The sequence below is a fragment of the Streptomyces sp. NPDC013157 genome (assembly GCF_042899865.1).
Taxonomy (GTDB): Bacteria; Actinomycetota; Actinomycetes; order Streptomycetales; family Streptomycetaceae; genus Streptomyces.
Genome location: NZ_JBIBAK010000004.1, coordinates 227,131 through 455,938, shown reverse-complemented (window position 1 = coordinate 455,938; position 228,808 = coordinate 227,131). Strand labels below are relative to the sequence as shown.

207 protein-coding genes, 1 tRNA gene, 1 pseudogene and 2 riboswitches (2 of these 211 running past the window's edge) are annotated in these 228,808 nt (G+C 71.6%); of the genes and pseudogenes, 82 read left to right on the top strand and 127 right to left on the bottom strand.

Annotated elements, in window-relative coordinates; genetic code table 11:
* Positions 1–305, bottom strand: the 5' portion of a protein-coding gene (locus ACFY6U_RS15365; protein ID WP_351485682.1) for an MHYT domain-containing protein. The gene continues 562 nt to the left of window position 1, outside the view; only the first 305 of its 867 coding nucleotides appear in the window; it begins with the start codon at positions 303–305; the stop codon falls past the left edge of the window.
* A gap of 277 nt (positions 306–582) precedes the next feature.
* Here ACFY6U_RS15365 and ACFY6U_RS15360 point away from each other — a divergent pair, with 277 nt between their 5' ends.
* On the top strand, positions 583–1,452 hold the full coding sequence (locus ACFY6U_RS15360; RefSeq protein ID WP_390038293.1) for a glycerophosphodiester phosphodiesterase: 870 nt from the start codon (positions 583–585) through the stop codon (positions 1,450–1,452).
* Between the two features lie 50 nt (positions 1,453–1,502).
* A complete protein-coding gene (locus ACFY6U_RS15355; protein WP_390038291.1) occupies positions 1,503–2,057 on the top strand; it encodes a methylated-DNA--[protein]-cysteine S-methyltransferase in 555 nt (184 codons plus the stop codon).
* Between the two features lie 45 nt (positions 2,058–2,102).
* On the opposite strand, the gene ACFY6U_RS15350 is transcribed toward ACFY6U_RS15355, so the two are convergent.
* Complete coding sequence (locus ACFY6U_RS15350) at positions 2,103–2,531, bottom strand: VOC family protein (RefSeq protein WP_390038289.1); 429 nt, start codon at positions 2,529–2,531, stop codon at positions 2,103–2,105.
* A gap of 97 nt (positions 2,532–2,628) precedes the next feature.
* Between ACFY6U_RS15350 and ACFY6U_RS15345 the strand changes: the two genes are divergently transcribed.
* Entirely contained in the window at positions 2,629–3,537 is a 909-nt protein-coding gene (locus ACFY6U_RS15345; protein WP_351485674.1) for a pseudouridine-5'-phosphate glycosidase, read from the top strand.
* Positions 3,522–4,460, top strand: a complete 939-nt coding sequence (locus ACFY6U_RS15340; RefSeq protein ID WP_390038287.1) for a carbohydrate kinase family protein — start codon at positions 3,522–3,524, stop codon at positions 4,458–4,460. The genes ACFY6U_RS15345 and ACFY6U_RS15340 overlap by 16 nt, the downstream gene beginning before the upstream one ends.
* 62 nt (positions 4,461–4,522) lie before the next feature.
* Here the strand turns inward: ACFY6U_RS15340 and ACFY6U_RS15335 are convergent, their stop codons facing one another.
* Positions 4,523–5,317 carry a methyltransferase domain-containing protein gene (locus ACFY6U_RS15335; RefSeq protein ID WP_390038285.1) on the bottom strand — a complete coding sequence of 265 codons (795 nt, stop codon included), beginning with the start codon at positions 5,315–5,317 and terminating at the stop codon, positions 4,523–4,525.
* 219 nt (positions 5,318–5,536) lie between these two features.
* Between ACFY6U_RS15335 and corA the strand changes: the two genes are divergently transcribed.
* A complete protein-coding gene (gene corA / locus ACFY6U_RS15330) occupies positions 5,537–6,664 on the top strand; it encodes a magnesium/cobalt transporter CorA (protein WP_390038283.1) in 1,128 nt (375 codons plus the stop codon).
* Between the two features lie 45 nt (positions 6,665–6,709).
* Here the strand turns inward: corA and ACFY6U_RS15325 are convergent, their stop codons facing one another.
* Positions 6,710–7,342 (bottom strand): uridine kinase, encoded by a 633-nt coding sequence (locus ACFY6U_RS15325; RefSeq protein ID WP_390038281.1) that lies wholly within the window; start codon positions 7,340–7,342, stop codon positions 6,710–6,712.
* A gap of 173 nt (positions 7,343–7,515) precedes the next feature.
* Here ACFY6U_RS15325 and ACFY6U_RS15320 point away from each other — a divergent pair, with 173 nt between their 5' ends.
* From ACFY6U_RS15320 to ACFY6U_RS15310, 3 genes are all read left to right on the top strand, one after another.
* Complete coding sequence (locus tag ACFY6U_RS15320; RefSeq protein ID WP_390038279.1) at positions 7,516–8,217, top strand: DUF2293 domain-containing protein; 702 nt, start codon at positions 7,516–7,518, stop codon at positions 8,215–8,217.
* 168 nt (positions 8,218–8,385) lie between these two features.
* Positions 8,386–8,862: a DUF1772 domain-containing protein gene (locus ACFY6U_RS15315; RefSeq protein ID WP_390038669.1), complete on the top strand. Its 477-nt coding sequence runs from the start codon at positions 8,386–8,388 to the stop codon at positions 8,860–8,862.
* 220 nt (positions 8,863–9,082) lie between these two features.
* The gene (locus ACFY6U_RS15310; RefSeq protein ID WP_390038277.1) at positions 9,083–10,570 is read left to right on the top strand and encodes a glutamate synthase subunit beta; all 1,488 of its coding nucleotides are present in this window, start codon (positions 9,083–9,085) and stop codon (positions 10,568–10,570) included.
* Between the two features lie 268 nt (positions 10,571–10,838).
* On the opposite strand, the gene ACFY6U_RS15305 is transcribed toward ACFY6U_RS15310, so the two are convergent.
* The 3 genes from ACFY6U_RS15305 to ACFY6U_RS15295 form a co-directional block, all read right to left on the bottom strand.
* Entirely contained in the window at positions 10,839–11,621 is a 783-nt protein-coding gene (locus tag ACFY6U_RS15305) for an SAM-dependent methyltransferase (protein ID WP_390038275.1), read from the bottom strand.
* A gap of 104 nt (positions 11,622–11,725) precedes the next feature.
* Positions 11,726–12,001: a DUF397 domain-containing protein gene (locus ACFY6U_RS15300; protein WP_089100964.1), complete on the bottom strand. Its 276-nt coding sequence runs from the start codon at positions 11,999–12,001 to the stop codon at positions 11,726–11,728.
* Complete coding sequence (locus tag ACFY6U_RS15295) at positions 12,002–12,862, bottom strand: helix-turn-helix transcriptional regulator (protein WP_351485660.1); 861 nt, start codon at positions 12,860–12,862, stop codon at positions 12,002–12,004.
* Between the two features lie 422 nt (positions 12,863–13,284).
* Here ACFY6U_RS15295 and ACFY6U_RS15290 point away from each other — a divergent pair, with 422 nt between their 5' ends.
* The 3 genes from ACFY6U_RS15290 to ACFY6U_RS15280 all read left to right on the top strand — a co-directional run bounded on the left by ACFY6U_RS15290 (position 13,285) and on the right by ACFY6U_RS15280 (position 16,754).
* Positions 13,285–13,944: an ATP-binding protein gene (locus ACFY6U_RS15290; protein WP_390038273.1), complete on the top strand. Its 660-nt coding sequence runs from the start codon at positions 13,285–13,287 to the stop codon at positions 13,942–13,944.
* Positions 13,941–14,378 carry a hypothetical protein gene (locus tag ACFY6U_RS15285; protein ID WP_390038272.1) on the top strand — a complete coding sequence of 146 codons (438 nt, stop codon included), beginning with the start codon at positions 13,941–13,943 and terminating at the stop codon, positions 14,376–14,378. Before ACFY6U_RS15290 ends, ACFY6U_RS15285 begins: the two co-directional genes overlap by 4 nt.
* Before the next feature lie 360 nt (positions 14,379–14,738).
* Positions 14,739–16,754, top strand: a complete 2,016-nt coding sequence (locus ACFY6U_RS15280) for an ABC transporter ATP-binding protein (protein WP_390038270.1) — start codon at positions 14,739–14,741, stop codon at positions 16,752–16,754.
* Between the two features lie 13 nt (positions 16,755–16,767).
* Here ACFY6U_RS15280 and ACFY6U_RS15275 read toward each other — a convergent pair whose 3' ends face one another.
* The 3 genes from ACFY6U_RS15275 to ACFY6U_RS15265 form a co-directional block, all read right to left on the bottom strand.
* A complete protein-coding gene (locus tag ACFY6U_RS15275) occupies positions 16,768–16,947 on the bottom strand; it encodes a hypothetical protein (RefSeq protein ID WP_093504414.1) in 180 nt (59 codons plus the stop codon).
* Between the two features lie 165 nt (positions 16,948–17,112).
* The gene (locus ACFY6U_RS15270) at positions 17,113–17,769 is read right to left on the bottom strand and encodes a DUF899 domain-containing protein (protein ID WP_390038268.1); all 657 of its coding nucleotides are present in this window, start codon (positions 17,767–17,769) and stop codon (positions 17,113–17,115) included.
* A 268-nt stretch (positions 17,770–18,037) separates the two neighbouring features.
* Positions 18,038–19,894: an FUSC family protein gene (locus tag ACFY6U_RS15265; protein WP_390038266.1), complete on the bottom strand. Its 1,857-nt coding sequence runs from the start codon at positions 19,892–19,894 to the stop codon at positions 18,038–18,040.
* 839 nt (positions 19,895–20,733) lie between these two features.
* Here ACFY6U_RS15265 and ACFY6U_RS15260 point away from each other — a divergent pair.
* Together ACFY6U_RS15260 and ACFY6U_RS15255 are read left to right on the top strand one after the other, a co-directional pair.
* The gene (locus ACFY6U_RS15260) at positions 20,734–21,147 is read left to right on the top strand and encodes a RidA family protein (RefSeq protein WP_390038264.1); all 414 of its coding nucleotides are present in this window, start codon (positions 20,734–20,736) and stop codon (positions 21,145–21,147) included.
* Positions 21,144–21,596, top strand: a complete 453-nt coding sequence (locus ACFY6U_RS15255) for a GNAT family N-acetyltransferase (protein ID WP_390038262.1) — start codon at positions 21,144–21,146, stop codon at positions 21,594–21,596. Before ACFY6U_RS15260 ends, ACFY6U_RS15255 begins: the two co-directional genes overlap by 4 nt.
* A gap of 41 nt (positions 21,597–21,637) precedes the next feature.
* On the opposite strand, the gene ACFY6U_RS15250 is transcribed toward ACFY6U_RS15255, so the two are convergent.
* Together ACFY6U_RS15250 and ACFY6U_RS15245 are read right to left on the bottom strand one after the other, a co-directional pair.
* Entirely contained in the window at positions 21,638–22,366 is a 729-nt protein-coding gene (locus ACFY6U_RS15250; RefSeq protein ID WP_390038261.1) for an aspartate/glutamate racemase family protein, read from the bottom strand.
* Positions 22,367–22,371: 5 nt separating this feature from the next.
* On the bottom strand, positions 22,372–23,847 hold the full coding sequence (locus ACFY6U_RS15245) for an NCS1 family nucleobase:cation symporter-1 (RefSeq protein ID WP_390038259.1): 1,476 nt from the start codon (positions 23,845–23,847) through the stop codon (positions 22,372–22,374).
* Positions 23,848–23,985: 138 nt separating this feature from the next.
* On the opposite strand from ACFY6U_RS15245, the gene ACFY6U_RS15240 reads away from it, so the two are divergent.
* On the top strand, positions 23,986–24,678 hold the full coding sequence (locus ACFY6U_RS15240; RefSeq protein ID WP_390038257.1) for a GntR family transcriptional regulator: 693 nt from the start codon (positions 23,986–23,988) through the stop codon (positions 24,676–24,678).
* A 122-nt stretch (positions 24,679–24,800) separates the two neighbouring features.
* Positions 24,801–26,273 (top strand): LamG domain-containing protein, encoded by a 1,473-nt coding sequence (locus ACFY6U_RS15235; protein ID WP_390038255.1) that lies wholly within the window; start codon positions 24,801–24,803, stop codon positions 26,271–26,273.
* A 10-nt stretch (positions 26,274–26,283) separates the two neighbouring features.
* Here the strand turns inward: ACFY6U_RS15235 and ACFY6U_RS15230 are convergent, their stop codons facing one another.
* Positions 26,284–26,985, bottom strand: coding sequence for a uracil-DNA glycosylase (locus tag ACFY6U_RS15230; RefSeq protein ID WP_390038253.1), 702 nt, complete (start codon positions 26,983–26,985; stop codon positions 26,284–26,286).
* A gap of 128 nt (positions 26,986–27,113) precedes the next feature.
* Here ACFY6U_RS15230 and ACFY6U_RS15225 point away from each other — a divergent pair, with 128 nt between their 5' ends.
* On the top strand, positions 27,114–27,728 hold the full coding sequence (locus tag ACFY6U_RS15225) for an RNA-binding S4 domain-containing protein (protein ID WP_390038251.1): 615 nt from the start codon (positions 27,114–27,116) through the stop codon (positions 27,726–27,728).
* A 67-nt stretch (positions 27,729–27,795) separates the two neighbouring features.
* Here the strand turns inward: ACFY6U_RS15225 and ACFY6U_RS15220 are convergent, their stop codons facing one another.
* On the bottom strand, positions 27,796–28,485 hold the full coding sequence (locus ACFY6U_RS15220; protein ID WP_390038667.1) for a class I SAM-dependent methyltransferase: 690 nt from the start codon (positions 28,483–28,485) through the stop codon (positions 27,796–27,798).
* Positions 28,486–28,612: 127 nt separating this feature from the next.
* Positions 28,613–29,527 carry an acyltransferase domain-containing protein gene (locus tag ACFY6U_RS15215; RefSeq protein WP_390038249.1) on the bottom strand — a complete coding sequence of 305 codons (915 nt, stop codon included), beginning with the start codon at positions 29,525–29,527 and terminating at the stop codon, positions 28,613–28,615.
* Positions 29,528–29,592: 65 nt separating this feature from the next.
* On the opposite strand from ACFY6U_RS15215, the gene ACFY6U_RS15210 reads away from it, so the two are divergent.
* Complete coding sequence (locus tag ACFY6U_RS15210; RefSeq protein ID WP_390038247.1) at positions 29,593–29,892, top strand: DUF6343 family protein; 300 nt, start codon at positions 29,593–29,595, stop codon at positions 29,890–29,892.
* A 57-nt stretch (positions 29,893–29,949) separates the two neighbouring features.
* Here the strand turns inward: ACFY6U_RS15210 and ACFY6U_RS15205 are convergent, their stop codons facing one another.
* From ACFY6U_RS15205 to rpsA, 5 genes are all read right to left on the bottom strand, one after another.
* On the bottom strand, positions 29,950–30,336 hold the full coding sequence (locus tag ACFY6U_RS15205; protein ID WP_294010760.1) for a tetratricopeptide repeat protein: 387 nt from the start codon (positions 30,334–30,336) through the stop codon (positions 29,950–29,952).
* A gap of 50 nt (positions 30,337–30,386) precedes the next feature.
* Entirely contained in the window at positions 30,387–31,019 is a 633-nt protein-coding gene (gene coaE / locus ACFY6U_RS15200) for a dephospho-CoA kinase (RefSeq protein WP_390038245.1), read from the bottom strand.
* A 107-nt stretch (positions 31,020–31,126) separates the two neighbouring features.
* Positions 31,127–32,065, bottom strand: a complete 939-nt coding sequence (locus tag ACFY6U_RS15195; RefSeq protein ID WP_351485635.1) for a PAC2 family protein — start codon at positions 32,063–32,065, stop codon at positions 31,127–31,129.
* 189 nt (positions 32,066–32,254) lie between these two features.
* Positions 32,255–33,781, bottom strand: a complete 1,527-nt coding sequence (locus tag ACFY6U_RS15190; protein ID WP_390038665.1) for a flavin monoamine oxidase family protein — start codon at positions 33,779–33,781, stop codon at positions 32,255–32,257.
* 320 nt (positions 33,782–34,101) lie between these two features.
* Positions 34,102–35,598 carry a 30S ribosomal protein S1 gene (rpsA, locus tag ACFY6U_RS15185; protein ID WP_390038243.1) on the bottom strand — a complete coding sequence of 499 codons (1,497 nt, stop codon included), beginning with the start codon at positions 35,596–35,598 and terminating at the stop codon, positions 34,102–34,104.
* Between the two features lie 367 nt (positions 35,599–35,965).
* On the opposite strand from rpsA, the gene ACFY6U_RS15180 reads away from it, so the two are divergent.
* Entirely contained in the window at positions 35,966–36,853 is an 888-nt protein-coding gene (locus ACFY6U_RS15180; protein ID WP_390038663.1) for a class I SAM-dependent methyltransferase, read from the top strand.
* Between the two features lie 87 nt (positions 36,854–36,940).
* Positions 36,941–39,418 carry an ATP-dependent helicase HrpB gene (hrpB, locus tag ACFY6U_RS15175; protein ID WP_390038241.1) on the top strand — a complete coding sequence of 826 codons (2,478 nt, stop codon included), beginning with the start codon at positions 36,941–36,943 and terminating at the stop codon, positions 39,416–39,418.
* Here the strand turns inward: hrpB and ACFY6U_RS15170 are convergent.
* The 3 genes from ACFY6U_RS15170 to ACFY6U_RS15160 form a co-directional block, all read right to left on the bottom strand.
* Complete coding sequence (locus tag ACFY6U_RS15170; RefSeq protein ID WP_390038240.1) at positions 39,408–40,400, bottom strand: DUF3068 domain-containing protein; 993 nt, start codon at positions 40,398–40,400, stop codon at positions 39,408–39,410. The two genes, hrpB and ACFY6U_RS15170, sit on opposite strands and share 11 nt — an antisense overlap.
* Before the next feature lie 21 nt (positions 40,401–40,421).
* Complete coding sequence (locus tag ACFY6U_RS15165; protein ID WP_390038238.1) at positions 40,422–40,556, bottom strand: SPW_0924 family protein; 135 nt, start codon at positions 40,554–40,556, stop codon at positions 40,422–40,424.
* A gap of 151 nt (positions 40,557–40,707) precedes the next feature.
* Positions 40,708–42,480, bottom strand: a complete 1,773-nt coding sequence (locus ACFY6U_RS15160; protein WP_390038236.1) for a lytic transglycosylase domain-containing protein — start codon at positions 42,478–42,480, stop codon at positions 40,708–40,710.
* A 312-nt stretch (positions 42,481–42,792) separates the two neighbouring features.
* On the opposite strand from ACFY6U_RS15160, the gene ACFY6U_RS15155 reads away from it, so the two are divergent.
* Positions 42,793–43,632: a DUF4184 family protein gene (locus ACFY6U_RS15155; RefSeq protein ID WP_390038234.1), complete on the top strand. Its 840-nt coding sequence runs from the start codon at positions 42,793–42,795 to the stop codon at positions 43,630–43,632.
* Here ACFY6U_RS15155 and ACFY6U_RS15150 read toward each other — a convergent pair.
* Positions 43,568–43,945: a hypothetical protein gene (locus tag ACFY6U_RS15150; protein WP_390038233.1), complete on the bottom strand. Its 378-nt coding sequence runs from the start codon at positions 43,943–43,945 to the stop codon at positions 43,568–43,570. The two genes, ACFY6U_RS15155 and ACFY6U_RS15150, sit on opposite strands and share 65 nt — an antisense overlap.
* 464 nt (positions 43,946–44,409) lie before the next feature.
* Positions 44,410–47,136, bottom strand: coding sequence for a DNA polymerase I (gene polA / locus ACFY6U_RS15145; protein ID WP_390038231.1), 2,727 nt, complete (start codon positions 47,134–47,136; stop codon positions 44,410–44,412).
* 192 nt (positions 47,137–47,328) lie between these two features.
* On the opposite strand from polA, the gene ACFY6U_RS15140 reads away from it, so the two are divergent.
* From ACFY6U_RS15140 to ACFY6U_RS15110, 7 genes are all read left to right on the top strand, one after another.
* A complete protein-coding gene (locus ACFY6U_RS15140) occupies positions 47,329–49,623 on the top strand; it encodes an FdhF/YdeP family oxidoreductase (RefSeq protein ID WP_390038229.1) in 2,295 nt (764 codons plus the stop codon).
* A gap of 90 nt (positions 49,624–49,713) precedes the next feature.
* Positions 49,714–50,205 carry a PaaI family thioesterase gene (locus ACFY6U_RS15135; protein ID WP_390038227.1) on the top strand — a complete coding sequence of 164 codons (492 nt, stop codon included), beginning with the start codon at positions 49,714–49,716 and terminating at the stop codon, positions 50,203–50,205.
* 569 nt (positions 50,206–50,774) lie between these two features.
* Positions 50,775–51,983 (top strand): branched-chain amino acid ABC transporter substrate-binding protein, encoded by a 1,209-nt coding sequence (locus ACFY6U_RS15130; protein ID WP_390038661.1) that lies wholly within the window; start codon positions 50,775–50,777, stop codon positions 51,981–51,983.
* A gap of 109 nt (positions 51,984–52,092) precedes the next feature.
* Positions 52,093–53,031 carry a branched-chain amino acid ABC transporter permease gene (locus ACFY6U_RS15125; protein WP_351489380.1) on the top strand — a complete coding sequence of 313 codons (939 nt, stop codon included), beginning with the start codon at positions 52,093–52,095 and terminating at the stop codon, positions 53,029–53,031.
* Positions 53,032–53,036: 5 nt separating this feature from the next.
* Positions 53,037–54,818 carry a branched-chain amino acid ABC transporter permease gene (locus ACFY6U_RS15120; RefSeq protein WP_390038659.1) on the top strand — a complete coding sequence of 594 codons (1,782 nt, stop codon included), beginning with the start codon at positions 53,037–53,039 and terminating at the stop codon, positions 54,816–54,818.
* A 6-nt stretch (positions 54,819–54,824) separates the two neighbouring features.
* On the top strand, positions 54,825–55,742 hold the full coding sequence (locus ACFY6U_RS15115; protein ID WP_390038225.1) for an ABC transporter ATP-binding protein: 918 nt from the start codon (positions 54,825–54,827) through the stop codon (positions 55,740–55,742).
* Positions 55,739–56,455: an ABC transporter ATP-binding protein gene (locus ACFY6U_RS15110; protein WP_351489386.1), complete on the top strand. Its 717-nt coding sequence runs from the start codon at positions 55,739–55,741 to the stop codon at positions 56,453–56,455. Before ACFY6U_RS15115 ends, ACFY6U_RS15110 begins: the two co-directional genes overlap by 4 nt.
* A gap of 141 nt (positions 56,456–56,596) precedes the next feature.
* On the opposite strand, the gene ACFY6U_RS15105 is transcribed toward ACFY6U_RS15110, so the two are convergent.
* A complete protein-coding gene (locus ACFY6U_RS15105) occupies positions 56,597–57,250 on the bottom strand; it encodes an ANTAR domain-containing response regulator (protein WP_390038223.1) in 654 nt (217 codons plus the stop codon).
* Between the two features lie 100 nt (positions 57,251–57,350).
* Here ACFY6U_RS15105 and ACFY6U_RS15100 point away from each other — a divergent pair.
* Positions 57,351–57,425: transfer RNA gene (locus tag ACFY6U_RS15100), tRNA-Leu, on the top strand.
* 76 nt (positions 57,426–57,501) lie between these two features.
* Here the strand turns inward: ACFY6U_RS15100 and pyk are convergent.
* On the bottom strand, positions 57,502–58,938 hold the full coding sequence (gene pyk, locus ACFY6U_RS15095; RefSeq protein ID WP_390038221.1) for a pyruvate kinase: 1,437 nt from the start codon (positions 58,936–58,938) through the stop codon (positions 57,502–57,504).
* A gap of 243 nt (positions 58,939–59,181) precedes the next feature.
* On the opposite strand from pyk, the gene ACFY6U_RS15090 reads away from it, so the two are divergent.
* Entirely contained in the window at positions 59,182–60,978 is a 1,797-nt protein-coding gene (locus ACFY6U_RS15090; protein WP_390038219.1) for a bifunctional metallophosphatase/5'-nucleotidase, read from the top strand.
* A 59-nt stretch (positions 60,979–61,037) separates the two neighbouring features.
* Here the strand turns inward: ACFY6U_RS15090 and ACFY6U_RS15085 are convergent, their stop codons facing one another.
* Together ACFY6U_RS15085 and ACFY6U_RS15080 are read right to left on the bottom strand one after the other, a co-directional pair.
* Positions 61,038–62,453, bottom strand: a complete 1,416-nt coding sequence (locus tag ACFY6U_RS15085; protein ID WP_390038217.1) for a lysine N(6)-hydroxylase/L-ornithine N(5)-oxygenase family protein — start codon at positions 62,451–62,453, stop codon at positions 61,038–61,040.
* A complete protein-coding gene (locus ACFY6U_RS15080; RefSeq protein ID WP_390038215.1) occupies positions 62,450–63,808 on the bottom strand; it encodes a pyridoxal phosphate-dependent decarboxylase family protein in 1,359 nt (452 codons plus the stop codon). The genes ACFY6U_RS15085 and ACFY6U_RS15080 overlap by 4 nt, the downstream gene beginning before the upstream one ends.
* Positions 63,809–64,026: 218 nt before the next feature.
* On the opposite strand from ACFY6U_RS15080, the gene ACFY6U_RS15075 reads away from it, so the two are divergent.
* The gene (locus ACFY6U_RS15075; RefSeq protein ID WP_351489401.1) at positions 64,027–64,575 is read left to right on the top strand and encodes a GNAT family N-acetyltransferase; all 549 of its coding nucleotides are present in this window, start codon (positions 64,027–64,029) and stop codon (positions 64,573–64,575) included.
* Positions 64,576–64,601: 26 nt separating this feature from the next.
* Here ACFY6U_RS15075 and ACFY6U_RS15070 read toward each other — a convergent pair whose 3' ends face one another.
* The 4 genes from ACFY6U_RS15070 to ACFY6U_RS15055 all read right to left on the bottom strand — a co-directional run bounded on the left by ACFY6U_RS15070 (position 64,602) and on the right by ACFY6U_RS15055 (position 69,534).
* Positions 64,602–65,432 (bottom strand): NAD(P)H-binding protein, encoded by an 831-nt coding sequence (locus ACFY6U_RS15070; RefSeq protein WP_390038213.1) that lies wholly within the window; start codon positions 65,430–65,432, stop codon positions 64,602–64,604.
* A 113-nt stretch (positions 65,433–65,545) separates the two neighbouring features.
* Entirely contained in the window at positions 65,546–68,029 is a 2,484-nt protein-coding gene (gene pepN, locus ACFY6U_RS15065) for an aminopeptidase N (RefSeq protein WP_390038211.1), read from the bottom strand.
* 237 nt (positions 68,030–68,266) lie between these two features.
* On the bottom strand, positions 68,267–68,617 hold the full coding sequence (locus ACFY6U_RS15060; protein WP_351489409.1) for a chorismate mutase: 351 nt from the start codon (positions 68,615–68,617) through the stop codon (positions 68,267–68,269).
* Between the two features lie 35 nt (positions 68,618–68,652).
* Positions 68,653–69,534: a helix-turn-helix domain-containing protein gene (locus ACFY6U_RS15055; RefSeq protein ID WP_390038658.1), complete on the bottom strand. Its 882-nt coding sequence runs from the start codon at positions 69,532–69,534 to the stop codon at positions 68,653–68,655.
* A 122-nt stretch (positions 69,535–69,656) separates the two neighbouring features.
* Here ACFY6U_RS15055 and ACFY6U_RS15050 point away from each other — a divergent pair, with 122 nt between their 5' ends.
* Both ACFY6U_RS15050 and ACFY6U_RS15045 read left to right on the top strand, forming a co-directional pair.
* Positions 69,657–71,408 carry a beta-galactosidase family protein gene (locus ACFY6U_RS15050; protein ID WP_390038209.1) on the top strand — a complete coding sequence of 584 codons (1,752 nt, stop codon included), beginning with the start codon at positions 69,657–69,659 and terminating at the stop codon, positions 71,406–71,408.
* 157 nt (positions 71,409–71,565) lie between these two features.
* Positions 71,566–72,456 carry a hypothetical protein gene (locus ACFY6U_RS15045; RefSeq protein WP_390038207.1) on the top strand — a complete coding sequence of 297 codons (891 nt, stop codon included), beginning with the start codon at positions 71,566–71,568 and terminating at the stop codon, positions 72,454–72,456.
* A gap of 16 nt (positions 72,457–72,472) precedes the next feature.
* Here the strand turns inward: ACFY6U_RS15045 and ACFY6U_RS15040 are convergent, their stop codons facing one another.
* Entirely contained in the window at positions 72,473–73,378 is a 906-nt protein-coding gene (locus tag ACFY6U_RS15040) for an SDR family oxidoreductase (protein ID WP_390038205.1), read from the bottom strand.
* Between the two features lies 1 nt (position 73,379).
* Positions 73,380–74,138: an SDR family oxidoreductase gene (locus ACFY6U_RS15035; RefSeq protein WP_390038203.1), complete on the bottom strand. Its 759-nt coding sequence runs from the start codon at positions 74,136–74,138 to the stop codon at positions 73,380–73,382.
* A gap of 101 nt (positions 74,139–74,239) precedes the next feature.
* Here ACFY6U_RS15035 and ACFY6U_RS15030 point away from each other — a divergent pair, with 101 nt between their 5' ends.
* Genes ACFY6U_RS15030 through ACFY6U_RS15015 form a run of 4 tightly spaced genes read left to right on the top strand, consistent with a single transcriptional unit; the run spans position 74,240 to position 77,643 of the window.
* On the top strand, positions 74,240–74,992 hold the full coding sequence (locus ACFY6U_RS15030) for an enoyl-CoA hydratase family protein (protein WP_390038201.1): 753 nt from the start codon (positions 74,240–74,242) through the stop codon (positions 74,990–74,992).
* Positions 74,985–75,851 (top strand): CoA transferase subunit A, encoded by an 867-nt coding sequence (locus ACFY6U_RS15025; RefSeq protein WP_390038199.1) that lies wholly within the window; start codon positions 74,985–74,987, stop codon positions 75,849–75,851. Before ACFY6U_RS15030 ends, ACFY6U_RS15025 begins: the two co-directional genes overlap by 8 nt.
* Entirely contained in the window at positions 75,848–76,594 is a 747-nt protein-coding gene (locus tag ACFY6U_RS15020; RefSeq protein WP_390038197.1) for a CoA-transferase subunit beta, read from the top strand. The genes ACFY6U_RS15025 and ACFY6U_RS15020 overlap by 4 nt, the downstream gene beginning before the upstream one ends.
* Positions 76,594–77,643 (top strand): NAD(P)H-dependent flavin oxidoreductase, encoded by a 1,050-nt coding sequence (locus ACFY6U_RS15015; RefSeq protein ID WP_390038195.1) that lies wholly within the window; start codon positions 76,594–76,596, stop codon positions 77,641–77,643. The genes ACFY6U_RS15020 and ACFY6U_RS15015 overlap by 1 nt, the downstream gene beginning before the upstream one ends.
* Before the next feature lie 4 nt (positions 77,644–77,647).
* On the opposite strand, the gene ACFY6U_RS15010 is transcribed toward ACFY6U_RS15015, so the two are convergent.
* From ACFY6U_RS15010 to ACFY6U_RS15000, 3 genes are read right to left on the bottom strand one after another with little or no spacing between them, the layout of a single operon-like run.
* A complete protein-coding gene (locus ACFY6U_RS15010; RefSeq protein WP_390038193.1) occupies positions 77,648–78,805 on the bottom strand; it encodes an acetyl-CoA C-acetyltransferase in 1,158 nt (385 codons plus the stop codon).
* Between the two features lie 46 nt (positions 78,806–78,851).
* The gene (locus ACFY6U_RS15005; protein WP_390038191.1) at positions 78,852–79,463 is read right to left on the bottom strand and encodes a TetR/AcrR family transcriptional regulator; all 612 of its coding nucleotides are present in this window, start codon (positions 79,461–79,463) and stop codon (positions 78,852–78,854) included.
* A gap of 15 nt (positions 79,464–79,478) precedes the next feature.
* On the bottom strand, positions 79,479–80,267 hold the full coding sequence (locus ACFY6U_RS15000) for an SDR family oxidoreductase (protein ID WP_390038189.1): 789 nt from the start codon (positions 80,265–80,267) through the stop codon (positions 79,479–79,481).
* A 53-nt stretch (positions 80,268–80,320) separates the two neighbouring features.
* Between ACFY6U_RS15000 and ACFY6U_RS14995 the strand changes: the two genes are divergently transcribed.
* Both ACFY6U_RS14995 and ACFY6U_RS14990 read left to right on the top strand, forming a co-directional pair.
* Positions 80,321–81,460 (top strand): acyl-CoA dehydrogenase family protein, encoded by a 1,140-nt coding sequence (locus tag ACFY6U_RS14995; protein ID WP_390038656.1) that lies wholly within the window; start codon positions 80,321–80,323, stop codon positions 81,458–81,460.
* A 1-nt stretch (position 81,461) separates the two neighbouring features.
* Positions 81,462–82,421 (top strand): acyl-CoA dehydrogenase family protein, encoded by a 960-nt coding sequence (locus tag ACFY6U_RS14990; protein WP_390038187.1) that lies wholly within the window; start codon positions 81,462–81,464, stop codon positions 82,419–82,421.
* 83 nt (positions 82,422–82,504) lie between these two features.
* Here ACFY6U_RS14990 and ACFY6U_RS14985 read toward each other — a convergent pair whose 3' ends face one another.
* The 5 genes from ACFY6U_RS14985 to ACFY6U_RS14965 all read right to left on the bottom strand — a co-directional run bounded on the left by ACFY6U_RS14985 (position 82,505) and on the right by ACFY6U_RS14965 (position 92,286).
* Positions 82,505–84,166: a cytochrome bc complex cytochrome b subunit gene (locus tag ACFY6U_RS14985; protein ID WP_390038185.1), complete on the bottom strand. Its 1,662-nt coding sequence runs from the start codon at positions 84,164–84,166 to the stop codon at positions 82,505–82,507.
* A gap of 76 nt (positions 84,167–84,242) precedes the next feature.
* Positions 84,243–84,980 (bottom strand): vWA domain-containing protein, encoded by a 738-nt coding sequence (locus ACFY6U_RS14980; protein WP_390038183.1) that lies wholly within the window; start codon positions 84,978–84,980, stop codon positions 84,243–84,245.
* A 151-nt stretch (positions 84,981–85,131) separates the two neighbouring features.
* Positions 85,132–86,592, bottom strand: coding sequence for a glutamate synthase subunit beta (locus ACFY6U_RS14975; protein ID WP_390038181.1), 1,461 nt, complete (start codon positions 86,590–86,592; stop codon positions 85,132–85,134).
* Positions 86,585–91,123 carry a glutamate synthase large subunit gene (gene gltB, locus ACFY6U_RS14970; protein ID WP_390038179.1) on the bottom strand — a complete coding sequence of 1,513 codons (4,539 nt, stop codon included), beginning with the start codon at positions 91,121–91,123 and terminating at the stop codon, positions 86,585–86,587. The genes ACFY6U_RS14975 and gltB overlap by 8 nt, the downstream gene beginning before the upstream one ends.
* 431 nt (positions 91,124–91,554) lie before the next feature.
* Positions 91,555–92,286 carry a VIT1/CCC1 transporter family protein gene (locus ACFY6U_RS14965; protein ID WP_351489454.1) on the bottom strand — a complete coding sequence of 244 codons (732 nt, stop codon included), beginning with the start codon at positions 92,284–92,286 and terminating at the stop codon, positions 91,555–91,557.
* Positions 92,287–92,583: 297 nt separating this feature from the next.
* Between ACFY6U_RS14965 and ACFY6U_RS14960 the strand changes: the two are divergent.
* The 7 genes and pseudogenes from ACFY6U_RS14960 to ACFY6U_RS14930 all read left to right on the top strand — a co-directional run.
* Positions 92,584–93,571 (top strand): annotated as a pseudogene (locus tag ACFY6U_RS14960) (ADP-ribosylglycohydrolase family protein); the annotation flags it as partial.
* 538 nt (positions 93,572–94,109) lie between these two features.
* Complete coding sequence (locus ACFY6U_RS14955) at positions 94,110–95,228, top strand: ADP-ribosylglycohydrolase family protein (RefSeq protein ID WP_390038177.1); 1,119 nt, start codon at positions 94,110–94,112, stop codon at positions 95,226–95,228.
* An 8-nt stretch (positions 95,229–95,236) separates the two neighbouring features.
* Positions 95,237–96,412 (top strand): ADP-ribosylglycohydrolase family protein, encoded by a 1,176-nt coding sequence (locus tag ACFY6U_RS14950; RefSeq protein ID WP_390038175.1) that lies wholly within the window; start codon positions 95,237–95,239, stop codon positions 96,410–96,412.
* Positions 96,400–97,971: an ADP-ribosylglycohydrolase family protein gene (locus tag ACFY6U_RS14945; protein WP_390038173.1), complete on the top strand. Its 1,572-nt coding sequence runs from the start codon at positions 96,400–96,402 to the stop codon at positions 97,969–97,971. Before ACFY6U_RS14950 ends, ACFY6U_RS14945 begins: the two co-directional genes overlap by 13 nt.
* Positions 97,968–98,861: a ribokinase gene (gene rbsK, locus ACFY6U_RS14940; protein ID WP_390038171.1), complete on the top strand. Its 894-nt coding sequence runs from the start codon at positions 97,968–97,970 to the stop codon at positions 98,859–98,861. The genes ACFY6U_RS14945 and rbsK overlap by 4 nt, the downstream gene beginning before the upstream one ends.
* A 59-nt stretch (positions 98,862–98,920) precedes the next feature.
* Positions 98,921–100,135 carry a CaiB/BaiF CoA transferase family protein gene (locus ACFY6U_RS14935; RefSeq protein WP_390038654.1) on the top strand — a complete coding sequence of 405 codons (1,215 nt, stop codon included), beginning with the start codon at positions 98,921–98,923 and terminating at the stop codon, positions 100,133–100,135.
* Positions 100,132–100,953: an HpcH/HpaI aldolase/citrate lyase family protein gene (locus tag ACFY6U_RS14930; RefSeq protein WP_390038169.1), complete on the top strand. Its 822-nt coding sequence runs from the start codon at positions 100,132–100,134 to the stop codon at positions 100,951–100,953. The genes ACFY6U_RS14935 and ACFY6U_RS14930 overlap by 4 nt, the downstream gene beginning before the upstream one ends.
* Positions 100,954–101,110: 157 nt before the next feature.
* On the opposite strand, the gene lgt is transcribed toward ACFY6U_RS14930, so the two are convergent.
* The 11 genes from lgt to hisI form a co-directional block, all read right to left on the bottom strand.
* Positions 101,111–102,070 carry a prolipoprotein diacylglyceryl transferase gene (lgt, locus tag ACFY6U_RS14925; protein ID WP_390038167.1) on the bottom strand — a complete coding sequence of 320 codons (960 nt, stop codon included), beginning with the start codon at positions 102,068–102,070 and terminating at the stop codon, positions 101,111–101,113.
* 91 nt (positions 102,071–102,161) lie between these two features.
* Entirely contained in the window at positions 102,162–102,938 is a 777-nt protein-coding gene (locus tag ACFY6U_RS14920) for a DsbA family protein (RefSeq protein WP_390038165.1), read from the bottom strand.
* 103 nt (positions 102,939–103,041) lie between these two features.
* Positions 103,042–103,860 carry a tryptophan synthase subunit alpha gene (trpA, locus tag ACFY6U_RS14915; RefSeq protein WP_390038163.1) on the bottom strand — a complete coding sequence of 273 codons (819 nt, stop codon included), beginning with the start codon at positions 103,858–103,860 and terminating at the stop codon, positions 103,042–103,044.
* Positions 103,857–105,140: a tryptophan synthase subunit beta gene (gene trpB / locus ACFY6U_RS14910; protein WP_390038161.1), complete on the bottom strand. Its 1,284-nt coding sequence runs from the start codon at positions 105,138–105,140 to the stop codon at positions 103,857–103,859. Before trpB ends, trpA begins: the two co-directional genes overlap by 4 nt.
* A gap of 109 nt (positions 105,141–105,249) precedes the next feature.
* The gene (gene trpM, locus ACFY6U_RS14905; RefSeq protein WP_366358037.1) at positions 105,250–105,420 is read right to left on the bottom strand and encodes a tryptophan biosynthesis modulator TrpM; all 171 of its coding nucleotides are present in this window, start codon (positions 105,418–105,420) and stop codon (positions 105,250–105,252) included.
* A gap of 21 nt (positions 105,421–105,441) precedes the next feature.
* Complete coding sequence (gene trpC, locus ACFY6U_RS14900; RefSeq protein ID WP_390038159.1) at positions 105,442–106,251, bottom strand: indole-3-glycerol phosphate synthase TrpC; 810 nt, start codon at positions 106,249–106,251, stop codon at positions 105,442–105,444.
* A gap of 147 nt (positions 106,252–106,398) precedes the next feature.
* A complete protein-coding gene (locus tag ACFY6U_RS14895) occupies positions 106,399–106,848 on the bottom strand; it encodes a DUF2752 domain-containing protein (RefSeq protein ID WP_351489485.1) in 450 nt (149 codons plus the stop codon).
* 76 nt (positions 106,849–106,924) lie between these two features.
* Positions 106,925–107,191 carry an HGxxPAAW family protein gene (locus ACFY6U_RS14890; protein ID WP_390038157.1) on the bottom strand — a complete coding sequence of 89 codons (267 nt, stop codon included), beginning with the start codon at positions 107,189–107,191 and terminating at the stop codon, positions 106,925–106,927.
* A gap of 286 nt (positions 107,192–107,477) precedes the next feature.
* Positions 107,478–108,122, bottom strand: a complete 645-nt coding sequence (locus ACFY6U_RS14885; RefSeq protein ID WP_390038155.1) for a TIGR02234 family membrane protein — start codon at positions 108,120–108,122, stop codon at positions 107,478–107,480.
* A 51-nt stretch (positions 108,123–108,173) separates the two neighbouring features.
* On the bottom strand, positions 108,174–109,652 hold the full coding sequence (locus tag ACFY6U_RS14880; protein ID WP_390038153.1) for an anthranilate synthase component I: 1,479 nt from the start codon (positions 109,650–109,652) through the stop codon (positions 108,174–108,176).
* Between the two features lie 11 nt (positions 109,653–109,663).
* Positions 109,664–110,104 (bottom strand): phosphoribosyl-AMP cyclohydrolase, encoded by a 441-nt coding sequence (hisI, locus tag ACFY6U_RS14875; RefSeq protein ID WP_390038653.1) that lies wholly within the window; start codon positions 110,102–110,104, stop codon positions 109,664–109,666.
* A gap of 73 nt (positions 110,105–110,177) precedes the next feature.
* Here hisI and ACFY6U_RS14870 point away from each other — a divergent pair, with 73 nt between their 5' ends.
* Both ACFY6U_RS14870 and ACFY6U_RS14865 read left to right on the top strand, forming a co-directional pair.
* Positions 110,178–110,813 (top strand): TIGR03085 family metal-binding protein, encoded by a 636-nt coding sequence (locus ACFY6U_RS14870; RefSeq protein WP_390038151.1) that lies wholly within the window; start codon positions 110,178–110,180, stop codon positions 110,811–110,813.
* A 10-nt stretch (positions 110,814–110,823) separates the two neighbouring features.
* Positions 110,824–111,222: a VOC family protein gene (locus ACFY6U_RS14865; protein ID WP_390038149.1), complete on the top strand. Its 399-nt coding sequence runs from the start codon at positions 110,824–110,826 to the stop codon at positions 111,220–111,222.
* 4 nt (positions 111,223–111,226) lie between these two features.
* On the opposite strand, the gene hisF is transcribed toward ACFY6U_RS14865, so the two are convergent.
* From hisF to hisD, 8 genes are read right to left on the bottom strand one after another with little or no spacing between them, the layout of a single operon-like run.
* Positions 111,227–111,982, bottom strand: coding sequence for an imidazole glycerol phosphate synthase subunit HisF (gene hisF, locus ACFY6U_RS14860; RefSeq protein ID WP_351489501.1), 756 nt, complete (start codon positions 111,980–111,982; stop codon positions 111,227–111,229).
* On the bottom strand, positions 111,979–112,383 hold the full coding sequence (locus tag ACFY6U_RS14855; protein ID WP_390038146.1) for a RidA family protein: 405 nt from the start codon (positions 112,381–112,383) through the stop codon (positions 111,979–111,981). The genes hisF and ACFY6U_RS14855 overlap by 4 nt, the downstream gene beginning before the upstream one ends.
* Positions 112,380–113,105: a bifunctional 1-(5-phosphoribosyl)-5-((5-phosphoribosylamino)methylideneamino)imidazole-4-carboxamide isomerase/phosphoribosylanthranilate isomerase PriA gene (gene priA / locus ACFY6U_RS14850; protein WP_390038144.1), complete on the bottom strand. Its 726-nt coding sequence runs from the start codon at positions 113,103–113,105 to the stop codon at positions 112,380–112,382. Before priA ends, ACFY6U_RS14855 begins: the two co-directional genes overlap by 4 nt.
* Positions 113,102–113,752 (bottom strand): imidazole glycerol phosphate synthase subunit HisH, encoded by a 651-nt coding sequence (gene hisH / locus ACFY6U_RS14845; protein WP_390038142.1) that lies wholly within the window; start codon positions 113,750–113,752, stop codon positions 113,102–113,104. The genes priA and hisH overlap by 4 nt, the downstream gene beginning before the upstream one ends.
* On the bottom strand, positions 113,743–113,907 hold the full coding sequence (locus ACFY6U_RS14840; RefSeq protein WP_351489512.1) for a hypothetical protein: 165 nt from the start codon (positions 113,905–113,907) through the stop codon (positions 113,743–113,745). The genes hisH and ACFY6U_RS14840 overlap by 10 nt, the downstream gene beginning before the upstream one ends.
* Positions 113,908–113,910: 3 nt before the next feature.
* Positions 113,911–114,504 carry an imidazoleglycerol-phosphate dehydratase HisB gene (gene hisB / locus ACFY6U_RS14835; RefSeq protein ID WP_390038140.1) on the bottom strand — a complete coding sequence of 198 codons (594 nt, stop codon included), beginning with the start codon at positions 114,502–114,504 and terminating at the stop codon, positions 113,911–113,913.
* Entirely contained in the window at positions 114,501–115,610 is a 1,110-nt protein-coding gene (locus tag ACFY6U_RS14830) for a histidinol-phosphate transaminase (protein WP_351489553.1), read from the bottom strand. The genes hisB and ACFY6U_RS14830 overlap by 4 nt, the downstream gene beginning before the upstream one ends.
* Complete coding sequence (gene hisD / locus ACFY6U_RS14825; protein ID WP_390038138.1) at positions 115,607–116,932, bottom strand: histidinol dehydrogenase; 1,326 nt, start codon at positions 116,930–116,932, stop codon at positions 115,607–115,609. Before hisD ends, ACFY6U_RS14830 begins: the two co-directional genes overlap by 4 nt.
* 247 nt (positions 116,933–117,179) lie before the next feature.
* On the opposite strand from hisD, the gene ACFY6U_RS14820 reads away from it, so the two are divergent.
* From ACFY6U_RS14820 to ybaK, 4 genes are all read left to right on the top strand, one after another.
* The gene (locus ACFY6U_RS14820; protein ID WP_390038136.1) at positions 117,180–118,757 is read left to right on the top strand and encodes an oxidoreductase; all 1,578 of its coding nucleotides are present in this window, start codon (positions 117,180–117,182) and stop codon (positions 118,755–118,757) included.
* Between the two features lie 151 nt (positions 118,758–118,908).
* Positions 118,909–119,973, top strand: a complete 1,065-nt coding sequence (locus ACFY6U_RS14815) for a hypothetical protein (protein WP_390038134.1) — start codon at positions 118,909–118,911, stop codon at positions 119,971–119,973.
* Between the two features lie 11 nt (positions 119,974–119,984).
* Entirely contained in the window at positions 119,985–120,725 is a 741-nt protein-coding gene (locus tag ACFY6U_RS14810) for an LON peptidase substrate-binding domain-containing protein (protein ID WP_351489521.1), read from the top strand.
* Between the two features lie 15 nt (positions 120,726–120,740).
* A complete protein-coding gene (gene ybaK / locus ACFY6U_RS14805; RefSeq protein WP_390038132.1) occupies positions 120,741–121,247 on the top strand; it encodes a Cys-tRNA(Pro) deacylase in 507 nt (168 codons plus the stop codon).
* A 664-nt stretch (positions 121,248–121,911) separates the two neighbouring features.
* Here the strand turns inward: ybaK and ACFY6U_RS14800 are convergent.
* The 4 genes from ACFY6U_RS14800 to ACFY6U_RS14785 all read right to left on the bottom strand — a co-directional run bounded on the left by ACFY6U_RS14800 (position 121,912) and on the right by ACFY6U_RS14785 (position 125,955).
* Positions 121,912–122,568, bottom strand: coding sequence for an AAA family ATPase (locus ACFY6U_RS14800; protein WP_351489526.1), 657 nt, complete (start codon positions 122,566–122,568; stop codon positions 121,912–121,914).
* A 34-nt stretch (positions 122,569–122,602) separates the two neighbouring features.
* Positions 122,603–123,430, bottom strand: a complete 828-nt coding sequence (locus ACFY6U_RS14795) for an ABC transporter permease (protein WP_351489528.1) — start codon at positions 123,428–123,430, stop codon at positions 122,603–122,605.
* A 100-nt stretch (positions 123,431–123,530) separates the two neighbouring features.
* Positions 123,531–124,505, bottom strand: a complete 975-nt coding sequence (locus ACFY6U_RS14790; protein ID WP_390038129.1) for an ABC transporter ATP-binding protein — start codon at positions 124,503–124,505, stop codon at positions 123,531–123,533.
* Positions 124,506–124,731: 226 nt separating this feature from the next.
* Positions 124,732–125,955 (bottom strand): NYN domain-containing protein, encoded by a 1,224-nt coding sequence (locus ACFY6U_RS14785; protein ID WP_390038128.1) that lies wholly within the window; start codon positions 125,953–125,955, stop codon positions 124,732–124,734.
* Positions 125,956–126,175: 220 nt separating this feature from the next.
* Between ACFY6U_RS14785 and ACFY6U_RS14780 the strand changes: the two genes are divergently transcribed.
* Complete coding sequence (locus ACFY6U_RS14780; RefSeq protein WP_390038126.1) at positions 126,176–126,355, top strand: hypothetical protein; 180 nt, start codon at positions 126,176–126,178, stop codon at positions 126,353–126,355.
* 124 nt (positions 126,356–126,479) lie between these two features.
* On the opposite strand, the gene dnaE is transcribed toward ACFY6U_RS14780, so the two are convergent.
* Entirely contained in the window at positions 126,480–130,019 is a 3,540-nt protein-coding gene (gene dnaE / locus ACFY6U_RS14775; protein WP_390038124.1) for a DNA polymerase III subunit alpha, read from the bottom strand.
* 222 nt (positions 130,020–130,241) lie between these two features.
* On the opposite strand from dnaE, the gene ACFY6U_RS14770 reads away from it, so the two are divergent.
* The 4 genes from ACFY6U_RS14770 to ACFY6U_RS14755 all read left to right on the top strand — a co-directional run bounded on the left by ACFY6U_RS14770 (position 130,242) and on the right by ACFY6U_RS14755 (position 135,087).
* Entirely contained in the window at positions 130,242–131,591 is a 1,350-nt protein-coding gene (locus ACFY6U_RS14770) for a DUF2252 domain-containing protein (RefSeq protein ID WP_351489539.1), read from the top strand.
* 67 nt (positions 131,592–131,658) lie between these two features.
* A complete protein-coding gene (locus ACFY6U_RS14765; protein WP_390038122.1) occupies positions 131,659–132,351 on the top strand; it encodes a hypothetical protein in 693 nt (230 codons plus the stop codon).
* 128 nt (positions 132,352–132,479) lie between these two features.
* Complete coding sequence (locus tag ACFY6U_RS14760) at positions 132,480–133,322, top strand: thioredoxin domain-containing protein (RefSeq protein ID WP_390038121.1); 843 nt, start codon at positions 132,480–132,482, stop codon at positions 133,320–133,322.
* 94 nt (positions 133,323–133,416) lie between these two features.
* Positions 133,417–135,087 carry an alkaline phosphatase D family protein gene (locus tag ACFY6U_RS14755; protein WP_390038119.1) on the top strand — a complete coding sequence of 557 codons (1,671 nt, stop codon included), beginning with the start codon at positions 133,417–133,419 and terminating at the stop codon, positions 135,085–135,087.
* A 7-nt stretch (positions 135,088–135,094) separates the two neighbouring features.
* On the opposite strand, the gene ACFY6U_RS14750 is transcribed toward ACFY6U_RS14755, so the two are convergent.
* The gene (locus ACFY6U_RS14750; RefSeq protein ID WP_390038117.1) at positions 135,095–135,664 is read right to left on the bottom strand and encodes a dienelactone hydrolase family protein; all 570 of its coding nucleotides are present in this window, start codon (positions 135,662–135,664) and stop codon (positions 135,095–135,097) included.
* 122 nt (positions 135,665–135,786) lie between these two features.
* Here ACFY6U_RS14750 and ACFY6U_RS14745 point away from each other — a divergent pair, with 122 nt between their 5' ends.
* Positions 135,787–136,905 carry a mechanosensitive ion channel family protein gene (locus tag ACFY6U_RS14745; protein ID WP_390038651.1) on the top strand — a complete coding sequence of 373 codons (1,119 nt, stop codon included), beginning with the start codon at positions 135,787–135,789 and terminating at the stop codon, positions 136,903–136,905.
* Between the two features lie 27 nt (positions 136,906–136,932).
* Here the strand turns inward: ACFY6U_RS14745 and ACFY6U_RS14740 are convergent, their stop codons facing one another.
* From ACFY6U_RS14740 to ACFY6U_RS14715, 6 genes are all read right to left on the bottom strand, one after another.
* On the bottom strand, positions 136,933–137,673 hold the full coding sequence (locus ACFY6U_RS14740) for an SDR family NAD(P)-dependent oxidoreductase (RefSeq protein ID WP_390038115.1): 741 nt from the start codon (positions 137,671–137,673) through the stop codon (positions 136,933–136,935).
* A 200-nt stretch (positions 137,674–137,873) separates the two neighbouring features.
* Positions 137,874–139,460 (bottom strand): Na+/H+ antiporter, encoded by a 1,587-nt coding sequence (locus ACFY6U_RS14735; RefSeq protein ID WP_390038113.1) that lies wholly within the window; start codon positions 139,458–139,460, stop codon positions 137,874–137,876.
* A gap of 56 nt (positions 139,461–139,516) precedes the next feature.
* Positions 139,517–139,987, bottom strand: coding sequence for a GNAT family N-acetyltransferase (locus tag ACFY6U_RS14730; RefSeq protein WP_390038111.1), 471 nt, complete (start codon positions 139,985–139,987; stop codon positions 139,517–139,519).
* On the bottom strand, positions 139,984–140,928 hold the full coding sequence (locus tag ACFY6U_RS14725; RefSeq protein ID WP_390038109.1) for an RluA family pseudouridine synthase: 945 nt from the start codon (positions 140,926–140,928) through the stop codon (positions 139,984–139,986). Before ACFY6U_RS14725 ends, ACFY6U_RS14730 begins: the two co-directional genes overlap by 4 nt.
* A 66-nt stretch (positions 140,929–140,994) precedes the next feature.
* The gene (lspA, locus tag ACFY6U_RS14720) at positions 140,995–141,609 is read right to left on the bottom strand and encodes a signal peptidase II (RefSeq protein ID WP_351497033.1); all 615 of its coding nucleotides are present in this window, start codon (positions 141,607–141,609) and stop codon (positions 140,995–140,997) included.
* Between the two features lie 67 nt (positions 141,610–141,676).
* Positions 141,677–142,525: a TraR/DksA family transcriptional regulator gene (locus ACFY6U_RS14715; protein ID WP_390038107.1), complete on the bottom strand. Its 849-nt coding sequence runs from the start codon at positions 142,523–142,525 to the stop codon at positions 141,677–141,679.
* Positions 142,526–143,118: 593 nt separating this feature from the next.
* Here ACFY6U_RS14715 and ileS point away from each other — a divergent pair.
* Positions 143,119–146,262, top strand: a complete 3,144-nt coding sequence (gene ileS / locus ACFY6U_RS14710) for an isoleucine--tRNA ligase (protein WP_390038105.1) — start codon at positions 143,119–143,121, stop codon at positions 146,260–146,262.
* Between the two features lie 300 nt (positions 146,263–146,562).
* Here the strand turns inward: ileS and ACFY6U_RS14705 are convergent, their stop codons facing one another.
* The 16 genes from ACFY6U_RS14705 to rsmH form a co-directional block, all read right to left on the bottom strand.
* Complete coding sequence (locus tag ACFY6U_RS14705) at positions 146,563–147,825, bottom strand: DivIVA domain-containing protein (RefSeq protein ID WP_390038103.1); 1,263 nt, start codon at positions 147,823–147,825, stop codon at positions 146,563–146,565.
* 55 nt (positions 147,826–147,880) lie between these two features.
* Positions 147,881–148,165, bottom strand: a complete 285-nt coding sequence (locus tag ACFY6U_RS14700; protein WP_046729537.1) for a YggT family protein — start codon at positions 148,163–148,165, stop codon at positions 147,881–147,883.
* Between the two features lie 52 nt (positions 148,166–148,217).
* On the bottom strand, positions 148,218–148,859 hold the full coding sequence (locus ACFY6U_RS14695) for a cell division protein SepF (protein ID WP_390038101.1): 642 nt from the start codon (positions 148,857–148,859) through the stop codon (positions 148,218–148,220).
* A gap of 126 nt (positions 148,860–148,985) precedes the next feature.
* Positions 148,986–149,705 carry a YggS family pyridoxal phosphate-dependent enzyme gene (locus ACFY6U_RS14690; RefSeq protein WP_390038099.1) on the bottom strand — a complete coding sequence of 240 codons (720 nt, stop codon included), beginning with the start codon at positions 149,703–149,705 and terminating at the stop codon, positions 148,986–148,988.
* A gap of 6 nt (positions 149,706–149,711) precedes the next feature.
* Positions 149,712–150,440 (bottom strand): peptidoglycan editing factor PgeF, encoded by a 729-nt coding sequence (gene pgeF / locus ACFY6U_RS14685; RefSeq protein WP_390038097.1) that lies wholly within the window; start codon positions 150,438–150,440, stop codon positions 149,712–149,714.
* Positions 150,441–150,450: 10 nt separating this feature from the next.
* The gene (ftsZ, locus tag ACFY6U_RS14680; protein ID WP_294009201.1) at positions 150,451–151,647 is read right to left on the bottom strand and encodes a cell division protein FtsZ; all 1,197 of its coding nucleotides are present in this window, start codon (positions 151,645–151,647) and stop codon (positions 150,451–150,453) included.
* A 278-nt stretch (positions 151,648–151,925) separates the two neighbouring features.
* Complete coding sequence (locus ACFY6U_RS14675) at positions 151,926–152,723, bottom strand: cell division protein FtsQ/DivIB (protein ID WP_390038649.1); 798 nt, start codon at positions 152,721–152,723, stop codon at positions 151,926–151,928.
* 29 nt (positions 152,724–152,752) lie between these two features.
* Positions 152,753–153,841: an undecaprenyldiphospho-muramoylpentapeptide beta-N-acetylglucosaminyltransferase gene (gene murG, locus ACFY6U_RS14670; RefSeq protein WP_362581660.1), complete on the bottom strand. Its 1,089-nt coding sequence runs from the start codon at positions 153,839–153,841 to the stop codon at positions 152,753–152,755.
* 6 nt (positions 153,842–153,847) lie between these two features.
* Positions 153,848–155,203, bottom strand: coding sequence for a putative lipid II flippase FtsW (gene ftsW, locus ACFY6U_RS14665; protein WP_390038094.1), 1,356 nt, complete (start codon positions 155,201–155,203; stop codon positions 153,848–153,850).
* A 66-nt stretch (positions 155,204–155,269) separates the two neighbouring features.
* Positions 155,270–156,688: a UDP-N-acetylmuramoyl-L-alanine--D-glutamate ligase gene (murD, locus tag ACFY6U_RS14660; RefSeq protein ID WP_390038092.1), complete on the bottom strand. Its 1,419-nt coding sequence runs from the start codon at positions 156,686–156,688 to the stop codon at positions 155,270–155,272.
* Positions 156,670–157,740 carry a phospho-N-acetylmuramoyl-pentapeptide-transferase gene (mraY, locus tag ACFY6U_RS14655; RefSeq protein ID WP_351497047.1) on the bottom strand — a complete coding sequence of 357 codons (1,071 nt, stop codon included), beginning with the start codon at positions 157,738–157,740 and terminating at the stop codon, positions 156,670–156,672. Before mraY ends, murD begins: the two co-directional genes overlap by 19 nt.
* A complete protein-coding gene (gene murF, locus ACFY6U_RS14650) occupies positions 157,740–159,167 on the bottom strand; it encodes a UDP-N-acetylmuramoyl-tripeptide--D-alanyl-D-alanine ligase (protein WP_390038090.1) in 1,428 nt (475 codons plus the stop codon). Before murF ends, mraY begins: the two co-directional genes overlap by 1 nt.
* Before the next feature lie 28 nt (positions 159,168–159,195).
* Complete coding sequence (locus ACFY6U_RS14645) at positions 159,196–160,725, bottom strand: UDP-N-acetylmuramoyl-L-alanyl-D-glutamate--2,6-diaminopimelate ligase (protein ID WP_390038088.1); 1,530 nt, start codon at positions 160,723–160,725, stop codon at positions 159,196–159,198.
* A 231-nt stretch (positions 160,726–160,956) separates the two neighbouring features.
* Positions 160,957–162,744, bottom strand: coding sequence for a peptidoglycan D,D-transpeptidase FtsI family protein (locus ACFY6U_RS14640; protein ID WP_390038087.1), 1,788 nt, complete (start codon positions 162,742–162,744; stop codon positions 160,957–160,959).
* Between the two features lie 209 nt (positions 162,745–162,953).
* The gene (locus ACFY6U_RS14635) at positions 162,954–163,511 is read right to left on the bottom strand and encodes a septum formation initiator family protein (protein WP_390038085.1); all 558 of its coding nucleotides are present in this window, start codon (positions 163,509–163,511) and stop codon (positions 162,954–162,956) included.
* Between the two features lie 33 nt (positions 163,512–163,544).
* Positions 163,545–164,501 carry a 16S rRNA (cytosine(1402)-N(4))-methyltransferase RsmH gene (gene rsmH, locus ACFY6U_RS14630; protein ID WP_390038083.1) on the bottom strand — a complete coding sequence of 319 codons (957 nt, stop codon included), beginning with the start codon at positions 164,499–164,501 and terminating at the stop codon, positions 163,545–163,547.
* A 355-nt stretch (positions 164,502–164,856) separates the two neighbouring features.
* Between rsmH and ACFY6U_RS14625 the strand changes: the two genes are divergently transcribed.
* From ACFY6U_RS14625 to ACFY6U_RS14610, 4 genes are all read left to right on the top strand, one after another.
* Complete coding sequence (locus ACFY6U_RS14625; RefSeq protein WP_351497005.1) at positions 164,857–165,405, top strand: carbonic anhydrase; 549 nt, start codon at positions 164,857–164,859, stop codon at positions 165,403–165,405.
* A 358-nt stretch (positions 165,406–165,763) separates the two neighbouring features.
* A complete protein-coding gene (locus ACFY6U_RS14620; RefSeq protein ID WP_390038081.1) occupies positions 165,764–166,804 on the top strand; it encodes an AAA family ATPase in 1,041 nt (346 codons plus the stop codon).
* Positions 166,804–168,153, top strand: coding sequence for a DUF58 domain-containing protein (locus ACFY6U_RS14615; protein WP_390038079.1), 1,350 nt, complete (start codon positions 166,804–166,806; stop codon positions 168,151–168,153). Before ACFY6U_RS14620 ends, ACFY6U_RS14615 begins: the two co-directional genes overlap by 1 nt.
* Entirely contained in the window at positions 168,150–170,534 is a 2,385-nt protein-coding gene (locus ACFY6U_RS14610) for a DUF3488 and DUF4129 domain-containing transglutaminase family protein (RefSeq protein WP_390038077.1), read from the top strand. Before ACFY6U_RS14615 ends, ACFY6U_RS14610 begins: the two co-directional genes overlap by 4 nt.
* A gap of 322 nt (positions 170,535–170,856) precedes the next feature.
* On the opposite strand, the gene ACFY6U_RS14605 is transcribed toward ACFY6U_RS14610, so the two are convergent.
* From ACFY6U_RS14605 to ACFY6U_RS14595, 3 genes are all read right to left on the bottom strand, one after another.
* Complete coding sequence (locus tag ACFY6U_RS14605; protein WP_093504067.1) at positions 170,857–171,243, bottom strand: DUF3040 domain-containing protein; 387 nt, start codon at positions 171,241–171,243, stop codon at positions 170,857–170,859.
* A 278-nt stretch (positions 171,244–171,521) separates the two neighbouring features.
* Entirely contained in the window at positions 171,522–172,292 is a 771-nt protein-coding gene (locus ACFY6U_RS14600; protein ID WP_390038075.1) for a methyltransferase, read from the bottom strand.
* 148 nt (positions 172,293–172,440) lie between these two features.
* Positions 172,441–173,004 carry an SAV_6107 family HEPN domain-containing protein gene (locus tag ACFY6U_RS14595; RefSeq protein ID WP_351496995.1) on the bottom strand — a complete coding sequence of 188 codons (564 nt, stop codon included), beginning with the start codon at positions 173,002–173,004 and terminating at the stop codon, positions 172,441–172,443.
* A gap of 189 nt (positions 173,005–173,193) precedes the next feature.
* Here ACFY6U_RS14595 and ACFY6U_RS14590 point away from each other — a divergent pair, with 189 nt between their 5' ends.
* The 5 genes from ACFY6U_RS14590 (at position 173,194) to ACFY6U_RS14570 (ending at position 179,280) form a co-directional block, all read left to right on the top strand.
* Entirely contained in the window at positions 173,194–173,973 is a 780-nt protein-coding gene (locus ACFY6U_RS14590; RefSeq protein WP_390038073.1) for an ATP-binding cassette domain-containing protein, read from the top strand.
* Positions 173,945–176,029: a YhgE/Pip family protein gene (locus ACFY6U_RS14585; RefSeq protein ID WP_390038071.1), complete on the top strand. Its 2,085-nt coding sequence runs from the start codon at positions 173,945–173,947 to the stop codon at positions 176,027–176,029. The genes ACFY6U_RS14590 and ACFY6U_RS14585 overlap by 29 nt, the downstream gene beginning before the upstream one ends.
* 61 nt (positions 176,030–176,090) lie before the next feature.
* Complete coding sequence (locus ACFY6U_RS14580) at positions 176,091–176,717, top strand: TetR/AcrR family transcriptional regulator (RefSeq protein ID WP_390038069.1); 627 nt, start codon at positions 176,091–176,093, stop codon at positions 176,715–176,717.
* Between the two features lie 386 nt (positions 176,718–177,103).
* Positions 177,104–177,718 (top strand): DUF4126 domain-containing protein, encoded by a 615-nt coding sequence (locus ACFY6U_RS14575; RefSeq protein WP_390038067.1) that lies wholly within the window; start codon positions 177,104–177,106, stop codon positions 177,716–177,718.
* Between the two features lie 47 nt (positions 177,719–177,765).
* On the top strand, positions 177,766–179,280 hold the full coding sequence (locus ACFY6U_RS14570) for a phytoene desaturase family protein (protein WP_390038066.1): 1,515 nt from the start codon (positions 177,766–177,768) through the stop codon (positions 179,278–179,280).
* A 21-nt stretch (positions 179,281–179,301) separates the two neighbouring features.
* On the opposite strand, the gene ACFY6U_RS14565 is transcribed toward ACFY6U_RS14570, so the two are convergent.
* From ACFY6U_RS14565 to ACFY6U_RS14545, 5 genes are all read right to left on the bottom strand, one after another.
* On the bottom strand, positions 179,302–180,309 hold the full coding sequence (locus ACFY6U_RS14565) for a hypothetical protein (RefSeq protein ID WP_390038064.1): 1,008 nt from the start codon (positions 180,307–180,309) through the stop codon (positions 179,302–179,304).
* A gap of 56 nt (positions 180,310–180,365) precedes the next feature.
* On the bottom strand, positions 180,366–181,289 hold the full coding sequence (gene metF, locus ACFY6U_RS14560; protein ID WP_390038062.1) for a methylenetetrahydrofolate reductase [NAD(P)H]: 924 nt from the start codon (positions 181,287–181,289) through the stop codon (positions 180,366–180,368).
* A 154-nt stretch (positions 181,290–181,443) separates the two neighbouring features.
* Positions 181,444–182,091, bottom strand: coding sequence for a thiamine phosphate synthase (thiE, locus tag ACFY6U_RS14555; protein WP_390038060.1), 648 nt, complete (start codon positions 182,089–182,091; stop codon positions 181,444–181,446).
* Between the two features lie 33 nt (positions 182,092–182,124).
* Positions 182,125–182,490 (bottom strand): Rv2175c family DNA-binding protein, encoded by a 366-nt coding sequence (locus ACFY6U_RS14550; RefSeq protein WP_390038058.1) that lies wholly within the window; start codon positions 182,488–182,490, stop codon positions 182,125–182,127.
* Positions 182,491–182,585: 95 nt separating this feature from the next.
* The gene (locus ACFY6U_RS14545) at positions 182,586–183,824 is read right to left on the bottom strand and encodes an NAD(P)/FAD-dependent oxidoreductase (RefSeq protein WP_390038056.1); all 1,239 of its coding nucleotides are present in this window, start codon (positions 183,822–183,824) and stop codon (positions 182,586–182,588) included.
* A 165-nt stretch (positions 183,825–183,989) separates the two neighbouring features.
* A riboswitch (TPP riboswitch) is annotated at positions 183,990–184,101 on the top strand.
* Here ACFY6U_RS14545 and thiO point away from each other — a divergent pair.
* The 5 genes from thiO (at position 184,099) to ACFY6U_RS14520 (ending at position 189,366) form a co-directional block, all read left to right on the top strand.
* Complete coding sequence (thiO, locus tag ACFY6U_RS14540; RefSeq protein ID WP_390038054.1) at positions 184,099–185,268, top strand: glycine oxidase ThiO; 1,170 nt, start codon at positions 184,099–184,101, stop codon at positions 185,266–185,268. Its footprint overlaps the riboswitch before it by 3 nt.
* On the top strand, positions 185,265–185,477 hold the full coding sequence (thiS, locus tag ACFY6U_RS14535; protein WP_351490443.1) for a sulfur carrier protein ThiS: 213 nt from the start codon (positions 185,265–185,267) through the stop codon (positions 185,475–185,477). Before thiO ends, thiS begins: the two co-directional genes overlap by 4 nt.
* A 5-nt stretch (positions 185,478–185,482) precedes the next feature.
* A complete protein-coding gene (locus ACFY6U_RS14530) occupies positions 185,483–186,277 on the top strand; it encodes a thiazole synthase (RefSeq protein ID WP_390038052.1) in 795 nt (264 codons plus the stop codon).
* Between the two features lie 217 nt (positions 186,278–186,494).
* Positions 186,495–188,453, top strand: a complete 1,959-nt coding sequence (gene pknB, locus ACFY6U_RS14525; RefSeq protein ID WP_390038051.1) for a Stk1 family PASTA domain-containing Ser/Thr kinase — start codon at positions 186,495–186,497, stop codon at positions 188,451–188,453.
* A 34-nt stretch (positions 188,454–188,487) separates the two neighbouring features.
* Complete coding sequence (locus ACFY6U_RS14520) at positions 188,488–189,366, top strand: deoxyribonuclease IV (RefSeq protein WP_390038049.1); 879 nt, start codon at positions 188,488–188,490, stop codon at positions 189,364–189,366.
* Between the two features lie 21 nt (positions 189,367–189,387).
* On the opposite strand, the gene ACFY6U_RS14515 is transcribed toward ACFY6U_RS14520, so the two are convergent.
* Positions 189,388–190,020, bottom strand: coding sequence for a sulfite oxidase-like oxidoreductase (locus ACFY6U_RS14515; protein ID WP_390038047.1), 633 nt, complete (start codon positions 190,018–190,020; stop codon positions 189,388–189,390).
* 182 nt (positions 190,021–190,202) lie between these two features.
* Here ACFY6U_RS14515 and bfr point away from each other — a divergent pair, with 182 nt between their 5' ends.
* The gene (gene bfr, locus ACFY6U_RS14510; protein WP_351490433.1) at positions 190,203–190,685 is read left to right on the top strand and encodes a bacterioferritin; all 483 of its coding nucleotides are present in this window, start codon (positions 190,203–190,205) and stop codon (positions 190,683–190,685) included.
* Between the two features lie 2 nt (positions 190,686–190,687).
* Here bfr and ACFY6U_RS14505 read toward each other — a convergent pair whose 3' ends face one another.
* Together ACFY6U_RS14505 and ACFY6U_RS14500 are read right to left on the bottom strand one after the other, a co-directional pair.
* The gene (locus tag ACFY6U_RS14505) at positions 190,688–190,912 is read right to left on the bottom strand and encodes a bacterioferritin-associated ferredoxin (RefSeq protein ID WP_390038045.1); all 225 of its coding nucleotides are present in this window, start codon (positions 190,910–190,912) and stop codon (positions 190,688–190,690) included.
* A 148-nt stretch (positions 190,913–191,060) separates the two neighbouring features.
* Positions 191,061–192,413, bottom strand: coding sequence for a class II 3-deoxy-7-phosphoheptulonate synthase (locus tag ACFY6U_RS14500; protein ID WP_390038043.1), 1,353 nt, complete (start codon positions 192,411–192,413; stop codon positions 191,061–191,063).
* A gap of 106 nt (positions 192,414–192,519) precedes the next feature.
* Here ACFY6U_RS14500 and ACFY6U_RS14495 point away from each other — a divergent pair, with 106 nt between their 5' ends.
* Together ACFY6U_RS14495 and ACFY6U_RS14490 are read left to right on the top strand one after the other, a co-directional pair.
* On the top strand, positions 192,520–192,576 hold the full coding sequence (locus tag ACFY6U_RS14495; RefSeq protein ID WP_071659820.1) for a trp operon leader peptide: 57 nt from the start codon (positions 192,520–192,522) through the stop codon (positions 192,574–192,576).
* Positions 192,577–192,686: 110 nt separating this feature from the next.
* Entirely contained in the window at positions 192,687–194,579 is a 1,893-nt protein-coding gene (locus ACFY6U_RS14490; protein WP_390038041.1) for an anthranilate synthase family protein, read from the top strand.
* A 186-nt stretch (positions 194,580–194,765) separates the two neighbouring features.
* Here the strand turns inward: ACFY6U_RS14490 and ACFY6U_RS14485 are convergent, their stop codons facing one another.
* The 4 genes from ACFY6U_RS14485 to ACFY6U_RS14470 form a co-directional block, all read right to left on the bottom strand.
* Entirely contained in the window at positions 194,766–195,794 is a 1,029-nt protein-coding gene (locus ACFY6U_RS14485) for a 6-phosphofructokinase (RefSeq protein WP_351490425.1), read from the bottom strand.
* Between the two features lie 149 nt (positions 195,795–195,943).
* On the bottom strand, positions 195,944–196,606 hold the full coding sequence (locus tag ACFY6U_RS14480; protein ID WP_390038039.1) for a response regulator: 663 nt from the start codon (positions 196,604–196,606) through the stop codon (positions 195,944–195,946).
* On the bottom strand, positions 196,603–197,820 hold the full coding sequence (gene macS, locus ACFY6U_RS14475; RefSeq protein ID WP_390038037.1) for a MacS family sensor histidine kinase: 1,218 nt from the start codon (positions 197,818–197,820) through the stop codon (positions 196,603–196,605). The genes ACFY6U_RS14480 and macS overlap by 4 nt, the downstream gene beginning before the upstream one ends.
* Positions 197,821–197,887: 67 nt before the next feature.
* The gene (locus ACFY6U_RS14470) at positions 197,888–198,625 is read right to left on the bottom strand and encodes a lysophospholipid acyltransferase family protein (protein ID WP_390038035.1); all 738 of its coding nucleotides are present in this window, start codon (positions 198,623–198,625) and stop codon (positions 197,888–197,890) included.
* Between the two features lie 174 nt (positions 198,626–198,799).
* Here ACFY6U_RS14470 and ACFY6U_RS14465 point away from each other — a divergent pair, with 174 nt between their 5' ends.
* Positions 198,800–199,579 carry an alpha/beta hydrolase gene (locus ACFY6U_RS14465; RefSeq protein ID WP_390038033.1) on the top strand — a complete coding sequence of 260 codons (780 nt, stop codon included), beginning with the start codon at positions 198,800–198,802 and terminating at the stop codon, positions 199,577–199,579.
* Complete coding sequence (locus ACFY6U_RS14460) at positions 199,572–200,162, top strand: hypothetical protein (protein WP_390038031.1); 591 nt, start codon at positions 199,572–199,574, stop codon at positions 200,160–200,162. The genes ACFY6U_RS14465 and ACFY6U_RS14460 overlap by 8 nt, the downstream gene beginning before the upstream one ends.
* Positions 200,163–200,402: 240 nt before the next feature.
* On the opposite strand, the gene ACFY6U_RS14455 is transcribed toward ACFY6U_RS14460, so the two are convergent.
* The 6 genes from ACFY6U_RS14455 to ACFY6U_RS14430 all read right to left on the bottom strand — a co-directional run bounded on the left by ACFY6U_RS14455 (position 200,403) and on the right by ACFY6U_RS14430 (position 205,746).
* A complete protein-coding gene (locus ACFY6U_RS14455; protein ID WP_390038029.1) occupies positions 200,403–201,152 on the bottom strand; it encodes an endonuclease/exonuclease/phosphatase family protein in 750 nt (249 codons plus the stop codon).
* Between the two features lie 152 nt (positions 201,153–201,304).
* Positions 201,305–202,258 (bottom strand): ROK family glucokinase, encoded by a 954-nt coding sequence (locus tag ACFY6U_RS14450; protein WP_351490408.1) that lies wholly within the window; start codon positions 202,256–202,258, stop codon positions 201,305–201,307.
* 233 nt (positions 202,259–202,491) lie between these two features.
* The gene (locus ACFY6U_RS14445; protein ID WP_390038027.1) at positions 202,492–202,953 is read right to left on the bottom strand and encodes a DUF5304 domain-containing protein; all 462 of its coding nucleotides are present in this window, start codon (positions 202,951–202,953) and stop codon (positions 202,492–202,494) included.
* A gap of 63 nt (positions 202,954–203,016) precedes the next feature.
* Positions 203,017–204,171 carry an ArsA family ATPase gene (locus ACFY6U_RS14440; protein WP_390038025.1) on the bottom strand — a complete coding sequence of 385 codons (1,155 nt, stop codon included), beginning with the start codon at positions 204,169–204,171 and terminating at the stop codon, positions 203,017–203,019.
* Positions 204,172–204,363: 192 nt separating this feature from the next.
* Complete coding sequence (locus ACFY6U_RS14435; protein ID WP_093503999.1) at positions 204,364–204,807, bottom strand: SRPBCC family protein; 444 nt, start codon at positions 204,805–204,807, stop codon at positions 204,364–204,366.
* A 141-nt stretch (positions 204,808–204,948) separates the two neighbouring features.
* Positions 204,949–205,746, bottom strand: a complete 798-nt coding sequence (locus ACFY6U_RS14430) for a metallophosphoesterase (RefSeq protein ID WP_390038023.1) — start codon at positions 205,744–205,746, stop codon at positions 204,949–204,951.
* A gap of 316 nt (positions 205,747–206,062) precedes the next feature.
* On the opposite strand from ACFY6U_RS14430, the gene ACFY6U_RS14425 reads away from it, so the two are divergent.
* Positions 206,063–207,859, top strand: coding sequence for an AMP-dependent synthetase/ligase (locus ACFY6U_RS14425; RefSeq protein ID WP_390038021.1), 1,797 nt, complete (start codon positions 206,063–206,065; stop codon positions 207,857–207,859).
* A gap of 28 nt (positions 207,860–207,887) precedes the next feature.
* Here the strand turns inward: ACFY6U_RS14425 and ACFY6U_RS14420 are convergent, their stop codons facing one another.
* Positions 207,888–209,471, bottom strand: coding sequence for a GMC oxidoreductase (locus ACFY6U_RS14420; protein WP_390038647.1), 1,584 nt, complete (start codon positions 209,469–209,471; stop codon positions 207,888–207,890).
* A 184-nt stretch (positions 209,472–209,655) separates the two neighbouring features.
* Positions 209,656–210,798 (bottom strand): glycosyltransferase family 4 protein, encoded by a 1,143-nt coding sequence (locus tag ACFY6U_RS14415; protein WP_390038020.1) that lies wholly within the window; start codon positions 210,796–210,798, stop codon positions 209,656–209,658.
* A gap of 114 nt (positions 210,799–210,912) precedes the next feature.
* On the opposite strand from ACFY6U_RS14415, the gene ACFY6U_RS14410 reads away from it, so the two are divergent.
* The gene (locus ACFY6U_RS14410; RefSeq protein WP_390038019.1) at positions 210,913–212,148 is read left to right on the top strand and encodes a glycosyltransferase 87 family protein; all 1,236 of its coding nucleotides are present in this window, start codon (positions 210,913–210,915) and stop codon (positions 212,146–212,148) included.
* A 17-nt stretch (positions 212,149–212,165) separates the two neighbouring features.
* Here ACFY6U_RS14410 and ACFY6U_RS14405 read toward each other — a convergent pair whose 3' ends face one another.
* The 5 genes from ACFY6U_RS14405 to ACFY6U_RS14385 all read right to left on the bottom strand — a co-directional run bounded on the left by ACFY6U_RS14405 (position 212,166) and on the right by ACFY6U_RS14385 (position 217,706).
* Positions 212,166–213,362, bottom strand: a complete 1,197-nt coding sequence (locus ACFY6U_RS14405; protein ID WP_390038018.1) for a hypothetical protein — start codon at positions 213,360–213,362, stop codon at positions 212,166–212,168.
* A 30-nt stretch (positions 213,363–213,392) separates the two neighbouring features.
* Positions 213,393–214,412, bottom strand: a complete 1,020-nt coding sequence (locus tag ACFY6U_RS14400; RefSeq protein ID WP_390038017.1) for an NlpC/P60 family protein — start codon at positions 214,410–214,412, stop codon at positions 213,393–213,395.
* A gap of 425 nt (positions 214,413–214,837) precedes the next feature.
* On the bottom strand, positions 214,838–215,872 hold the full coding sequence (locus ACFY6U_RS14395) for an NlpC/P60 family protein (protein WP_390038016.1): 1,035 nt from the start codon (positions 215,870–215,872) through the stop codon (positions 214,838–214,840).
* 210 nt (positions 215,873–216,082) lie between these two features.
* Positions 216,083–217,426, bottom strand: coding sequence for an NYN domain-containing protein (locus tag ACFY6U_RS14390; protein ID WP_390038014.1), 1,344 nt, complete (start codon positions 217,424–217,426; stop codon positions 216,083–216,085).
* 40 nt (positions 217,427–217,466) lie between these two features.
* Complete coding sequence (locus tag ACFY6U_RS14385; protein WP_009309707.1) at positions 217,467–217,706, bottom strand: hypothetical protein; 240 nt, start codon at positions 217,704–217,706, stop codon at positions 217,467–217,469.
* Between the two features lie 153 nt (positions 217,707–217,859).
* Between ACFY6U_RS14385 and ACFY6U_RS14380 the strand changes: the two genes are divergently transcribed.
* Positions 217,860–218,603 carry a rhomboid family intramembrane serine protease gene (locus ACFY6U_RS14380; RefSeq protein WP_390038012.1) on the top strand — a complete coding sequence of 248 codons (744 nt, stop codon included), beginning with the start codon at positions 217,860–217,862 and terminating at the stop codon, positions 218,601–218,603.
* Complete coding sequence (locus ACFY6U_RS14375) at positions 218,600–218,881, top strand: Lrp/AsnC family transcriptional regulator (protein ID WP_390038010.1); 282 nt, start codon at positions 218,600–218,602, stop codon at positions 218,879–218,881. Before ACFY6U_RS14380 ends, ACFY6U_RS14375 begins: the two co-directional genes overlap by 4 nt.
* 176 nt (positions 218,882–219,057) lie before the next feature.
* On the opposite strand, the gene ACFY6U_RS14370 is transcribed toward ACFY6U_RS14375, so the two are convergent.
* From ACFY6U_RS14370 to ACFY6U_RS14345, 6 genes are all read right to left on the bottom strand, one after another.
* Entirely contained in the window at positions 219,058–220,419 is a 1,362-nt protein-coding gene (locus ACFY6U_RS14370; protein WP_390038008.1) for an aminotransferase class V-fold PLP-dependent enzyme, read from the bottom strand.
* Positions 220,420–220,579: 160 nt separating this feature from the next.
* A riboswitch (SAM riboswitch) is annotated at positions 220,580–220,696 on the bottom strand.
* A gap of 194 nt (positions 220,697–220,890) precedes the next feature.
* Positions 220,891–221,955 carry an anthranilate phosphoribosyltransferase gene (gene trpD, locus ACFY6U_RS14365; RefSeq protein ID WP_390038006.1) on the bottom strand — a complete coding sequence of 355 codons (1,065 nt, stop codon included), beginning with the start codon at positions 221,953–221,955 and terminating at the stop codon, positions 220,891–220,893.
* 165 nt (positions 221,956–222,120) lie between these two features.
* Positions 222,121–223,758, bottom strand: a complete 1,638-nt coding sequence (locus tag ACFY6U_RS14360; RefSeq protein WP_390038004.1) for a cytochrome bc complex cytochrome b subunit — start codon at positions 223,756–223,758, stop codon at positions 222,121–222,123.
* Positions 223,755–224,813 (bottom strand): Rieske 2Fe-2S domain-containing protein, encoded by a 1,059-nt coding sequence (locus ACFY6U_RS14355; RefSeq protein ID WP_390038003.1) that lies wholly within the window; start codon positions 224,811–224,813, stop codon positions 223,755–223,757. Before ACFY6U_RS14355 ends, ACFY6U_RS14360 begins: the two co-directional genes overlap by 4 nt.
* On the bottom strand, positions 224,810–225,622 hold the full coding sequence (locus tag ACFY6U_RS14350; protein ID WP_351490369.1) for a cytochrome c: 813 nt from the start codon (positions 225,620–225,622) through the stop codon (positions 224,810–224,812). The genes ACFY6U_RS14355 and ACFY6U_RS14350 overlap by 4 nt, the downstream gene beginning before the upstream one ends.
* Before the next feature lie 77 nt (positions 225,623–225,699).
* Positions 225,700–226,320, bottom strand: a complete 621-nt coding sequence (locus ACFY6U_RS14345; RefSeq protein ID WP_390038001.1) for a heme-copper oxidase subunit III — start codon at positions 226,318–226,320, stop codon at positions 225,700–225,702.
* Between the two features lie 178 nt (positions 226,321–226,498).
* Between ACFY6U_RS14345 and ACFY6U_RS14340 the strand changes: the two genes are divergently transcribed.
* Entirely contained in the window at positions 226,499–226,900 is a 402-nt protein-coding gene (locus tag ACFY6U_RS14340; protein ID WP_093503963.1) for a response regulator transcription factor, read from the top strand.
* 77 nt (positions 226,901–226,977) lie between these two features.
* Here ACFY6U_RS14340 and ACFY6U_RS14335 read toward each other — a convergent pair whose 3' ends face one another.
* From ACFY6U_RS14335 to ctaD, 3 genes are all read right to left on the bottom strand, one after another.
* Entirely contained in the window at positions 226,978–228,240 is a 1,263-nt protein-coding gene (locus ACFY6U_RS14335) for an Ig-like domain-containing protein (protein ID WP_390037998.1), read from the bottom strand.
* Between the two features lie 151 nt (positions 228,241–228,391).
* Positions 228,392–228,790 carry a cytochrome c oxidase subunit 4 gene (locus ACFY6U_RS14330; RefSeq protein ID WP_093503960.1) on the bottom strand — a complete coding sequence of 133 codons (399 nt, stop codon included), beginning with the start codon at positions 228,788–228,790 and terminating at the stop codon, positions 228,392–228,394.
* Positions 228,787–228,808, bottom strand: the 3' end of a protein-coding gene (gene ctaD / locus ACFY6U_RS14325) for a cytochrome c oxidase subunit I (protein WP_351490360.1). Its footprint extends 1,709 nt past the window's final position; 22 of the gene's 1,731 nt are visible here — the last part of the coding sequence; its start codon lies beyond the right edge, outside the window; it ends in the stop codon at positions 228,787–228,789. Before ctaD ends, ACFY6U_RS14330 begins: the two co-directional genes overlap by 4 nt.

Below are 228,808 nucleotides of genomic sequence, written 5' to 3'. Positions count from 1 at the left end.
ACTATGAAGATCCCGACGCCCACCATGACGACGGCAAGGCCGAGGCTCGCGTAGGTGAGGGGTTTGTCGTAGTGGATCGGCGTCTCCTTGACGCTGAACCCCATCATGGCGACGAAGTGCATGGTCCATATGCCGGAGCCGATCGCCGCCGAGCCCAGGGCGAGCCAGGCGGGCCGCCAGGAGTGGGCCACCAGCATCGCCCGGGTCGTGCAGCGCAGCCCGAGAGCGCCACCGAGGCAGGCCATCAGATAGGCCACCAGCGGGGTGACGACCCCATAGCTGAATCCGTCGACCGTGCCCTGCATGCGCGGCTGCCCTTCACCCTTTGCGTCCCGGAATATGTGCAATGCGCCCCCGTCCCAGGACCGCCCGAGCGGTCAGGGTTGACGCAGAGAGTATGACCCGCACCGGAATGGTCGAACGATTTTCCGGCAAAGAAACACGCCCTTGCCGCAGTTGTGCGGCAACGGTGAGCGGGCTTGGACGACTCCATTGAATCTGTGGCCATCCCGCACCCGACCGCTGTTGACTCACTGCTGTCACTCTTGTGCTGTCCGTATTCGCCCGACGTGAGGAGTGCGCATGCACGCGCGCGCAGTCGCCGCCACGGCCACCGCGCTGCTGGGAACGGCAGCCCTGCTGAGCCCCGTCCCCGCCGCCCGGGCCGGCGACGCCGCCGAACCCACGGTGCTCGCGCACCGGGGCGCCTCCGCCTACGCCCCCGAGAACACGCTGGCCGCCATCGACAAGGCGGCCTCGCTGGGCTTCACCTGGGTCGAGAACGACGTCCAGCGCACCAGGGACGGCCGGCTCGTCGTCATCCACGACGACAGCCTCCGGCGCACCACCGATGTCGCAAAGGTCTTCCCCGGCCGGGCGCCGTGGAAAGTGAAGGACTTCACCGCGGCCGAGGTCGCCCGACTGGACGCGGGCAGTTGGTTCTCCCCTTCGTACCGGGGCACGCGGGTGCCGACGCTGGCGCAGTACATGCGCCGGGTCGAGCACAACCACGAGAAACTGCTCCTGGAGATCAAGAACCCTGAGCTGTATCCCGGCATCGAGCGGCAGATCCTCGAGCTGCTGGGCAGCGAGGGCTGGCTGGACCGCCCGCATCTGGACCGGCTCGTCGTGCAGAGCTTCAGCGCGGACAGTCTGCGTACCGTGCACGATCTCCGGCCCGCCGTGACGACCGGATACCTCGGCACACCGTCCGTGGGGTCCCTGCACCGGTACGCGGGCTTCGTGGACCTGGTCAACCCGTCGGTGGCCTCGATCTCCGCCGGCTATGTGAAGGACGTGCACTCGTTCGAGGGACCGCACGGCAGGCCGCTTCACGTCTTCACCTGGACGGTGAACGACGCGGTCACCACCTGGAAGGCCGTCGGCTACGGCGTGGACGGGATCATCACCAACAAGCCGGACGTGGTACGGGCCGCGCTGTGCGCGAGCTGACCCGGGCCGGGGCGGCGGCATTGTCAGTGGCGGGCCGTACGGTGGGGCGCATGGACAGCGAAGGGCAGTACGGGCAGCGGGTGGTGTGGGCCGTCGTGGGCACCGACATCGGTCCGCTGCTGCTCGCGGCGACCGGCAGCGGCCTGGTCAACGTGGTGTTCCACGCCACTGAGGCGGTGCGGGAGCGGACGGTGGAGCGGCTGGCCGCCCGGCTGGGCGGCGAGCCCGTCGAGGATCCCACGGAGCCGGTGCTGGCCGAGGCGATATCCCAGCTGCGGGCGTACTTCGCGGGCCGGCGGCAGGACTTCGACCTGCCGCTGGACTGGTCGCTGATCTCCGGCTTCAACCGGCAGGTGCTGCGCGAACTGGCCGCCGGGGTCCCCTACGGCACGGTGGTCGGGTACGGCGACCTGGCGGGACGCGTCGGGCAGCCCGGCGGGGCGCAGGCGGTGGGCGCGGCGATGGGCGCCAATCCGCTGCCGGTCGTCGTGCCCTGTCACCGGGTGGTGGAGAGCGACGGCGGGATCGGCGGGTTCGGCGGCGGTCTGGAGACCAAGCGGAAGCTGCTCGCCCTGGAGGGCGTACTGCCCGAACCGCTGTTCTGAGGCGCGGTCCCCGGGCCCTGGCGGTGCGGCGCCCCGCCGGTGCGGTCAGTCGTAGTGCCGTGCCTCGACGACGTTGCCGTCGGGGTCCCTGAAGTAGAAGTTGCGCGGGGCGGTGCCGCGGGCGCCGAAGGAGTCGTGTCCGATGTCGGTCATGGGGACGGCGTGCTCGGCGAGGCGGGCGCGCAGGGCGTCGAAGGCGTCGGACGGCAGGGACAGGCAGACGTGGTTCACGGGGTGGCCCGCGCTGCCGGTGGCGCCGGGGAGTGCCGGCATGCGCTCGGCGAGGGTGAGCGGCGCGAGGTCGATGATGGTCTCCTCGTTGACGCGTACGGAGGGGAAGGGCACCTCTCCCGCGGTGAACTCGGCGACCCGCAGCGGCTCCAGGCCGAGCATCCGCTCGTAGAAGCCGGCCGCGACGGCCGGGTCGGCGCCCCAGAGGACGACATGGTCCAGACGTGCCGGGTGATTCGTCATGCCGCCCAGGCTGGTGGCGTCCCCCACAGGCCGCAAGCGTTTAGCCGGGTACGGCCCCCGCCAGAGATGAGGGAAGACCGACGGACAGGAGGCAGGCGTGGTGCTGGTGGTGTCGGAAGAGGTCAGGGAGGCGCTCGGCGCGGGTCGCGCGGTGGTCGCCCTGGAGTCCACGATCATCGCGCACGGGCTGCCGCGCCCGCGCAACCTCCAGGTGGCACTGGAGCTGGAGGACACGGTACGGCGTGCGGGCGCGGTGCCCGCCACCATCGCCGTGCTGGACGGGCGGCCCCATGTCGGCCTGGACAAGGACCAGTTGGAGCGGATCGCCAACGAGGACGGGATCCGCAAGCTGGGCCACCGCGACCTGCCGCTCGCCGTGGCGGCGGGGGCGAGCGGGGCGACCACCGTGTCGGCGACGGCGCAGCTGGCGGCGCTGGCCGGCCTCCGGGTGTTCGCGACCGGCGGTCTCGGCGGGGTGCACCGTGAGTGGACGGCCACCCAGGACGAGTCCGCCGACCTGGGCCTGCTGGCACGCACCCGGATCACGGTGGTGTGCGCGGGCGTGAAGTCGATCCTGGACGTGCCGGCGACCCTCCAGCGCCTGGAGACCCTGGGCGTGGCCGTCGCCGGTTACGGCACGGACCGCTTCCCCGGCTTCTATCTGTCCGACTCCGGGCATCCGGTCGACTGGACGCTCGAGACCCCGGAGCAGGTCGCGGACGTCATGCGGGCGCAGGACGCGCTGGACGCGGCGGACTCGGCGCTGATCGTCGCCAACCCCGTTGCGGAGGCGGAGCAGCTCGACCCCGCGCTGCACGCGCGCGTGCTCGCCGACGCGCTGCACGCGTGCGACGCGGAAGGGATCGCCGGTCAGGCGGTGACACCGTTCCTGCTCGACTATCTGGTCCGGCACACGGACGGCGCCTCGCTGGAGGCCAATCTGGCGGCCGTGCGCGGCAATGTCGGGCTGGCGGCACGGATCGCCTCGGCGTGGGCCAGGGGGTGACGACCGAGCGGGCGTCGGCGCCGGGCGGGGGCGGGGCGCTGCTGGTCGTCGGGGACGTCGTCACCGACGTGGTCGCGCGGTACCGGGGGCCGCTCGCGGCCGGCACCGACACGGCCGCCGTGATCCGGACCCTGCCCGGCGGGGCGGGCGCCAATGTGGCCTGCTGGGCAGCGCACACGGGCTGTGCGGACGTACAGCTGCTCGGGCGGGTGGGCGAGGACGCGGCCCAGTGGCACGAGCGGGAGCTGGCCGCCGCCGGGGTGCGACCCCGGCTGGTGGTGGACCCCGAGGCCGCGACGGGGACGGTGATCTGCCTGGTCGACAGCGGTGCCTCGGCCGAGCGGACCTTCCTCACGGACAGCGGGGCGTCCCTGCGGCTGGAGCCCGCCGACTGGTCGGACGCGCTGCTCGACGGCGTGGCCCGGCTGCATCTCTCCGGCTACCTGCTGTTCTCCGAACCGAGCCGGGCACTGGTGGCGACGGCCCTGGCGGCGGCCCGCGGCCGTGGCGTGCCGGTGAGCCTGGACCCGGCGTCGGCCGGGTTCCTCATGGCGCTGGGCGTGGACCGCTTTCTGGCGCTCGTCGAGGGGGTCGACGTCCTGCTGCCGAGCCGGGACGAGGCCTGTCTGCTGACGGGGCTGCCCGATCCGGCGGACGCCGCGGCCAAGCTGAGCCGCCAGGTGCCGCTGGTGGTGGCCAAGGCGGGGGCGGACGGCGCCCTGGTGGCCCGGTCGGGCGACGTCCTCGCCCGCGTCCCGGCCGCACCGGCGACGCCCCGGGACACCACGGGCGCCGGTGACGCCTTCACCGGGGCGTTCCTCGCCGCGCTGGTCGCCGGCCGGGATGCCCAGGAGGCGGCGGCGCTGGGCTGCAGGGCGGGCGCACGAGCGGTGGAACGCGTGGGTGCGAGACCGCCCGCCTGAGACCGACCAGGGCGGCCGTGAGCCCGTACGGCCGGCCACGGCGCAGACCGCGGCCGGCGGGCTTACGCCTTGCGGCCCCACGCAGAGATCATCGGGGCCGAGGCGAGGTCCATGCCGCCCGTCGCCACGTTGGCCAGGTGCTGGTCGATGTCCTCGTCGGTGGCGAGGCCGGCCGTGACGAGCCGACCCCGGATCTGCCGGACGGTGGCGGCCTCCAGGGCGGTACAGGCGGGCGAGGCGACGGGGAAGTAGGCGTCGGCCTCCACGTCGTGCAGCCCGGCCTCGCGGAGCAGCCGCGGAAGCTTGCGGCCGTACGAGAGGTCGGCGCCGCGTTCGGCGAGGAGTTTGCGGAAGCCCTGGCGCAGGCGGTTGGCGAGCCGCTGCTCGGGGCCGTACTCGTAGGGGCAGGTGAGGGGCTGGAGGGCGGGGTCGGCGTCCTCGATCAGCAGTAGTCCGCCGGGACGCAGCGCCTTGATCATGGAGCGCAACGCCCGGTCCCGGTCCGGCACATGGACCAGGACGAGCCGGGCGTGCACCAGGTCGAAGCCCTCCCCCGGCGGCTCCTCGGCCCCGACGTCGTGGGTGCGGACCTCGACGGGCGCGTGGGCGGCCGTGGCGAGCAGCGAGGTGTCGATGTCGGTGGCGACGACCCGGCCCGTCGGCCCGACCTTCCCGGCCAGCCAGGACACCACGGAGGTACCGCCGGCGCCGACCTCCCAGCAGCGCCACCCCGGTCCGACACCGAATGCGTCGAGGTGACGGAAGGTGGTCGGGTCGAAGAGGTCCGCGAAGGCGTCGAAGCGCTGTCCGGCCTCGCTCTGGTGGTTGTCGAGCAGATATCCGTCGGCCTGTGTCATGAAGCGATGATTTCAGCTGCCCGTCTTGTCCGCCCCGGCAGACGTTCCGCCGCGGCGGGCGTGCCGTCGGCGCGCACGGGGCACTCGGGGTCTTCCACAGGAGGGAACCAACCGGAACTCGCCGTTCCCACAGGCTTACCCGGGTCTCACACCGGGCTGGCAGACTGGCCGGGCAGGGCGGGAAGCGTTGCGCGAGTGGATCCATGCAAGGAGATCCGGATGACGATGGCAGGGAATCTGCGGAAGGTCACGGGGCTGGGCAGGACCGGCGGCCTGCGCAGGGTGGCGCGGCTGGCCAGGCGGCGGCCCCGCGTCGACCTGAACCATCACGCACGGTCCCCGCTGGGCTCCTCGGTGGTCAACTGCGTGACGTACGAGGACGGGGTACGGGTTCCGGAGTGCAGCGACCTGTTCTCCGCGGTGGAACGGGTGCGCAAGAGGGGCGACGGGTTCGTCTGGCTGGGGCTGCACGAGCCGACGGACAGCGAGTTCGCGGACATCGCCGAGCTGTTCGACCTGCACCCGCTGGCCGTGGAGGACGCGGTCGAGGCCCATCAGCGCCCGAAGGTGGAGCGGTACGGCGAGACGCTGTTCGCGGTGTTCAAGACGGTCTGCTACGTCGAGCACGAGCAGTTGACGGCGACGAGCGAGGTCGTGAACACCGGCGAGATCATGGTCTTCGTCGGCGAGGACTTCGTGATCACGGTACGGCACGGCCGGCACGGCTCACTGGGGCCGCTGCGCGAGGAGTTGGAGGCCACGCCGAGTCAGCTCGCCAAGGGGCCGGCGGCGGTGCTGCACGCGATCGCGGACCACGTGGTCGACGACTACCTGAGCGTCACGGACTCGGTGCAGGCCGACATCGACCAGGTCGAGGCGGACGTGTTCGCGGAGAACGGCGCGCGGGCCGACCCGGGGCGGATCTACCAGCTGAAGCGTGAACTCCTGGAGCTGAAGCGGGCGGTGGTGCCGCTCAGCAGGCCGATGGAGGAACTGACCACCCGGCCGATACGGGTGATCGCCCCGGAGATACAGGCGTACTTCAGGGATGTGCTCGACCATCTGATGCGGGCGAAGGAGCAGATCGCGGCCTTCGACGAGTTGCTCAACTCCATTCTCCAGGCGCATCTGGCGCAGGTGACGGTCGCGCAGAACGAGGACATGCGGAAGATCACGGCCTGGGCCGCGGTGATCGCGGTGCCGACGATGGTGTGCGGTGTGTACGGCATGAACTTCGATCACATGCCGGAGCTGCACTGGCGGTTCGGCTATCCGCTCGTCATCGGCGTCATATCCGTGGCGTGTCTGGTGCTGTACCGCGGCTTCAGGCGCAACGGCTGGCTCTGAGCCGCCCGGCCGCACCGGCCTTGAGCCGGTCCGGCGCAGGACCGCTCAGCCGCTCCACGCCGGATGCCGCGGGTCGTCGGCGCGGACCACGACGTCGGCCGTGCCGGCGGGGTCGGTCTCGGCCGCGTAGCGCTCGAAGGCGGGGAGGGTCCAGTGGTCGGTCTCGGGGGTACGGCGGCGCAGGGCGCCGGGAGTCAGGAGGAGGTGGACGGTCAGGTCGAACGGGAACCAGTGCCGCAGCAGGAGCGGTCCGTGCAGCAGCAGGAGGCCGCCGGGCGGGAGTTGGACATAGGGGCTGCGGGTGGCGCGGTCGGTGGCCGGGTCCCACAGATCGGGCAGGACGCGGCCGGTCCCGCCGGGGTCGAGGGGGCCGAAAACCTCCCGCCACAGGGCGTTGGTGTCGAACCAGCCGCCGTAGTACGACTCCGCGTCGCGCCGCCCGTGCTCCAGGCGCAGCGAGGCGGGACGCAGGAAGCCCTCGGTGCCCACGACGAGCGACGGCAGGCCCCGTACGCGCAGCGCCTCACCGACGCGCTCCGCGAGGTCGCCGGGCCGGGCGGCCGGGGCGCCGTCGAAGGCGACGCGTGGCCAGGCACTCCCGTCGGCGGGCTTGAGTTCGACCAGCCGCTCGGCGAGACGCTCGGCGAGCCGGTCCCAGGTGATCGCTTCGAGACGCACAGGATCATGATGCCGGGTCGGCGGTTCGGGTACGCCTGGGGTGGTTCCGTGGCCGGTAGCGGTGGCGGTGGGCGTCACGGGCCGCGGGCCGGACGGGAGGACGCCTTCGCCCGGCCGAAGGGGAGGGCGCGAACGACGTGAGATCAGTCCCCGGGGAGGGGAAAGTACCGCATATGACACGCCTCGCAACTCCCCCTCACCACGGTGGGCTTCTGGTCGTGCAGCCGCTGCGGCACAAGCGGTGTGCGGCGTGCCGGCGGGGGCCGTTGTCGCTGCTGGTGGTGGAGGACGGGGTGCCGCGGTGCCTGCAGTGCGCCGATCTCGGGCATCTGGTGTTCCTGCCCCGGGGCGACACGGCACTGACCCGGCGGTCGCGGGAGGAGAGCACGCTGTCGGCGGTGGTGGTCCGGTTCAACCGGCGCAAGAGCCGGTACGAGCGGCAGGGCGTCCTGGTCGAGGAGGCCGCGCTGGCCCGGGCCGAGGTGCGGTGCCTGGCCGACGCCGAGGCACGGCGGCGGCGCCGGGCACGGGACGCGAAGCGGCGGGCGGCGCAGGACGTGCGGTTCACGGAGGCGTTCGCGGCGGAGATCCTGCGTCTGTTCCCGGGCTGCCCGGTGGAGCGGGCCCGGGCGATCGCGGCGCACGCCTCGGTGCGGGGCAGCGGGCGGGTCGGGCGGACTGCGGCCGGGCGGGCGCTGACGGAGGGGGCGGTGGCCTCGGCGGTGGTGGCGGGGGTACGGCACGTGGACACGCCGTACGACCAGCTGCTGATGAGCGGGGTGCCACGGTACGAGGCGCGGCGGCGGATCGCGCGCACCGTGGAGGCGGTGCTGCGGGAGTGGGAGGCCGGGGTGCAGATCCGCCTGACCGGGTGACGGCGGGCGGGGACGGGGCGAGGAGGGCCGGCAGGAGCGGGGAAGGAGGTGGGGGCGCATGTGGCCGGATGTGTATGTGGACGGGCTTCACCCTCATGGGAAGGGGCGGCCCGTGGGCATTGATCTGAGAGGCGTAGGCGTCCAGGGGCGAGAGTGGGTGTGGTGGTCGTGATCGACGGGCCGTATTACGTGCTGGTCCTGTTGGGGGTGCTGGGGGCCGGACTGGTGGCGGGGGTGTTCTGCGGGTTCTCGACCTTCGTGATGCGCGGGCTGGCCTCGTTGCCGCCGGCGCAGGGGGTCGCCGCGATGAACGCGATCAACCGGGCGGCCCTGACCCCGGTGTTCATGCTGGTGTTCACGGGGTCGGCGGTGGTGTGCGCGATGATCGCGGTGGTGACGTTCGTGGTGTGGCCGGACCATGGGAAGGTGGCGCTGCTGCTTGGCAGCGGGCTGTATCTGTTCGGTTCGTTCGGGCTGACCGCGATGGCGAACGTGCCCCGGAACGAGGCGCTGGCCAAGCTGGAGCCCGGCACCCCGGAGGCCGTCTCCTACTGGCCGGTGTACGTGCGTGAGTGGACGCTCTGGAACCACGTGCGCACCGTCGCGTCGGCCGCGGCGGCGGTCCTCTACGTACTGGCTCTGTGAGGAGGAGGTGGCAGCGGACCGGCCCCGACTGGACACGGGCTGGACCAGGGCTGGACAGGGGCTGGATCCCGGCTGGCACCCCGCTGACTCCCTGCTGAGGAACCCCCGCCGGAAGGCGCTGTCGGCCACTCTGCGGGCGTAACCGAGGGGACGTATCGTGGCCGAAAGAGTGCCGCCCGATGACGCACGGCCTGGGGTACCGCACGCGAGGAAGACGACCATGGCCGATCCCAAGGGGTTCATGACCACGCCGCGCGAGGAGTGGCCGCGGCGGCCCGTCGAGGAGCGGGTCCGGGACTGGGACGAGGTGTACGTCCCCGGGGCGCTGTTGCCGATCATCAGCAAGCAGGCGGACCGCTGCATGGACTGCGGGGTGCCGTTCTGCCACGACGCGTGTCCCCTGGGCAACCTGATCCCCGAGTGGAACGACCTGGTGTCGCGGGAGGACTGGCGGGCGGCGAGCGACCGGCTGCACGCCACGAACAACTTCCCCGAGTTCACGGGACGGTTGTGCCCTGCGCCGTGCGAGGCGGGATGCGTGCTGGCGATCAACCAGCCCGCCGTCACGATCAAGAACGTGGAGTGCGCCATCGCGGATCACGCCTGGGCGGAGGGGTTCGCCTCGCCGCGGCCGCCGGAGCGGCTGTCCGGGCGGACCGTTGCGGTGATCGGTTCCGGGCCGACCGGGCTCGCGGCGGCGCAGCAGCTGACCCGGGCCGGGCACACGGTCGCCGTGTACGAGAAGGACGACCGGCTCGGCGGGCTGATGCGGTACGGCATCCCGGAGTTCAAGATGGAGAAGCGCCATCTTGAACGGCGGCTGGCCCAGATGCGGGCCGAGGGGACGAAGTTCCGTACGTCGGTGGCGGTCGGGCGGGATCTGCGGGCGACGGAGCTGCGGGCCCGGTACGACGCGGTGGTGATCGCGACCGGGGCGACGGCGTGGCGGGAACTTTCGGTGCCGGGCCGGGAGTTGGACGGAATACACCAGGCGATGGAGTACCTGCCGCTGGCCAACCGGGTGTGCGAGGGGGATCTGGCCGAGTCGCCGATGTCGGCGGCCGGGAAGCACGTGGTGATCGTGGGCGGGGGTGACACGGGGGCGGACTGTCTGGGGACGGCGTTGCGGGAGCGGGCCGCGTCGGTGACCCAGCTGGACATCTACGCCCAGCCGGGCGCGAAGCGGGACGAGGACGTCGAGCCGTGGCCGACGTATCCGAAGATCTACCGGCTCTCGGCGGCGCACGAGGAGGCGCGGGACCTGGAGACCGCGCCCTCGGCGGACGCGGACGCGCGGTTGTTCGCGGCGTCGACGCTTCGCTTCACGGGCGACGGGAGCGGGCATGTGCGGTCGCTGCATCTGGTGGAGGTGGACGCGGCGCGGCTCCCGGTGCCGGGGACCGGGCGGACGCTCCCGGCCGACCTGGTGCTGCTCGCGCTCGGTTTCTCCGGGCCCGACCGGGAGGACGGACTCATCGACCAGCTGGGCGTGGCGACGGAGCCGCGCGGCACCGTCTCCCGGGACGCGGGGTTCGCCACGAACGTCCCCGGAGTGTTCGCCGCCGGGGACGCGGCTCGCGGGCAGTCGCTGATCGTGTGGGCGATCGCAGAGGGGCGGGCGGTGGCGGCGGCCGTCGACCACTACCTGACAGGGAGTTCGCGGCTGCCGTCGCCGATATCTCCGCACGACCGGCCGATGACGGTGTAAGGGCCGGGGCCGACGGGCGGCGGCCGTGGGAAGCCGCCCGGCGGGAAGTCACCCGGTGGGCAGCCGCCCGCCGGGACGGGGGCCCGGGCTGCCGGCCCGGCGGACGCCCCGCCCGAGGACACCGGGCACGGACCGCTCGCCAAAGTCGCACCGTTCCCCGGGCCGTCGGCGGCGGGTCGGAGCCGCCTGGTATACGCGCCGAGGCGGATGTGGTCCCGGCTGTGACGCCCGTGCCCGAAGGGTCTCGTGACGCCCGTGCCCGAAGGGTCTACGGCTTGCGCGCCACCGCCCCGTAGCCCGGGATCACCCCGTCGTCCTGTCCCGGTACCAGCTCGCCCAGCTCCGGGTGCCAGTGGTGGACCACCGACACGCCCGGCTCGACGAGTTCGAGGCCGTCGAAGAAGCGGCCGAACTCCTCGCGGGAGCGCAGCGCCAGCGTGACCCCGGCCGCCTTGAGTTTGGCGATCGCCGCCGCCGACTCCTCCGGGGTGAAGTCGGCGGTGGCGTGGGTCATCATCAGGTAGCTGCCGGACGGCAGTTCGGAGAGCAGCCGGCCGACCAGCTCGTGCGCCCCGTCCTCGTCGGAGACGAAGTGGAGCAGGGCGACGAGCGACAGCGCGACCGGGCGGTCGAGGTCCAGGACCGCCCGCGCGCCGGCCACGATCGCGGCCGGGTCGCGCACGTCGGCCTGGAGGTACTCCGTTGCGCCCTCGGATGTGCCGCGCAGCAGGGCCGTCGCGTGGGCGAGCACGATCGGGTCGTTGTCGCAGTAGACCACCCGGGCGTCGGGCGCGATGCCCTGGGCGATCTGGTGCAGGTTGGGCTCGGTCGGGATGCCCGTGCCGATGTCCAGGAACTGCCGTACGCCGTGCTCGGCCAGCCACCGGGTGGCGCGGTGCATGAAGGCGCGGTTGACCCGCGCCATCACCGGCACCCGGGGGTCGAGGGCGAGCATCTGCCGGCCCATCTCCTCGTCGACGGGGTAGTTGTCCTTGCCGCCGAGATACCAGTCGTACATGCGTGCCGGGTGCGGCTTGCCGGTGTCGATCACGAGGCACTCCGTAAACGTCTGACGTGGTCGATGATCAATTCAGCACCATTACAAAGAAGTTGAATAAGAAGAAAGAAAAGCAGACAGAAGGAGACAGAAGAGGTTCAGGAGAGCAGGAAGTCGGCCTCCCCCGCCTTGGCGCCTTCGATGAAAGCCGTCATCTCGTCCGTGGTGTAGATCAGCGCCGGCCCGTCCGGGTCGGTCGACTGACGGACGGCGATCCGGCCGTCGGCCAGCTTCATCGCCTCCAGGCAGTTGCCCCCGTTGCCGCCGCTCCACGGCTTGTGCCAACCCTCGCTGCCCAGCTCCCGGGCAGGCATGCCGTTGTAGATCCGCTCAGTGCGGTTCCGCGGCCCGGACTGGGGCTTTATGCGATCCATTCACAGCTCCTTGCGGAGATCCCGGAGGATCTCCTTCGTGCGTTGTGCCGTAGCGGCCTGCGCCGCCATGCGGTCCATGACCTCGAGGTGGGTCGCCACCTCGGTGCGCGCGTCCAGGTAGACGGCGCCGGTCAGGTACTCGCTGTAGACCATGTCCGGCAGTTCGGGCATGGCAAATCGGAACAGCACGAAGGGCCCGTACGTCCCCGGGTGCGGCCCGCTGGAGAACGGGGCGACCTGGAGCGTCACATTGGGCAGCTTCGTGACGTCGAGCAGTCGGTCGATCTGTGCGCGCATCACCTCCGGACCGCCGACCGGGCGGCGCAGGGCGGTCTCGTCCATCACCACCCAGAAGCGGGGGGCCTCGGCACGGGTGAGCAGTTGCTGGCGCTGCATGCGCAGGGCGACGTGGCGTTCGATCTCCTCCGGCTCGGTCTGGCCGACGGCGCCCGACTTCAGCACCCCGCGCGCGTAGTCCTCGGTCTGCAGCAGCCCTGGCACGAAGTGCGGCTCGTAGGAGCGGATCAGGCTCGCCGCACCCTCCAGGCTGACGTACATGGAGAACCAGCCGGGCAGGATGTCGTGGAACCGCTGCCACCAGCCGGGCCTGTTGGCCTCCTCGGCGAGCCGGACGAAGAGGTCGGCCTCGTCGTCGTTCACCCCGTAGGCCTTCAGGAGCAGTTGCAGGTACGGGATCTTGAGGGCGACCTCGGCCATCTCCATACGGCGGACGGTGGCTGGCGCCACGCGGAGCACACGGGCGGCCTCCTCACGCTTGAGCCCTGCGCGTTCCCGCAGGTCGAGGAGGCGCCGACCGAGGACCACCTGACCCACCGTCGGCGCGGACCGCGGCTCGCTCACGCTCCACCTCCACGAAGTTCCCTGTTCCCTGGCCAGGCTCGCCGGCGTCCTGGCCGCCACACACGCATACGCGGTCACACCCCATACGCCGTCACGCACGTACGCGGCCAACCACACACGGTCACGCGCATACAGGTGTCACCCGGCACGCCGACAGCCCAGCGGCGCCATTCGAAGACTCATTCGACGATCTGACGGGATGACCGGAACAACCAGTGAGACCGAATTGGCCGTAACAGCCGGAACATCCTGCTCGGTCACATCGATCGCATTGGCCGGATCGGTCCGTCGGATCCTCACTGATCCCAACTGGCGCCGCTCGACATGCTGTTGCGAGCAGTGTGCCACGGCCCTTCACCGCGTCACACAGCACTCTGCATTTTTCAGAGTGACACTTGCCAAGTGTTCACGGCGGGGAGATAGTGGCAAGCGTGATTCCGTCCGCGCCCTTAGGAACAGACGCCGCCGCAGACCGTCTCGGTCTCGCAGTCGCCCCAGGTGAGGGCACTGCCTCGCGCCGGTTCCGGTTCGAGCTGGCCGCTCATCCGGGTTCCCCCGCCCAGGCGAGACGCCTGGTGCGTGCCCGGCTGACCGGCTGGTCGGTCTGCGCGGACACCTGTGACACCGCCGCCCTGGTCATATCCGAGCTGGTCACCAACGCGATCGTGCACACCGCGAGCAGTCGCGTCGTGTGCGAACTGCACGACCACGACGACACGGTGCGCATCGCCGTGCAGGACGAGGGCTGTGCGCCCGACGAGCCCCACCCGTCCCCGCAGCGCCCGGAGGAGGAGCACGGGAGGGGGTTGCTCCTCGTCGAGGCGCTGTGCCGGGCGTGGGGGGCTCAGGAGCACGGGTCCGGGCTGCTGGTCTGGGCGGAGCTGCCGCGCCAGACCGACGCCGCCCGGGACGCCGCCGAGCCGCGCAACGACCTGGGCTGGGGCGCGCGCCCCGCTCCGGGTCCGTCGCACGGCACGTCCCACGAACCGGCGCACACGTCGGTGCCCCGGCCCTCGTCGGGTTCCGGCGCGGCGGGGCGGTCCGAGGCGCTGGGGTCCGTGCCCCGGCAGAGGCAGGCATGAACGGCGTGTCCGGCTCCGGCCATTCGCTGGGCCTCGACACGCTGATCCGCCTGAAGCGCGACCGGCGGTCGTCGTTTGCGGGCGGTGCCGCGGGATCGTTCCCGGTGCCCGAGGGCATGACGGCACCGCTGGGCTGCGACGCGGTGGAGGTGCCGGCGCGGCTCGGGCCGCTGGTGGTACCGCGGCTGCCGCGGGTGGGATGCGTGTACGCCGATGGCACGCACTGGTGGTGGATCGTCCCGACGGACTCCGACGACGCCCTCACCTGGCCCGCCCCCGCCCGCTACCTCCCGGGCGCCCCGCTTCCCGGCACCGCCCGCCTGATCCACCGCCCCGAGGGCACGGTGCCGTACACCCCGCCGATACCGCTGTACCTCGCCCTGTGCCGGGTGACGGGTACGACACCGGAGTGGTCCCGCCCCCTGAGCGCGTGACGCTGCGCCGCTTCGGCCGGCAGAGCCCCGGGTGAGCCGATCGCGCCGGTTCTGCTCTCGGGCCGCCCAGGCCGCTCGGGTTGCCACGCTCCACACCTCCCTCGCACCCCCTGCGGCTCGGGGATGTCCCGGTCCGCACACCCGCGCGCACTCCCCGCGGCTCGGGCCTGCCTCGGGCCGTACCCCCGCACACTCCCCCGCGCCCCACGAGCCTCGTCGCACGCCCTGCCCGGTGGCGACTCCGCCCGCGATAGTGGCCGTTCGTCCACGGACACGCTCACGGACACGGACACGGACACGCTCACGGACACGGCCAGGCTCACGGTCACGGTCACGGTCACGACCCCGGGGAGGATCGCGGTGAGGAAGAAGCGGGACACGGCGGTGCCCGAGACGTCGGAGTCCGAGCAGCTGCTGTTCGGCGGGCCGCTCCGCTACGACATGGGCTGGAGCCAGCACGGAAACGCCTTCCTGGAGCTGGACTTCCGCGCCATGATGACCCGGCTGCCCGGCATGCTCGCGTCCAGTCTGCGGCTGGCCCGGCAGGCGGACGCCGGAGCCGCGCGGATCGTGCTGGCCGCACAGGTGGGTGTCGGAGTCGCCCAGGCGGTGAGCCTGCTCGCCGTGAACAGCGTGCTGGGCCGGCTGATCGGCACCGGCGCCCTCGAGGAACGGCTCCGAAGCTCCGCCCCCGCCCTGGTGGTCATGGCCGCCGTCATGTTCGTGGCCGCCCTGCTGCGCGCCGCGTCCACCTACGCCACCGGCCGCCTGGAGCCCAAGGTCGAGCGGGTGGCGACCGAGATGTACCTGGAGCGGGCCGCGGCCGTCGAACTCGCCGCGATCGAGGACCACGCCTTCCACAAACTGCTGGACACGGCCCAGTACGGCGCCTCCTCCGCGCGCCGCATGATCATGTACGGCACGCGTGTGGTGAACGCCATGATCTCGCTGATCACCGCGGCCGGTGTGCTGACCGTGCTGCACCCGGCCCTGCTCCCGCTCCTGATCACGATGACCATCCCGAGCGCCTGGGGCGCCCTGACCATCGCCCGGCGCCGCTACGAGTCGTTCCACACCTGGGTGCAGCACGTCCGCGCCGGCCACCTGATCAGCACCCTGCTCACCGAACCGGAGGCGGCGCCGGAGATCCGGGTGCACGGGGTCGGCCCGTTCCTGCTGCGGCACTACCGGGCAATGTCGGAGACGGCGGAGGCGGAGCAGGCCCGGCTGGCGCGGCTCGCGGCCCGTACCGGCCTCATCGCGGCGGCCTGGACGGGCCTCGCGACCGTCGCCACGTACGCGACGCTCGGCGGGCTGCTGCTGAGCGGGGCGATGGCCCTGTCGGTGGCCGGTACGGCAGTGATCGCGATCCGCAGCGGCTCCGCGAGCCTCAGCACCCTCGTGCTGGAGATCAACACGCTGCACGAGGAGGCGCTGTTCGTGGGCGACCTGGAGCGGCTGTACGTCGAGGCGGCGGAGCGCGCGATCCCCCTCGGCGGTGAACCGCTGCCCGAAGACCCTCAGGAGATCCGCTTCGAGAACGTCACCTTCACCTATCCGAGCGATCACCCGAGCAATCACCCGAGCGATGATCCGAGCGATGATCCGGGTGGTCGTACGGGTGGTCGTACGGGTGGTGCCGCCCGCCCCGCCCTGGACGACGTGACGCTCGCGCTTCCCCTCGGCCGGATCATCGCCCTGGTCGGCGAGAACGGTTCCGGCAAGACCACCCTGGTCAAGCTGCTGGCGGGCCTGTACCAGCCGGACCACGGCCGCATCCTGTGGGACGGCGTCGACGCGGCACGGGCCGACCGGCACCGGCTCGCCGAGCGCATCGCCATGGTCGCCCAGGACTTCAAGCGCTGGCCGTTCACCGCCAAGGTCAACGTGGCCGTCGGCCGCTCGTCGGCACCGCTCACCGACGAGCGGCTGGCCGCCTCGGTCGCGGAGGCGGGCGCGCAGGAGGTGGTCGAGGACCTGCCGCGCGGCCTGGACACCCTGCTGGCCCGCAACTTCAGCGGCGGGCACGAGCTGTCCGGCGGTCAGTGGCAGCGGCTGGGCATCGCACGGGCCGCCTACCGGCGCGGTCACATCCTGATCGTGGACGAGCCGACGGCCGCCCTGGACGCCCGGGCCGAGCTGGAGGTCTTCGAGAAGATCCGCGCGCTCGCGGGCAACGGGCAGACCGTCGTACTGATCACCCACCGGCTGGCGTCGGTCCGCCACGCGGATCTGGTGCACGTTCTCGACCAGGGCCGGGTGGTGGAGTCGGGCACCCCCGACGAACTCCTGGCGAGCGGCGGGGTCTACGCGGAGCTGTACGCGCTCCAGGCGGACCAGTTCACGGCGAAGCTGCCGGTCCGTAAAGCCGGTTAGCCGTCGAGGCCGCCTAGCCCTCCACCCCGCCGGTGCCGCGCACGATGACCAGGAACGTGTCCGTGGCCAGATCCATCACGACCTCGGCAGGCAGCCCTTCCAGCCGCCGGGCCTGCGCGAACTCCTCCGCAGGCCATGATCCTCGCGGTCCGCCTGCGGGAAAGCGTTCGAGCACGGTTCGCCCGTTCACCATCCTGCACCTCCAGAAATGCGTCGTACCTGTAGGAGTTAACGCTCTGGAGAACGCGAATGGCTCGCCCGGTGACGCTACTGAGACATACCCGACACACCCTCGGCGCGGACGGTGAGGGTCCGTTGACTTTCGGCTGACTTTCGGCCACTTCCGTGACCGGCTGTGTCAGTCTTCGTACTCGTCGTGATAACGGACGCGGTCGCTGCCCTCCGGCACCCGGCCGAGGGCCGTGAGGTCGAGCAGGGAGGTGGCCGGGCCGAGTCCGTCGAGGCCCCGGTCGTACACCGAGTAGGTGTGGAAGACCCGGTCGTGCTCCCGCAGGAAGCAGCTGATGCCGGGCCGTTCGACCGGTTCGTCGTCCACGACGATGGTCGCCTCGAAGTCGCGGTTGAAGTCACGGCTGAAGTCGCCGTGGCAGGAGGAGTACCAGGGCAGCGTCCAGCCCATCCGCGCCTTGAACGGCAGGATCCTGGTGAACGCCGCCCGGGAGACCACCGCGAACGCGGTGCCGCGCGCCCGCAGATGGGCGAGGTGGCCGACCTGGTCCAGGAAGGCGGCGCAGCAGGGGCAGCCGGCCTCCCACTCCGGGGCGAACATGAAGTGGTGCACGACGAGTTGCGGCCGCCCGTCGAACAGGTCCAGCAGGGTCGCCTTGCCGTCGCCGCCCTCGAAGACGTACTCGGGGTCCACCTCGACCATGGGCAGCCGGCGCCGCTCGGCGCTCAGCGCGTCCCGCGCACGCGTGAGCGCCTCCTCCTTGCGCAGTAACTCCGCACGCGCGGCACGCCACCGCTCACGCGAGACGATCTCCGGAAGCGACATGGGCCCTCCTGTACAACAGTCGGTCCGGGTGGTGACCGCGGGAGGGAAGAGAACTCATCGGTGGGGCCGGAGGTTTTTCTCCGTGCTTTCGGCACCCTTGTCGGCCCGGGCGCGGGTCCGTCAGGTGTCGTACTCCTGGATGCGCCGCCCGTGTTCGCGTTCCTGCCGTCGGTGGGCGAGCATCCGGCGGCGCGGGGCGGCGGCGTCGGACCACGCGTCGGTGCGGGCACGGTTCGGGGACTGAGGCGGACGGCGCGGCCGCGGTCGCCTATGCCGCGACCGGCATCCGCGGCACCGAGACCCCGAGCCGCTGCCCACCGCGCTCCAGCTCGGCCGCCAGGTCTTCGAGCTGCCGGGCCTGCCGGGCGGTCAGCCGACCCGTCTCGTCGAGGTGCACGGCGCACGCGGTGGTCGTGTCCACGAGCCGTTCGAGTACGGCGGCCACCGCGTCCGTGCCCTCGGTGTGCCGGGCGAGGGCCGGGAGTTCGGCGGCGGCGAGCGCGATGGCGGTGCGGGCCTCGGCGAGGGTGCGGTAGGCCTCGCGGCGCAGGGCCCAGCGTTCGCCGCGGTCGCCGGACTCGCTGAGGACGTGGTCGAGATAGGCGTGCGCGGCCCGCCCGGCCGCCGCGAGCCGGGCCCGAACCCCGCCGCCCCGCTTCCCCGCCAACGGCAGATGGCCGACGATCAGCACGAGCGCGCAGGCCAGCAGTGTCTCGCCGATCCGGCTGACGGAGGCCTGCGGTTCGCCGCCGACCATGACGAGGGCGAGCACGAGGACGGTGACGACGGCGGTCTGGGCGCCGAAGTGCCGGGTGGAGACCGGGATGACCGCCCCGCAGACGGCGACCAGCGCGATGAGCCCCTCGGGCCGGGGCAGTACGGCGGCGAGGCCCGCGAAGACGAGGGCGCCGAGCACGGTCCCCGCGGCCCGGCACAGCACCCGGGAGGCGAGCGGCCCGAGGTCGGGCTTGACGAGGAAGACGGCGGTGGCGGGCAGCCAGTACCAGTGCTGGTGCTCGCCGTACCAGCGGGCGTGGTGCAGGGCTTGGGCGATGGCGGCGCTGGCGCCGAAGCAGAGGGCGACCCGCAGCCCGTACTCGCGCCCGCCGCTGCCGAGCGCGGCCCGCACGAGGTCGAGGGCGGGGCGGCGCCGGGCCGGTGGCCGCTGGTGGCCGCCCTCGGCCCGGTCGAAGGTCTCCGCGGCGCGCAGCAGGGCGTCGTCGAGGGCGCGCAGCGCGGGCGCGGACCGCGAGGGTGCGGGCAGCGGTCCGGTGGCGCCGCTCTCCCGGACGGCCACGGCGAGCCGCCGGGGCCCCTCGGCCGCCCGCGCGGACACCGGCTCCCCGGCCCAGGCGAGGGCGGTCGCCGCCTCGGCGAGGGGCAGGGCCGCGGCGTACTGCGCGTGCAGCCGGCGTTCGGCGGCGGAACTGGCGTACCGCCGCAGCCGGGGACCGGTGAGCGCGTCCTGGGCGTGGTCGAGCGCGGCGGTGAGGGCGACGCGCTGGCGGCCGGCGGCCTCGCCGCCCACCGCGTCGAGGAGGTCGGCGACCGCGTCGTACACGGCGGCGACGGCGTCCCGCTCCCCGTCGAAGCGGAAGTCACCGGCAATCGCGCCGGGGGTGGGCAGGGCGAGGCGGAGCACGACCAGCCACCCGGCGCCCGCGAGGAAGGCGAGGGCCCGCTGCCAGCCCGCCTCGGCGACCGGCATCCCGGCGCCGATGGCGGCGGCGACCAGCAGCTGGGTCCCGGCCCCGGAGGCGACGGGCCCGACGGCGCTCGTCCCGCCGGCGACCAGTCCGAGCCCGGTGAGCAGCAGGGTCAGGGGGACGGCGGTCAGGTGCTCTCCGCCGTACGTCCCGACGAGCAGCCCGAGCGCCCCGGCCGCCGCGGGCACCCCGAGCCGTCGGACGGCGGACCGCCGGCTGCCCGGCCGGTCGTTGATCCCGGCGAGCATGGCGGCGATGGCGGCGACGACGCCGAGGGAGGTGCGGTGCAGCAGGACCGCGGCGAGCAGCAAGGGCCCGGCCGCCAGCGCCCCTCTCGTCACGGCGCTCCAGGACACGGGCCCGCGCTGGGTGCGCAGGGCATGGGCGAGCCAGGGCGGCAGGGCGACACGACGGGACACGGGGCTCCAGTTCGGACGAGGGCGGGGTGTGCCTTCGGGCGACGGTGGCCGGGCTGTTGGCTTCGATCTCCCACGGTAGATCGCGTTCCCGGGCGAAAAGGTGCGTTCGCATTTCGTGGGTGTGACAAGTGCCGCAGAGAGCCGCTTTCTTTATGAACGCAATTCCGTGCGGGTCCGGTTCGGGGCGGAACGCGAGCGGGCCCGCTCGGACCTGCAGCGGCAACCGGCCTGTACCCACGCTGTTTCGAGCAGGGCGGCCGGTGCCGGGGAAGGCCCGCAGCACTTCGGGTATGTGCCGGCGGCCGGGCTGCGGGCCCGGGGCTGGACGCCGGGCCTGGTGCGGCGGCTGTAGGGAGGTCCGGGTGGTGGCGGCTGCTGCCGCGCGGCGGTCCGCCGTGGCACGGGCCGCCGCCGTGCGCAGGTGGCGGGAGGTGCCGGCACGGATCGCGGCGGAACCGTCGAAGTGCCCCGGCCGGCGCGGGACCGGCTGGTGGTGCCGGCGGTCGAGCATCACGAACGGGCGGGCGGGAGGCGGGAGTCCGAGGCGCACGGGCCGGCGGCTGTCGGCACCGGCACGCCTGCCGTCGCGCTCGACCGCTGGAAGGCCGGCTGCCTGCGCCATCGGCCGGCCCGCTACGACGAGATCCTGGACGCGGCGGGCGGGCGGCGGAGCAGTTGCTGCTGCGCCGGGTGTACGCGGCCGTCTCCGAGGCGTACCCGGTCGTCTTCGGCGAAGGACGCCGGTTCGCGCTCTGGGACCCGGGGCGGGAAATTCAGGTGCGATCACCCGGCGGGGCGCGGATGATCGACAGGTCGTCCGCCGTTCACCAGGAGCTCCTGTGATCCAGCGCGTCACCGCCCCGGCTCTCTTCCCGCCGCCCGGCTACTCGCACGTCTCCGTCGTGGAGGCCGGCACGAAGCTCGCGTTCCTCGCCGGTTCCGTTCCGCTGGACGACGAGGGGAAGCTCGTCGGCGAGGGGGATCCGCCGCGGCAGGCCGAGCAGGTGATCGCCAACCTGCGGGAGCAGCTCCGCTCGGTCGGCAGCGACCTGGAGCACGTGCTGGCGACCGATGTGTACGTCGTGAGCAATGAGCCCGCGGTGCTGTCCAGCGTGTGGGAGGTCGTCGAGGCCTCCGGGCTCAGCACCGGACCGCACTCGTCGACGCTGGTCGGGGTCGCCTGTCTGGGCTACACCGGGCAGCTGGTGGAGATCACGGCCACGGCCGTCGTACCCGAGGGGCCGCGGGGGTGAACGCCGAGGTCGTACTGCGCCGCGCCGGCGGGCCGGATGCCGCCGGGGTCGCCGATGTGTGGCTGCGGTCGTTCGGCGCCGCCCTGCCCACCGTCGTCCGGCCGCGCTCGGACGACGAGGTGCGCGCGTACATCCGGGACGTCGTGGTGCCGGCGCGGGAGACGTGGGTCGCGGAGGCCGACGGCCGGGTCGTGGGCATGATGGTGCTCGCGGGGGACCTGCTGTCCCAGCTGTACCTGGCCCCGGAGTGGCGCGGGCGCGGCATCGGTGACCGGTTCGTCGCGCTGGCCAAGGAGCGCTCCCCGTCGGGGCTGACGCTCTGGACCTTCCAGGTCAACAAGCCCGCGCACCGGTTCTACGAGCGGCACGGCTTCGCCGCCGTCGAGCACACGGACGGGAGCGGGAACGAGGAGCGGGAGCCGGACGTGCGGTACGTGTGGCGGCCCTGAGCCGGCCCCGGGCGCTGTCGTCCCCTTCGAAGACCCACGCACTACGGCCGCCCCGGTACGGTCCCCCACACCCGTCTCTTCGCGAGCGGCTTCCGGTAGCTGCCCGCCCGGCTGGTCGTGAGCCCCAGCGCCACCAGCGACTCGGCCAGCTTCACCGCCGCGCCGACCCCGTCGACCACCGGAACGCCGAGCTTCTCCCCCACCACCCGCTGCAGCCCCGTCATTCCGGCACAGCCGAGGACCAGGACCTCGGCGCCGGCGTCCCGGACCCGCTCGGCCGCCGCGAGGAACGCGGCCTCCGTGCGCCCGGGGTCACCGGTGAGGTCCAGGACGCCGAGTCCGGTGCCGGCGACGGCGACGCAGTTGCGGGCCACCCCGGCGGTCTCCAGGCTGTCCTCGATCTGCCCGCGCGACCGGTCCAGGGTGGTGACGACGCCGTAGCGGCGGCCCAGCAGACAGGCGAGATGGGCGGCGGCCTCGGTGATGTCGACGACCGGCACGTCCACCAGCTCCCGGACGCCCTCCCGCCCGTGCTCGCCGAAACCTGCCATCACCACCGCGTCGTACGGCGGACCGGCGTACGACCGCAGCGCGTCCAGGACCGCCGCCGCGGACAGGTAGCTGTCGAGCCAGCCCTCCGCCGACTCGGGGCCCCAGCCCGGGGTCAGCCCGGTCACGGCGGTGCCCGGGCCTGCGGCGGCCCGGGCACCTCGTACGATCTCCTCGGTCATCTCCTGCGTGGTGTTGCAGTTGGTGACGACGATCCGCACGTTCTTCAGACCTCCTCGGCGACGGGGACGGGGGCGGGGGCCGGCGCGCGGTCACGGCGGCACAGTGCCAGGTACAGGCCCGCGGCCAGGGCGGTGCCGATGAACCAGGAGTACGGCGCCACGCCGCTGAACGTCTTCACCAGCGCGAGCACGGCCGCGACCGCAGCCGAGGGCAGGAACGCCCACAGGGCCTTGGGGTTGACGCCCTTGCGGTAGTGGTACGGGGAGCCGGGGGCCGCGTTGAAGAGCTGCTGGACGTCCACGTCGCCGCGCTTGATCACGTAGTAGTCGACCATGATCACGCCGAACAGCGGGCCCAGGAAGGCGCCGAGGCCGCCGAGGAAGTAGTTGACGACGGTGGGGTTGGAGAAGAGGTTCCAGGGCGTGACGACCAGGGCCGCCACCGTACTGATCATGCCGCCGACCTTGAAGCTGATCTTCTGCGGCCAGACGTTGGCCAGGTCGTACGCCGGTGAGACGAAGTTGGCGACGATGTTGACGCCCATGGTGGCGACCGCGAAGGTCAGCGCCGCCACGACCAGGACCCAGGTGTTGCCGACCTTGGCGACCAGCTCGGCCGGGTCGGTGATGGCCTCGCCGAAGACCTCCAGGGAGCCCGCCGTGACGATGACGGAGACCACCACGAAGGCCGTGGAGTTGATCGGCAGGCCCCAGAAGTTGCCGCGGCGCACGGTGCGGTAGTCGGGCGCGAAGCGGGAGAAGTCGCAGAAGTTGAGCATCAGGGTGCCGTAGGTGGCGAGGATCAGGCCGATCGCGCCGAACCACTGCCGCCACTGCTCGCCGGTGGAGACCGGGTGCGGGGTGGAGGTGAGCGAGATGGTCCAGTGGGCCTTGGCCAGGATCCAGACCGCGAGGGCGATCATGACCAGCCAGATCGCCGGGCCGCAGAAGTCCTGGAACCTGCGGATCGTCTCCATGCCCCGGCTGATGATCGCCGCCTGGATCAGCCAGAGCGAGACGAAGGAGATCCAGCCGAGCGAGTCCAGGCCGAGGAAGGAGCTCTCCGTCAGGGACTTCAGGCCCGGCCAGGCGGCCAGCAGCATCACGTTGACCGCGACGGACGCCAGGTAGGTCTGGATGCCGTACCACATGATGGCGATCACGGCCCGGATGAGCGCCGGGATGTTGGCGCCCCAGACACCGAAGCTGATGCGGCTGACCACCGGGAACGGCACGCCGTGGCGCTGGCCGATCCTGCCCATCCAGTTCATGCCGACGTAGATGAGCACGAAGCCGGCGAGGAGGGAGGTGAAGACCTGCCAGACGTTCATGCCGAGGACCAGCAGGCCGGCGGCGAAGGTGTAGTTGCCGAGGTTGTGGACGTCGGACATCCACATGGCGAAGAGGTCGAAGACCTTCCAGTTCCGCCGCTCGGCGGGGGCGAGGTCTTCGTTGGTGAGCCGGGGATCGGGGACGAACACGGTTGCGCCGGTGGCTTCGGCGCGGTCGGCGAGGGACACGGGGCCTCCAGGGAACCAACCGGTGTACCAGCTTTTGGTATACCAAACTGCGGTCATGGTGCTCCCGTCAAGCGTTCGGACCGATGTCCGTCCCGTTACGGCTCCGTAAAAGCCCCCCGGGTCGGCGAAAATGACCTCATGGGCTCCCCCACCACGAAGATCGAACCCCTGGGCGCGGTGCGCGAACGCGTCCTCGCGACCCTGCGCCAGGACATCATCGCGGGGCGATTGGGCCCGGGCGACCGGCTGGTGGAACGCGAGCTCGCCGAGCGGTTCGGGGTGTCCCGGGTGCCGGTCCGGGAGGCGATCCGGGCCCTGGTCGCCGAGGGCTTCGTCCTCTTCGAGTCGGCCCGCCGTACGGTCGTGCGCCGGCTGACCCCGACCGACGTCAAGGAACTCTTCGAGCTCCGCGAGGCGTTGGAGGTGTACGCGGCCGGGCTGGCGGCGGCGCGGGCGACCCCGGAGGCGCTGGCCGAGCTGCGGGAGCTGCTCGGCCGGGCGGCCACGGCGACCGAGGCGGGCGACGCCGAGACCATCACCGACGTCAACACCCGTTTCCACGACCGGATCCTGGCCCTGGCCGGCAACAGCCTGCTCATCTCGGTCATGGAGCCGGTCGACGGCCGACTGCGCTGGCTCACCCGGCGCAACGAGGAGTGGCCCCAACTCCTCACCGAACACCGCGAGTTGTACGACGCGATCGCGTCCGGCGACCCGGACCGCGCCCGTGCCCGCGCGCTCGGCCACGTCCAGGCCAACTACCGGTCGACCGTCCGGCACCTGTTCGGCGGGGACACCGGCGACCAGCCGCGAGATCCGGCTGCCGAGTAGCCATCCACAGGAACACCTGTTCGCGCACAAATCTCCTAGAGTTCTCCTCACCAGTGAAGATCGAAACGGATCCGCACGGACCGGCCACGGATCCGGGCGGACCGGACGGGGAGGGCATGACCATGGTGAGCAGACGGGGGCTGTTGAGCGGAGCCGCGCTGGTGGGGATGGGCGCGGTGGCCGGCATGACGGTGGGCACGGGGAGCGCCGCCGCCGACGAGCCGCTGGACACGCCGTTCACCCCGGTCGGCGCACCGCATCTGGCCGAGGCCGAGCAGCTGGTGCGGTACCAGCGGCTGCTGGCGGCCGGCTGTCTGCCGACCGGACTGGCCGGGCACTGGCCGCTGGACGGCTCCGGCGCCGACGGCTCCGGCCTGGAGCACCCGGTCACCCTGGGCCCGGGAGCGAGCTGGACCGGTCTGCGGGCGGGCGGCGAACTGAGCTTCGACGGCACCGCCGGTGCCTACGCCGCCACCGCCTCCGTCCTGGACACCACGGCCCCGTTCACGGTCACCGCCTGGGTCCGGCTGGCCGACGACGCCGTGCTCACGAACATGTACACGGCCGTGAGCCAGGACGGCGGCAGCGTCAGCCGCTTCCTGCTCCAGTACGACGACACGGCCGGGACCTGGGCCTTCAAGGTACGCAGCGAGGACCAGAGCACCAAGGTCTCGGCGCTGGCCGCCGCCCCGGTGACGAAGACGGGAGTCTGGACCCACCTGGCGGGCGTCTGGGACGGCACCCGCGTCCAGCTCTATGTGAACGGCGTCCTGGAAGGAAGCGCCGCCACCACCCTGTCCTGGGCCGCGACCCAGGGCTTCAGCATCGGCCGGGCCCGCTGGGACGGCGGCTACGTGAACCGCTTCAAGGGCGCGGTCGACGACGTCCGCGCCTACGGCCGAGCCCTCGACGCCGATGAGATCGCCCTGGTCAGCGGGCGTACGGCGCGGGCGAACAACGTCTATCTGATGGACGCGTCGGCGACCGTGACCTGGGGCCGCCCGGACGACCTCGCCGGCTGGGTGGCGCGAGCCCGCTGCTCGTCCTTCGTCACGGCGCTGCTCAGGCACACCTACGGGTGGGCGACCGACGCCTACTTCCTCCAGTACTTCCAGGAGAAGGGCCCGGAGGCCGCCGACTACTGCTCGGCATTCCGGAACGACACCGCCGGACCGCGCTTCCGCCGCATCCGCAAGGTCACCGACCTGCGGCCGGGCGATCTGATCGCCGTCGACTACAACGGGCAGGACGCGGAGAACACCGGGCACATCGTCATGGTCCGCGAGGTCAAGGGCGTCTTCAGCGGGGTCGCCGACTTCACCGGCGAGACCCAGTACGCCGTCGAGATCGTCGACTGCACCTCCGACCCGCACGGCGTCTACGGCCTCAGCAACTACCCGCGGTACCCGGACACCCGCATGGTCAGCAACGTGGACGGCGAGAGCTTCCAGGGCGTCGGCATCGGCCACATGATGTTCTACGCCTCCGACGCCACCGGCGAGTTCTCCCGGTACCGCTGGAGCGTCAACTCCTCCGCCTCCACCGGCACCCACACGGTGGACGACCGCCCGGTTGCGGCGGCCCGGATCGTCTGAGCCCCGCCCCTCACACCAGCCCGGCCGCCTCCGCCGCCGTCCGCAGCACGTCGCGGAGCATCTCGGGGGTGAGGCGGCCGGTGAAGGTGTTGCGCTGGCTGACGTGGAAGCAGCCGAAGAGGTCCAGGCCGCCGAGGCCGACCCGGGTGCCGTGGGCGAAGACCGGGCGGGGCCGGGGCACGGTCCAGCCCGCCTCCGCGAACGCCGGCAGCGCGGCCTGCCAGCCGAAGGCGCCGAGCACGACGGCTGCGCGCAGCGTCGGCCGCAGCAGTGTCAGCTCCTCGGTCAGCCAGTGGCGGCAGGTGTCACGCTCCTCGGGGGTCGGCTTGTTGGCGGGCGGGGCGCAGTGCACGGGCGCGGTGATGCGCACGCCGTACAGCTCCAGGCCGTCGTCTGCGCTCACCGAGGTCGGCTGCGAGGCGAGCCCGACGTCGTACAGCGCCTGATACAGCACGTCTCCGGAACGGTCGCCGGTGAACATCCGGCCGGTGCGGTTGCCGCCGTGCGCGGCCGGGGCGAGGCCGATGATCAGCAGCCGGGCATCGGCGGGCCCGAAGCCGGGGACGGGCCGGCCCCAGTACGTCCAGTCGGCGAACGCAGCGCGCTTGGTACGCGCGACGTCCTCCCGCCAGGCGACCAGGCGCGGGCAGGCACGGCAGACGCTGACGCGCTGGTCGAGGCGGCCGAGCCGGCTGAGGGGGGTGCGGTCCACGGTTCAACGGTAGGGCCGAGGCGAGGTCTGCCGGAGCGGCTCGGGTGGGGGTGGCTCCTTCGGGGCGGGATGACGGGCGTCGGCAAAACGGTTCCGTCGGTGTCGGCTCGGGGGGCTAAGGTCGGGGCATGGCTTCTGAGGATGCGGACGAGGGCAGGGAGCAGGAGAGCGGTGGGACCGGCACCCCCACCGAGGCCGCGCCTGCCGAAGGCACCGACGCCGCTGCCGCCCAGTCCCTCGACCCTGCCGCCGTGGCCGCGGCCGTCGCCGCCGCCGAGGCCGCGGGGCCCGCTCCCGGTGAGAACGTGCGGATCGACAGCTGGGTCTGGGCCGTCCGCCTGATCAAGACCCGCTCCATGGGAGCCACCGCCTGCCGTGGCGGGCACGTCCAGGTGAACGGCGAACGGGTCAAGCCCGCCCACTCCGTGCGCGTCGGCGACGAGGTGCGGCTGCGCCACGAGGGGCGGGAGCGGGTCGTCATCGTGAAGCGGCTGATCCGCAAGCGGGTCGGCGCCCCGGTGGCCGCCGTGTGCTACATCGACAACTCCCCGCCGCCCCCGCCCCGCGAGGCCTTCTCCCCCCTCGGCATCCGCGACCGCGGTACCGGCCGCCCCACCAAGCGCGACCGCCGCGAGCTGGAACGACTGCGCGGCATGGGTGGGATGGGCGGCACGGGCGGGACCGGCGCGGGTGGAACGGGCTCGGCAGGCCGGCCGAGCGGTGGACGCCGCGGCGGACGGTGATCCATCGGGCCTGGCCCCGCGGGCCAGGCCCGGCCGGCGGACCCGGCGCCACGCCCGCTCGGCGGGGTCACCCCAGCCGAGCCGCCGGTACCGCCCTCACCCACGTCCCGTCCTCGGTCAGATACTCGGCCACCTCCAGTCCCGCCTCCGCGAGCGCCTCCTCGAACTGTTCCCGGGTGAGCGGCCGGGCCAGGAAGGTCTGGGTCCAGATCGCGTCCGGGAACTCGTACTCCACGTGCACCGAGTTCACCCCGTCCCCGACCGGCTCGGCCGACAGGATCCGGACGGTGTAGCCGCCGGGGTCGACCCTCTCCCTCGGCACCTTCGTGTGGTAGTCCGCGCCCTCCCGCTGGACGAGCACGCAGCCGCCGTCCGCCACGTGCGCCGCGCAGGTGCGCAGCATGCCCTGGCGCACCTCCGCGTCCCCGGTGTGCACCAGGAAGGACGCGAGCATCACCACGTCGAACTTCTCGCCCAGGTCGAGCCCTTCGATGGTGCTGCGTATCGTGCGTGCCCCGCGCACGCGCGCCAGCATCTCCGCCGACTCGTCCACCGCCGTGACCGTGAACCCACGTTCCAGGAGCGGGTGCGTCATGCGCCCCACACCGCTGCCCAGCTCCAGGATGTGGGCACCGGCCGGCACCGCCGCCTCGATGATGTCCGGCTCGGCTCCGGGGGCCAGGCGCGAGTAGAGCTCGACCGCGCAGCCGTCCGGGGTGATCGCTCCCGGCCCCGTTCCCTCGTACCCCTCACGCATTTCAATCGTCATGCCCGAACAACGGCCGGTCGCCGCACCGCCGTTCCCGCACCCCGACGGTTCACTCGTTCGAGCAGTTCGAAAGGTCGACGGGAACTTTCCCGCGGAAGGGCACGGTTGACAGCCGTCACTGGTCCCACGGGAACCATCCGTGCCCGACGTACCAGTGGCCGCCCGCCCGCAGGTGGTCGCCGACCGCCCGCTCCATCGACGTCCGGCGGGGCAGGTCCCGTACCGGCAGGTCGGGATCGCCGAAGACGAAGCCGACCGGTGTGGTGTCGGCCGGCTCCGGGTCCGCCCATCCGGGCCGGAACCGCTCCTGGAAGCGGACGATGTTGGAGTCCGCCGCGAGGTGCCGGCGCAGCTGTGGATCGAGCAGCCAGGAGTGGCAGGTCGCGACGGCGTGGGGCTCCTCGGGGAAGTGCCGGGCGAAGAACTCCCGGGCGTGGTCCAGGGAGCGGTCGCAGGCGACCGGGGTGAGCGGTCCGAGGAAGTCGGGGATGTGCAGGTTCAGGGAGGGCTCGCCGCCGGTCACGTCGGTGCCGGCCGATCTGATCGCCTGCGCCGTGCGTTCGCCGAGTCCCGTCCGCTCGTACTGCAGGCGTCCCAGCTGGTAGAGCCGCCCGCAGAAGTGCCGGGTGAGCCAGTGCCCCTGGCGCGCACCCAGCCCTCCCCTGCCGTACCGCCGGCGGTGCAGTGCCATGCCGCGGCCGAGGTCGGTGAGCGTGTGGCGGGAGACGTCGTCGGGAATGCCGCGCGCCCGGTGCACCGCGCGGACGTGCGGCACCGCCGCGAGGAAGACGTACACGAGGAAGTAGTCGCCCAGGGCGGCCGGGGCCTGGGCGGCCCGGTCGGCGAGCCCGGACGGGTCGTCGACCTCCCGGACGGCACCGGTCACGTCTCCGGCGCCCGCCTCCACCAGCCGCCGTACCCCGGGGTCGGCGGCCACGGCCCGCCGCAGTGCCACCACCTCGTTGATGTCCTCGTGCGGCACGGCGAGGTCGAGGAGCAGGTCGGGCAGGTCGGCGGCGTCCGGCAGCACGGCGGGGTCCCCCTTGGTGAATGTGCGGTCCAGGAGTACGTTGCAGACAGGAGTGGTGATCCGGGATGCGTACGGGCAGTGAACCGGTGACCGCCCGCAGTGCCCTGCGGGCGCGGCTGTGGCTGAGCGTGTGGGGTGCGGCCTGGGCCGTCTTCGGCACGGCCGCGTTCGCGCTGGTCGGGCGCCCCGGCTGGGCTGCTGCCTGCGGGGTGCTGTGGCTGGTGACCATCGTCGACATGGCCGTGATCCTCAGGCACATCCGGCAGGGCCCGCACTATCAGCCGGGCCGCGACGTGCCGCCGTACCGGCCCGCGGACACCCGCCCGCCGCCGCTCCGGCGCCCACCGCAGCACCGTCACCCGTGAGGGAGCGTTCGGACACGCTCCGTCGGCCGACGCTCCGCGGGCGCACGCTCCGTCGGCTCACGCGTCAGTGTCGAAGCGGGCCGCTTTCAGGTACTCCGGGTTCGGGTCCAGGGCGGCCGCCAGCCGGAAGTGGCGTATCGCGAGGTCGGCGCGGCCCTGGCGCTGGTAGGTGCGGGCGAGGGCGAAGTGGGCGAACGCGTTGTCCGGTTCGCGCTCCAGGACGATGGTGAACTCCAGCTCGGCGGGGCGCAGTTGCGCGGCGGCGAAGAAGGCACGCGCGCGCAGCAGCCGGGCGGCGGTGTTCTCGGGGTGCGCGCCGATCACTCCGTCGAGCAGCTTCACCGCGCCCCGCGGGTCCCGTGCGTTGAGCAGCTGCTCGGCCGCACGGAAGTCGATGACATGCGTCTCCGGAGTACGTCCGGTCGAACCGCTGGTCTCGGGCACGGCAAAGTCCTTCCCTCACTGAAGCGGTTCAACGCCCGGACGGGTGCCCGCTATTTCGAAGACGCATTCCGCTCGTTCGAACCGGCCGTCCGCGCACGGCGCAGGAGGTCGGCCCACACCTCCTGGACGCGCTGCCGGAGCACGTCCAGGGGGACGTCGTTGTCGATCACGATGTCCGCGATCTCCAGGCGCTTCTCGCGCGTCGCCTGCGCGGCCATGCGGGCGCGGGCGTCCTCCTCGGTCATCCCCCGCAGCCGCGTCAGCCGGTCCAGTTGGGTCTCGGGGGCGGCGTCCACGACGACCACGACGTCGTAGAACTGCGCGAGGCCGTTCTCCGTGAGGAGCGGGACGTCGTGGACCACCACGGCGTCGTCGGCGGCCGCGCTCTCCAGCTCGCGGGAGCGGGCTCCGACGAGGGGGTGCACGATCGAGTTCAGTACGGCGAGTCTCGCCGGGTCGGCGAAGACGATCGAGCCGAGCCTGGGCCGGTCCAGGCTGCCGTCGGCGGCCAGCACCTCCGGGCCGAAGGCCTCGGTCACGGCGGCCAGACCGGGGGTCCCGGGCGCGACGACCTCACGCGCGATGCGGTCCGCGTCGATCAGCACGGCGCCGTGCTCGACAAGCAGCCGCGACACCTCGCTCTTGCCGGCGCCGATTCCACCGGTGAGGCCAACTTTCAGCATGCCCCGAAGCTTAGGCCCTGCCCCCGACACCGCCGTGACGGGGCTCGGCCGCCACCGGCCGGGGCTCGCCGCCCCGGCCGGTGTGTGCGGTCACGTGCGGGCGGGCCTCAGTTGTCGCCCTCCCGCTCCGCGAGGAAGCGCTCGAACTCGAGGCCGATCTCGTCCGCGGAGGGGATCTCCACCGGCTCGGCGAGCATGTTGCCCCGCGTCTCGGCGCCCGCGGCCGCGTCGTACTGGTGCTCAAGCCCCTGTACGAGGGCGGTCAGCTCCTCGTCGCCCTCCTGGATCTGGCTGTCGATCTCCGTCTGGGTGCGGTGGGCGTCCGTGCGCAGGGCGTGCGCGATGCCCGGGAGGACCAGGCCGGTGGCGGCCGTGACGGCCTCCAGGACGGTCAGGGCGGCGTCCGGGTAGGGCGAACGGGCGATGTAGTGCGGCACGTGCGCGGCGACGCCCAGGACGTCGTGTCCGGCCTCCATGAGGCGGAATTCGAGCAGCGACTCGGCGCTGCCGGGCACCTGGGCCTCGTCGAAGGGGCTGCGGTGCCCGGGGACCAGGTCGGTGCGGTTGCCGTGCGGGGTGAGGCCGACGGGGCGGGTGTGCGGGACGCCCATGGGGATGCCGTGGAAGTTCACGGACAGGCGGACGCCGAGCCGCTCCACGATCTGTCGTACGGCCGCGGCGAAGCGCTCCCACTCGACGTCGGGCTCGGGGCCGGACAGCAGCAGGAAGGGGGCACCGGTGGCGTCCTGCACCAGGCGGACCTCGATGCTGGGCTCCTCGTACTCGGTCCAACGGTCCCGCTTGAACGTCAGCAGCGGGCGGCGCGCCCGGTAGTCCACGAGCCGGTCGTGGTCGAAGCGGGCGACGACCTGGTGGGGCAGCGAGTCGAGGAGCCGGTCGACGATCTGGTCGCCGGTCTCACCCGCGTCGATGTATCCGTCGAAGTGGTAGAGCATGACAAGACCGGCCGACTCCTGGGCCAGCGCCATGTCGACGACGGCCAGCCCCTTCGGCTCCCATGCGTACAAACCCTGCGGATCAAGCACTGTGACCGCTCCTCCTCGTGTTCGTACGGTTCAACGCGGCACTGACCACAGGCATTCCCGCCGGCCCGCTGAACAGGCCCCTCTCAGCGCCTTCTCATGCCGGGAGAAGGGGCACGCGTCGTGCCGGGAGAAGGGGCACGCGCGCGTGCGTGCGTCCGCGCCGGACGCGGTCACGCGCGCGTGCGGGGGTCAGGCCGCCATCACGCGCGCGTGGAGCGCCGTCACCGCCTTGCGTGCCGAGCTGAAGGCGCCGTGCTGCCAGGCGTCCGTGTAGCTGAGCCAGTCGCCGGCGAACCAGACCCGGCCGGCGGGCTCGTTCAGGGGCTTGTAGCGCGCGTCGTCGGGGCCGCCGGGGGTGTCGTGCCAGGCGGCCTCCAGGTGGGGTGTCTGGCGCCAGTGGTGGGAGAAGGAGGAGGCGAGTTCGGTGCGGTACTTGTCGCCGTAGATCTTCACTCCGGCGGCCACGGCACGCTGTTCGCGCTGGGCGGGGGTGAGCTTGGCGTAGGAGTCGGCGTCGTCGTCGTAGTTGTAGTAGCCGATGAGAACGCCTCGTTCGCCGTGGAAGCCGTACGAGGGGTGCCAGATGTGGGTGACGTCCTGGTCGGTCTCGGTGATGCCGCCGTAGATGTGGTGGTCGAGCTCCCACCAGCGGGAGCGGTATTCGAGGCCGATCTTGGCGGCCGACGACGGGGTGACGGCCTCCAGTGCGCTCTGCACGCCGGAGCCCAGGTTGTGCGGCACCTTGGCGAGGATGTTGGGCGGCATGGCGGCCACGCAGTAGTCGGCCTCGACGACCTTGGTACGGCCGCCCTGGGTGTACGTCACCGTGACACCGCGTCCCGTGTCGGTGATCCTGGAGACGACGGCTCCGGTGCGGATGCGACGGGCGCCGATCGCCCGGGTGAGCGCCTTCGGTATCTGGTCCATGCCCCCGACCGGCTGGAACATCAGCATCGCCTGGTCGAAGCCGAACTCGAACGAGAAGTAGCGCCCGACCCCGCTCGCGAACACCGCGGAGGCGGTCGGGACATCGCCGAGAAGCACACCGGGGGTGCCGGCAGCGGCCGGTACGGTCGTGTATCCACGCCGCTCACCGCCCTCGTACGTCAGTGTGTCGCCGAGTTCACCCCAGTCCTTGAGGAACTCGACGAGCCGCTCCTGGTCGGTGGCCGTCAACGCCCCGTCCAGGGCACCCTTGTTCGTCGCTTTGGCGAGCAGCTCCGAGACGTAGCCGTACACGTCGGCCTTGGCGGTGCGGTACCGCTCGGGCTTCGTCATGCCGGCGGACTCGTTGTAGAGGTACGCGTCGGCGTTGACGTTCGTGAACACCTCTACGGGGACTCCGAGTTCGCGACAGTAGTCGAGGGTGATCATCCACTGCGGGATCCGGGCCGGCCCGGCGTTCATGTAGTGGCCGTCGGCGAACCGCGCGGTCTGCGTGTTGCCGTAGAGGTCGGTGGTGGAGTCGCCGCCGCGCACGGTGAAGTTGCGTCCGCCGGTACGGTCCCTGGCCTCCAGGATCGTACAGTCGTAGCCGGCCTTGCCGAGTTCGTAAGCGGTCGCGAGGCCCGCGATACCGCCGCCGAGGACGACGACCCGGGCCGCGGCGCGCCCGGTGAGGGTGAAGTCGCTCGCGTTGAGCGCCCGGAAGGGCTGCTCGCGCTGGGCGGCCTGGGCGGTGGGAGCGAGTCCGAGGGCTCCCATGGTGGCGAACATGGCGCCGGCGCCACCGGTGAGACCGACGTTCCGCAGGAACGCCCGCCGACTCGTCCCTGACCTGTACTGAGGCTGTGCCATGACGCGACTCCCCTTCCGATCTTGAACGAAGACCGGGGAAGCGTCCCAGCGCGGCGTTACGGCCCAGCAGCTATTCGTGTATCCCACACGTTTCGACGGGCGTCCGCGGCAACTCCCCCAGGGGCGCGGGGAACTGCAGGCCCCCACCGGCCGTCGGCCGAAGAACGACCGGACAACACCGAGGGGCCGCACCTCGAAAGGTACGGCCCCTCGGTCAGGAGCTACTGCTCAGCGAGCGTTCAGCTCTGGCCGCCCGCGAGCTTCTCGCGGAGCGCGGCCAGCGCCTCGTCCGAGGCCAGCGCACCGGAGGTGTCGGCGCCCTCGGAGGAGTACGAACCGCCACCGGCGGCCGGAGCCGCACCCGCGGTGTCGCCGCCCTCGGCAGCGGCAGCGGCGTCGGCCTCGCGGCTCTTGATGACCTGCTGCTGGTGCTGCTCGAAGCGCTGCTGCGCCTCGGCGTACTGGCGCTCCCACTCCTCGCGCTGCTTCTCGTAGCCCTCGAGCCAGTCGTTGGTCTCGGGGTCGAAGCCCTCGGGGTAGATGTAGTTGCCCTGGTCGTCGTAGGACGCGGCCATGCCGTACAGGGTCGGGTCGAACTCGACCGAGGCCGGGTCGGCACCGAAGGACTCGTTGGCCTGCTTCAGCGAGAGGCTGATGCGGCGGCGCTCGAGGTCGATGTCGATGACCTTGACGAAGATCTCGTCGTTGACCTGGACGACCTGCTCCGGGATCTCCACGTGGCGCTCGGCCAGCTCGGAGATGTGGACCAGACCCTCGATGCCCTCGTCGACGCGGACGAACGCACCGAACGGAACCAGCTTCGTGACCTTGCCGGGCACGACCTGGCCGATCTGGTGGGTGCGGGCGAACTGCTGCCACGGGTCTTCCTGGGTCGCCTTCAGCGACAGGGAGACACGCTCGCGGTCCATGTCGACGTCGAGGACCTCGACGGTGACCTCCTGGCCGACCTCGACGACCTCGGACGGGTGGTCGATGTGCTTCCAGGACAGCTCGGAGACGTGGACCAGGCCGTCGACGCCACCCAGGTCCACGAAGGCACCGAAGTTGACGATCGAGGAGACCACACCGGAGCGGACCTGACCCTTCTGGAGGGTCGTGAGGAACGTCTGGCGGACCTCGGACTGGGTCTGCTCCAGCCAGGCACGGCGGGACAGGACCACGTTGTTGCGGTTCTTGTCCAGCTCGATGATCTTCGCCTCGAGCTCCTTGCCCACGTAGGGCTGGAGGTCGCGGACGCGGCGCATCTCGACCAGGGAGGCCGGGAGGAAGCCACGGAGGCCGATGTCGAGGATGAGACCACCCTTGACGACCTCGATGACGGTACCGGTGACGATGCCGTCCTCTTCCTTGATCTTCTCGATGGTGCCCCACGCGCGCTCGTACTGGGCGCGCTTCTTCGAGAGGATCAGGCGGCCTTCCTTGTCCTCCTTCTGGAGGACGAGGGCCTCGATCTCGTCACCGACGGCGACGACCTCGTTGGGGTCGACGTCGTGCTTGATCGAAAGCTCGCGGCTCGGGATGACACCTTCGGTCTTGTAACCGATGTCGAGCAGGACCTCGTCCCGGTCGACCTTCACGATGACGCCGTCGACGATGTCGCCGTCGTTGAAGTACTTGATCGTCTCGTCGATCGCGGCGAGGAAGGCTTCCTCGTTACCGATGTCGTTGACCGCTACCTGCGGGGTGGTGGCGGTGGTCTCGGTGCTGCTCGTCATGTGAGAAAGGGCTCCGGTACGGACATTGAAGTCGTAGGTACTGCTTACGCCGGGAGCCTGTTTCGCTCTGTAGAAGCCGGACAGCCTAGGAAGCGCCACCGGAACCGCTGGTGGCGCCTCGACAACCGAGGGGACATACAACAGATGCGAGCGCAGCCTGCTACGTCTGAGGTGCGCAGGCCCGCAGCGCAACTTGTAGCATACGGGGGCAGCCGGGCAGGGTCAATGCGCGAAGGCGCACACCCGGGGCGGAACGCCGCATACCCGGCACAAGAAACGTCCCACGAGGCCACGCAGGCCTGACACACCCCGTCCGTGACACGCCCGTGACGGGGTTGCACGGAAGAGTACGACGAGGGAGCCGATCATCCAAGAGCCCGATTCGTTCGACCTCGGAGCGGCCGGTGCGACGACCGGCGCAGAGGCCGAACCGGAAGCCACCCGGCGTGCCGCCGGGGTCGCGGAGAGCAGCCGGGCCAACCGGGGCTGGTGGGACCGCAACGCCGACGAGTACCAGGTCGAGCACGGCACGTTCCTCGGCGACGACCGTTTCGTGTGGGGTCCCGAGGGCCTCGACGAGGTGGAGGCGGAGCTGCTCGGCCCGTCGGAGGAGCTGAAGGGCAAGGACGTCCTGGAGATCGGCGCCGGCGCGGCCCAGTGCGCGCGCTGGCTGGCCGCCCAGGGCGCCCGTCCCGTCGCCCTGGACCTCTCGCACCGCCAGCTCCAGCACGCGCTGCGCATCGGCGGATCGTTTCCCCTGGTCTGCGCGGACGCGGGCGCGCTGCCCTTCGCGGACGCCTCCTTCGACCTGGTGTGCTCGGCGTACGGCGCGCTCCCCTTCGTCGCCGACCCGCGCCTGGTGCTGCGCGAGGCGCGCCGCGTGCTGCGGCCGGGCGGGCGGTTCGTCTTCTCGGTGACGCACCCGATCCGCTGGGCGTTCCCGGACGAGCCCGGCCCCGAGGGGCTCTCGGTCTCGGCCTCCTACTTCGACCGGACGCCGTACGTCGAGCAGGACGAGGACGGCCACGCGGTGTACGTCGAGCACCACCGCACGCTCGGCGACCGGGTCCGGGACATCGCCTCCACGGGTTTCCGGCTCGTCGACCTGGTGGAGCCGGAATGGCCGGCCTGGAACACGTCCGAATGGGGAGGCTGGTCCCCGCTGCGGGGCAATCTGATCCCGGGGACGGCGATCTTCGTGTGCGAGCGAGGCGAGACGGGGGTCCCCCCGGCCGAAGGCTGGGGGAGGGACTGAACATCTCCTGGGATGCACGCGCGCGTGCATCCCAGGAGGGGCACGCGCGCGTGAGGGGCGCTTTCGGCCGCGTACGACACTAGGTGCGTGATCCGTTACGACGCCCTGGACGCGCTGCCCGTGCGGCAGGCCCTGCCCGGTCTGCAGGACGCCCTGGAGGGGCACGGCACCGCCGTCCTCGTGGCACCGCCCGGCACCGGCAAGACGACGCTGGTGCCGTTGGCACTGGCCGGACTGCTGGGCGCGGGGGCCGCCCGGCGGGTGGTGGTGGCCGAGCCGCGCCGGATCGCCGCCCGCGCGGCGGCCCGCCGGATGGCCTGGCTGCTCGGCGAGCAGGTCGGGCGGAGCGTCGGCTACACCGTGCGCGGCGAGCGGGTCGTGGGGCGGCACGCGCGCGTGGAGGTCGTCACGACCGGTGTCCTGTTGCAGCGCCTGCAACGCGACCAGGAACTGTCCGGCGTCGACGTCGTGGTCCTCGACGAGTGCCACGAACGCCATCTGGACGCCGACACGGTAGCGGCCTTCCTCTGGGACATGCGGGAGACCCTGCGGCCGGAGCTGCGCCTGGTGGCCGCGTCGGCGACGACGGACGCGCAGGGGTGGGCACGGCTGCTGGGCGGGGCGCCGGTGGTCGAGGCGGCCGGTGTCTCGTACCCCGTGGAGACCGTGTGGGCGCCGCCGGTACGGCCGGTGCGGCCGCCGCACGGGATGCGGGTCGACCCGGCTCTGCTCGCGCATGTGGGGTCGGTGGTACGGCGGGCCCTGGCCGAGCGGGACGGGGACGTGCTCTGTTTCCTGCCCGGCGTGGGCGAGATCGCGCGCGTGGCGGGCCGGCTGGGTGACCTGGGGGACGTGGAGGTGCTCCAGGTGCACGGCCGGGCACCCGCCGCCGTCCAGGACGCGGTGCTGGCGCCCGGGGCGCGGCGCCGGGTGGTGCTGGCCACGGCGGTCGCCGAGTCCTCGCTCACCGTCCCCGGCGTACGGGTGGTCGTCGATGCGGGGCTCGCGCGGGAGCCGCGGGTGGACCACGCGCGCGGGCTGAGCGCGCTGGCGACGGTACGGGCGTCCCGGGCGGCCGGGCGGCAGCGGGCGGGGCGGGCCGGGCGGGAGGCGCCAGGGGCGGTGTACCGCTGCTGGTCCGAGGCCGAGGACGCCCGTCTGACGGCTTTTCCGGCCCCGGAGATCCGAGTGGCCGATCTGACCGCGTTCGCCCTCCAGACGGCCTGCTGGGGCGAGCCGGAAGCCGCCGGACTGGCGCTGCTGGACCCGCCGCCGGCCGGGGCGATGGCGGCGGCGCGGGAGGTGCTGACGGCGATCGGTGCGGTCGACTCCGCCGGCCGGGCGACGGACCGAGGGGTACGGCTGGCCCGGCTGGGGGTGCATCCACGGCTGGGGCGGGCGCTGCTGGACGCCCCGGGCGGGGGCGCCGAGGTGGTCGCGCTGCTGAGCGAGGAGCCGCCGCGGGAGTACGGGGACGACCTGGCGGCCGTGCTGCGCGCCGCCCGGCGGGGCGGCGACGCCTATGCCGGTCGCTGGCTCGCGGAGGTACGGCGGCTGAAGGCGGACGGCGAGGGCGCTTCGGTGTCCGGCGTGGACGACCGCACCGTGGGCCGCGTCGCCGCCCTCGCCTTCCCCGAACGCGTCGCAAGGGCCGACGGAGGGTCGTACCTGATGGCCTCCGGCACCCGCGCCGAGCTCGGTGACGGCAGCCCGCTGCGCGGTGCGCCGTGGATCGCGGTGGCCGTGGCGGACCGACCGGTCGGCAGCGGACACGCGCGCGTGCGGCTCGCCGCGGTGGTGGACGAGGACACGGCCAGGTCGGCGGCGGCCTCGCTGTACGCGGAGGACCGGGAGGTCCGCTGGGCCGACGGTGACGTCGTCGCGCGGCGGGTGGAGCGGCTCGGCGCGATCGAGCTCGCGGTGCGGCCGTTGCGGGACGCGGACCCGGCCCTCGTACGCGACGCTCTGCTCGACGGGCTGCGGCGCGAAGGGCTCGGCCTGTTGCGGTGGACGCCCGACGCCGTCGCGCTTCGGCAGCGGCTCGCCTTCCTCCGGCTGCGTCTCGGTGAGCCCTGGCCGGACGTGTCCGACGAGGCGCTGCACGCGCGCGTGGACGAGTGGCTGGAGCCGGAGCTCGGCCGGGCCCGGCGGCGGGCCGATCTCGGGCGGATCGACGCCGGGGAGGCGCTGCGGCGGCTGCTGCCGTGGGCGGGCGGGGAGGCCGGGCGGCTGGACGAGCTGGCGCCCGAGCGGATCGCCGTACCCAGCGGGTCGCGGATCCGGGTCGACTACGGGAATCCCGAACAGCCGGTGCTCGCCGTGAAGTTGCAGGAGATGTTCGGCTTGCAGGAGTCGCCCGCGGTGGCCGGGGTGCCGGTGCTGGTGCATCTGCTGTCGCCGGCCGGGCGGCCCGCCGCCGTCACCGCCGACCTCGCCTCGTTCTGGAAGGACGGCTACAAGGGCGTACGGGCCGAGCTGCGCGGACGGTATCCGAAGCATCCCTGGCCCGAGGATCCCGCCACGGCCGAGCCGACCCGGCACACCAACGCGCGGCTCAGGCGCTGACCGGTTCCGGGACCGGGGTGCCGGCCGGTGCCGGGTCGGCGGGGCGGCGGCCGCGGGCCTCCAGGTAGAGGGAGAGGGCGAGCAGCGCGATGCCGAGGGACAGGAACCCCCAGGGAAGGTAGGAGGTCAGCATCAGGACGAGGGTGCGGTTGTGCTTGACCAGGGCGACCGTGCTCTCGATGTAGTCCTCGCGCATCTTCACGTCGCCGGCGAAGGCCGTCACCTTGGCGCGGCCGCCCAGCAGGGTGCCGCCGCGCAGCTCCTCCTTGTGGATCTCCTCGCCGTAGACGGGTGCCCCGGTGGCCGGCTCGACCCAGAACCTGCGGACGGTGGTGTACCACCGGGTGGTGCCGGTCTTGGCGATGCTCTCCGGGGTGATGCCCTGCACCGGCATCTTCTTGGGCATCGGGACCTTGGTCCAGGGAATGGTCTGCTCGAAGTAGTAGACCTTGACGCCGCGGAAGGTCTGCGTCCCCTTGTAGTGGATGGGGTTGGTGGTGCGGGTCTGCGCGTCGAAGTACTCGTAGTCCCGTTTCTCGGTCAGGAACGGGAACTTGAACTCGATGCCGTCCCGGGTCACCGGGTCGCCGTCGACCATCTCACCGGTGGCGTGCACGGGTTCCTGGCTGTGAGCGTCGAAGATGTAGCGCTCGGGGATCTCGGAGACCATCTTGCCGTCGGGTCCCTGGACGTAGGACAGGCCGTCCCAGACGACGACGTCCCGGCCCGCCGTCTTCTCGATCCTCTTCGCGGCCGCCACGTCGCCCTTGAGGGTCTGCACGATGGTGACCTGGGGGACCTTCTTCGCCTTCATGGTGCCGTAGTCGAGGAGCGTGGCGTTCTTCGCCACCAGGACCATGTCCTGGTACTGGTTCGGCGGGATCTTGGCGAGCCGCGGGAAGGCGTACCAGCGCAGCAGCGGGGACAGCGCGGCGAAGAACACGGCACAGGCGAGCAGGACCAGACTGGCCTTGCGGCGCATCTCGGCCTCCCGGGGCGGCGGTTACGGGTGGGACGGCACCGTGGTGAGCAGCGGCTTGGGGGACGTCTTTCCGTCCGGCGACCCCAGGGCGCTGATCGTCACGACCAGGACGACCGCGAGGACGAGACCGCTCGCGGCGGCGATCAGGGCGCGCATGCGGGGCCTCCCTACGGCCGACGACTTCCTGATGGATCGTCAGGTCCGGGCACCGTAGCAACGGGAGGGTGAGATGAGAACAGGTCGTACGACGACGAGGGCGCCCTCCCGCGTCGGCGGGAGGGCGCCCTGGTGGTCGTACGACGGTGGATCAGGAGGAGGCGGAGGCGCTCGGGGAGGCGGAGGCTGAGGCCGACGCGGATGCGGAGGCGCTCGGCGACGGGCTGGACGAGGGGTCGGCCGCGGCGACCGTCAGTTCCACGGTGAGAGTGGCGCCGCCGGTGGTGGTGATGCGGAGCAGGAACGTGCCGGTGGTGTCGTCCGCGTACAGCTTGGGCAGCGTGAGCAGGCCGTTCGCGTCCGTCTGGAGGTCCGTGAGGGTGCGGACGGCGTTGCCGTTCGCGTCCTTGAAGTACGGGCCCTTGTCGTTCTCGCCGGCGTCGTCCGCCGACTTGACGAGCGTGGCCGTGGCGGCGACCTTGCCGGCGACGGCACCCTGGTAGGTGGCCTTCGTCTGCACCTGGTCGGCGAACTCGCCGCCCGGAGTGCAGGTCAGCGCGGTGGTGTTGACGAGGGCGAGGGCGTCGGCGGCGCGCGCGGTGACGGTCGCGTCGTAGTCGACGCCCTTGACCGTGCGGCCGACCACGCTGGCGTGGACCGTGAAGTCGCCGGTCTTCTCGCCCGCCTGGAGTGCCGGCGCGACGGCGACACCCTTGCTGTCGGTGACGACCGTGGCGGTGTCCTCGCCGCCGCTGAAGGTCGCGTCCGTGTCCCCGACGATGGTGAAGCGGACCCGGACCTTGGCGACGACCCGGCCTGCCTTGGTCTCCGCGCGCGTGCTGATCTGCTTGCCGAACGCGTCACCGGCCATCGCGGTGAGCGTGGCGGTGCCCGCGTCCTCCAGGTGGTCCACGGTGTCGGTGGCCGTGGGCGGCAGGCTCGGCGACGTGCTCGGGATGCTCGGCGTGGGCTCGTCGGGACTGGGTGTGGTCTTGCCCGGCTTCGTCGTGGAGCCGCCGGAACCGGAGCCTACGGAACCGGAGCCTCCGGAGCCGGAGCCGGTCGAGCCGTCACTGCGGTGCGACGGCAGGGTGCCCGTGCCGTCCGGTATCGAGTGGGTGCCCTTGCGGTAGAACTCGTACCAGGACAGGACCAGGTTGAGGTAGTCCTGCGAGTTGTTGTAGCTGAGGATCGCGCTGTTCATGTCGGCCTGGACGGACAGGTCCCAGCCGTTGCGGCACAGGTAGTGGCCGGCCGCGAGCGCCGCGTCGTAGACGTTGTTGGGGTCCTTGACGCCGTCGCCGTTGCCGTCGCGTCCCGCCCACGCCCAGGTCGACGGGATGAACTGCATGGGGCCGACGGCCTGGTCGTACTCGCTGTTGCCGTCGTACTTGCCGCCGTCGGTGTCCGGGATCAGCGCGAAGCCGTTGCCGTCGAGCTGCGGGCCGAGGATCCGGTGCAGGGTGTTGCCCTCGGCGTCCACGTCACCGCCGCGGGCCTGGCCGGACTCGACCTTGCCGATGGCGGCCAGCAGCTGCCAGGGCAGATTGCAGCCGGGCTTGGAACTGCGCAGCTCCGCCTCGGCCTTCTTGTAGGCGTCGAGGACGGTGGCGGGGATGCCGGCCTCGGCCGCGCCGCGGGAGACGGCGGTGCCGATGCTCGACGAGGAGGCCGTGGGGCTCGCGCTGGGGTTCGGGCTGTTGAGCGGCGGCAGGTCCGTGTAGTACGGCGAGTCGCCGGTGGCGCCGTCGGCCGCTCCGGCTCCGTCGGCCGCGGAGGTGCTGGCGCCGGCGTTGGCCTGTCTGCCCGTGTCTCCGGACGTGGCGCCCGGTGCCTGGGACGCGGACAGAGCCGCTACCGCCAACGCGGCCGCGGCGGTCGTCGCCGCTCCCTTGCGCAGCCGCCTGCCGAATTGCGCCGCCATAAGGTGAACCCCTCCCATGGACGCCTTCTGAGCGCCCGTCTCCGTCTGTCCGCTCGCCTCTGGTGTGACGGTCGACCCGGTGCTGTGGTTGCCCCTGTTACCTCTTTCGCGTGGCGAGGTAGCGCATCCGGCCGTGCACGCCGGGGCGGCGACCCAGGCGACCCTACGACAACTTGCCTTCCACGGACACCCGGCGGTGCCCGATTTTCACCAGTTGGCCATCCCCCGTTGAACGATGGTGGTGTCGCGGATACTTGCCGTACGCGATCACTTGTTCGGCGCGCCGGCCGACGACTGCTTCAGGGGGCCCGGGTGCCGTTCACTCTCAGCCACGCCGCCGCCGTACTGCCCGCCGTACGCGGCGACGGGACCGGGCGCGGGCGGCTGGTGCCGGCGGTGCTCGTCGCGGGTTCCTTCGCACCGGACCTCACCTACTACGCGGCGAGCGCGGTGCCGGACGCGATGGAGTTCGGCGACTTCACGCACTCCTTCACCGGTGTCCTCACCGTCGACGCGCTGTTCGCCTGGGCGTCGGTGGCGCTGTGGCTGCTGGTCCGGGAACCCCTCGTGGCCCTCGCGCCCCGCGCCCGACAGGGGCCGGTGGCAGCGCTGCTGCGCTGCGGGGCGCCACGCGCGCGTGCCGGGCTCTCCGTGGCCGCCTGGTGGTACGTCTCCGCCGTGCTCGGCGCGCTCACGCATGTCGTCTGGGACGCGTTCACGCACCACGACCGCTGGGGGACGCGGCTGATCCCGGCAATCGGCCGGAACGTCGCGGGCATGCCGCTGTACACCCTGCTCCAGTACGGCAGTTCGGCGGTCGGCGCGGCCGTGGTCGCCGCGTTCGCGGTCCGCGCGGTACGGCGGGCGCCGGCCGGGAAGCCGGTGGGGGTGCCGCTGCTGTCGGTACGGGACCGGTGGTGGGCCGGCGCCGGAATCACCGGCTGCGCCCTGCTCGCGGCGGTGCAGCGGGCGGTGCGGTGGTGGGAGTACCGGGGAGCTGTGGCGAAGCCCTGGGAGCTGCTGCCCACAGTGCTCTTCGGAACGGGCGCGGGGCTGCTGCTCGGGGTGCTGGGGTACGCCGTGGCGGTCAGGGTGTGGCGTCCGGCGCCGGTGGCCGACGGCGTGCGGCGGAGTTCTTCGGCCCTTCGGTGAGGCAGGCCACGAACACGGTCATGGTGCGGGGGCGGCGAGGGCCGGGGAGCGCGGTGAGGAGCAGCGCGAGGTAGCTGCGGGCCAGGTCGAACCACTGGCGCAGGCCGGGGCGGGCGCGGAGCCTGCGCCGGAAACGGGTGGCCGCCCGGCGCACGGTGACGGCGAGGTCGGCGGGGATGCGGGCGGAGCTGGCGCCGGCCGCCAGGGCCGGGGCCGACACAGGCGCCGTGACCTGGGAGGAGACAGAGGCGGAGCGGCTTTTGGCCGGGGGCCTGCTCTGGGGCGTCCGGCGGTGAACCATGCGTATACCCATGGCCGCATCCTTGCCGGTGGCGGGGGCCGAGGCGTTCTGACGGGGTCCACGCGAGTGACGGGGCTGCGCCCCTTTTTTACCTCTCCCCCCGCTTGGGCACCGGCGCCCTATTTCTTTCTCCGCCGCAACGGCGAGCAGCCGAAGCGGCGCTTTCCGGCGGTGCCGAACCGGGCGCATCCCGTGGGTCCGGCACCGCCGGGAGCCGCTGTCGTGGCTGAGCACCGTTGCGGCGGAGAAAGGAGGGGCGGCGCCGAGGAGGACGGCGGTGATGGCGCCGCCGAAGGGGCGGAAAGAGGGACGGCGCCGCTCCATCAGGATCGGGAAGCGGCGCCCTCTGTCGGCCGCCTTGGAGACGCGCCCTCTGCCGGCCGCCTTGGAGACGCGCCCTCTGCCGGCCGCCGCGGCAGCGCGCCCCCTGTCGGTCACCTGGGCAGCGCGCCCCCTGTCGGCTCTCGCCGGAGGCGTCAGTGCGCTGCCGACTCCCAGTCCGGGCCCACGCCCACCGAGACGTCCAGGGGGGCCCGGAGGTGGACCGCGTTGGACATCTGGTCGCGGAGGACGGATTCGACCCGGTCCCGCTCGCCGGGGGCGATCTCCAGGACGATTTCGTCGTGAACCTGGAGGAGCATGCGGGACTTCAGGCCGGCCTCGCGCAGCGCGCCGTCCACCCGGAGCATGGCGATCTTGACGATGTCCGCCGCCGTGCCCTGGATGGGCGCGTTGAGGGCCATCCGCTCGGCCGCCTCCCGGCGCTGCCGGTTGTCGCTGTTGAGGTCGGGAAGGTAGCGGCGGCGCCCGAAGAGCGTCGCCGTGTAGCCGGTGGCGCGGGCCTCGTCGACGACGCGGCGCAGATAGTCGCGGACCCCGCCGAAGCGCTCGAAGTACGTGTCCATCAGGGCCCGGGCCTCGCCCGCGTCGATGTTCAGCTGCTGGGAGAGGCCGAAGGCCGACAGACCGTAGGCGAGGCCGTACGACATCGCCTTGATCTTGCGGCGCATCTCCGCGTCGACGGCCGAGCGGTCGACGTCGAAGACCTGGGAGGCGACCGTGTTGTGCAGGTCCTCCCCGGAGGTGAACGCCTCGATCAGGCCCTCGTCCTCGGAGAGGTGGGCCATCACGCGCAGTTCGATCTGGCTGTAGTCGGCGGTCATGAGCGCCTCGAACCCCTCGCCGACGACGAAGCCGCGGCGGATGGCCCGGCCCTCGTCGGTGCGGACCGGGATGTTCTGGAGGTTCGGGTCGGTGGAGGAGAGGCGGCCGGTGGCGGCGACGGTCTGGTTGAACGTGGTGTGGATGCGGGCGTCCGCGGCGACGGTCTTGATCAGGCCCTCGACCGTGACCCGCAGCTTGGCCTGCTCTCGGTGCCGGAGCATGATCACCGGCAGCTCGTTGTCCGTCTGGCCGGCGAGCCAGGCGAGCGCGTCGGCGTCGGTGGTGTAGCCGGTCTTGGTCTTCTTCGTCTTCGGGAGCGCCAGCTCGCCGAAGAGGACCTCCTGGAGCTGCTTGGGCGAGCCCAGGTTGAACTCGTGGCCGGCCGCCGCGTGTGCTTCCTTCACGGCCTGCTGCACCGCGCCCGCGAACATCTGCTCCATCGCTTCCAGGTGCGCGCGGTCGGCGGCGATGCCGTGCCGCTCCATCCGGGCGAGCAGGGCGGAGGTGGGCAGCTCCATGTCACGCAGGAGGTCCGCGGCGCCGACCTCCTGGAGCCGGGCCTCGAAGGCCTCGCCGAGGTCGAGGATCGCGCGGGCCTGGATCATCAGGGCCTCGGCCTCGGCGCCGTCGTCCGCGCCGAACGCCAGCTGGCCGTCGGCCGCGGCGGCCGGCGCCAGCTCACGGTGCAGGTACTCCAGGGACAGCGCGTCCAGGTCGAAGGAGCGGCGGCCGGGCTTGACCAGGTAGGCGGCGAGCGCGGTGTCCATGGTGACGCCGTCGATGGTCCAGCCGTGCTCGGCGAAGACCCGCATGGCGCCCTTGGCGTTGTGGAAGACCTTGGGCCGGGCGGCGTCGGCCAGCCAGGCCGCCCACGCGTTCTCGTCGGCCTCGTCCAGCTCGGCGGGGTCGAACCAGGCCGCCGCTCCCTGGGCCGCGGCCAGGGCGACCTCGGCGACCGAGCCGGTGCCGAGCGCCCAGGTGTCGACGGTGGCGACGCCCAGCGGCCCGGTGCCGTGCCCGGCGAGCCAGCCGGCCAGCTCACCGGTGCCCAGGACGGAGCCGTCGACCTCCACACCCGCCTCGGCGACCGGCGTGGACTCGGCCTCCTCGGCGCCGGGGTCGACGGCGTAGAGCCGCTCGCGCAGCGACGGATTGCGGATCTCCAGGGTGTCCAGGATCATCGCGACGTTCTTGCGGTCGTACGGCGCGCGCTCCAGGTCGGCGACCGTCCTCGGCAGCTCCACGCCGCGCTCCAGCTCGGTGAGCCGGCGGTTGAGCTTGACGGACTCCAGGTGGTCGCGGAGGTTCTGGCCGGCCTTGCCCTTGACCTCGTCGACGCGCTCCACCAGCTCGGCGAAGGAACCGAACTGGTTGATCCACTTCGCGGCGGTCTTCTCGCCGACGCCCGGGATGCCGGGGAGGTTGTCGGACGGGTCGCCGCGCAGGGCGGCGAAGTCGGGGTACTGGGCGGGCGTCAAGCCGTACTTCTCGAAAACCTTCTCCGGGGTGAACCGGGTCAGCTCGGAGACGCCCTTGGTCGGGTAGAGGACCGTGGTGTGCTCGGTGACCAGCTGGAAGGAGTCGCGGTCGCCGGTGACGATCAGGACCTCGAAGCCCGCGGCCTCGGCCTGGGTGGCGAGGGTGGCGATGATGTCGTCGGCCTCGAAGCCCTCGACGGCGAAGCGCTGCGCGTGCATGGCGTCGAGCAGTTCGCCGATCAGCTCGACCTGGCCCTTGAACTCGTCCGGGGTCTTGGAGCGGTTCGCCTTGTACTCGGTGAACTCCTCGGAGCGCCAGGTCTTGCGGGAGACGTCGAACGCCACCGCGAAGTGCGTGGGCGCCTCGTCACGCAGGGTGTTGGCCAGCATCGACGCGAAGCCGTAGATCGCGTTCGTCGGCTGGCCCGTCGCGGTCGTGAAGTTCTCCGCGGGCAGCGCGAAGAACGCGCGGTACGCCAGCGAGTGCCCGTCCATGAGCATCAGCCGGGGACGGGGGCCGCCGGGGGTCTTGTCGGTCTGCTTCGCTGCTGTCTCTGCCACGCCCCCGATCCTGCCACGCCGCACTGACAGTGAGGGCCGACGGTTCGGGTTGCGGCGCCCCGCCCCTCTCGGGCATCGCTCTCGGCAAACACTGGTTCCGTTCCCGTGCGCGGACCGTGCTCGATGGTTGTCGCCGGCGCGTGCGAGTATCGGGTGCACATGGCAGGTGCCGGCGTAGAGGGAGAGCGTGCGATGGCGACGAAGCCGCCCAAGGAGGATCCGGTCCAGGACGCGCCGCAGGTCGCGGAGCCGAAGCACGCGGCCGCGGGGCTGCCCGCCATCGGCCACACGCTGCGCATCGCCCAGCAGCAGATGGGTGTGAAGCGCACCGCGCTGACGCTGCTGCGCGTGAACCAGAAGGACGGCTTCGACTGCCCCGGCTGCGCCTGGCCGGAACCCGAGCACCGGCACACGGCCGAGTTCTGCGAGAACGGCGCCAAGGCGGTGGCCGAGGAGGCCACCCTGCGGCGGGTGACCCCCGACTTCTTCGCCGCGCACTCGGTCGCCGACCTGCACCACCGCAGCGGTTACTGGCTCGGCCAGCAGGGGCGGCTCACCCACCCCATGTATCTCGCCGAGGGCGCCGAGCACTACGAGCCGGTCGACTGGGAGCGCGCCTTCGACATCATCGGCGAGGAGATCGCGGCCCTCTCCTCCCCCGACGAGGCGGTCTTCTACACCTCGGGGCGGACCAGCAACGAGGCCGCGTTCCTGTACCAGCTGTTCGCCCGCGAGCTGGGCACCAACAACCTTCCGGACTGCTCCAACATGTGCCACGAGTCCTCGGGCTCGGCGCTGAGCGAGACGATCGGCATCGGCAAGGGCAGTGTCAGCCTCGAGGACCTGTACAAGGCCGACCTGATCATCGTCGCCGGGCAGAACCCGGGCACCAACCATCCCCGGATGCTCTCCGCGCTGGAGAAGGCCAAGGCCAACGGCGCGAAGATCATCAGCGTCAACCCGCTCCCGGAAGCCGGCCTGGAGCGGTTCAAGAACCCGCAGACCCCGCAGGGCATGGTCAGGGGCGCCGCCCTCACCGACCTGTTCCTGCAGATCCGCATCGGCGGCGACCAGGCCCTGTTCCGGCTCCTCAACAAGCTGGTGCTGGAGACCGAGGGCGCGGTCGACGAGGAGTTCGTGCGCGAGCACACCCACGGGTTCGAGGAGTTCGCGCAGGCCGCCCGCGCCGCCGACTGGCACGAGACGCTCACCGCCACCGGCCTCACCCGCGCGGAGATCGAGGAGACCCTCGGCATGGTGCTCGCCTCGCGGCGCACCATCGTCTGCTGGGCCATGGGGCTCACCCAGCACAAGCACTCGGTGCCGACGATCCGGGAGGTCGTCAACTTCCTTCTGCTGCGCGGCAACATCGGCCGTACCGGCGCGGGCGTGTGCCCGGTCCGCGGCCATTCGAACGTGCAGGGCGACCGCACGATGGGCATCTTCGAGCGGCCGGCCCCGGCCTTCCTGGACGCCCTGGAGAAGGAGTTCGGCTTCGCGCCCCCGCGCGAGCACGGCTTCGACGTCGTCCGGGCCATCCGCGCGCTGCGCGACGGCGAGGCGAAGGTCTTCTTCGCGATGGGCGGCAACTTCGTCTCCGCGACGCCCGACACGGAGGTCACCGAGGCGGCGGTGCGACGGGCACGGCTGACCGTGCACGTGTCGACGAAGCTCAACCGCTCGCACGTCGTCACGGGCGCGCGGGCGCTGATCCTGCCGACGCTCGGCCGGACCGAGCGCGATCTCCAGGGCAGCGGGGAGCAGTTCGTCACCGTCGAGGACTCCATGGGCATGGTGCACGCCTCGCGCGGCCGCCTGGAGCCCGCGAGCCCGCACCTGCTGTCGGAGCCGGCGATCGTGTGCCGGCTGGCCCGCCGGGTGCTCGGTGAGAACAGCCGTACGCCGTGGGAGGAGTTCGAGAAGGACTACGCGACGGTCCGGGACCGTATCGCGCGCGTGATCCCCGGCTTCGACGACTTCAACGCGCGCGTGGCGCACCCGGGTGGCTTCGCACTCCCACACGCCCCGCGCGACGAGCGGCGCTTCCCGACGGCGACCGGCAAGGCGAACTTCACCGCGGCCCCGGTCGAGTACCCGGAACTGCCCGAGGGGCGGCTGCTGTTGCAGACGCTGCGCTCGCACGACCAGTACAACACCACGATCTACGGCCTGGACGACCGCTACCGGGGTATCAAGAACGGCCGTCGGGTGGTCCTGGTGAACCCGGAGGACGCGCGGCTGCTGGGCGTCGCCGACGGGTCGTACGTGGACCTGGTCGGTGAGTGGAAGGACGGTGTGGAGCGCCGGGCGCCGGGCTTCCGGGTGGTGCACTACCCGACCTCCCGGGGCTGCGCGGCCGCGTACTACCCGGAGACCAATGTGCTGGTGCCGCTCGACTCCACGGCGGACATCAGCAACACCCCGGCCAGCAAGTCCGTGGTGATCCGCCTGGAGGCCGGTGTGCCGCACCCGCGAGCCGCCGTCTGAGCGCCCGCTCAGCGCGTCTGGAAGAATCGGCGGCCTACTGAGCGTTTGCTCAGTCGGGAGAGACAGCCGCACGACGAACGGAGCCGGCCCATGGGCGAGCAGCAGCACGTGAAGTTCCCGCAGGAGGTCATCGACGAGTACGCCTCGCTCGGCATCGACCTGCGGGCCCTGTTCTCGGCGGGCCACCTCGGCAACCGTATGGGCGTGCAGATCGTGGAGGCCTCGGCGGAACGGGTCGTCGGCACCATGCCCGTGGAGGGCAACACCCAGCCGTACGGGCTGCTGCACGGCGGTGCAAGCGCGGTGCTGGCGGAGACCCTGGGCTCGGTCGGTTCGATGCTGCACGGCGGCAGTTCGAAGATCGCGGTCGGTGTCGACCTGAACTGCACGCATCACCGCGGGGCCCGCTCCGGTCTGGTCACCGGCGTGGCCACGCCCGTCCACCGGGGTCGGTCCACGGCGACGTACGAGATCGTGATCAGCGACGAGGAGGGCCGGCGGGTGTGCAGCGCGCGCCTGACCTGCCTGCTGCGTGACGCGCGCCCGGGCGACGAGGCCCATGTCCGGGGCGCCGGCGCCTGACCCGCACCCCCGGCGGGACGAAGGACCTCGGCGCCGCACGCCGAGGTCAGCGCCCGGTAAGAGAGCGGCAGGGAGGGCAGTGAACGGCCGGCGGCACCGCCGGCCACCTCGCCGGGAAATGCGAAAAAGTTCCGAAGGCTTGACTTTCTTTCCTCGGCGTAACTCTACGTAATACGCGTGTAATCCACATTCGCTGTTTCACCCCAGTTCCCGGGGCCCGTCGCGTCTCCCGCCCGCTCCGAAAGTCGCCCACAGCAACGGCCGGGCGTCATGGCCAAAACCGTCGAGACGCCTGAACGGATCATGCCGGGTCCTGCAGGTTCTCAGAATGCGGACGGGGCGAATCGGGCTCAATTCCTGCTTTCCCCCCACGATGTACCGCTCTGCATTACCTCGTGTCATAACAAGAGCGTCACAGCCTTCGACAAGCACTCCTCCCCGTTCCTCACCCGCGCTTAGAGTCACGGCCAGTCACCGCTCCATAGGGAGTTCGGTACCGGCGCGGCACCCGTCGTTCCCTGCGAGGGGGCGCATGCCCGCGGAAAGGATCGATTGTGCGACAGCGTTCTCTGGTGATTCTTACCTCCGTGCTGACCACCGGAGCCCTGACCCTCACCGCCTGCGGCTCCCGCGACGACAACAGCAAGAGCGGCGACAGCGGCAACGTGACGGTCACGATCGGCGTCGACGCCCCGCTGACCGGCCAGAACTCCGCCACGGGTCTCGGCATCCAGTACGGCGCCCAGATCGCCGTCGACGACGCCAACAAGAACAAGACCGTCCCGGGCGTCACCTTCAAGATCAAGGCGCTGGACGACAAGGCGATTCCGGCCACCGGCCAGCAGAACGCCACCCAGCTCGTCTCGGACAAGACGGTGCTCGGCGTCGTCGGCCCGCTCAACTCCGGTGTGGCCACGCAGATGCAGCAGGTCTTCGCCACCGCCAACCTGGTGGAGATCTCGCCGTCCAACACCAACCCCGAGCTGACGATGGGCAAGAACTGGCAGACCAGCCCGTCCCGTCCGTTCAAGACGTACTTCCGCACCGCGACCACCGACGCCCTGCAGGGCGCCTACGCGGCGGACTACGCGTACAACGGCGCCAAGAAGAAGAAGGCGTTCGTCGTCGACGACAAGCAGACCTACGGCGCCGGTCTGTCGAAGATCTTCTCGGAGCAGTTCGCCAAGCAGGGCGGCAAGGTCATCGGGACCGACCACGTCAACACCGGCGACCGCGACTTCTCCACCCTGGTCACCAAGATCAAGAACTCGGGCGCCGACATCCTCTACTACGGCGGCCAGTACGACGAGGCCCAGGTGCTGACCAAGCAGCTCAAGGCCGCGGGCGCCAACATCCCGCTGTTCGGCGGCGACGGCATCTTCAGCGACACCTACATCAAGACCGCCGGCAAGTCCGCCGAGGGCGACCTCGCCACGTCGATCGGCGTCCCGGTCGACACCCTGCCCGCCGCCAAGGACTTCGTGGCCACCTACAAGGCCAAGAAGTACCCCGGTGACTACGGCACCTACGGCTCGTACTCCTACGACGCCACCAACGCGATCATCAAGGCCGTCGGCAGCGTCGTGAAGGACGGCAAGATCCCGGACGACGCCCGCTCCCAGATCGTCGACGCCGTCCAGAAGAACACCTTCGACGGCATCTCCGGCAAGATCGCGTTCGACCAGTACGGCGACACCACGAACAAGCAGCTGACCGTCTACAAGGTCGTCAGCGGTGCGTGGAAGTCGGTCCAGAGCGGTGTGGCCACCCCGAAGTAACCAGCCGAAGCACAGAGCAGTACCAGGGCCGCGCGGCGCAGACCACCGTCACCGCGCGGCCCGCCCTCTACCGCCCCCCTGACTCTCCCCACCACATGGAGGCCATGCGGTGAACACCCTGCCGCAGCAGCTGGCCAACGGGCTGTTCCTCGGCTCGATGTACGGTCTGATCGCCATCGGCTACACGATGGTGTACGGCATCGTCCAGCTCATCAACTTCGCCCATGGCGAGATCTTCATGACCGGAGGCTTCGGCGCCCTCACGGTCTACCTTCTCCTGCCGGACGGCATATCCATGTGGGTTGCCCTGCCGGCGATGCTCATCGGCGGAGCCCTGGTCGCCGTTCTCATCGCCGTCGGCGCCGAACGCTTCGCCTACCGTCCGCTGCGCGGCGCACCACGCCTCGCCCCGCTGATCACCGCGATCGGCCTGTCGCTCGCGCTCCAGCAGGCGGTCTTCAACTGGTACCACATCGACGGCGACGCCAAGACCGCCCGGGTCTTCCCGCAACTGCCGTTCGGACCGCTGCACATCGGCTCCGTGACCGTACAGAGCGGTGACATCTTCCTGATCATCGCCGCCCCGCTGTGCATGGCGGTCCTCGCCCTGTTCGTCCGGCTCTCCCGCACCGGCCGCGCCATGCAGGCCACCGCCCAGGACCCGGACACCGCCCAGCTGATGGGCATCGACACCAACCGCATCATCGTCATCGCCTTCGCGATCGGCGGCTTCTTCGCGGCCGTCGCCGGTGTCTCCTACGGCCTCAAGTACGGTTCCGTCTCCTACGACATGGGCTTCATCGCCGGTCTGAAGGCGTTCACCGCGGCCGTCCTCGGCGGCATCGGCAACATCTACGGCGCCATGCTCGGCGGCCTCGTCCTCGGGATCGCGGAGGCCATGGCCACCGCGTACATCGCCAACATCCCCGGCATGCAGCAACTCGGCGGCGGCGGCTGGGCCTCGGTGTGGGCCTTCGTCCTGCTGATCCTGGTGCTCCTCTTCAGACCACAGGGTCTGCTCGGCGAACGCGTCGCGGACAGGGCGTGAGCAGCATGACCGACACCACCACCATCTCCCCGGCGGCGCCGGAGCGCGGGCCCGTCCCGCTGCCCCTGTCCGTCGCCCGGCTGCTCGTCGTCGTGGGTGCCGTGGGCACCATCGCCAGCACCTTCATGAGCTGGACCTGGACGTCCGACTTCCCCGGCGACCTGACGGTCTACGGCTACCCGGCCGGCCTGCAGATCCTCGCCCTCGTGGGCGGCGCCCTCACCCTGCTGTTCGGGCTGACCCTGTGGGACGTCAAGTGGCTGCGCTGGCTGAACCCGGCGGGCGCCACCTCCCCGGTCTTCCTGACGGCCCTGTCGGCGTTCGCCGTCTGCTGGTTCACCGGTATCGCCATCGCCGTCGACCTCGGCGGCCTGGTCAACCTCGACCCGGGCGCCTACGTGGCGATGGCGGCCTCCGCGCTGCCCGTCGTCGGCGCCCTCGCCCTGCCCCACCCGGCGCCGGGCACCGGCTTCCGCGGCTACCTGACCAAGCCTCAGCTGCCCGCTCCCGGCAAGGCGTCGCCGCTCGTCGAGCGCCTCGTCCTCACGGTCGGCGTCGCGCTCGGCCTGCTGGCCTTCTCCTACGGCATCGGCATCGACAACGACGCCAGCGAGACCTTCATCGGCTACCTGCTGCTGCTCGTCTTCGCCGCCTGGGGCCTGATGCACACCGGCCTGGTCGACCGCTTCGCGACCACCGCCGCGCACCACAAGGGATTCGCCTCGGCGCTCGCCTTCGTCGCGGCCGTGATCTTCCCCTTCACCCAGAACGACGACCACAACGCCAACGTCGGCGTGAACATCCTGATCTTCGCCACCGTCGCCCTGGGCCTGAACATCGTGGTCGGCCTGACCGGTCTGCTCGACCTCGGTTACGTCGCGTTCCTCGGTGTCGGCGCCTACGCGGCCGCCCTGGTCTCCGGCTCGGAGTACTCCCGGTTCTCCGGTGTGCACTTCCCGTTCTGGGCCGCGGCCCTCACCGGCATGGCCGCCTCGCTGGTCTTCGGTGTGCTGATCGGCGCGCCGACCCTGCGGCTGCGCGGCGACTACCTGGCCATCGTGACACTCGGCTTCGGTGAGATCTTCCGCATCACCGTCAACAACCTGGACGGCGACTCCGGACCGAACATCACCCGCGGCCCCAACGGCATCACCCAGATCCCGGACCTGAACATCTTCGGGTTCAACCTGGGCGAGTCGCACGACGTCCTCGGGCACACCCTGGGCCGGTTCGCCAACTACCTGTTCCTGATGCTCATCGTCACGGCGATCGTCGTGCTCGTCTTCACCCGCGCCGCCGACTCCCGTATCGGCCGCTCCTGGATCGCCATCCGCGAGGACGAGACCGCCGCCACCGCCATGGGCATCAACGGCTTCCGCGTCAAGCTGATCGCCTTCGCCCTCGGCGCCTCCCTCGCGGGTCTCGCCGGCACCGTGATGGCGCACGTCAACTACAGCGTGAACCCGCAGCCGTACCAGTTCGCCGGCGCCGCTCCGCCCAACTCGGCCTTCCTGCTGGCCGCCGTCGTCCTCGGCGGCATGGGCACCGTCAGCGGCCCGCTGCTCGGCGCGAGCGTGCTCTACCTGGTCCCGGAGAAGCTCCAGTTCCTGCAGAACTACGAGCTGTTCGCCTTCGGCGTCGCGCTGATCCTGCTGATGCGGTTCCGGCCGGAGGGCATCATCGCCAACCGCCGCCGTCAGCTGGAGTTCCACGAGACCGGCCAGCTCGACGTACCGGCACAGGTGACGCTGAGCGACGATCCGGCCGTCACCAAGGCAGGGGCGTAAGGAACCATGACGACACCTGTACTCGAAGCCCGTGACGTCACGATGCGCTTCGGTGGTCTGACCGCCGTCCGGTCCGTGGACTTCACGGTCAACAGCGGCGAGATCGTCGGCCTGATCGGCCCGAACGGCGCCGGCAAGACCACCTTCTTCAACTGCCTCACCGGCCTGTACGTGCCCACCGAGGGCACGGTCTCCTACCAGGGCAAGGTGCTGCCGCCCAAGCCGCACCTGGTGACGCAGGCGGGCATCGCCCGGACGTTCCAGAACATCCGGCTCTTCGCCAACATGACCGTCCTGGAGAACGTCCTCGTGGGCCGCCACACGCGGACCAAGGAGGGGCTGTGGTCCGCGCTGCTGCGCGGTCCCGGCTTCCGCAAGGCCGAGAAGGAGTCCGAGGCGAAGGCCATGGAGCTCCTGGAGTTCATCGGCCTGGCCGCCAAGCGCGACCACCTGGCGCGCAACCTGCCCTACGGCGAGCAGCGCAAGCTGGAGATCGCCCGCGCACTGGCCAGCGAACCGGGCCTGCTGCTGCTCGACGAGCCGACGGCCGGCATGAACCCGCAGGAGACCCGGGCCACCGAGGAACTGGTCTTCGCCATCCGGGACAAGGGCATCGCCGTCCTCGTCATCGAGCACGACATGCGCTTCATCTTCAACCTGTGCGACCGGGTGGCCGTCCTCGTCCAGGGCGAGAAGCTCGTCGAGGGCACCTCCGACGTCGTACAGGCGGACGACCGGGTCATCGCCGCCTATCTGGGCGAGCCCTTCGAGGGCGACCCCGGGGCGGCGGAGGCGGCCGACGTCGAGGCCGCGGAGGCCGCCGCGGAGGACCGGACCGCCGACGCGGCCCCGGCCACCGACGCGGAGGACGCCGGCGCGGAGAGCACCGAGGCGGACAGCACCACCAAGGGAGAGGCCCAGTGACCGCACTGCTGGAGGTCGAGGACCTCAGGGTCGCCTACGGCAAGATCGAGGCCGTCAAGGGCATCTCGTTCAGCGTCGAGGCCGGTCAGGTCGTGACCCTCATCGGCACCAACGGCGCCGGCAAGACGACGACCCTGCGTACCCTGTCGGGGCTGCTCAAGCCCTCCTCGGGGAAGGTCGTCTTCGACGGCAAGCCGCTCGGCGGGGTCCCGGCACACAAGATCGTCGCGCTCGGGCTCGCCCACTCCCCCGAGGGCCGGCACATCTTCCCCCGCCTGACCATCGCGGAGAACCTGCAGCTCGGTGCGTTCCTCCGGAAGGACAAGGCGGGCATCGAGAAGGACATCCAGCGCGCCTACGACCTCTTCCCGATCCTGGGCGAGCGGCGCAAGCAGGCCGCGGGCACCCTCTCGGGCGGTGAGCAGCAGATGCTGGCGATGGGTCGGGCGTTGATGTCCCAGCCGAAGCTGCTGATGCTGGACGAGCCGTCGATGGGGCTGTCGCCGATCATGATGCAGAAGATCATGGCGACGATCCTGGAGCTGAAGTCGCAGGGGACGACGATTCTGCTGGTCGAGCAGAACGCGCAGGCGGCGCTGTCGCTGGCCGACCAGGGGCATGTGATGGAGGTCGGCAACATCGTGCTGTCGGGCAGTGGGCAGGATCTGCTGCACGACGAGTCGGTTCGTAAGGCCTATTTGGGCGAGGACTGACGGCCGTGGGGTCACTGCGGGCCGGATGGGGCTGGTCGCGCAGTTCCCCGCGCCCCTTACGGGGCGCTGCCCTGAGCGGCGCTGCAAAGGCCCGTGCTCCCTTCTCCGGAGCACGGGCCTTGGTGTTCGTGCGTGTGCGGGTCAGCCCTTGCCGGACTTCTTCTCCTCGCTGTCCGCGATGACCGCCTCCGCGACCTGCTGCATCGACATACGGCGGTCCATCGACGTCTTCTGGATCCAGCGGAACGCAGCCGGCTCCGTCAGGCCGTACTCGGTCTGCAGGACGGACTTCGCGCGGTCGACGAGCTTGCGGGTCTCCAGGCGCAGGGTGAGGTCGGCGACCTCCTTCTCCAGCTGCCGCAGCTCGTTGAAGCGGGAGACGGCCATCTCGATCGCCGGGACGACGTCGCTCTTGCTGAACGGCTTGACCAGGTACGCCATCGCGCCGGCGTCCCGGGCCCGCTCGACGAGGTCGCGCTGCGAGAAGGCGGTGAGCATCAGGACCGGGGCGATGGACTCCGCGGCGATCTTCTCGGCCGCCGAGATGCCGTCGAGCTTGGGCATCTTGACGTCGAGGATGACCAGGTCGGGGCGGTGCTCGCGGGCCAGCTCGACGGCCTGTTCGCCGTCGCCCGCCTCGCCGACGACCGTGTACCCCTCCTCCTCCAGCATCTCTTTCAGGTCGAGCCGGATCAGGGCCTCGTCCTCGGCGATGACGACACGGGTCGTCAGCGGAGGCACGTGCGACTTGTCGTCGGGTGCGTCGACTGGCTGGGGCGACTCGGCGGCGGTCACGGGGGCTCCTCGTTCAGGGCAGGGGTACTGCTGACAAGAGCCTACCTAGCTACGGTATGGTGGACGCGCGGAGGGTCGGGGTTCACCTTGGATTCTTCGAGCCCCGGTAGCCCAATTGGCAGCAGGCAACGGATTCAAAACCCGTACAGTGTCGGTTCGAGTCCGACCCGGGGCACTTTTCCTTGGATTCCAAGGTCGCGTAATTGTGTGGCTGAAGGGCCTCTCCGCCGGCCGGAGGGGCCCTTCGCACGTTACTTGGGGCTGTCGTCCTCACCGATGTGGTGAACCCGGACCATGTTGGTGGAGCCGGAGACACCGGGCGGGGAACCCGCCGTGATGACCACGATGTCGCCCTGCTCGCAGCGGCCGTACTTCAGCAGAAGTTCGTCGACCTGGTCGACCATCTTGTCCGTCGAGTCGACGTGCGGGCCGAGGAAGGTCTCGACGCCCCAGGTGAGGTTGAGCTGGGAACGGGTGGCCGGATCCGGGGTGAAGGCAAGCAGCGGGATCGGCGAGCGGTAGCGGGAGAGCCGGCGGACGGTGTCTCCCGACTGGGTGAACGCGACCAGGAACTTCGCGCCCAGGAAGTCGCCCATCTCGGCGGCGGCCCGGGCGACCGCGCCGCCCTGGGTGCGGGGCTTGTTGCTCTCGGTCAGCGGCGGCAGGCCCTTGGCGAGGATGTCCTCCTCGGCCGCCTCGACGATCTTCGCCATGGTGCGGACGGTCTCGATCGGGTACTTGCCGACGCTGGTCTCGCCGGAGAGCATCACCGCGTCCGTGCCGTCGATGACGGCGTTGGCGACGTCGGAGGCCTCGGCGCGGGTGGGGCGCGAGTTCTCGATCATCGAGTCGAGCATCTGGGTGGCGACGATGACCGGCTTGGCGTTGCGCTTGGCCAGCTTGACGGCGCGCTTCTGGACGATCGGCACCTGCTCCAGCGGCATCTCCACGCCCAGGTCGCCGCGAGCGACCATGATGCCGTCGAAGGCGGCCACGATGGAGTCGATGTTCTCGACGGCCTGCGGCTTCTCGACCTTGGCGATCACGGGGAGACGGCGGCCCTCCTCGTCCATGATGCGGTGGACGTCCTCGATGTCCCGGCCGCTGCGGACGAAGGACAGGGCGATCACGTCGAAGCCGGTGCGCAGCGCCCACCGCAGGTCGGCCTCGTCCTTGCCGGACAGGGCGGGCACGGAGACGGCGACGCCGGGGAGGTTGAGGCCCTTGTGGTCGGAGACCATGCCGCCCTCGACCACCGTGGTGTGCACCCGGGGCCCGTCGACGCGGGTGACCTCCAGGCAGACCTTGCCGTCGTCGACGAGGACGCGCTCACCGGGGGTGACGTCACCCGCCAGACCCGTGTACGTCGTCCCGCACTGGTGCCGGTCGCCCTCGGCGCCCTCCTCCACCGTGATGACGAAGGTGTCACCGCGTTCGAGGAGTACGGGGCCTTCGGTGAAGCGGCCGAGCCGGATCTTCGGGCCTTGAAGGTCGGCGAGCATCCCGACGCTGCGACCGGTCTCGTCGGAGGCCTTGCGCACCCGCTGGTAGCGCTCCTCGTGCTCGGCGTAGCTGCCGTGGCTGAGGTTGAATCGGGCGACGTCCATTCCGGCCTCGACCAGGGCCTTGATCTGGTCGTACGAGTCGGTGGCGGGCCCCAGAGTACAAACGATCTTTGCTCGGCGCATGGTTCGAGCCTAGGCCTTACCGGCGGGTAGAGAATCGGTCGCACATGACGACCCAACAACCTTTGCGTGAAGGCCTATTGACAAGTGTTGAATGTGCGGCGCCCCGCTCCTATGAGCATCTCGCACTTGTTGAATACGGCGTGTTCAGGTCATCAGATCGAAACCTCCCAGGCCTGTTGCCGAGCGACATGCCCAGGACAGAATCTACGCGCGTCGTTGACCGAATCGCGAGGAGACCAAAAGATGCCCTTGAACCGTCGGAAGTTCCTGGAGAAGTCCGCCGCGACCGGAGCGGGCGTGGCGATCGCCGGCGCGGCGGCGGCCCCGGCACAGGCGTCGGTACGGCCGGCCCGGCACCCCCGGCGGTACTCCCTCACCGTCATGGGCACCACCGACCTGCACGGGCACGTCTTCAACTGGGACTACTTCAAGGACGCGGACTACTCCGACAAGGCCGGCAACGCGATGGGCCTGGCGCGCATCTCGACCCTGGTCGACCAGGTGCGCAAGGCGAAGGGCCGCCACAACACCCTGCTCCTGGACGCCGGTGACACCATCCAGGGCACCCCGCTGACGTACTACTACGCGAAGGTCGACCCGATCACCGCCAAGGGCGGCCCGGTGCACCCGATGGCGCAGGCCATGAACGCGATCGGGTACGACGCGGCGGCGCTCGGCAACCACGAGTTCAACTACGGCATCGAGACGCTCCGCAGGTTCGAGGACCAGCTGCACTTCCCGCTGCTCGGTGCCAACGCGGTCGACGCGAAGACCCTGAAGCCCGCCTTCCCGCCGTACTTCATCAAGAAGTTCCACGTCCCGGGCGCCCCGCCGGTCAAGGTCGCCGTCCTCGGCCTGACCAACCCGGGCATCGCGATCTGGGACAAGGCCTTCGTCCAGGGCAGGCTGGCCTTCCCCGGTCTGGAGGAGCAGGCCGCGAAGTGGGTGCCGAAGCTGAAGGCGCTGGGCGCGGACGTGGTCGTGGTCTCGGCCCACTCGGGTTCCTCGGGCACGTCCTCCTACGGGGACCAGGTGCCGTACGTCGAGAACGCCGCCGCCAACGTCGCCAGGCAGGTGCCCGGCATCGACGCCATCCTGGTCGGCCACGCGCACGTGGAGATCCCCGAGCTGAAGGTCGTCAACGAGGCCACCGGCAAGACCGTCGTCCTCTCCGAGCCGCTGTGCTACGCCGAGCGCCTCTCCCTCTTCGACATCGAGCTGGTGTTCGGCAAGGGTGGGTGGGAGGTGGAGTCGGTCGCGTCCTCGCTGCTGAACTCCAACACGGTCGCCGACGACCCGAAGATCACCCGGCTCCTGGAGGACGAGCACGCCAAGGTCGTGGCGTACGTCAACCAGGTGGTCGGCACCGCGACGGAGACCCTCACCACGGTCGAGGCCCGTTACCGGGACGCCCCGATCATCGACCTGATCACCAAGGTCCAGGAGGACGTGGTCAAGGCGGCCCTGGCGGGCACGGAGTACGCGTCGCTGCCGGTGCTCGCGCAGGCCTCGCCGTTCTCGCGGACGTCCGAGATCCCGGCCGGCAACGTGACCATCCGGGACCTGTCGAGCCTGTACGTGTACGACAACACGCTGGTCGCCAAGGTGATGACGGGCGCGCAGATCCGCGCGTACCTGGAGTACTCGGCGGAGTACTACGTCCGGACGGCGGCGGACGCGGCGGTCGACGTGGAGAAGCTGACCAACGCGAACGGCCGTCCGGACTACAACTACGACTACGTCTCGGGCCTGCGGTACGACATCGACGTCGCGCAGGCGGCCGGTTCGCGGATCAAGAACCTGACCTACGACGGCGCCGCCCTCGACGACGCCGCGCAGTTCGTGCTCGCGGTGAACAACTACCGCGCCAACGGCGGCGGCGCGTTCCCCCACGTCGCCTCGGCCAAGGAGCTGTGGTCGGAGTCGACGGAGATCCGCACCCGGATCGCGGAGTGGGTGACCGCCAAGGGCGTCCTGGACCCGAAGGACTTCGCGTCGGCGGACTGGAAGCTGACCCGCGACGGCACGCCGGTGTTCTGAGCGGGCCCGAAGGGCGCCGGTCCCCGGACCGGCGCTCCCGGGATCGGCCGGCGAAGCGCTCAGTCGACCAGCGGAGTGAGCTGCCTCGGCTGCTGCTGCGCCGGGACCCGCTCCTCCGGCCGCTCCAGGCCGAAGCTGGTGAAGGCCGTGCGCGCGGGCAGCGGGTAGGGGTCCTTGCCCGTGAGGGTGTTGAGGATGGTGGCGCTGCGCCAGGCGGCCAGGCCCAGGTCCGGGGTGCCGACGCCGTGGGTGTGGAGTTCGGCGTTCTGGACGTACGCCGCTCCGGTCACCGACGGGTCGAGGACCAGCCGGAACCGCTCGTCCACCCGCGGGCGTTCGCTGTTGTCCCGGCGCAGGTAGGGGTCGAGCCCGGCGAGCAGACGGCCGAGGGGGCGCTCGCGGTAGCCGGTGGCCAGCACGACGGCGTCGGTGGTGAGCCGGGAGCGGCTGCCCTGCTGGACGTGTTCGAGGTGGAGCTCGACCTTGGTGGTGGCGACGCGTCCGGCCGTGCGGACCTGGACACCGGGGGTCAGGACGGCTTCGGGCCAGCCGCCGTGCAGCGTGCGGCGGTACAGCTCGTCGTGGATGGCGGCGATGGTCTCGGCGTCGATGCCCTTGTGCAGCTGCCACTGGGCGGAGACGAGCCGGTCCCGGACGGGTTCCGTGAGGGCGTGGAAGTAGCGGGTGTAGTCGGGGGTGAAGTGCTCCAGGCCGAGCTTGGAGTACTCCATGGGCGCGAAGGCCTCGCCGCGCCCGATCCAGTGCAGCTTCTCGCGGCCTGCGGGCCTGTTGCGCAGCAGGTCGAGGAAGACCTCGGCGCCGGACTGCCCGGAGCCCACGACGGTGACGTGCTCGGCGGCGAGGAAGGCCTCGCGGTGGTCGAGGTAGTCGGCCGCGTGGATGACCGGGACGCCCGGGGACTCCACGAGGGGCCTGAGCGGATCGGGCACGTAGGGGACGGTCCCGACCCCGAGCACGACGTTCCTCGTGTACGTACGGCCGAGCGACTCGGCCTCGCCCTCGGCGTCGAGCCGGGTGAAGTCGACCTCGAACAGGTCGCGTTCGGAGTTCCAGCGGACGGCGTCGACCTGGTGGGAGAAGCACAGTCCGGGCAGGCTCTCGGCGACCCAGCGGCAGTAGGCGTCGTACTCGGCGCGCCGGATGTGGAAGCGCTCGGCGAAGTAGAAGGGGAAGAGCCGGTCGCGGGCCTTGAGGTAGTTGAGGAACGACCAGGGGTTCGCGGGGTCGGCGAGGGTCACCAGGTCGGCGAGGAACGGCACCTGGATGGTGGCGCCGTCGATCAGCAGCCCGGCGTGCCAGTCGAAGCCCGGACGCTGCTCGTAGAAGACGGCGTCGAGTTCGGCGAGCGGGTGGGCAAGTGCGGCGAGGGAGAGGTTGAACGGTCCGATGCCGACGCCGACCAGGTCGCGGGGTGCTTCGGGCTCGTGGCGTGGGGGGATGGGCGTCGAACTCATTGCAGCGTGGTTCCTTCCACGAGTTTCAGGAGGAGGGCCAGTTCGTCCGGCCGGGTGAGGGGGTTGAGCAGGGTGGCCTTGAGCCAGAGCCGGCCGTCGAGCCGGGCCCGGCCGAGTACCGCCCGGCCGTCGTGCAGCAGCCTGCGCCGTACGTCGGCGACGTCGTCGTCGGTGGCTCCGGTGGGGCGGAACAGCACCGTGCTGATGTCCGGCCGGTCGTAGAGCTCGAAGGCGGGGTGCTCGCGGACCAGGGCGGCGAACTCCCGCGCGCGTGCGCACACCTGGTCGACCAGCGCGCCGAGTCCGGTGCGGCCCAGGGTCTTGAGGGTGACCGCGATCTTGAGGACGTCGGGGCGCCGGGTGGTGCGCAGGGAGCGGCCGAGCAGGTCGGGGTAGCCGGCCTCGGTGTCGTCGCCGGCGTTGAGGTAGTCGGCGTGGTGGTGGAGGACGCCGAGCTCGCCCGGCCGGGCGACGGCGAGGAGGCCGGCGGCGACCGGCTGCCAGCCGAGTTTGTGCAGGTCGAGGGTGACGGTGTGGGCGCGTTCCAGACCGGCGAGCTTCTCCCGGTGCCGGTCGCTGAAGGCGAGGCCGCCTCCGTAGGCGGCGTCGACGTGCAGCCGGGCGCCGTGGGCGGCGCAGAGCCCGGCGATCTCGGGGAGCGGGTCGATGAGCCCGGCGTCGGTGGTGCCGGCGGTGGCGGCGACCAGCAGCGGCCGGGGCAGGTGGGTGAGGGCGGCGTGCAGGGCGGCCGGGTCGAGGGTGCCGTTCGGGGCGGGGACCACGACGGGGTCGGGCAGGCCGAGCAACCAGGCGGCGCGGGGCAGCGAGTGGTGGGCGTTGTCCCCGCAGACCAGCCGGAGGCCGCTCCCGAGGGCTTCGCGGGCCAGGAGCAGCGCGAGCTGGTTGGACTCGGTGCCGCCGGTGGTGACCACCGCGTCGGAGAGGCCGATGGTATGGGCCAGGGTGCGGGTGACCAGGGCTTCCAGGGCGGCGGCTGCCGGGGCCTGGTCCCAGGAGTCCAGGGACGGGTTGAGGGCGCTCGCGGCGAGGTCGGCGGCGGTGGCGACGGCCAGCGGCGGGCAGTGCAGATGCGCCGCGCACAGCGGGTCGGCGGGGTCGGCGGCGCCCTCGGCGAGGGCGGCCACCAGGGTGCGCAGGGCGTCGGGGTCGCCGTCGTCCGGGAGGACGTCCCCCACCGCCTCCGCGACCCGCTCGGCCACCGCCTCCGGTCCGCCCGCGGGCAGCGGTCCGCCGCGCGCCCGGCCGCCCTCGCGCAGCGCGTCGAGCACGGTGTCCAGCAGAGGCCGCAGGGCGTCGGGGCCCTGGGGTCCGGATGCGAGAGGCGGCGTGCTCATGGGATCTCCTCGGGGCGCCGGCCGAAAGGGGTTGTCCGCGGGGGGAGTTCCAGCTTGTACGGGATTGGGTCTGCGCGCCCCCAAAGCTCAACGATCGAAACCCGAAAGTGGGTACTGCCGTGCGGGGAAAACCTGTCGGGGCGGTGCGCCCGGGGCGCGTCGGAGCAAGCGGTGAAAGGGCGTTGAGACCGTGGCTGACCGGGGTTAACGTCGGTCGCGTGGTTGACGCGTGGATGATCGACGTGCCCGGTGAGCGGGTGCTGGTGCGGGAGCCGCGGCCCGCGGACGAGGCGCCGCTGCTGGACCTCTTCGCGGCCTGCGAGGACTGGTTCGTGGCGGCGACCGGGCTGCCGTCGGGGCCGGGCGACGTGCAGAGCCTGTTCTACGGGCTGCCCGAGGGCGCCGAACCCGACGACAAGGTGCTGCTGGTGCTGGAGCGGGACGGGGTCGTCTCGGGCCTGGTGGACGCGGTACGGAACCATCCGGCGCCCGGCGCGGTCGCGGTGGGGCTGTTCCTGCTGGCGCCCTGGGCACGGGGCCGGGGCCTCGGGCGGGCGCTGGCCGAGTCGCTGCTCGCGCATGCCGACGGGGTGTCCCTGGTGACGGCGTCGGTGCCGCCGGGCTGGCGCTCCGGGGAGTGCTTCCTGGAGCGCCTGGGCTTCACGCTGGGCGCGGAGACGTCCCGGACGGCGGAGGTGGGGAACCGGCGGGCGGGGCCGCGGGAGGGCGGGGTGCGCCGGGCGGAACTGCGGCTGTCCGCGGGCTGACGGGGCCGGTCGGGGAGGCAGGGACTTCACGGGCGGAAGTCGGCCGCGTGGTCGGCGGCCCACTGCCCGAAGGTGCGGGCCGGGCGGCCGGTGATCTCCTCGACCGTGCCGGTGATCTCCGGCGGCACGCCGACGGTGGCAGCGAAGGTCTTCAGCAGGCCCTGGAGGAACTCCGGCGGGGTCCCCGGGAACAGCGGGGCAGCCTCCTGAGGCGGCACCTCCACGAAGGTCAGCTCGCGGCCGACGGCCCGCCCGATCGCGGCGATCTGGTCGGTGTTGGTGGTGGCGGCGGGGCCGGTGAGGCGGTGCGCGGCGCCCTCGTGGCCGTCGTCGAGGAGGGCGCGTTCGGCGACCGCGGCGATGTCGTCCTCGTGGATGGGTGCGGTGAGCATGCCGGCGAAGACGCCGTGCACGGTGTCGCCTGCGCGGATCTGGGGCGCCCACTGGAGGGCGTTGGTGGCGAACGCGTTGGGGCGCAGGAACGTCCAGGCGAGCCCGCTGTCGCGGATCTGCCGCTCGGCGGTGGCGTGCATGACGTGGATGGGGTGGGTCTCGTCGGCGCCCTCCCGGATGATCCCGGAGGAGAGCAGGACGACCTGGCGCACCCCGGCCGTGCGAGCGGCGGCGAGGAGTTCGGGCAGCCGCCCGCCGGCTCCCTGGACATACAGGAAGAGCTTGGTCGCCCCCGCGAGCAGCGGGGCCGGGTCGTCCGCCCGGAACCGCACCACCTCGGCCTTGTCGGGCAGGCCGGCCGTCTCCGGGGCGCGGGTGAGGGCTCGCACGGGCTGTCCGTCGGCGACGAGGCGTGTAACGAGGGCGCGGCCGACGTTGCCGGTGGCACCGGTGACTACGATCACGGGTCTCTCCCAGGGTCTCAGATGCTTCTCCGGCACCGAGCCTAGGAGCGGCGGCCGGTCCCCGCATCGTGATTACGGACCGGCCGTGCCCGTGTCGTAGTGCGTCCGCGGCCCTATGCCTCGCGGACCCGCAACGCCCTTTCCAGGTCGTCCAGTTCGTCGACCAGGCGGCGACGCAGGGCCGTCACCGGCTCGGCGTCGGCCAGGCAGGCCCGGCCGAGGGCGAGGTTCTCGGCGTCGACGGCGTGCGCGGGGAAGGCCTGCCGGCCGGTGACCGTGGCGATGCGGGGGCCGCGCCGGGCGGCGACGGCGACCGCGTCCTGGTAGTAGCGCGGCACGTAGTCGCGGACCAGGTCGGCCTGTTCGGGGTGCCAGAAGCCCTCGGCGGTGGCCGTGAACAGGTAGTTGGACAGCTCGTCGTCGGTGAACATCGCCTCCCAGGCCGTGCGCTTGGCCTCGGGGTCGGGCAGCGCGGCCCGGCAGCGCGCGGCGCCCTCCTGGCCGCTGGCGCTGGGGTCGCGGGCCAGTTCGGCGGCGATCCGGTCCTCGTCGACGGCGCCGAGGACGGCGAGCCGGGTCATGATGCGCCAGCGCAGCTCGGGGTCGAGCTCGGGTCCGCCGGGCACGGTGCCCTCGGCGAGCCAGGCGGCGATGGTGTCGGGGTGGGCGGCGGCGGCGATGAAGTGCCGTACGGCGATCAGGCGCAGCCCGGGGTTGTCGCCGTCCTCGGTGCGCCGGATGAAGTCGCGGCACAGGGCGGAGACGGTGGCGAGGGCGGCGGGGCGGTCCTCCGGCCTGAGGTACCGGTCGACGACGTGGACGGCGGTGAAGGCCAGGACGCCCTGGACGAGGGCGAGGTCGGTCTCGTGCGGGAGATGGGCGCGGGCGGTCTCCAGGTAGGCGGCGGGCGGCAGCTCGCCGTCGCGGACCGCGTCCCGCAGGGCGTTCCAGACCACCGCGCGGGTCAGCGGGTCGGGCACGCCCGACAGGTGGGCGCGGACGGTGGCGGCGGACTCGGCGTCGAAGCGGACCTTGGCGTAGGTCAGGTCGCCGTCGTTGAGCACGAGCAGGGCGGGGCGCTTGCCGAGGACCTGCGGGGCGGCCTGCGGGATGTCGAGGTCGATGCGCTCGCGAAGGGTGAGCCGGCCCTCGTCGGCGAGGTCCTGGTCGTAGACGCCGACGCAGATGCGGTGCGGGCGGCTGCCGGTGCGCTCGACGGTGAGGGTGTGGGTGCCGTCGGCCGCGGTGGCCAGGACCGGGGTGAGGGTGTCGACGCCGGTGGTGCGCAGCCAGGTGTCGGCCCAGGCGTGCACGTCGCGTTCGGTGGCGGCGGCGAGGGAGTCGATGAAGTCGGCGAGGGTGGCGTTGCCGAACCGGTGCCGCTGGAAGTGGATGTTGATGCCGGCGAGGAAGTCCTTCTCGCCCATCCAGGCGACCAGCTGGCGCAGCGCGGAGGCGCCCTTGGCGTAGGAGATGCCGTCGAAGTTGAGCAGGGCGGCGGCGGTGTCGTCGACGGCCTCGGGGGCGACCGGGTGGGTGGAGGGGCGCTGGTCGGCGTCGTAGCCCCAGGCCTTGCGGGCCACCCCGAAGTCGACCCAGGTGTCGGTGTAGCGGGTGGCCTCGGTGAGGGTCTGGTAGCCCATGTACTCGGCGAAGGACTCGTTCAGCCAGATGTCGTCCCACCACCTGAGGGTGACGAGGTCGCCGAACCACATGTGGGCCATCTCGTGGGCGATGACCATGGCGCGGGTCTGCCGCTCGGTGTCGGTGACGGCGGAGCGGTAGACGAACTCGTCGCGGAAGGTGACCAGGCCCGGGTTCTCCATGGCGCCGGCGTTGAACTCGGGGACGAACGCCTGGTCGTAGGAGTCGAAGGGGTAGGGCTCCTCGAACTTCTCGTGGTAGCGGTCGTAGCACGCGCGCGTGATGTCGAGGATCTCCTCGGCGTCGGCGTCGAGGTGCGGGGCCAGCGAGCGGCGGCAGTGGATGCCGAAGGGCAGTCCGCGGTGCTCGGTGCGCACCGAGTGCCAGGGGCCGGCGGCGACGGCGACCAGGTAGGTGGAGATCAGCGGGGTGGCGGCGGCCTGCCAGCGGCCCTCGCCGAGGTGCTCGGTGACGCCGTTGGCGAGCACCGTCCAGCCCTCGGGGGCGGTCACGGAGAGCTCGAAGACGGCCTTCAGGTCGGGCTGGTCGAAGGCGGCGAAGACGCGCTGCACATCGTCCATGAACAGCTGGGTGTACACGTACGTCTGGTCGTCCGTGGGGTCCGTGAAGCGGTGCATGCCCTCGCCGGTGCGCGAGTAGCGCATGGTGGCCTCGACGCGCAGCTCGTGCTCCCCGGCGGTGAGGTCCTTCAGGGGCAGCCGGTCCTGGTCCAGCGTCTCGGGGTCGAGGGGCTGTCCGTCGAGGGTGACGGCGCGCAGGGTGGCGGGCTTCATCTCGACGAAGGTGTCGCCGTCGGACCGGGCCGTGAACCGGATCACGGTTCGGGAGTCGAAGGTCTCGTCCCCGGTGGTCAGGTCGAGGTCGATCGTGTAGCGGTGGACGTCGAGGAGCTCGGCGCGGCTCTGCGCTTCGTCGCGAGTCAGTACGGACATGCGGGCCATGCTGCCTGATGACAACGACAACGCACAGGGGCGGGAGCGGTACGCGGCATATGTCCGGCCCGGGGTCGTGAGGTGGCGCGAGACGGCGCTGATGGGCACCCCCTCTGCGCCTGGAGCGCCTGTTCGAGCGCCGCGTCACCGCGCGGGGGTCGCCCTGCGGTGATCGTCACCGCACGGGGTCCCCCTGTGGTGCCGGACGCTCATCGAGGCGTACTGCGGTCGGCCGGATCAGTGCCCGTCCGTCTCCCGGCCGTTCACGGTGTCCTCGGCGATGGACTCGTGGTGCCTGATCACCTCGGCGATGATGAAGTTCAGGAACTTCTCGGCGAAGGCGGGGTCGAGCTTGGCGTTCTCGGCGAGGGCGCGCAGCCGGGCGATCTGCCGGGCCTCGCGGGCCGGGTCGGCCGGGGGCAGCCGGTGGACCGCCTTGAGGTGGCCGACCTGCTGGGTGGCCTTGAAGCGCTCGGCGAGCATGTGGACGACGGCCGCGTCGATGTTGTCGATGCTGTCGCGCAGCCGGCCGAGTTCCTCGCGGACGGCGGGGTCGACGTCACCGGTACCGGTGTTGCTGGTGGTCATGGGCGTCAACCCTAAGGGGGGCGACGGGGTGATCCCTAAGGGCCGTCGGCGGGTTCGGCCACCGGCGGACCCGGTTCGCCGTCCTCCTGGAGGCCCTCGTTCCAGTCGTCGGGCACGACCCGGCTCTGCTGGGCGCGAAAGCGCACCGGGGCCGTGCCGACCCGGCGGGTGAACAGGCGGGAGAAGTAGGCCGGATCGTCGTAGCCGACGCGGCGGGCGACGGCGGCGACGGACAGTTCGGTGGTGGCGAGAAGTTCCTGGGCGCGGCCGAGGCGGATGCCGATCAGGTAGTCCTTGGGGCTGCACCCGGCGACCCGGCGGACGGCGGTGCGCAGCTCGGCCGGGGTCATGCCGTGCCGGGCCGCGTGGTCGGCGACGGTCATCCCGGTGCAGGCGTCCCGGGCGAGCGCGTGCAGCATCGGGTCGCCGTCGGGGGCGAGGTCGGCACGCGCGCGTCGCAGGGCGACGAGGAGCTCGTGCACGGCGGCGCCGGTCTCGACCTCCAGGAGGGGGTTGCCACGGCGGGCGGCGCGGGCGATACGGGCGATGACGTCCCGGGGGCCGGTGGCGTCCGCGAGCGGCACCACGGGCCGCTCGGGCTCGATGTAGCCGAGCTCCGTATAGGTCGCGGTGTCGGGTCCGGCGAAGGTCACGAACGCCTCGTCCCAGCCGCTGTCCGGGTCGGGGCCGTAGTGGTGCGGGACGCCGGGCGTGAGCCACACCAGCGCGGGCGCGGTGACGGTGGTACGGCGCCCGTCGGGCATCCGGTACCAGCCCCGGCCCGCGCTGATCACCACGGCGACGTGCCCGTCCAGCACGCGCGGTCCGACGGCGGGCACCGCGCCGTGCTGGAGACCGACACCGAGACAGACCAGGCCGAGCCGGTGGTGGACCGCGCCGGGCGTGAAGAACCGCATCCAGGTGCGGAAGACCGGCGCTCCCTGCGGCACTGCGCGCCCCTTCCGTGCGTCTCTTCCGTCCAAGTGCTGCTGATCTTTGTCCATGGTCTCGGCGCACGCCAGCAGGCCAAGGTGAGCGTATGAGCGACTTCACGGTGGGCGAAACGGATTTCCTGCTGGACGGCCGGCCGGTACGGCTGCTGTCCGGCGCGCTGCACTACTTCCGGGTGCACGAGGAGCAGTGGGGCCACCGGCTGGCGCTGCTGCGCGCCATGGGGCTGAACTGCGTGGAGACGTACGTCCCCTGGAACCTGCACGAGCCGCACCCCGGCGGTTTCCGCGACGTCGAGGCCCTCGGCCGCTTCCTGGACGCGGCGCGGGAGGCGGGCCTGTGGGCGATCGTGCGGCCGGGGCCGTACATCTGCGCGGAGTGGGAGAACGGCGGGCTGCCGCACTGGGTGACGGGCGAGCTGGGAGCGTCGGCACGCACGCGTGACGAGCGGTTCCTCCGGTACACGGACCGCTGGTTCCGCCGGCTGCTGCCCGAGGTCGTGTCCCGGCAGCTGGACCGAGGCGGCCCGGTGATCATGGTGCAGGTCGAGAACGAGTACGGCAGCTACGGCTCCGACACCGCCTACCTGGCCCACCTCACCGACCTGCTGCGCGCCGAGGGTGTGACGGTGCCGCTGGTCACCTCGGACGGCCCCGAGGACCACATGCTCACCGGCGGCTCGGTCCCCGGGCTGCTCGCGACGGTGAACTTCGGCTCGCACGCGCGCGAGGCCTTCGCGACCCTGCGCCGCCACCAGCCGCACGGCCCGCTGATGTGCATGGAGTTCTGGTGCGGCTGGTTCGACCACTGGGGCGGCGAGCACGTCGTCCGGGACGCCGGGGACGCGGCGGCGGCGCTGCGGGAGATCCTGGAGTGCGGGGCCTCGGTCAACGTCTACATGGCGCACGGCGGCACCAACTTCGCCGGCTGGGCGGGCGCCAACCGCCCCGGCGGCGAGCTGCACGAGGGCCCGCTGGAGGCGGACGTGACGTCGTACGACTACGACGCCCCGATCGACGAGTACGGCCGCCCCACGGAGAAGTTCTGGCGCTTCCGCGAGGTCCTCGCCGGGTACCACGACGCCCCGCTGCCGGAACTGCCCCCGACGCCGGCCCCGTTGACGTCACCGACGGACGTGGAGGTGACCGCCTGGTCCCCCCTCACCGGCGTCCTGGAGACCCTCGGCACCCCCGAACGGGTCCACCCGGTCCCGCCCACCTTCGAGGAGCTGGACATCGCCCGGGGCCTGGTCCGCTACGAGGTGGACGTGCCGGGCCCACGGCAGCCGTACCCGCTCACCGGGCGGGGTCTGCGCGACCTCGCGGTCGTGTACGTCGACGGGGAGCGGGCCGGGGTCCTCACCGAGGAGGAACCCCAGCTCAAGAAGCCGGTCTCCGGCCCCGCGCGCGTGGAGCTCTGGGTGGAGTCCCTCGGCCGCGTCAACTACGGCCCGCGCTCGGGCGAGCCGAAGGGCATCACCGGGGGCATCCTGCACGAACGCCAGTTCCTGCACGGGGTACGCGCGCGTGGACTCGACCTGGACGCGTTCGAGGGGGGCGTGGCGGCGGTGCCCTTCGGCCCCCTTCCGGAGGACGGCGCACCGGGCCTCTACCGGGGAACGGTCACGGTCCGCGGCGCCGGGGACGCGCGCGTGGAACTCCCCGGCTGGACGAGAGGCTTCGTCTGGATCAACGGCTTCAACCTTGGCCGGTACTGGTCGGCGGGCCCACAGGAGTCGCTGTACGTCCCCGGCCCGATCCTGAAGGAGGGCGAGAACGAGGTCTGGGTCCTGGAGCTCCAGGGCACTGATCAAGGAACGGCGCGCCTGGCGCCCCTTTAGGGGCGCTGGGGGTACCCCCGGCCGAAGGCTGCAGGAGGAACTGCGCGATCAGCCCCCACTCGCCCGCAGACATCGAACAACCTTCCGCCCCCCGATTTCCCCCATCCCCCGCATACTGTGAAAGACAGCTCCAGCGACGTCTGTGGGGGTAAGGGACGTGGCGAACGGCGGCCCGGTAGAACACGGCTACCCGCACCTGGACACCGTGCGGGCCGCCATCACGGCGTTGTACCGACGGCTGTCGTACGACACTGTCCAGACCTTCGCCACCAGCGTCCTCCCCGCCGACGTCGCGTTCTGCGACACCGACGACCTCCACCTCGGCTCACACCGCGTCGCCCGCGAGCTGGTCCGGCACTTCCGCCTGCCCGACGCCCGCATGATCGTCGGCTTCAAGGACATGACCCACGCGGCGAACGTCGAACTCACCGCGGGCCCCGAGTACTTCATCGAGCTGAACGACCGTTTCCGCACCCACCGCAGGGACATCGGCGCGGCCCTCGCCCACGAGGTGATGCACGTCTACCTGCACCGCCTGGACCTCTCCTTCCCGGGCGTCCGGGAGAACGAGATCCTCACGGACACGGCGACCACCTACCTCGGGGCCGGCTGGCTGCTCCTGGACGCCTACCGGGAGCACGGCGAGGCGTCCCAGAAGCTCGGCTACCTCACCCCGGAGGAGTTCGGCTACGTGCTGGCCAAGCGCGCCCTCGTCTTCCACGAGGACCCGTCGGTGTGGTTCACCAGCCCGCAGGCCTACACGGCCTACCAGAAGGGCATGGCCCGGGCCCGCCAGGACGAGGAGCAGCCGCCGCTGAGCGCTGCCGGATGGGCGGGCCGCCGCCGCTACGCCCGGGACCGCCGCCACGCCCCCGGCGCGCCGCCTCCGCAGCCCGGTGCCTCCTACGCCTTCACCCCCGACAGCGGCGGCCGGCTGCGGGTCTCGTTCCCGTGCCCGACCTGCCACCAGCGGATCAGGGTGCCGGTACGGGGCCGGGTCCGGGCGCGGTGCTCACTGTGCCGGACGGTACTGGAGTGCGACACCTAGACCCGGCGCCCCGGTCTCACGCCCCGTACACCGCCCCGGGCGCCTCCGCCTCGGCCAGCAGTTTCAGCGCCGTCTCCCCCGCCTCCGCCGGGGTCCACCGGGCCCCCTTGTCGGCGGTCGGACCAGGGCGCCACCCCTCCATGACGGTGATCCGGCCGCCCTCCGTCTCGAACACCCGCCCGGTGACTCCGGTGCTCGCGGCGGAGCCCAGCCAGACCACGAGCGGGGAGACGTTCCCGGGGGCCATGGCGTCGAAGCCGGCGCCGGGGGCGGCCATGGTCGCGGCGAAGGCCCGCTCGGTCATCCGGGTGCGGGCGGCCGGGGCGATGGCGTTGACCTGGACGCCGTAGCGGGCAAGTTCGGCAGCCGCGACCAGGGTGAGACCGATGATGCCGGCCTTGGCGGCGCTGTAGTTGCCCTGCCCGACCGAGCCCAGCAGGCCCGCGCCGCTGCTGGTGTTGACGATCCGGGCCACCGGGGTGCGGCCCGCCTTGGCCTCGGCCCGCCAGTGCGCGGCCGCGTGCCGCAGCGGCAGGAAGTGGCCCTTGAGGTGCACCCGCATGACCGCGTCCCAGTCGTCCTCGCCGAGGTTGACGAGCATGCGGTCGCGCAGGAAGCCGGCGTTGTTGACGAGGGTGTCGAGGCGGCCGTACGCGTCCAGGGCCGCCGCCACCAGCGACTCGGCACCGGCGTCCGTCGCGATGTCGCCGCCGTGGGCCACCGCCTCGCCGCCGGCCGCCCGGATCTCGTCCACGACGGCCCCGGCCGGGCTGTCCTTCCCCGGCCCGCCGTCGAGGCCGACGCCGAGGTCGTTGACGACGACCCGGGCGCCCTCGGCGGCGAAGGCGAGCGCGTGGGCCCGGCCGAGCCCGCGCCCGGCGCCGGTGACGACGACGACCCGGCCCGCGCAGATTCCGCTCATCTCAGTCCTCCTTGTCGGACGGCTTGTTGGCAGTTGCGGCATCGAGGAAGGCGGGCCGCTCCCCGCCCCCGTGCACGAGCAGGCTCGCCCCGCTGATGTAGGCGGCCGCGTCGGAGGCGAGGAAGACGGCGGCGGCGCCGACGTCGGAGGGGGCGGCGAGGCGGCCGAGCGGGACGGTGCGGGAGACCGCCTCGATGCCGTCCTGCCCGCCGTAGTGGAGGTCGGCCAGTTCGGTGCGGACCATGCCGACCACGAGGGTGTTGACCCGGACCTCCGGCGCCCACTCCACCGCCATGGACCGGGCGAGGTTCTCCAGCCCCGCCTTGGCCGCGCCGTAGGCGGCGGAGCCCGGCGAGGGGCGGGCGCCGCTGACGCTGCCGATCATCACCACCGCTCCCCGGGCCCGCCGCAGGTGCTCGTACGCGGCGAGGGAGGCGGTCAGCGGGGCGAGGAGGTTCAGCTCGATCACCCGGACGTGCCGCTCGGCGTCCACGTCGGTGAGCCGCCGGTAGGGGGTGCCGCCCGCGTTGTTGACGAGCACGTCCACCCGGGGCAGGGCGTCGAAGAAGGCGCGCACGGCAGGTGGGTCGCGTAGGTCGAGAGGGGTGAACTCGACGCCTTCGACGGGTTGTTCGGGCGGCCGGCGGGCGCAGGCCACGACCTGGGCGCCGGTCTCCGCGAAGGCCCGGGCGATCCCGGCGCCGACCCCCCTGGTACCGCCGGTGACGACGACCGTCCTGCCGCTCGGCGAGTTGTCCACAGGGCCTCCCACTCGTCCGCACCGGCTGCTAGCTTCGAAGCCTCACACCTAACAAATGTTTGGTGGAAAGGCAGCTGACTGCGAAGGTAGCTGATGCGTCCATGGGTGTCTCCACCTCGTCTCCGGAAAAGGGCATCGCGCTCGTCACGGTCGACCACCCGCCGGTGAACGCACTGCCGGTGCGGGGCTGGTTCGCGCTGGCGGACGCGGTGCGCGCGGCCGGCCGCGACCTCGGGACCCGGTGTGTCGTGCTGACCGCGCGGGGCCGGGGCTTCAACGCGGGCGTGGACATCAAGGAGATACAGGCGGACGGGCACGAGGCGCTGCTGGGCGCCAACCGGGGCTGCGCGGAGGCGTTCGCGGCGGTGTACGAGTGCGAGACCCCGGTGGTGGCCGCGGTGCACGGCTTCTGTCTCGGCGGCGGGATAGGGCTGGTGGGCAACGCGGACGCGATCGTGGCGAGCGAGGACGCCGTCTTCGGGCTGCCGGAGCTGGACCGGGGCGCCCTGGGCGCGGCCACCCACCTGGCCCGCCTGGTCCCGCCGCACCTGATGCGGACGCTGTACTACACCTCGCGCACGGCGACCGCGGCCGAACTGCACGCGTACGGCTCGGTGTGGCGGGTCGTGCCCCGCGAGGAGCTCGGCTCCGCGGCACTGGAGCTGGCGCGGGAGATAGCCGCCAAGGACGGCCGGCTGCTGCGCCTGGCCAAGGCCGCCATCAACGGCATCGACCCCGTCGACGTGCGGCGCGCTTACCGCTTCGAACAGGGCTTCACCTTCGAGGCCGCCCTCAGCGGGGTGGCCGACCGGGTACGCGACACCTTCGGGAAGGAGGGTGCGGGGAGTGACTGACAAGACGATGACCGCCGACGAGGCCGTCGCCCGGCTGAGCAGCGGCATGACCCTCGGCATCGGCGGCTGGGGTTCCCGGCGCAAGCCGATGTCGCTGGTCAGAGCAGTGCTCCGGAGCGGCATCGACGATCTGACGCTGGTCTCGTACGGCGGCCCGGACGTCGGGATGCTGGTCGCGGCCGGCCGGGTGCGCAAACTGGTGACGGCCTTCGTGACCCTCGACTCCGTCCCGCTCGAACCGCACTACCGCGCGGCCCGCGAACGCGGGGCTCTGGAACTGACGGAGGTCGACGAGGGCATGTTCATGTGGGGCCTGCACGCGGCCGCGAACCGGCTGCCGTTCCTGCCGGTGCGGGCCGGGATCGGCTCGGACGTCCTGCGGGTCAACCCCGGCTTACGGACCGTCACCTCACCCTACGACGACGGGGAGACGTTCGTGGCGATGCCCGCCCTGCACCTGGACGCGGCGCTGGTCCACGTCAACCGCGCCGACCGGCTGGGCAACGGGCAGTACCTGGGCCCGGACCCGTACTTCGACGACCTGTTCTGCGAGGCGGCGGACGCGGCCTACGTCTCCTGCGAACGGATCGTGGACACGGCCGAGCTGACGAAGGAGGCGGCCCCGCAGTCCCTGCTCGTCAAACGGCTGAACGTGACGGGGGTCGTGGAGGCGCCGGGCGGTGCGCACTTCACGTCCTGCGTGCCCGACTACGGGCGGGACGAGGACTTCCAGCGGCTGTACGCGACGACGTCCTGGGCGGAGTTCTCCGGGCGGTTCCTGGCCGGGGACGAGCAGGCGTACCGGTCGGCGGTGCGGAACTGGCAGGAGGAACAGGAAGGGAAGGAGGGACAGGGATGACGGACACACCGCACACGCAGGTGCTGCGCTCCGAGTACTGCGTCATCGCCTGCGCCGAGGCCTGGCGCGGCTCCGGTGAGATCCTGGCGAGCCCGATGGGCCTGATCCCCTCCCTGGGCGCCCGCCTGGCCCGGCTGACCTTCGCACCGGACCTGCTGCTGACCGACGGCGAGGCCCTGCTGGTCCGCCCGGACGGGACGCCCGAGGGCTGGCTGCCCTACCGGCAGCACCTCGCCCTGGTGTCCGGCGGGCGCCGGCACGTGATGATGGGCGCGAGCCAGCTCGACCGGTACGGCAACCAGAACATCTCCTGCATCGGCGACTGGTCCCGGCCCCGCCGCCAGCTGCTGGGGGTGCGCGGAGCGCCTCTCAACACCCTGAACAACCCGACGAGTTACTGGGTCCCCAAGCACTCCCGGCGGGTGTTCGTGGCGAAGGTCGACATGGTGTGCGGGGTGGGGTACGACCGGGTCGCCGCGCATCCGGGCACGGCACGCTTCCACCGGATCCCGCGGGTCGTCACCGACCTGGGCGTCCTCGACTTCGAGACCCCGGACCGCTCGATGCGGCTGGCCGCGCTGCATCCGGGGGTGAGCGTCGACCGGGTGCGGGAGGCGACGGACTTCGAGCTGGCCGTCCCGGACGAGGTGCCATACACCCGGGAACCGGGCGCGGAGGAACTGCGGTTGATCCGCGAGGTGCTGGATCCGGCCGGCGCGCGGACGAAGGAGGTCGCCGGCTGATGGAGACGGCACTGACCCGGCTGGCCGGGATCCGGCATCCGATCGTGCAGACGGGGATGGGCTGGGTGGCCGGCCCCCGTCTGGTCTCGGCGACGGCCGATGCCGGGGCCCTCGGCATCCTGGCCTCCGCCACCATGACCCTCGACCAGCTGCGGGCCGCGATCGCCGAGGTGCGGTGCCGTACGGACGCCCCGTTCGGGGTGAACCTGCGGGCGGACGCGGCCGACGCCGGCGACCGGGTCCGGGTGATCATCGACGGGGGTGTGCGGGTGGCGTCCTTCGCGCTCGCTCCCTCCCCCGAGCTGATAGCCGAGCTGAAGGAGGCGGGCGTGGTGGTGATCCCGTCCGTGGGGGCGCGGCGGCACGCCCAGAAGGTGGCGGCGTGGGGCGCGGACGCGGTGATCGTGCAGGGCGGCGAGGGCGGCGGGCACACCGGCGAGGTGGCGACGAGCGTGCTGCTGCCGCAGGTGGTGGACGCGGTGCGGATACCGGTGGTGGCCGCCGGGGGGTTCTTCGACGGCCGTGGGCTGGTGGCGGCACTGGCGTACGGCGCGGCGGGGGTCGCGATGGGCACCCGGTTCCTGCTCACCTCGGACTCGCCGGTCCCGGACGCGGTGAAGGCGAGGTATCTGGCGGCGACGGTCAGGGACGTCACGGTGACCAGGGCGGTGGACGGACTGCCGCACCGGATGCTGCGGACCGATCTGGTGACCGCGCTGGAGCGCTCGGGCCGGGCCCGCGGTCTGCTGCACGCGATACGGCGTGCGGCGGGGTTCCGGAAGCTGTCCGGGCTCACCTGGCGGCAGATGGTGCGGGACGGCCTGGCCCTGCGGCACGGCAAGGAGCTGTCCTGGAGTCAGGTGCTGCTGGCCGCGAACACGCCGATGCTGCTCAGGTCGGCGATGGTGGACGGCCGTACGGATCTCGGGGTGATGGCGTCCGGGCAGGTCGCCGGGGTGATCGACGACCTGCCGTCGTGCGCGGAGCTGGTGGGACGGATCATGGAGGAGGCGGAGGAGACACGCGAACGGCTCATGGCCCTCAAGTGAGGGCTCACAGCCTCTCGATGATCGTCACGTTCGCCTGCCCTCCGCCCTCGCACATGGTTTGCAGGCCGTACCGGCCGCCGGTGCGCTCCAGTTCGTGCAGGAGGGTTGTCATCAGCTTGACGCCGGTGGCGCCGAGCGGGTGGCCGAGGGCTATCGCGCCGCCGTTGACGTTGACCCTGGCGGGGTCGGCGCCGGTCTCCTTGAGCCAGGCGAGGACGACCGGGGCGAAGGCCTCGTTGATCTCGACGAGGTCGATCGCGTCGATGGTGAGCCCGGTCTTCTTGAGGGCGTGGGCGGTGGCCGGGATCGGCGCGGAGAGCATCCGGATGGGGTCCTCGCCGCGGACGGAGAGGTGGTGGACGCGGGCCCGCGGGCGCAACCCGTGTTCGCGGACGGCGCGTTCGGAGGCGAGGAGCAGGGCGGCGGCGCCGTCGGAGACCTGGGAGGAGCAGGCGGCGGTGATGGTGCCACCGTCGACGACCGGCTTCAGGGCGGCCATCTTCTCCAGGGAGGTGTCGCGGCGCGGCCCCTCGTCCACCGCGACCGGGCCGTAGGGCACGACCTCCCGCTCGAAGCGGCCCTCGTCGATGGCGCGCAGTGCCCTCCGGTGGGAGTTCAGGGCGAACTCCTCCTGGTCCCGGCGGCTGATGCCCCACTTGGCGGCGATCATCTCGGCACCGGCGAACTGGTTGACGGGCTGCCTGCCGTACCGGGCCCGCCAGCCCTCGCTGCCCAGGAAGGGGCCCTCGGTCAGTCCGAGCGGCTCGGCGGCCTGGCGGGAGGCGAAGGCGATGGGGATCTGGGACATGTTCTGGACTCCGCCGGCGACCACCAGGTCCTGGGTGCCGGAGAGCACGGCCTGCGCGGCGAAGTGCACGGCCTGCTGAGAGGAGCCGCACTGGCGGTCGACGGTGACGCCCGGCACCTCCTCGGGCAGCCCGGCCGCCAGCCAGCAGGTCCGGGCGATGTCACCGGCCTGCGGCCCCACCGCGTCGAGGCAGCCGAAGACGACGTCCTCGACGGCGGCCGGGTCCACGCCCGACCGCGCCACCAGGGCGGTCAGCACGTGGGCGCCCAGATCGGCCGGGTGGACCCCGCTCAGTCCGCCCTTGCGCCGCCCGACCGGCGTGCGCACCGCTTCCACGATGTAGGCCTCGGCCATCTCAGCAACTCCCTCGGCAGAAAGGGGCTTTCAACGAATGGGTGGGCTACTCACGGACGGCGATCCCGTCCAGCACCATCGACAGGTACTGCCGGGCGATCTCCTCCGGGCTGTGCTGTCCGCCGGGCCGGTACCAGGAGGCGGCGACCCACACGGTGTCGCGCACGAACCGGTAGGTGAGGCGGACGTCGAGGTCGGCGCGGAAGACGCGCGCGGCGACCCCGCGCTCCAGCGTCGACAGCCATGCCTTCTCGAAGTTGCGCTGCGACTCGGCGAGGAAGCCGAACCGCTCCTGCGCGACCAGCTGCTTGCTCTCCTTCTGGTAGATGGCGACGGCGGCGCGGTGCCGGTCGATCTCCCGGAAGGACTCGGTGACCAGGGCTTCGAGGGTCTCGCGGGGACCGAGCCCGGCCTCCAGGACGGTGTCGTAGCCGTCCCAGAGCTCGTCGAGGAAGGTCCGCAGGATCTCCTCCAGCATCGATTCCTTGGAGTCGAAGTGGTAGTAGAGGCTGCCGGCGAGCATGCCCGCGTGGTCCGCGATCTTGCGCACGGTGGTGGCGTTGTAGCCCTGCTCGGCGAAGACCTCGGCGGCGGTCTCGAGGAGTTCGCGGCGCCGGGCGGGGGCCGCGGTCACCTGGGGCTTCTTCTTGGTCGGCACGGGTACATTCTCGTCCTACGGGTGCTGGCTGCTGACGGAGACGACCTCTCCGGTGAGGTACGAGGAGTAGCCGGACGCCAGGAAGACGATCGCGTTGGCCACCTCCCACGGCTCGGCGTACCGCCCGAAGGCCTCGCGGGCGGTGAGCTCCTCCAGCAGCTCGGCCGAGGTCACCTTGACCAGGTGCGGATGCATGGCGAGGCTCGGTGCCACCGCGTTGACCCGCACGCCGTACGGGGCCGCCTCGATCGCCGCGCACCGGGTCAGCGCCATCACCCCGGCCTTGGCGGCGGCGTAGTGGGCCTGGCCGGCCTGGGCCCGCCAGCCGACGACGGAGGAGTTGTTGACGATCACCCCGCCCTGCCCGCTCTCGCGGAAGAGCCGCAAGGCGGCGCGCGAGCACCGGAAGGTGCCGTTCAGGGTGACGTCCAGGACCCGGGTCCACTGGTCGTCCGTCATGTCGACGAGGGCCGATGTCCCGCCCAGCCCCGCGTTGTTGACGACGATGTCCAGCCGTCCGTGCTCCCGTGCGGCGGTGTCGAAGAGGCCACGGACCTGGGCCTCGTCGGTCACGTCGCACGGGAAGGCGGTCACGGCGCCCGGATGCTCGGCGGCCAGCTCGGCCGCGTACTCCTTCAGGCGCCGCGTGTGGGCGTCGCTGATCAGCACGCGGGCGCCCTCCTCCAGGAAGCGGCGCGCGGTGGCGCCGCCGATGCCCGCCCCGGCCGCGGCCGTGACGACGGCGGTACGTCCTTCGAGCAGCCCGTGCCCGGGTACGTACTCCGGACTCTCGACGCCTGTCATGGGCCCACGCTAACCTACCAAACACTTGTTAGGGAAGGATGGTGACGGCGACCGTGGACCTGACCCACAGCCCGGCGGACGAGGAGTTCCGCGCCGAGGCCCGCGCCTGGCTCCGGGCCCATGTGCCGCACGGCCCACTCCCCTCCCTGGAGACGGCGGAGGGGTTCGCGGCGCACCGCGCCTGGGAGGCCGAACTGGCCGCGGACCGCTGGTCGGTGGTGTCCTGGCCGGAGCGGTACGGCGGCCGGGACGCGGGACTGATGCGCTGGCTGGTCTTCGAGGAGGAGTACTGGGCGGCGGGCGCGCCGGGCCGGGTCGGCCAGAACGGCATCAGCCTGCTCGCACCGACCCTGTTCGACCACGGGACCGAGGAGCAGCGGGCGCGGGTGCTGCCGTCGATGGCGACCGGCGAGGTGGTCTGGGCGCAGGCGTGGTCCGAGCCCGGAGCCGGTTCCGACCTGGCCTCGCTCACGTCCAAGGCCGTGCGGACGGACGGCGGCTGGCTGCTCACCGGCCAGAAGACGTGGTCGTCACGGGCGGCCTTCGCCGACCGCGCGTTCGGCCTCTTCCGCAGTGAGCCGCATACGCCCAAACCGCACCAGGGGCTCACCTACCTGATGTTCGACCTGCGCGCGCCGGGGGTGACCGTGCGCCCCATCGGCCGTCTCGACGGGAAGCCCGCGTTCGCGGAGCTCTTCCTGGACGAGGTGTTCGTGGCCGACGAGGACGTGATCGGAGAGCCGGGCCAGGGCTGGCGGATCGCGATGTCGACGGCGGGGAACGAACGCGGGCTGACGCTGAGGTCGCCAGGGCGGTTCCTGGCCGCCGCCGACCGGTTGCGGGACCTCTGGCAGGCGCGGGGCGCACCGGAGTCGGCCGCGGCCCGGGTGGCCGACGCCGTCGCCGGCGCCCGCGCGTACCAGCTCTTCACCTACGCGGCCGCCGCCCGCTTTTTGGACGGCGAGGCGCTCGGCCCGGAGTCCAGCCTGAACAAGGTGTTCTGGTCGGAGCTGGACCTGGCACTGCACGAGACCGCGCTCGACCTGCTGGGCGCGGAGGGCGAGCTGGCCGACACGCCGTGGTCGGAGGGTTACGTCTTCTCCCTGGCCGGCCCGATCTACGCGGGCACCAACGAGATCCAGCGCGACATCATCGCCGAGCGGCTGCTCGGCCTGCCGAAGGGACGCCGTTGACATGCGCTTCCTCCTCGACACCGCGCAGCGGGACTTCGCCGACGCCCTGCGGGCGTTGCTGACGGCTGCGGACACCCCGGCGGTGATACGCGACTGGAGCCGCGGCGAGCAGGCGAGCGGGCGGGCGTTGTGGGGCCGGATCGGCGCAGCGGGGGTGTTCGGGCTCGCGGTGCCGGAGGAGTACGGCGGAGTGGGTCGCCTGCCAATCGACCTCGCCGTGGCGTTCGTCGAGTTGGGGCGGCACGCGGTACCGGGGCCGCTGGCGGAGACGGTGGCAGCGGCGGTGCTGCTCGACGACGGGGAAGGCCTCGCCAAGCGGTTCCTGCCGGGGATCGCGTCGGGCGAGTCGGTGGTGACGGTGGCGTTCGAGCAGCACGGGTACGGGTCGGCGCTGGACGGGGACGCGGCCGATGTGCGGCTCGCAGCCACGCCGGAGGGGCTGCGGCTGTCCTCCGGTGCGGGCGCGGTGCGCCGGTCCCTGGATCCCGCCCGCCGGCTCACCCCGCTGTTTCCGGTCGGTGAGCTGCTCCGTGCGGAGCCGCCGTGGGCGGAGGCACTGACCTGGGCCCGGCTGGCCACGGCCGCGCAGGCGCTCGGGGTGGGGCTGGCCCTGCTCGACAGCACCGTGGCGTACGTCAAGCAGCGGACTCAGTTCGGCGTGCCCGTCGGGTCGTTCCAGGCGGTCAGGCATCGGCTGGCCGACGTGAGGACAGCGCTGGAGTTCGCGCGGCCGATGGTGTTCGGGGCTGCAGTGACGATGAGTCCGGCGGATGTGGCCGCGGCGAAGCTCAGCGCCTGCGCGGCGGCGTACGCCGGAGCGCGGGCCGCGCTCCAACTGCACGGGGCGATCGGCTATACGGCGGAGTACGACCTGTCGTTGTGGCTGACCAAGGCGCGGGCGCTGCGCGGTGCTTGGGGGGATCCGGAGGAGTGCGGAAGGGTGGTTCTCGATCGTCGTTAGCTGCGGGTGGTGGGTGGCTGGTCGCGCAGTTCCTCCCCCAGCGCCCCTAAGAGCAAAGGACGGGGCGCTCCAGCTCGCGGCGATCAGTGGTGATCCCCGCTCGTGAGCTCCCGGTACTCCTCCTTCGTCGGCTTCGGGATGTGGGTGTCCGGGCCGAACATGCCCTTGGCCAGGCTCGCCCGTACCCGCTGGGAGACGGTGACCTTGCGCCGTACCCCGTTCGCGTCCTCCAGCGGGCCGATCTCGTACGGCGGGTTCTGCTCGTGCTGGGTCAGGACGAACAGGCGGTCCTGGCTGAGGGGTTCGTGGACCTCGATGTACTCGCCGTGCGGAAGCATCTTGATGAGGCCGGTCTCCCTGCCGTGCAGGACCTTGTCGCGGTCCCGGCGTTGCAGGCCGAGGCAGATGCGTTTGGTGGTGACGAAGGCGAGGACGGGGACCACGAAGACGGAGATCCGGACGAACCAGGTGATCGAGTTGATGGAGAGATGGAGATGGGTGGCGACGACGTCGTTGCCACCGCCGATCAGGAGGACGAAGTAGAGGCTGAGCCAGGCCACGCCGAGGGCGGTGCGGACGGGGACGTTGCGCGGTCGGTCGAGGATGTGGTGCTCGCGTCTGTCGCCGGTGATCCACGCCTCGATGAACGGGTAGACGCCGATGGCCAGGAGGAAGAGCGGGAAGAGCGAGAAGGGGATGAAGACGCCCAGTTCCAGGGTGTGGCCCCAGGCGTTGATCTCCCAGCCGGGCATGACACGGATCAGGCCCTCGGAGAAGCCGAGGTACCAGTCGGGCTGGGCGCCCGTGGTCACCAGGTCGGGGCGGTAGGGGCCGAAGGCCCACACCGGGTTGATGGTGGCGATGCCGCCGATGAGCGCGAGGATGCCGAAGACGAGGAAGAAGAAGCCGCCGGCCTTGGCCATGTAGACCGGCAGGAAGGGCATGCCGACCACGCTCTTCTGGTCGCGTCCGGGCGCCGGGTACTGGGTGTGCTTGTGGTAGAAGACCAGGATCAGGTGGGCGACGACCAGGCCCAGCATGATCCCGGGCAGCAGGAGCACGTGGATCGGGAAGAACCGCGAGATGATGTCGTGGCCCGGGAACTCCCCGCCGAACAGGAACATCGAGATGTACGAGCCGACGATCGGGATCGACAGGATCGCGCCGTCGGCGAACCGGACGCCGGTGCCGGAGAGCAGGTCGTCGGGGAGCGAGTAGCCGGTCAGACCGGTCAGGATCGCGAGGAACAGCAGCGTCCAGCCGAACAGCCAGTTGATCTCGCGGGGCTTGCGGAAGGCGCCGGTGAAGAACACCCGCATCATGTGGACGACCATGCCGGCCACGAAGACCAGCGCCGCCCAGTGGTGGATCTGCCGGATCAGCAGGCCGCCGCGCACGTCGAAGCTGATGTGCAGCGTCGACTCGTACGCCTTGGTCATGATGATGCCGTTCAGCGGCTGGTAGGTGCCGTGGTAGACGACCTCGGCGCCACTGGGCTCGAAGAACAGGGTGAGGTAGATGCCCGTGAGGATCAGGATGAGGAAGCTGTAGAGGCAGACCTCGCCCAGCATGAAGGACCAGTGGTCCGGGAACACCTTGCGCATGTTCGCCTTGGCCAGGGCGTAGATCCCGAGCCGGCCGTCCGCCCAGTCCGCGAGTTTCTCACCCTTGCCGGGCGGCTCCGCCCGATTCGCGGAACTTCCCACCCGTGTCTGTCCGTTCACCGTTCGTGCGCCGTCGTCCATACGTCGCCCGCCTCCCCGCCGGATCACCCCTCAGGGTGGCACGCCGGAGCGCTACAGCCAACGGTGCGACGTAAACTCAGCCCGCCCCGACGCCCGCCCCGACGATGCCCGCCGACCGCGCCGCCGCCAGCCACTGCGGGAACTCGCCGACGAGACGGTCGTACAGCTCGCCGTCCGGTACCTTCCCCGGAGCCGGACCCGCGTGGAAGAAGCCCGCGTTGTCCACCACCCGCTTCCCCGGCACCGCCAGCTCGTCGAGCTTGCGCAGGAAGTCGAACTGTTTGCTGTGCGGGTCGCCGAAGCCGACGAACTGCCAGAACAGCGGCAGCCTGGCCGCCTTGCACAGGTAGCGTTCCGCGGCGAGCTTGTTGATCGGGCCGCCGTCGGTCTGGAAGACGACCAGGGCGGGCGCGGTGGACCCGCTGTCCAGGTAGTGGTCGATCACGGCGTCCATGGCCAGGTGGTAGCTGGTCTTGCCCATGTGCCCGAGCCCGGCCGCGATCTTCTCGATCCGGCCCGTGTGTTCGGCCAGCTTGATGTCGGTGACCGCGTCGATGTCCGTGGAGAAGAAGACGACGGGCACCCGGCCGTCGTCGTCCAGATGCGCGGAGAGCCCGAGGACGCGGTCGGCGAGCGCCTGCACGCTGCCGTCCGCGTAGTACGGCTTCATCGAGCCGGAGTAGTCGACGACCAGGTAGACGGCGGCGCGCAGTCCGTCGAGACCGTGTTGGGTGAGGGAGATCCCGGCCGACCTGTACGAGCCGACCAGCGCGGGCGCGGTCTGCTCCACCTTGCTGAGACTGATCGCGGCCATGTCCTGTTCCCCCTCGCCCTGGTTCAGGAGGCCGAGGTTACTTGATCACGGAAAGGCGGCGGCGCCTGCCCAGTCGTCCGGTCGGGGACTGTGGGGCAGGCGCCGTCAGTGTTCCGTACGCCGTTGTACGGGACGTCTGTTGGGGTGTGGGTCAGACCATCAGCGAGCGGTCTGTCGGGCGGATCGGGGCCGGGAGGTCGCTCGCGCCCGTGAGGAAGCGGTCGACGCCCTTGGCGGCCGAGCGGCCCTCGGCGATCGCCCAGACGATCAGGGACTGGCCGCGGCCGGCGTCACCGGCGACGAAGACACCGGGGACGTTGGTCTGGAAGTCGGCGTCGCGGGCGACGTTGCCGCGCTCGTCGAGCTCGAGACCGAACTGGTCCACGACACCGTTCACCCGGTCGGTGCCGGTGAAGCCCATGGCCAGGGTGACCAGCTGGGCCGGGATCTTCCGCTCGGTGCCCGGCTTCGGGGTCAGCTTGCCGTCGACGAACTCCACCTCGGTGAGGTGCAGCCACTGGACGTTGCCGTCCTCGTCGCCCTCGAAGTGGGTGGTGGAGACGGAGTAGACCCGCTCGCCGCCCTCCTCGTGCGCCGAGGTGACCTTGTAGAGCATCGGGAAGGTCGGCCACGGCTGGTGCGGCGCCCGGTCCTCGCCCGGCCGGGGCATGATCTCCAGCTGGGTGACGGAGGCCGCGCCCTGGCGGTGGGCGGTGCCCACACAGTCCGCGCCGGTGTCGCCGCCGCCGATCACGACCACGTGCTTGCCCTCGGCCGAGATGGGCGACACCACGTAGTCGCCCTCCTGGACCTTGTTGGCCAGCGGCAGGTACTCCATGGCCTGGTAGACGCCCTTGAGCTCGCGGCCGGGGACCGGCAGGTCACGGGCGGTCGTGGCACCGGCGGCGATGACGACCGCGTCGTACCGCTTCTTCAGGTCGGTCGCCTTGAGGTCGCGGCCGATCTCGATGCCGGTACGGAAGCGGGTGCCCTCCGCGCGCATCTGCTCGATACGGCGGTTGATGTGCCGCTTCTCCATCTTGAACTCGGGGATGCCGTAGCGGAGCAGGCCGCCGATGCGGTCGGCGCGCTCGTAGACGGCGACGGTGTGGCCGGCCCGGGTGAGCTGCTGGGCGGCGGCCAGGCCCGCGGGGCCCGAGCCGATGACGGCGACGGTCTTGCCGGACAGGCGCTCGGGGGCCTGCGGGGCGACGGTGCCCGCGTCCCACGCCTTGTCGATGATGGAGACCTCGACGTTCTTGATCGTCACGGCCGGCTGGTTGATGCCGAGCACGCACGCCGACTCGCACGGGGCCGGGCACAGGCGGCCCGTGAACTCCGGGAAGTTGTTCGTGGCGTGCAGGCGCTCGGAGGCGGCCGTCCAGTCCTCGCGGTAGGCGAAGTCGTTCCACTCGGGGATCAGGTTCCCGAGCGGACAGCCGTTGTGGCAGAACGGGATGCCGCAGTCCATGCACCGGCTGGCCTGCTTGCTGATGATCGGCAGCAGGGAGCCGGGGACGTAGACCTCGTTCCAGTCCCGGACACGGTCGGCGACGGGGCGGGTCTTGGCGACCTCACGGCCGTGGTTCAGGAAGCCCTTCGGGTCAGCCATTGATCGCCGCCTCCATCATCTTCTCGTGGGTCTCGGTCTCGGAGAGACCCGCTCGCTCGGCGGCGTCCTTGGCGGCGAGCACTGCCTTGTAAGTGCCAGGAATGATCTTGCTGAACCGCTGCACGGCCGCGTCCCAGTCGGCGAGCAGCTTCTCGGCGACCGTGGAGGCGGTCTCCTCGGCGTGCCGGCGCACCACGTCGTGCAGCCACTGCTTGTCGGCGTCGTCGAGGGCCTCGACGGCGTCGACGTTGCCCACGTTGACGTTGTCGACGTTCAGGTCGATGACGTACGCGACACCGCCCGACATGCCGGCCGCGAAGTTACGGCCCGTCTCACCGAGGACCACCGCGTGGCCGCCGGTCATGTACTCGCAGCCGTGGTCGCCCACGCCCTCCGAGACCACCAGCGCACCGGAGTTGCGGACGCAGAACCGCTCGCCGGTCCGGCCGCGCAGGAACAGCTCGCCGCCGGTCGCGCCGTACGCGATGGTGTTGCCCGCGATGGTGGAGTACTCGGCGAGGTGGTCGGCCGCCCGGTCCGGACGGACGATGACACGGCCGCCGGAGAGGCCCTTGCCGACGTAGTCGTTGGCGTCGCCCTCCAGGCGGAGCGTGACACCGCGCGGCAGGAAGGCGCCGAAGGACTGGCCGGCCGAGCCGGTGAAGGTGATGTCGATGGTGTCGTCGGGCAGGCCGGCGCCACCGAACTTCTTCGTCACCTCGTGGCCGAGCATGGTGCCGACCGTGCGGTTGATGTTGCGCACCTTGATCTGGGCGCGCACCGGCTGGGCGTCGGTGGCGCTGGAGGCGGCCAGGGCGTCGGAGGCGAGCTTGATCAGCTCGTTGTCCAGGGCCTTCTCCAGGCCGTGGTCCTGCGCGACGGTCTGGTGCAGGGCCGCGCCCTCGGGGAGCTCGGGCACGTAGAAGAGCGGGGCCAGGTCCAGGCCCTGCGCCTTCCAGTGGTCGACGGCACGGGTGACGTCGAGCGCCTCGGCGTGGCCGACGGCCTCCTCGATGGTGCGGAAGCCCAGCTCGGCGAGGATCTCGCGGACTTCCTCGGCGATGAACTTGAAGAAGTTCACCACGTACTCGGCCTTGCCGGAGAAGCGGTCGCGCAGCACCGGGTTCTGGGTGGCGACGCCGACCGGGCAGGTGTCGAGGTGGCAGACGCGCATCATGATGCAGCCGGAGACGACGAGCGGCGCGGTCGCGAAACCGAACTCCTCGGCGCCGAGCAGCGCGGCGATGACCACGTCGCGGCCGGTCTTCAGCTGGCCGTCGGTCTGCACGACGATGCGGTCGCGCAGGCCGTTGAGCAGCAGGGTCTGCTGGGTCTCGGCGAGGCCGAGCTCCCAGGGGCCGCCCGCGTGCTTCAGCGAGGTCAGCGGGGAGGCACCCGTACCGCCGTCGTGGCCGGAGATGAGCACGACGTCCGCGTGCGCCTTGGACACACCGGCCGCGACCGTGCCGACGCCGACCTCGGAGACCAGCTTGACGTGAATCCGCGCCTGCGGGTTCGCGTTCTTCAGGTCGTGGATCAGCTGGGCCAGGTCCTCGATGGAGTAGATGTCGTGGTGCGGCGGCGGGGAGATAAGGCCGACGCCCGGGGTGGAGTGCCGGGTCTTGGCGACCCACGGGTAGACCTTGTGGCCGGGCAGCTGGCCGCCCTCGCCGGGCTTGGCGCCCTGGGCCATCTTGATCTGGATGTCGTCCGCGTTGACCAGGTACTCGCTCGTCACGCCGAAGCGGCCGGAGGCGACCTGCTTGATGGCGGACCGGCGGGCCGGGTCGTAGAGGCGGTCCGGGTCCTCGCCGCCCTCACCGGTGTTGGACTTGCCGCCCAGCTGGTTCATGGCGATGGCGAGGGTCTCGTGCGCCTCGCGCGAGATGGAGCCGTACGACATGGCGCCGGTGGAGAACCGCTTGACGATCTCGGAGACCGGCTCGACCTCGTCGACGGAGATCGACGGACGGTCGGACTTGAAGCCGAACAGGCCACGGAGCGTCATGAGGCGCTCGGACTGCTCGTTCACGCGGTCCGTGTACTTCTTGAAGATGTCGTAGCGGTTCGCGCGCGTCGAGTGCTGGAGGCGGAAGACCGTCTCCGGGTCGAACAGGTGCGGCTCGCCCTCGCGGCGCCACTGGTACTCGCCGCCTATCTCCAGGGCGCGGTGGGCCGGCGCGATGCCGGAGGCCGGGTAGGCCTTGGCGTGGCGGGCCGCGACCTCCTTGGCGATGACGTCGATGCCGACGCCGCCGATCTTGGAGGCGGTGCCGTTGAAGTACTTGTCGACGAAGCCCTCTTCGAGACCGACGGCCTCGAAGACCTGGGCGCCGCGGTAGGAGGCGACCGTGGAGATGCCCATCTTGGACATGACCTTCAGGACGCCCTTGCCGAGGGCGTAGATCAGGTTGCGGATGGCCTGCTCGGCCTCCATGCCCGGCAGGAAGGTGCCCGCGCGGGTCAGGTCCTCGACGGACTCCATGGCCAGGTACGGGTTGACGGCGGCGGCGCCGAAGCCGATCAGCAGGGCGACGTGGTGGACCTCGCGGACGTCACCGGCCTCGACGAGCAGGCCCACGTGGGTGCGCTGCTTGGTGCGGATGAGGTGGTGGTGGACGGCCGCGGTGAGCAGCAGCGACGGGATCGGCGCGTGCTCGGCGTCCGAGTGCCGGTCCGACAGGACGATGAGGCGGGCGCCGTTCTCGATGGCCGCGTCGGCCTCGGCGCAGATCTCGTCGATGCGGGCGGCGAGCGAGTCGCCGCCGCCGGAGACCCGGTACAGGCCGGACAGGGTCGCGGCCTTGAAGCCGGGCATGTCGCCGTCGGCGTTGATGTGGATGAGCTTGGCCAGCTCGTCGTTGTCGATCACCGGGAAGGGCAGCACGACCGAGCGGCAGGACGCGGCGTTCGGCTCGAGCAGGTTGCCCGAGGGGCCGAGGGACGAGCGCAGCGAGGTGACGAGTTCCTCGCGGATGGCGTCCAGCGGCGGGTTGGTGACCTGGGCGAACAGCTGGGTGAAGTAGTCGAAGAGCAGCCGCGGGCGCTCGCTCAGCGCCGCGATCGGCGAGTCGGTGCCCATGGAGCCGATCGGCTCGGCGCCGGCCTTGGCCATCGGCGCGAGGATGACGCGCAGCTCTTCCTCGGTGTAGCCGAAGGTCTGCTGGCGGCGGGTGACCGAGGCGTGGGTGTGGACGATGTGCTCGCGCTCGGGCAGGTCGCTCAGCTCGATCTCGCCGGCCTCCAGCCACTCCGCGTACGGCTGCGCGGCGGCGAGGGTCGCCTTGATCTCGTCGTCCTCGATGATGCGGTGCTCGACGGTGTCGACGAGGAACATCTTGCCGGGCTGCAGCCGGCCCTTGCGGACCACCTTGGCGGGGTCGATGTCGAGGACGCCGACCTCGGAGCCGAGGACGACCAGGCCCTCGTCGGTCACCCAGTAGCGGCCGGGACGCAGACCGTTGCGGTCGAGAACGGCACCGACCTGGGAGCCGTCGGTGAAGGTGACACAGGCGGGGCCGTCCCAGGGCTCCATCATCGTGGCGTGGAAGCCGTAGAAGGCGCGGCGGGCCGGGTCCATGGAGTCGTGGTTCTCCCACGCCTCCGGGATCATCATCAGCACGGAGTGCGGCAGCGAGCGCCCGCCCAGGTGCAGGAGTTCGAGCACCTCGTCGAAGGTCGCCGAGTCGGAGGCGTCGGGCGTACAGATCGGGAAGACGCGGTCGAGCTTCTCCTGCGGGCCGAACAGGTCGGAGACCAGCTGCGACTCACGGGCCCGCATCCAGTTGCGGTTGCCCTTGACGGTGTTGATCTCACCGTTGTGGGCGACGAACCGGTACGGGTGCGCGAGCGGCCACGACGGGAAGGTGTTCGTGGAGAACCGGGAGTGCACGAGCGCGATCGCGGACGCGAAGCGGCGGTCGGACAGGTCCGGGAAGAAGGGCTCCAGCTGGCCGGTGGTCAGCATGCCCTTGTAGACGATGGTCCGCGCGGACAGCGACGGGAAGTAGACGCCCGCCTCGCGCTCGGCGCGCTTGCGCAGCACGAAAGCCTTGCGGTCCAGCGCGATGCCCTCGCTGGCGCCGTCGGCGACAAAGACCTGCCGGAAGACCGGCATGGTGGAGCGGGCCGTGGCACCGAGCAGCCCCGGGGCGACCGGAACCTCGCGCCAGCCGAGGACCGTGAGGCCCTCCTCCGCCGCGATCGTCTCGATCTGCGAGACGGCGTCCTGCGTGCCGTCCTCGGGCAGGAAGGCGATACCCACGGCGTACGAACCGGCCGCCGGCAGTTCGAATCCGGCCACCTCGCGGAAGAAGGCGTCGGGCACCTGGGAGAGGATGCCCGCGCCGTCGCCCGAGTCGGGCTCGGAGCCGGTCGCGCCGCGGTGCTCCAGGTTGCGCAGAACCGTGAGCGCCTGCTCGACCAGCGCATGGCTCGCCTCGCCGGTGAGGGTGGCCACGAAGCCGACGCCACAGGCGTCGCGCTCGTTGCGGGGGTCGTACATACCCTGCGCAGCAGGGCGAGCATCCATGAACGACCAGTTTCGGCCGTTCGTGGAGTGCTGGGACGGCTGGCGCGGCGTACGCATCGGCTCTCCCGTCGTCGTCAGTGGCGTATAGCAGGTGCCGAGGGACGACGCTGGCCCTCTGCGTTTTTGTTGCGAAATTTCACGCAGGTTACATGATGAAGCGGTTCTCGGGAACTGGATACACCGTTCCAACATGCGGACGCCGCAGGGGTTTACGGCGGGGTACCGCTCAGGGCGGTCAAGGTGGTGGGGGACCGATCCGGACAGATCCGTGTCCATCGGTCCGCGGGGCGGGGGCGAGCGTCGCACCACCCCCACGGGTGCATGGCAGGCGTCATTGCCTGCGGCGCTTACGGCTCATGCCCGGTGGTTAAGCATTCGAAACCAGCGAGTAACGGGTATTTATGCGGCCCAACGCATAGCTACCAGTTTCCCTATCCTACGGCCGTCCCGAACAGGGTGCCCAGGGCGTACGTCACACCGGCCGCCGCACCACCCAGGGCGAGCTGCCGCAGACCGCTGAACCACCAGCTCCGCGCGGTCACCTTGGCCACCACGGCACCACAGCCGAACAGCCCGGCGAGGGCCAGCAGCAGGGCGGGCCAGAGCGCGGTCGCACCGAGCAGGAACGGCAGTACGGGCAGCAGGGCGCCCAGCGCGAACGACCCGAAGGAGGAGACGGCGGCGACCAGCGGCGAGGGCAGGTCTCCGGGGTCGATGCCGAGCTCTTCCCTGGCGTGTATCTCCAGCGCCTGCTCGGGGTCGGCGGACAGCTGCCGGGCGACCTCCCGGGCCAGCGCCGGCTCGACGCCTCTCGCCTCGTACAGCGCGGCCAGCTCGGCCTCCTCGTCCTGCGGGTGCCTGCGCAGCTCCCTGCGCTCCACGTCCAGCTCGGCCTCGACGAGCTCGCGCTGCGAGGCGACGGAGGTGTACTCGCCGGCGGCCATCGAGAAGGCGCCGGCGGCCAGTCCCGCGAGCCCGGTGATCACGATGGTCTGGTGACCGACGGCACCGCCGGCCACACCGGTCATCAGGGCGAGGTTGGAGACGAGCCCGTCCATGGCACCGAAGACGGCGGGCCGCAGCCAGCCCCCGTTCACATCCCGGTGGGTGTGGTTGTCACGGTGGGCTTCGTGCAGAGTCGCCTGCGTCTCGATGACGGCCATGAGGGGTCCCCCAGAGGTCTCGCTGTGTGCCCCGAATAAGCTGAGGCAAAGCTAAGTTTGGACAAGTTCTATCTTTCGACAACGCTGACGTTACGCCCCGGCATTCCCTGCCGCCAGCAAGGAAAGGCTCGGCTAACCTGCGGCTTTACCTCTCTCCGCTCACACGTGCGAGGCTGTGCACAGATGTCGACCGGGTGATGTAGAGGGCCTTCAGGCTGCGGTCAACCGCCGTTGGTGGGACACATCCGCAAACGGTTCCGCGCCCCCGCGCGAAGCCCCTCCCGGAGAGGCCCGCCCATGTCATCGATCGTCTGCACCCCGCCGGCCCCCGCCCCCGACGAGCGCGCCCCGGAGCTGCACGACCGGGCGCGGGGCGCGCTCCTGGGCCTGGCCGTGGGCGACGCGCTCGGGGCGCCGGCGGAGAACATGAAGCCCTCCGAGATCCGCGCCCGCTGGGGCCGCATCACGGGATACGTGGCCGACCGTCCCGCCGGTACGGACGACACCGAGTACGCGATCTTCTCCGGCCTCCTCCTCGCCCGCCACGGCTCGGCACTCACCCCGGCCCATGTCGAGGCGGCCTGGCACGAGTGGATCGCCGACCGCGCCGAGGGCCCTTTCAAGGGCGCCGGCTTCAGCGAACGCGGCACCCTGGAGAACCTGCGCCGGGGCCTCGCCGCCCCCATCTCCGCCCAGCACCGGCACGCCTGGAGCGACGGCCTGGCCATGCGGGCGGCACCCTTCGGCGTCTTCGCGGCGGGCCGCCCCGCCGAGGCGGCCCGGCTGGTCGCCGTCGACGGCTCGGTGAGCCACGAGGGCGAGGGCATCTACGGGGGCCAGGCGGTGGCGGCCGGGGTCGCGGCGGCGATGGCGGGGGCCCCGCCGACGGCGGTGGTGGCGGCCGCGCTCGCCGTCGTACCCGACGACTCCTGGACGGCCCGCTCCCTGCGCCGCGCGGTGTCGGTCGCCCACCGCGGCGAACGGGCGGTCCGCTCCGCGGTGGTCATCGGCGGCTACCCGTGGACCGACCTGGCCCCGGAGGCCGTGGCCCTCGCCTTCGGCGCGTACGCGGCGGCGGACGGCGACTTCCGGGACGCGGTACTGACGGCCGTCAACATGGGCCGCGACGCGGACACCACGGCCGCGGTGGCCGGCGCCCTGGCCGGGGCGACGCGCGGGGCGACGGAGATCCCCCAGGAATGGAGGGCGGCGATCGGCCCGGCCCGGGGGAGCTGCCTGCCCTCCATGGCGGGACACCACGTCCTCGAGGTGGCCGACCTGCTGCTGGCAGCGGCGTCGGAACAGACCGGCCCACGACCCACGCCGCCGGCTTTTCTCCCGACCGAGCCACCCGCCCCCATCCCGACCGAGCCACACCCCACCACGTCAGCACTCCTGCCGACCGAGGCGCACCCCGCTACATCCGCCTGCCTGCCGACCGAGCCACACCCCGCCACATCAGTTCTCCTGCCAGCCAAGACGCCCCCCGAACCACCCCGCCCCATCCCGACCGAGCCACACCCCGCCACATCAGCCCTCCTGCCAGCCAAGACGCCCCCCGAACCACCCCGCCCCATCCCGACCGAGCCACACCCCACCACGTCAGCACTCCTGCCGACCGAGCCACACCTCGAACCACCCGGCCCCACCACGCCAGCCCTGCTGCCGGCCGAGCCAGACCCCCGACCACCCGCCCCCATCCCCACCGAGCCGCAACCCCCGGCACCCGCCTTTCTGCCGACCGAGTCGGGTGGTGGGTGGGCGAGGTCTCGGGGGTCCAGGGGGCGGAGCCCCCTGGGGGCCGGCTGTGGCGAGGGGCTTCGGTGAACCGGCGTCGTATCGAGGGGCTCCTCCTCGGGCTCGCCGCAGGGGACGCCGCCGGCTGGCCTTCCGCGCGGCACCGCGCATCCCGGATGCCGGAATGGACCCGCCGCCTCACCCGCGAACTCGACACCTTCGCCGAGCAGAACGCGACCACCACCCTCCCCGTCCCCATCGCCCTCAACCAGCCGCCCGAGCCCCTCCGCCTCGGCCCCTCCGACGACGCCGAGTGGGCGGCCTTCGCCGCGGAAGCCGTCCTGCGCGCCGGAGACGACACCCTCCTCGGCGACCTCAGCCGTGAGCTCCGCACCCGCGCCGCCATCGACCTCACCTGGACCGCCGTCGCCTCCGAGGTCGCCGCCGCGGCCGAACGCGCCCCGGAGATCGAGTCGGCCGTACTCCCCCTGCGCGCCCGCATCTCCGTCCGCGCCGGCCTCGGCAACCTCGCCACCGGCCTGCGCCCGCCCGCCACCGGCCACGACAACCCGCACTACTTCGACGACGCCGCCTGCGTCCGCGCCTGCGCCCTCGCCGTCGCCCACCCCGGCGACCCCCAACGCGCCGCCGACCTCGCCGAGTTCGACGCCCGCTACACCCAGGACGGCGACGGAGTGCACGGCGCCCGCGCCATGGCCGCCGCCATCGCCCTCGCCCTCGCCGGCGCCGAGGTCGAGACCTGCGCGGCCGCGGCCCTCGCCGAACTCCCCGAGGCCACCGAGATCGGCCGCAACGCCCGGCACGCCCTCACCCTCGCCGGCACCGCGGACTCCGCGTTCGCCCTGATCCCCCTCCTCGAACACCAAATCGTCGACCACGTCTACAGCTACGGCATCGCCGCCGCCGAAACCGTCCCGGTCGCCCTCGCCCTCGCCACGGCCTCCCGAGGCCGGATCGCCGAGGCCGTACCCGCCGCCGCGTGTCTGTCGAGGGTCGCCGACTCGGCCCCCGCCCTGGCCGGCGCCCTCACCGGCGCCCTCGGCGGCGGCGACGGGATCCCCCCGTCCTGGCGAGACGCCTGCCGCATCCTCTCCGGCTGCGCCCTCCCCCGCCTCACCGGCACGGACCTCGTGGAACTCGCCGAACTCCTGGAAGCCACGCAACCGGCCCGTCCAGGTGGATGATTCGGTGCATGACGCCCAAAGGAGAAGAAAGCACCGGAGCTTCGCTCGACGACCGGATCACCGGAGCACTGGTCGGGGCCGCCGTCGGCGACGCCCTCGGCGGGCCGGTCGAGGGCTACTCCCCCGACCAGATCCTCGAACGCCACGGCGGCCGCGTCCACGGCGTCGTCGGCCCCTGGAACGGCGACGCCTGGCGCACCGCCCGCCCCATCGCGCCGTACCACAAGGGCGACGGGCACGTCACCGACGACACCTTGATGACCCATGCGCTGGTACGGGTGTACGACCGGGTCCGCGACCACCTCGACGCGTACGCCGTCGCCGACCACCTGGTCCCCGACCTGATGACCAACCCGCGCTGGATCCCGGAGCTGGAGGCGGAGACCATCCCCCTCCACCGGATCTTCCTCGCCGAGAAGTGGCTGGCGGCCCGCCTCCATTACGGCCATGTCGACCCCCGCGAGGCCGGCGTCGGCAACATCGTCAACTGCGGTGCGGCGATGTACATGGCCCCGGTCGGCCTGGTCAACGCGGCGAACCCGCGGGCCGCGTACGCCGAGGCCCTGGACGTCGCGGGCGCCCACCAGTCGTCGTACGGCAGGGAGGCGGCGGGCGTCTTCGCGGCGGCGGTGGCGGCGGCGACGGCGTCCGGCGCGACACCGGACTCCGTGGTCGGCACCTGCCTGTCCCTGGCGAAGGACGGCACCCGCGAGGCGATCGAGAAGGTCTGTGAAGCGGCGGCGCACCACACCGACTTCGAGTCGGCGCTCGTCCCGCTCCGCGACGCGATCGCCCCCTACGACACGGTGGGCCCCGACTACCGGTCCCCCTCCCTCGGTGCCCGCCGCCCCTCCCGCCTGCACGCCATCGAGGAACTCCCGGTCGCCCTGGGCATGTTGCTGGTTGCGGACGGCGACTACCGGCACGCCGTCCTCGGTTCCGTCAACTACGGCCGGGACTGCGACTCCATCGCGACGATGGCGGGCGCGATCGCCGGGGCGCTGGGCTCGCCGGTCCCTGAGGACTGGTCGAAGCGGGTGGCCGAGGCCAGCCGCCTCGACCTCTGGGAACCGCCCCGTTCGCTGGCCGCCGTGACCCGTGAGATCTTCACCCGCGACAAGGAACGCCGCCGCGCGCACGAGGAGTCCTTCGGCCACCTCGGAGGCCCGAGTTGCTCCGGCTGACCTGGGTCCAGCCGGAGGACCTGCTCGGCCACGAGCTGCGCCAGGCCCGGCAGGACGGGCGGGAACCGTCGGCCGTCGAGGCGAGGTGGCGGGCGGCGGGGGGCGCGGACGCGCCGCCGCGAGCGGGCGCGTCTCCGGACCGGGCGTCGCGCTATCTCCGCCAGCTCGCGGAGGACCTCCTCGACGAACTCGCGGACCTGCCGAGCAGGTTGAACGAGCCGACGGACCTGGAAGCGATCAAGGCGCTGTGTCCGCAGTGGCCGACTGCGCCACGGGGAGGGCGGTGCGGACCGTCGTGCGACTGCGGGTGCGATGCGGCTGATCGCGCAGTTCCCCGCGCCCCTGACGGGGCGCTGCCCAGCCGCGTCTCGCATCCAGCCGCGGGCAGTCGTGCCGCTGGGGCGATGGGGGTCCCCCCGCGCGAGCGAAGCCGAGCGTGGGGGAGGGTGGGCGCGGGCGGCACCCGGCAAGCGCCGGTAAGCGTCCCCACCCCCCGGCCCCCACACCCCCGCACCTACCACGCCGCCTGGCTCGGCAGAGCCGTCGGCTGCCTCCTCGGCAAACCCGTCGAGAAGCTGCCCCTGCACGCCGTCCGCGAACTCGCCCGCGCCACCGGCAACTGGCCCCTGAACCACTACTTCACGGCCCACGGCGTCCCCGCCGAACTCCTCTCCGCCCACCCCTGGAACCGCCGCTCGGCCCCCACCTCCCTCGCCGAGAACATCGACGGCATGCCCGAGGACGACGACCTCAACTACCCCCTCCTCAACCTCCTCCTGCTCCAACGCCACACCAGGGACTTCACCACCGCCGACGTGGCCGCCCTCTGGCTCGACGAACTCCCCGCCGGCCGTACCTTCACCGCCGAACGCGTCGCCTACCGCAACCTCCTCTCCGGCATCGAACCCCCGCACACCGCCCGCCACCGCAACCCCTTCCGCGAATGGATCGGCGCCCTCATCCGCGCCGACGTGCACGGCTGGACCAACCCCGGCGCCCCGGCCGCCGCAGCCGAACAGGCCCACCGGGACGCCACCCTCACCCACACGGCCAACGGCGTCTACGCGGCCATGTTCACGGCAGCCGTCATCGCCACCGCCGCCACCGGAACCCACGACGTGCACGCCTGTCTGCGCGCCGGCCGTTCCGTCGTCCCGCCCCGTTCCCGTCTCGCCACCGCGATCGACCACGGGATCCGGCTCGCGGAGACCCACGCGGACTTCGAGACGGTCGTGGACGAACTCCACCACGCCCACTCCCCCACCCACCACTGGGTGCACGCCGTCCCCAACACCGCACTGATCGCCGCCGCCCTCACCCACGCCGACGGCGACTTCACCGGCTCCGTCTGCCGCGCGGTGAGCGGCGGTTGGGACACCGACTCGAACGGCGCGACCGCCGGCTCCGTCGCCGGGCTGCTCGCGGGGGACCCCGACGCGCTCCCCGACCGCTGGACCACCCCGCTCAAGAACCGCCTCGCCACCTCCGTCGCCGGCTTCGACGGCACCGGCTTCGACACCCTCGCCCACCTCACTCACCTGGAGGCGACCCGCTCATGACCCACATCGCCGTACTCGGCAGCATGAACATGGACCTCGTCGCGTACGCCGAGAAGGCCCCACAGCTCGGCGAGACCGTGACAGGACGGGCGTTCCGTACGATCCCCGGCGGCAAGGGCGCCAACCAGGCGATCGCCGCCGCCCGCGCCGGTGCCACCGTCTCGATGATCGGCGCGGTCGGCCACGACGCCTACGGCACCCGGATGCGCGAGACCCTCGAACACTCCGGCGTGGACACCGACTCGCTGCGCACGATCGAGTGCGCGTCCGGCACCGCGCACATCGTCGTGGACGACGAGGGCGGCAACGCGATCGTCGTGGTCCCCGGCGCCAACGGCACCGTCGACCATCTCTCCCCCGGCGACGAGGGCGTCATCGCCTCCGCCGACATGCTCCTGCTCCAGCTGGAGATCCCCCTCGCGGCCGTCGTGGCCGGCGCACAGGCCGCCCGCCGTCACGGCATCCGGACCGTCCTCACCCCGTCCCCGGCCCGCCCGCTCCCGTCCGAGCTCCTCGACAACATCGACCTGCTGGTGGCGAACGAGCGGGAGGCGGCCACCCTCACCGACCGGGCCGACCCGCGCGACGCGGCGGCCGCGCTCCTCGACCAGGTGCCGCAGGTCGTCGTCACCCTCGGCGCGGCCGGCAGCCTCTACCTCACCCGCGACGCCGCCCCCCTCGTCATCCCCGCGCCCCGGGTGACCGCGGTCGACTCGACAGGCGCGGGCGACACCTTCGTCGGCGCCCTCGCGGTGGCCCTGGCCGAGGAGAAACCGATCCGCGAGGCCCTGTCCTGGGCGGCGGCCGCGGCGGCGATCTCCGTCCAGCGGGAAGGGGCGACGGAGTCGATGCCGTACCGCCCGGAGATCGAAACCCAGTACACCGCATGAGTGCGACCCCCAGGGCGCCCAAGACGCCCAAGACGCCCCCGGCACCCACAGGTCAGGCGATGCACCCCCAGTCCCCGCCCACGCCCCCGTCCGCACCCCTCACCGGTCTGCGCGTCCTCGATCTGGCCACGCTCTTCGCCGGTCCCCTCGCCGCCACCCTGCTCGGTGACTTCGGCGCCGAGGTCGTCAAGGTCGAGCACCCCGCCAAGCCCGACCCCTCCCGGGGCCACGGCCCGGCCAAGCAGGGCGTGGGCCTGTGGTGGAAGCTGCTCGGCCGCAACAAACGCACCCTCACCCTCGACCTGTCCAAGCCCGGCGGCCGTGCCACGCTCCTCCGGCTGGCCGCCACCGCCGATGTGATCATCGAGAACTTCCGCCCGGGCACCCTGGAGAAGTGGGACCTCGGCTGGGAGGAGCTGTCCGCCGCCAACCCGCGCCTGGTGCTGACCCGGGTCACCGCCTTCGGCCAGTTCGGCCCCTATGCCCACCGCCCCGGCTTCGGCACCCTCGCCGAGGCGATGAGCGGCTTCGCGGCGATCACCGGCGAACCGGACGCCCCGCCGACGCTGCCTCCGTTCGGCCTCGCCGACTCCATCGCGGCGCTGGCCACCGCGTACGCCGTGATGACCGCGCTCGCGGCCCGGGACCGCACCGGCGAGGGCCAGGTCGTCGACATGGCGATCATCGAGCCGATCCTGGCCGTCCTCGGCCCCCAGCCCACCTGGTACGACCAGCTCGGCTACGTCCAGGCACGCACCGGCAACCGGTCCGCCAACAACGCCCCGCGCAACACCTACCGCACGGCGGACGGCAGCTGGGTCGCCGTCTCCACCTCGGCCCAGTCGATCGCCGAACGCGTGATGTGGCTGGTCGGACGGCCGGAGCTGATCGACGAGCCGTGGTTCGCGACCGGGGCCGGCCGGGCCGCGCACGCCGACGTCCTCGACGCGGCCGTCGGCGGCTGGGTCGCCACCCGCTCCCGCGCCGAGGTGCTGGCCGAGTTCGAGAAGGCGGAGGCGGCCGTGGCGCCGATCCAGGACGTACGGGACGTCATGGAGGACCCCCAGTACCAGGCGCTGAACACGATCACGACCGTCCCCGACCCCGACCTGGGCCCCCTGCGCATGCAGAACGTCCTGTTCCGGCTCTCGGCCACCCCGGGCGCGATCCGCTGGACCGGCCGCCCGCACGGCGCCGACACGGAGGAGGTCCTGGCCGAGCTGGGCCTGACCCCGGCCCAGGTACGGGCCCTGCGCGCGGAGGGCGCCGTATGACCACGGTGCCGTTCCCCCTGACCTGGCTGTACGTCCCCGGCGACCGGCCGCATGTCGTCGCCAAGGCGCTGGCCTCCGGAACCGACGTGGTGGTGATCGACCTGGAGGACGCGGTCGCCCCCGACCGCAAGGACTACGCCCGTGAGGCCACCGCCGACCTCCTCGCCCACCCCCAGCCGGTCCCGGTCCACGTCCGGATCAACGCCCTGGACACCCCCTGGGCACGGACCGACATCCACGCCCTCCGCTCCCTCCCGGGCCTCGCCGGCCTCCGCCTCCCGAAGGTCACGAGCCCCGAGGACATCCGCCACCTCGCGGCCCGCACCGCCGCCCTCCCCCTCTACGCCCTGCTCGAATCGGCCCTCGGCATCGAACACGCCTACGCCATCGCCGCCGCCCACCCCGCCCTGCGGGGCATCTCCCTGGGCGAGGCGGACCTACGGGCCGACCTGGGGGTACGGGACGACATCGGCCTCGACTGGTCCCGTTCCCGGATCGTGGTCGCCGCGCGGGCGGCGGGCCTCGCCCCACCGCCCCAGTCGGTCCACCCCGACACCCGCGACCTCAACGGCCTCGCCGCCTCCTGCGCCCACGGCCGCGCCCTGGGCTTCCTGGGCCGCGCCGCGATCCACCCCCGGCAGCTCCCGATCATCGAACGGGCCTACCTCCCCACCGAGGCCGAACTCGAACAGGCGGAAACGGTCATCAAGGCAGCCACCACGGAACAGGGCGCACAGGCCCTCCCCGACGGCAGCTTCATCGACGCGGCGGTGGTGGCAGCAGCCCGCAGAACCCTCTCCCTGCTGAACCGCCGCTGACCTCTTCCGCCCGCCGGTAACTTCTTTCCGCCGCAACGGCGAGAACCCCCGACGGCGCTCTCCGGCGGTGCCTGACCCAGCGCAACCCTCATGGCCTCGCACACGAAGAGGGCGCCCGGTTCGATCCCGGGCGCCCTCTTCGTCGTACAGCAGCAGGTCAGCTCTTCTTGGTCCCCGACCCGGCCTCGTCCTTCACCTCGTCGGAGGTGTCGTCCTCGGCCCCGTCGCCGGAGGCCTCCGCCTCAACGGCCTCACCAGCACCGTCGGCCTCACCGTCGGAGACACCCTCACCGTCGGAGACGCCCGGCTCGACCACCGTCTCCCGGCCCGGCCGCTTCTTCGCGGAGACCACGATGTACAGCACCGCGAGCAGGAACACGATCATCGCGGTCCAGTCGTTGAGCCGCAGGCCGAGGATGTGGTGGGCGTCGTCGACGCGCATGTACTCGATCCAGCCGCGGCCCACGCAGTACGCCGCGACGTACAGGGCGAAGGCCCGCCCGTGCCCGAGCTTGAAGCGGCGGTCGGCCCAGATGACCAGGAAGCCGACTCCGATGCACCACAGCGACTCGTAGAGGAAGGTCGGGTGGTAGTAGCCGGGAACGCGGCCACCCTCGGAGGAGGTGATGTGCAGCGCCCACGGGACATGGGTCTCGCGGCCGTAGAGCTCCTGGTTGAACCAGTTGCCCCAGCGGCCGATCGCCTGGGCGAAGGCGATGCCGGGGGCGATGGCGTCGGCGTAGGCCGGCAGCGGGATGCCCCGGCGTCGGCAGCCGATCCAGGCGCCCACCGCACCGAGCGCGATCGCGCCCCAGATGCCGAGGCCGCCCTGCCAGACCTTGAACGCGTCGACCCAGTCACGGCCCGCGCTGAAGTACAGCTCGTAGTCCGTGATCACGTGGTACAGACGCCCGCCGACCAGGCCGAACGGTACGGCCCAGACCGCGATGTCGGCCACGGTGCCGGCCCGCCCGCCCCGGGCGATCCAGCGCTTGTTGCCGAGCCAGACGGCTACGAAGACACCGATGATGATGCAGAACGCGTAGCCGCGCAGCGGGATGGGTCCGAGGTGGATCACTCCGCGCGACGGGCTGGGAATGTAGGCAAGTTCTTCCATGGCAGGGTCGACGCTACCGTGCCGGACCGGGCCGACGGCAACCAGCCCGGCTACGGCTCCATAACGGGGGCGTGAGAAAGACTTACCCCCTTTACTGCTTGTTCGCGTCCTCGACCAGCTGCTTCAGCTTGGCCGGGGTCATGGTCTGGTCCTGGTAGATGTTCTTGCCGTCGAGCAGGACGGTCGGCGTGCCGTCGAACTTGGCCGCCTGGAAGGCCTGGTTGGACTTGACGACCCAGGAGTTGTGCGTGCCGTCCTTGACGCACTTCTGGAACGCCGGTGTGTTCAGCCCCTGGACCTTGCCGGCCAGCTCGATCAGCTTGTCGTTGCTCGCGAAGGCGTCGTCGGTCTCCTTCGGCTGGTTCTCGTACAGCACGTCGTGGAAGTCACGGAACTTCCCGGCGTCCTGGGCGCAGGCCGCCGCGTTGGCCGCGTTCCGGGAGCCGCTGCCGCCGAGGTTGCCGTCGATCAGCGTGACCAGGTGGTACTCGATTCTGAGCTGCCCGGCGTCGACCAGCTCGTGGAGCGTCGGGCGGTACGCCGTCTCGAAGGCCTGGCAGGCCGGGCAGCGGAAGTCCTCCCAGACGGTGAGCGTCGCCTTGGCGCCGTCCTTGCCGACCGGGATCGCGAGGCTGTCCTTGCCCTGTGCGCCGGAGGGCGCCACGACAGGGCCGGAGCTCGCGCTGGTCTTGTCCTTGCCCGAGTTCGCGGCGATCACGCCGATCACCGCCGCCAGGCCCAGGACGCAGACGACGGTCGCGCCCACGATCAGCGCGCGCCGTCGCTTGTCCGCGGCCCGCTGCTTCTCGCGCTCGGCCGCCAGCCGCTCACGGGCCATCCGCTTTCCGTCACGATTCTTCTCGCTCACACCCCCAGAACGAACCGGGGAGGCGCACCGCGCCTCCCCGGTCCCAGGTCCACCCGTTCGAGTGACCGAATGTTCCGTTGTGTCCGGCGGTACCCCGGTGGGTCTACGCCTGTCGCCGCACGCCCTTCGCCAGGTCCCCGGCGAGTTCACGGACGGCCGCGACGCCGGCCGCGTGGTCCGGCGCGTCCAGCATCCGCTTCACGAAGGCCGAACCGACGATCACGCCGTCGGCGAAGCCGGCGACCTCGGCGGCCTGCGCCGCGTTGGAGACGCCGAGACCGACGCAGACGGGCAGCCCGGTGCCGGTGGCCCGGGTGCGCTCGACCAGGTTCTGCGCCTGCGCCCCGACCGATTCCCGCGTACCGGTGACGCCCATCAGCGAGGCCGCGTAGACGAACCCGCTGCCCGCCGCCGTGATCGTCGCGAGCCGCTCGTCCTTGCTGCTCGGCGCCACGACGAAGACCGTCGCGAGGCCGTGCTTCTCGGCGTGCTCCCTCCAGAGGGCCGATTCCTGCACCGGCAGGTCGGGGAGGATGCAGCCCGCGCCGCCGGCCTCGGCGAGCTCCGCGGTGAAGCGTTCGACGCCGTAGCGGTCGATGGGGTTCCAGTACGTCATGACGAGGATCGGCTTGCCGGTGGCCTCGTGGGCCTCCTTGACCGTGCGCATGACGTCCGCGATCCTCACCCCGCCGCGCAGGGCGATGTCGTCGGCGGTCTGGATGACCGGACCGTCCAGGACCGGGTCGCTGTGCGGCAGCCCGACCTCGACGACGTCCGCGCCGCCGTCCAGGGCGGCCTTGATCGCCTCGATGCCGCCGTCCACGGTCGGGAACCCGGCCGGGAGATAGGCGATGAGCGCGGCGCGGCCCTCGGCCTTGGCGGTGGCCAGGGTCTCGTCCAGCAGCTGAATGTTCCCGCTCACTTGGCGTCCCCCTCGATCTCGGCGGTGTCGGCGGCGTCGGCCGCGACCTCGGCGTCGGTGTCGTACAGGCCGAAGTAGCGCGCGGCGGTGTCCATGTCCTTGTCGCCGCGGCCGGACAGGTTGACGACGATCAGCCCGTCCTTGCCGAGTTCCCTGCCGACCTCCAGGGCGCCGGCGAGGGCGTGGGCGCTCTCGATGGCCGGGATGATGCCCTCGGTACGGGAGAGCAGGCGCAGCGCCTGCATGGCCGCGTCGTCGGTGACCGCGCGGTACTCGCCGCGGCCGGAGTCCTTGAGGTACGAGTGCTCGGGGCCGATACCGGGGTAGTCCAGACCGGCCGAGATCGAGTACGGCTCGGTGATCTGGCCCTCGTCGTCCTGGAGGACGTAGGACCGGGAGCCGTGCAGGATGCCGGGCTCACCGGCGGTGAGGGTGGCCGCGTGCTCGCCGGTCTCGATGCCGTGGCCGGCCGGCTCGCAGCCGATCAGGCGGACGCCCTCGTCGGGGATGAAGGCGTGGAAGAGGCCGATGGCGTTGGAGCCGCCGCCGACGCAGGCGATCGCGGCGTCGGGGAGCCGGCCGGCCCGCTCCAGGAGCTGGCGGCGGGCCTCGACGCCGATGACCCGGTGGAAGTCGCGGACCATCGCCGGGAAGGGGTGCGGTCCGGCGACCGTACCGAAGAGGTAGTGGGTGTGGTCGACGTTGGCCACCCAGTCGCGGAACGCCTCGTTGATGGCGTCCTTGAGCGTGCGGCTGCCGGACTTCACGGCGATGACCTCGGCGCCGAGCATCCGCATCCGGGCCACGTTGAGGGCCTGGCGCTGGGTGTCGATCTCGCCCATGTAGATGGTGCAGTCGAGGCCGAACAGGGCGCAGGCGGTGGCCGTGGCGACGCCGTGCTGGCCGGCGCCGGTCTCCGCGATCACGCGGGTCTTTCCCATGCGCTTGGTGAGCAGGGCCTGGCCGAGCACGTTGTTGATCTTGTGCGAGCCGGTGTGGTTGAGGTCCTCGCGCTTGAGGAAGATCCGGGCGCCGCCCGCGTGTTCCGCGAAGCGGGGGACCTCGGTGAGGGAGCTGGGGCGGCCGGTGTAGTTGACCAGGAGGTCGTCGAGCTCGCGGGCGAACTCGGGGTCGTGCTTGGCCTTGTCGTACTCGACGGCGACCTCGTCCACGGCGGCGACGAGGGCCTCCGGGATGAACTTGCCGCCGAACGCGCCGAAGTAGCCCTCGACGCTGGGCACCTGGCCGGTGGGGTCAGGGAAGAAGAAATCGCTGGGCATGCGAAAACCTCACGGTGAGTGTGTGGAAAAAGACACTATTCGCCGTGGGGGCGGAGATATGTCCGATGGCTGCGAGCCGTCAGTGGTTGCTCGCGCAGTCCCCGCGCCCCTACAGGGCGCGCTGCCATCGACGGCCGTTCACCTGTCCCGGTTCGTCGCCGATGACGTAGCGGACGCGGCGGCCGTGGACCCGGCGGGCCGGCGCACGGCAACCACGGGGCCGGCAGCCGCGCGCGAGGCGGGCGTACCGGTCCACTGTCGTCGTCACCGTGAGAGTCATCGGGTTCAGCCTAGCGGGTGATCAGCTCCGGCCGTGCCGGAGCGCGGGGTGTTCGCCCGCCGCCACCAGGTCGGCCACCGCCGACTTGGGGTCGCGGCCCGTGACCAGGGACTCGCCGACCAGGACCGCGTCGGCGCCCGCGTTGGCGTACGCGATCAGGTCGTGCGGGCCACGGACGCCGGACTCGGCGACCTTGACGACGTGGGCGGGGATCTCGGGGGCGACCCGCTCGAAGGTGGAGCGGTCGACCTCCAGGGTCTTCAGGTTGCGCGCGTTGACACCGATCACCTTGGCGCCGGCGTCCACCGCGCGCTCGACCTCGTCCTCGTCGTGGACCTCGACGAGCGGGGTGAGGCCGATGGACTCGGCGCGTTCGATCAGCGACTCCAGGGCCGGCTGGTCGAGGGCGGCGACGATCAGCAGCGCGAGGTCGGCACCGTACGCGCGGGCCTCCCACAGCTGGTACGACGTGACGATGAAGTCCTTGCGGAGCACCGGGATGTCCACCCGGGCCCGGACCGCCTCCAGGTCGGCCAGCGAGCCGCCGAAACGGCGCTGCTCGGTCAGGACCGAGATGACGGCCGCGCCGCCCGCCTCGTAGTCCGCGGCGAGCCCGGCCGGGTCGGCGATCGCGGCCAGCGCGCCCTTGGACGGGCTGGAGCGCTTCACCTCACAGATGACCTTGACGCCCTCACCGCGCAGCGCTGCCACGCCGTCCTTGGCGGCCGGCGCCTTCGCCGCGCGCTCCTTGAGCTCGTCGAGGCTGACGCGCGCCTGCCGTTCCGCGAGGTCGGCACGGACTCCGTCGATGATCTCGTCGAGCACACTCACGCGAGCGGCCCCCTTCCGGACGGTTCTTCCAGGCGGTCAAAAACCCATGGGCCGAAAACTCATGGTCACTGCGATGGTATCCGGAGGACGGGGTAGGCCTCACATCCGGTTGACGCCGGTCCCAGTACCTGGACATCCACCAGTTGATCAAGGATGCAACCAGCCACCGAAGGGCAGGTTCCGGACAACGGTGAAGACCAGGAGCAACACGCCCAGGCTCCACATCTGCACCGGCCTGAGCTCGATCCTGGCGGGCCGGCCGCGCACCGCGCGCGCCACCCAGACGGTCCAGACCACGGCGAAGGCCAGATAGGCGAGGACGCCCGCCGCGTTGTCACGCAGCGCGGCCAGGAAGTCGCCGTGGATGAAGGCGTGCGCACTGCGCAGGCCGCCGCAGCCGGGGCAGTACAGGCCGGTGAGCCGGTAGAGCGGGCAGACCGGGTAGTGACCGGGCTGGTTGGGGTCGACGCTGCCGACGTAGGCGAAGGCTCCGACGACGGCGCCCAGCACGGAGACGGGCACGGCCAGCCGGCCCCGGAGGGAGGGCGTCACCGGTGGGGCGGCTGCGCTGTGGCTGTCGGCGTTCACGCCTCGCATTGTGCCCCGTACGGTCGGCACACGCGCGCGAGGGGCGCCCCGATGTCTTGGGGCGCCCCTCGGGAAACCGTGCGGGTCAGCTCTCGGCGGCGACCGGCTCGCGGGTGGCGGCCGGGGCGGTGGTGGTGCTGTACACGAGCGCGCCGCTCTCCTTCGGCTGGCCGAGGCCCATGGAGCGCATGATCACGCCGACCACGCCACCGAGGAGCACGATCGCCATGCCGGCCCAGAAGCCCACCGGCTGCGCCATCACCATGAAGGCGCCCGAGACGCAGAAACCGATGAAGGCGATGGTGACGCCGGTCCAGGCGGCCGGGGTGTGACCGTGGCTGCTGCCCGCCATGACTTGCTCCTCATTGCTGGTACGTGTCGTACGGGCCCGAGCTCGTACGTGTCCTTCCGGACGCTCGCCCTCCATTGTCCCGTACCCACAGTGGTGCCAGGAGCTGGGGTGGCGTCTGATTCGCCACATCGGCTGATTCGCCACATCACTTCTCAGCGTCCCGCTTTCCAGCGCCCCGTAGGGGCGCTGGGGGTACCCCCGGCCGAAGGCTGGGGGAGGAACTGCGCGACCAGCCCCCACCGGCCCTCAGCCGACCGACGACCTGTCACGGTGCCCCGGCGAAGCCTCACGCGCCAGTCGGGTCCTCGCCCCGGTCGAGCGCCTTCCAGATGTCCTCCGGCCGGTCGGGATCGACCGGCTTCGGCGCCCGCCGCGGCCGCTCCGCCCCCGTGCCGCGCTCGTAGCGGCCGGACATGGCCGGCCACAGCCGCCCGTAGCGCAGCGCCAGCAGCCCGGCGACCAGGATGAGCGCGCCGCCGGCCGCGGCGACGTACGGCCAGCCGGTATGGCTGAGCGCGGCGACCGTCGCGGACGTGTCACCGCTGGCCTCGGCGGCCTTCTCGTCGAGCGCCGAGCCGTCGGACGCGCCCAGCAGGGCCGCGGCGACGATGCCGGCGCCGGAGAGCGCGAGGAGGCCGGAGACCAGGAAGCGGCCGGCCTTGCGGACGGCGAAGACGGCGACGAGCGCGGCGAGGCCCACTATGGCGAGGGCCGCGGGGACGCCCGTGACGTCGCTGCCCTTGGCGGTGAGCGGGAAGTCGCCGCCGGCCACCGTGGCGGTGCCCTCCGCCCAGCGCTGCCGGGTGGACAGCAGGGCCACGGCCGCGCCGAGCGCGCCGAAGAGCAGCGCGACGGCGAGGCTGCGGCGGCCGGACCGGGCGGGTTCGGCGGCTTCGGAAGAGGGGTGAGGAACAGCAGTCACGTACTCCACTATCGCCTGAACCCCGCACGAACGGTCACCCGGGGTCGGGTGATAAGCGCCCTACTTGCCCAGTCTGTTGGCCGTGTGCACCGCTCGCAGGACCGCCGCCGCCTTGTTGCGGCACTCCTGGTCCTCGGCGACCGGGTCGGAGTCGGCGACGATGCCGGCGCCGGCCTGGACGTACGCCGTGCCGCCGCGGAGCAGGGCGGTGCGGATGGCGATGGCGGTGTCGGAGTCGCCGGCGAAGTCGAGGTAGCCGACGCAGCCGCCGTACAGCCCCCTTCTGGACGGCTCCAGTTCGTCGATGATCTGCATGGCCCGGGGCTTGGGGGCGCCGGAGAGGGTGCCGGCCGGGAAGCAGGCGGTGAGGACGTCGAAGGCGGTGCGGCCGTGGGCGACCTTTCCGGTGACCGTCGAGACGATGTGCATGACGTGCGAGTACCGCTCGACGGACATGAAGTCGACGACCTCGACGGAGCCGGGCTCGCAGACCCGCCCCAGGTCGTTGCGGCCGAGGTCGACGAGCATCAGGTGCTCGGCGCGCTCCTTGGGGTCGGCCATCAGCTCGTCGGCGAGGGCCTGGTCCTCCTGCGGGGTGGCCCCGCGCGGCCGGGTGCCGGCGATGGGGTGCACCATGGCCTGCCCGTCCTCGACCTTGACGAGGGCCTCCGGGCTGGATCCCACGACGTCGAAGCCGTCGAAGCGGAAGAGGTACATGTACGGCGACGGGTTGGTGGCCCTGAGGACCCGGTAGACGTCCAGCGCGCTCGCCGTGCACGGCGTCTCGAAGCGCTGGGAGGGGACGACCTGGAAGGCCTCGCCCGCGCGGATGCGCTCCTTGACGTCCTCGACGGCCGTCTGGAAGTCGGGGCCGCCCCACAGGGCGGTGTACTCGGGGAGCTCCGAGGGCGGCAGGACGGCGGGCGGCTGGGCGACCGGGCGGGAGAGGTCCGCCTCCATGGCGTCCAGACGGGCCACGGCGTCGGCGTGAGCCTCGTCGACACCGGTGTCGAGGTCGTTGTGGTTGATCGCGTTGGCGATCAGCAGGACCGAGCCCTCCCAGTGATCCATGACGGCGAGGTCGCTGGTGAGGAGCATGGTCAGCTCGGGGAGCCGGAGGTCGTCGCGCTCCCCCGGGCCGATCTTCTCCAGGCGGCGCACGATGTCGTAGCCGAGGTAGCCGACCATGCCGCCGGTGAAGGGGGGCAGGTCCTGGGCGTGGGGGGTGTGCAGGGCCTCGATGGTGGCGCGGAGGGCGGCCAGCGGGTCGCCGTCGACGGGCACGCCGACGGGCGGGGTGCCGAGCCAGTGGGCCTGGCCGTCGCGGGCCGTCAGGGTCGCCGCGCTGCGGACGCCCACGAACGAGTACCGGGACCATGAGCGGCCGTTCTCGGCGGACTCCAGCAGGAAGGTGCCGGGGCGCTCGGCGGCGAGCTTGCGGTAGAGCGCGACCGGGGTGTCGCCGTCGGCGAGGAGCTTGCGGGTGACCGGGATGACACGCCGGTCGGTCGCGAGCTTGCGGAAGGTCTCGAGGTCCATGGCGGCAGACCTTACTGATCGGAGGCGGGTACGCCGGAATCGGTGCCCTCGTGGCCGTGCTCGACGTCCTTGAGGAGCACGTCGGCGTCGAAGCAGGTGCGGTCGCCGGTGTGGCAGGCGGCGCCGACCTGGTCGACCCTGACCAGCACGGTGTCGGCGTCGCAGTCGAGGGCGACCGACTTCACCCACTGGAAGTGACCGGAGGTGTCGCCCTTGACCCAGTATTCCTGGCGGCTGCGCGACCAGTAGGTGCAGCGGCCGGTGGTGAGGGTCCGGTGCAGCGCCTCGTCGTCCATCCAGCCGAGCATCAGCACCTCGCCGGTGTCGTACTGCTGGGCGATGGCGGGCAGGAGTCCGTCGGCGCTGCGCTTGAGGCGGGCGGCGATCTCCGGGGCGAGGCCACTGGACGGGGGCGTGCCCGTCGTACCGGTCGTACTGGTCATGGGTGCCATTGTGCCGCGCGGCACCGACAGTCACGGTGCGTGTCCACTGTCCGGACGGTGCGTGTGGTCGTAGGCTGGCGGTATGTCGACCTTCGCCAAGCGTGAACGGCTCCTGCTCGCCGACCTCTTGGAGACCGCCGGTCCCGAGGCGCCGACCCTCTGCGAGGGCTGGGTGACCCGTGATCTGGCCGCGCACGTGGTGGTGCGCGAGCGTCGGCCGGACGCGGCCGGGGGCACGGTGATCAAACAGCTGGCGCCGCGCCTCGAGAAGGTGACGGCCGAGTTCGCGGCGAAGCCGTACGAGGAGCTCATCCAGCTGATCCGCACCGGTCCGCCGCGGTTCTCGCCGTTCCAGCTCAAGCAGGTGGACGAGGCGGCCAACACCGTCGAGTTCTACGTGCACACCGAGGACGTCCGCAGGGCCCAGCCGGACTGGTCGCCGCGGGAACTGGACCCGGTCTTCCAGGAAGCCCTCTGGACCCGCCTGGAGCGCACCGCCCGGCTGCTCGGCCGGGGCCTGCCCACGGGCCTGGTGCTGCGCCGCCCGGACGGCCAGACGGCGGTCGCCCATCGCGGCGCCCCCGTGGTGACGGTGACCGGCGAGCCCTCCGAGCTGCTGATGTTCGCGTTCGGCCGGCAGAGCACGGCGAAGGTCGAGGTGTCCGGCGACGAGAACGCGATCGCCAAGCTGCAGGAGTCCAAGAAGCTGGGCATCTGAGGAGCCCCCGGTGATCAGGGTCGCGATGACGAGCGTGTACGTGGACGACGTGCCGAAGGCGCACGCGTTCTACACGGGCGTCCTCGGCTTCGAGACCCGTACCTGCCTGGACCCGGGCGACGGCACCCTGTTCGTCACGGTGGGCGCCCCGCAGGGCGCCCAGCCGGACCTCCAGCTCCTGCTGGAGCCCGGCGAGGGCCCCCTCGCGGACCCGTACCGCAAAGCCGTCTACGCGGCGGGGCTCCCGGCCATCGTCTTCTCCGTGGACGACATCCGCTCGGAGTACGACCGCCTGCGCACGCTGGGCGTCCGCTTCCCCCATGAACCGCAGGACCAGGGTCCGGTACTCGCCGCCGTCCTGGACGACACGGTCGGCAACCTGATCCAGCTGACCCAGCCGAAGGGCTAGCCGCTCACCGCACCGGGTGTCCCGCCTCGCGCAGTGTCTGCTTCACCTGGCCGATCCTCAGGTCGCCGAAGTGGAAGACGGAGGCGGCGAGGACCGCGTCCGCGCCCGCGGTGACGGCCGGGGGGAAGTGGGAGAGGGCGCCGGCCCCGCCGGAGGCGATGACCGGGACCGTGACGTGCTTGCGGACGGCGGTGATCATCTCCAGGTCGTAGCCGTCCTTGGTGCCGTCCGCGTCCATCGAGTTGAGCAGGATCTCGCCCGCGCCCAGCTCGGCGGCGCGATGGGCCCACTCGACGGCGTCGATGCCGGTGCCGCGGCGGCCGCCGTGGGTGGTGACCTCGAAGGATCCCGATTCCGTGCGGCGGGCGTCGACCGAGAGGACCAGGACCTGGCGGCCGAAGCGTTCCGCGATCTCGCGGATCAGGTCCGGGCGGGCGATGGCCGCCGTGTTGACGCCCACCTTGTCGGCACCGGCGCGCAGGAGCTTGTCGACGTCCTCCGCGGTACGGACGCCGCCGCCGACCGTCAGGGGGATGAAGACCTGCTCGGCCGTGCGGCGGACCACGTCGTACGTGGTCTCCCGGTTGCCGGAGGACGCGGTGATGTCCAGGAAGGTCAGCTCGTCGGCGCCCTCCGCGTCGTACACCTTGGCCATCTCGACCGGGTCGCCCGCGTCGCGCAGGTTCTGGAAGTTGACGCCCTTGACGACCCGGCCGTTGTCCACGTCCAGGCAGGGGATGACTCGGACCGCCAGGGTCATGAATCCACGGCTCCTCTGTATGCCTCTAGCTCTGCCTCGACCAGGATGCGCGGGTCGACGAAGCCGGTCACCACGACGAACGTGGTCACCGGGCGCACCCGGTCGAAGACCTCCTTGTGGGCGCGTCCCACCGCGTCCATGTCGCGCGCGTGCGCGAGGAACAGGCGGGTGCGGATCACCGCCTCCGGTCCGAGCCCGAACTCGGCGATCGCCTCCAGGGCGGTGGCGAAGGCCACCCTGGCCTGCTCGTACGGGTCGCCCTCCCCGTACAGCACGGTGCCCTTGAAGGACGTCGTACCGCCCACCACCACGCGGTCGCCCGCCGCGACGGCGCGGGCGAAACCGAAGCTCTCCTCCCAGGGACTTCCGCTCTGCACGCGCCGTACGGCATCGGACGTCATCGTGACACTGCCTCCAGTGCTTCTTCCAAGGTGAACGCCTTGGCGTACAGGGCCTTTCCGACGATGGCGCCCTCGACACCGAGGGGTACCAGGTCGGCCAGCGCCCGGAGGTCGTCCAGCGACGACACGCCGCCGGAGGCCACGACCGGCCGGTCCGTCGCCGCGCACACGCTGCGCAGCAGCTCCAGGTTCGGACCCTGGAGGGTGCCGTCCTTGGCGATGTCGGTGACGACGTAGCGGGCGCAGCCCTCCTTGTCGAGGCGGGCGAGCGTCTCGTAGAGGTCGCCGCCGTCGCGGGTCCAGCCGCGGCCCCTGAGGGTCGTACCGCGCACGTCCAGGCCGACGGCGATCTTGTCGCCGTGCTCGGCGATGACCTTGGCGACCCACTCCGGGGTCTCCAGGGCGGCCGTGCCCAGGTTCACCCGGGTGCAGCCGGTGGCGAGGGCCGCGGCGAGGGTGGCGTCGTCTCGGATGCCGCCGGACAGCTCGACCTTGATGTCCATCGCCCCGGTGACCTCGGCGACCAGCGCGCGGTTGTCGCCGGTGCCGAACGCCGCGTCCAGGTCGACCAGGTGCAGCCACTCGGCGCCCGACCCCTGCCAGGCGAGGGCCGCCTCCAGAGGGGAGCCGTAGGAGGTCTCGGTCCCGGACTCGCCGTGCACGAGGCGGACGGCCTGGCCGTCGCGGACGTCGACGGCGGGGAGGAGTTCGAGCTTGCTCACAGTGTTCCGATCCAGTTGGTGAGGAGCTGGGCGCCGGCGTCGCCGGACTTCTCGGGGTGGAACTGGGTGGCCCACAGGGCGCCGTTCTCCACGGCGGCCACGAACGGCTTGCCATGCGTCGACCAGGTCACGAGCGGGGCCCGCAGCGCGGCGTTGTGCGTCTCCAGCGCCCAGTCGTGGACGGCGTAGGAGTGCACGAAGTAGAAGCGCGCGTCGGCGTCCAGGCCGGCGAACAGCTCGGAGCCGGCCGGCACGTCGACGGTGTTCCAGCCCATGTGCGGGACGATCTCGGCCTGGAGCGGCTCGACCGAGCCGGGCCACTCGTCGAGGCCCTCGGTCTCCACGCCGTGCTCGATGCCCCGCGCGAACAGGATCTGCATGCCGACGCAGATGCCCATCACCGGGCGCCCGCCGGACAGCCGGCGGTCGATGATCCAGTCCCCGCGCGCGCCGCGCAGGCCCTCCATGCAGGCGGCGAAGGCGCCGACACCGGGCACCAGCAGGCCGTCCGCGTTCATGGCCTTGTCGAAGTCACGGGTGATCTCGACGTCGGCCCCGGTACGGGCGAGGGCGCGCTCGGCGGACCGGATGTTACCGAAGCCGTAGTCGAAGACGACGACCTTCTTCGTGGATCCGCTCAATTCCACACCTCCAGCCTCATGACGCCCGCCACCAGGCACAGTGCGGCGCTGATCGAGAGCAGCACGATCAGGCTGGTGGGCATCTTCTGCTTGACGAAGGAGATGATCCCGCCGACCAGGAAGAGTCCGACGACGATCAGTATGGTCGAGAGGCCGTTCATCGCTTACAGCGCGCCCTTCGTCGAGGGGAGGATGCCGGCCGCGCGCGGGTCGCGCTCGGAGGCGTAGCGCAGCGCCCTCGCGAGCGCCTTGAACTGGCACTCCACGATGTGGTGCGCGTTGCGCCCGTACGGCACGTGCACGTGCAGGGCGACCTGCGCCTGCGCCACGAAGGACTCCAGGATGTGCCGGGTCATGGTGGTGTCGTACTCGCCGATCATCGGCGCCATGTTCTCCGGCTCGGTGTGCACGAGGTACGGGCGGCCGGACAGGTCGACCGTGACCTGGGCGAGGGACTCGTCCAGCGGAACCGTGCAGTTGCCGAAGCGGTAGATGCCGACCTTGTCGCCGAGGGCCTGCCTGAAGGCGGCGCCGAGGGCGAGGGCGGTGTCCTCGATGGTGTGGTGCGAGTCGATGTGCAGGTCGCCGTCGGTCTTCACGGTGAGGTCGAACAGACCGTGCCGGCCGAGCTGGTCGAGCATGTGGTCGTAGAAGCCGACGCCGGTGGCGATGTCGGTCTTGCCGGTGCCGTCGAGGTCGATCTCGACGAGGACCGAGGTCTCCTTGGTGGTGCGCTCCACGCGCCCTACGCGGGTCATGCGTCCAGCTCCTTCTTGACTTCACGTACCGCGTCGAGGAACGCGTCGTTCTCTTCGGGGGTTCCGGCGGACACCCGCAGGAAGCCGGGCACGCCGTTGTCCCGGACGAGGACTCCCCGGTCGAGGATCTGCTGCCACACCGCGTGCGGGTCCTCGAACCGCCCGAACTGCACGAAGTTGGCGTCGGACTCGGTGACCTCCAGGCCCGCCGCGCGCAGTTCGGCGACCAGCCGGTCCCGCTCGGCCTTCAGCTGCTCGACGTACTTCAGCAGCGTGCCGGTGTGCTCCAGGGCGGCCAGCGCGGTCGCCTGGGTGATCGCCGACAGGTGGTACGGCAGCCGTACGAGCTGTACGGCGTCCACCACCGCGGGGTGGGCGGCGAGGTAGCCGAGGCGCAGACCGGCCGCGCCGAAGGCCTTCGACATGGTGCGGGAGACGACGAGATTCGGCCGACCTTCGAGCAGCGGCAGCAGCGAGGCGCCGTGGCTGAACTCGATGTAGGCCTCGTCGACCACCACCATCGACGGCTTGGCGGCCTGGGCGGCCTCGTAGAGCGCGAGGACCGTCTCGGCCGGTACCGCGTTGCCCGTGGGGTTGTTGGGGGTGGTGACGAAGACGACGTCCGGCTTGTGCTCGGCGATGGCCGCCGAGGCCGCCCCGACGTCGAGGGTGAAGTCCTCGTTGCGGGGGCCGGAGATCCAGCGGGTGCCGGTGCCGCGCGAGATGAGCGAGTGCATCGAGTACGACGGCTCGAAGCCCATCGCCGTACGACCGGGTCCGCCGAAGGTCTGCAGCAGCTGCTGGATGACCTCGTTGGAGCCGTTGGCCGCCCACACGTTCTCGACGGAGAGCGGGTGGTTGCCGGTCTTCGTCAGGTACTTGGCCAGCTCGGTGCGGAGCTGGACCGCGTCCCGGTCGGGGTAGCGGTTCAGGTCCCGGGCGGCCTCGCGCACCCGCTCGGTGATCCGCTCGACCAGCGGTTCGGGCAGCGGGTAGGGGTTCTCGTTGGTGTTCAGCCGTACGGGGACGTCCAACTGGGGCGCGCCGTAGGGGGACTTGCCGCGCAGCTCGTCCCGTACGGGGAGATCGTCGATGCCGAAGCTCACTTGCTCGTCGGTACCTTCCATCCGAACCTCGCCTTGATCGCCGCGCCGTGCGCGGGCAGGTCCTCGGCCTCCGCAAGCGTGACCACGTGGTGCGCGACCTCGGCCAGCGCGTCCTTCGTGTAGTCGACGACGTGGATGCCGCGCAGGAAGGACTGGACGGAGAGCCCGGAGGAGTGGCAGGCACAGCCGCCGGTGGGCAGCACGTGGTTGGACCCGGCGGCGTAGTCGCCGAGGGAGACCGGCGCCCAGGGCCCGATGAAGATCGCGCCCGCGTTCTTCACCCGGTCGGCCACTGCGGCGGCGTCGGCCGTCTGGATCTCCAGGTGTTCGGCGCCGTACGCGTCGACGACCCGCAGGCCCTCCTCGACGCCGTCGACCAGGACGATCGCGGACTGCCGGCCCTTGAGGGCGGGGACGATCCGGTCCTCGACGTGCCTGGTGGCCGCGACCTGCGGCTCCAGCTCCTTCTCGACCGCGTCGGCGAGCTCGACCGAGTCGGTGACCAGGACGGCTGCGGCCAGCGGGTCGTGCTCGGCCTGGCTGATCAGGTCGGCGGCGACGTGCACCGGGTCGGCGGTGGCGTCCGCAAGGACGGCGATCTCGGTGGGGCCCGCCTCGGCGTCGATGCCGATCTTGCCGGTGAAGTAGCGCTTGGCGGCGGCCACCCAGATGTTGCCGGGGCCGGTGACCATGTCGGCGGGCGGGCAGGACTCGGTGCCGTACGCGAACATCGCGACGGCGGTGGCGCCGCCGGCCGCGTACACCTCGTCGACGCCGAGCAGGGCGCAGGCGGCGAGGATGGTCGGGTGCGGCAGGCCCCCGAACTCGGCCTGCGCCGGGGAGGCGAGGGCGATCGACTCGACGCCGGCCTCCTGCGCGGGCACCACGTTCATGACCACGGAGGACGGGTAGACCGACCGGCCGCCGGGCGCGTAGAGCCCGACGCGCTCCACGGGCACCCACTTCTCGGTCACGGACCCGCCCGGCACGACCTGGGTGGTGTGGGTCGTACGGCGCTGCTCGCGGTGGACGAGACGGGCGCGCCGGATGGACTCCTCCAGGGCCGCGCGCACGGCCGGGTCGAGCTCGTCCAGCGCCTTGGCCAGGGCCTCGGCCGGGACCCGGACCTGCTCCAGCGTGACCCCGTCGAACTTCTCGGCGAAGTCGATCAGCGCCGCGTCGCCCCGATGATGCACGGCCTCGCAGATCGGACGCACCTTCTCCAGGGCGGCCGAGACGTCGAAGTCGGCTCGGGGCAGCAGGTCGCGCAGGGCGGGGCCCTCAGGAAGGGCGTCGCCGCGCAGATCGATTCGGGAGATCACGGAATCAATTCTCTCAGACGGCACTCGGGGCCCGTCCGCGCGTATCAATGGCTGATACAGAACGTGAGCCGCCGGCTGCACCCGCCGCCGGTCCGTGGCCGATACGCGACGCGGGGCAACGGCCGGTACATAGCCTGGCCGGAACCCGGAAGATCACCTTCACCAACTGTGTTCGCGATCTCACGCACCGGGCATCACCGGTTGTACCGAACATGACCCGCGAGTAGTTGAGGAAGAAGGAAAAGCCGTGACCGAGGGGGACGGCGTCCGGGACGGGGATCTGCCGGACGATCTGACCGCGGCCGAGGCCGGTATGTGGCAGGCGTTCCGCAACGGCAGCGTGTACGACCTGAGCAGCGGCGACCTGCACGTGGACGATCCGCACGGCGGCCACCCGTGGGGTCCCGAGCGGACCGTGCGGGCCCGGATCGTGTGCTGGCTGCTGCTCGACGGGCCGCCCGCGCTCGCCGGCCGGGTGTCCTCGCTGAAGCTGGTCGGCGTCCGGATCACCGGCCCCCTGGACCTGGCGGGCGGCACGGTCCTGCCGTACATGGAGCTGCGCGGCTGCCGGTTCGACGACGAGATCCTGCTGCCGGAGGCGCACTTCACGACCGCGCGGTTCGTGGACTGCGCGGCGCCGCGCCTGGAGGCGGCCCGGCTGCACACGGAGGGTGACCTGCATCTGCCGCGCTGCCGCTTCCTCGGCGGGGTCCGGCTGACCGACGCGCACATCGGCACCGATCTGCTGCTGAACCAGGCGGTGGTGTACCGGGACCGCAGCGGGCGGTCGATCGCCGCGGACGGCATGACCGTGGGCCAGGACCTGCAGGCGGAGCTCCTGGAGACGCACGGGGAGCTGAGTCTGCGCAGCGCCAAGGTGGGCGTCTCGCTGAGCCTGCGCGGGGCGCGGCTGCACAACCCGGACGGGCGGTTCGCGCTGAACGCGCCCCAGCTGACGGTCGGCCGGACCCTGTACCTGACCCCGGCCGGGGTGGGCGGCCCCTGGCAGAGCGGGACGACCCCGGCGCGCGGGACGCGGATCCAGCGGTTCGAGTGCCAGGGCGGGATACGGCTGGACGACGGGCGGTTCGGGGACGCCATCGACCTGGAGCGGGCCCGGTTCACCTTCACGGACGACCAGCAGCTGTCGCTGCGCCGGGTACAGGCGCCGGAGCTGCGGTTCCTCGGCGAGGAGCCGCAGCGCGGTGGGGTGCTGCTGTCCGGCGCCCGGGTGGTCAACCTGGTCGACCGGGCGACCAGCTGGCCGGGCCCGGGTCGGCTGCACATGGGCGGCTTCGCCTACGAGAACCTGGTGCCGCAGGGCCCGTTCCCGCTGACCCGGCGGCTGGACTGGGTGGCGGCGGCGACCGCCGAGTACAACCCGGAGCCGTACGAGCGGCTGGCGGCCGTGCTGCGGGCCGCCGGCGAGGACGAGGACGCCCGCGAGGTGCTGCTCGCCAAGCAGCGGCGGCGCCGCGAGACGCTGCCGCCGGCCGCCAAGGTCTGGGGGTACGCGCAGGACCTGACGGTGGCCTACGGCTACCGGCCGGGCCGGGCGGCGGTGTGGATGGCGGTGCTGTGGGCGGCGGGCACGCTCGCGTTCGCGCACGCCCCGCATCCGCCGATGAACTCGGGCGGCCACCCGGCCTGGGATCCGGCGCTGTTCGTCCTGGACCTGCTGCTGCCGGTGATCGACCTGGGGCAGGTCGGCCAGTGGCGGCTCACCGGCGGCTGGCAGTGGGCGGCGGCGGCGATGATCCTGCTGGGCTGGATCCTGGCGACGACCGTGGCGGCGGGGGCGACGAGGCTGCTGAGGCGGGGGTGACCACCGGTGCCGCCGGGCAGCCGAGTGGCTCCGCCGACAGGCACCGAACAGGTGAGCAATAGTCACCTTTTACCCGCCCTTGACCGGCGGGCATACAACTTTCATGGAGTTGGCCGTACCGTCTGGCGCTGCGCCGACCTGCGGACCTTCAATGGTCAACGCCATGGCTTCGCTGCGCGCGCTCTTCCGTTCCGCTCGGAGGGCAACGAACGCTTCGCCTCTCGCCGCCGGACCGCACCCGGGCGACGACGAGGTGTTCCTCGACGCGCCCGACGACCGGCTCGCCCCCGCGCTGGTCGCGGCCGGCCGGGGCGAGTACGAGCCCGCCGCGAACCTGCTGGCCGGCACCCGGCGCGCGGCCGAGTGGGAGGAACGCGACCGGTACGTGCACCGGCTCGCCCTCTTCGCCCGCTCCCGCGCCGAGTGGCTCGGCCAGTGGTCCGCGGCCGCCCCGCACGACCCGGACGTGCTGCTGGTCCAGGCCCAGCTCGCGGTGGACCGGTCCTGGGACTCCCCGGCCCGCGCGGAGCTCCTGCGCCCGCTCAGCCCGCTGATCACCGCGGCCGCGCGCGGTGACGACCGGGACCCGGTGCCGTGGCGGATCGCGCTCGACCACGCCCGGGGGACGAACGCCGGCCACCGGTACTTCGAGGAACTGTGGGAGGCGGCGGTCCGCCGCGCCCCGCACCACTACGGCTGCCATGTGGCGGCGCTGCGCTATCTGGGCACGTACTGGCACGGCTCGCACCACGAGTGCTTCGACTTCGCCGACCTGGCCGCGATGGACGCCCCGCCGGACTCGCTCGTCCAGGCCCTGCCGGCCCGCGCGGCCTTCGCCTACCTCACCGACGGCTGCGGACCCGAGGTGCCGCGGGCCCGCCTGGACGCGGCGGTGGACCGGGCGATCGCGCTCTCCGCGCGGTTCCCGGCGGCCGACACCTGGCCGGCCGAGATCCGCAACAAGCTGATGTACCTGCTGGTCCGCCTGGAGCGCTGGGAGGCCGCCCGCACCCAGCTGCGCCTGATCGGCCCGTACGTCACGTCCTTCCCCTGGGGCCGGCTCTCCGACGACCCGCTGGGCCAATTCGTACGCCTGCGCGCCCACCTGCTGGCCGGTACGGAACCGCTCCCCGAGGCCGTGCTGATCCCCTCGCCGAGGGCCGCGGGGCGCCCACGGGCCGAGCACGGCGGACATGTTCCCGCCGATGACCACTAGGCTGTGGCGCCGTGACCACCGTCCGTCTCCCTCTCTTCCCGCTGAACTCGGTGCTGTTCCCGGGGCTGGTGCTGCCGCTGAACGTCTTCGAGGAGCGCTACCGCGCCATGATGCGCGACCTGCTGAAGACGCCCGAGGAAGAACCACGCCGGTTCGCCGTCGTGGCGATCCGCGACGGCCACGAGGTGGCGCCGAGCGCGCCGGGCATGCCGGACCCGACGGCGCAGCCCGACCGGGGCCCGGCGGCCGGCTTCGGACCCGACCCCCTCAAGTCCTTCCACCGGGTGGGCTGCGTGGCGGACGCGGCGACGATCCGGGAGCGGGCGAACGGCACGTTCGAGGTGCTGGCCACCGGGACGAACCGGGTGCGTCTGGTCTCCGTCGACGCGTCGGGCCCGTTCCTGACGGCGGAGCTGGAGGAGCTGACGGAGGAGCCGGGCGACGAGGCCGGCGCGCTGGCCGAGGGCGTCCTGCGGGCCTTCCGCCAGTACCAGAAGCGCCTTGCGGGCGCGCGGGAACGCTCGCTCTCCACGGGCGTCGACCTGCCCGACGAGCCGTCGGTCGTCTCCTACCTGGTCGCGGCCGCGATGATGCACGACACCCCCACCAAGCAGCGCCTCCTCCAGGCCCCCGACACGGCGTCCCGCCTCCGCGACGAGCTGAAACTCCTTCGCTCCGAGACGGCGATCATCCGTAACCTGCCGTCACTGCCCGCGGCGGAGCTGACGCGGTCGCCGACGAGTCTGAACTGAGCCGGGGTTTCCTGAATGCCGAAGAAGTCGAAGAAGCAGCAGTCCGGCGGCGGGGGCACCCCTGCGACGGTGGCCCTGACCACGGCGGGCGTGGACTTCACGGTCCACTCCTACGACCACGACCCCGCCCACCCGTCCTACGGCGAGGAGGCGGCCGAGGCGATGGGTGTGTCCCCCGACCGCGTCTTCAAGACCCTCGTCGCGGACGTCGACGGCGCGCTCACGGTCGCCGTCGTCCCCGTGGCGGGCAGCCTGGACCTCAAGGCCCTGGCCACGGCGGTCGGCGGCAAGCGCGCGGCGATGGCGGACCCGGCCCTGGCCGAGCGCACGACGGGCTACGTCCGCGGCGGCATCTCCCCGCTGGGCCAGCGCAAGAAGCTCCCCACGGTCCTGGACGCCTCCGCGTCGGCCCACCCCACGATCTGCGTCTCGGCGGGCCGCCGCGGCCTGGAGGTGGAACTCGCCCCGACCGCCCTCGCAACCCTCACGAATGCGACCCTGGCCCCCATCGGCCGTGCGTGACCTCTCGACGAACTCTCCGTGGTCGGTTAAGTACGGAAGACATGTCGAAGAAGACACGGAAAAGAAAGTGGCGCCTGAAAAAGCGCCGCGCGAACCACGGTCGCCGTCCGGCATAGGCGCATGGGGGGCGCCGGGCCTCACGAACCGCGCCCCCTGCAAGTGCGGTGCCGCAGCCCACGCCCACGGACACCGGGTGACAGCCCGACCGCGGGCCGTCGGAGGCTGGTCGCGGCGCCCCTGACGGCGCCTGCACACAGAGCCCCGGGCAGCAGGCCGACTGCAGGCCGCCGGGACCTGGTCGCGCAGTTCCCCGCGCCCCTGGCTCTGCTGCCGCGGCCCCCGCTCACCGGTCACCGAACACTGCTTGCAACCGCCACGGTCCAGCCCGTCCCGCGTTTGAGGACGAGAGCCGCTCGTCACCACATCTCAGCCCGCCCGGCGCTCGAGGACGACTACCGAACGGCACCCCCCTCCCAGCCCACCCAGCGCTCAAGGACAACAACCGGGCGACACCCCCTCCCAGCCCGTCCGGCGTTTGAGGACGAGGCCGTTCAGGCCGAAGCGGGGGTTCGGGGGCGGCAGCCCCCGCGTGGCGGGCGGTCGAAGGGGGCCCACCCCCTGGAGGATGGGACGGGTAGGGGCGGCGGGGCGGGGGCGGGACAGACTAGGCCGGTGGAGCGGCGTACGGGCCGTCCTCGTACGGGGGCTCCGGGTCGCGCGGGCCGAACAGCGCCATCAAGCCCAGATGGACCACCAGCGCCGACAACGACCACGCCAGCAACGCCCCCTTCGCCCCGAGCTTCAGCGGCGCGGAGAACGTCACCCCCTTGCCCACGGCCTTCGCATGGGCGATCACATCCTGCTCCGGCCCCAGCCACACCCCGAGCCGCCAGGCCAGGAGAGACCCGAGCAGCCCCCCGACCCCCAGCGCCACCACCAGCGGCACACCCCCACGCCGCCGCCAAAGAAACACCACGACCGCGCTCACTACCCCGAACGCCAGCGCCAGTAGCGTGAACGTTCCGTCCACCCCCGCCGCCTGCTCCCCCTCGCTGTCCTTGAGGTAGACCGCCCAGCTCTTGCCGGACTGGTCTCCCACCAGCGGCACGTGCGGCGCCAGCCACAGCCACAGCAGCCCGAGCAGCACCCCGCTCACCGCCACCGCGACGGCGATCACGGCGCCTTCCCGCAGTTCGGTCTTCATCCCGGGACCGTCCTGTCCGTACTCCCCCGCGGCCTCCCCGGCAGGCGGCGGAGCCTGCCAGGCCTGATGCGAGGACTGGTCGTGCGGCGGCGGAGGCGGCGTCAACGGTGCGGTCACGATGCCATCGTGCCAGGTCGGCCTGTGGGGCGCGTCACCGGACGGCGGCCCTGCGGTACGCCCAGGTGGCGACGGCCAGCGAGACGACCCCCACCCCTGCGCACACCCCCAGGTCAGCGAGGACGACGGCCCAGTCGGGCCGCGCCCCGAAGGTACGGGCGTAGGCCTCCACACCGTACGTCGAGGGCAGCAGGTCCCGCGCGAACCGGATGATCCCCGGCATCCGGTCCGGCGGCAGCACGCCGAGCAGCAGCGCCGCCGACATGCCCAGCTGCCCGAGGAGCGTGGCGAGTTCGGGGCGCGGCGCGAGCAGTCCGCAGGCCGCGCCGAGCCCCGCCAGAGCCGCCCCCGCGAGCGGGATCACGGCGAGGAGGATCCACAGGTTCCCGAGCGGCAGCCCGAACAGCACGCACCCGAAGGCGGCGGTCACCAGCGTTCCCGGCACGGTGAAGGAGGCGTACGCCGCGGCCGCCCCGAGCACCACCGAGGCCGGCGGCACGGGCAGCGTGGCGTAGTGGTCGAGCCCGCCGCTGGCCCGCAGCTGCCCGAAGTACTGCGCCAGCAGGTTCAGCGCCACGAAGGCCACCACGACCACCGACGAGCCCGCCACCACGGACTGGGCCTCGCCCCGCGAGTCCACCACCCCGCGCATCATGATCATGATGCCGACGGACTGGAAGGTCGCGACGAACAGCAGCGGGATCCGCGCCACCCGGGCCCGGGACAGCTGCGCACGGTAGACGGCCGCCAGCGACGGCCACAGCCGCGCCCGCGGGCCCAGCTCGGCCACCGGGCCGCCCGGCGCCGTCTCCTCCACGGCCAGGGCACCGCCCGGCAGAACCTCAGCGGGTACGACACTCACGTCGCGCTGCTCCCTTTCCGTGCGGCACCTGCGGCCCGTACCGCTGCCGCGTCTTTCCGTACGCGCCCGGCAGCCGTCCTGTTCACCCTCACGTTCGCCGTCACGCCTTCACCAGCCCCTGCCGTGCGGCGCCGCCCAGCGCCAGGTAGACGTCCTCCAGGCTGGGCGTGGCGAGGGTGAAGTCGTCGAGGGCGGCGAACGCGGCCCCGCCGGTCACCGTGGCGACGACGGCACGCGCCTCCTCGGGCGCGAGCCGCAGCGTCCAGCGCCGGCCGGACTCGACGGCACGCTCCCGCAGGACGGCCACCTCGGGCACGTCCAGCGGCGCGTGCTCCCGCCACACCAGCTCGACCCGCACCTCACCGGCGACCCGTTCCTTGAGCCCGGCGGGGGTGTCGCAGGCGATGACCCGCCCCTGGTCGAGGACGGCGACCCGGTCGAGGACCGTCTCGGCCTCGATGACGTTGTGGGTGACCAGCACCACGGTGGCGCCCTGCTCGGCCCGCCGCCGGTCCACGGCGGCCCACACGGCCCGGCGGGCCACGGGGTCCATCCCGGTCGTCGGCTCGTCGAGCACCAGCAATTGCCGTTCCCCGACCAGCGCGGCGGCGAAGCAGGCGAGCCGCCGCTGGCCTCCGGAGAGCTTCTTGAGCGCCCGCCCGGCGATCGGCGTGAGGCCCAGTTCCTCCAGCACGGCGTCGCGCTCGCGCCGCGCCTGGCGCACATCCAGTCCGCGCAGCCGCCCGGTGGTCTCGGCCGCGAGGGACACGGTCAGCTCGTCGAGGGCGCTGGACTCCTGCCCCAGGTAGGCGAGGATCCGCGCGGCCCGCTCCGGGTGCCGCACGATGTCGTGCCCGAGGATCTCGACACTGCCCGCGTCGGGCCGCAGCAGCCCCGTGAGCTGCCGTACGAGCGTCGACTTGCCGGCCCCGTTCGGCCCGAGCAGCCCGAAGATCTCCCCGCGCCGGACATCGAGCTCCACCCCGTCGGTGGCCCGCACCTCGGGCACGGCGGGAGCACCACGCCGCCCTTTGACCGCGGCGTAGGTCTTGGTCAGCCCACGCACGGCACACACGACATCGCCCTGTCGCCGAAGTGCCCGACCCACGCCCGTACTCACAAGGGACGAGACTACGGGGTCGCCCCCGTTTACTCGCCTTTGGGGCGCCTCAGCTTTCCAGCTCCGTGGGGACAGCGCGCCCCAAAGGGGCGCGGGGCTGCATCAATATGCGGCTCCTCCGCGTGGGCGCGACCAGCCCCCACCGGCCCGCAGCCGAACCACCTCCCGCAGTCCCCTCGACTCACTCCGCCGACGCATGCTCCCCGGCCCCCGCCGGCACATCGAACTCTCTCCAGAACCCCGCCCGAATGGCGTAGCGGTCATGCTCGTCGATCTGGTCGTCCTTGTGCGCCAGCAACCCGAACCGCGCCGCGTACCGCAACAGCTCCCCGTCGATCCGGTGCGGAATCCGCGGATACATCCCGGACAGCTTCTGCAGATGCATCTGATCCCCGAGCCGTGACATCCACCGCCGGGCGAACACCTGACCGACCTCGTACGGATCCCCGCCGACGGTCGTGATGTCCTCCTCCCGGTCGGCCCACCGCTGCTCCGCGGTGGTCAGCTGCGCCAGCGTCGGCATGGAAGCCGCCTCCGCCGGCTCCGCCGCGACCCCCGGCCGGTCCACCCACCCCTTGTCGGAGGACCACCGCAGGGTGGCCGTGGTCGCCGGGTGCTGGACCGGCTGCGCGCCCGGTGCCCGCAACGCGGCGAGATCCTTGGGCGTCGGCACCCCCTTCGGCGCCGGCACCCGCTCCGGCGCCCCGTTCTCCACGACGCTCGCCGCGGGCGCCCGCTCCACGTCCTCGGTCCCCGGCTCGGGGGCCGCCGCCAGTGAGGACTCGGGCAGGGGCGCCGAGAGGATCGCGGCGATCTCCGGCCGCGGGACCGGCGGCGGCGCACAGACCCCGGTCAGCTCCTTGGCCCGTACCGCCTGGGTGATCCACGCCCGGTCCAGCACCCGCCGCTCGTCGGCCTCGGCGACCAGGTCCTCGGACTGGTTGTAGTCGCCGTCGGCGGCCTGCACGGCCCACAGGTGTACGGCCACCCCGTGCTCCTTGGCGGCCATCATGCCCGGCAGCAGGTCCCCGTCGCCGGTCACGAGCACGACGTCGGAGCAGGCACGGTTGCGGGCCAGCTCGGTCAGCTCGGCGTGCATGGCCGCGTCCACGCCCTTCTGCGCCCAGCGTCCGTCGCTGCGGGTCAGCGCCCCGAGCCGGACGGTCACCCGGGGCATCACGCGCAGGCGGCGGTGTTCCGGCTGCGGGACACGGTCGGGTGCGCCGTCGAACCAGTAGATGCGCAGCAGCGGACGCTCGGTGTCGGACTCCGCGCGGTCGCGCAGCGCCTGGATCAGCGCGGCGTGGTCGACGGTGATGCGGGATCGGGAGGGCTCACCGGCGAGGAGACTGGCGGCGGCACCCAGCAGATACCCGGCGTCCACCAGGACGATGCAGCGGTCCACGCGACTCACCCTCTTTCCGGGAGGTTTGCTTTCGGGGCTTCCTTCGAGTCTGCCCGACCACGCGGGGGTTAACGGCCCGAACTCGATCTTCGGCGTGGCGTTTCGGGTCCTTGCTCTCCGACAAGCCCTGTTACAGACGGTAATTATCCGAAATGCGTCTGTTGTCAGCCTATGTGAATCTGAATTCGGCCCCTAGATCCCCCACAGGAGGCAGATCACCATGGCCAAGAACAAGAACCGCAAGGGTGGCTCCCAGAGCCGCACCCCGCAGCAGACCGAGCAGACCCACGAGCACGGGCAGCGGACGTCGGGCGAGACCCAGGACTCGCCGGTGACGCACATCCAGGGCAGCCCGGCCGACGTTGCGCGCAAGAAGCAGAAGAGCTTCGGCCACAACTGAGCGGACTGACCAGGTCCCTGCGGGCTGTTGAAGCCCGGGCATGCGGGAGGGGCGCACCCGTTGCGGGTGCGCCCCTTCCGCGCGCGTACGACGGCGCCTGCGGCCGTCCGTACCGGGTGAGGACCTATCCGGCCAGGCAGGACGGGCCGAGCAGCACCTTGAGGTCGCCGAACAGCGCCGGGTCCGGCTTCACCCGGTGCCGGTCCAGGCGCAGCACGGTCGTCTTGGTCGGGCCCTGGAGCTTGATCCGGACCTCGCTGTCGCCCTTGTGGTGGCTGAGGATCTCGCCGAGGCGGCTGACCATGGGCGGGGTGACCCGGGTGGCCGGGATGGTGAGGATCACGGGCGCGTTGGTGCCGGCGTTGGAGAGGTCCGGTACCGCCAGTTCCATGGCGACCAGCCGCGGCACGTCCTCGCGCTTGTCGAGCCGGCCCTTGACGAACACGACCGCGTCCTCGACGAGTTGGGTCGAGATCAGCTGGTAGGTCGCCGGGAAGAACATGCACTCGATGGAGCCCGCGAGGTCCTCCACGGTGGCGATCGCCCAGGCGTTGCCCTGCTTGGTCATCTTGCGCTGCAGGCCCGAGATGATGCCGCCGATGGTCACCACGGCCCCGTCGGCGTGCTCGCCGCCGGTGAGCTGGGCGATGCCCGCGTCGGCCTTGTCGGAGAGCACGTGCTCCAGGCCGAAGAGCGGGTGGTCGGAGACGTACAGACCGAGCATCTCCCGCTCCTGGGCGAGCAGATAGGTCTTGTCCCACTCGTCGTCGGTGAACTGCACGTCGAGTCCGAAGCCGGGTTCGCTGGTCTCCTCCTCGCCCATCCCGCCGAAGAGGTCGAACTGGCCCTCGGCCTCCTTGCGCTTGACCGCGACCACGTTGTCGATCATCGGTTCGTACTGCGCGGTGAGGCCCTTGCGGGTGTGCCCCAGGGTGTCGAACGCGCCCGCCTTGATCAGGGATTCCGTGGTGCGCTTGTTGCAGGCGACCGCCTCGACCTTGTCGAGGTAGTCGGGGAAGGAGGCGTACTTGCCCTTGGCCTTGCGGCTCTTGATGATCGACTCGACCACGTTGCTGCCGACGTTGCGCACGGCCTCCAGGCCGAACAGGATCACGTCGTCGCCCTGGGCGGCGAAGTTGTGCACCGACTCGTTGACGTTCGGCGGAAGCACCTTGATGCCCATGCGGCGGCATTCGTTGAGGTAGATCGCCGACTTGTCCTTGTCGTCCTTGACGGAGGTCAGCAGGGCGGCCATGTACTCGGCCGGGTAGTTGGCCTTGAGGTAGGCGGTCCAGTAGGAGACCAGGCCGTACGCGGCCGAGTGCGCCTTGTTGAACGCGTAGCCGGCGAACGGGACCAGCACGTCCCACAGCGCCTGGATCGCCTCGTCGCTGTAGCCGTTCTTCTTGGCGCCGGCCTGGAAGATCGTGAAGTTCTTGGCCAGTTCGTCGGGCTTCTTCTTGCCCATCACGCGGCGCAGGATGTCGGCCTCGCCGAGGGAGTAGCCGGCGATGATCTGGGCGGCCTTCTGCACCTGCTCCTGGTAGACGATCAGGCCGTAGGTGACCGCGAGGACCTCTTCGAGGGGCTCCTCCAGCTCCTTGTGGATCGGGGTGATCTCCTGGAGCTTGTTCTTGCGCAGCGCGTAGTTCGTGTGCGAGTCCATGCCCATCGGGCCCGGACGGTAGAGCGCCGACACGGCGGAGATGTCTTCGAAGTTGTCCGGCTTCATCAGGCGCAGCAGGGAGCGCATGGGGCCGCCGTCGAACTGGAAGACGCCGAGGGTGTCGCCGCGCTGGAGCAGTTCGAAGGTCGTCGGGTCGTCCAGCGGGAGCGCCAGGAGGTCGATGTCGACGCCCTTGTTGGACTTCACCATCTTGACGGCGTCGTCCATGATCGTGAGGTTGCGCAGGCCCAGGAAGTCCATCTTCAGCAGGCCGAGCGACTCGCAGCTCGGGTAGTCCCACTGCGTGATGGTCACACCGTCGGTGTGCCGCACCCACACCGGAACGTGCTCGGTGATGGTCTCGCTGGACATGATGACGCCGGCGGCGTGCACACCCATCTGCCGGACCAGGCCCTCGACGCCCTTGGCGGTGTCGATGACCTTCTTCACGTCCGGCTCGTTCTCGTACATCCCCCGGACCTCGCCCGCCTCGTTGTAGCGGGGGTGCGCGGAGTTGGTGATGCCGTCCAGGTCGATGCCCTTGCCGAGGACGTCGGCGGGCATGGCCTTGGTGATGCGGTCGCCCATCGCGTACGGGTAGCCGAGCACGCGCGCGGAGTCCTTGATCGCGTTCTTGGCCTTGATCTTGCCGTAGGTGCCGATCATGGCGACCTTGTCGGCGCCGTACTTCTCGGTCACGTACCTGATCACCTCGACGCGCCGGCGCTCGTCGAAGTCGATGTCGACGTCGGGCATGGAGACGCGCTCGGGGTTGAGGAACCGCTCGAAGATCAGGCCGTGCGGGATCGGGTCGAGGTCGGTGATGCCCATGGCGTAGGCGACGATCGAGCCGGCCGCGGAGCCTCGGCCGGGGCCGACCGCGATGCCGTTGTTCTTGGCCCACATGATGAAGTCGGCGACGACGAGGAAGTAGCCCGGGAACCCCATCTGGATGATGACGTCCATCTCGTACTCGACCTGCTTCTGCCGGTCGTCCGGGACGCCGCCGGGGAAGCGGCGGTCCATGCCCCGGCGGACCTCCTCCTTGAACCAGGTGACCTCGGTGTAGCCGTCGGGGATGTCGAACTTCGGCATGAGGTTCTTCGCCTCGAACATGCCGGTGGTGTCGACCATCTCGGCGACCAGGAGGGTGTTGGCGCAGCCCTCCTGCCAGGCGTCCGAGGAGTCGATGGCGTACATCTCGTCCGTGGACTTGAGGTAGTAGCCGGTGCCGTCGAACTTGAAGCGGTCCGGGTCGGAGAGGTTCTTGCCGGTCTGGATGCACAGCAGGGCGTCGTGGGCGGTCGCCTCGTGCGCGTAGGTGTAGTGCGAGTCGTTCGTCACCAGCGGCGGGATGCCGAGCTTCTTGCCGATCTCCAGGAGGCCGTCGCGGACCCGGTGCTCGATGTCGATGCCGTGGTCCATCAGCTCCAGGAAGTAGCGGTCCTTGCCGAAGATGTCCTGGTAGTCGGCGGCGGCCTTCAGGGCCTCGTCGTACTGCCCGAGGCGCAGCCGGGTCTGGAGCTCGCCGGAGGGGCAGCCGGTGGAGGCGACGATCCCCTCGGACCACTGGGCGATGGTCTCCTTGTCCATCCGGGGCCACTTCTGCAGCCAGCCCTCGGCGTACGCGTCCGAGGAGAGCCGGAAGAGGTTGTGCAGCCCCGTGCTGTTCACGGCCCACATCGTCTTGTGGGTGTAGCCGCCGGAACCGGAGACGTCGTCCCGCTTCTGGTGCGGCTGGCCCCACTGGATCTTGCGCTTGTTGCGCCGCGACTCGGGGGCGACATACGCCTCGATCCCGATGATCGGGGTGACCCCGGCCTTCTTCGCGGAGTGGAAGAAGTCGTACGCCCCGTGCAGGTTGCCGTGGTCGGACATGGCGATGTGCGTCATGCCCATCTCGTTGCAGGCGTTGAACATGTCCTTGAGCCGCGCGGCACCGTCCAGCAGCGAGTACTGGGTGTGGACGTGCAGGTGCGTGAAGGGCGGCTTTGACACGGTTTCGGCCTCCAAGGGAAACGGGCGTCGACGATCTGCCCACCGGCTGCGGACAGTCTGGTGGGACAGCGGAATCCTATGCCTCGGCACTGACACCGGGCGGGCTGCCCCGCGTACCTTCATGCGAAGAAAGCGGGCACTCCCGCGGACCGTCGCACGTTGGTCCGGGCGAGAGATCCGTGCCACATGTCAGGCATCACCCGTACCAGGAGGCACCCAGCGATGTCGGTCCCCCAGCTCAACGGCGAGCAGCGCGGCGAGGAGATCCTCGCCGTCTTCGACACCGCCTTCGGCGAGCTCCTGGCCGCCGACCCGGCCGCGTTCCGCGTGAAGTTCCGGAAGATGGCGGCCTCGGCCTTCGCCTTCTACCGGGGCACGGCCGCGCTCTTCTACCACGACCTGGACGCGGTCCACGCCGGCCAGGGCGGCGGGCGGACATACACCGGTCCGTACCTGGACGAGCGCACCTCGCGCGTGTGGATCCACGGCGACCTGCACGCGGAGAACTTCGGCACGTACATGGACTCCAACGGCCGCCTGGTCTTCAACGTCAACGACTTCGACGAGGCCTACGTCGGCCCGTTCACCTGGGACCTGAAGCGCTTCGCCGCCTCCATCGCGCTCATCGGGTACGCGAAGGCGCTCAGCGACGAGCAGATCACCGAGCTGGTGGAGGTGTACGCGGACGCGTACCGCGAGCGCATCCACGCGCTGGCGACGGGTGCGAAGAGCGACGAGGTGCCGCCCTTCACCCTGGACACCGCCGAGGGCCCGCTGCTCGGCGCGCTGCGCGCGGCCCGCTCGCTGACCCGTTTCGAGCTGCTGGACTCGATGACGGAGATCCGCGACTGGGAGCGCCGCTTCGCCTCCGGCGGCGGCTCCATCGAGTTGGACGCGGCCACCCGCTACAAGGTCCTGGCCGCCTTCGACGGCTACCTGGAGACGCTCCCGGAGTCGTCGCTGTCCCGTCCGGACTCCTACCGGGTGAAGGACGTCGTCGGCCGCCGCGGGATCGGCATCGGCTCGGCCGGCCTGCCGTCGTACAACATCCTCCTGGAGGGTGCCACGGACGCCCTGGAGAACGACGTGGTGATCTACATCAAGCAGGCCCAGACCCCGGCCGTCTCCCGGCACGTCACGGACCCGGCGATCCGCGACTACTTCCGGCACGAGGGCCACCGCACGGTGATCTCGCAGCGCGCCCTGCAGGCGCACGCCGACCCGTGGCTGGGCTGGACCGAGCTGGACGGCGCGGGGCAGCTGGTCGCCGAGGTGTCGCCGTACGCGGTGGACCTGGACTGGAGCGACATCGACGACCCGGAGGAGATCGCGGCGGTCGTCGCGGACCTCGGCCGGGCCACGGCGTCGATGCACTCGGCGGCCGACGACACCTCCGGCGAGTCCCTGGTGCCGTTCTCCACCGAGCGGGCCATCGACGCGGCGATAGCGGCCGACGAGGACGGTTTCGCAGGGCTGCTCACCGAGTTCGCGCACAGCTACGGCGCCCGCGCGCGTGCCGACCACCAGATCTTCGTCGACCTCTTCCGCAACGGCCGCATTCCAGGGCTGTAACCTTCGCCGATTCTCAGGGCCTTTTTAGGGGTCCCTTACATGAGTACGTGACAGACTCTCCACCGCTATGGACATATCCGGGACCCAGCTCAGAGCCGTGCGCGCGGCGCTGTTCACGGCTTTCGTCGTGACGCTCAGCACCGCGTCGCACGTGCTGCTGTCCCGGGCCCCGCTGCCGTTCACCACGGTGGCCGCGGTCGCCGCCGGGGTGTTCGGCACGGCGTACGCGCTGGCGGGCCGCGAGCGCGGCTTCGGCCGGATCGCGGTCCTGCTGATCCCGCTGGAGCTGGCCGCCGACACGGTCTTCACCACCGGCCAGCACGCCTGCTACGGCCGCGCGGGCGGCCCCATCGCGGGCCCGCTGCGTGCGGTCGGCCTCGACGTGCTCTGCCACGGCGGCACGGTCGGCACCCCGCTGGCCCGGATGACCGGCGGCTCCCGCACCGCCGTGGCCCTCGCGCACGCCGACCCGGCCGCCGCCTGGCTGCTGCTCGCCGCGCACGTCGGCGTCGGTCTGCTCGCCGCCGCGTGGCTGCGTCGCGGCGAGCGCGCCCTGACCCAGCTGCTGCGCGCGGTCGCCGCCACCACCTTCCGCCCGCTGCTCCTCGCGGCCGCCGCGGGCACGGCCCGGCCGGCTCCGGTACGACGGCTGCCGCGCCCGGCACCGCACCCGGCCGCCGTCCGCGACCTGCTCCTCGTGCACTCCCTGGGACGGCGCGGACCGCCGTGCTCCGGGGCGCTCGCCCTGCCCTTCGCCTGAGCGCCCCCGCCCGCCCGAGCACGCCCCTCGTCCGAGTACTCCGAACACTTCGAGCGCTCCGAGTACGACGAGTCCCCCACACGTATCCCGCGTACGACATGTGCGCGTCCCCTATGGAGATCACCGACATGAGCAAGCGGAACAGCGCAGCTGCCAAGAACGCGGCCCGGGAGCGGCTGCGCGCCGAGCGCGAGAAGCAGGCCAAGCGTGCCAAGGTCAGGCGGCAGGCCATCGTGGCCTGCTCGGTCGTGGCCGTGCTGGCCGCGGCGGGCGGCATAGGCTATGCCGTCGTCCAGGCCAACAAGCCGAGTTACTGGGAGTCGGAGAAGGACGCCAAGGTCGTCGCCCCGGCCAACACGACGGGCACGGACGGCACCACCGTCGTCATCGGCAAGTCCACCGCCACGAAGACCCTGAAGGTCTACGAGGACCCGCGCTGCCCGATCTGCGCCCAGTTCGAGCAGACCGTCGGTTCGACGGTGAAGAAGGATATCGACGACGGCAAGTTCAAGATCCAGTACATCGGCGGCACGTTCCTCGACGGCGACGCGCTCGGCAAGGGCACGATCGGTTCCCGCGGCGAGGGCTCCAAGAACGCGCTGAGCGCCATGGGCGCCGCGCTGAACGTCAGCGACGAGGCGTTCCTGGAGTACAAGACCGCGCTGTACTCGAAGAAGTGGCACCCGGACGAGTCCACCGACAAGTTCAAGAACGACAGCTACCTCATCGAGGTCGCCGACACCGTCCCGGCGCTGAAGAACAACAAGTCCTTCCAGGCCGACGTGAAGTCCGGCAAGTACGACGCCTGGGCGCTGGCCATGTCGAAGACCTTCGACACCAACAAGGACGGCGTGACGGGCACCCCGAGCTTCGTCATGAACGGCAAGATGCTGACGGCCGACTCCAACGGCAACCCGCCGATGACGGTCGAGGCCTTCAACTCCGTGGTGGACGCGGCCCTCAAGGGCTGACGCCGGACCGGAATTCCCGGCTCCACGTGAAGAGCAGGCGAACTTTCGTCGGTTCGCCTGCTCTTGTTCATACTGGTCAGTAACCTGAGCGCTCGTGACCAGTCGAATCAGATCAATACAGTCTTCCGAGAGTGCACACTCCCTCTCCCCTCGCCGCCGTACGGTCGTCAAGGCCGCGGCGGCGACCGCTGTCCTGGCCGCACCGCTGGCCGCCGCACTGCCGGCCCGGGCCGCCTCGGACGCGCCCGCCTTCCTGCACGGCATCGCCTCCGGCGACCCGCTCCCCGACGGCATCCTGCTGTGGACCCGGGTGACGCCGACCGCCGACGCGACGCCGGGCTCCGGGATCGGCCCGGACACCGAGGTCAGCTGGGTCGTCGCCACCGACAAGGCGCTGACGAACGTCGTCTCCAAGGGCTCCACCACCGCGACCGCCGCCTCCGACCACACCGTCAAGGCGGACATCCGCGGCCTGGCCCCGGCCACCGACTACTGGTTCCGCTTCTCGGCCGGCTCCACGGACTCCCCGGTGGCGCGTACCCGCACCGCACCCGCGGCGGACGCCACCGTCCCGGGCCTGCGCTTCGGCGTGGTCTCCTGCGCCAACTGGGAGGCCGGCTACTTCGCCTCCTACCGGCACCTGGCCGCGCGGAGCGACCTCGACGCCTGGCTGCACCTCGGCGACTACATCTACGAGTACGGCACCGGCGAGTACGGCACCCGGGACACCGTGGTCCGTGAGCACGCGCCCACCCACGAGATCATCACCCTCGCCGACTACCGCATACGGCACGGCAAGTACAAGACCGACACCGACCTGCAGGCCCTGCACGCCAAGGCGCCGGTCATCGCCATCTGGGACGACCACGAGTTCGCCAACGACTCCTGGTCCGGCGGTGCCGAGAACCACACCGAGGGCGCCGAGGGCACCTGGACGGCCCGTCAGGCCGCTGCCAAGCAGGCCTACTTCGAGTGGATGCCGGTCCGCCCGGCCATCGCCGGCACCACCTACCGCCGGCTGCGCTTCGGCAAGCTCGCCGACCTCTCCCTGCTCGACCTGCGCTCCTTCCGCTCCCAGCAGGTGTCCACGGGCAGCGGCTCGGTCGACGACCCGGACCGCACCATCACCGGCCGCGCCCAGCTCGACTGGCTCAAGGCCGGTCTGAAGGCCTCCGACACCACCTGGCGGCTGGTCGGCAACTCGGTGATGATCTCGCCGTTCGCCATCGGCTCACTCTCCGCCGACCTGTTCAAGCCGCTCGCCAAGCTGCTCGGCCTGCCCCAGGACGGCCTCGGCCTCAACACCGACCAGTGGGACGGCTACACCGACGACCGCCGCGAGCTGCTGGCCCACCTGCGCTCCAACGCGATCGGCAACACGGTGTTCCTGACCGGCGACATCCACATGGCCTGGGCCAACGACGTGCCGGTGGACGCCGGGACCTACCCGCTGTCCGCCTCGGCCGCCACCGAGTTCGTGGTCACCTCGGTGACCTCCGACAACCTCGACGACATCCTCAAGGTCTCCCCCGGCGTCGTCTCCACCGTCGCCGCCCCGGTCATCCAGCTGGCCAACCGCCACGTGCACTGGGTCGACACCGACCGGCACGGCTACGGCATCCTGGACATCACGGCCGCGCGGGCGCAGATGGACTACTACGTCCTCTCCGACAAGACGAAGGCCGACGCCACCTCGTCCTGGGAGCGGTCGTACCGCACCCGCAGCGGCACCCAGAAGGTCGAGCGCACCTACGACCCGGTGTAACCGTCACCTACAGCGTGTCGAGGAAGCCGAGCGCCACCCGCCAGGTGGCCTCGGCGGCCTCCTCGTCGTAGTCCGGCAGACCGGGGTCGGTGTAGAGGTGACCGGCTCCCGGGTACCGGTAGACCTCCACGTCGGCGCCGGCCCGGCCCATCTGCAGGTACCAGGCGCTGAGCCAGTCGTCCGTCTCGAAGGCGTCCGGCTCGGCCACGTGCAGCTGCACCGGCAGGTCGTCCACCGAGGCGCTGGGCGCGATGTCCGACGTGCCGTGCAGAAGCAGCAGCCCCCGCGCCCGCTCGTCGCCCAGCGCCAGCGTCTGCGCGATCGAGGCGCCCAGCGAGAACCCCGCGTACACCAGCCCGCGCCCCGAGTACGGCGCCGCCGCCAGCACGGCCCGCTTCAGCAGCTCGTCCTTGCCGAGCGACTCGTTGAACTCCATGCCCTCCTCGACGGTGTCGAACGTGCGCCCCTCGAACAGGTCCGGCGTCCACACCTCGTGCCCGGCGGCACGCAGCCGGTCCGCGGCCTCGCGCACCGCGGGCCTGAGCCCATAGGACGAGTGAAAGAGCATGATGTTCATGCGCCCATGGTGCCAGCCGCCGCCGACAGTACCGACCTGCCTCCGACCGCGACCGTGACGTCCTTCTCACCGGGCGGCATGTTCAGGACCCCACAGATCCGGTTACGTTCGAAGCCATGGAGATGGAGAACGTACTCCGCCCGCTGATCGTGTTCGGCGGCGCCGTCGTCCTCACCCTGCTGATCGGCTGGGCGACCGATCTACTGCTGCGCAAGGCCGACGCACGGCACAGCGAGACGCCGCTGTGGGGCCTGCTGCGCCGCGGCCGCATCCCCTACCAGCTGGTGCTGTGCGCGGCCCTGCTCAGAGGCTCCTACGACCAGGCCCAGCTGATCCTGGAGCACCGGGTCGCCGTCGGCCAGATCCTGACCCTGGTGCTGATCGGGTCGGCCGCCTGGCTGGTGGTGCGGATCGCGGCGGCCATCGTGCAGTCGACCTACGACCGCTATGCCCGTGCCCACCACGACGCGGCCCGGGTCCGCCGGGTGCGCACCCAGGTGTCGCTGATCATGCGGGTGGTGACGGCGGTCGTCGGTGTGGTGGCCGTGGCGGCGATGCTGCTGACCTTCCCGGCGATGCGCGCGGCCGGCGCCTCCCTGCTGGCCTCCGCCGGAATCCTCGGCATCGTCGCCGGTGTGGCCGCCCAGTCCACCCTGGCGAACATGTTCGCCGGTCTGCAGATCGCCTTCGGCGACATGGTGCGCCTCGGTGACACGGTCGTGGTCGACGGCGAGTGGGGCACGGTCGAGGAGATCACCCTGACCTTTCTGACGGTACGGACCTGGGACGAGCGCCGGATCACCATGCCGGTGTCGTACTTCACCTCCAAACCCTTCGAGAACTGGTCGCGGGGCACCCCGCAGATGACCGGGATCGTCTACTGGCATCTCGACCACTCGGCACCGGTCGAGGCCATGCGGGACAAGCTCCAGGACATCCTGCGCGAGTGCCCGGCCTGGGACGGGCGGGCCTACGGCCTGGTGGTCACCGACTCCACGCCGAACACCATGCAGGTGCGGGCACTGGTGACCGCCAAGGACGCGGACGACATCTGGACGGTCCGGGTGACCGTCCGCGAGCAGATGATCACCTGGCTGTGCGCGGAGCACCCGTACGCCCTGCCCCGGGTCAACACGGCCGACGCGGTCCTGCCGCCCGGCGGGATCATCCCCTCCCAGGACGGGGTGGCGGCCGGCGCCGACCGGCGCCTGCACGAGCGGCCCTACACCGGCCCCCGCTGACCGCTCCGCTCTCCTCGCCCCGCGCCCTCAGTGGCCGCGTTCGGCGCCGCCGTTGACCTGGACGATCTGCGAGGTGACGTGCCCGGCGGCCGGGGAGGCCAGCCAGTGCAGGGTGGCGGCGACGTCACCGGGGATGCCGGCCCGCCCCGTGGACGTCTCGGCGACGAGCCGCTCCCGCCGGGCCTCGTCGACCGGGCCGCCGAAGAACTCGGTGTCCTCGACATATCCGGGCGCGACCACGTTCACGGTGACCCCGCGCGGCCCCAGCTGCCGGGCCAGGTCATGGGCGTAGGGGTGCAGGGCGGCCTTGGACGCCGCGTAGGACCCGGTTCCCGAGCCCCGGAAGGCCGCTATGGAGCTCAGGAACAGTACCCGCCCGCCGGGGTCGGCGAGCCGGTCCTTCAGCGCCTCCGTGAGCAGCACGGCGGTCAGCGTGTTCTGCCGGAAGTTGCCGCTCCAGACACGGGCGACGGCGTCGAGCGGGTCACCGGCCTCCGCGCCGGGCGCGAACGCCGCGTTCCCCCCGGCACTGTGGACGAGCACGTCCACGGTGCCGAACTCCTCGGCGACGAACCGCGCGACCTCGCGCACCTGCTCGGGTTCGGCCAGATCGGCGGCGTACACCTCCGCCCCGGGCACCCCCGCCTTCTCCAGCACCTCCCTGCGCCGCCCGAGCAGCAGCACCCGATCCCCGTCCCCGGCGAACACCCGCGCCGCGGCGAGCCCGATGCCGGTTCCTCCACCACTGATCACAATGTTCCGAGCCATGATCTGAGACTACGAGCGGGAAGCCGACGGCGCCTGCGACTGTCCACAGCTGACATGTGCTTGTATGACCGACGCGGTACCAGCGCCCCCGAAGGGGCGCTGGGGGTGCCCCCGGCCGAAGGCTGGGGGAGGAACTGCGCGACCAGCCACGACGAAGCCGCAGCCGAACGACGGCACATCACGGCACCCCCAGCGGAGCGTCAGCGCAGGCTACGCACGTCCAGATGCCGCAGCACCCGGTCCACGATCTCCGGATCCGCCCCCGGCTCGCTCCGCGCCGCCAGCACCTCGTGCCGCGCCGCGCTCAGCATCTCCTGCTGGATCCGCCGCAACCGCTTCAGCCGCCGCATCCGCTTGTCGTGGCCCTCCCGCCGCTCGTCCTCGACCACGTCGGGGCTGATCCGGAACCCGATCTCGAAGGCCCGCCGCAGCATCTGCTCCGTCACGTCCTCGGGCAACTCCTCGACCTGCTCGATCTCCTTCAGACGCCGCCGTGCCGCCTTCGCCGCCCGTACCGCCAGCTCCTTCTCGATCTCCTTCTCGCGGTCGGTGTCGGCCCGCACCCCCAGCCGTTTCACCAGCCACGGCAGGGTCAGCCCCTGAAGGACCAGCGTCGCCATGATCACGCCGAAGGCGATGAAGACGACCACGTCCCGGTCCGGGAAGGCGGTTCCGTCGTCGGTCTTCAGCGGGATGGCCAGGGCCAGCGCCACCGACGCCACCCCGCGCATCCCGGACCACCACATCACGATGGTCTCCCGCCAGCTGGTCGGGATCTCCTCGTCGTAGTCCCGCCGGGCGTGCAGCCGCTTGGTCAGCCAGGTCGCCGGCAGCAGCCAGACCAGCCGCACCACGACCACCACGCCCACGATCGCGGCCGCCCAGCCGAGCAGCTCCCCCCAGCGGCCGGACGCCGTGCGGATCGCGTTGTGCAGCTCCAGGCCGATCAGCCCGAACGCGACACCCGTGACGAGCGTGTCGACGATGTCCCAGAAGGTGTATCCGGCGAGCCGGGTCATGACGTCGTCGGCGTCGGTCGCGTACTCGGCGATGAACAGGGCGGTGGTGAGCACGGCGAGGACGCCGGAGCCGTGCAGTTCCTCGGCGATGACGTAGGAGGCGTACGGGACGATCAGGGTCAGGCCGATCTGCAGGGTCGCGTCGCCGAGCACGTCCATCAGCTTGTTCGCGCCCCAGCCGAGCACCAGCCCCACGACGACCGCGACCACGGCGGACAGCAGGAAGTCCAGCCCGGCCCGCCACGGCGAGAACGTGCCGCTGACCACGGCCGCGATGGCCACGTGGTAGAGCACGATGGCCGTGACGTCATTGAAGAGGCCCTCGCCTTCCAGGATCGACACCAGCCGGCGCGGCAGCCCGAGCTGTCCGGCGACGGCGGTCGCGGCGACCGGGTCGGGCGGGGCGACCAGCGCGCCCAGCGCGATCGCGGCGGCGATCGGCAGTCCGGGCACGATCGCGTTGGCGACGACGGCCACGCACAGCGTGGTGACGAAGACCAGAGCCACGGCGAGCAGGAAGATCGGCCGTTTGTTGGCCGCGAACTGCCGCCAGGAGGTCCGCCGTACGGCGGCGTAGAGCAGCGGCGGCAGCAGGCCGGGCAGGATCAGCTCGGGCGGGATGTTCACGTTCGGCACGAAGTCGGCGACCGCGAGGACGATCCCGAACAACGTCATCAGCACGGGCGCCGGCAGTCCGAAGCGGTCCCCCACCGGAACGCTCACCAGGGCCCCGAGCAGCAGCACGAACAGAAGGGCCAACTGATCCACGGCCAGCGCTCCGGGTGTAGACGATCACACAGCGGGCCTCCAGCCTGCCATGCCGGCTACAGAACCCTGCGCATCCCCCGGTGCGGGATGCCCGCCTCCTCGTACTCCGGCCCGTACGGCTCGTAGCCCAGCCGCTCGTAGAAGCCCAGCGCGTGGGTCTGCGCGTGCAGGTCGACCGCGGTCAGGCCACGCGCGCGTGCGGCCTCCTCGACGGCCCGGACCAGGGCGACGCCCACGCCGAGGCCGTGGGCCTCCGCGGCGACCGCGAGGCGGCCCAGGGAGCCGAGGGACGGGTCGCCGCCGGTCTTGGCCGCGGCCGGCTCGCCGTGCAGCAGCCGGCCGGTGCCGAGCGGTACGCCGTCCTCGCGGACCGCCAGGACGTGCACGGCGAAGGGGTCGTACTCGTCGTACTCCAGGTCCTCGGGGACGCCCTGTTCGACCACGAAGACCTGCTTGCGCACCGCGAAGCACGCCTCCAGGTCGGCGGGGTCCCCGGCGACCCGCACCGCGTACGCGTGCGTGCTCATCCGTAGGTCTCCTCGCGGACCTGGTCGAGCGCCTTCTGCAGGTCGGCCGGGTAGTCGCTGGCGAACTCGACCCACTCGCCGTCCCCGGGGTGCTCGAAACCGAGCCGGACGGCGTGCAGCCACTGGCGGGTCAGGCGCAGCCGCTTGGCGAGCGTCGGGTCGGCGCCGTAGGTGAGGTCGCCGACGCAGGGGTGGCGGTGGGCGGCCATGTGGACGCGGATCTGGTGGGTGCGGCCGGTCTCCAGCTTCACGTCGAGCAGGGAGGCCGCGCGGAACGCCTCGATGAGGTCGTAGTGGGTCACGGAGGGCTTGCCGTCGGCCGTGACCGCCCACTTGTAGTCGTGCTGCGGGTGGCGGCCGATCGGGGCGTCGATGGTGCCGCTGGTCGGGTCGGGGTGGCCCTGCACGAGCGTGTGGTAGCGCTTGTCGACCGTGCGCTCCTTGAACTGGCGCTTCAGCGACGTGTACGCCCGCTCCGACTTGGCGACCGCCATCAGGCCCGACGTGCCGACGTCGAGGCGGTGCACGATGCCCTGGCGCTCGGCGGCGCCGGAGGTGGAGATGCGGTAGCCGGCGGCCGCCAGGCCGCCGATCACGGTCGGGCCGGTCCAGCCGGGGCTGGGGTGCGCGGCCACGCCGACCGGCTTGACGATCACGACCACGTCCTCGTCGTCGTGCACGATCTCCATGCCCTCGACGGGCTCCGCGGCGATCTGCACGGGCGCGGGCGCCCCCGGCATCTCGACCTCCAGCCAGGCCCCGCCGTGCACCCGCTCGGACTTGCCGACCACCGAGCCGTCGACCTGCACCTTTCCCGCCGCGGCCAGCTCGGCCGCCTTGGTGCGGGAGAAGCCGAACATGCGGGAGATGGCGGCGTCGACGCGCTCGCCCTCCAGGCCGTCGGGCACGGGCAGGGTTCGGATCTCGGGAAGCGTACTCACCCGTCGAGTATGCCGGACAGCGCCGACGGCCCCGTACGCAAGCCCCTGAAGCCCCTGGGGCCGCCCTCAGTCCTTGTGGACGGTCCCGTCGGGGTCCAGGCCGCGGAAGGAGAGCAGCACGATCAGGACGCCGCCGCAGACGATCGCGGAGTCGGCCAGGTTGAACACCGCGAAGCCCTTGGGCGCGATGAAGTCGACGACCTGGCCCTCGAAGATCCCCGGCGAGCGGAAGATCCGGTCGGTGAGGTTGCCGAGCGCGCCGCCGAGCAGCAGGCCGAGCGCGACCGCCCAGGGGAAGCTGTACAGCTTGCGGGCCAGCCGGAAGATCACGACGATCACGGCCGCCGCGATCACCGTGAAGATGATCGTGAAGGCGCCGCCGAAGCCGAAGGCCGCGCCCGGGTTGCGGATCGCGTGGAACTCCAGCCAGTCGCCGATGACCTCGATCGGCGCGTGGTGCTCCAGCTTCGCGACCACGATCATCTTGCTGACCAGGTCGAGGGCGTACGCGAAGGCGGCCACCGCGAAGAGCACGGCGATCCGGCGCCCGCGGCCGGGCCGCCGGTCCGCGGTGGACTGCTGATCCGCACCGGACGCCTCGGCCGCGCCGGGCGCCGCCGTCCGCTCGCCGCCGTCGTCCGGGGTGCCCGGCGTACCGATGATGCGTTCCGCCTCTGCCACGTGAGTCCCTCAACCTAGGTGCCTGCCTCGGGACGAGACTACGGCACGCCCCAGGGGACCCCGATGCTCAGTAGCGGCGTTCCTGCTTCTGCTTGCACTCGACGCACAGGGTGGCCCTCGGGAAGGCCTGCATCCGGGCCTTGCCGATGGGGTTCCCGCAGTTCTCGCAGAGGCCGTAGGTGCCCGCGTCGAGCTTCTGCAGGGCGCGTTCGGTCTGTTCGAGCATCTCGCGCGCGTTGGCGGCCAGCGCCAGTTCGTGCTCGCGGGTGATGTTCTTGGTGCCGGTGTCGGCCTGGTCGTCACCCGCGCCGTCCCCGGAGTCCCGCATCAGCCCGGCCAGGGCGCTCTCGGACGCCTCGAGCTCGGCGCGCAGCCGCATCGCCTCGGCCGTCAGCTCGGTGCGCGCCTCCGCGACCTCCGCCGGCGTCCACGGGTCCTCGCCGGGACGCACCGCGAGTTCGCCCGGAGCCGCTGTGGCGACCCGCGCCTTGGGGAGGGCGGTGTCCGCCGCCGCGGCCGTGCCAGGAGTCTTCTTCGCAACCACCGTCGTGGCTCCCGTCTGCTTCGCGGCCCGCGCCGCGCCCGCTTTCTTGGCCGTGCTCTTCTTGGCCGTGCTCTTCTCCGCCGCGGTCTTCGTCGCCGCGGTCCTGGACGCGCTCTTCTCCGCCTTCTCCGACTTCGCCCCGTCGGCCTTCTTCGCGGTGGCCTTCTTCTCAGCCGCCTTTCTCACGGGCGCCTTTTTCGCGGTCTCCTTCTTGGCGGAGCCCTTTTCACCCGGTGTTCTCCTGGAAGGAGCCGCCGCTGCCGCGCGCGTGCCCTGCTTTCCGCCGCCCCCTTCGGTGTCGCCGTCGGAGGCAGCCGCGCCCCTGGACCGGCCGGGCGCCGGCTGCTGTACGGCGGTCTTCTTCGCCACCATGGCCGCAGCCCCTTCACATATTGTGATCTTGCACGCGAATCGTGCTGGGACGATAAATCGACTTGAGTCCCGCGGCAACGGGGCACGCCGCCCGATCCGCCTGCCCCGCACCCCCCACGCAGCAGGTATGCATGCGTTGTGCCCAGCTCCCCGCGCGGTAATCCGCCGAGCAGGACATCCCAGGATGCGAACACGCGTACCTCGCCATTCGGGTCATCCCGGCAGGCGGACCGCTCCGCTCCTGCGGCGCCCGGAAAACCGGTCGGCCGCTGTCCGTGCGGCGCCGTACACTGGGCGGAGCGAGAAGCGTGGATGGGGACGAGTAGCGCCGTACGCAGCCCAGAGCGACCCGGGGACGGTGGAAGCCCGGGGGCGAGCGCGACGTGAAGATCACCCCGGAGCCGCCGGAAGAAAGCCCCGCACGGGCCAGTAGAGCCGGCTTCGCGACCCCAATGAGGGGGCTCACCGGCGCGTACGGCGTCCGGAGGGCCAAGGAGGGTGGTACCGCGGGAGCGCGCCGCACACGGCGTACGGAAGTCAAGGCTCTCGTCCCTCCGACGGAAGGCAGCAAGTCCGTTGGAGGAAGCTCGCAGATGACAGCGCCGACGTACCGCCATGTGCCCGCCCAGGTCGACCTGCCCGCCCTCGAGCACGCCGTGCTCGACTTCTGGCGCGAGCAGAAGATCTTCGCCAAGACCCTGGAGCAGTCCGAGGGCCGCCCCGAGTGGGTGTTCTACGAGGGCCCGCCCACCGCCAACGGCATGCCCGGCGCCCATCACATCGAGGCGCGCGTCTTCAAGGACGTCTTCCCCCGCTTCCGCACCATGCGCGGCTACCACGTGGCCCGCAAGGCCGGCTGGGACTGCCACGGCCTGCCCGTCGAGCTCGCGGTCGAGAAGGAGCTGGGCTTCAGCGGCAAGCCGGACATCGAGAAGTACGGCATCGCCGAGTTCAACGCCAGGTGCCGGGAGTCGGTGACCCGCCACACCGACGCCTTCGAGGCGCTGACGACCCGCATGGGGTACTGGACCGACCTGGACGACGCCTATCGCACGATGGACCCCGAGTACATCGAGTCGGTCTGGTGGTCGCTGAAGACGATCTTCGACAAGGGGCTGCTGGTCCAGGACCACCGCGTCGCCCCCTGGTGCCCGCGGTGCGGCACCGGCCTGTCCGACCACGAGCTGGCGCAGGGCTACGAGACGGTCGTCGACCCCTCCGTGTACGTCCGTTTCCCGCTCACCTCCGGTCCGCTCGCCGGTCAGGCCGCGCTCCTGGTGTGGACGACCACCCCGTGGACCCTGGTGTCCAACACGGCGGTCGCCGCGCACCCGGAGGTCACCTATGTCGTCGCGACCAACGGCGAGGAGCAGCTCGTCGTCGCCGAGCCGCTGCTCGCCAAGGCGCTCGGCGAGGGCTGGGAGACCACGGGCCAGACCTTCACCGGCGCCGAAATGGAGCGCTGGACCTATCAACGTCCGTTCGAGCTCGTGGAGTTCCCGGAACCGGCGCATTACGTCGTGAACGCGGAGTACGTCACGACCGAGGACGGTACGGGTCTGGTCCACCAGTCCCCCGCCTTCGGTGAGGACGACCTCAGGGTCTGCCGCGCCTACGGCCTGCCGGTGGTGAACCCGGTCCGCCCGGACGGCACCTTCGAGGAGGACGTGCCCCTGGTCGGCGGCGTCTTCTTCAAGAAGGCCGACGAACAGCTCACCGAGGATCTCAAGCAGCGCGGCCTCCTCTTCAAGCACCTGCCGTACGAACACAGCTACCCGCACTGCTGGCGTTGCCACACCGCGCTGCTCTACTACGCGCAGCCGTCCTGGTACATCCGCACGACGGCGATCAAGGACCGCCTGCTCGCGGAGAACGAGAAGACGAACTGGTTCCCGGAGACGGTCAAGCACGGCCGGTACGGGGACTGGCTGAACAACAACATCGACTGGGCGCTGTCCCGCAACCGCTACTGGGGCACCCCGCTGCCGATCTGGCGCTGCGAGGAGGACCACCTCACCGTGGTCGGCTCCCGCGCGGAGCTGACCGAGCTGACCGGCACCGACCAGTCGGAGCTGGACCCGCACCGCCCGTTCATCGACGAGGTCACCTTCGCGTGCCGCCACGACGGCTGCGGCAGGACGGCCACGCGCGTGCCGGAGGTCATCGACGCCTGGTACGACTCGGGTTCGATGCCGTTCGCGCAGTGGGGCTACCCGTACAAGAACAAGGAGCTGTTCGAGGGCCGGTACCCGGCGCAGTTCATCTCCGAGGCGATCGACCAGACGCGCGGGTGGTTCTACACACTGATGGCCGTCGGCACGCTGGTCTTCGACCAGTCGTCGTACGAGAACGTGGTCTGCCTGGGGCACATCCTCGCCGAGGACGGCCGCAAGATGTCCAAGCACCTGGGCAACATCCTGCAGCCGATCCCGTTGATGGACCAGCACGGCGCGGACGCGGTGCGCTGGTTCATGGCGGCCGGCGGATCCCCGTGGGCGGCCCGCCGGGTCGGGCACGGCACGATCCAGGAGGTCGTCCGCAAGACGCTGCTGACGTACTGGAACACGGTCGCCTTCCAGGCGCTGTACGCCCGTACGTCGAACTGGGCGCCGTCCGCGGCGGACCCGGCCCCGGCCGACCGCCCGGTCCTGGACCGCTGGCTGCTCTCCGAACTGCACGCGCTCACCGACCAGGTGACGCAGGCGCTGGAGGCGTACGACACCCAGCGCGCCGGCAAGCTGCTGTCGGCGTTCGTCGACGACCTGTCCAACTGGTACGTCCGCCGTTCTCGGCGCCGCTTCTGGCAGGGCGACAAGGCCGCGCTGCGTACGCTGCACGAGGTCGTGGAGACCGTCACCAAGCTGATGGCCCCGCTGACCCCGTTCATCACCGAGCGGGTGTGGCAGGACCTGGTGGCGCCGGTGACCCCGGGGGCGCCGGAGTCGGTGCACCTGTCGTCCTGGCCGGAGGCGGACCTGTCCGCGATCGACCCGGAGCTGTCGAAGCAGATGGTTCTGGTACGACGGCTCGTGGAACTCGGCCGGGCCACGCGCGCGGAGTCGGGTGTCAAGACGCGGCAGCCGCTGTCCCGGGCGCTGGTCGCGGCGGTCGGTTTCGACGCGCTCGACCGGGAGTTGCACGGGCAGATCACCGAGGAGCTGAACGTCTCCTCGCTGGCGTCCCTCTCCGAGGTGGGCGGCTCGCTGGTCGACACGACCGCGAAGGCCAACTTCCGGGCGCTCGGCAAGCGGTTCGGCAAGCGGGTGCAGGAGGTCGCCAAGGCGGTCGCCGCGGCGGATGCGGCCGCGCTGTCGCTGGCGCTGCGCGAGGGCACGGCGTCGGTCGAGGTCGAGGGCGAGACGGTGACGCTGGCGCCGGACGAGGTGATCATCACGGAGACGCCTCGTGAGGGCTGGTCGGTGGCGTCGGACTCCGGTGCGACCGTTGCGCTCGACCTGGAGATCACGGAGGAGCTGCGGCAGGCGGGGCTCGCCCGGGACGCGATCCGGCTGATCCAGGAGGCGCGCAAGAACAGCGGGCTGGACGTGGCCGACCGGATCGCGCTCAGGTGGGTGTCGACCGACCCGGCGGTGATCGCGGCGCTGGCGGAGCACGCTGCGTTGATCGCCGACGAGGTGTTGGCGACCGACTTCTCCCAGGGCGAGGGGGATGACGGGTACGGCGCTCCCTTCACCGACGAGGGGCTCTCGCTGACGTTCCGCCTGCGCAAGGCGTAGCCGCCGGCCTGTTCGAGAAGGGGCCCGGTCTCCACGGTGGGGATCGGGCCCCCTTGTGTGTGCGGGTCGGAGCGCCCGCCGTGCGCGGTTCCCCGCGCCCCTTCAAGCACACCCCCCTCGCACCCTCGGGTCGGAGCCCCGAGCGTGCGCGGTTCCCCGCGCCTCTGGTGGGGTCGGTGGGCGCTCCTGAGAGGCGGGGTGGTTGCACAACCCGCGTAAAAAGGGCGGGGCCCCGGATCGGAATCCGGGGCCCCGCCCTTTGGTGCTCTGCCGACGGCTACGCGCGCTACGCGCCCGCCGTCAGTTGTCGTCCTCGTCGATGAGGAAGCCGCGCATCGGGGACGGCGCCTGGCCCATCGGAGAGGGGCCCTGCGGGCGTACCGGTGCCATCGGCTGGGTCATCGCCGGCGTCATCTGCTGCTGGCCGCCGTAGGACGGGGCAGCGGGGGACGGGGCGCCCATCGACGGGTTGCCGCCGTAGGACGGGGCGCTCGCGCCGGCCGGGGCCATGGAGGGCGCCGGGGACGGCGGGAGGGAGGCCGCGGCCGGGGTGCGCGGCGGCGCCAGGGAGTCGTCGGCCTGGGTCTCCAGCTGACGCAGCTGGGACTCGAGGTACGACTTCAGACGCGTGCGGTACTCGCGCTCGAAGCCGCGCAGGTCCTCGACCTTGCGCTCCAGCGTGGCGCGGGCGGACTCCAGGGAGCCCATCGCGACGCGGTGCTTCTCCTGCGCGTCCCGCTCCAGCGCGTCGGCCTTGGCACGGGCGTCACGCTCCAGACCCTCGGCGCGACTGCGGGCCTCGCCGACGATCTTGTTGGCCTCGGAGCGGGCCTCGGCGATCGCCTGGTCGGCGGTCTGCTGGGCCAGCGAGAGGACACGGGCGGCGCTGTCGCCACCGGGGCCCTGACCGGGGCCGCCCATCGGACCGCCCATGGGGCCGCCCATCGGACCACCCATCTGCTGCTGCATGGGGGGCTGGCCACCCATGGGGCCCATGCCCTGGCCCATCGGGCCGGGACCCTGGCCCATCGGACCCTGGCCCATCGGTCCGGGACCCTGGCCCATCGGACCCTGGCCCATCGGACCGGGACCCTGCGGACCGCCCTGGCCACTGGGACCGGCCGGCAGCTGCGGGGCGCCGCTCGGCAGCTGCGGGGGACCGCCCATGGGGCCACCCATCTGCTGCTGCGGCGGGCCCGATATGCCGGCGGGCACCGGAGCGCCGGGACCTCGCATACCCTGCTGCGGCATGCCGCCCTGAGGCATGCCCTGCTGCGGCATACCACCCTGCTGAGGCATGCCCTGCTGGGGCATCCCGCCCTGAGGCATGCCGCCCTGCTGGTCCTGCTGCTCCGGAGGCTTGCGCATGTTCTGCTGGTTCTGGGCAGCAGCGCGCGTGGCCGCGGCCAGCTTGGCGCGCAGGTCCTCGTTCTCGCGGAGCAGGCGCGTCAGTTCGGCTTCGACCTCATCGAGGAAGGCATCGACCTCGTCCTCGTCATAGCCTTCTCGGAGGCGGACGGTCGTGAACTGCTTGTTCCGCACGTCCTCGGGGGTCAACGGCATCTCTTCACCTCAACGTAGTCGTCGGCATCGGCAAGACGGTAGGTCACATCGCTCATCACAGCCGACCAACGATCGCGATCAGGATGTAGACGATGATCATCAGTACGAAGAAGGACAGGTCGAGCGCCACGCCCCCGAGACGCAGCGGCGGGATGAACCGCCGCAGAAGCTTGAGCGGTGGATCGGTGACAGTGTAGGTGGCCTCAAGTACGACCACCATCGCCTTGCCGGGTTGCCATGAGCGGGCGAACTGGAACACGTAGTCCATGACCAACCGGAAGATGAGCACGATGAGGAAGCACATCAGCGCGATGTAGATCACATCCAGGAACACGCTCATGGTCCGTGCTTTCCCTCTCCCCTGTTTCCGTGCCTCGTACCGGTCTTGCGTCTCAGCTCTGGTTGAAGAACCCGCCCTCTGCGATGCGGGCCTTGTCCTCCGCCGTGACATCGACGTTAGCAGGCGACAACAGGAACACCTTCTGCGTCACCCGCTCGATGCTGCCGTGAAGACCAAACACCAAACCGGCCGCAAAGTCGACAAGTCGCTTCGCGTCTGTGTCATCCATCTCAGTCAGATTCATGATCACCGGGGTGCCCTCACGGAAGTGTTCCCCGATGGTACGGGCCTCGTTGTAGGTCCGGGGGTGAAGCGTGGTGATCCGGTAAGGCTCTCGTTCCGACACGACCTTGGGCATGATCACCGGTGCGTTCTTCTCCAGGCTTGCGCGTTCTTGTGTGATGGACGCCACGGGGGCGATGCGCGCCGGGCGTCCCGATTCCGCGGGGAGCACAGCGGAATGCGACACCGGTTCGCGTGGGGGCGACGGCTGTACCACTCGTACCGAATCGTCCCTTTGGGACTGGTGTGAACCGTGGGACTGATGTGACGGCTCGTGCCGTCGATGATCCCGCTCCGGCTCCGGGTCCAGTTCGGGCTCGAAGTCGTCGTCGGGGTCGAATCCGCGGCCGTCGTACCCATCGTCCTCCACGAGGCCGAGGTAGACCGCCATCTTGCGCATCGCGCCGGCCATGCTCTGAGTCCTCCGCTCTGTGGTGGATCGGTGACGACTGCCAAGTCCCGCGATCCACACGGCCGTTGTGCCCGTCTTGGGCGGCATTGACCATATTTTCTGCTGTGGTCCGACTTCCTGGCGACGTTACCCGAGCCTGGGGCGGACTCCGAGTACCGCGGTGCCGACGCGTACATGTGTCGCCCCGGCGGCCACGGCTTCCTCAAGGTCCGCACTCATCCCTGCGGAGACCATGTTCGCAGCCGGATGGGCCCGGCGCAGGTCAGTCGACAAATCCATCAACCGCTCGAACGCCGCGCGTTGGCGCCCCGCGTACTCCCCGGTGAGCGGAGCGACGGTCATGAGGCCGTCGAGCCGCAGTCCCGGCGAGCCGGCGACGAGGGCGGCCAACTCTTCGATTCCGCCCGGCGCCACACCGCCGCGCTCCCCCCTGCCGCTCGCGCCCGCGTCGAGCGCGACCTGGAGGAGACAGCCGACCTCGCGCCCGGCCCGCACCGCCTCTCTGGACAGCGCGTCCACGAGCTTGGCGCGATCGACCGACTGCACGAGATCCGCATAACCCACTACGGATCGCACTTTATTGGTCTGCAATTGACCGACAAAGTGCCAAACCAGGGGCAGATCCGAACATTCGGCGGCCTTGGGGGCCGCGTCCTGGTCCCGGTTCTCGGCGACATGGCGCACCCCGAGCCCCGACAGGATCCGCACGTCGCTCGCCGGGTAGGTCTTGGTGACCACGATCAGGGTCACCTCTTCCCGCTTGCGCCCGGCCGCCGTGCAGGCGGCGGCGATACGCTCCTCCACTTTCGCCAGGTTTCCGGCGAGTTCGGTCTTACGGTCCGTCATGCCCCATCAGTCCAGCCACACATAGCCGGCGAGCCGCCCGGTGGTGCGGTCCCGCCGGTACGAGAAGTGATCGCCCGACTCCAGCGTGCACACCGGCGACTGCGCCCGGTCGAGCACTCCGGCGCGCACGAGCTGTGCGTGCACTCCGGCGCTCACGTCCACCGCCGGAGTGCCCCAGCTGGTCTCGGCGTGCGCCGTCGGCTCGACGGCGGCCACCTCGGCGCGCATCGCCTCCGGTACTTCGTAGCACCGGCCGCAGACGGCGGGTCCGGTGCGGGCGACGATCCGGGCCGGGTCGGCACCGAGTTCCGTCATGGCGCGTACCGCGGCGGGGACGACTCCGGCGATCATGCCGGGCCGGCCCGCGTGGGCGGCCGCCACGATCCCGGCGGCCGGGTCGGCGAGCAGGACCGGCGTGCAGTCGGCGGTGAGCACGGCGAGGGCGAGCCCCCGGCGCGCGGTGACCACCGCGTCGACCTCCGGTACCGGCCGGTCTCCCCAGGGCTCGTCCACGACGGCCACGTCGTTCCCGTGGACCTGGTTCATCCAGACCACCCGGGCGGGGTCCAGGCCGAGCGACTTGGCGGCGATCTCCCGGTTGGTCCGTACCACGCCGGGGTCGTCGCCGACCGCCCCGCCCAGGTTGAGCTCCTCGTACGGAGCGGCGCTCACCCCGCCCCACCTGTCGGTGAAGGCGAAGTGCGCGCCGCTCACGGTCTCGCGCTGTCCTATCACGTCGTAAGGATCACTTGAGGAAGTCCGGTACGTCCAGTTCCTCGGCCGCGCTGTCCGTGTAGGTCCGCGACGGCGGGACCGGCGGGGCGACCGGGATGTCGGCCACCGGCTCGGGCGCCGGCTCCGGCTCCTCCTTCGGGGTCACGCTGCCGAGCGAGCCGAAGGAGGGGCGCTCGGGCTCCCGCCGGGCCGGCGCGGGCTCGTCGCGGCGGGCGGAGGCCGAGGACGAGCCGAGGACGTTGTCCCGGCGGGCCGGGGGCTGGCCCCCGTCGAAGCCGGCCGCGATGACGGTGACGCGGACCTCGTCACCGAGGGCGTCGTCGATGACCGCGCCGAAGATGATGTTGGCCTCGGGGTGGGCGGCCTCGCTCACCAGCTGGGCGGCCTCGTTGATCTCGAACAGGCCGAGGTCGGAGCCGCCGGAGATGGAGAGCAGCACGCCCCGGGCACCGTCGATGGAGGCCTCCAGGAGCGGCGAGGAGATCGCCATCTCGGCGGCGGCCACCGCGCGGTCGTCGCCGCGGGCCGAGCCGATGCCCATGAGGGCCGAACCGGCTTCCGACATGACCGACTTGACGTCGGCGAAGTCGAGGTTGATCAGGCCGGGGGTGGTGATGAGGTCGGTGATGCCCTGGACACCGGAGAGCAGGACCTGGTCGGCCGACTTGAAGGCGTCGAGCACCGAGACCTGGCGGTCCGAGATGGACAGCAGCCGGTCGTTCGGGATGACGATGAGGGTGTCGACCTCTTCGCGGAGTTCGGCGATGCCGTCCTCGGCCTGGTTGGCGCGGCGCCGGCCCTCGAAGGTGAAGGGGCGGGTGACCACGCCGATGGTGAGGGCGCCCAGCGAGCGCGCGATGTTGGCCACGACGGGCGCGCCGCCGGTGCCGGTGCCGCCGCCTTCGCCGGCCGTCACGAAGACCATGTCGGCCCCCTTGAGAACCTCCTCGATCTCCTCGCGGTGGTCCTCGGCGGCCTTGCGGCCGACGGCCGGGTTGGCGCCGGCGCCGAGTCCGCGGGTGAGTTCACGGCCGACGTCGAGCTTGACGTCGGCGTCGCTCATCAACAGCGCCTGTGCGTCGGTGTTGATGGCGATGAACTCGACGCCCTTGAGACCGACCTCGATCATCCGGTTGATGGCATTGACACCACCGCCGCCGACACCGATGACCTTGATGACTGCGAGGTAGTTCTGCGGTGCTGCCACGTCGAAGGCCTCTCGCCTCGAATTACGTTGCCGTCCACGTACGGTGCCCCGCGCGGGACGGCAGATGCCGATTGGGACGGTCCGTAGCGCCGACCCGAACCCTAACGTTGAAGTTTAGGGTTACCAGTGTGTCCGTTCCTTGAAGTCTTCTGAACAGGACACTAAGTCGACAAGTGGCGCCCGTTCAACGAACACGCCGAACCTCCCGTTTTTCTTTTCACCCTATGTGATCAGCCGTAGCAGTGCCCAACCAGGGTGCTGGCCTGCGCTGATGTGCGTCAACTCGCCGATGACGCAGGGGCGGTGGGAACACTCACGTCGAAGTGCCGGGCACCGGAGGCGGCTTTCAGGAGTGCGGTGAGCGTGCGCGCCTTCGCGGCGCCGTTCTCGGAACTGCCCCACTCCACGACGCGGCCGCCGCCCAACTCCAGCGAGATGTCGTCGTAGGAACGAACCTTGAGGGTCCGGGTGTCCCGGCGGACGGCGGCCGGAACGGCACGCGCGACGTCGACCGCCTCCCGCACCAGCCGGTCGGTGCCGAACCGGCGCAGGCTGGCGGTGGCCGAGCCCGACCGGGACAGACTCAGTTCCAGCGCCGGAACGCCTTTCGGTGCCTCGGGAACCGTGGCGAACCGGACGCCTTCCTTGTCCACTTCGGTGAAATTTCCGCCCTTTTCGATGAGCAGCACGGGAGTACGCTCGGCCACTTTCAGCCCGATTCCGCGGGGCCAGGAACGGACGACGTCCACCGTGTCGATGCGGGGCAGTTTCCGGCGCAGCCGGGCCTCGATCCCGTCGGTGTCGACGGAGACCAGCGGTGCCCCGACGGGGACGTCCGCGGCCTCGAGGACCTCCTCGGGGGTCAGAACGGCCGTACCGGACACGGAGACATGGCGCACCCGCAGCCACGGGGAGCCGTACAGCAGCCAGACGGAGCCGGAGCCGAGGAGCACCACGGACAGCACCAGAATGACGATCCTACGAAAGCGGCGGTTGCGCAGCCGGCGGACGAGCGGCGGGCCGGACGACTCCTGCTGGCGTTCACCGCGTTCGGCGGTGGTGGTCGGTCCGGCCACGCTGCTCACTTGCCTTTCGTCATACGGTCCTAACGGCTCGAGGCGATCGCCTCGTACACCATGCCGACGAGCAGGTCGTCGGCGTCCCGGCGGCCGAACTCGCTCGCCGCGCGGGACATCTCGTACAGCCGGTGCGGATCGGCGAGCACGGGCAGGACGTTCTGCTGCACCCACTCCGGGGTGAGTTCCGCGTCGTCGACCAGCAGGCCGCCGCCGGCCTTGACCACCGGCTGGGCGTTCAGCCGCTGTTCGCCGTTGCCGATGGGCAGCGGGACATAGGCGGCCGGGAGTCCGACGGCGGAGAGTTCGGCGACGGTCATCGCGCCCGCACGGCAGAGCATCATGTCGGCCGCGGCGTACGCGAGGTCCATCCGGTCCAGGTAACTTACCGGGATGTACGGGGGCATTCCCGGCATCTGGTGCACCTGCGGCAGTTCGTTCTTCGGGCCGACCGCGTGCAGGATCTGGATGCCGGCCTGCTGCAGCCAGGGCGCGACCTGCTGGACGACCTCGTTGAGGCGGCGGGCGCCCTGGGAGCCGCCGGAGACCAGCAGCGTCGGCAGGTTGGGGTCGAGGCCGAAGCGGTGGCGGGCCTCGGGACGGGCGGCGGCCCGGTCCAGGGTGGCGATGGAGCGGCGCAGCGGGATACCGATGTAGCGGGCGTCGCGCAGCTTGCTGTCCGGGGTGGAGACGGCGACCTTGGCGGCGTACCGGGAGCCGATCTTGTTGGCGAGGCCGGGGCGGGCGTTGGCCTCGTGGATCACGATCGGCACACCGAGGCGCTTGGCCGCGAGGTACGCGGGCAGGGCGACGTAGCCGCCGAAGCCGGCGACGCAGTCCGCCTTGGTGCGCTCCAGGATCTGCTCGGCGGCCTTGATGGTGCCGCGCAGCCGGCCGGGCACGGTGATCAGTTCGGGGGTGGGCCTGCGGGGCAGCGGCACCGCCGGGATCAGCGCCAGCTCGTAGCCGCGCTGCGGGACGAGCGTGGTCTCCAGGCCGCGTTCCGTGCCCAGGGCCGTGATCCCCACGGTGGGGTCCTGCCTGCGCAGGGCGTCCGCGAGGGCGAGCGCGGGCTCGATGTGGCCGGCGGTCCCCCCACCAGCGAGTACGACATGCACCGAAATTCACCGCTCTCCGGACGAGCGCGCCGCCGAGGCACGCCGTCGCATCGTGTTCCATCTCCGAGCCCCCTGAGGGCCCCCGGCTCCCCGCTTTCTACCAAAGCGAGGTTGCCGCATCGCAAGCGCCGCCCGCGCAGCGGGCTCGTCGCGCGCGAAGGCGATCAGCAGCCCGATGGCGAACATGGTCGGCAGCAGGGCGGAGCCTCCGTAGGAGAACAGCGGGAGGGGGACGCCGGCGATCGGCAGCAGGCCGAGCACCGCACCGATGTTGATCACCGCCTGGGCGGTGATCCAGGTGGTCACGCCTCCCGCGGCGTACCTCACGAAGGGGTCCTCCGTGCGTCCGGCCACGCGGATACCCGCATAGCCTAGAGCCGCGAAGAGGGCCAGTACCGACAGCGTCCCCGCCAGGCCCAGTTCCTCACCGGTGACGGCGAAGATGAAGTCGGTGTGGGCTTCGGGGAGTTGTCCCCATTTCTCCACACTCGCGCCGAGGCCGGATCCGAAAAGTCCGCCGGAGGCCAGGGCGTAGATGCCATGAACCGCCTGCCAGCAGTCGGCGACGCCGCTCCTCGGCTCGGTGGCGCCGATGCAGGCGAGCCGGGCCATGCGGTTGGGGCTGGTCTTGATGAGGATCACACCGAGCAGGCCCGCGATGGACAGCACACCGGCGAACAGCCGGGTCGGCGCCCCCGCCAGCCACAGCAGGCCGAACAGGATCGCAGTCAGGATGATCGCCGTGCCCATGTCGCCGCCGAGCATGATCAGCCCGAGCAGCAGGAAGCTCACCGGAACGAGCGGCACCAGCATGTGCTTCCACTGGGTCAGCAGCCGCTTCTCCTGTTTGCGCGCCATCAGGTCGGCGCCCCACAGCACCAGGGCGAGCTTGCCGAACTCGCTGGGCTGGATCTGGAAGGAGCCGCCGAGGGAGATCCAGTTCTGGTTGCCGTTGACGGACATCCCTATCCCCGGCACCTGCACCAGCGCCATCATGAAGACGGCTCCGGCGAGGATCGGGTAGGCGAGCGCCCGGTGCAGTTTCACCGGCATGCGGGACGCCACGAACAGCAGAACGCCCCCGATGCAGGCGGCCAGGAACTGCTTCCGGAAGAAGAACGATCCCGGCAGCGACATCTGCAGCGCGGTGATCTGGGAGGCCGAGTAGACCATCACCAGACCCAGGACGATGATGAGCAGGCTGCCGCCGAGGATCAGGTAGTACGCGGTGAGCGGCCGGTCCCAGGCCCGGTGGGCGCGCGTGTAGAACCGCCGCAGCGGGTTCTCGCGCGAGGCGCGGGGCGCGGCGGGGCGGCGGACCGCCCGCTGTACGGGCGGCCGGCCGGTGCGGCTACCGGGCATCAACGCCTCCGCTGAACGTCGACGGTCCCACGCGTCCCTCCCAAGGTCGCCCGGCAGGCGGCCGGGTCAGGCGCCGAGTTCGCGAACCGCCTGGGCGAACGCGTCACCGCGCTTGTTGTAGTTGGCGAACATGTCCATGGAGGCACAGGCGGGTGCCAACAGCACCGTGTCTCCGGCGACGGCGAGTCGCCGGGCCTCCTGGACCGCCGCGAGCATCGCCCCAGTGTCGGTCCGGTCGAGGTCGACGACCGGTACTTCCGGCGCGTGTCGCGCCAGGGCGTCCCGGATGAGGGCGCGATCGGCGCCGATGAGCACCACGCCGCGAAGTCGCTTTGCCGACTTGGCGACCAGTTCGTCGAAGGTCGCACCCTTCGCCAGACCGCCCGCAATCCATACGATCGACTCATATGACGCCAACGAGGCTTCGGCCGCGTGGGTGTTGGTGGCCTTGGAGTCGTCGACGTACGCGACCCCGTCCACGTCGGCGACGTGGGCGATGCGGTGGGCGTCCGGCGTGAAGGCCCGCAGCCCGTCCCGTACGGCCGTGGGCGGCACCCCGAAGGCGCGCGCGAGGGCCGCCGCGGCAAGGGCGTTGGCGATGTTGTGCGGGGCCGGCGGGTTGACGTCGGCGACCTCGGCCAGCTCCTGGGCGTTCTTCTGCCGGTTCTCGACGAAGGCACGGTCGACCAGGATGCCGTCCACGACACCGAGTTGGGAGGGCCCCGGGGTTCCGAGGGTGAAGCCGATGGCCCGGCAGCCCTCCTCGACGTCGGCCTCGCGGACCAGCTCCTCGGTGAGCTTGTCGGCGACGTTGTAGACGCAGGCGACCCGGTTGCCCTCGTAGATGCGGCCCTTGTCCTTGGCGTACGCCTCCATGGAGCCGTGCCAGTCGAGGTGGTCGGGGGCGAGGTTCAGCACGGCCGCCGAGTGGGCGCGCAGGGAGGGCGCCCAGTGCAGCTGGTAGCTGGACAGCTCGACCGCGAGGACGTCGTACTCCTCGTCCCCGAGGACGGCGTCGAGCAGCGAGACGCCGATGTTGCCGACCGCGGCCGTGCGCAGGCCCGCGGCCTTGAGGATCGACGCCAGCATCTGGACGGTGGTGGTCTTGCCATTGGTGCCGGTGACGGCGAGCCAGGGGGCGGCGCCGGGGCCGCGGAGCCGCCAGGCGAGTTCGACGTCGCCCCAGATCTCGATGCCGGCCGCGCGGGCCGCCTGGAACAGCGGCTTGTCCGGCTTCCAGCCGGGCGCGGTGACGATCAGCTCGGTGCCCTCGGGCAGGGTGGCGCCGTCGCCGAGCCGGACCGTGACGCCCAGGGCCTCCAGTTCGGCGGCCTGTTCACGCGCGCGTGCGTCGTCGCCGTCGTTGACGACCGTGACGACCGCCCCGCGCGCATGGAGAACCCTGGCCGCCGGGACACCGGAGACGCCGAGCCCGGCGACGGTGACGTGCTTGCCCTGCCAGTCGGTCACTTGTCCGCTGCCCATCCTGCATAGAAGAGGCCGAGTCCGACAATCACACAGATGCCCTGGATGATCCAGAAGCGGACCACCACAAGGACTTCGGACCAGCCCTTGAGTTCGAAGTGGTGCTGGAGTGGCGCCATCCGGAAGACGCGCTTGCCGGTGAGCCGGAAGGAACCGACCTGGATGACGACCGACATGGTGATGAGGACGAACAGACCGCCCATGATGGCGACGAGGAGCTCGGTGCGGGAGAGGATCGCCAGGCCCGTGAGGACACCGCCGAGCGCGAGCGAACCGGTGTCGCCCATGAAGATCTTGGCCGGCGAGGTGTTCCACCACAGGAAGCCGAGGCAGGAACCCATCAGCGCGGAGGCGATGACCGCGAGGTCGAGCGGGTCGCGCACCTCGTAGCAGGCGTTCGGGTTGGTCAGGGTCGTCGCGTTGGCGCAGGACTCCTGGAACTGCCAGACGCCGATGAACGTGTAGGCGCCGAAGACGAGCACGGAGGCGCCGGTGGCCAGGCCGTCCAGACCGTCCGTCAGGTTCACGCCGTTGGACATCGCGAGGATCATGAACAGCGCCCAGACCACGAACAGCACCGGGCCGATGGTCCAGCCGAAGTCCGTGATGAAGGACAGCTTGGTGGAGGCCGGGGTGTTGCCGCGGGCGTCGGCGAACTGCAGCGACAGCACCGCGAAGGAGATGCCGACGATCAGCTGCCCGGCCATCTTCGCCTTGGCCCGCAGACCGAGCGAGCGCCGCTTGACGATCTTGATGTAGTCGTCCAGGAAGCCGACCAGGCCCATCCCGCACATCAGGCCGAGCACCAGCACGCCCGAGTAGGTCGGGGTGTAGCCGGTGATCACCTTGGACAGGAAGTAGGCGGCGACCGTCGACAGGATGAAGGCGATACCGCCCATCGTCGGCGTACCGCGCTTGCTGGCGTGCTCGCGCGGGCCGTCGTCACGGATGTACTGGCCGTAGCCCTTGCGGGCGAGGAGCTTGATCAGCAGCGGAGTGCCGATCAGCGTCAGGAAGAGACCGATGACGCCCGAGAACAGGATCTGCTTCATCATCGGGCATCAACACCCTCGGCACCGGACTCCAGGAGCGCCTGCGCAACGCTCTCCAGGCCCACCGACCGTGACGCCTTCACGAGTACGACGTCCCCCGGGCGCAACTCGCTGCGCAACAGGTCGACCGCCGCCTGTGCGTCGGACACGTGCACCGACTCCTCACCCCACGAACCCTCGTTATATGCGCCCAGTTGCAGCCAGGAGGCTTCCACTCCCCCGACGGCGACGAGCTTGCCGACATTGAGCCGGACGGCGAGCCGTCCGACCGCGTCGTGCTCGGCGAGCGCCTCGTCCCCGAGCTCGGCCATCTTGCCGAGCACCGCCCACGTGCGTCCCCCCTTTGCCTGTGCGGCTGTGCCCATGGCCGCGAGCGCGCGCAGTGCGGCTCGCATGGACTCGGGGTTGGCGTTGTAGGCGTCGTTGACGATGGTCACGCCGTCCGGGCGCTCGGTGACCTCCATACGCCAGCGGGAGAGGGAGCCCGCCTCGGAGAGCGCGAGGGCGATCTCTTCCGCGGACATGCCCAGCTCATGGGCGACGGCGGCCGCGGCGAGCGCGTTCGACACGTGGTGCTCACCGTACAGGCGCATGGTCACATCGCTTGCACCGGAGGGTGTGTGAAGGCTGAACGCGGGCTGTCCCGTGTCCGTGAGTCGTACGTTCTCGGCCCGTACGTCCGCTTCGGCCGACTCTCCGAAAAGGACCACCTTCGCCTTGGTACGGGAGGCCATGGCCCGCACCAACGGGTCGTCCGCGTTGAGGATCGCGACCCCGCCGTCCTCGGCCGCGGGCAGCGCCTCCACCAACTCGCCCTTCGCCTGGGCGATCTGCTCCCGGCCGCCGAACTCGCCGATGTGAGCGGTGCCGACGTTGAGGACCAGGCCGACCTTCGGGGGCGTCAGATCGGTGAGGTAGCGGATGTGGCCGATGCCGCGGGCGCCCATCTCCAGCACGAGGAACTTCGTCTCCTCGGTGGCGGACAGGGCGGTCAGCGGCAGCCCGATCTCGTTGTTGAGCGAGCCGGGCGTGAAGACGGTCGGCGCCTTGGTGCGCAGCACCTGGGCGACGAGGTCCTTGGTACTGGTCTTGCCGGCCGAGCCGGTCAGCGCCACGAGGGTCGCGCCGAGCCGTCGTACGACATGACGTGCGAGGGCACCGAGGGCGGTCTGGACGTCGTCCACGACGATCGCGGGCACGCCGACGGGGCGCGACGCCAGGACGGCGACCGCGCCGGCGTCCACGACCTGCCGGGCGAAGTCGTGGCCGTCCACGCGCTCCCCCACGAAGGCGGCGAACAGGCTGCCCGGCCCCGCTTCGCGGGAGTCCCGGACGACCTCCCCGGTGACCTGGACGGACGGATCCGGTATGTCGTGCGTCTGCCCGCCGACGACTTCTGCGATCTCGGCGAGAGAGAGGGCGATCACAAGTTCATCCCCTGGGTCTTCTGGATTTTCATCCCTGGGTTTTCCGGATGGCTTCGCGGAGGACCTGGCGGTCGTCGAAGGGACGGATCACGCCGGCGATGTCCTGGCCCTGCTCGTGGCCCTTGCCGGCCACCAGCACGGTGTCGCCGGGGTGCGCGCGGGCGACGGCGGCCTCGATCGCGGCGGCCCGGTCCTCGAAGAGGAGCACCTCGCCGCGCTCGTGGGCGGGCACCGAGGCGGCACCTTCGAGCATGGTCGCGAGGATCGCGAGGGGGTCCTCGGAGCGGGGGTTGTCGGAGGTCAGTACGGCGATGTCGGCGAGCCGGGCCGCGGCGGCGCCCATCGGGGCCCGCTTGGTCCGGTCGCGGTCCCCGCCGCAGCCGAGGACGATGTGCAGCCGGCCTTTGGTGACCTTGCGCAGGGCCCTGAGGACCGACTCGACGGCGTCCGTCTTGTGGGCGTAGTCGACGACCGCGAGGTAGGGCTGTCCGGCGTCCACGCGCTCCAGGCGGCCCGGCACGCCCGGCACGGCGGCGATGCCGTCGGCGGCGGACTGCGGGTCGAGCCCGGCGGCGGCGAGGGCGACGATCGCGGCGAGGGTGTTCGCCACGTTGAAGGGGCCCGGCAGCGGCGACTTGGCGGCGATCCGGACACCTTCGGGCCCGACGACGGTGAACGTCGAGTCCATCGGGCCGATGTGCACGTCCGCGGCCCGCCAGTCGGCGTCGGGGTGACCCTCGGCGGAGTAGGTGACGACCGGTACGGAGGCCTCCCGGGCGAGCCGGCGGCCGTACTCGTCGTCGACGTTGACCACACCCCGCCTGCTGCGTTCCGGCGTGAACAGCTGTGCCTTGGCCCGGAAGTAGTCCTCCATGTCGGAGTGGAACTCCATGTGTTCCGGGCTGAGGTTGGTGAAGACGGCGATGTCGAAGACGCAGCCGTCGACCCGGCCGAGGACCAGGGCGTGGCTGGAGACCTCCATGGCGACCGCCTCGACCCCGCGCTCGCGCATCACCGCGAACAGGGCCTGGAGGTCGGTGGCCTCGGGGGTGGTGCGCTCGGACTTGATGCGCTCGTCGCCGATGCGCATCTCGACCGTGCCGATGAGACCGGTGCTGCGCGCGGTCCTGAGGCCGCCCTCGACCAGGTACGCCGTGGTGGTCTTCCCGGACGTGCCGGTGATGCCGATCTGGAGCAGGTCGCGGCCCGGGCGGCCGTAGATGGCGGCCGCCAGTTCGCCCATCCGCCCGCGCGGGTCGTCGACGACCAGGACCGGCAGGCCGGTCGCGGCGGCGCGCTCGGCGCCCGTCGGGTCGGTCAGCACGGCGACCGCGCCGAGGCCGGCGGCCTGGGCGGCGAAGTCGGCACCGTGCAGCCGGGCGCCCGGCAGGGCGGCGTACAGGTCGCCGGGGCGGACGGCGCGGGAGTCATGGGTGATGCCCGTGACGTCGACCGTGTTCTGCGCGGGTTCCGGCTCGGCGGCACCCAGCTGACCGGCGAGCTCCGCGAGGGGTGTTGCGGAGACCTGAACCGGCCTGGGCGGCCCCGGATATGTCACGGAAGCGCCCTTCTGGGTGGTTTGGGACTGATCAGCGTGTGGCACGGCGGTGAGCGTACCGGGCGCACCCGCCTGCGAGCTAAAAAGGGGCCCGCGCGCAGCGCGGTCCTGCAAGGGTGGTGGCGGGCGACGGGCGGGCGAGGGGCGCGGCATCCCGTGGTTCCCGGGATCGGGGGTGATCGTTGTCACGAGCTCGTTCCTGGTGGTCTGTGCGAGGTGCTGAGGCGCTGATCAGGGTTTGTAGTCGACGGGCAGGTCGGCCGCCCTGGCGCCGGTCGGCGGGATCTGCAGGGTCTTGAGGGCGAACTCCATCACCTGCTTGTAGATCGGGCCGCAGATCTGGCCGCCGAAGTAGCTGCCGGCGGTGGCGTTCTGGATGGCGCAGTAGACGGTGATGCGGGGCTTGTCGGCGGGGGCGAACCCGGCGAACGACGAGGTGTAGCCGCGGTACCTGCCGGTGGCCGGATCCACTCGGTTGGCGGTGCCGGTCTTACCCGCGACGTTGTAGCCGGGAATGGCCGCCTTGGCGCCGGTGCCCTGCTCGTCGTCCACGACGGACTCCAGCATCTCGGCCAGGGTCTTCGCCGTCTTCTGGCTGATCACGCGGGTCTTCTTCGGCTGGGCGGCCGGGGTGAAGCGGCCGTCGGCGCCCTTGGCGCCGCGCACCAGGGTCGGCTCGACGCGGACCCCGCCGTTGGCGATCGTCGAGTAGACGGAGGCCGCCTGCATGGCGTTGATGGAGAAGCCCTGACCGAAAGGAATGGTGTACTGCTGCGAGGTCGACCACTTGTCCGGGGCGGCCAGGATGCCCTTGGTCTCGCCGGGGAAGTCGAGCCCGGAGTAGCTGCCGATGCCGAACTTGCGCAGGTACGAGTAGAGGACCCGGTTGGCCTGTTCCTGGGTCTTGCCGAGCTGGCCGGTGGCGAGGATGGTGCCGATGTTGCTGGACTTGGCGAGCACGCCGTTGAGCGTGAGGTACCAGGTGGCGTGGTCGACGTCGTCCTTGAAGAGCCGGTCGCCGCGGTGCAGCCGGTTGGGCACCACCACGTGCGTGAGCGGGGTGGCGGCGTTCTCCTCCAGGACGGCCGCCATCGACATCACCTTGGCGGTGGAGCCGGGCTCGTAGGCGTCCTGGACGGCCGCGTTGCCCATCGCGTCGGCGTCGGCCGTCGACAGGTCGTTCGGGTCGAAGCCGGGCGAGTTGGCCATCGCCAGGATCTGCCCGGTCCGGGTGTCCTGGACGACCACGTAACCGCGGTCCGCCTTGGACTTCTTCACCTGCTCGGTGATGGCGTTCTGCGCGGCCCACTGGATGTCCCGGTCGATGGTCAGCTCGACGTCGGAGCCGGGCACCGCCGGAGTCTCGGTGGAACCCGCGGTGGGCACCTCACGGCCGCCCGACTGGGCGTAGCGGATCTTGCCGTCCTTGCCGGTCAGCTCCTTGTCGAGCTGCTGCTCGACGCCGCCGCCGCCCCTGCCGTCGGCGTTGACCCAGCCCAGTATCCCGGCGGCCAGGTCACCGTTCGGGTACACGCGCTGGCTGCTCGGGTCGGCGAAGACGCCGGCCAGCACGTTGACGGTGCTCTTGTCGGTCTCCGACTTGGTGGTGAGGGCGGCCTTCAGGTCCTTGATCTGCTTCCAGACCTGCGGGGTCTGCCGGGTGGCGAGCCGGACGTAGCGCAGTTCCTTGTTGGCCGGCCGCAGCAGCTTGACGAGGTCGGCCTGGTTCTTGCCGAGGATCGGGGCGAGCAGCGCGGCGGCCTGCTCGGGTCCGTCGCCCACCTTGAGCTGCTTGCCGGTGAACATCGTGGGGTCGGCGGTGATGTCGTACGCGTCCTCGCTGATCGCGAGGGCCACGCCGTTGCGGTCGGTGATGCCGCCGCGCTCGGCTGCCAGGGTGTGCACGACGTACCGGTTCTGCTCGGCCTTCGCCGCGTACGCGCTGGCGTCGACGGCCTGCACCTGGAGCAGGCGGCCGACGAAGACCATCAGCACCAGGGTCAGGGCGAGGCCGACCATGCGCAGCCGGGGGCGGGGGCTGCCGAGCCGCAGGGGGGGTGCGGCCGGGGGGCGCGGTCCGCCCGGGCGGCGGACCGGGCGCGCGCCGGGACCGGGGGCGGACCGGCTCCGGACGGCACCTCTGGGGTCCCGGGGGCGGGGCGGCTTGGCGGGGCCGGGCACGCGGCGGCGCGGCGGCTGCCTGTTTCCAGAAGTGTCTGGCACTTCCGTCACCTGCCGGGGGTCGTGGTCGGGGGCGTTCCGGGCGTGAGGGCCGGGGCGGGGGTCGGCTCGGACGGCGTCACCGACGCGGAGGCCGCCGGTGCCGTCACCGACGCGGAGCCGGCGGGCGTCGGGGCGGGTCCGGTGGCGGACTGCGTGCCGAGCGCCTCGGGGGCGGGCGGCGCGGTGGTCTGCCGGAGGGCGGCGGGGCTGGGAACGCCCTTCACGGTGCCGTCCGGGCCGAGGAAGACCGGGTCACCGCCGGGGACCATGCCGAGCTCGCGGGCGCGGCGCTGGAGGGCGTCGGGAGCGGAGTAGGCGTCGATGTCCCGCTGCAGCGCCTGTTCCTCGTCGGTGAGGTTCTTCGTCTGCTTCTGCAGGTCGTCGAGTTTGAACGAGCCCTCGCTGAGCGCCGAGTTCAGCACCAGCAGGCCGATCAGGCCGCCGCCGAGGAGCAGGACGACGAGCAGGACGAACGGAGTGCGGGCGGCCTGGCGGGCACGGCCGGCCGGAAAGAGCCGGGCGAGCCGGGCCGCCCGCCCCCGCAGCTCGGGTTTCCTACTCACGTGTCCTCCGGTGGGTCCGCGAACCCCGCTCGCTCACTCGGCTTCCTCCCTGATGCGCTGGGCTCCCCGAAGACGCGCCGGAGCGGCCCGGCGGTTCTCGGCGACCTCTTCCTCGGTGGGAAGTTCGGCACCGCGCGTGAGCAGCTTGAGCCGGGGCTGGTACTGCTCGGGCACGACCGGCAGCCCGGGCGGCGCGGTGGTGGCGGCGCCGGCCGCGAACACCTGCTTGACGAGGCGGTCCTCGAGCGAGTGGTACGACAGTACGGCGATCCGGCCGCCGACCGCGAGGGCCTTCACGGCGGCCGGGATCGCCCTTTCCAGGACCGCGAGTTCGCCGTTGACCTCGATGCGCAGCGCCTGGAAGGTGCGCTTGGCCGGGTTGCCGCCGGTGCGCTTGGCGGCCTGCGGCAGCGCGTCCCGGATCAGCTCGACGAGCCGGGCGCTGTTGGTGAACGGCTCCTTCACGCGTTCCCGGACGATCGCCGAGACGATCCGCTTGGCCTGCTTCTCCTCGCCGTACTGGAACAGGACGCGGACGAGATCGCCAGCCGGGTAGGTGTTGAGGACCTCGGCGGCGCTGATGCCGGTCGTCTGGTCCATGCGCATGTCCAGGGGCGCGTCCTGGGCGTAGGCGAAGCCCCGGTCGGCCTCGTCGAGTTGCATGGAGGAGACGCCGAGGTCGAAGAGCACGCCCTGCACGCGCGCGATGCCGAGGCGTTCGAGTACGGCGGGGAGCTCGTCGTAGACGGCGTGCACCAGGGTGGCGCGGTCGCCGAAGGGGGCGAGCCGCTCGCCGGACAGGCGCAGGGCCTCCTTGTCGCGGTCCAGGGCGACCAGGCGGGCCTCGGGGAAGCGGGTCAGCAGCGCCTCGCTGTGGCCGCCGAGGCCGAGGGTGCAGTCGACGACCACGCTGCCCGGCCGCTCCAGGGCGGGTGCCAGCAGATCCAGGCACCGCTGGAGCATCACCGGGACGTGTCGACTCTGGCTCAAGGGGGCCTCTCAGGTCCGGCACGGGGGACGCACCGCCGGGTCCCCGCCCGCTCGGTACGCGCACCGCGCACGTGGGGAGACGGTCCGGGCACCGTGCCGGGGTCTCCAGGGGATTTCACCAGCGGGGAGAGTCTCGCCTCCCGCTTCGCGTCACTTTAGTCCACCGTGTCGCCCGGTCAATCAACCGGCCTGCGCGGCGCGTACGGCGTCCGGGCAGGGGCGGGGATTCATCGGGAATCACCCGTGCAGCCCTGTTTTGCCCTCCGTGTGGGTTAGCTCACAACAAGCCACGATGACGTTCTTTGTCCCCTCTCACAGGAGGCCGTGACCACGCGTGACCAGTAACGTCATGACTATGACGACTTCCGCAGCAGTTCCCACTGGATCCGAAGGCGCCATAACCACGGACGGCACCGTGACGGATCGCCTGGTCGACGCCAACCGGACCTACGCGTCCGCCTTCACCGACCCCGGCATGGACGCCCGGCCCGTACTGCACGTGGCCGTGGTGGCCTGCATGGACGCCCGCCTCGACCTGCACAAGGCGCTCGGCCTGCAGCTCGGCGACTGCCACACCATCCGCAACGCCGGCGGCGTGGTCACCGACGACGTGATCCGCTCCCTCACCATCAGCCAGCGCAAGCTCGGCACCCGCAGCATCGTGCTGATCCACCACACCGGCTGCGGCCTGGAGGCCCTCACCGAGGACTTCCGCACCGAGCTGGAGATGGAGGTCGGCCAGCGCCCGGCCTGGGCGGTGGAGTCCTTCCGGGACGTCGACCAGGACGTCCGGCAGTCCATGCAGCGGGTGCGCACCTCGCCGTTCCTGCAGTACACCGACGACGTGCGCGGCTTCGTCTTCGACGTCCGCACCGGCCTCCTCCGCGAGATCGACCCGGCCTGACCGGATCCCCGCGCCCGGCCGCCCGCACCACATGCAGCCGGGCCCGCCTCCTCTTTCCCCGCCCTGCCCCGCCCTTCCCCGCGCCGACGCGACGCTTCGGCCCGCCGAGCAGACCGCGCACCCCGGAACGGGCCCGCCTCAGGCTGTCGGCCCGCTGTCGAATAGGCGGTCGAAAGGCCGCAAGACCGACATACTGCGGGCAGTTGTCCACAGGCGAGTGACACGAATCGGTAACGGCAGCAAGAATGCGGTGTGAGACGTCGCGCGGAACCATTCACGCGTGGTGTCCGTGATTCGGGGTGGGCCGGTTGTGCGAGACGACGCGCCGGCCGGGCAATGACGGGCCGAGGAGGGCCGGGTGACGACCTATGACGATCGAGCGAGCCTCACTGATCTGACCGCCACTGTGGAGCGGGTCCGCAGTTCGGTGGAGGGTGTGATCGAGGGCAAGCCCGAGGTCGTACGGCTTTCGCTGACCGTGCTGCTCGCCGAGGGACATCTTCTGATCGAGGACGTCCCGGGCGTGGGCAAGACGATGCTGGCGAAGGCGTTGGCGCGGTCCATCGACTGCACGGTGCGGCGTATCCAGTTCACGCCCGACCTGCTGCCGTCGGACATCACCGGCGTGTCCATCTGGGACCAGCAGCGCCGGGACTTCGAGTTCAAGCCGGGTGCGATCTTCGCGCAGATCGTGATCGGCGACGAGATCAACCGCGCCTCGCCCAAGACCCAGTCGGCGCTGCTGGAGTCGATGGAGGAGCGGCAGGTCACCATCGACGGGCAGACCTACGAACTGCCCAGTCCGTTCATGGTGGTGGCGACCCAGAACCCGGTCGAGATGGAGGGCACCTACCCGCTGCCCGAGGCCCAGCGCGACCGCTTCATGGCCCGCGTCTCGGTGGGCTACCCCAGTGTCGAGGCCGAGTTGCAGATGCTCGACATCCACGGCGCGGTCAACCCTCTCGACGACCTCCAGCCGGTGGCGCACGCCCATGACGTCGTGAAGCTGATCGAGGCCGTGCGCGGGGTCCATGTCGCCGAGCCGGTCCGCCGGTACGCGGTGGACCTGGTCGCCGCCACCCGTACCCACCCCGACCTCAGACTCGGCGCCTCCCCGCGCGCGACGCTGCACCTGCTGCGCGCGGCGAAGGCGTCCGCGGCCCTGAGCGGCCGGGAGTACGCGCTGCCGGACGACGTGCAGGCGCTCGCCGTGGCGGTCCTGGCGCACCGGCTGCTGCCCACCGCCCAGGCCCAGCTCAACCGGCGCACCGCGGAGCAGGTCGTGCAGGAGATCCTGCAGTCCACCCCGGTCCCCGCCGCCCCCCAGCAGCAGACCGGCTTCGGCGGTCTGGGCCGCGGCGTGCCGGCGTACCCCCAGCAGCCCCCGCGGAGTCTGTGATGGGCACCCCGGCGGAGGCCGGCCGCGAGGAGACGGGCGGGATCCGCACGGCCCTGGCCGGGCTGACCACCCGCGGCCGGTCCTTCCTCGCGGCCGGCATCGCGGCGGTGATCTGCGCGTACATCCTCGGCCAGGCCGACCTGCGCCGGGTCGGGCTGCTGCTCGCGGTGTTGCCGCTGATCTGCGCGGCCGTGCTCTACCGCACCCGCTACCGGGTGGCGGGCAGCCGCCGGCTCTCCCCCGCGCGGGTGCCGGCCGGCAGCGAGGCCCGGGTCCATCTGCGGATGGACAACGTCTCGCGGCTGCCCACCGGCCTGCTGATGCTCCAGGACCGGGTGCCCTACGTCCTCGGCCCGCGCCCCCGCTTCGTCCTGGACCGGGTGGAGCCGGGCGGCCGCCGCGAGGTGTCCTACCGGGTCCGCTCGGACCTGCGCGGCCGCTATCCGCTGGGCCCGCTCCAGCTGCGCCTGACCGACCCGTTCGGCATGTGCGAACTGACCCGCTCCTTCTCGACGTTCGACACCCTGACGGTCATCCCGAAGGTCGAGCCGCTGCCGCCGATCCGGCTCAGCGGCGAGGCGAAGGGGTACGGCGACGGGCGGCAGCGTTCGCTGGCCCTGGCCGGCGAGGACGACGTGATCCCGCGCGGCTACCGCTACGGCGACGACCTGCGCCGGGTGCACTGGCGCTCCACCGCCCGCTACGGCGAGCTGATGGTGCGCCGCGAGGAGCAGCCGCAGCGCGCCCGCTGCACGGTGCTCCTCGACACCCGGGGCGGCGCCTACGAAGGAGCGGGCCCCGACTCGGCGTTCGAATGGGCGGTGTCCGGTGCCGCCTCGGTCCTGGTCCACATGCTCGAACGCAACTTCTCGGTCCGGCTGTTGACGGACACCGGCAGCTCGGTGCCCGGCGAGGGCGCCGACGGTTTCGCGGGCACCGGCCAGGAGTCGGCGGAGGCGGCCGGGCTGATGATGGACACCCTGGCGGTGATCGACCACTCGGACGGCACGGGCCTGTCCCGGGCCTACGACGTGCTGCGCGGCGGGAACGAGGGGCTGCTGGTGGCCTTCCTGGGCGACCTCGACGAGGAACAGGCGACGGTGGCCGTGAAGATGCGCCAGCGCAGCGGCGGCGCCGTGGCCTTCGTGCTGGACCCGGACACCTGGGTCAGGGAGCCGACCGACGTGCCCGCCCCCGGCAACGCGCACGAGGAGCGGCTGCGGATGCTGCGCGAGTCGGGCTGGACGGCCGTCAGCGTGCCACGCGGCGCCTCGGTGGCCGAGCTGTGGCGGCAGGCCGACCGGGAGCGCGCCGGGCTGGCCGCGCTGGGCGGGGAGGCACGGCGATGAGCGGACGGGCCCGGCTCGCCCTCACCGCGGCGGCGGCGACGCTGATGGCCTCCTGCGCCCTGCTGCCGCTGGTCTCCCCGGTGACCTGGCTGTTCCAGGCGGCGTTCCTGCTGGCGGTCCAGACGGGCGTGGGTGCGGCCGCCCGGCGGGTGCCGCTGGCCCGGTCGCTGACCGTGGCCGCGCAGGCCCTGGCCACCCTGCTGATGCTGACCGTGGTCTTCGCCCGGAGTCACGCGATCGCCGGGCTGATCCCCGGCCCGGACACCTTCCGGTACCTCGGCGACCTGCTGCAGCAGGGCTCGGACGACGTCAGCCGGTACGCGATACCCGCGCCGCTGACGCCCGGCATCCGGCTGATGGTGATCGGCGGGGTGCTGGTCGTCGGGCTGGTCGTGGACACCCTCGCGGTGACCTTCCGCAGCGCGGCCCCGGCCGGGCTGCCGCTGCTCGCGCTGTACTCGGTGGCGGCGGGGCTCTCCGACGGGCCGACCGACTGGCTGTGGTTCCTGGTGGCGGCGGCCGGCTATCTGATGCTGCTGCTCGCCGAGGGCCGGGACCGGCTCTCCCAGTGGGGCCGGGTGTTCGGCGGGGCCGCGCGCACCCCGGGCGGCCAGGAGAGCGGTGCGGTGGCCCCGGTGCGCACCGGGCGCCGGATCGGTTTCGCCGTGCTGGGCGTCGCCCTGTTCGTGCCGTTCGCGATGCCCTCGATCCAGGGCGGCCTGCTGGACGGCGCCGGCACCGGTGTCGGCGTGGGCAACGGGAACGGCGGCACGATCTCCGCGGTCAACCCGCTGGTGTCGCTGCGGGACAGCCTCAACGTGGACGAGGACCGCCAGGTGCTGTCCGTGCGGACCAGCAACGACGACGTCTCCGACCTGTACCTGCGGATCGTCTCCCTGGACGACTTCGACGGCACCACCTGGAAGCCTGCCCAGCGGCACATCACCAACGTGCCGGGCACGTTCCCGACCCCGGCCGGCCTGGGCGCCGACGTCAGGCGGACGACGGTGAAGTCGACGATCGCGGCCGCCGACTGGTACGCCCAGGACTGGCTGCCGATGCCGTACCCGCCGAGCGGGGTGAAGGTGGCCGGCACCTGGCGCTACGAGCCGGTCGGGATGACCCTCGTCGGCGACCACGGGCAGAACACGCGCGGTGAGACCTACCAGGTCACCAGCCTGGACGTGCAGCCGACGGCGGAGCAGCTGGCCGCCGCGCCGGAGCCGTCGGCGGCCATGAAGAAGGAGTACACCCAGGTGCCCTCCTCGCTGCCGTCGGTGGTGGCGCAGACGGCGAAGGAGGTCACCGCGGGCTCGACGAACCACTACGAGGAGGCGGTCAAGCTCCAGGACTACTTCGCGGTGACGGGCGGCTTCCAGTACGACACCCAGGTGGAGGTCGGCCGGGGCGAGGGCGCGATCGCGAACTTCCTGAAGCAGAAGCGCGGTTTCTGTGTGCACTTCTCCTTCGCGATGGCCGCGATGGCCCGGACGCTGGGCATCCCGGCCCGGGTCGCGGTGGGCTTCGCACCGGGCACCCCGCAGGCCGACGGCACGGTGTCGGTGGGCCTGAAGGACGCGCACGCCTGGCCGGAGCTGTACTTCGAGGGCGTGGGCTGGACCCGCTTCGAGCCGACCCCGACCCGGGGCACGACCCCGTCGTACACGGTGTCGCAGACGCCCGGCTCCTCGTTGCCGGACGAGACCCTGCCCTCCAAGGGCACCTCGGCCGCGCCCTCGGCCTCGGCCTCGCAGAGCGAGAGCTGCACGCCGCAGCTGCGCAGGCAGGACGCCTGCGCCAGCCCGTCCGCGGCGGCCGCGGTGCCGAGCGGCGACGGCGGGCCGCCGTGGTGGCAGCTGGCCCTGTGGGCGCTCGGCGGTCTCGCGGTACTGGCGGTGCCGCTGTCGCCGATGCTGTACCGGCAGCGGGCACGGGCGCGCCGGCTCGGGGCGCACGACCGTACGCCCCAGGGCGTGGCGGCGCACACGCTGGCGGTCTGGCTGGAACTGACCGACACCGCCTGGGACTTCGGCATCCTGCCGGACGAGTCGCAGACCCCGCGGAACGCGGCCGCCCGGATCGTCCGGCTCGGCCGTCTCGATCCGGCCACCGCGGCATCGGTGCACCGGGTGGCGGACGCGGTCGAACAGGTGCTGTACGCGCCACGGCCGCGGCCGGCGGCGGGCCTCGCGGACGACGTCCGCCGGGTGACGGCCGCGTTCAACGGCACGGTCGGTGTGCCCGCGCGCCTGCGGGCGCTGTTCGCTCCGCGGTCCAGCGTGCGCGCGGTGTGGGCGGCGTCGGCAGCCCGGTCCCGGCTGCGGGATCGGCTGGCCGCGGCCAGGCCGACCCTGCGAAAGCCGTCGGAGCAGGAGGGCTGACGGGGCTGGCGCGGGGGGTCGGGTCGCTTACCGGCGCTTGCAGGGTGCCTCCCCCAGCCTTCGGCCGGGGGACTCCCAGCGCCCACCCGTGCCGCCCCAGCGGCACGACTGCCCGCGGCTGGGGACGACGCGGTGGCTACAGCGCCCCGTCAGGGGCGCGGGGAACTGCGCGAGCAGCCCCCACCGGCCCGCAGTGACTCACGGCCCGCAGCAAGGTGTCCTCGGCTCCGGCCGACCGAACAACGCCTGAGGGGTGACCACCAGCCGGTGGTCACCCCTCAGTCACGCTCTGTCTAGCCCGTCGGCCCCTCCGGCGAAGCCGTCAGCGGCCCTGTTCGTCGCGGCGGCGCTGCCACCGCTCCTCGATGCGGTCCATCATGGAACGCTTCGGCCGGCCCTGGCGGCGGGCCTGCGGGCCTGCGGGCTGCTCGCCGGGCTTGGGGGCCTTGCGCCAGCCGGTGACCGCGAGGACCGCGCAGCCCAGCATGACGAGGAATCCCACCACGCTGACCCAGACCTGCTGGACGACCATTCCGGCGATGAGGAGCGCGATACCCACGAGGAAGCCGGCCACCGCCTGGTAGACCCGGCGCCGGGTGTACGTCCGCAGGCCGCTTCCCTCAAGCGCTGTCGCGAACTTGGGGTCTTCGGCGTACAGCGCTCGCTCCATCTGCTCAAGCATTCGCTGCTCGTGCTCCGAGAGCGGCACGGCGTCCTCCTCATCGTGCAGTCGCCGGGGCGACCCGGGGGGTCCCTTCAGGATAGGCAGGGAATCGCCCCCGTGAAACCCGCCCCTCTAGGCCAATTGGCCAACCGGAACCCGCCATGGCAGTCCCGGCTCGCTGAGGCTTCCATTCCCCGGCGGCCGACCCGTCATGCCGGGTTGGTCTCCCTCGATCATACGGCGCAAACCCCTCGATCGGGGGGCCTGTGGCGTACTCCATCCGCTGTCGAGCCCCTGATCAGGGGGCTCGTCTCAGGAGAATCTCAGACCTCTGCGGCACCCGGTGTCTCGCCGAGCACGTGCAGCTGGGTGGCGACGGCGTGGAAGGCGGGGAGCTCGGCCGCGGCGGCCTCCAGCTTGAGCAGGGCGTCCAGGGCGCCCGGCTCGGTGTCCACCAGGACCCCGGGGACCAGGTCGGCGAAGACCCGCACACCGTGCACGGCGGTCACGGCCAGGCCCGCGCCCTCGACCAGGCCGGTGAGCTGCTCGGCGGTGAAGCGGCGCGGCATCGGGTCGCCGCTGCCCCAGCGTCCGTCGGGGTCCTCCAGCGCCTGCTTGGCCTCCGTGAAGTGCCCGGCGAGGGCGCGGGCGATCACGGCCCCGCCGAGCCCGGCGGCGAGCAGGCTGAGGACGCCCTCGGTGCGCAGCGCGGCCACCGTGTTGCGCACGCCCTCGGCCGGGTCGTCGACGTGCTCCAGGACGCCGTGGCAGAGGACCACGTCGTGGGCGCCGCGCTCGACCACGTCGAACAGGCCGAGGACGTCACCCTGGACGCCCTTGACCCGGTCGGCCACGCCGGCCTCGGCGGCCCGGCGCTCCAGCGCGAACAGCGCGTTCGGGCTGGGGTCGACGACGGTGACGCGGTGGCCGAGGCGGGCCAGGGGGACGGCGAAGTTGCCGCTGCCGCCGCCGGTGTCCAGGACGTCCAGCGCGTCCCGGCCGGTGGCCTTGACCCGGCGGTCGAGGGCGTCCTGAAGAACCTCCCAGACCACGGCGGTACGGAGAGAAGCGCGGGGTCGAGTGGGGTCCGGCACGGCAGTTGACTCCTCGGCGCGGCACCGCCTGTTGCCCGGCGGCGCGAACTCGGTGCCTTCCCGGGCCCGGGATGCGGGAGGAGGGAAGGCTTCAGGCGCTCTCCACCCTATTGCCTCCGCCGCCCGATGCCTTCGCCGCCTTGCCTGGTCATCCCGCGTCGGGCAGCTCCCTTCCCGGGTCACCGGCCGGCCGCTCCCCGTCCTGCCGGCGCGGCTGCGGCAGGACCGGCTGGAGGACGAGCATCCGCTCGACGATCCGGAGGAACATCGCCACGTCCCGTATCAGGTCGTCGGCGTCCCGGCGGCCCGCCGCGCCCTGGATGCCGGCCTCGGCGCGGGCCCGGCGGGCGGCGCCGGAGGCGAACAGGGCACTCCACTCGGTGAGCTCGGGCGCGACCTCGGGGAGCACCTCCCAGGCGCTGCGGATCCGCGCCCGGCGCCGGGGCGAGGTCTCGGGGCGGGCGCGGGCGGCGAGCACGGCCGCGGCGGTGCGCAGGGCGGCCAGGTGGGCTGTCGCGTAGCGCTCGTTGGGGGTGTCGAGCAGTTCGGCCTCGTCCAGTGCGGCGCGGGCCTGGGTGAGCAGGTCGAGGGCGGCGGGCGGGGCCGTGGCCCGGCGGAGCACGGGGTGCACATCGCTCGCCGGGCCGGTCAGTGAGGGGGCAGGGCCGGTGGCGCGGCGCCGGTGGGCGGCGGACGCTGACGAGTTGGCCATGACGAACCTCCTGTCGTCTGAGTGACGGCGCCCTCACACGGGGTGCCGTATGTGCCCATCGTGGGGTATGGCACTGACAGTCCGTTCTGACCTGGGGTTTTGCTTCGATCGTAGGTTCGGAGTAGTTTTTGCACTGACCAGTCAGTTCAAAAGAATGCCCGCTTCGGAAGAGAATGCAGGGGGGAACCTGTGCACGGCGTACCTGTCACGGCCGAGCGCCTCGGGCTCAAGGGGCCGCGGGGCTGGGCGTTCCGGGGGATCTCCCTGGACGCCGGGCCCGGCGCGCTGATCGCGGTGGAGGGGCCGTCCGGCTCCGGCCGCACCTGTCTGCTGCTCGCGCTCACCGGCCGGATGAAGGCCACCGAGGGCACCGCGACGGTCGGCGCGGCCCGGCTGCCCAAGCAGCTCGCGGCGGTACGGCGGGTCAGCGCGGTGGCCAACGTGGCCGGGGTCACCGACCTCGAACCCGCCCTGACCGTCGGCGAGCACCTGCGCGAACGGGCCCTGCTGCAACGCCGGTTCGGCGACTCCCTGCGCGATCTGGTGCGGCCGCGCACCGAGCGCAGGGCGCGGGCACAGCACCGGATCGACGACGCCCTGGCCGCCGCCGGGCTCGACCTGGAGTCGCTGCCCAAGGGCGCCCGGACCGCCGTACGGGATCTGGAGCGGATCGAGGCGCTGCGGCTGTCCGTGGCGCTTGCGCTGGTCGGGAAGCCGCGGCTGCTGGCCGTGGACGACGCGGACCTGAAGCTGTCGGAGTCCGAACGGGACCAGGTGCGGGCGCTGTTGGCGTCCATCGCCGAGGCCGGGACGACGGTGGTGGCGGTGTGCGGACAGGCGATGGCGGGGGCCGTCGTCGTGCGCACCGGAAGCACCGGGGCGACGGAGACCTCCGAAGAGTCGGAAGCGTCGGAAGAGTCGGAAGACGAGGAGGCCGGCGATGCGCTCGCCGCGACTGGCCGCGCTTGAGCTCAGGCGCTTCGGACGGGGAAAGCTGCCCCGTGCCGCCCTGGTGGCCCTGCTGGTGCTGCCACTGCTGTACGGCGCGCTGTACCTGTGGTCGTTCTGGGATCCCTACGGCCGCCTCGACCGCGTCCCCGTGGCGCTCGTCAACGACGACAAGGGGGCGACCGCGAGCGGGAAGCGGGTCACCGCGGGCGACGACATCGTGGCCGGGCTCAGGGACAGCAAGAGCTTCGACTGGCACGAGGTGAGCGCCGCCGAGGCCCGCCGGGGCGTCGAGGACGGCACGTACTACCTGTCGCTGACCGTGCCCGCCGACTTCAGCGCGCGCATCGCCTCCAGCGCGGGCGACTCCCCGCAGACCGGCGCGCTCCAGGTGCGCACGAACGACGCGAACAACTACATCGTCGGGCAGATCTCCCGCACGGTCTTCAACGAGGTGCGCTCGGCCGCGTCCACCAAGGCGTCCCGGTCCTTCCTGGACCGGATCTTCGTCTCGTTCGCCGACATCCACGGGCAGACCGTGAAGGCCGCCGACGGCGCCGACACCCTCGCCGGCGGCATCGGGAAGGCCGAGAAGGGGTCGAAGGACCTGGCGAACGGCCTGACGGACGCCAGGACCGGCAGCGCGAAGCTCGCCAAGGGGATCCGGAAGCTGGACACGGGCGCGGGCACGCTGGAGGACGGCTCGCGGCAGGTCGCCGACGGCACCCAGGCTTTGGCGGACCGGGTCGACGGGGTCTACGGCAAGGTCGGCCCGTACCTGGCGCAGAACGAGAAGACCATCGGTGACACCGCCCGGCTGGTCGCCGACTCGGCACAGACCGTCCGCGACAACCTGGGCGTCCTGGTGAAGACCGCTCCGGCGGCCGCGCATACCGCCCACGCGGCCGCCGAGACCCTGGACCAGGTCTACGCGGCGCGCTGCTCGGCGGACCTGCTGACCGACCCGGTCTGCCCCGACCTGAAGAAGGCCAGGGACGCGGCCGACGACGTGGCCGCCGTCGCCGACGACCTGAACACGCTGATCGCCGACCAGAACGGCGACCTGAAGACGCTCGACGCGAACCTCGGCACGCTCCAGACCCAGGCGCGGGCCCTCGCCGACCGCGCCCCGCACCTCGCCGAGGACGTCGCCGACGCCGTCAAGAAGATCGACAAGCTGAACGAGGGCGCGGCTCGGGTGGCCGCGGGCGCCGCGAAGCTGCACACCGGGCTCGGCACGGCCGTCACCGGGGCCACCGGCCTCGACAGCGGCCTCGGCAGGCTCGAGTCCGGCGCCTACGACCTGAGCGGCGGGATGTACAAGCTCGCCGACGGGTCCAACACGCTCGCCGGCGGCCTGCACGACGGCGCGGCGAAGATCCCCGACTACGACAAGCAGGACCGCGACGAGCGCACCGGGGTGATGGCCGACCCGGTCCAGCTCGCCTCGCACGACCTGCACAAGGCGCCCAACTACGGCACCGGGTTCGCCCCGTACTTCATCCCGCTCTCCCTGTGGGTCGGCGCGATGGTGGCCTACATGCTGATCCAGCCGCTCAACCGGCGTGCCCTGGCGGCCGGTTCGGCGGCCTGGCGGATCGCGCTGGCGGGCTGGCTGCCGGTGGTCGCGGTCGGGGTGCTGCAGACGGCCGCGCTGATGGCCGTACTGCACTGGGCGATCGGCCTGGAGATGGTCCGCGCGGCCGGGACGGTCGGGTTCCTGTTCCTGGTGGCGGCCTGCTTCGCGGCGATCGTGCAGTGGCTGAACGCGCGCTTCGGGGCGGCGGGACGGATCCTCGTCCTCGCCCTGCTGATGCTCCAGCTCACCTCGGCGGGCGGCACCTATCCCGTGCAGACCAGCCCGGGCTTCTTCAACGCGATCCACCCGTTCCTGCCGATGAGCTATGTCGTGTCGGCGCTGCGGCGGCTGATCACGGGCGGCGGTCTGGGACCGGTGTGGCAGGCCTGTGCCGTCCTGATGGCGTTCACGGCGGGTGCCCTGGCGCTCACCGCGCTCTCGGCCCGGCGCCGCCAGGTGTGGACGCTGGACCGCCTGCATCCCGAGCTGAGCCTGTGAGGCGTCGATGACCTCTTCTTCCGTGCCCGCGGGGGCCGCCGTTCCTGTGAGAATCAGGACCATGGAAAGCAGCAGCACCACGGGCGGCAGCACACGCCGTGAGGCCACCCGGCAGAAGCTCTACGAGGCCGCCGTCACACTCATCGCCGAGCAGGGCTTCTCGGCCACCACGGTGGACGAGATCGCCGAACGGGCAGGCGTCGCGAAGGGCACGGTCTACTACAACTTCGCGAGCAAGTCGGTCCTCTTCGAGGAGCTGCTGCGGCACGGCGTGGGCCTGCTCACCGCCTCCCTGAAGGACGCCGCCGAGCAGACCGCGCGGGAGGGCGGCAGCCGGGTCGACGCCCTGGACGCGATGGTCCGCGCGGGCCTCGTCTTCATCGACCGCTACCCGGCCTTCACCCAGCTCTACGTCGCGGAGCTGTGGCGCACCAACCGGGCCTGGCAGTCGACGCTGATGGTGGTCCGGCAGCAGGCCGTCGCGGTCGTCGAGGGCGTGCTGCGCGAGGGCGTGGAGAACGGCGAGTTCAGCGACGAGATCGACGTCCAGCTGACGGCGGCCGCACTGGTCGGGATGGTGCTGGTGGCCGCGCTGGACTGGAAGTCCTTCCAGCCGGAGCGCTCCCTGGACGACGTCCACGCGGCGCTGTCCCGGCTCCTGCAGGGGCGGGTGAGCGGGAAGGGCTGAGCCCTTCCGGGACCGGCACGCGCGCGTGAGTGTGCGAAAGCGCCGGCCGCCGGCGGCCGCGTCCCCCGCGGGCCGCCGTCGGACCGGCGCCTTCCGTGCTCCCCCGTGCTCCCCCGGTTTCCCGTTGTCCCCCGGGTCCCCTCTCCCCCGTGTCTCGCTTCCGCCGACGCGAATCGGCGGAAGGAGCGGCCAAGGGCGAAGGTGCCGTTCCGCCGCCCCGTGTCGGCGGTGCCGGACCCCGCGCCCCTTTCCGTGCCTCCACTCTCTCGTTCACGCAGGTCGCGGCCCATCCGCGCGCGTACTCAACCCGCCTCCTAAGTACGTGTACTCAGGTCTGCGCACCAAGGCCCAGGACGCACGGCCGCCGACTGGTTACGATCGCGTCCGTGTCGGTACTCCCCTTGGTCTTCACCAGCGGCTGGGCCAGCGGAATCAACGCCTACGCGGTGGTGCTGCTGCTCGGCCTCTTCGGCGCGACGGGCCTGAGCGACGACGTCCCCGAGACGCTGCAGCGCCCCGAGGTGCTGATCGTCGCGGGCGTGCTGTTCCTGTGCGAGGCGGTCGCCGACAAGATCCCGTACGTCGACTCGGTGTGGGACTCCGTGCACACGGTGGTCCGGCCGGTGGCGGGCGCCTGGGTCGGCGCGCTGCTCGCCGGGCACAGCGGCTCGGTCAACGACGTGGTGGCCGGGCTGGTCGGCGGTTCCACGGCCCTGGCCAGCCACACCGTGAAGGCCGGGACCCGGATGGCGGTGAACACCTCGCCGGAGCCGTTCAGCAACATCGTGCTGAGCTTCGCCGAGGATCTCGGGGTCGCCGGGATCGTGTCGTTCGCGATGTTCCACCCGCTGGCGGCGGCGATCATCGCCGCGGTGCTGCTGGCGACCGGCCTGATCGTGCTGGTGTTCCTGGTCTCCCGGATCCGGCGCTTCTGGCGCCGCCGGGCCCAGCGCCGGGAGGAGCGCCGGCTCGCGGCGCAGGTGGGACGGCCGCCCGACTGACGGCCCGCCGGACCGGACTGTCGGTGGCGGTCGATAAAGTCGCGGGCATGGGACGGATTGCGGTGATCGGCGCCGGGATGGGCGCCATGGCGGCGGCCGCCCGGCTGGCCGTCGCGGGCCACCGGGTGACGGTGTACGAGCGTACGGAGACCTATGGCGGCGGGGTGCGCCGGTTCGAGCGCGACGGGTTCGCCTTCGACACCGGCCCGGGGCTGCTGCCGCTGCCCGCCGTGTACCGCGACCTGTTCGTCAAGACCGGCAAGGAGCCGTTGGAGGACTGCGTCGAGCTGGTCCAGGTGGATCCGTCGGCCCGGCACGTCTTCGCGGACGGCACGGAGGTGTCGCTGCCGAACGCGTCCCGCGCGGGCGTCGTGGCCGCCCTGGACGAGGCCCTCGGCGCCGGTGCGGGGCAGCGCTGGGGCGACTTCCTGGTGCGGGCCCGGGAGGCCTGGGACCGCACCCGGCGCCCGCTCCTGGAGGAGCCGCTGTGGCCGAACTGGCAGGTGCTCGCCGAGCGCGAGCCGTACCCGTCGGTCCCGCACAAGAAGCTGCTGCGCACGCGCCGGGCGAGCACGCTCTACGAGATCGGCGCCTGGGAGCTGCGCGACGAGCGGCTGGCCGCTCTCCTGAACAGCCACGCGATCGCTTACGGCCTCGACCCCCGGGACACTCCGGCGAGCGCGGCCGTGCTGCCGTACCTGGAGCACGCCTTCGGCATCTGGTACGTGCGTGGTGGCATAAGGGAGTTGGCGCGCGCGGTGTACGAGCGGTGTGTGAAGCGGCGGGTCGAGTTCGTCTTCGGCGCGGAGGTCACCGGCATCCTGGCGAAGGACGACCGGGCGGTGGGGGTGGAGTTGGCCGACGGCGAGGTGGTCGACGCGGATCATGTGGTGGCGGGTGTGGATCCGGTGCGGCTCAACACCCTCACCCAGTGGACGGGTTGGCAACTGGATGCGGACGGCGACGTACGGGCCGACGCGACGGTGGCGCGCCCGGGCCGGTTCAGCGTGCTGCTCGCGCTCCGGGGCGGCCGGGAGACCGGTGCGGTGCACCGCACGGTCGTCCACGCGCCGGACGACCAGACCGAGCTGGACCTGCTGACCGCACCCGGCGGCGACCGGCCGGTGCGCCCCACCGTCACGGTGCTGCGCCCCGGCGACCCGGCGCTCGGACCGGACGAGAACCACGAGTCCGTCGTGCTGTCGGCGGTGCTGTCGACCGAGGCCGACTGGGAACGGGAGAGTACGGCCCTCACCTACACGGACTTCCTGCTCGAAGCCGCCGAGGCCGCCGTGCCGGGACTGCGGGAGCGCCTGCTGTGGCACGAGACACGGGTGCCGGAACAGGTCACGGACGCGCAGGGGTTCGGGGAAATCTCCGCACCGGCCCTGGCCGCCGGTCGGGGCCGCTTCCTGCACCCGGCCAACACGACCCGGCTGCCGGGCCTGTACCGGGTGGGCGACTGGTCGCACCCCGGTGGCGGGCTCCCGCACGCGGGCATGTCGGGGGCGCTGGTGGCCGGGCTGATCGTGGAAGGGCCGGAGTTCCGCGGCTCGCAGTGAGCCGGGTGCAGCGGGAAGGCTTCAGAAACGGTACTGCTCGTCGTACCCGTTGCCCGTGTGGCCGTGCTGCTGCCCCTGACCCTGCCCGTCGCCCTGGTAGGGGTACTGCTGCTCCTGCGGGAGCTCGCCGCCGTAGGTCTCGTCGGCGCGCTGCTGCGGGACCCAGACACCGCCCGCCGGGGTCTCGCCGTAGCCGCCGGTGCCGTCGCCGTACTGGCCCTGGGCGTAGCCCTGCTGGTCGTACTGCTGGGTGCCGTACGACGACTGGTCGTACCCGCCGCCGTAGGTCTGGTTGCCGATGTACGGGTCGGAGTAGTTGGCGTACTGCTGCTGGCCGCCGCTCGTGTCGTAGCCGTACTGCTGCTGGCCGTAGCCGGAGTAGTCGTAGGCGTAGTTCTGGTCGGTGCCCTGGGCGGCGTACGCCTGGTCCTGGCCGGCGGTCGCGTAGGCGGCCTGCTGCTCGCCGGTGGCGGCGTAGCCGGAGTCGCGGTAGACGCCGTAGGAGCCGGTGTCGTCGGGCATCGGCTGCGGCTCGTACACCGCGGTGGACTCGGCCGCGCCGGGCTCCATGGTGCGGGCCGCCGGGGTGAAGACGTCGTCGCGGTCGTACTCGTCACCGCTGTAGGACGGACTGCCCTCGGCCGTGGCGTAGGCGCCCCGCTGCTCGGCGTAGGCGGCGTCGGCGGCGTCCGGGTCGGTGGCCTCCAGACCCGGGTCCTCGTCCGGCTCGCCGCGGCGGCGCTTGGTCAGGCCGACGCCGTCACCGTCCGCACCGGGACGCTTGACCGCCCAGCCGGCCTCGAAGCCGCGGCGGAACGACAGGGTGACGTAGGTCTGGCCGACCGCGAAGGCGATCGCACCCACGCCGATCACGATGACCGACGGGATCAGGACACCGAAGACGACCCCGAGGAAGCCGACGAAGGCGAGCAGCCGCCAGCGCAGCCGCGCCTTGTACTGCAGCAGTACCTCGCCGAGCAACCACAGCGCGACGATGCCGAACGCTACGTAGAGGACCGTCCAGCCCATGTACGCCCCTCTCCCTGTGCCCGCTACGCAGTGTGTCGTACTCCGGTGCGGCCGGTCTAGGCCTGCGGGGGATGGTGCAGGCCCAGGTTCTCGTAGATTTCCAGCGTCGCCGTGGAGTTGTTGAGCGTGATGAAGTGCAGTCCTGGCACTCCCTCGGCCAGCAGCCGCGCGCAGAACTCCGTGGCGTGTTCGATGCCAATGGAGCGTACCGCCGCCGGATCGTCTTTCGCTGTGAGGATCCGCTCTTTCAGGGCGTCCGGGAAGGCCGCGTTGCTGAGTTTGGGCAGCCGTTCCAGCATCTTCACACTGGTGACGGGCAGGATTTCCGGAATCACCGGGGTCTCGCAACCGGCCGCGGCGACCCGGTCGCGGAGGCGGAGGTACGACTCGGGCTGGAAGAACATCTGCGTGATGGCGTAGTCGGCGCCCGCGCGGCACTTGTCGACGAAGTGCCGGACGTCGGTGTCCCAGTCGATGGAGCGCGGATGCATCTCCGGGAAGGCGGCGACGCCCACGCAGAAGTCGCCCGACTCCTTGATGAGACGGACCAGTTCGGCCGCGTAGGTCAGGCCGTGCGGGTGCGCCACCCACTCCCCCATCGGGTCGCCGGGCGGGTCGCCGCGCACGGCGAGCATGTTGCGGATCCCGGCGTCCGCGTACTGGCCGATGATGTTGCGCAGCTCGGCCAGCGAGTGGTCGACCGCGGTGAGGTGGGCGACCGGGGTGAGCGTGGTGTCCGCGACGATCTGCTGGGTCTCCCGGACCGTGCCCGCGCGGGTGGAACCGCCGGCGCCGTAGGTCACGGAGACGAAGTCGGGGGCGACCGCCTCGACCCGCCGGAGCGCGCTCCACAGGTTCCGCTCGCCCTTCGGGGTCTTCGGCGCCGAGAACTCGAACGAGTACGTGGTCTTGCCGCCGGCGAGCATGTCGCGCACGGTGCGTGCGCGGTCAGTCCTGGTGGATGCGGTTCCGAGGGCCATACCCGCAGGTTAGTCAGGGGCGGGCGGTCACCCAACCGCACTCGGGATATTTGCCCTAATTGTCGGCCTCTTACGGACCTCGTGTCCGGATACTGGACAAGTTTCCGGACAACCGGGCACCGCGCTGCCGCTGCCGCTTCCGCTGCCGCCGGCGTTACAGCGACCGCAGCCGCTTCGCGAACTCGGCAGCCGTCGCGCCCGGGTCGTCGGCCGCGGTGAGCGCGCGGACCACGACCACCCGGCGGGCGCCCGCGTCGAGCACCTGGTCGAGGTTGCCGAGGTCGATGCCGCCGATGGCGAACCAGGGGCGGTCGGTGCCCAGGGCGGCGGTGTACCGCACCAGGTCGAGGCCGGGGGCGGGGCGGCCGGGCTTGGTGGGGGTGGGCCAGCAGGGGCCGGTGCAGAAGTAGTCCACGCCGTCCTGCACGGCGGCCGCGGCGGCTTCGGACTCGGCGTGCGTGGAGCGGCCGATCAGGACGTCCGGGCCGAGGATCGCCCGGGCGGCCGGGACCGGCAGGTCACCCTGGCCCAGGTGGAGCACGTCGGCACCGGCCGCGTGGGCCACGTCCGCGCGGTCGTTGACCGCGAGCAGCTTGCCGTGCCGGGCGCAGGCGTCGGCGAACACGGCGAGGTGCTCCAGCTCCTCGGCGGCCTCCATGCCCTTGTCGCGCAGCTGCACGATGTCGACACCGCCCGCCAGGACCGCGTCCAGGAACCCGGCGAGGTCGCCCTGCTCCTTACGGGCGTCCGTGCACAGGTAGAGCCGGGCGTCGGCCAGCTGGGCGCGGGCGGTGTCGGTCATCGGTGGTCCCCCGTCGTGTCGGTACTGGCTGCCTCAGACGGCGAGCGCCTGGGCGCGGCGCTTCACCTCCGTGCCGCGATTCTCGCTGAGCGCCTGCGCGGGGGTGCCGGGCAGGGTCGCGTCGGGAGTGAAGAGCCACTCCAGCATCTCTTCGTCCGTGAAGCCGTCGTCCCGCAGGAGCGTCAGGGTCCCGGACAGGCCCTTGACGACCTTGTCCCCGTCGATGAAGGCGGCGGGGACGTGCAGCGCCCTGTTCTCACCGCGGCGGACGGCGATGAGCTGGCCCTCCTTGACCAGCTGCCGCACGCGCGTCACCTCGACGTCCATCATCTCTGCGATGTCGGGGAGGGTGAGCCAGGCGGGGACGAGAGCATCGGTCTTCGTGTCAATCTCGGTCACGGGGTCAAGGGTAGGCGGTCTGCTGGTTCGGGCGCGATGGGTGGTTGTTTCGGGTGCGGCGCCGTTGGGGGTTGATCGCGCAGTTCCCCGCGCCCCTAAAGGGGCGCTGCAGTGGCGTTCTTCAAAGGGCGGGCCGGGTCGGACAGGGCCTCCGGGTCCATCTGGCGGCCCGCCTCGATCAGGCGGCGGCCCTGGGCCAGGTCGCGGGGGCGGCCTACCGCCAGGAGGGCTACCAGGCGGCCCTCGCGGAGCCAGCAGACGCTCCAGGACGGCCCTGTCGGGTCGCCGCGCCAGATCAGGTGGTCGGCGGCGGCGTGGTGGCCGGCGTACTGGACGAAGCGGCCGAACTGTTCGGACCAGAAGTACGGGACCGGGTCGTAGACGGCGTCGGTCTCGCCGAGGATGTTGGCGGCGACCGTGCGCGGGCCCTGGAGGGCGTTGTCCCAGTGGTGGACGAGCAGGCGCTCGGCGTAGCGGCCGGACGGGAAGGAGGCGCAGTCGCCGACCGCGTAGACGTCGGGGGCGCTGGTGCGCAGGCGGTCGTCGGCGAGCACCTCGTGGTGCGGGCCCAGCCCGATGCCGGAGCCGGCCAGCCAGGCGGTGGCGGGGCGGGCGCCGATGCCGACCACGACGGCGCCCGCGGGCAGCCGCGAGCCGTCGTCGAGCACCACCGCGCCGGGCTCGATGCCCGCCACGCGCGCGTGGGTGCGCAGGTCGGTGCCGCTGTCCGCGTACCAGGCGGCCATCGGCGCGGCGACCTCGGCGGGAAGCGCTCCCGCGAGCGGGCGGTCGGCGGCCTCGACCACGGTGACCGCGCAGCCGGCCTCGCGGGCCGCGGTGGCGAACTCGGCGCCGATCCAGCCCGCGCCGACGACCACGATGTCGTGCTGCCGGGCGAGCACGGGCCGCAGCCGCTCGGCGTCGTCCAGGGTGCGCAGCAGATGGACGCCGGGCACGCCCTCGGTGCCGGGCAGCGTGATCGGCTCGGCGCCGGTGGCGAGGACCAGGACGTCGTAGGGCACCGGGCCGGCCTCGGTGTCCAGCTCATGGTCGGTGGTGCGCACGCCCAGCGCCTCGCGGCCGAGCGCCAGCTCGATGCCGAGCGCCTCGAAGTCCACCTCGAAGGCGGAGCCCTCCGACTTGCCGAGCAGCACGGCCTTGGAGAGCGGCGGCCGGTCGTACGGCTGGTGCGGCTCGGCGCCGATCAGCGTGACAGTCCCGGTGAACCCCTGCTCCCGCAGGGCGACGGCGGTCTGCACCCCGGCCATCCCCGCGCCCACGACGACCACGCGCCGCGTCTGTGACGTGCTCCGTCGCTGCGTCTGCTCGCTCACCTGATCACCATAGACAAGAACGATAGACAACTGACAAAGAGTCAGTCAGGGGTCGTGGCGTATGACCTGTTCCACAGCACTGTCCACAGCACTGTCCACAGCGCCGTCCGCAGTGCCGTCCGAGGCCGTCTTACCGGGGCGGAGCGCCGCGGGCTAGGGTGGCGGGGAAGCACACGCGGGAGCCCGGACGCACCGGGCTGAGAGGGAGGCTGGCGGCCTCCGACCGTACGAACCTGATCCGGGTCATGCCGGCGAAGGGAGGGGCTGGACGCCCATGTCCTCACGTACGTCCGACGTCCTCGTCATCGGGGGCGGAATCATCGGCCTGGTCACGGCCTGGCGGGCGGCCCAGCGCGGGCTCGCCGTCGCCGTGGCCGACCCCGAGCCCGGCGGCGGGGCCGCGCAGGTCGCGGCCGGGATGCTGGCCGCCGTCACCGAGCTGCACTACGGCGAGCAGACCCTGCTGGGGCTCAACCTGGCCTCCGCGCGCCGCTATCCCGACTTCGCCGCCGAGCTGACCGAGCTCACCGGCCGCGACCTCGGCTACCGGCGCTGCGGCACCCTCGCGGTCGCGCTGGACGCCGACGACCGCGCCCATCTGCGCGAGCTGCACGCCCTCCAGAAGCAGTCGGGCCTGGAGTCCGAGTGGCTGTCCGGGCGGGAGTGCCGGCGCCTGGAGCCGATGCTCGCGCCGGGTGTGCGCGGCGGGCTGCGGGCCGACGGCGACCACCAGATCGACCCGCGCCGGCTGGCGGCCGCGCTGGTGGCCGCGTGCGAGCGGGCCGGGGTGGTGTTCCACCGCGACTGGGCCGAGCGCCTGGAGGTGGTACGGGAACGGGCCGCCGGTGTCCGCACCCGTGCGGGTGAGGCGCTGGGCGCCGGCCAGGTGGTGCTCGCGGGCGGCAGCCTGAGCGGGCGGCTGGCGGGTGTGCCCGACGACGTGCTGCCGCCGGTACGGCCGGTGAAGGGGCAGGTGCTGCGGCTGACCGTGCCCGCCCGGTACGCGCCGTTCCTCAGCCGGACCGTACGGGCCGTGGTGCGCGGCGGGAACGTCTACCTGGTGCCCCGGGACAACGGCGAGCTGGTCGTCGGCGCGACCAGCGAGGAGCTGGGCTGGGACACGACCGTGACGGCGGGCGGGGTGTACGAGCTGCTGCGCGACGCGCACGAGCTGGTGCCCGGGATCACCGAGCTGCCCCTGACCGAGACCCGGGCCGGACTGCGCCCCGGCTCCCCCGACAACGCGCCGCTGCTCGGGCCGACCCGCCTCGACGGACTGCTGCTGGCCACCGGGCACTACCGCAACGGGGTGCTGCTCACGCCGGTCACCGGAGACGTCATGGCAGAGCTGCTGGCCGGCGGCGAGCTGCCGGCGGAGGGCCGTCCGTTCACGCCGAGGCGATTCGACCCCCTCCCCCGCCAACTTGTGGAGCAGACCGCATGAACCTCTCCGTCACCATCTCCGTCAACGGGGAGCGCCGGGAGATCGCCCCGGGCACCGCTCTCGACTCGCTCGTGCGGTCCCTCACGGCGGCGCCCTCCGGGGTGGCCGCGGCCGTCAACGAGACCGTCGTACCGCGCGGGCAGTGGGCGACGACCGGGCTCGCCGACGGCGACCGGGTGGAAGTCCTGACCGCCGTGCAGGGAGGCTGAGCGCCATGGCCGACGATCCCTTCGTCCTCGGGGGTACGACGTTCTCGTCCCGGCTGATCATGGGTACCGGGGGTGCACCCAGCCTGGAGGTGCTGGAGCGGGCGCTCCTCGCGTCCGGGACCGAGCTGACCACGGTCGCGATGCGGCGGGTGGACCCGGGGGTACGGGGCTCCGTGCTGTCGGTGCTCGACCGGCTCGGGATCCGGGTGCTGCCCAACACGGCCGGGTGCTACACCGCGGGCGAGGCGGTGCTGACGGCACGGCTGGCGCGGGAGGCACTGGGGACCGATCTGGTCAAGCTGGAGGTCATCGCCGACGAGCGGACGCTGCTGCCGGACCCGGTCGAGCTGCTTGACGCGGCGGAGACGCTGGTGGACGACGGGTTCACGGTGCTGCCGTACACGAACGACGATCCTGTGCTGGCCCGGAAACTGGAGGACGTGGGGTGCGCCGCGGTGATGCCGCTCGGGTCGCCGATCGGGTCGGGGCTCGGGATCCGCAACCCGCACAACTTCCAGCTGATCGTCGAGCACGCGCGGGTGCCGGTGGTCCTGGACGCGGGGGCCGGTACGGCGTCGGACGTGGCGCTGGCGATGGAGCTGGGGTGTGCCGGAGTGATGCTGGCGTCGGCGGTGACGCGGGCGCAGGATCCCGAGCGGATGGCTCACGCCATGCGGGCCGGGGTGGAGGCGGGGCGGCTGGCCCGGCTGGCGGGGCGGATTCCCCGTCGGTACCTGGCGGAGGCGTCGTCTCCCGCGGAGGGCCTGGCCGTGCTGGACCCCGAGCGCCCTGCGTTCTGAGCGTCGGGCCGCTCCCGCCTTCTTCTCCCACCCACGCACCACCCGAAACTGTGTGCTGAGAAGCGGGGCTCTCCTGTGCGGGCCGGTCGCCGTCGGCGGCTGCGGGTGAGTGGGTGCATATTTCAGCCAGGTGTGAACCGTCACAGGTGCGCTGCAAGTCCCCCGGGAAAGCGGTCTCACCTGTGGGGGTGTCAGTCGGTGCTCGTACACTCGCGGGGTGGATACGACCCTTCAGGACCCCCTTGTCGGGCAGGTGCTCGACGGCCGGTATCGCGTCGACGCGCGGATCGCCGTCGGCGGGATGGCCACGGTCTACCGGGCCCTGGACGTCCGTCTGGACCGTGTGCTCGCACTGAAGGTGATGCACCCGGCGCTCGCCGCCGACGCGTCCTTCGTCGAGAGGTTCATCCGGGAGGCCAAGTCAGTCGCCCGGCTGGCCCACCCCAACGTGGTGCAGGTCTTCGACCAGGGGGCCGACCGGTCGTACGTGTATCTCGCCATGGAGTACGTGGCCGGCTGCACTCTGCGGGACGTGCTGGTGCAGCGCGGCGCGCTGCAGCCGCGGGCCGCGCTGGACATCCTGGAGCCGGTGCTCGCCGCGCTGGGCGCCGCACACCGGGCCGGGTTCGTGCACCGGGACATGAAGCCCGAGAACGTGTTGATAGGGGACGACGGGCGGGTCAAGGTCGCGGACTTCGGTCTGGTGCGGTCGGTGGACTCCGTCACCAGTACGACCGGCGCCGTGCTGGGCACCGTGTCGTACCTCGCGCCCGAGCAGGTCGAGAGCGGGGCCGCCGATCCGCGCGTCGACGTGTACGCGTGCGGTGTCGTGCTGTACGAGATGCTCACCGGGCAGAAGCCGCACGACTCGGACTCACCCGCGGTGATCCTCTACAAGCACCTGCACGAGGACGTGCCGGCGCCGTCGATCGTGGTGCCGGGGCTGGCCTACGAGCTGGACGAGCTGGTCGCCCGCGGCACCGCCCGTGATCCGGGGGTCCGGCCGTACGACGCCGTCGCGCTGCTCGCCCTGCTGCGGGAGACACGGAGCGCGCTCCGTGCCGAGCAGCTCGACGCCGTACCGCCGCAGGCGCTGGCCGAGGCGCACGACATCGGCGAGGACCGGACCAGTGTCATACCCCGGTCGCTGACGGTGCCCCGGCCGCTGCCCGTCAACGAGGAGGACGCGGGGATGCTGCGGACCAGCAGGTTCGAGGCGCCGCCCTCCCCCACGCTCGGCTTCGCTCGCGCGGAGGCACCCCCATCCGACCGGCGGCGCGGGGGCCGCCGGTCCCGGCGCGGGCTGGTCCCGCTCGTCGTCGCCGTACTGATCGTCCTCGGCGCCGGCGCCGGCGTCTGGTACATCAACTCCGGGCAGTTCACCAAGGTCCCGCCGCTGCTGTCGAAGACCGAGGCGCAGGCCACCACCCGGCTGAAGGAGGCCGGGCTCGACGTCGGTTCGGTCGAGCACGCCTACAGCGACACGGTGAAGCGGGGCACGGTGATCAGCACCGACCCGGCGGCCGGCAGACGGATCCGCAGCAACGACTCGGTGAAGCTCACCATCTCCGACGGCCCGGAGACGGTGAACGTGCCGGACGTGCAGGGGCGGACGCTGGCCAGGGCCAGGCTGCTGCTGACCGCCGACGGGCTCGAACCGGGCATGGTGACACGGGAGTTCAGCGAGGACGTGGCCAAGGGGTCGGTCATCTCGACCGATCCGGGGGCGGGTGCGAAGCGGCACGCGGGGACCGCGATCGCGCTCGTCGTCAGCAAGGGTGCCCCGGTCGACGTCCCGGACGTCACCGGCGACGGCCTGGACGACGCCCGGCAGGAGCTGCAGGAGGCCGGGCTGAAGGTGACGGTGTCCGCCACCGAGGTCAACTCCGAGTACGACCAGGGGCAGGTGGCCCGGCAGACCCCGGCGGGCGACGCCCAGGCCGCCGCGGGCGACACCGTGACCCTGACGCTGTCCAAGGGCCCGGAGCTGGTCGAGGTGCCGAACGTGGTCGGGGCCAGTGTCGACGACGCGACCAAGCTGCTGGAGCAGTCCGGTTTCCAGGTCAAGGAGGACCGGGGGCTGCTCGGGCTGTTCGGCGACACCGTGAAGAAGCAGTCGGTGGACGCCGGCGAGCAGGCGCCCAAGGGGTCGACGATCACGATCACCATCCGCTGACCGGGTGCGGGCCGCGCCGTGACACCCTTGACGGGTGAAGAGTCAGCAGTCAGGTCCCGCCCGCAACCCCGTCGGCGGCCACGTCCCGGTGGCCGGCGGTCTGCACTCCGTGGGGCTGTCGTACGCCCGTGAGCTGAAGGCCGAGACCGTGCAGGTCTTCGTCGCCAACCCGCGCGGCTGGGCCACCCCCGCGGGCAGCCCGAAGCAGGACGAGGCGTTCCGTGCGGTCTGCGCCGAGGAGTCGATCCCGGCGTATGTGCACGCTCCGTACCTGATCAACTTCGGTTCGCACACCGAGGCGACCGTGGACAGGTCGGTGGAGTCGCTGCGGCACTCCCTGCGGCGCGGCCGGGAGATCGGGGCGCTCGGGGTGGTGGTGCACACCGGGAGCGCGACCGGCGGCCGGGCCCGGGACGTGGCGCTGAAGCAGGTACGGACGCGTCTGCTGCCGCTGCTCGACGAGCTGACCCACGACGACGACCCGTTCCTGCTCCTTGAGTCCACCGCCGGACAGGGCGCGTCCCTCTGTTCCCGGACCTGGGACTTCGGCCCGTACTTCGAGGCGCTGGACGCCCATCCGAAGCTGGGTGTCTGCCTGGACACCTGCCACATCTTCGCCGCCGGCCACGACCTGACCGGGCCGGGCGGGATGCACCGGACGCTGGACCTGCTCGTGTCGACCGTCGGCGAGGGGCGGCTGAAGCTGATCCACGCCAACGACTCGAAGGACGTGGTGGGCGCGCACAAGGACCGGCACGAGAACATCGGCGCCGGGCACATCGGCGAGGACGCGTTCCGCGCGCTGATGACCCACCCGGCGACCGCGGGCGTACCGCTGGTCATCGAGACGCCCGGCGGCAAGGAGGGGCACGCGGCCGACGTCGAGCGCCTCAAGCGGCTCCGGGAGAGCTGAGCCGGCCCCGTCACCGGCGGCTCAGAGTTCCGGGCCGTCCCCAGGTCCCTCCTGGTAGGAGTAGCGCTGTTCCTTCCAGGGGTCGCCGATGTTGTGGTAGCCGCGCTCCTCCCAGAAGCCGCGGCGGTCAGCGGTCATGTACTCGACGCCCCGGACCCACTTGGGGCCCTTCCAGGCGTACAGGTGCGGGACGACCAGGCGGACCGGGAACCCGTGCTCGGCGGTGAGGAGTTCACCGTCCTTGTGGGTGGCGAAGAGGGTGCTCTCGGCGGCGAAGTCCGCGAGGCGCAGGTTGGAGCTGAAGCCGTACTCGGCCCAGACCATCACATGGGTGACCTCGGGAGCGGGCGGTGCGATCTCCAGGACGGTCCGCGCCGGGATCCCGCCCCACTCCGCGCCGAGCATGCTGAACTTCGTCACGCAGTGCAGGTCGGCGACCACGGTGGTGTACGGCAGGGCCGTGAACTGCTCGTGGTTCCAGATGTGCGCGCCCCCGTCGGCGGTGGCGCCGAAGACCCGGAACTCCCAGCGCTCGGGCCGGAACCTGGGCACCGGGCCGTAGTGCGTGACCGGCCAGCCGCGCTGCAGCCGCTGTCCCGGCGGAAGCGCGGCTCCCGCGGTTTCCCGAGACGCGCGCTCCACCGGATGACCCATGCCTTCCATCCTGACAGACCACGGGCAGTGCATCTGACCAGGCAGACCCACCGGAGATCGACAAATCGGCCAACTGGCGCCATGCGTGCACTTACTTACTAAGTACGCACTTACTGGACGATCTTCTATGCCGGTGCAATCATGCGCCGCAAACACCCCAGTCCGTGAAAGGAGCCTCTGCGATGCAGGGCGACCCCGAGGTCATCGAATTCCTCAACGAGCAGCTCACCGGTGAGCTCACCGCGATCAACCAGTACTTCCTGCACGCGAAGATGCAGGAGAACTTCGGCTGGTACAAGCTCGCGAAGTACACCCGGCACGAGTCGTTCGACGAGATGAAGCACGCCGAGGTGCTCACCGACCGGATCCTGTTCCTGGAGGGGCTGCCCAACTACCAGCGACTGTTCCACGTCCGCGTGGGGCAGACCGTCAAGGAGATGTTCGAGGCCGACCGGCAGATCGAGGTGGAGGCGATCGACCGCCTCAAGCGCGGGATCAAGACGATGCGCGAGAAGGGCGACATCACGTCCGCGAACATCTTCGAGGACATCCTGAAGGACGAGGAGCACCACATCGACTACCTCGACACCCAGCTGGAGCTGGTGGAGAAGCTCGGCGAGGCGCTCTACATCTCCCAGATCATCGAGCAGCCGGAGAGCAGCTGAGGCTAGGCCGCCTCATCCAGTTCGGAGAGCACCGGGCGGCCCCGTTCCGCCAGCTCGCGGCGTGGACAGGCGCCGCGGCCGAGGATCGCCTGGATGCGGCGGACGCACGAACCGCAGTCCGTGCCCGCCTTGCAGGCGGACGCTATCTGGCGGGGGGTGCAGGCACCGTCCTCCGCGTGCTGCTTGACCTGCGCCTCGGTCACCCCGAAGCAGCTGCAGACGTACACGCGGATTCACCTCCCGCCGGGATCGATCAGTGGTGCCCTCCCGATTGATCGGTGAGGCAAACCTAACCTTACCCATCACTCGGCGAGCGCAAAAGTGGAAGGGGCGCGGATCGTCTGTGATCCGCGCCCCACCTCGCACAGGTACCGGCTACTGGTCCCGGTACATCTCCGCGACGAGGAACGCCAGGTCCAGGGACTGGCTGCGGTTCAGCCGCGGGTCGCAGGCCGTCTCGTAGCGCTGGTGCAGGTCGTCGACGAAGATCTCGTCGCCGCCGCCCACGCACTCGGTGACGTCGTCACCGGTGAGCTCGACGTGGATGCCGCCCGGATGGGTGCCGAGGGTCTTGTGGACCTCGAAGAAGCCCTTGACCTCGTCGAGCACGTCGTCGAAGCGGCGGGTCTTGTGGCCCGAGGCCGCCTCGAAGGTGTTGCCGTGCATCGGGTCGGTCACCCAGGCCACCGTGGCGCCCGAGGCGGTGACCTTCTCGACCAGCTCGGGGAGCTTGTCGCGGACCTTGTCCGCCCCCATCCGGACGACGAAGGTCAGCCGGCCCGGCTCGCGGTCCGGGTCGAGGCGGTCGATGTACTTCAGCGCGTCCTCGGCGGTCGTCGACGGGCCGAGCTTGAGACCGATCGGGTTGCGGATCTTCGAGGCGAACTCGATGTGCGCCCCGTCCAGCTGCCGGGTGCGCTCACCGATCCACACCATGTGCGCGGAGACGTCGTACAGCTTGCCGGTGCGCGAGTCGACCCTGGTCAGGGCGGACTCGTAGTCCAGCAGCAGCGCCTCGTGCGAGGAGAAGAACTCGACCGTCTTGAACTCCTCGGGCTCCGCGCCGCAGGCCCGCATGAAGTTCAGTGCGTTGTCGATCTCGCGGGCGAGCTGCTCGTAGCGCTGGCCGGACGGGGAGGACTTCACGAAGTCCTGGTTCCAGGCGTGCACCTGGCGCAGGTCCGCGTAGCCGCCGGTGGTGAAGGCACGCACCAGGTTCAGCGTCGAGGCGGAGGCGTTGTACATCCGCTTCAGCCGCTCGGGGTCCGGGATCCGCGAGGCCTCGTCGAAGTCGAAACCGTTGACGGAGTCGCCGCGGTAGGTCGGCAGGGTCACGCCGTCGCGGGTCTCGGTCGGCTTGGAGCGCGGCTTGCTGTACTGGCCGGCGATCCGCCCCACCTTCACCACGGGCACCGACGCGGCGTACGTCAGTACGGCACCCATCTGGAGCAGGGTCTTGAGCTTGTTGCGGATGTGGTCGGCCGACACCGCGTCGAAGGCCTCGGCGCAGTCGCCGCCCTGGAGGAGGAACGCCTCGCCCTTGGCGACGGCCGCCATCCGGGCGCGCAGCTGGTCGCACTCGCCCGCGAAGACGAGCGGCGGATACGACTCCAGCTCCGCGACGACTGCGCGCAGAGCCTCGGGGTCGGGGTACTCGGGCTGCTGCGCCGCGGGCAGGTTTCGCCAGGTGTTGCCAGCGCCGAGGCTGGTCTTAGCGTTCACGGTCACCTCGTAAACATTACGGGGTCGTGTCGCCATATTTTCCTCCGGCTCGACTGGTGAGACGCTGCGATTGTCCTGTGGACAGGGCGCGGGGTGGGGTAGGGTCCTCGGCATGTTCGCGCATTCGACCCAGAACTGGTGGTGGACCGCTTCTCCGGCGGCCCACTGACTTGCGCGTACGCAAGACTTCGCGAAGGCCGCCCGGAGGGGCGGCCTTCGGCGTTTCCGGGGCCGTTCCTCTCCCACCCTTCCCACCCGACAAAGGACCGCAGAGGAACCATGGACCTGAACCAGCTGCTCCACGACGACCGCCCCTTCGCCCTGCTCCGCCGCCGCACCCCCGGCCACGACGAGAACACGGTGGAACTCCTGCTCGGCCCGGTCACCGCCCGTGACCGGCTCGCCGACCTGCCCGAGGAGGGGCTGGCCCTGATCCCGTACCGGCAGATCCGGGAGCGGGGGTTCGACGTCCGGGACGACGGGACGCCGCTGCAGGTGCTGACCCCGACAGTGGTATGTCACATTCCACTGGACGAGGCCCTCGCCGCCCTCCCCTCCCACGACGTCCACGTCGAGTCCGGCGCCTTCGACGTCGACGACGACGCGTACGCGGAGATCGTCGGCCGGGTGCTGCGCGAGGAGATCGGCCGGGGCGAGGGCGCGAACTTCGTGATCCGGCGGACGTACGAGGGCGAGATCCCCGGCTTCGGGCGCGCCGACGCGCTGGCCCTGTTCCGTCGCCTCCTCGAGGGCGAGCGGGGCGCGTACTGGACGTTCGTGGTGCACACCGGGGACCGGACGCTGGTCGGCGCCAGCCCCGAGGTGCACGTGCGGATGTCCGGCGGCACGGTGGTCATGAACCCGATCAGCGGCACGTACCGCTACCCCGCGGAGGGCCCCACCCCCGAGCACCTGCTCGGCTTCCTCGCCGACGGCAAGGAGATCGAGGAGCTGTCGATGGTCGTCGACGAGGAGCTCAAGATGATGTGCACGGTGGGCGACATGGGCGGTGTGGTCGTCGGACCGCGGCTGAAGGAGATGGCGCATCTCGCACACACCGAGTACGAGTTGCGCGGACGGTCCTCGCTGGACGTGCGGGAGGTCCTGAAGGAGACCATGTTCGCGGCGACCGTCACGGGGTCGCCGGTGCAGAACGCCTGCCGGGTGATCGAACGGCACGAGGTCGGGGGGCGGGGCTACTACGCCGGTGCGCTGGCCCTGCTCGGCCGCGACTCCGGCGGCGCCCAGACCCTGGACTCCCCCATCCTGATCCGCACCGCGGACATCGACGCGGACGGCCGGCTGCGGGTGCCCGTCGGCGCCACCCTGGTGCGCGGCTCGGACCCGGTGAGCGAGGTCGCCGAGACGCACGCCAAGGCGGCGGGCGTGCTGGCGGCCCTCGGGGTACGGCCGGCCCGGCCGCGCGCCGAGCGGACCGGCCCGCGACTGGCGGACGACCCCCGGGTGCGGGCCGCGCTGGACGGGCGTCGGGCCTCCCTGGCGCCGTTCTGGCTGCGGATGCAGGAGCGGACCGGCGAACTGGCCGGGCACGCGCTCGTGGTGGACGGCGAGGACACGTTCACGGCGATGCTCGCGCACGTGCTGCGGGCCGGCGGGCTCGACGTCACCGTCCGCCGGTACGACGAGCCGGGGCTGCGGGCGGCCGTGCTCGCGCACGAGGGCCCGGTGGTGCTGGGCCCGGGGCCCGGTGACCCGTCCGACCTGGCCGATCCGAAGATGCGGATCCTGCGGGAGCTGGCGGCGACCATGATCCGGGAACACCGGCACGGGGTGCTGGGCGTCTGCCTCGGGCACGAGCTGATCGCGGCGGAGCTGGGGCTGGAGATCGTCCGCAAGGAGGTCCCCTACCAGGGGGCGCAGACGACCGTGGACCTGTTCGGGCGGCCGGAGACGGTCGGCTTCTACAACAGCTTCGTGGCCCGCTGCGACGACGAGGCGGCGCGGGAGCTGGCGGCGCACGGGGTGGAGGTGAGCCGGGCGGCGAACGGCGAGGTGCACGCCTTGCGGAGGCCACGTCGTGCCGAAGGCACGCCGAAGAACGCAGTCGCCGGGGTGCAGTTCCATCCCGAGTCGGTGCTCACGTTGAACGGGGCGATGATGGTGCGGGAGCTGGTGGGGCAGTTGCGCGGTACTGGAACAGTTCGGGCCTGAGTTCCGGGTGCGGGGGCGTGGGGGCTGGTCGCGCCCACGCGGCGGAGCCGCATGTCGAATACAGCCTCGCGCCCCTTGGGTATCTCGCCGCAGCCGTTGCGTCGAAGCTCGGCCTCGTCGGACGCCTCTGCGCGCCGTCACGGGTGGCCGTGGCGGCGCGCGGGCCGAGCGGGGAGAAGCCGGCCGTCAGCCGAAGAACACCCCGACCTCCTCGTACAGCTTCAGGTCGACGGTCTTCAGCTTGGCCGTGGCCTCCGCGATCGGTACGCGGACGATGTCGGTGCCGCGCAGCGCGACCATCTTGCCGAAGTCCCCGTCGCGGACGGCGTCGACGGCGTGCAGGCCGAAGCGGGTGGCGAGCCAGCGGTCGAAGGCGCTGGGGGTACCGCCGCGCTGGATGTGCCCGAGGACGGTGGTCCGGGCCTCCTTGCCGGTGCGCTTCTCGATCTCCTTGGCCAGCCACTCGCCGACCCCGGAGAGCCTGACGTGCCCGAAGGAGTCCAGCGACCCGTCCTTGAGGACCATCTCGCCGTCCTTCGGCATGGCGCCCTCGGCAACGACCACGATCGGGGCGTACGACGCCTTGAAGCGGGACGTGACCCAGGCGCACACCTGGTCGACGTCGAAGCGCTGTTCGGGGATGAGGATGACGTTGGCGCCGCCGGCGAGGCCGGAGTGGATGGCGATCCAGCCGGCGTGCCGGCCCATCACCTCGCAGACCAGGACCCGCATGTGGGACTCGGCGGTGGTGTGCAGCCGGTCGATGGCCTCGGTGGCGATGCCGACCGCGGTGTCGAAGCCGAAGGTGTAGTCGGTGGCGGACAGGTCGTTGTCGATGGTCTTCGGCACGCCGACGACGGGCACGCCGTACTCGTCGGTGAGGCGGGCGGCGACGCCGAGGGTGTCCTCGCCGCCGATCGCGATCAGTGCGTCGACCTCCAGCTTGGCGAGGTTGTCCTTGATCCGGCGGATGCCGTTCTCCTGCTTGAGCGGATTGGTGCGCGAGGAGCCGAGGATGGTGCCGCCGCGGGGCAGGATGCCGCGTACGGCGGGGATGTCGAGGCGGACGGTGTCGCCTTCGAGGGGTCCGCGCCAGCCGTCCCGGAAGCCGACGAAGTCGTAGCCGTACTCCTGCACGCCCTTGCGGACGATGCCCCGGATGACGGCGTTGAGCCCGGGGCAGTCGCCGCCTCCGGTCAGTACTCCGACCCGCATGGAAATGTCCCTTCGCCGCGGTTGCCTGTGGGACTCACGCTAATGGTGATCCAGCTCACACAGGGATGGGCACGGAAGGGCAATTCCGGTGAATTGTCGGGCGGTTGGTTTACGCGCCGCCCGAAGATCAGATCAGATCAGTCATCGGCTCAGTCGTCGTCGAGGCCGGCCTCTATCGCGTACCGCACCAGTTCCACCCTGTTGTGCAGCTGGAGCTTGCCGAGGGTGTTCTGGACGTGGTTCTGGACCGTGCGGTGGGAGATGACCAGGCGCTCGGCGATCTGCTTGTAGCTCAGGCCCTTGGCGACCAGCCGCAGCACCTCGGTCTCGCGGTCGGTGAGCCGGGGCGCGTCGGGCCGGTCGGTGTCCGCTTCCGGGGCGGGCTCGGAGGCCAGCCGGCGGTACTCGCCGAGGACGAGACCGGCGAGGCCGGGCGTGAACACCGGGTCGCCGACGGCGGTTCGGCGGACCGCGTCAAGGAGCTCCTCCGTAGAAGCCGACTTGAGCAGATAACCCGTCGCGCCGGACTTCACCGCCTCCAGGACGTCGGCGTGCTCCCCGCTCGCGGAGAGGACCAGGACCCGCAACGCCGGGTCGTGGCCCACGAGTTCCTTGCACACCTGGACGCCCGGCTTGGCCGGCAGGTTGAGGTCCAGGACGAGGACGTCGGGCGCGGCGGCCTTGGCGCGGCGCACCGCCTGGTCGCCGTCCCCGGCCGTGGCGACCACCTCGAAACCGGCCTCGGTCAGGTCCCGGGCGACCGCGTCCCGCCACATGGGGTGGTCGTCGACCACCATGACCTTGATACTCATCGCCGCTCCGCCTTCCCCGGGGAGACCCTCGGTACCTTCAGCTCTACTTCCGTGCCCTGCCCGGGGGTCGAGAACAGCTCGGCGCTGCCGCCGAGGTCGCGCAGCCGCCCCCGGATCGACTGGGCCACCCCGAGCCGCCCCTCCCCCTCGGCCTGGGCGAGCCGCCCTTCCGGGATGCCGGGGCCGTCGTCCCGTACGGTCACCACGACCTCGCCGGGCTCGTCCTCGATCAGGATCCAGGCCCGCGCCCCGTCCCCCGCGTGCCTGCGCACATTGTCCAGGGCGGCACCGACGGCGGCGGCCAACTCGCGTGCGGCGCCCGGCGGCAGCTCCACCGGCGCGCCGGGCTCGGCCAGGCTGACCCGGGATCCGGCGTACCGCGAGAGCAGCGTGCGCAGGTCGACGGGACCGTCGTCGTCCGGCTCCTCCTCCACCAGGCGTACGACGGCGCCCTGGGCCTCGTCCTCCGAGACCCGCGAGGGCGGCACCAGGCCGCCGGAGACCAGCGTCCGCAGGGCCACCTCCTGCTCCCCGGCCAGCCGGCCGAGTTCGGCCGCGTCGCCGCCGAGGACCGTGCCGCGCCGCTGCACCATGGCGAGCACCTGGAGCACGCTGTCGTGGATGTCCCGGGCAAGCCGCTCCCGTTCCCGGGTCGCGGCCTCGATCTCCAGGGCGCGGGCGAGGGTGCGCTCGGAGGCGCGGGCGACCTCGACGACGTAGCCGATGGCGATGGAGGCGACCCAGACCAGGATCACGTTGTGGACGGTGTCGCGGGCCGGGTGGCCGCGCTCGACCAGGTTGGCGGCGGCGACCGGCGTGGAGGCCAACGCGGCCCAGCGCCAGCCGCCCTTGAGGGCGTAGGCGAGGACCGAACCGGCGGTCCAGATCGACGGCAGGGTCGGGCCGCCCCGGTCGATGTGGCCCTGGGTGACCACCCAGGGGGTCAGCACGATGCCGGTGAGCGCGATGGCGAGGTCGACGGCGAGGAAGCGCTTGGTGCAGGCCGCCGCGCTCTGCACGCGGGGCAGGGTGGCCAGGGTCCAGACGGTCAGGACGGCGTAGTAGGCGATGGCGACGCCCAGGCGGTCGTAGTCGTCGTAGGCCGAGGCGAACAGGCCGATCGCGTACAGCAGGGTCAGCACGCGGTAGCCGGTGAGGGCACGCCACAGCGGCTGCTCGACCGACATGCGTATGACGCGTTCCCGCTTGCTCATGTCCCCCAGTCCCCCTGCCAGTCCCCGGCCGTCGGTCCCCCCGGCCGCCGGTCCCCCCGCCGCCGGTCTAGGACTCGGCGGCCTTCTTCTCGGCCTTCGCCGCGTCCTTCTCGGCCTTGGCCGCCTCCGCGATCTGCCGCTTGGCGGCCGTCGCGTAGATGTCCACGTACTCCTGGCCGGAAAGTCTCATGATCTCGTACATGACCTCGTCGGTCACCGCGCGCAGCACGAACCGGTCGTGCTCCATGCCCTGGTAACGGCTGAAGTCCAGCGGCTTGCCGATCCGGATGCCCGGCCGCATCAGCTTGGGCATCACCTGCCCCGGCGGCTGGATCTTCTCCGTGTCGATCATGGCGACCGGGATCACCGGAGCGCCGGTCGCGAGCGCCACGCGCGCGAGGCCGCCGGGCTTGCCCCGGTAGAGGCGGCCGTCGGGCGAGCGGGTGCCCTCCGGGTAGATGCCGAACAGCTCGCCGCGCTCCAGCACGTCTATGCCGCTCTGCACCGCGGCCTCGCCGGCGCCGCGCGCGCCGGAGCGGTCGACGGGGAGCTGGCCCACGCCCTTGAAGAAGGCGGCCGTGAGGCGGCCCTTCAGCCCGGGGGTGGTGAAGTACTCGGCCTTCGCGATGAAGGTGACCTTGCGGTCCAGCACCGCGGGCAGGAAGAACGAGTCCGAGAAGGACAGGTGGTTACTGGCCAGGATCGCCGGGCCCTCGGCCGGGACGTTCTCCAGGCCTTCCACCCAGGGCCTGAAGGTGACCTTCAGCGGTCCCCCGATGGCGACCTTCATCGCGCCGTACAACAACCCAGTGCCTCCTGTTTCCGTCGATCAGACCTTAACCCGGAGCGCCGGGAATGGGCCCGACGACCCTGGTCGGTGTCAGTGCCGTCGCGTACGGTGAAGCACAACCGGAGTCGTCGTCCATGGCTCTCGCAGTGCCGCCCCCTCGAACGAACTCGAATGAATTGGAGACCGAAGGTGCCGGTTCTCCCCGGAGCCGAGCCGTACCGCCATGACGGCGGGGAGGCCGGCGTCCTCCTCTGCCACGGTTTCACGGGCTCGCCCCAGTCGCTGCGCCCGTGGGCGGATCACCATGCGGCACACGGCCTGACCGTGTCCCTGCCCCTGCTGCCCGGGCACGGCACCCGCTGGCAGGACATGGCGGTCACCGGCTGGCAGGACTGGTACGCGGAGGTGGACCGCGAGCTGCGGCTGCTGCGTGAGCGCTGCTCCCAGGTGTTCGTGGCGGGCCTGTCCATGGGCGGCGCACTGGCCCTGCGGCTGGCCGCGCGGAACGGTACGGGTGTGGACGGCGTGGTGATCGTCAACCCGGCGAACAAGGTGCACGGCCTGTCGGCGTACGCCCTTCCGGTGGCCCGGCATCTCGTGCGCACGACGAAGGGCATCGCCAGCGACATCGCCAAGCCGGGCGCCGCCGAGGTGGGGTACGACCGGGTGCCGCTGCACAGCGCGCACTCGCTGCGGAACTTCTTCCACCAGGTGGACAAGGAGCTGCCGCAGGTGACCCAGCCGCTGCTGCTCCTGCGCAGCGCCGAGGACCATGTGGTTCCGGCGGTGGATTCCGCCCGCATCCTGAGCCGGGTGTCGTCCACGGACGTAACGGAGGTCGTGCTGGAACAGAGTTACCACGTCGCGACGTTGGACCATGACGCGGACCGGGTCTTCGAGGAGAGCCTCGCCTTCATCGGCCGGCTCGCACCCGGTGTCGGCAAGGAAGGGACGGCCGCAGTTGGCTGAGCACGACTCCGACCGCGAGGACCGCGAGCCGGACGAGACGGGGGTGCCCTTCGACGAGGCGGCCGCCTGGGCGGCGATCGTCGCGGGGTACGGCGACGAGCCGCCGGACCCGCCGGGCACTGTGCCCTTCAAGCCGGTGAAGGACCTCGCGCTGCCGGCGATGGACGAGGACGAGACCGACGCGGGCACCGAGACCGCCGGGACGGGGGCCGGGGCCGCCGAGGAGCAGCGGCCCGTGCAGCCGCTGGGCAGTTCGATCTCCTTCGCACCCGGGGTGGGCGGGCCGCGTGACTACACGGCGCCGGAGCCGTCCGAGGACGACTTCGACGAGGACGACGAGGGGCACTTCGTGCCACCCGAGCCGCCGCCGCTGCCGGAGGCCGACGCCACGGCCAAGTTCGCCTGGCTGGGCGTGGTGGGCGGCCCGATCCTGCTGCTGCTCGCGGTGGTGCTGGGCTGGGACATGACCTGGTGGCTGGCGACGCTGGGCATCGGCGGTTTCCTCGGCGGGTTCGTCACGCTGGTGACCCGTATGAAGACCGACGACGAGGACGGCGACCCCGGGCGGGGAGCCGTCGTCTGATCGATCCCCCCGCCGTAGAACCCGAGGGCCCGTCCGGAGCGATTCCGGGCGGGCCCTCGGGTTTTTCGGCCCCGGCCCCGTCCCCCGTCCCGGAGAAGCCTCGGCTTCCTTCCTCGGCTTCCGCGGCTTCCGCGACATCCGCACCTCCGGCGACGGCGCGGCCAGGAAGACGTACACCCGGCTCTCGTACCACGACAGCCGGGCCGTCGTGGACGGGGTGAAGCAGCTGGTCGTAACCGGCTAGGAGGCGGCGGGAACCCTGAGGGCGGCCAGGACCGGGAGATGGTCGGTGGCCGCCCTCAGATCTGCGTCGGTGACGCCGGGGAGGCCGGTCGGTACGCCGCAGCCGAGCACCTCGATGCCCTTCGTCGCGAAGATCGCGTCGATGCGCTGGTGGGGATCGGTGGACCAGGAGGTGAACTCGCCGCCCCAGGGTGCGGTGGTACGGCAGTCCTGGTAGGCGTCGGCCAGGCGGCGGAAGGTGCGTCCGTCGGGGCGGTCGTTGAGGTCGCCGCCGGCGACGGCGTGCGGCACGCCCAGGCCGGCGACCCGGTCGAGGAGCATGCCGCCCTGCTCGTAGCGCTCGTCCTGCTGGAGGCTGAGGTGGAAGCTGGTGACGCCGAGGCGGACGCCGCCGAAGCGGACGACGGCGGTCGCGAGGCCGCGGCGGTGCAGGCCGGGGGTGAGGGGGAGGAGGACGTCCTCGGTGCGTTCGACGGTGGCGCGGAGGTCGCAGAGGATCGCCGGGCCGGCTGCCGTGCCGCCCCCGGTGAGGATCACGAGGTCGGAGGCGGAGGCCAGGCGGGCGAGCTTCTTGCGCCAGCGGAAGAAGCGGGGGGCTTCCTGGATCAGGACCAGGTCGGGGGCACAGGCCCTGATGACGCGGGCGAGGGCGTCGGTGTCGTCCCGCATGGAGCGGATGTTGTAGCTCAGGACGCGGATGACGGCGGAACCGTCGGGCTCTGTGTGGGAGTTGGGGAGCGACACCATGTGGATCAATGTACGCGGCGGAGGAAAGCGCCGCCCGCCCAATGGCTCGGGGCGCGAGGTTCGTGCGCGACTGCCGGTTGTGTGCGGCTTGTCGCGCAGTTCCCCGCGCCCCTGGGGAGGTGCGGTTGCCGCAGCCCGAGAAGTCCGGGGCGTTACATGATCGGGTCGGGCTCTCTCGCCAGGTCGGCCGCGCCCACGAGGCCGGCCTCGTTGCCCAGCTGGGCCGCGATGACCTCGGCCACCGGGCGCCAGTTGCCGCCTACCAGCCAGCGCTTGTAGGACTTGCGGATCGGGTCGAGGACCAGTTCGCCCTCGTCCGAGAGGCCGCCGCCGACGATGAACGCGGAGGGGTCGAAGAGGGAGGCCAGGTCGGCGAGGCCGGCGCCGGCCCAGCGGGCGAGCTCGCGGTAGGAGTCGACGGCGACCGGGTCGCCCTGGCGGGCGGCCATGGAGATGTGCTTGCCCTCGATGCCGTCGGGGGTGCCGTCGCCGAGGCTGAGCAGGAGCTCGGCGTGCTCGGGGGTGGCGTTGGCGCGCTGCTTGGCGTACCTGACCAGGGCGCGGCCGGAGGCGTACTGCTCCCAGCAGCCCTGCGAGCCGCAGCCGCACAGCAGCCCGTCCGGGACCATCCGGATGTGCCCGAACTCGGCGGCCACTCCGAAGTGCCCGCGGCGCAGCTTGTTGCCGATGATGATGCCGCCGCCGAGGCCGGTGCCGAGGGTGATGCAGATGACGTTGCGGTGGCCCTTGCCGGCCCCGAACTTGTACTCGCCCCAGGCGGCGGCGTTGGCGTCGTTCTCCACCACCACGGGGAGGCCGACGCGGGCCTCGACCTCGTCCTTCAACGGCTCCTGGCGCCAGTCGATGTTGGGCGCGAAGTAGACCGTGGAGCGCTGCCGGTTCACGTAACCGGCGGCTCCGATGCCCACGCCGACGATCTCGTGCCCGGCGCGGGCGCCCTCTACGGCGGAAGCAATGGCGTCCACGATGCCCTCGGGCGTGCCCGGGGTCGGCACCTTGTGGGTCGAGAGGATGTTGCCTTCCTCATCGACCACGCCGGCCGCGATCTTCGTGCCGCCGATGTCGACGCCGATGGTGAGTCCCATGAATCCCTCAGTTTCGGTCGAGCCCCGCTACGGCCAACCGTACCCGAGGCCCTGCCGTCGGGTTCCCGTCGTCCGCCCGGAGGGCGGGTCGGGCGGAGCCTGGTGCGGGCAGCTGCACTGCGGCGGAGGGAGTCAACGGGGAGCGTCGGCGACTGACGACAACGCCTCTGGGGGAGTGCGTGCCAGGCACCGCCCGACAGGCGGGAACCCGACGGCAGGGCCTCGATGGGCTGTCAGTCGAGATCGATGCGTTCCCCGGGGCCGTCGTCCTCGCCCTTGTCGGGGGCGCCGGAGGTCCAGCGGGTCTCCTGGGCCTGGACCGCGGAGCGGTAGGCGGCGAGGAGTTCGCTGCCGGCCGCGGCCAGGTGGTCGAAGACGTCCGGGTTGCGCTCTATGACGGGCTCGACGGCGTTCTTCGCCTGCTGGACGACCTGCCGGACCACCTGCTGGGCGGCGGGCCCGGCGACCGCCCCGAGCAGCGGGGGCTGGATGCCGGAGAGCTTGTCGGCGACGGCGTCGACGAGTCGGCGCAGTTCCTCGGCGGCCGACCCGGGGGGCGGGCCGTACTGGGCCCGGCGGCGGGCCTTCTCCGCCTCCAGGTCCTCGGCGCAGGCGGTGGCCCAGGCGTCGTCGTCCGTCGCCCGTACCTCGTCCGCGGCCTCGGAGGCGTCAGCTGTGGGGCGCTCTTCGCTCATGACGGACTCCTGACTACGGTTCGTCTCTCCGACGTTACCCGAACGGGCGTACCGGTTTCACCGTCAGCGCGGCCACAGCTCCGGGTCCGGCGCGAACCGCAGCCGCAGCTCGCCGTCGCGCAGGGCCGCCCCGGCGACGGTGCAGCGGCGCAGGGCCGATGGCAGGGCGACGATCCGGCGGAAGCCGCCCACGGTGATCACGACCTCGTCGCCGCGCCGGACGAGGTCGAGGTCGTCCCGTATCGCGCCGGGCAGCGGGACGTGCCAGACGAGGACGCCGTCCTCCTCGATCCGGTCGGCGACGGGCCACTCGACCGGGGCGGGCGCGGTGTTGACGCCGGGCACGGCGAGCGCGGCGAGGTCGTCGGTGCCGCGCGGGTCGTGCCCGAGGTGGGCGACGGCGGTGACGTCGTACGCCTCCCCCCACTCCGCGAGGGCCTTGCGCTGCTGGGCGACCAGGGCGTGCAGGGGGGTGGCCTCGGGCAGCACGCGGTTGGCGACCAGGGTCGCGGCGGACAGGCCGCGCAGGGCGAGACCGAGGCGGGCGGTGCGGACGGCGTCGGCGCCGGCCGGGCCGGGCTCGGCGACCAGGCGTACGGCGGTGCGGCGGTCGGCGAGGACGGCCTCCACGGCGGCCAGCTCGGTGTCCCAGCGGGCCGCGGTCTCGTAGAGCCAGTCGGCGGGCATCGGGACGCCGGCGAGACGGCCGAGGACCGGGCGCAGGGCGCGGGCCGCCTGCCGCTCGGGCGGGAGCAGGCGGCGCAGGTAGCGGCGGAGCTCCTCGGGGAGCGAGAGGAGGGCGAGCGCGCGGGGGGCGGGCGGGAGGTCCACGACGAGCAGTTCGTAGCGCTCGGAGAGGGCGGCGTCGCGCAGGGCGCGGAGGAAGGAGAGTTCCTCGGCGCCCGGGAGGGGGGTGAGTTCCTCGGCGTCCAGGCGGGAGGCGCCGAGCAGGTCGAGGACGTTCGCGGCGCGGGCCTGGAAGGCGGTGAGGTCCTCGCGGAAGCGGGCGGCGGCGTCGGGGCGCCAGGCGGTGAGGGTGGGGGTGAGGCGGGTGGGCTCCGGTCCTGTCGCCGCGCCCAGGGCGGTGCCGAGGGTGTCCGTGCGGTCGGCGCTCAGGACGAGGGTGGGGGTGCCCTCGGCCGCGGCGCGCAGGGCGGTGGCCGCGGCGACGGTCGTACGGCCGCTGCCGCCGGGGCCGGTGATCAGGATCGTGCGCATGAGGGTGAACCGTAACGGACGTCCGGGTGAGCCCTCGCTGCAGCGGGCGTAGGGGTGTCACTTACCGGCACTTGCAGGGTGCCGCCGCGCTGGGCGGCTGAAGCGCCCCGTGAGGGGGCGGGGAACTGCGCGAGCAGCCACCGACGACCCGCACCCGGGGTCCTACGCGTACCCCCGCGACGCGTCCCTACCTCACTTCTCCCCCGACTCGACCCTCTTCTTCAGCCCCGCCAGCGCCCGGTCGATGATGACCTTCTCCGCCTTGCGCTTGATCATCCCGAGCATCGGGATCTTCACGTCCACCGTGAGCGAGTACGTGACCTCGGTCGAACCCGCACCCGCCGGCTTCAGGAGGTACGAGCCGTCCAGGGAGCGGAGCATCTGGGACTTCACCAGCGTCCAGGAGACCTCGTTGTCGCCGGTCCACGTGTACCCGAGGACCTGGTCGTCCTTGATCGCGCCGGCGTCCATGACCAGGCGGACCTGCTCGGCACGGCCCTGGGCGTCGGTCTTCAGGACCTCCGCCTCCTTCACTTCACCGGTCCAGTCCGGGTACCGCCCGAAGTCGGCGATCACCGCCATGACGTCGGCCGGGGCCGCCTCGATCGTGATGTTCGAGCTGGTGTGTTCCGCCATCGCCGTGGCTCCTCCAGATGCGGGCCGGTGGGACCGGTGGGACCAGTAAAGGGGGTCGGCGTGCGCGGGCGTGCGCACACGCGTGCCGCGTGAAGGCTACCGCGCGTCCGACCAGCCGACTTCACCCCCTGTCCGCGGCCGTCACCATTCCAGCGCCCAGGGCCGGCCGGTACCGGCGAAGTGCCCGACGTTCACGCACTCGGTGGCCCCGATCCGCATCCGCTTCACCAGCGGCTGGTGGACGTGCCCGAAGAGCGAATACCGGGGGCGGGTGCGGCGGATGGCGTCCAGCAGCGCCCGGCTGCCCCGTTCGAAACGGCGCGCCACCGTGTCGTACACCAGCTCCGGCACCTCCGGCGGGATGTGCGTGCACAGCACGTCGACCTCGCCGAGCGCCTCGATCTTCGCCGCGTACTCCTCGTCGGAGATCTCGTAGGGGGTGCGCATGGGGGTGCGCAGCCCGCCGCCGACGAAGCCGAAGACCCAGCCGCCGATCTCGACCCGCTCACCGTCCAGAACGGTGGTGCCCGGGCCCGCGTACTCCCGCCACAGCGGCGGCATATCGACATTGCCGTACGTCGCGTACGTCGGTGTCGGGAACGCCGCGAACATCTCGGCGTACTGCTTGCGCACCGCCTTCTCGATCGCCGTCGCCCGGTCCATGGCGATCCCGCCCCACAGCCGGGCGCCGAGTTCCCGGGCCTCCTCGAAACGCCGGGCGGTGCGGAGTTCGACGAGACGGTCGGCGTTCTCGACGCCGAACAGGTCGGGGAAGATGCCGCGGGAGTGGTCGGCGTAGTCGAGGAAGAGGACGAGGTCGCCGAGACAGATCAGGGCGTCGGCGCCGTCGCCGGCTCTGGCCAGGTCACGGGCGTTGCCGTGCACGTCGCTGACCACGTGGACGCGGGTCCTTCGGATGCCGGAGGGTGTGGCTGCCATGGTGATCAAGCGTAGGCCTGTGCGGCAAACGTGAACAGGCGATGGCCGGGCCCGTGGTTACTGGTCAGTCACTAAAGCCGTGGACTACCGTACGCGAAGGAACACCAACCTGTGTGACGCACCGAACATCTCGCCGGACCCCCCTGTCGAAGAAGCCATACCGGCGGGTAACGTCCGGGCAGTCCAGTCGTGCTCAGGATTTCAACCAACGGATCTTCCAGCCCGTGACGAAGCCCTGAGCACCTGCCCGAGCCTTGGACCGCACCGTCGCATCGCACAACGTCGTGGCGTCGGCGCCCTATGAGGAGCAGCAGTCTTGCGCGAGTTCAGCCTTCCGGCTTTGTACGAGGTCCCCGCGGACGGCAATCTGACCGACATCGTCCGCAGAAACGCCGCGCAGCATCCGCACGTTGCCGTCATGGCCCGCAAGGTCGGCGGTGTCTGGCAGGACGTGACCGCCACCGCCTTCCTGGCCGAGGTGCACGCGGCGGCGAAGGGCCTCATCGCCTCCGGCGTCCAGCCGGGCGACCGGGTCGGCCTGATGTCCCGCACCCGCTACGAGTGGACGCTCCTCGACTTCGCGATCTGGAGCGCCGGCGCGGTCACCGTGCCGGTGTACGAGACCAGCTCGCCGGAGCAGGTGCAGTGGATCCTCAGCGACTCCGGCGCGACCGCCTGCATCGTCGAACTCGACGGCCACACGGCCGCCGTCGAGTCGGTGCGCGAGACCCTGCCCGCCCTCAAGCACGTCTGGCAGATCGAGGCCGGCGCCCTGGAGGAGCTCGGCAGACTCGGCCAGGGCGTCACCGACGCCACGGTCGACGAACGCAGCTCGCAGGCGAAGGCGGACGACCCGGCGACCATCGTCTACACGAGCGGTACGACCGGCCGCCCCAAGGGCTGCGTCCTCACCCACCGTGCCTTCTTCGCGGAGTGCGGCAACATCGTGGAGCGGCTGCGCCCCCTCTTCCGCACCGGCGAGTGTTCCGTCCTGCTCTTCCTCCCGCTCGCGCACGTCTTCGGCCGCCTCGTCCAGATCGCGCCGATGATGGCGCCGATCAAGCTGGGCTGCGTCCCGGACATCAAGAACCTCACGGACGAACTGGCCGCCTTCCGGCCGACGCTGATCCTCGGCGTCCCGCGCGTCTTCGAGAAGGTCTACAACTCGGCGCGCGCCAAGGCGCAGGCGGACGGCAAGGGCAAGATCTTCGACAAGGCCGCGGACACCGCGATCGCGTACAGCAAGGCGCTGGACACCCCGTCGGGCCCCTCCCTCGGCCTGAAGATCAAGCACAAGACCTTCGACAAGCTCGTCTACAGCAAGCTGCGCGCGGTGCTCGGCGGCAAGGGCGAGTACGCCATCTCCGGCGGCGCCCCGCTCGGCGAGCGCCTGGGCCACTTCTTCCGCGGTATCGGCTTCTCGGTCCTGGAGGGCTACGGCCTGACCGAGTCGTGCGCGGCGACCGCGTTCAACCCCTGGGACCGGCAGAAGATCGGCACGGTCGGGCAGCCGCTGCCCGGCTCGGTGATCCGCATCGCGGACGACGGGGAGGTGCTGCTGCACGGCGAGCACCTGTTCAAGGGCTACTGGAACAACGAGGCCGCGACCGCCGAGGCGCTGGCCGACGGCTGGTTCCACACCGGGGACATCGGCACCCTGGACGAGGACGGCTACCTCAGGATCACCGGCCGCAAGAAGGAGATCATCGTCACCGCGGGCGGCAAGAACGTCGCCCCGGCCGTGATCGAGGACCGGATCCGCGCGCACGCGCTGGTCGCGGAGTGCATGGTGGTGGGCGACGGGCGGCCGTTCGTGGGCGCGCTGGTCACCATCGACGAGGAGTTCCTGGGCCGCTGGGCGGCCGACCACGGCAAGCCGGCGGGTGCCACCGCGGCGTCGCTGCGTGACGACCCGGATCTGATCGCGGCGATCCAGGACGCTGTCGACGACGGCAACGCCGCGGTGTCGAAGGCGGAATCGGTGCGGAAGTTCCGCATTCTGTCCTCCCAGTTCTCGGAGGAGTCGGGCCACCTGACGCCGTCCCTGAAGCTCAAGCGCAACGTGGTGGCGAAGGACTACGCGAACGAGATCGAGGCCATCTACCAGAAGTAGAGCGGCACTCGGGGCCTCCTCCCGGTGCTCAGAAGTCCTCGGCGAGAACCCGTTCCATCGCCCGCTCGGCGAGCGCGGTGATGGTGACGAACGGGTTCACGCCGATGTTCCCCGGCACGAGCGAGCCGTCCGTGACGTACAGCTTCGAATACCCCTTCACCCGACCGTAGTTGTCGGTCGCCTGCCCCAGGACGCAGCCACCCAGGGGGTGGTAGCAGAAGTCGTCCGCGAACACCTTGCTGCTGGACCCGAACAGGTCGTACCGGTAGATCGTGGCGTTGGCCGAGTTGATCCGGTCGAAGAGTTTCTTGGCCATGGCGACCGAGACCGCGCTCTGGGCCGCGGTCCAGCCCAGCTTCACCCCGTCGCTCGCGGAGTCGTAGGTGAAGGACGCCCGTTGCGGGTTCTTGGTGATCGCCAGGTACAGGCTCACCCAGGTCTCGAACCCGATGGGCAGCGGGGCGATCTCCGCGAATACCGGGTTGTCGGTGTTGGCCCAGTCGTCGATGCCCATGACCGGCATGGTCGCCTGGTTGGCACCGGTGGTGTCCCAGAGGTGGTTGGCGCGCCCCAGCATGGTGTTGCCGTTGGTGCTCCAGCCCGCCCCCACACTGGAGTTGAGCGCGGGCAGCGCCCCGGTGTCCCGGGCCCGGACGAGCAGCTCGGTGGTCCCGAGGCTGCCACCCCCCAGGAACAGATGGGTACAGCTGTACTGCTTGCTCTCCACGACGGCCCCGCTCGTGTCGATCCGGTCCACGCTCAGCACGTACGACCCGTCACTCGCCCTCGTGACGGCCTTCACCTTCTCCAGGGTGTGGATGGTGACGTTCCCGGTGCCGAGGGCGGCGGCCAGGTAGGTCTTGTCGAGGCTCTTCTTGCCGTAGTTGTTGCCGTAGATGACCTCCTGGGCGAGCGCGGACTTGGTGGCGGTGCCGGCGGCCTCCTGCTGCATGTACCCGAAGTCGTAGACGTTGGGTACGAAGGTGGTCTTGAGCCCGGTGTTGGCGGCGGCCTTCCTGGAGGTCCGGGTGAACTGGTACCACTCGGTCGACTCGAACCAGGTGGAGTCGATGGTGTTGACACCCAGCATGGTGCGGGCGCGCGGGAAGTACGTGTTGTACATCGCGGTCGCGTCCACGGTCGGGAACTGCTCGGTGAAGTACGACTGGAGCGGGGTCACGGCCATCCCCCCGTTGACCAGCGACCCGCCTCCGACACCCCGCCCCACGTACACGGACATGTTGTCGTAGTGCACCCGGTCGAGCACCCCCGCGTAGGGAGTGATGTCCTTGTTGACGACATCCAGCCAGAGGAAGGTGGCGAGCGGGGCCTCCGTGCGGGTCTTGAACCACATGGACCGCTTGTCCGGGGCGGCGGTGGAACAGAAGATCTTGCCGTCGGAGCCGGCGGTGTTCCACAGCTGGCCCATCTCGATCATGAGGGTGCGCACCCCGGCCTGCCCGAGGCGCAGCGCGGCCACGGCCCCGCCGTACCCCGAACCGACCACGATCGCGGGTGCGTTGTCGACGTCGGCCGCTTCCTCGGCGGCCTGCGCCGACTGGAGCCCGACACGGGTGAGACCGGCCGCGGCGGCGGTCTGGAGGGCGATCATGCCCAGGATGTGACGTCTCGTCAGCTGACGCTGCATCAGTTTTGCTGTCATGCGCGCAGCATGTGCGGATTTTCCGGTTCCGCCTAGGCCTGCGACAAGGTTAGTGACAACGCGCCCCCGAAGGGGCGCGGGGAACTGCGCGACCGGCCACAACGCACTCGCGGACGCAGCACGACCCGATCCCCTAGAGCAATTCCTCCAACCTCTCCGCCAGCAGATCCCACCGCCACTTCTCCTCGACCCACCGCCGCCCGCGCTCCCCCATACGCTGACGCAGTTCGGAGTCTCCCAAGAGCGCCGCAATGCGCTCGGCGGCCTCCTCGGCGGAGCCGCCCCGCACCACCCAGCCGGTCTCCCCGTCCAGCACCGCGTCCGGCGCGCCCCCCGAATCCCCCGCCACCACCGGCAGCCCGGTCGCCGAGGCCTCCAGGTACACGATCCCGAGCCCCTCCACGTCCAGCCCGCCCCGCCGGGTCCGGCACGGCATGGCGAACACGTCGCCCGCGCCGAAGTGCGCGGGCAGCTCGGCCCACGGCACGGCCCCCGTGAACCGCACCGACGCCTCGACCCCGGTCTCCCGGACCAGGCGCCGCAGCTCCTTCTCGTACGGGCCGCCGCCCACGATCAGCAGCACCGCGTCCGGCTCGGCGGCCAGGATCAGCGGCATCGCGAGGATCAGCGTGTCCTGCCCCTTGCGCGGCACCAGCCGCGACACGCACACGACCACAGGCCGGTCGGTCAGCCCCAGCCGCGCCCGCACCGCGTCCCCGCCCGCCCCCGGACGGAAGGTCTTCTCGTCCACCCCCGGCGGCAACTGCACCATCCGCCCGGCCGCCCGCGCACTGAGCGCGGTCGCGATCCGGGACCGTGTGTACTCGCCGAGATAGGTGATCGTGTCCGTCGCCTCCCCGATCCGCCCGAGCAGCTGCCGGGCCGCGGGCAGCTGGGCCCAGCCCGCCTCGTGCCCGTGGGTCGTGGCGACCAGCCGCTCCGCCCCCGCCTTCCGCAGCGCCGGCGCCATCAGGCCCAGCGGAGCCGCCGCCCCGAACCACACCGACGTGCACCCGTGCTCCCGCAGCAGCCCGACCGCCGTCCGGGTCGCCCCGGGCGTCGGCAGCAGCATCGTCGTACGGTCGCGCACGACGGTGAAGGGCTGCTCCGCGTCGAACGCGGCGGTGGCCTCGACACCCTCCCGGCCCCGCTTCCAGGTGGACGCGTAGACGACCAGCCGCTCGGGGTCCAGCCGCAGCGCCATGCTGTGCAGGAAGGCCTGGATACCGCCCGGCCGAGGCGGGAAGTCATTGGTCACGACCAGGGTCTTGTTCATCGGCGCCGACCTTACCCGCACAGTGTGTTCGGCCACGCTTCATGGCCCCCGCACAGGACGTCGGGGGATCATGTGGCCCACTCGACACGGCGATGCCGACGGACAGGGGCTCAGGTGGACAGGACGGGCGTGCGGCGTGCCATGGTGTTGCTGCTGGTCACCTGGGGTGCCACCCGGCTGGTGCTGCTGCTGTTCGTCCTGAAGGTGTTCGTGTTCCCGGGCGCGGACGTCACGACCGACGTCTCCGTCATCTACCAGGGCTGGTACGAGGTGCTGCGGCACGGAACGTTTCCTCTGGACGACGTCACCTGGCAGTACCCGCCCGCGGCCGCCCTGGCGATCCTCTCCCCCGGCCTCCTCCCCTTCCTGGACTACCCGACCGCCTTCTTCGTCCTGGCCTGCCTCGCCGACCTGGTGGTCCTCGCCCTCCTGCTCTACACCGGCCCGCGCCCCGGCCGCACCCTGCGCGGTGCCTGGGTCTGGGTGCTGGGCGTCCCGCTCCTCGGCCCGACCGTCTACTCCCGCTACGACCTGATGGTCACCGCCGTCGCCGTCGCCGCGCTGCTCGCCGGGGCCCGGCATCCCCGGATCATGGGCGCCCTCGTCGGCTTCGGCGCGATGGTGAAGGTGTGGCCGGCGCTGCTCCTGGTGGGCGCCGTACGGCGGCGGGCCTGGGCGTCCGCGGCGGTCACGGCGGGCGCGGTCGGCGCACTGTTCGCGGTGGCCATGCCCGGCGCGTTCGCCTTCCTGACCTTCCAGCGGGACCGGGGCACCGAGGTGGAGTCCCTCGGCGCGCTGGTCTTCCACATCGCCCGGCACTTCGGCTGGCACGGCGAGGTGCTGCTCAACTACGGCTCGATCGAATTCCTCGGCCCGCACGTGCAGGCGGTGAGCACGGCGGCCCTGCTGCTCACCGCGCTCGCGTTCGGCTGGCTGCTGCTGTGGCGGCTGTCGGCGGCCCGCTTCCGCTCCCACACGCTCGCGGACGCGGCCTTCACCGCCGTCCTGATGTTCACGGTCACCAGCCGGGTGATCAGCCCCCAGTACATGGTGTGGCTGGTGGGCCTGGCCGCCGTCTGCCTCTGCTTCCGCGCCGGCCGCATGACCCTCCCGGCGGTCCTGGTCCTCCTGGCGACCTTCGTGACGGTCCTGGAGTTCCCGGTCGGCTTCTCGCACGTCGTGTTCAGCGACCGGTACGGCATCACCCTGCTGCTCCTGCGCAACGGCCTGCTGCTCGCGGCCACGGTCACGGCGGCCCGCGCACTGTGGCGCTCCACGGTGACCGAGGACGCCGTCGCGCCCTTCCCGGCTCAGACGCCCCACACGGAGGAGACGTCGGTCTCCCCCTGAGCCCGGGTGCGACCGGCTCAGTCGCCCAGCTGAGCCTTCAGGTAGTCCCGCCAGCGGGCGGTGAAGTCCGGCAGGGTCGTGCCCAGTTCCGTCTTCAGGGCGTCCTCCACCGCGCCCGCGCGCTCCTTGTGCGCGCCGACGGCCCGGTAGAAGGCGCCGAGCTTCTCCTCGCCCCAGTGGGCGGCGATCATCCGGCAGGCCAGCCAGCCGCCCTCGTAGGCCTGGGCCAGTTTGGTGGGGTCGTCGGTGAAGCCGAAGTCCTTGTCGGCGGGGAGGTCCTCGGGGGCGTCTCCGGCCTCGACGGCGCGGGCGAGTTCGGGGGCCGCCTCGGTGGGTGTGCGGCCCGTGTCGAGGTAGCCGATCCAGTCGGCGTAGCCCTCGGAGAGCCAGAGCGGGGTGGCGGCCGTGGTGTGGGCGCGGGTGGCCACGTGCGTCGTCTCGTGGGTGAGGACGACCTGTCTGCCGACCGCGCCGAGGACGGCGTACGCCTCCGGGTTGAGGATGACCCGGTCCGCCGGGGCCTGGCCCGAACCTCCCGCCTCGCCGGTGGTGACGGCGGCGATGCCCTTGTAGTTGGAGGCGGGGGCACCCAGCAGGCCGGCCATGCCGCTCAGCGACCCTGGTACGAGCAGCACCACCCGCCGCGTCCAGTCCGTGCCCCAGGCCTTGGAGACCTCGGGGACGGCGGTGTCGGCGAGGCGGGCGTAGCCGCGCAGTGTGGTCCGGGACTGGCCGACGCCGAGGACGAGGGTGTGGGTGCTCTTGACGGCGGTCACCTCACCCTGGTCCCAGAGCTGTTGCCCGGACTGCGTGGCCGGCTTGTCGTATGTGACATACCACTGTCCGTCGGCGGTGCGGCTGAGGGTCAGCGCCCGGTCCGTCGTCACCGGCGCCTTGTCGTAGCCCTGTATCCGGTAGCTGAGCTGCGCGTCGGCGGTGGCGCCGGCGCCGTCGGGGTGGAGGGCGGTCAGCCGGTAGCTCCAGGCCGCGAGCGGTACGGCCCGCAGGTTCGCGTACGAGCTCCGGGTGCCGGTCTCGGCGTACGCCTGCTCGTCGTGGCCGAGGACCGCGGCCGAGCGGCGGTCCAGGACCTGCTGCACCTCGGCCATCGCCGTACCGGTCGACGACTGCCCGCCGCCGCATCCGGCCAGCGGCAGGAGCAGCAGACACAGCCCCACCGCTCCTGAGCGCCACGCCCGTCCACGACCAGCCACTTTCCGATCGTACGGGCAGGAGCCCGGAAGTCAGGGCCGGGTGACGGAGGAGACCGGCATCATTCCGACCGGGTCGTAGCGGACCGGGGCGCCGGGGTAGGGGGCGTGGATGACCTGGCCGTTGCCGACGTACATGCCCACATGGCTGGCGTCGGAGCGGTAGACGACCAGGTCACCGGGTTGCACCTGGGAGAGCGGGACCTGGTGGCCGACGTGGCGCTGCTCCTGCGAGGTGCGCGGGAGGTGGATCCCGGCGTGCGCGTACGACCACTGCATCAGGCCCGAGCAGTCGAAGCCGGAGGGGCCGCTGGCGCCCCAGACGTACGGCCTGCCGAGGGCGGAGCGGGCGGCGGCGATCGCCGCGGCGGCACGGCCGTCGGGGACGGCGGCGTCGGAGAGGCCGGGCAGGTCGGCGCGGTCGTCGCCGCGGGAGGCGTGCTCGAAGGCGACGCGGTCGGCGGCGGGCATCGCGTTGAGCAGGTGCCGGGCCTTGGTGAGCTTCCGCTCCACGGTGGCCTTGTGCGAGGCGACCGCCTTGCGGCTCTTCTCCAGCTCGGCGAGGTTCCCGGCGGCCTCGGACCGCTCCTGGGCGAGTTCGCGCATCGCTGCCTGGAGCCGCCTGAGCTGCCCGGCCTGGCGGGCGTCGACGCGGTCGAGGAGGGAGGCCCGGTCGAGGTAGTCCTGCGGGTCGTCGGAGAACAGCAGGGCCACGGCGGGGTCGATGCCGCCGGAGCGGTACTGGGCGCCGGCGAGTGAACCGAGCGCCTCCCGCATGGTGTTGATGCGCTGCTGCTGGCGGGCGATGCGGTCCTGGGAGTCGTTCACCTCGCGGCGCAGCGTGCCGGCCCGCTCGGCGGCCTTGTCGTAGGCCTGGGTCGCCTCCTCGGCCTGCTGGTACAGCCGGTCCACCTCGGCACGGCTGTCGGCGTGCGGGGCGGCGCTCGCCGGTACGGCACCGAGCGCGGCGGCCGCGGCCGACAGCACGCAGATTGCGGCACCGGCGCCCCGGTTGAACCCGGACGACGGTACGAGACGACGATGAGACCCCACGGGAAGCCGCATTCCTTCCGATCGTCGGACGCCGACGGTCTCCCCCGGTGCCGGGGGAAACGCGCCAGACATTGACGCCCTCCCCCGCCCAGGGCAGGAGATCCGGTCCGCACCGCTCAGCGGCGCCACCGCGGGTTCCTGCTTCACAGGCCGCCGCCGACCCGTGCGGATCGGTCCTACGCAGCCTCCACAGGCGTGACTTCCCGCCCGTCCGGCGGTAGGTCCGGCGACTTCCGTCACCGGACACGGCGATGCTAGCCGCGCGGACACGCACCGGCCAAAGGCCCTCCCCGGCCGCACAACGCGACGCCCCGCCTCTGACGCAGGTCAAAGGCGGGGCGGGGGGGTACATCAGGCTGAAGCAGTTCGCCCGTTCGGACGTCCGGGCACCGCGATCTTGACGGGGCGCGGGGTCTCGGCGGAGGTCAGATCCGGACGCCGAACTCGAAGGTCATGTCGCTCATCGCCTCGTAGCGGACCACGGCGCCGGTGTGCGGGGCGTGCAGCACCTGGCCGTTGCCGGCGTAGAGGCCGACGTGGTGGTAGTCGCCGTAGAAGATGACCAGGTCGCCGACCTTGAGGTCGCTCGCGCTGTAGATGCGGGTGCCGGCGTTGGCCTGCGCCTCGGAGGTGCGGGGTATGGTCACGCCGGCCTGGGCGTAGGCCCAGGAGGTCAGGCCCGAGCAGTCGAAGGAGGACGGGCCGGAGGCGCCGTAGACGTACGGGGAGCCGATCACGGACTGGGCGGCGGCAAAGGCGGCGGCGGCCCGGCTGGAGGCGGAGCCCGTGTTGCCGAGGTCCACGCGGGAGGAGGCGCGGCTGGCGGCCTGGGCCTGCTCGGCGTCGAGGGCGGCCTTCTCCTTGGCGGTGAGCGTGTTGAGCAGCTTCTGCGCGTCGGCGAGCTTGCCCTGGACGGCCGACTTCTGCTTGGCGAGCTCGGTGCGGGTGGCGGAGAGGTCCTTGAGCTTGTCGGAGGCCTCTGCCCGCTCCTGGGCGAGTTCGCGCTGTTTGTCCTGGATCTTCTTCAGGGCCTCGACCTGCTGGCTGCTCAACTGGTCGAGCGTGGAGGCCTTGTCGAGGTAGTCGTCCGGGTCGGACGAGAGGAAGAGCTGGACGGAGGGGTCGATGCCGCCCGAGCGGTACTGCGCGGTGGCCAGCGAACCGAGGCTGTCCCGCAGCTTGTTGAGGTCCTCCTGCCCACGAGCCACGTTGTCCTGGATCGTGGAGATCTCCTTCTGCAGCTTCTGCTGCTTGTCCTTGGCGCCGTCCAGCTTCTCGGTGGCCTGCTCGGCCTCCTCGTAGAGCTTGTCGACCTTCGCCTTGACCTCGTCCTTGGTCAGCTTCTCGCTGGGCGCCGCGTTGGCGGCGTTGGCGCTGAGGACTACGGCGGCGGCCGCTGCGGTGGTGAGCACGGTCACGCGCGCACGGCTCTGCTGCTTGGGTCGACGATGGGACGCCACGGAGACGGGCTCCTTCGTTTGAGTGATCACCCGTGTGGAGGTTCGAGGCCAGACCCTAGTGACCTACCTGTGATCAGTTCAAACCCAGCAGCCAAAAAAGTGGTCACGCAACGCACTCTTTGCACATAACTCACGAGCAGTAATGTGCGATTGACGCTACGTTGCGTGACGGTTCGGTCAATTCGGGCATTGCATATGCGGGTTGCACGTTCAGGACAGTCGCTTCAGAAGCATCGCAGAAGCGACCGGACGGGCACCCGCCTTCGCGACCCCGTCGGCGACCTCGCGGTCGGTCGAGGCGACGATCACCGGACGGCCCGGCGGCTCGGCGCGCACCAGCTGGCGGATCAACTCGTCCGCGGTGACACCGGGCTTGGAGAAGAGGACGCGGACCCCGCGCGGCGGGGCGAGCAGCACCGGCGCGGCCAGCTCGGCGCCGTCGAAGACACAGGTGACCTCGGCGCCGGTCTGGGCGGCGAGCTGGGAGAGCTGACCGAGCAGCCGCAGCCGCTGCTTCTCCAGCGGCATCTGCGGATAGCCGGTCTTCGTCACGTTGTAGCCGTCGACGACCAAGTGCGCCTGGGGCAGGGCCAGCAGCTGGTCGAGGATGGCCGGGTCGTGCTCGGACAGCGCTCGCGCCGCAATGTCCTTCGGGGTCATTCGTCCCGGTTCGACCGCGTCCACGGTCTCGGCGGGCCGCACCGAGACCGGCGGCAGGGCCAGCTCCCGGCGCAGCCCCTGGGCGGCGTCGAGGACGGTGTCGAGCAGCAGCCGCAGCCGCATGTCCTCGACACTGCGCCCCTCGCGGGCGGCCCGGCGGCTGGCCTCCAGGGCCGCCTCGGCCTCGCCGAGCCGGGCCTTGAGCCGCCGGCTCTCGCTCTCGGCGGCGGACACCAGGGACTGCCCCTCGGTCCGCCCCGCCTCCATCTCGCCCTGCAGCTTGCGCAGGGCGGCTTCACCCCGCTTGACGTCGCTCAGCGCGGCCCGCAGCTTGCGGTGAAGCGATTCCGCTTCCTTCTTCGCCGCGTCCAGCTCGGTGCGCAGCCGCTCCGTCTCGGACCTGGTCTGCTCCCGGGCCCGGTCCAGTTCCTCGCGCAGCCGCTCCAGTTCGGCCCGGCTCTCCTCGTCGGCCCGCTCGGCGTCGGCCCGCTGGGCCTCCTCGCCGGCCGCCGCCACGAGCTTCACCCAGCCCGCGGGGCGCAGTACATAGGCCGCGGCCGCCACATCGAGCGGGTCCGCGGCCGGGGGCGGGGAGCCGGAGTCCAGGGCGCCGGCCAGTTCCGGCTGGGCCTCTCTCAGCTTCTCGCCGATCCGCTGCCGGAAGAGGGTGTCCGTCTCCAGCGCGGCCGCCATGGCGTTCCCCGCGAACTTGGCCCGGCGATTCGGGGCAAAGCGGGCGTACTGCCGCAGCTGGGCGGGCAGTTCGGCGACGGTCAGGCCGCCGAACCCGTCCGACACGATCTGCACGACACGCCGTCGCACACCGTCGGGCAACGGACGGTCAAGCACCTCGGCGGTGCCGTCGCCCGGCCCCCCGCCCGTGGTCTCCACCATCCGTCACACCCCATCACCTGTACGGGGCCGGCTCCCGGTCTCAGGAGTCGGCGCCCGGCCTGTCCACCAGTTCCACCTGGTCCACCGCGTTGCACCAGCGGCAGCGCACCGACTCGATGGTCTCACTGACCACCTCGCGCTCCTCGACCTTCGGCTCACCGGCCAGGTCGAGGTGGACGTACTCGACCACCTTCGACGAGCGGGTCACGTCGAAGCGCGTGAGGTTGCCGCAGAGGGTGCAGCGCCACCGCGTCGTGGCGGTCGGCAGGGGAACCGTCATCGTGGCTTGTTCGCTTCCTTCTAGTGTCCGTGACGCGCCGTCCCGACGCGTGTGGCTCGTAACCCTACGGCCTGGCGGGTACCCGACGCCCGCCCGTCCACGGCGGCGAGGCGATCTGCACCACTGCGTCCCGTTACGCCATGCTCTATGTCCATGATCGGCAACTGGAACACGACGGCGGCCCGGACCCTGCGGAGCCTGCGGGGCACGTCCGCGCCCATGACGTACACCCTGATCGCCGTGTGCTGCCTGATCTTCGTACTCGGCCCCGCCTCCGGCTTCACCCCGTCCTACGGCACCGGAGAGGCCCTCGCGACCGCCCAGCGGGCGTATTTCCGGCACTGGGGGGTGGTTCCCGCCGACCTGTTCGACGGTCCGGTGCGGGAGGCGCTCACCCCGGCCACGGCGCTGTTCATCCACGGCAGCTGGGTGCACCTGCTCGGCAACATGCTCTTCCTCTTCGTCTTCGGGGCGATGACCGAGGAACGGATGGGCCGCGTGGAGTTCACTCTCTTCTACGTCGGCTGCGGCTATCTCGCGCTGCTCGGCTACGCGGCCGCCAACGCCACGTCCCAGCAGTCGCTGGTGGGCGCGTCCGGGGCGATCTCGGCGGTCCTCGGAGCGTTCCTGTACCTGTTCCCCAGCGCCCGCGTGACCAGTCTCCTCCCCTTCCTCTTCTTCCTCCCGCTCCGCTTCCCGGCCTGGGTGGTCCTCCCCTTCTGGGCGGCCCTCCAGTGGCTGGCCCTGAACCAGGCCTCCTCCGGCCCCGGCGTGGCCTACCTCGCCCACCTGGTCGGCTTCGGACTCGGGTTCGGCTACGCGTGGGTGCGGTACGGCCGTACGACTAAAGTGAAGGTCGCCCCAGCTCCGGCACCCGAGGGAGAGAACCAGCCGTGATCACCGCGATCGTCCTCATCAAGACCAGCGTGGACCGGATCCCCGAGATCGCGGAACGGATCGCCGCGCTGGACAGCGTCAGCGAGGTCTTCTCCGTCACCGGCACGTACGACCTCATCGCCATGGTCCGGGTGCAGCAGCACGAGGATCTGGCCGACGTCATCCCCGGCTCCATCAGCAAGATCCCCGGCGTGGAGGCCACGGACACGCACGTCGCGTTCCGCACGTACTCCCAGCACGACCTGGAGGCGGCGTTCGCGATCGGCCTTGACAGCTGAGCGCCGCCGACTGCAGCGCCCCGTAAGGGGCGCTGGGGGTACCCCCGGCCGAAGGCTGGGGGAGGAACCGCGCGACCAGCCACGACGGAGCCGCGGGGGGCCAATGCGCTTCGTGCCCGGCTGCCGGCCGGTGGGGGCTGAGCGCGCAGTTCCCCGCGCCCCTGGCGGGGCGCTGATCACACCGCCGGGACGCAGCGGCCCTCTTCCGTGCGGTACGACCACTTCGCACCGTCGGTCACAAGTTCCCGTACCGCCGTCACGAAGCGCTCCACGTGCTCGTCCGGCGTCCCCGCCCCGAAGCTCACCCGGATCGCGTTGAGGGACTTCTCGCCCGGTGCCGCCTCCGGCGCCCCGCACTCGCCCTGGGTCTGCGGGTCGGAGCCCAGCAGGGTCCTGACCAGCGGGTGGGCGCAGAAGAGGCCGTCGCGGACGCCGATGCCGTACTCGGCGGAGAGCGCGGCGGCGAAGTGGGAGCTGTTCCAGCCGTCCACCACGAAGCTGATCACGCCGACGCGGGGGGCGTCGTCGCCGAAGAGGGAGAGGACCCGGACGTCGGGTACCCCGGCCAGGCCCGCCCGCACCTTCTCGATCAGGTGCTGCTCGCGGGCGACCAGCGTGTCGAAGCCGGCCTCGGTGAGCGCCTTGCAGGCGGCGGCGATGGAGTAGGCGCCGATGACGTTGGGCGACCCGGCCTCGTGCCGCGCGGCGCTCTCGTGCCACTCCACGGCCACTCCCCCGTCCTCGCGCCGGGTGACCTTGCGGCTGGCGCCGCCGCCCGCGAGGTACGGCTCGGCGGCCTGCAGCCAGTCGGCGCGGCCGGCCAGGACGCCGGAGCCGAAGGGGGCGTACAGCTTGTGGCCGGAGAAGGCGACCCAGTCGACGCCCAGGTCCCGGACCGAGACGGGGTGGTGCGGAGCCAGCTGGGCGGCGTCCAGGACGATCCGGGCGCCGTGCGCGTGCGCGGCGGCCGCGAGCTCCCGTACGGGCCACAGCTCGCCGGTGACGTTGGACGCGCCGGTCACGCAGACCAGGGCCGGACCGTAGGGGTCGCGGTCGGCGAGGGCGCGTTCCAGGGTCTCGACGGCCTGGCGCGGGGTGCGGGGCGCGTCGAGGTAGGTGACACGGGCGTCCTGCCACGGCAGCAGGGAGGCGTGGTGCTCGGTCTCGAAGACGAAGACCTGGCAGTCGGCGGGGAGGGCACGGGCCAGGAGGTTCAGGGAGTCCGTCGTCGAACGGGTGAAGACCAGCTGGTCGTCGGGGCGGCAGTCGAGGAACTCGGCGACGGTCCGGCGGGCGTTCTCGAAGAGGTCCGTGGAGAGCTGGGAGAGGTAGCCGGCGCCGCGGTGGACGCTGCCGTAGTAGGGCGCGTACGCCGCCACGTCGTCCCAGACCCGCTGCAGGGCGGGGGCGCTGGCCGCGTAGTCGAGGGCGGCATAGGTGACCTCGCCGCCGGTGACGAGCGGGACGGTGACATCACGGCCCAGAACGGGCAGGGGGGCACAAACGGACTGGACGGAGGCAGCGGTGGAGACGGACATGGGTGAACTCCCGTGTGAGCAGGTGGGATCCGCCGTGCGAGCGGATGCGCTCAAGCAGCGGCAGGGGAAAAGGGTGTGCGGAGGCGGGGCTCTGCGGCCCTATCGCATTCGCTTGCTCACGGAAGGCTCCTCGACGACCAGGACCCCTGGTGGTTCGAGGGGTCCGCGCTTGCCGTGGACCTCGCTGCCCACGGCCTGGTCTTCACCCGGGGCACCCCGCCACGGACGGAGGGTTGCCGGACAGTCGGCCGGGGCCTCATGACTGTCACTCATGACCTGGAAAGAAACTTATGGGAAGTGATCGCAGCCGCGCAACTCCAGTCCGGATGACGGGACGGAGCGGGGGCTGCGGACAGTTCGGCACCGCCGGAGAGGCCGTATGTGGTTGCGCACCGCCGGTCCGCAACGGCCGTCGGCCACGACGGTGGAGCCCGGCGGTGCGGACCCCACCCAGCCCTCTGGACCGGCGCCCTACTTGTGCGTCGCCGCCGCCCAGCGCTCCAGGACCTGCTTGGCCGCACCCGAGTCGATCGAGTGCGCCGCCCTGTCCATGCCGGCGCGGAGCTGCTCTGCCAGCGACCCTGTGCCCGGGTCCAGGGCCACCAGCGCCGCCGCCGAGTTCAGCAGCACCGCGTCCCGCACCGGGCCCCGCTCGCCGTCCAGGAGGCGGCGGGCGACCTCCGCGTTGTACGACGGGTCACCGCCCCGCAGCGCCTCCACGGGGACCAGGTCGATGCCGACGTCACGGGGGTCGAAGGTCTCCTCCGTGACCTTGCCGTCCCGGACGGTCCAGACGCGGGACGTGGCGGTCGTCGTCAGTTCGTCGAGGCCGTCGTCGCCGCGGAAGACGAGGGAGGAGTGGCCGCGTTCGGCGAAGACGCCCGCGACGACGGGGGCCATGCGGGGGTCCGCGACGCCGACCGCCTGGGCCCGCACCCGTGCGGGGTTGGTCAGCGGGCCGAGGATGTTGAAGACCGTGCGGATGCCCAGCTGGCCGCGGGCGGCGCCCGCGTGGCGCAGCGCCGGGTGGAACTTGATGGCGAAGCAGAAGGTGATGCCGGCCTCCTCGGCGACCTCGGCGACCCGCTGCGGGGTCAGGTCGAGGTTGACGCCGAGCTTCTCCAGGACGTCGGAGGCCCCGGACGCGGAGGAGGCCGCGCGGTTGCCGTGCTTGACGACCTTCGCGCCGGTGCCGGCCACCACGAGCGCCGACATCGTGGAGATGTTCACCGTCTTCGCGCCGTCGCCCCCGGTGCCGACGATGTCGACGGTGCGGCCCGGCACCTCGATGACGTTGGCGTGCTCGTACATCGTGCGGACGAGCCCGTTGATCTCCTCGACGGTCTCGCCTTTGGACCGCAGGGCGACGACGAAGCCGGCGATCTGGGCGTCGGTGGCCTGGCCGCGCATGATCTGGTCCATCGCCCAGGCCGTCGCGTCGGCGCTCTGGTCCTGGCCGTACAGCAGCGCGTTCAGTACCTCGGGCCAGGAACGGCCCGCCGCGGTGTCGCCTCCAGCGGGGGTCACAGCGCTCATGAGGCCGCTCCTGATCGTCGTACGGGAACAACAGGTTTCAGGGCCTACCCTATCCAGCTCCGGGCACCGCGAAGGGCCCCCGTCCTCCCCTGGTCCTCGAACAAACTCGGACCGGGGGCCCATCCGGACGGGGGCCCTTCGACCGTGGCGTGGCGACGCGGTCGATCAGTGGTGGCCGTGGCCGCTCGTGATCTCCTTGTACTCCTCGACAGTCGGCTTCGGGATCTGGTTGTCCTCGCCGTAGTAGGCGTTGCTCAGCTTGGCGCGGAGCTTCTCGGAGCCCTTGATCTTGCGCTCGACACCGTTCTCGTCGACCGCCGGGCCGACCTGGGCCGGCTCGTACTGGTGGTGCGCCGTGAGGGTGTGCAGCTGCTCCTGCGAGAGCGGCTCGTGGACCTCGATGAACTCACCGTGCGGCAGCCGCTTGATGATGCCGGTCTCGCGACCGTGCAGCACCTTCTCGCGGTCCCGGCGCTGCAGGCCGAGGCAGATCCGCTTGGTGGCGATGAACGCGATCACCGGTCCGGCGAAGAAGAAGATCCGGACGAACCAGGTCACGTCGTTGATCGACAGGTGGAAGTGGGTGGCGATGAGGTCGTTGCCACCGCCGACCAGGCCCACCATGTACACGGTCACCCAGGCGACACCGAACGCGGTGCGGGTCGGGGCGTTGCGCGGGCGGTCCAGGATGTGGTGCTCGCTCTTGTCGCCGGTGACCCAGGACTCGATGAACGGGTAGACCGCGATCGCCGCGAGGACCAGACCGAACAGGATCAGCGGGATGAAGACGCCCAGGACCAGGGTGTGGCCCCAGAAGTTGATCTCCCAGCCGGGCATGTAGCGGATCAGGCCTTCGGCGAAGCCCATGTACCAGTCGGGCTGGGCGCCGGTGGACACCTGGTCCGGGCGGTAGGGGCCCATGGCCCAGATCGGGTTGATCTGGGTGGTCGCCGCGATGGCCGCGATGACACCGAAGACCAGGAAGAAGAAGCCTCCGGCCTTGGCCATGTAGACCGGCAGCAGCGGCATGCCGACGACGTTCTTCTCGGTCTTTCCGGGACCCGCGAACTGCGTGTGCTTGTGGTAGAAGACCAGGATCAGGTGGCCCACCATCAGGCCGAGCATGATGCCCGGCAGCAGCAGGATGTGGATCGAGTAGAACCGGGCGACGAAGTCGTGGCCGGGGAACTGCCCGCCGAAGAGGAAGAACGAGATGTACGTGCCGACGATCGGCATCGACAGGATGGCGCCCTCGGTGAAGCGGACACCGGTGCCGGAGAGCAGGTCGTCCGGGAGCGAGTAACCGGTGAACCCGGTGAACATGCCCAGGACGAACAGCAGGAAGCCGAACAGCCAGTTGATCTCACGCGGCTTGCGGAACGCGCCGGTGAAGAACACGCGCATCATGTGCACGAACATGCCGGCGAGGAAGATCAGCGCGGCCCAGTGGTGGATCTGCCGGATGAGCAGACCACCGCGCACGTCGAAGGAGATGTGCAGGGTCGAGTTGAACGCCTCGGACATCAGCTGTCCCTGGAGCGGGACGTAGCTGCCGTGGTACTCCACCTCGTTCATCGACGGGTGGAAGAACAGCGTCAGGTACACACCCGTCAGGATGATGATGATGAAGCTGTACATGCACACTTCGCCCAACATGAACGACCAGTGGTCGGGGAAGATCTTGCGCATGTTGGACTTGGCCAGGGAGTAGATCCCGAGCCGTCCGTCGGCCCAGTCGGCGACGCGCTCGCCGGCCGGTGCCTTCCCGCGCTCGCGGGACTCGGTGTTCTCTGTAGTGCTCATCCGCGCTCCCAGAAGGCAGGACCGACGGGCTCGTCGAAGTCGCCGAGCGCCTGGAGGTAGCCCTCCTCGCTCACGCCGATGCGCAGCTGCGGCAGGGCGTGGCCGGCCGGGCCGAAGATCACTCGGGCTCCGTCGGAGAGGTCGAAGGTGGACTGGTGGCACGGGCAGAGCACGTGGTGGGTCTGCTGCTCGTACAGCGAGATCGGGCAGCCCACGTGGGTGCAGATCTTCGAGTAGGCGACGATGCCCTCGTGTGACCACTCGAGCTCGCGCTTGTCCTTGATGTTGTCCGGCTGCAGCCGGATGATCATCAGGGCCGCCTTCGCCATCACGTTCTGGAAGTCCTCCTGGGACTCCTCGACGCCCTCGGGCTTGGCGAAGGTCAGCGAGCCGACGGCGACGTCGGAGGGACGCAGCGGCTCGTTGGTGTTCATGTTGACGAGCAGCTTGCCCTTCGACCACGCCGTGTGGCGCAGCGAGGTGCCGGGCAGCGGGCCGAGGTCGCGCAGCAGCACGACGCCGGAGAGCGGGACCAGGGTCAGCGCGCCGAACATCGTGTTGCGGATCAGCTTGCGCCGGCCGAGCGCCGATTCCTTGGCGCCCTGCTTGAAGTCGGCCAGGACCTTGGCCTTGACCTCCGGCGGGGCCGAGATGGCGTGCCGCTCGTCGGCGACCTCCACGTCGGACATCAGGGTGCGGGCCCAGTGGACCGCGCCCGCGCCGATGCAGAACAGCGCCGCGCCGAGGGTCAGGCCCAGCGCGAAGTTCAGCGCGCTGATGTGACCGATCGGGAAGACGAAGATCGACTTGTCCTTCGGGATCGTCACATAGGACGCGATGAACCCGACGGTGGCCAGCATCGACACCGTGAACAGCAGGGCCACGACGCGCTCGGACCGCTTGGCGGCCCGCTCGTCGATGTCCTGGATCCGGTGCTCGTGCGGCGGCAGACCCGGGTCCGAGAACGGGTCCTTCTCGTCCGCCACACTCACGGCGGTGTGCGCGTGGTCCTGCTCAGCGGGCAGGTTCTCTTCTGGAATGTCTTGGCTACTCATGACTTCTTGGCCTTTGCGGTCCGAGCGGCGACCCAGACGGCGACCGCGATCAGTGCACCGAGACCGAAGATCCAGGCGAACAGACCCTCGCTGACCGGCCCGAGGCCGCCCAGGTTGAGACCGCCGGGGTTCTCCGTGTTGCTGCTGTTGACCGCGTTCAGGTACGCGATGATGTCCTTCTTGTTCTTCTCCGTCAGCGTGGTGTCGGGGAAGGACGGCATGTTCTGCGGGCCCGTCTGCATGGCCTCGTAGATGTGCTTCGGGTCGACACCCTCAAGGCTCGGGGCGAACTTGCCCTTGGTCAGCGCACCGCCCGAGCCCACGAAGTTGTGGCACTGCGCGCAGTTGGTGCGGAAGAGCTCGCCACCCTTGGCGATGTCGGCACCGTCCGGGCCGTACTGCTCCGAGGTCGGGACCTCGGGACCGGCGCCCAGCGAGGCGATGTACGCCGCGAGCTGGTCGATCTGGGCCTGGGTGTAGATGTTCTTCTTCTTGACGACCTGCGGGCCCTGCGAGGTGGCGGCCGGCATACGGCCGGTGCCGACCTGGAAGTCGACGGCCGCGGCGCCCACGCCCACCAGGCTGGGGCCGTCGGACGAACCCTGACCGCCGGTGCCGTGGCAGCTGGCGCAACCGACCGAGTAGAGCTTCTTGCCCTCCTCGATGGTCAGGGACTGGGATGTTTCATCGGCCTGCGCCTTGCCCGCGGGTGCGAACGCGGCGTACAGCCCCCCTGTGCATGCCAGCGCGAGGAGTAGGACGACGACCGCCGCCAGCGGATGGCGTCGTCGTGCGGAGAGCTTTTTCACGGATTACCCCGGTGTCAGGATCTTCTGCGTCGATGCTTCTGGAAAGTGCGCTTCTACGGCGCGTGGTGCCGGCCCGGCTACTTGATCAGGTAGATCGTGGCGAAGAGGCCGATCCAGACGACATCGACGAAGTGCCAGTAGTAGGACACGACGATGGCCGCGGTCGCCTGCTCGTGCGTGAACCTCTTCGCCGCGTAGGTGCGCCCCAGGACGAACAGGAAGGCGATGAGTCCGCCCGTCACGTGCATGCCGTGGAAGCCGGTGGTCAGGTAGAACACCGAACCGTACGGGTCGGAGGAGAGGGAGATCCCGTCCTCCTTGACCAGGTTCGTGTACTCGTAGATCTGACCGCCGATGAAGATCGCACCCATGATGAAGGTGACGATGAACCAGCCCCTGAGCTTCTTCACGTCCCCGCGCTCGGCGGCGAACACGCCGAGCTGGCAGGTGAGGGAGGAGAGCACCAGGATCGTGGTGTTGGTCGCCGAGAAGGGGATGTCGAGGTGACTCGCCATCTCCTTCCAGTGAGCCTCGCCGGTCACCGATCGCAGGGTGAAGTACATCGCGAAGAGGGCCGCGAAGAACATCAGCTCGGAACTCAGCCAGATGATGGTTCCGACGCTGGTGAGGTTCGGCCTGTTGACCGACGGGTGCGCGTGCCCGGTATCTACTGTCGTTGCTGTCGCCACGACCGACATTATGTCGGTCGCTTATCTCGCGCTCACTCCGGGGGGTGCCGTTCGGAGTGTCCGCCCCGTGTGTAGTGCCCGGATGGCCCATCGAAGCGGTGTTCCAACAGGTGTTGACGAGGTGTTCAGGGGAGTAGCATCCGGCGCATCGGTCCTGTCCGTACGACGCTGACGTCTCGGAGGAACAATGCAGCCGACCGCCACGGTGCTGGTCTACAGCGACGACTCCAACACCCGCGAGCAGGTGCGGCTCGCCGCCGGCCGGCGGCCGGCTCCCGATGTGCCGTTCGTCGAGTTCGTGGAGTGCGCGACGCCCGCGGCGGTCCTCGCCGAGCTGGACAAGGGCGGGATCGACGTGTGTGTCCTGGACGGCGAGGCCGTGCCGATGGGGGGCATGGGGATGTGCCGGCAGATCAAGGACGAGGTGTTCAACTGCCCGCCGGTGCTGCTGCTGATCGGGCGGCCGCAGGATGCGTGGCTGGCCACGTGGAGCCGGGCCGACGCGGCTGTGACGCTGCCTGTGGAGCCGGTGGAGTTCGCGGGGGCGCTGGCGTCCCTGTTGCGGCAGAAGAGGCTGCTGAGCGCCTAGGAGAGGGTGGGGCGCGGTGCGTGCGCGGGTGCGGGCCGGTGGGGGCCGTTCGCGCAGTTCCCCGCGCCCCTGGTTTCTCATACTGACGTCGGCTGCAGACGAACCGCGTCCTCCGGCTTCGGGCCGTCCGGGGTGCCGTTGGTGAGGGCGCTGCCCTTGCGCCAGTCCTTCCAGGCGAGGTTCCAGTCGCCGAAGCCGTTGCCGAAGTTCTCCATCTCCTTGCCGTTGGAGTTGACGACCTTCACCAGGTCGCCCGGGTGGAAGGTGTCGAAGAACCACTCGGCGTTCGAGGTGTTCATGCCGGTGCAGCCGTGGCTGACGTTCTCGTAGCCCTGGGAGCCCACCGACCAGGGCGCGGCGTGCACGTACTCGCCCGACCAGGTGACCCGGGTGGCGTAGTAGACCGGCAGGTCGTACGAGTCCGAGGTGCCCTCGGCGATGCCGACCGTGGTGCCGCGCATCCGTACGAAGTACTGCTTCTCCAGGACGACCTTGACGCCGTTGCGGGTCTCGAAGCCCGGTTTGCCGGTGGTGACGGGGATCTGGTTGATCTCCTTGTCGTCCTTGTAGACCGTCAGCTGGTGGGCGGCGGCGTCCGTGACGGCGAGGAGCTTGTCGCCCGTGGTGAGCTTGAGGGGCGCGGTCGCGCCGCCCCACAGGCGGTCGCTGATCCTGATGCCGTCCAGGTTGCTGTGCACCTGGATGGTGGCGTGGGTGGGCCAGTAGTCCTTGGGCCGGTAGTGCAGTTCCTTCCCGCTCACCCAGTACCAGGAGCCCTCCACGGCCGGGACGGAGTCGACCCTGAGGGCACGTTCGACGATGGCGCGCTGGGCCTTGTCCTTGATCTCGTGGTCGAGTTGGGCGGTGACCGGCTGGCCCACGCCGTACTCGCCCGCCTTGGGGCCGAAGGTGACCTTCAGCCGCTGCCGGGTGGTGGGCGTGCTGGTGTCGAAGGTGAGGACCTTGCGGCCGGACGCGCCGTTCTCGTCCTCGGTGCTGACCTGGACCGTGTAGTGGGCGTTGGCGGCCAGCGGGGAGGTGCTGTGCCAGCGGCGGCCGTCGGCGTCGAGTTCGCCCGCCACGAAGCGACCGGTGGCGTCCTGGGCCGTGACGTCCGTGATGCGGTCCTCGTCGCTCTTGGCGACGACCTCCAGGGGCTTGTCGGGGTCGGCCCGCTTCCCCGCACCGGTGGGAGTGTTGAAGGAGATCTGGTCCGCCGCGTCGTACGGCTTGTCCGCGAGGGGGTTGCCGTCCGAACCGCAGGCGGTGACGCCCGCGCCGAGGGCGATCACCAGCAGGGCGCAGCTGACGACGGTACGGGCGCACGGAGAGTGACTCATATTTTCACGCTATGAGATGTTTTCCGGACCGGCGCGGCAGGTAGCCCGGACGGGGGACGGCCGCTGCGCCGAAGGCGCGAAGGGGCCGGAACGGCAGGAGCCCGGACTCTCCTGACGGAGAGTCCGGGCTCCTGCTGCGCTCGGCGCGTGCTTACTGGGTGCGGTTCTCACCGCGGTAGTACTCGAACACCCAGCCGAAGAGGCCGATCATGATGATGGGTGCCGAGAAGTACAGCAGCCACCAGCCGACGGCGACACCGAGGAAGGCCAGCGCGCCGCCGACGCCCAGGGCGAGCGGCTGCCAGCTGTGCGGGCTGAAGAAGCCGATCTCGCCCGCCTCGTCCGCGACGTCGGCCTCCTTGTTGTCCTGGGCACCCGCGTCGACCCGCGAGGCGGTGAAGCCCAGGTAGAAGCCGATCATGATGCACAGGCCGAAGGCCAGGAAGAGCGCCGTGGTACCGGCCGGTTCCTTCGACCACACGCCATAGACGATCGCGATGACGAGGACGAAGACACTCAGCCACACGAACATGCGGCCCTGGATCTTCACTTGCCGGCCTCCTTGCTG

Bases quoted from the DNA above. Each gene is read 5' to 3' on its own strand.
- ACFY6U_RS15360 (WP_390038293.1), top strand. From the start codon at position 583: ATGCACGCGCGCGCAGTCGCCGCCACGGCCACCGCGCTGCTGGGAACG.
- ACFY6U_RS15355 (WP_390038291.1), top strand. From the start codon at position 1,503: ATGGACAGCGAAGGGCAGTACGGGCAGCGGGTGGTGTGGGCCGTCGTG.
- ACFY6U_RS15350 (WP_390038289.1), bottom strand. From the start codon at position 2,531: ATGACGAATCACCCGGCACGTCTGGACCATGTCGTCCTCTGGGGCGCC.
- ACFY6U_RS15335 (WP_390038285.1), bottom strand. From the start codon at position 5,317: ATGACACAGGCCGACGGATATCTGCTCGACAACCACCAGAGCGAGGCC.
- corA (WP_390038283.1), top strand. From the start codon at position 5,537: ATGACGATGGCAGGGAATCTGCGGAAGGTCACGGGGCTGGGCAGGACC.
- ACFY6U_RS15320 (WP_390038279.1), top strand. From the start codon at position 7,516: ATGACACGCCTCGCAACTCCCCCTCACCACGGTGGGCTTCTGGTCGTG.
- ACFY6U_RS15310 (WP_390038277.1), top strand. From the start codon at position 9,083: ATGGCCGATCCCAAGGGGTTCATGACCACGCCGCGCGAGGAGTGGCCG.
- ACFY6U_RS15300 (WP_089100964.1), bottom strand. From the start codon at position 12,001: ATGGATCGCATAAAGCCCCAGTCCGGGCCGCGGAACCGCACTGAGCGG.
- ACFY6U_RS15285 (WP_390038272.1), top strand. From the start codon at position 13,941: ATGAACGGCGTGTCCGGCTCCGGCCATTCGCTGGGCCTCGACACGCTG.
- ACFY6U_RS15275 (WP_093504414.1), bottom strand. From the start codon at position 16,947: ATGGTGAACGGGCGAACCGTGCTCGAACGCTTTCCCGCAGGCGGACCG.
- ACFY6U_RS15270 (WP_390038268.1), bottom strand. From the start codon at position 17,769: ATGTCGCTTCCGGAGATCGTCTCGCGTGAGCGGTGGCGTGCCGCGCGT.
- ACFY6U_RS15240 (WP_390038257.1), top strand. From the start codon at position 23,986: ATGGGCTCCCCCACCACGAAGATCGAACCCCTGGGCGCGGTGCGCGAA.
- ACFY6U_RS15235 (WP_390038255.1), top strand. From the start codon at position 24,801: ATGGTGAGCAGACGGGGGCTGTTGAGCGGAGCCGCGCTGGTGGGGATG.
- ACFY6U_RS15225 (WP_390038251.1), top strand. From the start codon at position 27,114: ATGGCTTCTGAGGATGCGGACGAGGGCAGGGAGCAGGAGAGCGGTGGG.
- ACFY6U_RS15220 (WP_390038667.1), bottom strand. From the start codon at position 28,485: ATGCGTGAGGGGTACGAGGGAACGGGGCCGGGAGCGATCACCCCGGAC.
- ACFY6U_RS15210 (WP_390038247.1), top strand. From the start codon at position 29,593: ATGCGTACGGGCAGTGAACCGGTGACCGCCCGCAGTGCCCTGCGGGCG.
- coaE (WP_390038245.1), bottom strand. From the start codon at position 31,019: ATGCTGAAAGTTGGCCTCACCGGTGGAATCGGCGCCGGCAAGAGCGAG.
- ACFY6U_RS15190 (WP_390038665.1), bottom strand. From the start codon at position 33,781: ATGTTCGCCACCATGGGAGCCCTCGGACTCGCTCCCACCGCCCAGGCC.
- rpsA (WP_390038243.1), bottom strand. From the start codon at position 35,598: ATGACGAGCAGCACCGAGACCACCGCCACCACCCCGCAGGTAGCGGTC.
- ACFY6U_RS15170 (WP_390038240.1), bottom strand. From the start codon at position 40,400: ATGCGCCGCAAGGCCAGTCTGGTCCTGCTCGCCTGTGCCGTGTTCTTC.
- ACFY6U_RS15165 (WP_390038238.1), bottom strand. From the start codon at position 40,556: ATGCGCGCCCTGATCGCCGCCGCGAGCGGTCTCGTCCTCGCGGTCGTC.
- ACFY6U_RS15160 (WP_390038236.1), bottom strand. From the start codon at position 42,480: ATGGCGGCGCAATTCGGCAGGCGGCTGCGCAAGGGAGCGGCGACGACC.
- ACFY6U_RS15150 (WP_390038233.1), bottom strand. From the start codon at position 43,945: ATGGGTATACGCATGGTTCACCGCCGGACGCCCCAGAGCAGGCCCCCG.
- ACFY6U_RS15140 (WP_390038229.1), top strand. From the start codon at position 47,329: ATGGCGACGAAGCCGCCCAAGGAGGATCCGGTCCAGGACGCGCCGCAG.
- ACFY6U_RS15135 (WP_390038227.1), top strand. From the start codon at position 49,714: ATGGGCGAGCAGCAGCACGTGAAGTTCCCGCAGGAGGTCATCGACGAG.
- ACFY6U_RS15120 (WP_390038659.1), top strand. From the start codon at position 53,037: ATGACCGACACCACCACCATCTCCCCGGCGGCGCCGGAGCGCGGGCCC.
- ACFY6U_RS15115 (WP_390038225.1), top strand. From the start codon at position 54,825: ATGACGACACCTGTACTCGAAGCCCGTGACGTCACGATGCGCTTCGGT.
- pyk (WP_390038221.1), bottom strand. From the start codon at position 58,938: ATGCGCCGAGCAAAGATCGTTTGTACTCTGGGGCCCGCCACCGACTCG.
- ACFY6U_RS15090 (WP_390038219.1), top strand. From the start codon at position 59,182: ATGCCCTTGAACCGTCGGAAGTTCCTGGAGAAGTCCGCCGCGACCGGA.
- ACFY6U_RS15085 (WP_390038217.1), bottom strand. From the start codon at position 62,453: ATGAGTTCGACGCCCATCCCCCCACGCCACGAGCCCGAAGCACCCCGC.
- ACFY6U_RS15080 (WP_390038215.1), bottom strand. From the start codon at position 63,808: ATGAGCACGCCGCCTCTCGCATCCGGACCCCAGGGCCCCGACGCCCTG.
- pepN (WP_390038211.1), bottom strand. From the start codon at position 68,029: ATGTCCGTACTGACTCGCGACGAAGCGCAGAGCCGCGCCGAGCTCCTC.
- ACFY6U_RS15060 (WP_351489409.1), bottom strand. From the start codon at position 68,617: ATGACCACCAGCAACACCGGTACCGGTGACGTCGACCCCGCCGTCCGC.
- ACFY6U_RS15055 (WP_390038658.1), bottom strand. From the start codon at position 69,534: ATGCGGTTCTTCACGCCCGGCGCGGTCCACCACCGGCTCGGCCTGGTC.
- ACFY6U_RS15050 (WP_390038209.1), top strand. From the start codon at position 69,657: ATGAGCGACTTCACGGTGGGCGAAACGGATTTCCTGCTGGACGGCCGG.
- ACFY6U_RS15040 (WP_390038205.1), bottom strand. From the start codon at position 73,378: ATGAGCGGAATCTGCGCGGGCCGGGTCGTCGTCGTCACCGGCGCCGGG.
- ACFY6U_RS15030 (WP_390038201.1), top strand. From the start codon at position 74,240: ATGGGTGTCTCCACCTCGTCTCCGGAAAAGGGCATCGCGCTCGTCACG.
- ACFY6U_RS15020 (WP_390038197.1), top strand. From the start codon at position 75,848: ATGACGGACACACCGCACACGCAGGTGCTGCGCTCCGAGTACTGCGTC.
- ACFY6U_RS15015 (WP_390038195.1), top strand. From the start codon at position 76,594: ATGGAGACGGCACTGACCCGGCTGGCCGGGATCCGGCATCCGATCGTG.
- ACFY6U_RS15010 (WP_390038193.1), bottom strand. From the start codon at position 78,805: ATGGCCGAGGCCTACATCGTGGAAGCGGTGCGCACGCCGGTCGGGCGG.
- ACFY6U_RS15000 (WP_390038189.1), bottom strand. From the start codon at position 80,267: ATGACAGGCGTCGAGAGTCCGGAGTACGTACCCGGGCACGGGCTGCTC.
- ACFY6U_RS14990 (WP_390038187.1), top strand. From the start codon at position 81,462: ATGCGCTTCCTCCTCGACACCGCGCAGCGGGACTTCGCCGACGCCCTG.
- ACFY6U_RS14985 (WP_390038185.1), bottom strand. From the start codon at position 84,166: ATGGACGACGGCGCACGAACGGTGAACGGACAGACACGGGTGGGAAGT.
- ACFY6U_RS14980 (WP_390038183.1), bottom strand. From the start codon at position 84,980: ATGGCCGCGATCAGTCTCAGCAAGGTGGAGCAGACCGCGCCCGCGCTG.
- ACFY6U_RS14975 (WP_390038181.1), bottom strand. From the start codon at position 86,592: ATGGCTGACCCGAAGGGCTTCCTGAACCACGGCCGTGAGGTCGCCAAG.
- gltB (WP_390038179.1), bottom strand. From the start codon at position 91,123: ATGGATGCTCGCCCTGCTGCGCAGGGTATGTACGACCCCCGCAACGAG.
- ACFY6U_RS14965 (WP_351489454.1), bottom strand. From the start codon at position 92,286: ATGGCCGTCATCGAGACGCAGGCGACTCTGCACGAAGCCCACCGTGAC.
- ACFY6U_RS14950 (WP_390038175.1), top strand. From the start codon at position 95,237: ATGACGCCCAAAGGAGAAGAAAGCACCGGAGCTTCGCTCGACGACCGG.
- rbsK (WP_390038171.1), top strand. From the start codon at position 97,968: ATGACCCACATCGCCGTACTCGGCAGCATGAACATGGACCTCGTCGCG.
- ACFY6U_RS14935 (WP_390038654.1), top strand. From the start codon at position 98,921: ATGCACCCCCAGTCCCCGCCCACGCCCCCGTCCGCACCCCTCACCGGT.
- ACFY6U_RS14930 (WP_390038169.1), top strand. From the start codon at position 100,132: ATGACCACGGTGCCGTTCCCCCTGACCTGGCTGTACGTCCCCGGCGAC.
- lgt (WP_390038167.1), bottom strand. From the start codon at position 102,070: ATGGAAGAACTTGCCTACATTCCCAGCCCGTCGCGCGGAGTGATCCAC.
- trpB (WP_390038161.1), bottom strand. From the start codon at position 105,140: ATGCCCAGCGATTTCTTCTTCCCTGACCCCACCGGCCAGGTGCCCAGC.
- trpM (WP_366358037.1), bottom strand. From the start codon at position 105,420: ATGACTCTCACGGTGACGACGACAGTGGACCGGTACGCCCGCCTCGCG.
- ACFY6U_RS14895 (WP_351489485.1), bottom strand. From the start codon at position 106,848: ATGCGAGGCGTGAACGCCGACAGCCACAGCGCAGCCGCCCCACCGGTG.
- ACFY6U_RS14890 (WP_390038157.1), bottom strand. From the start codon at position 107,191: ATGGCGGGCAGCAGCCACGGTCACACCCCGGCCGCCTGGACCGGCGTC.
- ACFY6U_RS14880 (WP_390038153.1), bottom strand. From the start codon at position 109,652: ATGGACCTCGAGACCTTCCGCAAGCTCGCGACCGACCGGCGTGTCATC.
- hisI (WP_390038653.1), bottom strand. From the start codon at position 110,104: ATGGCACCCATGACCAGTACGACCGGTACGACGGGCACGCCCCCGTCC.
- ACFY6U_RS14870 (WP_390038151.1), top strand. From the start codon at position 110,178: ATGTCGACCTTCGCCAAGCGTGAACGGCTCCTGCTCGCCGACCTCTTG.
- hisF (WP_351489501.1), bottom strand. From the start codon at position 111,982: ATGACCCTGGCGGTCCGAGTCATCCCCTGCCTGGACGTGGACAACGGC.
- ACFY6U_RS14855 (WP_390038146.1), bottom strand. From the start codon at position 112,383: ATGACGTCCGATGCCGTACGGCGCGTGCAGAGCGGAAGTCCCTGGGAG.
- ACFY6U_RS14840 (WP_351489512.1), bottom strand. From the start codon at position 113,907: ATGAACGGCCTCTCGACCATACTGATCGTCGTCGGACTCTTCCTGGTC.
- hisB (WP_390038140.1), bottom strand. From the start codon at position 114,504: ATGACCCGCGTAGGGCGCGTGGAGCGCACCACCAAGGAGACCTCGGTC.
- ACFY6U_RS14815 (WP_390038134.1), top strand. From the start codon at position 118,909: ATGGTCAACGCCATGGCTTCGCTGCGCGCGCTCTTCCGTTCCGCTCGG.
- ybaK (WP_390038132.1), top strand. From the start codon at position 120,741: ATGCCGAAGAAGTCGAAGAAGCAGCAGTCCGGCGGCGGGGGCACCCCT.
- ACFY6U_RS14780 (WP_390038126.1), top strand. From the start codon at position 126,176: ATGGCCAAGAACAAGAACCGCAAGGGTGGCTCCCAGAGCCGCACCCCG.
- ACFY6U_RS14770 (WP_351489539.1), top strand. From the start codon at position 130,242: ATGTCGGTCCCCCAGCTCAACGGCGAGCAGCGCGGCGAGGAGATCCTC.
- ACFY6U_RS14765 (WP_390038122.1), top strand. From the start codon at position 131,659: ATGGACATATCCGGGACCCAGCTCAGAGCCGTGCGCGCGGCGCTGTTC.
- ACFY6U_RS14760 (WP_390038121.1), top strand. From the start codon at position 132,480: ATGAGCAAGCGGAACAGCGCAGCTGCCAAGAACGCGGCCCGGGAGCGG.
- ACFY6U_RS14750 (WP_390038117.1), bottom strand. From the start codon at position 135,664: ATGAACATCATGCTCTTTCACTCGTCCTATGGGCTCAGGCCCGCGGTG.
- ACFY6U_RS14745 (WP_390038651.1), top strand. From the start codon at position 135,787: ATGGAGAACGTACTCCGCCCGCTGATCGTGTTCGGCGGCGCCGTCGTC.
- ACFY6U_RS14740 (WP_390038115.1), bottom strand. From the start codon at position 137,673: ATGGCTCGGAACATTGTGATCAGTGGTGGAGGAACCGGCATCGGGCTC.
- ACFY6U_RS14730 (WP_390038111.1), bottom strand. From the start codon at position 139,987: ATGAGCACGCACGCGTACGCGGTGCGGGTCGCCGGGGACCCCGCCGAC.
- ACFY6U_RS14715 (WP_390038107.1), bottom strand. From the start codon at position 142,525: ATGGTGGCGAAGAAGACCGCCGTACAGCAGCCGGCGCCCGGCCGGTCC.
- ileS (WP_390038105.1), top strand. From the start codon at position 143,119: ATGACAGCGCCGACGTACCGCCATGTGCCCGCCCAGGTCGACCTGCCC.
- ACFY6U_RS14705 (WP_390038103.1), bottom strand. From the start codon at position 147,825: ATGCCGTTGACCCCCGAGGACGTGCGGAACAAGCAGTTCACGACCGTC.
- ACFY6U_RS14700 (WP_046729537.1), bottom strand. From the start codon at position 148,165: ATGAGCGTGTTCCTGGATGTGATCTACATCGCGCTGATGTGCTTCCTC.
- ACFY6U_RS14695 (WP_390038101.1), bottom strand. From the start codon at position 148,859: ATGGCCGGCGCGATGCGCAAGATGGCGGTCTACCTCGGCCTCGTGGAG.
- ACFY6U_RS14690 (WP_390038099.1), bottom strand. From the start codon at position 149,705: ATGACGGACCGTAAGACCGAACTCGCCGGAAACCTGGCGAAAGTGGAG.
- ftsW (WP_390038094.1), bottom strand. From the start codon at position 155,203: ATGCCCGGTAGCCGCACCGGCCGGCCGCCCGTACAGCGGGCGGTCCGC.
- murD (WP_390038092.1), bottom strand. From the start codon at position 156,688: ATGGGCAGCGGACAAGTGACCGACTGGCAGGGCAAGCACGTCACCGTC.
- mraY (WP_351497047.1), bottom strand. From the start codon at position 157,740: ATGAAGCAGATCCTGTTCTCGGGCGTCATCGGTCTCTTCCTGACGCTG.
- ACFY6U_RS14640 (WP_390038087.1), bottom strand. From the start codon at position 162,744: ATGGTCGGCCTCGCCCTGACCCTGGTGCTGATGGTCTTCGTCGGCCGC.
- ACFY6U_RS14625 (WP_351497005.1), top strand. From the start codon at position 164,857: ATGACGACTTCCGCAGCAGTTCCCACTGGATCCGAAGGCGCCATAACC.
- ACFY6U_RS14615 (WP_390038079.1), top strand. From the start codon at position 166,804: ATGGGCACCCCGGCGGAGGCCGGCCGCGAGGAGACGGGCGGGATCCGC.
- ACFY6U_RS14610 (WP_390038077.1), top strand. From the start codon at position 168,150: ATGAGCGGACGGGCCCGGCTCGCCCTCACCGCGGCGGCGGCGACGCTG.
- ACFY6U_RS14595 (WP_351496995.1), bottom strand. From the start codon at position 173,004: ATGGCCAACTCGTCAGCGTCCGCCGCCCACCGGCGCCGCGCCACCGGC.
- ACFY6U_RS14585 (WP_390038071.1), top strand. From the start codon at position 173,945: ATGCGCTCGCCGCGACTGGCCGCGCTTGAGCTCAGGCGCTTCGGACGG.
- ACFY6U_RS14580 (WP_390038069.1), top strand. From the start codon at position 176,091: ATGGAAAGCAGCAGCACCACGGGCGGCAGCACACGCCGTGAGGCCACC.
- ACFY6U_RS14570 (WP_390038066.1), top strand. From the start codon at position 177,766: ATGGGACGGATTGCGGTGATCGGCGCCGGGATGGGCGCCATGGCGGCG.
- ACFY6U_RS14565 (WP_390038064.1), bottom strand. From the start codon at position 180,309: ATGGGCTGGACGGTCCTCTACGTAGCGTTCGGCATCGTCGCGCTGTGG.
- metF (WP_390038062.1), bottom strand. From the start codon at position 181,289: ATGGCCCTCGGAACCGCATCCACCAGGACTGACCGCGCACGCACCGTG.
- thiE (WP_390038060.1), bottom strand. From the start codon at position 182,091: ATGACCGACACCGCCCGCGCCCAGCTGGCCGACGCCCGGCTCTACCTG.
- thiO (WP_390038054.1), top strand. From the start codon at position 184,099: ATGTCCTCACGTACGTCCGACGTCCTCGTCATCGGGGGCGGAATCATC.
- thiS (WP_351490443.1), top strand. From the start codon at position 185,265: ATGAACCTCTCCGTCACCATCTCCGTCAACGGGGAGCGCCGGGAGATC.
- ACFY6U_RS14530 (WP_390038052.1), top strand. From the start codon at position 185,483: ATGGCCGACGATCCCTTCGTCCTCGGGGGTACGACGTTCTCGTCCCGG.
- ACFY6U_RS14515 (WP_390038047.1), bottom strand. From the start codon at position 190,020: ATGGGTCATCCGGTGGAGCGCGCGTCTCGGGAAACCGCGGGAGCCGCG.
- bfr (WP_351490433.1), top strand. From the start codon at position 190,203: ATGCAGGGCGACCCCGAGGTCATCGAATTCCTCAACGAGCAGCTCACC.
- ACFY6U_RS14490 (WP_390038041.1), top strand. From the start codon at position 192,687: ATGGACCTGAACCAGCTGCTCCACGACGACCGCCCCTTCGCCCTGCTC.
- ACFY6U_RS14485 (WP_351490425.1), bottom strand. From the start codon at position 195,794: ATGCGGGTCGGAGTACTGACCGGAGGCGGCGACTGCCCCGGGCTCAAC.
- ACFY6U_RS14480 (WP_390038039.1), bottom strand. From the start codon at position 196,606: ATGAGTATCAAGGTCATGGTGGTCGACGACCACCCCATGTGGCGGGAC.
- macS (WP_390038037.1), bottom strand. From the start codon at position 197,820: ATGAGCAAGCGGGAACGCGTCATACGCATGTCGGTCGAGCAGCCGCTG.
- ACFY6U_RS14455 (WP_390038029.1), bottom strand. From the start codon at position 201,152: ATGGTGTCGCTCCCCAACTCCCACACAGAGCCCGACGGTTCCGCCGTC.
- ACFY6U_RS14450 (WP_351490408.1), bottom strand. From the start codon at position 202,258: ATGGGACTCACCATCGGCGTCGACATCGGCGGCACGAAGATCGCGGCC.
- ACFY6U_RS14445 (WP_390038027.1), bottom strand. From the start codon at position 202,953: ATGAGCGAAGAGCGCCCCACAGCTGACGCCTCCGAGGCCGCGGACGAG.
- ACFY6U_RS14440 (WP_390038025.1), bottom strand. From the start codon at position 204,171: ATGCGCACGATCCTGATCACCGGCCCCGGCGGCAGCGGCCGTACGACC.
- ACFY6U_RS14435 (WP_093503999.1), bottom strand. From the start codon at position 204,807: ATGGCGGAACACACCAGCTCGAACATCACGATCGAGGCGGCCCCGGCC.
- ACFY6U_RS14430 (WP_390038023.1), bottom strand. From the start codon at position 205,746: ATGGCAGCCACACCCTCCGGCATCCGAAGGACCCGCGTCCACGTGGTC.
- ACFY6U_RS14420 (WP_390038647.1), bottom strand. From the start codon at position 209,471: ATGATCGCCCTCCAGACCGCCGCCGCGGCCGGTCTCACCCGTGTCGGG.
- ACFY6U_RS14415 (WP_390038020.1), bottom strand. From the start codon at position 210,798: ATGAACAAGACCCTGGTCGTGACCAATGACTTCCCGCCTCGGCCGGGC.
- ACFY6U_RS14390 (WP_390038014.1), bottom strand. From the start codon at position 217,426: ATGGTGGAGACCACGGGCGGGGGGCCGGGCGACGGCACCGCCGAGGTG.
- ACFY6U_RS14385 (WP_009309707.1), bottom strand. From the start codon at position 217,706: ATGACGGTTCCCCTGCCGACCGCCACGACGCGGTGGCGCTGCACCCTC.
- ACFY6U_RS14380 (WP_390038012.1), top strand. From the start codon at position 217,860: ATGATCGGCAACTGGAACACGACGGCGGCCCGGACCCTGCGGAGCCTG.
- ACFY6U_RS14370 (WP_390038008.1), bottom strand. From the start codon at position 220,419: ATGTCCGTCTCCACCGCTGCCTCCGTCCAGTCCGTTTGTGCCCCCCTG.
- trpD (WP_390038006.1), bottom strand. From the start codon at position 221,955: ATGAGCGCTGTGACCCCCGCTGGAGGCGACACCGCGGCGGGCCGTTCC.
- ACFY6U_RS14360 (WP_390038004.1), bottom strand. From the start codon at position 223,758: ATGAGCACTACAGAGAACACCGAGTCCCGCGAGCGCGGGAAGGCACCG.
- ACFY6U_RS14355 (WP_390038003.1), bottom strand. From the start codon at position 224,813: ATGAGTAGCCAAGACATTCCAGAAGAGAACCTGCCCGCTGAGCAGGAC.
- ACFY6U_RS14345 (WP_390038001.1), bottom strand. From the start codon at position 226,320: ATGTCGGTCGTGGCGACAGCAACGACAGTAGATACCGGGCACGCGCAC.
- ACFY6U_RS14340 (WP_093503963.1), top strand. From the start codon at position 226,499: ATGCAGCCGACCGCCACGGTGCTGGTCTACAGCGACGACTCCAACACC.
- ACFY6U_RS14335 (WP_390037998.1), bottom strand. From the start codon at position 228,240: ATGAGTCACTCTCCGTGCGCCCGTACCGTCGTCAGCTGCGCCCTGCTG.